Source organism: Halomonas sp. DP4Y7-1 (genome assembly GCF_019800705.1).
Classification (GTDB): Bacteria; Pseudomonadota; Gammaproteobacteria; order Pseudomonadales; family Halomonadaceae; genus Halomonas; species Halomonas litopenaei_A.
This window is the reverse complement of record NZ_JAHVKS010000010.1, coordinates 1-186,445: the sequence shown is the minus strand read 5'-3', so window position 1 is coordinate 186,445 and position 186,445 is coordinate 1. Positions and strand designations below refer to the sequence as shown.

Genomic DNA, 186,445 nt, shown 5'->3' with positions numbered 1-186,445 from the left:
CGCCATGATCCGGCCCTGCCCGAGCGTCAGCCGCTGCCCCGGGTCGACCTGCGTCAACGCCAGATCCCGCTGGGGCCGGTGGCGGTATTCGGCGCCTCCAACTTCCCGCTGGCCTTCTCGGTAGCCGGTGGTGATACCGCCTCGGCCCTGGCCGCTGGCTGCCCGGTCATCGTCAAGGCCCACTCGGCCCACCCCGGCACCTCCGAGCTGGTCGGTCGCGCGGTGCAAAAGGCGGTGGCCCGCTGCGAGCTGCCCGAAGGCGTGTTCTCGCTGCTCTATGGCTCCGGTCGTGAAGTGGGTCAGGGCCTGGTCAGCGATCCGCGGATCAAGGCCGTGGGCTTCACCGGTTCCCGCAGTGGCGGTACCGCGCTGATGCAGACCGCCCAGGCACGCCCCGAGCCGATTCCCGTCTACGCCGAGATGAGCTCGATCAATCCGGTGTTCCTGCTGCCCGAGGCCCTCAAGGCCCGTGGCCGGGAGCTGGGTGAGGCCTTTATCGGTTCACTGACCATGGGCGCCGGCCAGTTCTGCACCAATCCGGGCCTGGTCATTGCGGTCAAGGGTGAGGCGCTGGACGGCTTCGTCGAGGCCGCCGCCGAGACGATCCGGTCGGCCTCCGCCCAGACCATGCTGACCCCCGGCATTCATGATGCCTACACCCAGGGCGTGAAGACCTTGGCGGATAGCCAGAGTGCCCGGGAAGTGGCGCGCGGCCCAGCAGGCGACGGTCCCAACCAGTGCCAGGCAGGGCTGTTCGTGGCCGACGCCCAGGACTTCCTCAAGGATGACGCCCTGCAGGCGGAAGTGTTTGGCTCCACCTCCCTGGTGGTGCAGTGTGCCGACCTCGATGAGGTCAAGGCCCTGGCCGAGGGTCTGGAAGGCCAGCTGACCGCCACCCTGCAGATGGACGATGGCGACGTCGACGCCGCCCGTGGTCTGCTGCCGATCCTCGAGCGCCGTGCCGGCCGAGTGATGGCCAACGGCTGGCCGACCGGTGTCGAGGTATGTCACGCCATGGTTCACGGTGGCCCCTACCCGGCGACCTCGGACTCGCGTACCACCTCTGTAGGCAGCGCGGCCATTCACCGCTTCCTGCGTCCGGTGTGCTACCAGAACTTGCCCGACAGCCTGCTGCCTGACGCGCTGAAAGACGGCAATCCGCTCAAGCTCAGTCGTCTGGTGGATGGCAAGCGCGAGGCGTGAGACTTGCCGCCAGTCATCTAGCAGGAAGGTAGATGATTCGGCAATACGTCGTACTGCAAGGACCGGCATATTACGCCGGTCCTTGTTTCTCCCTTAATACCAGGTTGTGCTTTCCCTTTACCGGGCTCGCCGGTCCCTGTTCGTGAACGCTATCGTCTGAATGACGAACATCAGGCGGCGACATCCGCTATCGATCAAGCTGAAGCTTCCCCCTTACATCCGCCATGTCAGCGGTGCCTTTTCCTGCCCTTTATACCGAATTTCCGCAAAGTATTGACGTTGGAATGATGCGCTCAGGTCATCCTGTCAGCCTTGGTGTCTCTTTGCCTATTGTGCTGAAATTGCGCACTGACATCGTCCGATGCCCCGGTTCCCAAGCCTTGGCCAAGCAGGCGGCTGTCTTGCGTCTGCGTCCGGTCTATCCGGTCAGCTCTTGCACCAGCTCCTTCAACGCTTGTGGCCAAGGCTCATTCTTGCGCGTGAGGATGCCGTAGTAGCCAAGCGGCTCACCGATGGTCAGCGGCAGTACCGCAAAGCGACCCTGAGAAAAGGCGGTCTTGACCACCGAACTCGGCAACACCGACAGGGTGTCCGATGACGCCACCAGCTGCAGCGACGCCTGGGTTGAGGTGGTTTCGATGACGTTGCGCGGTGACGCGACACCCGCCTCGGCCAGTGCCGCTTCAAACAGGCCGCGCATGGGACTGGCCATGGGATGCAATACCCAGGGCCAACGCACCAGCTCGGCAAGCTCTGGCACCCCTTGGCACAGCGGATGCTCCGGACGCGCCACCACCGATACCGGTTCTTCCTTCAGCGGCAGAAAATCGAACAGGTGGCGCTGGGAGGGGTCGGTATATCGGCCAATGACCGCATCCAGCAACTTGTACTCCAGGTCCACCAACAGCCTGTCGCTTGAGTTTTCCATCAACGAGATCGCCAGACGCGGTCGCTGGCGCTTCAAGGCGGCCATGGCGTGGGGCAGCATCACCGGTGCTGCTCCGGGTACTGAGCCCAGCGCCAACCGCCCATGCCCGCCCTCGCGCAAGGAAGACAGCTCTTCTACCAGCCGATCGGTATCGTTCAATAGCCTTCTGGCATAGCGCAGCACTGTCTCACCGGCGGCAGTCGGCTCCATCCGCCCTGGTTCACGCTCGAACAGCGGCAGACCGAGAAAGCCCTCGATGTCCTTGAGCATCTTGCTGGCGGCCGGCTGACTGATATTTAGCTGTCTGGCAGCGGCATGCATGTTACGACTTTCGTCCAAAGCAACCAGCAACATCATATGTTTTACCCGCAGCCACGTCTTGACGTGAACGCCGCTATCATGGGCCATTGCGTGCCTCCGATGGGGTCGGTATTCACGCATGATAACCTGTGGTTATCGGCACGACAAAAACTTCCATTGGCCGGTCTTTTTTCTGTCTGATTAGACTCTCCCTACGCCACTACATATCACGACAGATTTTTCTGACAGGTCTCTCTCTTCATCGTTTTCACAGCGCTTAATGGATGCGATATCGAGCCCTGCCTTTCAACAACATCAATGACAAGGCCGCCAGCATGACCACCATCACCCGCGTGGACGCCCGCGACATTCGCTTCCCCACATCCCGCCAGCTCGATGGCTCCGATGCCATGAACGAGGCCCCGGACTACTCCGCCACCTATGTCATCCTGCACACCGACCAGGAGACCGAAGGCCATGGCCTGAGCTTTACCATCGGCCGCGGTAACGACCTCTGTGTCGCTGCGGTAAAGGCGCTGGCGCCGACCCTGGTCGGGCGTCGGCTGGAAGACATCACCGCGAACATGGGCACCTTCTGGCGAGAACTGACCAGCGGCGATAGCCAGCTGCGCTGGCTGGGTCCGGAAAAGGGGGTGATGCACCTGGCCAGCGCTGCCCTGGTCAATGCGCTGTGGGACCTGTGGGCCAAGCACGAAGGCAAGCCGATCTGGAAGCTGCTGGTCGACATGCAGCCGGAAGAGCTGGTGCGCTGCCTCGACTTCCGCTTTGTCACGGATGCCATCACCCCGGAAGAAGCGATTGCCCTGCTCCGCCGCAATGCCGCCACCAAGGCGGATCGCGAAGCCGAGATGCGCGCCGACGGTTATCCCGGCTACACCACATCCGCTGGCTGGCTGGGCTACTCAGAAGAAAAGATGCGCAGGCTCTGCCGCGAGGCCCTGGCCGAGGGCTGGGAGCACTTCAAGCAGAAGGTCGGCGGGGACATCGAGGAGGATCGTCGCCGGGCCGCCATTCTGCGCGAAGAGATTGGCGAAGAGCGCACGCTGATGATGGACGCCAATCAGATGTGGGATGTGGACGAAACCATCGTCAACATGCGCCGTCTGGCCGAATTCAATCCGCACTGGATCGAAGAGCCGACCAGTCCAGACGATATCCTCGGCCACGCCGAGATCCGTCGACGTCTCGGTGGCGGCGTGTTCGGTCCCTCCCAGGGCAAGCAGCCGGGCGCCATCGGCGTTGCCACCGGCGAACACTGCCACAACCGGGTGATGTTCAAGCAGCTGCTCCAGGCAGGTGCCATCGATTACTGCCAGCTGGACGCCGCACGTCTGGGCGGCCTCAACGAAGTGATCATCGTGGTGCTGCTGGCGGCCAAGTACGGCGTGCCGATCTGCCCCCACGGCGGCGGTGTCGGCCTGTGCGAATACACCCAGCATATTTCGCTGTTCGACTACATTGCGGTCTCTGGCTCCCTCGAAGGTCGCCTGCTCGAATACGTCGACCACCTGCACGAACACTTCATCGATCCGGTGCGCATTCGCCACGGCCGCTACCTGGTACCCGAGGCGCCCGGCTACAGCATCACCATGAAGGCGGAATCTCTCGACGCCCACCAATTCCCCGAAGGCGCGGCCTGGCAAGACGCCTGAATCGCGCCCACCCCGGCCCATCCGACCCTGTCGGATGGGCCAGCATGCCACTCACCACCGCCTCTGAAAGGAGAGCACCATGACAACAACCACAATGCCCCAAGGCCCCTTCGCTCTTAGCCGACTCAAGCTGGCGATCTCAACCCTGACCGTCGCGTCGCTGGCCGCGGGCTTCGCCGCCACCAGCCAGGCGGCGACGGAAATGCCGCCGATTCCCGAGGTCTCCGGCAGCACTGTCGAGGGCGACGGCGACGACTACACCCTCAAGTTCAGCATCGGCACCACCCAGTCCGGTGCGCAGTATCGCGGACTCGAGTACTTCGAAGACATCGTCGAGGCCCGCAGTGACGGCCACATCCAGGTCGAGCTGTTCCACAGCGCCCAGCTGGGTGACGACCTGCAGGCTGTCAGCGCCCTGCAGTCAGGCACGCTGGAAATGACCGCCCCGTCGACCTCTCCCCTGGTCAACATGTTCCCGCAGTTCGCGGTGTTCGACCTGCCGTTCCTGTTCCCGACCCCGGAAGTGGCGGATGAGGTGCTCGACGGCGAGATCGGCGACAGCATGCTCGAGGTGGCCAGCACCAACGGACTGAAGGCCATCGGCTGGGCCGAGAACGGCTATCGCCAGCTGACCAACAGCCAGACGGCGGTAGACTCGCCTGACGATCTGGATGGCCTCAAGGTCCGCACCATGCAGAATCCGATCCACCTGGATATCTGGAAGACTCTGGGCGCGAACCCCACACCGATGTCCTTCGCCGAGCTGTTTACTGCACTGGAGCAGGGCGTGGTCGACGGCCAGGAGAACCCCTGGATCACGATCCAGTCGTCCAAGTTCAACGAAGTGCAGGGCTACGCGACCGAGTCCAACCACGTCTATACGCCGTTCATCACGCTGGTGTCGGAGCGCTTCTGGAACAAGCTTCCAGAGAGCTACCAGCAGCTGCTGGTCGAAGCCGCTGGCGAGATGGGTGACTACCAGCGCCATGTCAGCCGCACCCTGAACGGGCAGATCAAGCAGGAATTGATCGATGAGGGCATGACCATCACCGAGTTGACGCCGGAACAGGTGGCCACCTTCCAGGACACCCTGGCCCCGGTCTATGACGACTGGCGCGACAAGATTGGCGGCGAGCTGATCGACGATATCCGCGCCGTGTCCCAGTAAGTCGGCACGACACTGGATGCGGACCCACGAACGTCCATGACAGGGCTTGGCGCCACAGCACCGTGCTGTGGCGCCAAGCCCTGCCGCCGCCCGCGGCGGCGGTGCTGTTGTCACCACGGAGGTGACCCATGACCACCCTATCTTCCACGACCACTCCGGGCATTCTGGGATGGCTCATCACGACGCTGCGTGTGGCCGTTGGCCTGCTGGTCCTCGGCGTCGTGTTCTGTGTGACCGCCAACGTGTTCGGTCGCTTCGTGCTCAACACCTCCTACGCCTGGGCGGAGGAGATGTCGCGCGTCATGTTCATCTGGCTGGTGCTGCTCGGTGCCGGTCTCGGCAGCCTCGAGAAAGAGCACGTGGCCGTCACCTACTTCAAGGACCTCGCCCCGGCGGGACTGCGTCGCCTGCTTGGATTTGCCGCAGTCGCGGTGATCTACCTGGTCTGTGCCTGCATCCTGATTGGCTTCAAGGAGCTGATTTCGGGCTACACCAGTTCGACCCCGATGCTCGGCATTCCCAAGACCTGGCTGTACAGCGCCATGCCGGTCATGGCTGGCCTGACCCTGATCGCCAATACCCTCGCCCTGGTGGCCCTGTGCAGGAGATCTGAACCATGATCCTCTGGAGCATCCTGATCGGTCTCGCGATCTGCATCGTCATCGGCATGCCGATTTCGTTTGGTCTTGGGGCCATCAGCCTGTTTATCTTCTTCTATTCGGACTACTCGCTGTCCCCCATCGTCGACCAGGCGGTCAATGGTCTCGACTCGTTCCCGCTGCTCGCCATTCCGCTGTTCATCCTGGTGGGCGAAGTCATGAGTGAAGGCGGCATTGCCACGCGCCTGGTACGTCTGGCCAGCGCCCTGGTGGGCTTCGTGGCAGGCGGGCTTGGACAGGTCGCGGTCATGACCTCGATGTTCTTCGGCGGCATCAGTGGTTCTGCCGTGGCGGATGCCTCGGCCGTAGGCAGCATGATGATCGAGCCGATGAAGCAACACCGCTACACCGCTTCCATGGCGACCGCCATCGTGGTGGCGGCGTCGGTGGTCGGTATCATCATTCCTCCGTCGATTCCGATGATCCTGTTCGGGGTCGTGACCAATACCTCGATCTCGCAGCTGTTCCTGGCAGGTATCGTGCCAGGCATCTTGATCACCCTGGCACTGGCAGGAACCACCTACGTGCAGTCGCGCAAGAACGGCAAAGGACAGGCGTTTTCCTTTCCGGAGCTTGCCAGCGCGCTCAAGGACGCGATGTTGGCACTGCTGCTGCCGGTCATCATCGTCGGCGGGATTCTGACCGGCGTCTTCACACCGACCGAGAGCGCGGCTATTGCGCTGGTCTACGCCTTCGCGGTGTCGTTCTTTGTCTATCGCAGCCTGACCCTCAAGCGCTTCTTCGAGCTGTGCATTGCCACCGGCCGCCTCACCGGCGTGGTCATGCTGCTGCTGGCCTTTGCCAGCGTGCTGGCGTGGCTGCTGACCGCCAACATGATCCCGCAGCAACTGGTGGTCAGCCTGTCCGCGATCACCGAGAACAAGCTGCTGCTGCTGTTGATCCTGTCCGGTTTCCTGCTGATCGTCGGCTTCTTCATGGACCTGACTCCCGCCATGGTGATCCTGGCCCCCTTGATGACCCCCGTGGTCGTGAAGCTGGGTATCGATCCGGTGTACTTCGGCGTGCTGATGTCCTTCATCCTGGGCATCGGGTTGATCACGCCTCCGGTGGGAACCGTGCTCTACGTCGGCTGTGGCGTTGGCAAGGTGGGCATGGAAAGCCTGGTCAAGAGCCTGCTGCCCTTCTACTTCACCCTGGTGGCGCTGCTGGTGCTCTTCCTGCTCTTCCCTGGACTGGTGCTGTGGTTCAAGTGAGCCAGCGTGAACAACCCAGGGCGCCCGGAAAACCGGCGCCCTGGCCCCCTTTAGCGATGCGACCGAGCGCCTGTCTCGTCAAGACACTGGAGGGCGACGATCCATCGCCCACTAAGCGGAGTTGGCCCATATGAGCCCCCACGATCCTCTTTTGCAATTCCTCGTACAGACCCTCGGCAACAAGGGGGTACTGACCGAGACGAGCGACATGGAGCGCTACCTGGTCGACTGGGCCGGAGCACGCGGTGGCCTGCCATTGGCCGTCGCCCGGCCCGACACACCCCAGCAGGTGGCGGACGTGCTTGGCTACTGCCATCGTCACGATATTCCGGTGGTGCCTCAGGGCGGTGGCAGCGGCCTGGTGGAAGGTGCGCTGCCGGACAGCCATGTGCCTGAGCTGGTGATCAGCCTCGAGCGCCTCAATCGCGTGCGCTCGATCGACCCCCTCAACTTCAGTATGAGCGTCGATGCAGGCTGCATTCTGCAGACCGTAAAGGAAGCCGCTGAAGCACAGGATCTGACCTTCCCGCTGTCACTGGGCGCCCAGGGCAGCTGCCAGATCGGTGGCAATATCGCGACCAACGCCGGCGGTCTCAACGTATTGCGCTATGGCATGATGCGCCAGCTGGTGCTCGGCATCGAGGTGGCACTGCCCGACGGTCGCCTGCTCACCGACATGAAGGCCTTGCACAAGAACAACACCGGCTACGACCTGAAGCAGCTGTTCATCGGCGCCGAAGGGACCCTTGGCATTGTCACCGGAGCGGTGCTCAAGCTCTATCCTCGTCCCCAGGTCACCCGCACGGCCCTGATCGGCTGTCCCAGCGTCGAAGCCGTGCTCGGGCTCTACGCCCAGGCACGCCGCCACTGCTGCGATCTATTGACGGCGTTCGAACTGATTCCCCGCGCCTGCCTGGAGCTGGCCTTCGAAGCCGATGCAACGTTACCCGACCCGTTGGACGGTGCCCATCCGGTATATGTGCTGATGGAGGTGGCCGCCAGTGGGTCAACAGATCTGGATGCGATGATCGAAGCGCTGTTCGAACGTGGTATGGAAGACGGCCTGCTCGACGATGGCGTGCTGGCCTCCAGCGAGACCCAGGCCGCCCAGCTGTGGCAGCTGCGCGAGGCCATGCTCGAGGGCCAGCAGCGCCGCGGTGAACACCTGCGCACGGATGTTTCCCTGCCCATTTCCCAGCTACCAGCGTTTCATGCTCAGGCGGAGGCAGCGGTGCTCGAGTCGTCACCGGAGTCCCAGGTCATTGCCTATGGCCACGTCGGCGACGGCAACCTGCACTTCAACATCCTGCCTCCCGGCCACCTGGACGATGACGCCAAGCGCAGCCTGCTGCACGAGCTGGAGGAACAGATCTTCTCCATTGTCGGCGAGTACAACGGCAGCATCAGCGCCGAGCATGGGATCGGCCGCGTCAAGCAGCCTCCCTTCCTCGAGAGCCTGTCCGCCCCGGAACACGACATCATGCGCGGCCTCAAGCGACTTCTCGATCCACGTGGCCTGATGTGCCCTGGACGCATCCTGCCGCGTACCCAGGGTTGAGCCAGGGCTAAGCGATAGGTAAGCGATAGGTGAGAAATAGTTCAGACATAGTTAAGAGCTAGTTAAGAGCTAGTTAAGCCAAAAGTGGTCAGGGCCGAGACACGCCCTGCCCCATGTGACACTCGAGCGGCTGACGCGACATATAGCAACGCGAACTGACAAACGAACCAAAGGATGCCCCTATGAATAGCCTGCCTTCTGCCCACGACGTGCTGCCGCAAGACGCCGAGCGCGCCCTGCTGGTCGGCCGAGTCTGGCGTGATGATCAGCGCGGCCCTGTCGTCGTGGCGGTGCGCAATGGTGAGGTGATCGACCTGTCCGCCACTGTCAACGTGATGGCTGACCTGCTGGAGCGAGATGACGCTGCACATATCGTAGCCAACGCCGAGGGCGAGTCCCTGGGGGCTCTGGACCGCCTACTCGACAACGCTGGCTCCTCCAGCGCTCCTTACCTGCTCGCCCCCTGCGACGTCCAGGCTATCAAGGCCTGCGGCGTGACCTTCGCGGTCAGCCTGCTTGAGCGAGTGATCGAAGAGCAGGCCGGCGGCGACGCCGCCCGTGCCGGTGAGCTTCGAGAAGAACTCAAGCGCGTCATCGGCGGCGACCTGTCAAAGATCCGTCCTGGCTCGGACGAGGCCATGGCGCTCAAGGCAGAGCTGCAGTCCCGAGGCGCCTGGTCGCAATACATGGAGGTCGGCATCGGCCCCGATGCCGAGGTCTTTACCAAGGCTCAACCGCTGTCCGCCGTTGGCCACGGTGCTGCCGTCGGCCTGCACCCGTCGTCACACTGGAACAACCCGGAACCGGAAATCGTGCTGGCAGTCGACGCCCGCGGCAACGCCCGCGGCGCTACGCTGGGCAACGACGTCAATCTGCGCGACATCGAGGGACGCAGCGCGCTGTTGCTGGGCAAGGCCAAGGACAACAACGCGTCTTGCGCCATCGGCCCCTTCATCCGCCTGTTTGACGAACACTTTTCCATGGATGACGTGCGCTCGGCGATGGTCAGTCTGCGTATCGAGGGGGACGATGATTTCCTGCTGGAAGACGCCAGCGACATGCGCGAGATCAGTCGCGACCCGCTGGATCTGGTACGTCAGACCATTGGCGACCACCACCAGTACCCGGATGGCTTCATGCTATTCCTTGGCACCATGTTTTCGCCCATCCAGGATCGCGATGGTCCCGGCCAGGGCTTTACCCATCATCTGGGTGATCGTGTCACCATCTCGACGCCACGCCTCGGCGCCCTGACCAACGAGGTCCAACGCTCCGATCAGTTGCCCCCCTGGACCTATGGCATCCGCGCCTGGCTGAAGCATCAGCGCCGCGGCTAGCCCTTGATATGGCGCTTCGGTTGGCTCTTCGGGTCCACAGACAGCGCCGCGGCTAGCCCTTGATATGGCGCTTCGGTTGGCTCTTCGGGTCCACAGACAGCGCCTCCCACTCCCTTTTGCCTCGTCTCGCGACGGGGCTTTTTTCGTTATAGCGGTGCCTACACCGCGTCTCCCCATCGGCTGCTAACTCTGAGCTGAACCGCGCGGATACTACAGAAATCTCGCATGCAGTATGCGAGTTCCAGCACCACCCGTAGCTGCCCTTTCGAGCTTGACGTATACCTTCCACGACACCGGGCGCCCGCGGCCGCCATCACTGCACCCCTTGGCGACATACACCAAGCAACATAACCAAACAACATAGCCGAGCGACATAGCCAAGCAGCGTAAGCCGCCCGCGCTCCTAAAAGAGCGACCGGAAACGTCTGATCAGAAACGCCTGTCCCGAAACGACTAACCGGAAACGCCTAACCGAAAGTCACTGGCTGGCCATCACTGGCCGGCAATTACTGACAAAGGAACCGGACTGAATCCAAAAGGCCAGCCAAGAGCCTTATGACCGACCGACTACCGTGCACAGCCCACAAGCGAGGCGACATCAGGCCTACAAGGCCGTCCCCTGCGCAAGGGCGATCAAGGAGGAACTACCATGCTCAACCTGCTGCGCTACTCAGCCGCCATAGCTGCAGGCCTGATGGCTACCAGCGCACTGGCCGACACCTACTTCGAGATCAAGGACGGGGAGTTGACCCGGCCTACCGGCTTCCGCGAGTGGGTGTTCGTGGGGACCCCGCTGACCCCCAATGACATGAACAATGGCAAGGCCCCTTTCCCGGAATTCCATGCTGTCTACCTTGACCCGGAAAGCTGGGAGCATTGGAAGGAGACTGGCGAGTTTCGCGATGGCGCGATCATGGTCAAGGAGCTGATCAGCGTCGGCAGCAAGCAGGCTGCCAGTGGCAACGGCTACTTCATGGGTGAGTACATCGGCCTCGAGGCCACCATCAAGAGCAGCGAGCACTTCCCGGACGAGCCAGGCAACTGGGCCTACTACAGTTTCTCGACGCCGGATCACTCAAGCCTCAAGGAGACTGCGGCCCCCTTTCCCACCGCCGCCTGTAACGCCTGCCATGCGGCAGCGGCGGCAGACGACTTCGTCTTCACCCAGTACTACCCCGTGCTGACAGCGGGCAAGGGTGCTGGTGTAGACGCAGGCGGCGGCACGCAGTCCCAACTGGGCACCACCCCATAGCCTGACTGACAAATTCCACCTTAGCGCCTGACGCTTACCGGTTCCCTGCCCTTCTGGCGGCCACCTACGGCCGCCTCTTTTTTACATCAAAGACCCTTCTTTACTGAGGCCTGCTGCTTGTTTCTGACGGCGCCGGTCACCGCGCTTTGCTGCGACCATGGCCACGGCGCCAGAGCGATACTTATTCACCCGCCCTCTCACCCCAGTTCTTTGCCCAGCCCTTTCAAGCTCAGCTCTTTCAAACCCAGCCCTTTCAAACCCAGCCCTTTCACCCTCGACTCAGTCCGCCCCAGCCCCTTGAAGCGAAGCCTCGCATGGGTGGTTGCCGCCGTATCGCGATGATCAGGCTCGACCAAAGTCGACCCGTTCAAGCAATTGCAATCTCTCGTCGCTGCGCCATACTGCATCTACCATCATGCTAGCATCCTGTCATACCACCAAGACTAACGTCGAACAAAAGGGCTCGCCCTGGCGAATCCCAGCGTCGCGGCCACCATAAGCAAGTTGCGATGCCCTGTTAGGTGCTGCATGACGACACCGCCGAGCCATAGCTGAGGCATACCTGAGGCATACCTGAGGCACAGCCGAGCCGTGACTGAGGAATGGCCGAGCAATGACCGAGCTGCGAGACAGCAGAACAGCACAGGCACGGGCCGGCGGGAGAAGTGAAGAAAAGGACTGAGGTTGCCTCTGAACTCTCGCCGCGGGCGCGGCAGATCAGCAGGTCCGGCGACCAGACTAAGCCAGCCGACACGCTGGGTAAGCAGGTCGCTGTCGCCGAGCAACGAGGTCCACAACGGTCCACAACGATTCACAACAACGATGACCCGGATTACAGGAGTTGCCATGCGCCTGTCAGGAAAGACCGCCTTAATCACCGCCGCAGGTCAGGGCATTGGACGCGCCACCGTCGAACGTTTCTTGGCCGAGGGCGCCGAGGTCCACGCCACCGATATCGACGTGAGCAAGCTGGAGGATCTCGCCGGCACGCCCCGTCTTCACTGCCATCACCTGGACGTGACCCAGCCAAGTGCCATAGACGACCTCAAGCACTCACTGCCAGGCCTGGATATTCTGTTCAACTGCGCGGGCTACGTGCACAGCGGTAGTCTGCTCGAATGCTCGGAAGACGCCTTCGAGCGCTCCATGGCGATCAACGTTACTGCCATGTACCACACCCTTCGCGCCTTTCTTCCCGGTATGCTGGACGCGGGCGGCGGCAGCATCATCAACATGGCGTCGGTTGCCAGCAGCCTCAAGGGGGTGCCGGGACGCTTCGCCTATGGCACCAGCAAGGCTGCCGTGATCGGCCTGACACGCTCGGTGGCGGCGGACTACGTCACCCATGGTATTCGCTGCAACGCCATTTGCCCGGGGACCGTCGAATCACCTTCCCTGAGCGAACGTATTCGCGCTCAAGCCGACGCGCTGGGCCAGGACGAAGCTCAGGTACGCCAAGCCTTTCTCGATCGTCAGCCCATGGGCAGACTGGGCAAGACGGACGAAATCGCGGCACTGGCCGTCTACCTGGGCTCAGACGAATCGGCCTATACCACCGGCACCTGTCAGATCATCGACGGAGGCTGGCTAGCCTGACGCCAGTCGACCATGAGGTCTCGGCGCCTCACTTCGCCGCCCTAACATCGACGCCCTGTCATTGACCCCACAACGCACAAGGACAACCCATGAAACTGTTGAGATTCGGCAACCCAGGACAAGAAGCGCCAGGCATCCTTGATCAAGCCGGCCGCATTCGCGATCTGTCAGGCGTGCTCGACGATCTTTCCGGCGCAGCACTGGGTCGTGAAAGCCTGGAGAAAATCGCCCGCCTGGATCTTGAGCAACTTCCCCTGGTGCCTGCCGATACTCGCATCGGCCCCTGCGTCGGCAACGTCGGCAAGTTTATCTGTATCGGCCTGAATTACGCCGATCACGCCGCAGAGAGCGGCGCTGAGGTACCGCCGGAACCGGTCATCTTCAACAAGTGGACCAGCGCTATTTGCGGCCCCGATGACGATGTCATGATTCCCCGCGACTCCAGCAAGACGGACTGGGAAGTTGAGCTCGGTGTCGTCATCGGCAAGGCCGGTCGCTATATCGACGAAACGGAGGCACTTGAGCATGTTGCCGGCTACTGCGTCGTCAATGACGTGTCGGAGCGGGAGTTTCAGCTCGAGCGCAGCGGCACCTGGGACAAGGGCAAGGGCTGCGACACCTTCGGCCCTCTGGGCCCCTGGCTGGTCACCAAGGATGAAGTCGCTGACCCCCAGGATCTCAACCTCTGGCTTGAGGTCGACGGCAAGCGCTATCAGGACGGCAGCACCAAGACCATGGTGTATCAGGTCGCCTTCCTGGTCAGTTATCTAAGCCGTTTCATGAGCCTGCAGCCGGGCGATGTCATCTCCACCGGCACTCCCCCAGGCGTTGGCCTTGGCCAGAACCCGCCGGTCTTCCTGCGCCCGGGCCAGACAATGCGCCTGGGTATCGAAGGGCTGGGCGAGCAGACCCAGAAGGTCATCGCGGACCCGCTGGCATGACCACCCCCGCTGCCCAGATGGATGTCGCCGTCTGTGTCGAGCCCGGTCACCTGCGACTGGAACAGCGCCCCCTTCCCCGGCCGAACGCCGGGGAAGCGCTGGTGCGCATTCAGCGTATCGGCGTCTGCGGGACCGATATCCATGCCTTCTCCGGTCGTCAGCCCTATTTCTCTTACCCTAGGGTTCTGGGACATGAGCTCGCTGGCACCGTTGAAGCCCTGGCCGATGACGTGCCGGGGGCCTTGCGCGCGCAGCTGCTGGGGCAGCAGGTCTACGTGATTCCCTATCTTCACTGTGGCCAGTGCCGCGCATGCCAGCGCGGCACCACCAACTGCTGCCAGCAGATGCAGGTCGTCGGGGTCCATCAGGACGGTGGTATGGCCGAGTGGCTCACGGTCCCCGTCGGCCATCTTGTTGCTTGCCAGGCGCTGACGCTGGATGAGCTGGCGCTGGTGGAATGCCAGGCCATCGGCGCCCACGCGGTGCGTCGCGCCGCCGTCACCGAGCGCGACCTGGTGGCCGTTGTCGGCACCGGTCCCATCGGTATCGGCGTGGCCCAGGTCGCTCGTGCCCAGGGCGCGCGGGTGGTGGTACTGGATAGCAATGCCGAGCGACTGGCGTTCTGCCGCGAGGCGCTTGGCTTCCATGACACCCTGCTGGTGGGACAGGACGACCCGGCGCAGCAGCTTGTACAGCTTAACCAAGGTGCCCTGGCCGACGTCGTGTTCGATGCCACCGGCAATCCCGCTGCCATGGAGGCGGGGTTCGAGCTGGTGGGCCACGGCGGACGCTACGTACTGGTCAGTCTGGTGAAGGCCGACATCCGTTTTCACGACCCCGACTTCCACGCCAAGGAAGTGACCCTGCTGGCCAGCCGCAATGCCACCGGTGAAGACTTCGCCAAGGTGATTGACCTGCTGGCCACTGGCCAGCTCAAGGTCTCCCCGATGATTACCCACCGCGCCGAGCTATGCGACCTGCCGGCCACCATGGCGCAGTGGTGCGACAGCAGCAATGGGGTGATCAAGGCGATGATCAGCGTGCCCGACAGGACAGCGGATCAGTCCTAGGACGCGACAGGCCAGGACACCTATGAGCCAGCTAAAGGCAGACGCGCTATCGCTGCTCTTTCTGGTGCCTGGCCATACCCAGCTTCTCAACACATAACGACAGTATTGACCGTGACGATGAGGACATCCCTATCATGACCACGCAAGCCAGCCACCGCGCCTCGACCGCGACCATCGCCACCGACCTGCCGCAGGAAAGCCTGCGCGTGCACCCCGACGACAACGTCCGCGTGGCCTTGCGTGATCTTGTTGTGGGGCAGCAAATCGAAGATGAAGCGGGTTCGCTGACCCTGGTCGAGGCGATCCGCCGCAAGCACAAGTTTGCCCTGGTGGACCTCGCCGAGGGCGACATCGTCACCATGTACGGTGTGACCGTGGGAAAAGCCACCCGAGCCATCGCCAAGGGTAGTGCGATTCGTACCGACAACCTTGAACACTTTACCCATTCGGACACGCCCGTCAGCCGTCGTCAGAGCTGGCAGGGACCGGATGTCTCGCGTTTCGACGGCACCACCTTCGATGGCTACCATCGCCCGGATGGCAACGTCGGCACGGCCAACCTGTGGCTCGTCGTGCCTCTGGTATTCTGCGAAAACCGCAACATTGAGGTGCTGCGCCAATGCGTTGCCGACGCCCTTGGTGACGATCCTTTCCGTGACTACAAACAGCTGGCGCGCACCATGCTGCACGGCGACACGTCCGCCAGCCTCTCGGCTCCGCTGACGTCTCCCTTCCCCAACGTCGACGGGGTGCGCTTCTTCACCCATACCTTGGGCTGTGGCGGCACTGACGACGACGCCCAGGCATTGTGCAATCTGCTCGCCGGGTACATCACCCATCCCAATGTGGCAGGCGCTACCGTGTTGAGCCTGGGCTGCCAGAAGGCTCAGATCGCCATGCTCAAGCAGGCGGTCGCCACCAAGGATCCCGACGGCCTGCGGCCGGTGCACTATCTCGAGCAGCAGGCCAGTGACAGCGAAGATGCGCTGATCGAGCGCGCGCTGGGCACTATCTTTGACGGCCTCAAAGAGGCCAACCAGGTGACCCGTCAGCCGGCTCCCCTTTCCAAGCTGCGCATTGGCGTCGAATGCGGCGGGTCCGATGGTTTCTCCGGCCTGTCTGCCAACCCGGTGGTCGGGGGCACCATCGATCGCCTGGTCACCCTCGGGGGTAGCGGGATTCTCAGCGAATTTCCCGAACTGTGTGGCGTGGAGCATGAGCTGCTGGCCCGCTGTGTCGATGATGCCACCGCCGAACGTTTCTCGAGCCTGATGCAGGCCTATCAGCGACACGCCGAAGCCGTCGGCGCGAGCTTTTCCATGAACCCCTCACCGGGAAATATTCGCGATGGCTTGATCACCGATGCGATGAAGTCTGCAGGGGCCGCCAAGAAGGGCGGGGACAGCCCGGTGGTGGAAGTGCTCGACTACACCGAGACCGCCACTCGGGCGGGGCTTGCCCTGCTCTGCTCCCCTGGCAATGATGTCGAGTCCACCACCGCCCTGGCGGGCTCCCACGCCAACCTGATCATCTTTACCACCGGGCTGGGCACGCCGACCGGCAACCCGGTCGCCCCTACCTTGAAGGTCGCCAGCAACTCGGAGCTGGCACAGCGCATGTCCGATATCATCGATTTCGACACTGGCGCTGTCATCCGCGGGGAGGCGTCCATCGACGAGCTGGCCGATGCGCTGCTGGAACTGTGCATCGAGACCGCCTCCGGGCGCTACACCACCCGTGCGGTAGGCCTCGCCCAACATGACTTCATCCCCTGGAAGCGGGGTGTCTCACTGTGACGCTAGTGCCGACAGAGACATCTGCGGCATTGCCTCCGGCGACGCTGATGCAGTTCGGCGTGGGACGTTTCCTGCTCGCCCATGTCGATCTGTTCGCCAGTCAGGCCCGCTCAGCCGGCGGTGACGTCGAGATCATCGCCGTACAGACCTCCGATCGCCCTACCGGTCGCGGCAAGGCCCGCGCCCTCGCCCAGGCAGCAAGCTATCCGGTTCAGCTGCGCGGACGACGCCACGGCGAGCTGATCGACACACGGCTCGCTGTCGACAGCATCACCCGCTCGCTGGTGGCCGCGGAGGACTGGGCGGAAGTACACCGGTCCTTCTGCAACGACGTCACCCATGTGGTGTCCAACACCAGCGAATCGGGTTATCTCGTCGCCACCGGAGACAGCCCGCTGGCGCCATGCCCGGTCAGCTTTCCTGCCAAGCTGACCCAGTTGCTCAAGGCACGCTTCGACGCTGATCGCCACGGGGTCACGCTGCTCCCCTGTGAACTGCTGACCGACAATGCCGGTGTGCTCAGAGACGTGGTGCTGGGCCTGGCCCGGGACAGCTATCAGGATGCCGCCTTCGAGCAATGGCTCACCGCTGAGTGCATCTGGGTGCCTACCTTGGTGGATCGTATCGTGTCCGCCGAGCTTGAGCCGGTGGGCGCCGTGGCTGAGCCCTATGGCCTGTGGGCGATTCAGCAGGTGGACGGGCTGACACTTCCCTTTCGGCATGACGATGTGCTGCTGGTGGAGGACCTGGGCCCCTATGAACGTCGCAAGCTTCATCTGCTGAACCTGGCCCACACCTGGCTGGTGGCGCGAGCGCGGCAGCTGGGTGTGATGGAGCAGCTGCCGCTGGTGCGCCAGGCCATGGAGGATCCGCGACTCGGCGGTGAACTCATTGCGCTGCTGAGAGAGGAAGTCGTGCCGGTGCTCGATCATGAGTACCCGGGGATGGCACTCGACGAGTACGTCGACAGCATCATCGAGCGCTTCTGCAACCCCTGGCTGGACCACCAGCTGGTCGATATTGCCCAGAATCATGAACAGAAGCTGGAGCGTAGACTGGCGCCTGTGCTTGCCATGGCAAGACGCCAAGGCAGAGCGCTGCCTCGCCTCGCTGCAGCCCTTGCGCCACACAAGAGAGACACGAGAGCGACCCCGCCATCAGCGCAATAGGCTGACAGCAGATACGACGCAGGCCCAGAGGCTTATGCCCCTGGGCCTGCACGTCTGGCGACCAGCGCCCACCATACCGACCACCAATGCGAGTCAGTCTGCGTCCTGTCGAGAACCCAGCCGTTGCTTCATCTGCATGTAGGTTCCGTAATGGCGGTCCAGATGACGTCGCATCGCTGACTCGGCAGCCTCGGGGTCACGGGCAGCAATCGCCTCCACAATCTCGGTATGCGCCTCCAGTGCCGCCAGATCTTCTCCGGGTTGTTGCAGCGCCTGGGCCCGACGATCGTCCAGCCATTCAGACAGGGCCTGATGGATGGCATCGTAGATGGGGTTGTGACCGATGCGCGCCAGCACCCCATGAAAGTCGTTGTCGGCGCGTTTGACCGCGGCCTCGTCACCGATGACGGAGCGCTGCGTCTCCAGCGCATCCCTCAGGGCCTGAACCTCTTCATCGGTGGCATGCTGCGCCGCCTGGCGAGCCAGCGCCACTTCGAACAAGGCCCGCGCCTCCTGGAAGTACTGCTGCCCCTCGGGCTTGGCCAACAGCTGTCGAGTGACCCCCGACAGGCGCGCCATCACCGCCTCGGCGGTAGGTCGAATCACCCTGGCTCTGGTGCCACTATTAATGGCGATCAGCCCAAGCTGCTGCAGGTAGAACAAGGCCTCCCTCACCGCAGGGCGGCCAACACCGAACTGCTCCATCAACTCACGCTCTGAGGGCAGCTGATCATTCTCCCCCAACCTGCCTTCCAGAATCTCGGCCTCAAGTTGTTCGGCCACCTGCTCGGACAGCGTCTTGCGCTCCACCCGAAATCTGCTCATCGACGCGTCTCTCCCTCAATCACGCCCCCGAGACATGCGGGGCATGGCGCACATGGTACTGCAACAGGGTGGCCCTGTGGGACTTCCCGCGTCAGCCAGGGCCGCGATGCCCTTGTGCTTCGCTGCTTGTCTGCGGCCCATTGACATCGTTGGCGCGACGAGTGACTTGCTCTTTAGCCCTCGGTGAGGGGCTCAACGCGGTATTGCTCGGCGATGCGGCGATAGGCATCCCGCTGAGCATGATCCAATGGAATCCCCTCGGCACGCCGCTCGCGACGGGTCTGCCACTCTCGGTCTCCTGGCGCCAATACCTTCGCTTCTGCGCTTGACGCCATACCGCGTAAATCCCTGAGGTAGTCACCCATGCGCTGCGCAAACTCCCCTTGCCCTGCAAAGGCGTCTGGATGCATCACCAGAAAGAAGTGGCCGACACCTCTCGGTGTGTGCATGTCGGGACCGCCCATGGGCAATAGATGGAAGCCGTGGACCATATTGGACAGCGTCGAGCTAAGCACCTCGACCATGCCCGCCAGCCCCGCCCCCTTGAAGCCGAAGCTGCCCCCACCTAATGGCAGCAGCGCTTCCACCCGCTTGGCATCGGTGGTAGTGGTGCCGTTGCCATCCGCGGCAATGTCGGGCGGCAGCGGCCGATCGATGGCGGCATACTGCTGCACCCTGTTCCAGGGCACCGCGCTGGTGGCCATGTCCAGCAGATAGGGGTCGTCGTTCTCCACCGGTGCGGCAAAGGCGATGGGGTTGGTGCCGTGGAAAGGGGCCTGACTACCATGCAGCAGAACAAACGGATCGGAATTGCAGAACGCCATGCCGATCAGCCCCTGTTCCGCCGCAGCAAGGGCATAGCATCCCGCCGCACCGAAGTGAGAAGAATGACCGACCGCTACCGCACCCATTCCGGCCTGCCTTGCCATGGCGGCAGCGTGCTCCATCGCCCGGTAACCGGCCAGGTGGCCCAGGCCATTGTCTGCGTCCAGCACTCCTGTGGCGGCGAGGCGCTGTTCAAAGCGCATCTCCGGACTGCCATTGATGCGCCCTCCCTGCAACGCCTGCAGGTAGTGTGGCAACAGCCGCAGACCGTGACTGTCGGTGCCCATCAGTGACGCCGTGACGAGGGCTCGGCTCACCGCCTGCTGCGACGCGGTATCGGCCCCCGCCGCCGCCAGCGCCTGCTGGATAAAGCGACTCAGGTCGTCGTGGCCCACCCTGCAGGCCAAGTATTGGCTGTGACTCATGTCGAGATCCTTGCGTGTCCTTGCGTGTGGTGAAATCCGTCCGGCATGGCGGGGAGCCCTTCACTCACCCGCCACGCCCCGACGCGATGGGGTAACTCAGCGATAGACCAGCGTCGGCAACCATAGGGAGATCGCCGGAATGAAGGTAACCAGCAGCAGAGCCACGACCAGCGGCACCAGAAACGGCAGGGTCCCCCGCATGCATTTCTCGAAGGAGATATTCGATACCCGGGACAGCACGTACAGCACCATCCCCACCGGCGGCGTCAGCAGCCCGATCATCAGGTTAAGCACCATGATGACGCCGAAGTGCACCGGATCGACGCCCGAGGCCACCGCCACCGGCAGCAGTACCGGCACCAGGATGGTGATGGCGGCGATAGTTTCCATGAAGCATCCCACCACGATCAGCACCAGGTTGATGATCAGCAAGACCGCGATCGGATTGTCCTGGAACGGGCCAAGCAGCCCCATCACGTGCTGGGTGACCTGGTTGCTGGTCAGTATCCAGGCAAAGATCGAGGCGCCGGCGACGATGAACAGGATCACCGCCGTGGTCTCGATGGTCTCGAAGCTGACCTTCAGCAGCCGTCGCCAGGTCAAGGTCCGGTAGACCAGCCCGCCAAGAATCAAGGCATACACCACCGCGGCGATGGCCGCCTCCGTGGGCGTGAACGCCCCGGTCACAATGCCGCCCACGATGATGACCGGGGTCAGCAGCGACAGCAGCGCCCTGGAAAAGGTCTGGCCCAGCACCGACACCGAAAAGCGCGCGTCACGCTGATAGCCACGACGACGGGACAACCAGGTAATCATCAGCATCAAGGTGAGCCCCATCAGCAGGCCCGGCACCAACCCTGCCGCGAACAGCTGGCCCACGGATACCGACGCCATCACACCATAGATGACCATCGGCAGGCTGGGCGGAATAATCGGGCCGATGGTGGATGACGCAGCGGTGATACCGACCGCGAACTCCTGGTCGTATCCCGCGTCACGCATGGCCTTGATCTCGATGGTACCCAGCCCCCCGGCATCTGCCACGGCGGCGCCGGACATGCCAGAGAACACGATGCTTGCGCCCACGTTGACGTGCCCCAGGCCACCGCGCATCCAGCCCATCAAGGCCTTGGCGAAGTCGAAGATGCGTGTGGTGATGCCGCCGTTGTTCATCAGGTTGCCGGCCAGGATAAAGAAGGGAATCGCCAGCAACGGAAAGCTGTCGATACCGTTGATCATCCGGTGCACCACGACCACATCGGGCACCCGCCCGGTGAGCAGGACGTACATGAGGCACGAGCCAGCCAGACTGATCGCGATAGGCACGCCACAGACCAGCAAGGTGAACAGCGACGCAAACAAGAACGACAGATGGTAGTCAAACAGCGCCAGCCCAACGCACCCAACAACCGCCATCGCCGCCACGATGGGCGGGATGACGGAGCCGCGTCGAGCGCTGATCATAGCTTCAGTCATGTTGTTATTCCTTGTCAGTCGTCTTCACGGCACATCAGTTCGCTCTCGCCCGTCTTCCAGTGGCGAATCGCCAGCTGAATGGAGCGCACCAGCATCAGCACCACGCCGACGAAGACCACGTAGTAAAGCAGGCTCTTGGGCAGGTCTATCGACACCATCATCGAATTGGTGCGTCCCGCCAGCTGCCAGGTAATCCAGGCCAGCATGCCGAGAAAGGCAATCCGCACCAGGTCGACCAGGGTCCACATGGTGCGGGCGACCGGCTCCGACAGATAGCGATAGAAGAACTCCACAGCGATATGCGAGCCCTTGCGCGCCGCCATGGCGCTGCCAAGAAACCCGACGGCGACCAGCAGGTAGCGAGCGATCTCTTCCGTCCAGGCCAGCGAGTTGCCGAGGACATAGCGGCTAAAGAACTGCACAAAGACATCCAGCGCCAGTAACCAGAACACCACCAGGGTCAGGTAATCCTCGAGGCCAACGTCACCCTTGCGAATGGCGTCGTCGTCCTCGGGAACGTCAAATGCGACGGTTGTTTGCTGGCTCGGGCCTTGCCCCGAAGATGGGCCGGCATCGGGTGACGGGCGCGCCGCCCCATCAGGTGCATGATGGATGTCAGCACCTTCATCAGAATGTGTCATCGATAGTCTCCTTCGGGGAGGGCGACCAGCGCCCTCCCCGGCCGTCAATTACTGGCCGATGGCCTGGAGACGGTCGTAGGTTTCCTGATCCCAGGTCGCCACGTCACCGTTATGGGCAGGCAATACCGCCTCACGGAAAGGTTCGGTATCGACCTCGTTGACCGTGACGCCCTGCTCTTCGAACCAGGCAATCAAGTCCTGCTCCTGTTGCAGGATATCCGCGGTGATCTTCTCGCCGGCTTGCTGGTAGACATCGCGGAAGATCGCCCGATCCTCCTCGGACAGCCGATTCCACAGCGGGCCGCCAGCGATAGTGATCAGCGAGTCGGTAATGTGGCCGGTCAGGTTGATGTAGTCCTGCACTTCATAGAATGCCTTGGCCTTGATCGTGGGCAGCGGGTTTTCCTGCGCATCCACCACGCCCTGCTGCAGGGCCAGATAGACTTCGGCGAAGGCAATCGGGGTCGGGTTGGCACCGACCGCCTCGGGGAACATCATGTACATCGGTGCATTGGGCACCCGAATCTTGAGATCCTCCATGTCCGCCGGAGTATCGATGGCCACATTAGAGGTAGTGTGGCGCTTGCCATAGTAGTTCATGGCCAGCGGGACGTTGCCCGTGGCCTCTTCATAGCCCTGGGCGATCTCGGCGAAGAGGTCACTGTCCACATAGGCCTGCCAGTGGTCGACGTCGCGGAACATGTAGGGAGCCCCGGCAATGCCAATCGGACCGTAGGAACGGCCAGCGAATTGATTGCCGGTAAAGATCAGATCGACGGTACCAAGACTTAGCCCCTCATTGATGTCCGCTTCCTTACCCAGAGAAGATGCTGGGTGCACTTCAACGGAATAGCGACCATCGGTTCGCTTCTCGATTTCTTCTCCTGCCCACACCGCCCACTCGTGATAGGGCTCGGACGTTTCGTAGACGTGGGCAAAGGTCAGGGTCTCTGCCTGAGCCGCAGCGGACATACTCAGGCCGACGGCGACCGCCAGGAGGGATCGACGTGCGAGACGGTGTGACGACTGGCGTTGGTTGGAGCGCATCTTGTTATTCTCCCGTGCTCTTGGACGGATGGATGAGGGACCGGTAAACCGCTAGTCAATCTGCCGCCCTGATAGGACGACTGTATACGTGTCATACCAGTCAGGCTGAATCTAGATGTGCATCACATCCTGTGCAAGCGTGTCAGGGACCAACTTTGGTCGACCAGGTACCGCTAGAGTGCTATCGCTACCATGCTACCGATGCCGTCCAGGCGCTGCGTGGCGGGCGTCCCATACGCTTCACCCCGATGACTCGCACGACAACCTCACCCACGATTGATCTCGGTCAACCATCTGAGTCCATTCGGAGAATAGTACGTCGCCGAAGATACCCCTCAATCACCAATAAAGTGTGCACTCTCACCTTTAACGGGGCATCGAGCATGCCTATTTTCACCCTTATCGTCATCACGGCTGATACACTACAGCGGCAAAGTTGATAGAGGTAAGCCAGTTCGACCAATATGTTGCGAGCTCTGTATCACTCGTCATCAAGCGCCTGCATGTAAGTAAAACGCAAAGCATTAACCGCTTAACAAAGAACGGGCACACTATCAATATTGCTATGCCGGAAACGTCGCCCCCCCCTGGCGACCCAATTCCCCTTAGGAACAAATTGTGACAATCTACCGCGAAGCATCATGAGAAGGACTCTGACGGAGCACTGGCTCCACTCGGTCAACCCCATGGTCCCAGACATCACCTTCTCCAGGAGTATCGGCATTGATCAGAGTTCTCGTCGCTGACGATCATCACCTGGTTCGCACCAGTATCGTTCATCTGCTGAACGCAGAAAAAGACATCAATGTGGTGGGCGAGGCTGCTGATGGTGAAGAAGCCATTGCGCAGACCCGACGCCTCAACCCGGATGTGGTGGTCATGGACATACGCATGCCAGGCATCGGGGGCTTGGAGGCGACGCGAAAGATCCGGCGCCTGACCTCGGATATCCGCATTCTGGTGCTGACCGCCTTTATCGAAGAGGCCTTTGCCCAGCGTCTGCTGGAAGCCGGTGCCCATGGGTTTATCAGCAAGGGCTCCCAGCATGACGAAATGGTGAAGGCTATCCGCGCGGTATTTGCCGGCCAGCGCTTTGTCAGCCCGGAGATCGCCCAGCGGCTGGTGCTGTCACGCATCGATCACGAAGAAAACCCCTTTGATCAGCTGTCCCAGCGCGAGCTACAAGTGGCCATGATGATTGTCAACGCCCAGCGTGTTGCCGACATTGCGGATCGCATGTTCTTAAGCCCCAAAACGGTCAACACCTACCGCTATCGCATTTTCGAAAAGCTCGGGGTCAACTCCGATGTGGCGTTGACTCACCTGGGCCTGCGACACGGGCTGGTCGAGGGCTTCAAGGAAGACTGACGACATGGCGGCGCGCCGAACCCGCTCATCTGCCATCAGATGTCGGCGCGCGTACCCTGTGACGGCCTGTCGAACATCCCTTCTCTTTTTCTTTTCTGTTTCAGCCTCAGCCCCAACCAATGCAGCATGTCGTCCCCACGTTCCCTAGGCCGTCCTTCTTGCGGATAGCGCCCTCCGCTTCCTCAAGACGTTTGCCTGGATTCTTGCCCTTCTGCACCGACAACCTGGTGCGCAGCAATTGACGCAGCGTGTTCATTGCTCTGGTAGCATGGCTCGACGATGCTACGCCAACGGAACACGCCACGCTCGCCTATGACCTTCGACGCTCGACGCTTTCTTGAGACGGTCAGTGAATCGCCCGGTATCTACCGGATGTACGATGACCAGTCCAACACCCTGTACATTGGCAAGGCTCGTCGTCTCAAGCCTCGTCTCGCCAGCTATTTCCGCGGCGCCTTGAATGCCAAGACACAGGCGCTGGTGAGCCGCATCCACGATATACAGGTCACGGTCACCAACAGCGAGACGGAAGCTCTGCTGCTCGAGCAGACCCTGATCAAGCAGCTGCGCCCGCCGTACAACATCCTGCTGCGTGACGACAAGTCGTATCCTTTTGTGTTTGTCAGCGATCGACACCCCTATCCCGCACTGGAATACAAGCGCGCCCGCACGCGCCACGAGGACGGGCGGTATTTCGGCCCCTATCCGAGCAGCAATGCGGTACGCGATACCTTGTCCTTGATGCAGAAGGTCTTTCGCATCCGCAATTGCGAGGACAGTGTCTTCGCCCACCGCACTCGTCCCTGTCTGCAGTACCAGATCCAGCGCTGCAGTGCTCCCTGTGTCGACTACATCAGCGAAGAGGACTATCGCCGCGATATCGAGCATGCCATTCAGTGCCTGGAGGGACGCAGCGATGCGGTCAGCAAGGAGCTGACCGAGGAAATGGAAGCCGCCAGTGAGGCACTGAATTTCGAGGAGGCCGCGCGCCTGAGAGACCAGCTTCAGGACCTTCGCCGCCTGCAGCAGCGCCAGGTCGTGGATACTGGCAGCGGCGACGCTGATGCCTTTGCGCTGGCATCACAGCCCGGCGCGCTGTGCATCTCGGTGCTGTCTATTCGACAGGGACGCCTGCTGGGCGCGCGCCACTACAGTCCCACCAACAACCTGGACCTGGGGGAAGCGCAGCTGCTGGGCGACTTCGTCAGCCAGTACTATCTCGGACAGGCCAGGGAAATCCCTTCTGACGTGCTGACCAGTCACCCGGTACCAGATGCGGAGCTGATCGCCAGCGCGCTCAGCGAAAATGCTGGGCGACGCATTCGCCTGACTGACAAGGTACGTGGTCATCGCGCCCAGTGGCGGGAGCTGGCCAGGACCAACGCCGAGCAGCAGCTGGCGGGACAGCTGGCGAATCAGACCCAGCTGGCCAAGCGCTTTGAAGACTTGCGCCAGGCACTCGACCTTGAACACACCCCCCAGCGGCTTGAGTGCTTTGACATCAGCCACAGCCACGGCGAAGCGACGGTGGCCTCCTGCGTTGTCTTTGACCAGGACGGACCGCGCAAGAGCGACTATCGCCGATTCAACATCAAGAACATCGCGCCAGGGGATGACTATGCGGCGATGCAGCAGGCGTTGACCCGGCGCTTCAAGCGCCTGGCGGAAGGCGAAGGGGTGCTCCCCGATATTCTGGTAGTGGACGGCGGCAAGGGTCAGCTCAACATGGCACGGGACGTGCTCGCTGAACTCGGCGTTACCCAGGTCCAGCTACTCGGCGTCGCCAAGGGCACCACCCGCAAGGCCGGGCTTGAAACGCTGTACGTCGATACTGTCGATCGCAGCCTGGCGCTGCCCCCCACCTCGCCCGGTCTTCATCTGATCCAGCATATCCGCGATGAATCTCATCGCTTCGCCATCGCCGGTCACCGGGCAAAACGCGACAAGGCCAGGCGCACCTCAACCCTGCAGGATATCCCGGGCGTCGGGCCCAAACGCCGCCGCGAGCTCCTGCGCTTCTTCGGTGGACTGCAAGGCATCAAGCAGGCCACCAAGGATGAGCTGGCTCGCGTCCCTGGCATCAGCGCGACCATGGCCGACACAATTCACCGCGCTCTGCATGGATGAGTTGAGGTATCGCGGATAGAATGGACCACCCTGACGGGGCACCGCGCATCCCCGACCCCTATTACAGCACCCTCCAGCAAGGACAGCGGTATCCATGAACATTCCCAACATTCTGACCCTGGCACGCATCGTCTTCATTCCTCTGCTGGTGGTACTTTTCTACCTCCCCTTCGAATCCAGCATGCTGGTCGCTGCGGCGCTCTTCGGACTGGCCTCGGTGACCGACTGGCTGGACGGTTATCTGGCACGCAAGTGGGATCAATCCACGCCCTTCGGCGCCTTCCTCGACCCCGTGGCCGACAAGCTGATGGTGGCGGTGGCGCTGGCCCTGCTGATCGAGCGCTATGACGCAGCCTGGCTGACACTTCCCGCCCTGGTGATCATCGGGCGAGAGATCGTCATCTCGGCCCTGCGTGAATGGATGGCGGAGATGGGCAAGCGAGGCTCAGTTGCCGTTTCATGGATCGGCAAGGTCAAGACCACGCTGCAGATGGTGGCGCTGCTGTTGCTGCTGGCCTTCCCGCCTGGACACCTGATCGCAGAGGCGGGCGTCGCAACCCTCTACGCTGCCGCCATTCTGACCCTGTGGTCGATGATCCAGTACCTGCGGGCCGCTTGGCCCCATCTGGCTCGCTCGCTCTGATAAAAACATCGACTCGAGGAAAAGCGTTTGACAGTCACCGACTTATCCGTATAATACGTCCTCGAGTCAGGCGGGAATAGCTCAGTGGTAGAGCACAACCTTGCCAAGGTTGGGGTCGCGAGTTCGAATCTCGTTTCCCGCTCCATCAACAAACGATGGTTGACTCTTGAGGCTGGATGGCAGAGTGGTTATGCAGCGGACTGCAACTCCGTGTACGCCGGTTCGATTCCGACTCCAGCCTCCATCTTTTCTTTTCAGACCCCCATACTCTGGAAAGTCTGATGGTTGACCTGCCGCACCAGGTACAACGGCATCCCTCCTCTATTGCCACATGGCTGGCGATCTTGTTGCCCGGATGGCGAAATTGGTAGACGCAAGGGACTTAAAATCCCTCGGTGGCAACACCGTGCCGGTTCGAGCCCGGCTCCGGGCACCAATAGTTTCAATGCCTTACGCTACCTCCTGACGCTACTCAGCTCTCGACGCCCTCCTCTCTGGTCGCAATTTAGTCGCGCGAATCCGGCTAATGCCCCGCCCGCAGCATGTGTTAAGCGTCAGAATGAAACGCTACATCACGCTTTATGCGACCTTGCTTAATAAGTGGCCTAGACTACACTTCAGAAGTGCAGGTAGCAGTCGTCCGAGAAGTACGCAGCGCCTCATACCATGAGGCAGCCAAGCAGTGACTTTTATTGGAGAGGCCGTATGAAGCTGAAGCTACTGAGCGCCATGGCGCTAACATCTCTCATGATGGCGGGTGCCGCATTCGCCATGGACTCCGAGATGCTCAACGAAAAGATGGCTGAGATCGAGGAGCGTACCGCGCAAGCAAGTGAGGAGGATCGTGTCGCAGCCCTTGAGCAGCAAGTGGAGGACCTCAAGGAACTTATCCATATGATGGCCGAGGAAGACCATAGCTCTTAAGAGTAGCTCTTGAGAACAGCTCTTGAGGACTGCACGGACATCCATCACGCTACTTAGTTAAAGATCAGGGCCACTACGGGGTAGTGGCCCTAGCCTTATCCGCGCCACTTGTATCCGCCCGATCTGTATCCGCCCGATCTGTATCCGCCACATGTCATCAACCCTCGTCTTACTCACCACGCTCACATCTCAGGACGCGAGCTGGCTGCACCCAGCGCCTCACCTTCAGCGTGAGCCCTTCACCTGGCCCCTGCCCCTTGAGCCAGGCCTCGACATACACCTGGGTCCAGTACTGAATAGCCCCTGAGGCCAGGACGACGTCGCCGTGACGTGTTAGCATCTGCGCCTCTTTACGCCACTTCATGACGGCCGCCGAACCTTGAGCAACCGCTTGCTTCCGCCCGCCCTCCGCCAGACACCAATGACGCTTCCAGCCGTGACCGCACCCCACTGCGCGGAACCCGCCTTGCGCACATTGCCGCTTGCACCCACGCTGGCCAGGAGCTGATCCATGTTACTCGGACGCCTGCGCGACCCCTTTATCAACCACCGACATCGGCGCCTGTTCCATGTGCTGCGCGTCACGCTGGCCCTGATGGTGACCTTCACCATTGTCGAGCTGTTGCCGCTGCAACATAGTGGCTGGGCCCTGGTCAGCACCGTTATGGTCATGGGCAATCTGCCCCATGTTGGCGGCGTCATCGACAAGGGCCGTCAGCGCCTGGCAGGTACGCTGATTGGTGCGGCCCTGGGCCTGTTGCTGATCAGCCTGCCCATCCCACCCTGGGCGGTGCAGCTGGGCTCTCTGGCCGGCATCGCTGTCGCCACCTGGTGGGTATTCGGTGCCCGCCAGGCCTACGGCGGCCTGATGTTTGCCATCAGCCTGCTGCTCGTTATCGGCGATGGTACCCAGCAGCTGGATGTCGCCCTGTGGCGAGGCCTCGACGTGCTGGTCGGCACCCTGGTGGGCATCGCCGCCACGCTGGTCTTTCTGCCCCACAAGGCCACGGACCTGCAGCGTTTTCTGCTGGCCGACTGCCTTGATCAGATGGCCCGGCTGTATCACGCCCACACGTCATCCACCGCGGCACCAGGAATCGACACCCGAGAACTGTTCAAGGCTGCCAGTCAGCTACTGATCAAGCAGCGCGGACTGACGGACGCGGTGCACCGTGAGGGCAGGCTGTCTCGCACCGACGTCGACGGTCTTATTTCCTACCAACGACGCATGCTGTCGACGCTGGAGCTGCTGCTGGAGACTCACTGGAGCACCCGCCAGGGACACGAGCAGATCGATACCATGGACGGGCTGCGGGCCCAACAGCATGTGCTCGCCAGGGATATCGGCACCCTGGCGTTCGAGATACGCACGGGTCGGCCCATCAAGGCCAACATCACGCCTTTTTCGCTGGAAGCCTTTGCCGCAAAGGCCTCCACCGCGCGCAGTGATGATGGCAGAATGCTGTTTGGTCCCAGCGGCTACCTGTGGCTGAACCGCGAGCTGGCCCGCCTCTCCGGGTCTATCGCTGAGCAGCTTGGCAAACTCGAACGCCTCCCCAGCAAGCGACTGCGACGACGAGCCCCGCGTCACGGCCTGCACCAGGCACCCTCTCTCGACAGCAAGGAAGGAAGATCCCATGACCCACGCCAGTCATGACGTCCTGATCATCGGTGGCGGCGTCGCCGGTCTTGCCATGGCCCTGGAGCTGGCCGATCACCGCAGGGTGACGCTGCTGCGGCCCGGCAACGACGATAGAGGGGCCAGCCGCTGGGCGCAGGGCGGGATCGCGGCGGTATTATCCCCCCAGGATAATGTCGAGGCTCACGTACAGGACACTCTGGTCGCCGGTGACGGACTGTGCGACGAGCAAGCCGTGCGCTTCACCGTGGAACAAGGTCCTGACGCCATCGACTGGCTGCTTCAACTCGGGGTGCCCTTCACCCCCGAACCAGATCCTAGCCTGGGGTATCCCTATCACCTCACTCGGGAAGGCGGGCACAACGCCAGACGGATCATCCACGCTGAAGATGCCACCGGTCGCGCGGTCATTGATACCCTGAGGGAGCGCGCCCTCCAGCATCCGTCCATTACCTTGCGTGACGACCTGGTCGCCTACGAGCTGATCAGTAACGATCAAGGCCAGTGCTGCGGAGCCCGCTGCCTCGATTCCCGGCATCAGGTCCGGGAACTCATTGCCCAGGACACGGTACTGGCGACCGGAGGCGCCAGCGGACTCTACCTGCACACCACCAGCCCCTCTCCCGCCAGCGGCGAGGGCATGGCCATGGCCTACGATGCCGGTGCGCAGCTGAGCAACCTGGAATTCCAGCAGTTCCATCCCACCTGCCTGTATGACCCGGAGGGTCCTCCTTTCCTGATCAGCGAGGCGGTACGCGGAGAAGGTGGCCTACTGCTGAATGCGGATGGCAAACGCTTCATGCCAGACATCGACCCACGGGCCGAGCTGGCCCCACGCGATGTGGTGGCAAGGGCCATTGACGCCGAAATGCAACGCACCGACAGCCCCTGTGTGATGCTGGATATTCGCCATCTGGGGGCGGCGACCATTCGGCACCACTTCCCGACGATCCATGCCCACTGCCTGGGGCGTGGCCTGGATATCACCCAGCAGCCGATCCCCGTCGTCCCTGCCGCCCACTATAGCTGTGGCGGGATCAGCGTTGATCAACACGGCGCGACCAGCGTGACAGGGCTGTATGCGATTGGAGAGGTGACCTGCACCGGTTTGCATGGTGCCAATCGCATGGCCAGCAATTCGCTACTGGAGTGCCTCGTGTACGCCCGCTCGGCGGCTCGTCATCTGGCCACGCTGAGGGAGCCACCACGTCAGCATCCGGCGACGTCGATCATCGCTGGCACCCGCCAGACCAAGGCGTCCGACATCGTTGAAATACACCAGGAACTGCGCCGAGTGATGAGCGCCAGGGTGGCCATCGTGCGCTTCGACGAGGGACTCAAGGAGGCGGCCGCCCGTATCGAGACCCTGGCCTCCCGCTATGCGGAGCTGGCCGACGACGCCTGCCCGACACCCGCCCTGCTGGCCCTCCGTCACGCCCTGACACTGGCGCGATTGACCGTCGCCAGCGCCCTGGCACGCCGCGAATCAAGAGGCCTGCACTACAATCCCCAATGCCCGCGCCACGCAGACCCCGCGCCCCAGCCGTCGCGCTACGCTAGACACTGACACGGAACGCCAACCGCCGCTGACCGTTGCCGCCGCTGACCGTTGCCGCCGATAGGCGCCCGCATTGACGGTTGACCCAGCCGCCAGCACAGCAAGCCAAAGCCCCTCGACATTCGGGGGGGCTCACTTCCGGTCATCATCGAGATAGCGTCGATCGTTGAACGTCGCGACCCAGTGCGGGTGATAGAACATCAGAATGCTGAGCAGCATGCCGCTGATAAAGGCTTCCGAAGGCATCAGCAGCGGCAGAAAGCGTAGGTATTCACGGACCTGAAACAGCACCTCGGCATTCACTGCGGCAAACCACGCAACGCCCATGACCGCGAGTCCCGAGGCCAGCGAAGAGAGCGCGGCACAACCAAAACCGCCGACAAACAGAAACACCATGGGGTGGGCGGGGAGGCGCCTGTCGACCAAACGCCATATGGCGATGGTCACCAGCATGGGCACCACCCCTGTCACGACAAGATTGAGGCCGATAAGCGGCCAGGCCACCCTGCCGGTCACGCACAGCGACAGGTTGACCAGCAGACAGCTCAACAGCGCCAGCGGTGCCCGAAAAACCAGCGTCAGCAGGGTGGTGAAGAGCAGATGCAAGCTCAGCCAGTCCACCGTCTGGGCACGCAACTGCCACAGCAAGGCCATCATCACGGTGGCGGCCAGCCATCGGTGCTGCAGCCCGGCACTGGCCACCAGCGCCTGCCAGGGCCGCTGGCGCACTACCAGCAGCAAACACCCTGCTGACAGCGCCCCACCCAGCCACAGCATCCAGCCCGCCACCACTACCTCGGCGAACGACATGACCGCCCCCTCCTCTCGGCGAGCTCGACACGTCGCTGCAGGGGCTCCGGCCTGACGTAGCGCTCAGGCGAAGACGACGGTCTTGTTATCGTGGATCAGTACCCGATCTTCCAGATGCCAGCGCAGCCCCCTCGCCAGCACCGTCTTTTCCACATCTCGGCCGAAGCGAACCAGGTCGGTAGGCGTGTGGCAATGACTGACACGGTGGATGTCCTGCTCGATGATCGGCCCGGCATCCAGCTCCTCTGTCACATAGTGGCAGGTCGCACCAATCAGCTTCACCCCTCGCTGATAGGCCTGATGGTACGGCTTGGCGCCGGCAAACGATGGCAGGAAGCTATGGTGGATATTGATCACGCGACCGCTGTAGCGCTGGCACAGATCCGGCGGAAGAATCTGCATGTAGCGCGCCAGCACGATGCTGTCCGCAGCCGACGCCTCTACCAGACGCTCCACCTCAGCGAATGCCGCCTGCTTGTCACCAGCGACGACCGGCACATGGTGGTAGGGAATGCCATGCCACTCCACCATGCTGCGCATATCGTCGTGATTGCTGATCACCGCCGCAATGTCGCAATCCAGCTCCCCCGCCGTCCAGCGATACAGCAGATCGACCAGGCAGTGGGATTCCTTGGACACCATCAGCACCACTCGGCGCTTCTGACGAGTGTCACGCAGCGCCCAATCCATTTCAAACTCCCTGGCTACCGGGGCAAAGGCGTCACACAGCGCCTCCCGAGACATGCCAATCGAATCCGCCAGAATCTCGTAGCGCATGAAGAAGCGTCCCGACGCCAGGTCGGAATGCTGATTGGCCTCGGTAATGGAACCACCATGCCCAGCAATAAAGTTGGAGACACGGGCGACGATCCCCAGTCGATCAGGACAGGACACCACCAGACGATAGAAATGCGACATAACACTTGTCTCTTGAAGCCAACCCTTGGCGTGCCCTTGGCACCACCTCTCGACGCGCTCGATAGCGCGCCACGAAAACCGGCCATTGTAGCGAAAAGTGAGGTAGCGAACGACTCCTGCTGCGCTGCCAGGGGCGTCCTGCGTTGAGTGAGCCGACCTCCATCCCTTATAGTGGCGTTACCTGTCTTCACTATGCCGAGCCCGATGTCGATCCCTCGAATTCAGATTCGTCCACGCCGCCGCTCCCCCCTGCATTTCCTGCCCCTGGGCGGTTGCGGCGAAATCGGGATGAACCTGAGCCTCTATGGCCACGAGGGACGCTGGGTGGCGGTCGATTGCGGCATGATGATTCGCCAGGACCTGCCGGGCGATCCCATTCAGGTCCCGGACACCACCGTCCTGGAGACCCTCGGCATTCAGCCCAGCGCGCTGCTCATCACCCATGGCCACGAGGACCATATCGGTGCCGTTGCCTGGCTGTGGCCGCGCTGGGGCTGCCCGATCATTGCCACGCCCCTGGCGGCGGCCATGCTGAGGATCAAGTTCGCCGAACGCGGCCTGTCCAGCGATGCCATCGAGGTCATCACCCCGGGAGAGGCCAGGGACATCGCCGGTTTTTCCTGTCGCTTCCTCGCCCTGACACACTCGATTCCAGAAAGCTGCGCGGTGTTCATTCAAGCCGGCAATACGCGCCTGCTGCACACCGGTGACTGGAAGCTCGACCCGCAGCCGGTACTCGGCGAACCTGTCGATGAAGACGCTTTCCGCGCCCTGGCTCCCCTCGACCTGGTCGTCGCCGACTCCACCAACGCGAACGTGCCGGGGCATTCACGCAGCGAGGGAGACGTCGCCAAGGCCATGGCGGACACCATTGCCGGCTGCAGTGGGCGGGTCGTTGTCTCCTGCTTCGCCAGCAACCTCGCTCGTGTGCTCGCAATAGGCCGCGCAGCACGTCGCTGCGGCAGGCGCGTCAGCCTGCTGGGACGCTCGATGGAGAGGATGGTCGGGCATGCGCGCCAGCTCGGGTATTTTGACGATTTCCCGACGCTGGTCCCGGTCAGCGACCTCGGGTATCTGCCCCCTGAAGAGGTTCTGGTGATCGCTACAGGAAGCCAGGGAGAACCCCGCGCCGCCTTGTCGCGACTGGCCCAGGGACGACATCCGCATTTCGAGCTGACAGCGGGTGACAGCGTGATATTTTCGGCCAAGGCCATCCCTGGCAACGAGCACCTGATCGAACGCCTGAAACGAGGCCTTGCCCGCTTCGATGTTCATCTCCTCGACGACGCCAGCCACCCACAGCTACATGCCTCTGGTCATCCCGCCCAGGAAGAACTTGAGCGCCTCTATCAGTGGATACAGCCGGCCAGACTGCTACCGGTGCACGGCGAGGCTCCCCATCAGGCCGCCCACCAGGCACTGGCGGAACGGCTCGGCATTGATGCCCCGCTGGCACCCCAAAATGGTGACCTGATCCGTCTCGATCAGGACGGTTTGACGGTAGAGCAGCGCTTTGCGGTATCCCAATGCATCATCGAGCGAGGCGGCATCGATCGGCGCACCTCGCGCTCTTCCGCGCGTCAGCGCCAGGAAGAGCTGTATCTGGCCATCAGCCTGGTGGCAACCGAACGAGGCTGGGCAAGAATTGGGCGCCTGATGCTGGACACCAACCATTCACTGGGCGTCGACGAAGATAGCTTCAGCGACTGGCTTGACGATCAACTCGATGAGCTGACAGCCGACACCCTATCCGCCCTGCGCCATGGCCTTTATCCGCGCATTCTCGCGTGGCTTCATGACCATCTCCAGCGTCGACCGAAGCTGGAATTACAGCTGATGGCCACCGATATGGAAGGCATAGCAGGGGATCTCTAGACCCTGCGTGCCCCCATCAGCCCTGCATACCTGCGGACCGACTTTCGCAACAGACTTTCGCAACGTAGCGTTCGCATACGCCCTTCTGGTGGCACGCTCCTAGATACGCCTACATCGTATGAATGGGCACCAGCGTGGCCCAGGCCCCAAACGAATGCGGCCCCGGAGGTATCCGGGGCCGCTTGCACGGAGGGGCATCATCGCTAACACGACACCCTCGTTGCCACACCTCAAGGCAGGGCCAGCAACGCTAGCGGTGAAATACCTGCCTTGGGTGGTGTAGCTTACTTGGCATTCTTGGGCGGACGGCCACGCTTGCGCTTGGGCTGCTCGGACACCAGGTCGTCCAGCGACAATCCCGCCTCAGTGATCTGCTCGCGGATTTCCGCCAGCTTCTGTGCTTTCTGCATCTCTTCTTGCTGGCGCTGGCGCTCTTCATCACGCTTTTGATCGATCACTTCCTCGACCACTTCCGCCAGCTTTTGCAGTTGCTCCATGCTGAGCTGTCGGGCCGCTGCGCGTGCCACATTCTTGTTTCGTGCAATGCGTTCCAATGTTTCGCTGGACATAGCTCACTCCATAGCCTTGGCATAAAACGGCGCGCGCCGTGATTCACTTGAAGAAAAGTATATGCAACCTCTGGCTCTTGGCAAGAAATGCAGCAAATATTTCCTGGTCAATTATCAAAAACCGGCGTGCCAATACCCATCATACATCGCCTTCCATTCCCCAGCATACCTGGCCATTCCCATACATGGTGGAGGCTTCAACAGCGGGTTACCGTGAGTGAAGAAGCAGCACAACGCAACGCGGGCGCCCATGGCGCCCGCGAAAACTTATTCGGCAAATGGCAGATAAAGCCCCAAGCCATTAGCCACCTGTCATGTTCATGAAGCGCACGACCTGGACATCCCCGTCAGTCGTGAAATGATGCCTTTCAGGCTTCATGGGCATGGCCTCGACGATAGCTCGCTTGAGTCGCTCGATGTCGCCGGGATAACGTCTCAACACCGCCCTCAGGTCAACCGAGTGCTCGTTGCCTAGACACAGCAACAGGCGTCCCTCGACAGTGACGCGAACCCGATTGCAACTTGCGCAGAAGTTGTGGCTATGGGGAGAAATAAAGCCAATGCGAGTATCACTGTCCTCCATCCTGAAATAGCGTGAAGGGCCCGCCGTGGCTTCCGCCGTGGACAACAGCGGATGACGCTGCTCAATCAGCGCCCTGACCTCATCGCTGGAACAGTATGTCTCTGCGCGTGAGTGATCCGAGACGTCGCCGAGGGGCATTTCCTCGATGAAGCTGATATCGAGCTGCTGGTTCCTGGCAAAGGTCACCAGATCCAGCACCTCATCCTCATTGCGCCCCTTCAGCACGACCGCATTGAGCTTGATCCGCTCGAACCCCGCCTCTCGCGCAGCCTCGATACCATCGAGTACTCGACTCAGGTCACCGGTACGGGTTAGGCGGCGGAAGCGCTGAGGATCCAGCGAATCCAGGCTGACATTCAGGCGTTTCAGACCCGCCTGACGAAGCTCGACAGCATGACGCCGAAGTCCGGCGCCATTGGTGGTCATTGCGAAATCCCTGAGCCCTGACAAGGCACCGATACGCGCTACCAGTTCACCGATATTACGCCGCACCAGGGGTTCTCCACCGGTCAGACGTATCTTTTCGACGCCAAGCTCGGTGAAGGCTCGCGCCACCTGGGCGATTTCTTCCAGCGTCAGCACCTGTGCCCGAGGGAGGAACGTCATTTCCTCGCTCATGCAGTAAACACAGCGGAAGTCACAGCGGTCCGTCACCGATAGCCTGACGTAATTCACGCGCCGGCCGAAGCTGTCGACCAAGCCGTCGCTCATGCTGTCCGTCATTGCACATCACCTTCCCATCGACGAGCGTCCGCATGGTCCTGACAGCGCTCGGATACCCAATAATCGCCGCTGGCCGTGTGCTCCTTCTTCCAGAAGGGTGCCCGCGTCTTCAACTGGTCCATCAGGAATTCGCAGGCCTCGTAGGCGGCGCGGCGATGAGCACTGGCTACCACCACCAGAACGATGGGATCACCTGGCGCAAGCCGCCCTACCCGATGGATGATAGACACGTCCTCGAGCGTCCAGCGCCGGCGCGCCTCATCCTCGATCTCGGCCAGCGAGGCCTCGGTCATGCCGGGATAATGCTCCAACGTCAACGCTGTGACGTCGGGGCGTTCATTGAAATCTCTGACCAACCCGGTGAAGCTGACGACAGCCCCCACATCGGAGCGACCTTGCAGCATCGCCTGCTGAACGTCACCTGCGTCAAAGCGCTCTTGCTGCACCCGAATCATCATCAACCTCCAGTGACCGGCGGGAAAAAGGCCACCTCGTCATCGCACGTCAGGCGTGTGCTGTCGCTGGCCATCACCTGATTCACCGCACACAGCACCCGACCTTCTTCCAAACCGGAAAAACGCTGGTCCAGCGTCTTCAAGGCCTTCTTGAGGCCTGCCACATCGGCACTGGGTAAACGATCCAAGGGGACCGAGGTTTCCCCGATACCCAGCCGTTCTCGCAGCTCGGCCAGGCATTTCACCCTGACGCTTTGCTGCTCTGCAGAGGCAAGCCCCAAGGTCAATGCAGGACTGTTCTCCGGACTCGTCACGATGGGAGCGACGGTTTCCTGCGCTATCTCTCGGCGACGATAATCTCCGGATTTGCCACCCTGCTTGGCATCCACATGGATCTGGCCAATCTCCATCTCCTTATCGACCGCCTTGCACATGTCATACAGCGTCAGACAGGCTACGGACACCGCCGTGAGCGCTTCCATCTCGACGCCTGTCTTGCCACTCAGCCGACACGTCGCGGACACCCTGACCATGCTCGCCTCGCGATCGATATCGAAGTCGATACTGACCTTGGACAGGGCCAGTTGATGACACAGCGGAATCAACTCGTGGGTGCGCTTGGCCGCCTGGATACCGGCAATTCTGGCGGTGGCCAGCACATCTCCCTTGGGCAGCTGCCCATCGCTGAGCAAGGCCAAGGTCTCAGGCGCCATACTGATAGCCCCTGTAGCCGTTGCTTCACGTCGGGTAGATGCCTTGTCACCGACGTCCACCATATTGGCTTCGCCGCGGGCATTGAGATGGGAAAGCGTCATGTTCAAGCCTCAGGGGAAACGAAAGAGAGGGAATACGGTCACCATATCATTGATGGCAACCGCTGCCTTGTCGGCAGGAATTTCCACCAGACACTCGGCAGCCACCATGGAGGACAGGATACCGGAACCCTGGCTACCTGTATTGACCACCCGCAAGGTCCCGTCATCACTCCGTTTGAGCACGCCACGACTGTAATCGGTGCGACCTTCACGACTGCGGAAGTCGCTGTCGGCCACCGCCTGCCACGCAGGCGAGCGCAGCTCACGCCCCTGCAGCTTGCGTACAAGGGGAATAACGAAGACCAGACAGGTCACCATGCAGGCCACCGGATTGCCGGGCAGGCCCAGAAATGGCGTCGCACTGTCCCCCATCACGCCGCATGCCATCGGCCTGCCAGGACGCATGGCGATTCGCCACAGGGTCAGTCGCCCCAGCCGCTCCAGGGCAGCTCGAGTATGGTCGGCCTGCCCCACCGACACTCCCCCACTGGACACCACAAGATCAGCCAGCTGCGCCGCTTGTGCCAGGGCATCCTCCAGCGCCTGCGGGTCATCAGGTACGATGCCCAGATCCAGCACCTCTGCGCCATGCTCCTGCAACATGCCCATCAAGGTGAAGCGGTTGGCATCATAAATCGCGGCATCAGCGCGAGGCTGTCCAGGGGCGGTCACCTCGTCCCCGGTGGAAAACACCGCCACACGGGGCTGGCGGCGCACCTCAACGGACGCGCAGCCCAACGACGCCAGCAACCCCAACGCCGCTGCCTCCAGCCGCCTGCCGGATTCCAGCGCCACCTCACCCCGACGTAGATCCTCGCCCGCCTGGCGGACGTTCTGCCCTCGCTTGACTCGATCAGCCTGGAGGATGTCGACCACATCACCGTGCTGCTGAAGTTGCTCGACCATGATCACCGTGTCGGTGCCAGGCGGCAGCGGCGCTCCGGTGGTGATACTGACGCACTCGCCACTGCCCACCCGCCCGGCAAAAGGCCGGCCGGCCAGGGCGGAACCGACGCGCCGCAGGGAGCCTGCGACGCCTTCCTCGGGCCAGCTCAGAGCGATGCCATCCATCGCCGAATTGGTGTGGCCTGGAACATTGAAGGGCGCCGTCACCGGCTTGGCCAGCACGCGTCCATGAGCCTGGGCCAGCGCCACGGACTCCGTCGCCAGCTGGCCATCCACCAGGGTAAGCAGCGCCTGACGTGCCTCGTCGACGCTCAGCATGTGCTCGCCCAGGTCAAAGCAAGACAATGAGGACATCATCAACGTCCCTCCTGCGTCGCCAGCCAGCCGCTCCAGTCAGCAGCCCACCGCAACATCCACTCGACCAGCTGGTCGTGGGCATTCAGATCCAGCGTCTCGACCGCGGTGCTCAGGGGAGTATCACAGGCCACCGCCTGGACCCAGGGATCCTCGGTCGCCAGCAGCGGCTTGCCTAACGCGGCACGGTGCAGTTCCAGCTTGGGCATTGGCCAGTCCTTGAACCCCTCCACCAGCGTCAGGTCCGCCTTCAGTGGCGCCACCATGGCCAGCAGCGTCTGCAGGTCCGCTTCCTCAGCTTCGGGGGTCTCCAGCATCATCGCCACCCTTGCCCGGGAGGCGATCAGCACCGGCTCCGCCCCCGCCATTCGCAAGCGGTGACTGTCCTTGCCAGGCTGATCGACATCGAAACGGTGATGCGCGTGCTTGATGACCGATACCCGCAGCCCTTTCGCCTTCAGCATCGGTACGATGCGCTCCAGCAAGGTGGTCTTGCCGGTCCCGCTCCAGGCGGCGATGCCCAATACCGGCTGTTGCACTTGCCATTGCAGCCGGGACCTCATGAGCCCTCCCCTGGACGAGTGGGCTCAAGACGCTGGCGCTCTTCTTCAGTATTGAGGTTGGCAAAAGCGTCCGCACAGTCGCTCAGATCGACCGTGGCCCAGGCATGTCGCGCGTACCAGCGATCGATCTTGCGCTCTCCCTGCGCCAACGCATGTGCCAGATCTTCGCGCAGATGACCTGCCAGCAGCGCTACCACCGGGTGCAGGCGCTCTCCGTCATGGGCCACCAGGATGTCCATCCCCTCACGCCAGCCCGCCAACATGCGTGGGACCAGGTCATGGGGCAGTAGCGGACTGTCGCAGGGCACGACCATGACCCAGGGGCTGTCCGCAGCCTCAAGCGCACTGTAGATGCCCATCAGCGGCCCCTGAAAGCCCTCGGCAGCGTCCTTGAAGACACCATCGGCAAGCGCCGCATAGTCCTCATGATGACGATTGGCGTTGATCAGTACAGAACCCACGTGGGGTCGCAGACAGGCGACCGCATGGGCGGCCAGGGGCTGACCCGCAAAGGACACCAGGCCCTTGTCGATGCCTCCCATGCGACGTCCCTGACCACCCGCCAGGACAACACCACATACCTCGCTTGCCTGAGGTTTCACCACAAGAAGCTCCTATTGCTATGTTCGTCATGCATCACTACATGATGCCTCAGGCCGTAGGTAGTCGCCATGCACGCATAGAGGTAGTCCGAGAGCGCGAGGGTGACCCACCCAGGCCATAGCAGGTATCATGTGTCCATCATTTTGCACGACAGCGACTCACGAATGGCGGACACCAGGATGGACGACGGTTTCGATGTCGGCGCTAGGTTGCGCCAACTACGTCAGGAAAAACAGTTATCTCAGCGCGAACTAGCGAAAAGAGCGGGCGTCACCAACAGTACTATCTCGCTTATCGAGCTGAATAATGTCAGCCCTTCGGTCAGCTCCCTTAAGAAGATACTTGACGCCTTACCGGTCTCCATCAGCGCCTTCTTCGCCGCCGACGAGCCCAATCATCCGAGCCCCTTCTATCGCGCTGCGGAGTTGACCGAGATCGGTGATCGCCACCTTTCATGGCGACTTGTCGCCGCCAGACGCCCCGACCGGCGCATGTCGGTACTGCACGAGCGCTATCCACCGGGTGCCGATACCGGCGAGGAAATGCTGGAGCATGATGGCGAAGAAGGCGGTGTCGTCATCGCCGGGGAGATCGAGATTACCGTCAACGGAGAGACGGGGCTGCTTGGCCCAGGAGATGCCTACTACTTTGACTCCCGCCTGCCCCACCGGTTTCGCAATCTGGGGCAGGAAGAATGCGTGATCGTCAGCGCCAATACCCCGCCCACCTTTTCAGATGGTGGCGAACAGATCCATCACTGAGGGGCTTGGCTGTTCAGCCCTTGTCCGATCAGGACCGCAGGGACAATCTCACCGCTCACCGAGTGAGCGTCAAAGCAGTGGACGACGCCGCCAGGCTGCGGCGTCGCCCCGGCACTTCGGCTAGGCTTTGTCCGAAAAGTCGACGAGCGAAGGTTAGACAAGGCAAAAATCGGTGAGAAAGCGCAGTTTACGAGGTGTAAATGAGCATTTTGACCCGATTTTTAACGCCGTATCACCAAGCGCAGGCACTTTTCGTACAAGCCCTAGTCCTCTTCCCGAGCGCGCGGCAGTATCAAATTCAGCGCGATGCCCACCAGGGCGGCAAGGCTGACGCCCTGCAGGGCAAACTGGCCTCCACCAAACTGCATGCCACCGATACCGAAGACCAGAATCAACGACACGACCACCAGGTTACGCGGCGCCGTCAGCGGCTTGCCCGCGCGCACCAGGGTATTCATCCCGACTACCGCAATGGAACCGAACAGCAGCGTCATGATGCCCCCCATGACCGGCGCAGGTATGGTCTGGAGCACGGCTCCCAGCTTGGCCACGAAGGCCAGCAGGATGGCCACCAACGCCGCCGACACCATGAACATCGGATTGAACGCCCGGGTCAGGGTGACCGCCCCGGTTACCTCGGAGTAGGTGGTATTGGGCGGCCCACCAAACATGGCCGCAGAGATGGTGGCGAGGCCATCGCCCAGCAAGGTGCGATGAAGACCGGGCTTTTCCAGGTAGTTGCGGCGCGTGACCGAACCGATGGCAATCATGTCACCAATGTGCTCGACCGCAGGCGCAATGGCCACAGGGATCATGAACGCGATGGCCAACCAGTTGAAGCTAGGAGCGGTAAAGGATGGCAGCGCCAGCCAAGAGGCTTCGCGCACCGGAGTAAAGTCAACGACTCCCATCAACAGGGCCAGCAGGTAGCCCGTCACGATGCCACCCATGATCGGCACCAGGCGCAGCAGACCACGTCCGAACACTGCCAGAATCAAGGTAACCAGCAAGCTCGACATGGACAGAACCATGGCCTGAGCGTAACCGATCCCTTCGCTGTTCTCACCGGTCGCCATATTGACCGCTACGGGCGCCAGAGCAAGGCCGATCACCATGATGACGGGCCCTACCACCACCGGCGGCAGCAACCGATGAAGCCAGCCGGTCCCCTTCAGGCGCACCGCCTGCGAGATCACCACGTACACCAGGCCCGCCGCGATCAACCCACCCAGGGTGGCGGACACCCCAAAGTGCGCAATGGAGCCCTGAATTGGCGCGATGAAGGCAAAGGAGGATGCCAGGAACACCGGCACCGTCATCCGCGTGGTGAAGTGAAACACCAGCGTACCGATACCGGCGGTGAACATAGCGACATTGGGATCAAGCCCGGTCAGCAGAGGCACCAGCACCAGGGCACCGAAGGCCACGAACAGCATCTGCGCGCCGACCAACGCGAGTCTGGGCAATGAATCCGGCGCCGTCGCTGAAGGTTCGGGTGGCTGAGTTGACGAAGAATGGGGGTCAGACATGAGGGGGCTCCGTGGTGAACAGGAAGTCTGCTGTGGGGCGAGAAGAGGCTCATCGCGCCGACAGCCGATTCCAAACGCGGGCCATGTTACCAATCCCGGCGCCCCTTCAGGGCACAATTTTGCGCCAACCCCAGGTCGCCAACGTAGCAATCACGCAACCCTCCCCCTTTCTGCCAAGCGCTAGTCCCCCCTTTGGCTCCCCCTGATGGCTCACTCAGTGCTGCTGAAACTGCTCTGCAAGACAAAGCCCCCCATCCTGAGGATTGGGGGCCGGCACACACCGCTATACCGGGATTACTCTCGGGTACCCGCGGACATCCAGTCTTCCATCATCTGGTCATAGGGCACCGTGGTGCCCTGGGGCATTTCATCGTCCAGCTTGGCCTTGGGCGAGCCAGGCTGGCTCAGCCACTGCTCGGGATCCTTGGGCTCATTGAGAATCGGCTCGTAGGTGGCAAACACCTTGGCCCGAGCCAGTCGCGCCATGATGTTATCCAGATCTGCCGCCAGATTATCGAGCGCCTCCTGGGCGGAAATATCGCCATTCACCGCCGGTGCCAAGTTCTGCCACCACAATGGCGCCATGCGCGGATAGTCCGGCACATTGGTTCCCGTTGGCGTCCACTTGGCTTCGTTGGGGCTGCGGTAGAACTCCACCAGCCCACCCAGCTTGGGCGCCATCTCGGTCATCTGCTCGGAAAAGATGTCCGACCGCCGAATCGGCGTCAGCCCCGCCATCAGCTTTTCCAGAGACACCGTCTTTGACACGCTGAATTGAGCGAACAACCAGGCAGCACTGCGACGGTCTTCAGGCGTCGAGTCGAAGAAGGTCCAGGCGCCAACATCCTGATAGCCCACCTTCATTCCTTCTTCCCAGTACGGACCCGTCGGTGATGGGGCCATCCGCCATTTGGGATTTCCCTGGTCATCGGTCACCGCCACGTCCGGGCTGACCATGTCGGCGGTAAAGGCGGTGTACCAGAACATCTGCTGCGCCACATTACCCTGGGCCGGCACGGGACCCGCCTCACCAAAGGTCATGCCCTGTGCCTCGGGAGGAGCAAAGTCTCTGAGCCACTCGACCATCTTGGTGACGGCAAACACCGAAGCCGGGGAATTGGTGGCCCCGCCTCGGCTGACGCTGGCTCCCACCGGATGACTGTCCTCGTCTACGCGAATACCCCAGTCATCCACCGGGTTGCCGAACGGCACCCCAGGGCTGCCCATTCCGGCCATTGATAGCCAGGAGTCATGGAAACGCCAACCCAGCGAGGGATCTCGACGTCCATAATCCATATGGCCATAGACCTTTTGCCCGTCGATCTCGCCGATGTGCTCGCTGAAGAACTCAGCGATATCCTGGTACGCCGTCCAGTTGGTCGGCACGCCTAGCTCATAGCCGTAGAGATCACGGAACTGCTGTTGAAAGTCCTCTCTCTGGAACCAGTCGTAGCGGAACCAGTAAAGGTTCGCGAACTGCTGGTCCGGTAGCTGGTAAAGGCTGCCATCTGGCCCCGTGGTGTACTGAATCCCGATAAAGTCCTCCAGATCCAGGCTTGGCAGCGTCAGCTCCTTCCACTCGTTGGCCATGGCATCACTGAGATTGATGGTCGATCCGTAGCGAATGTGGGTGCCAATGGAATCGGAGTCATTGATATAGGCGTCGTAGATATTGCGACCCGACTGCATCTGGGTCTGCATGTTCTGAACCACATCCCCCTCGCCGATGATGTTGTGGGTCACCTCTATCCCGGTCAGCTCGAGAAAGGCCGGCGTCAGCACGTCCCGCTCCCAGGTATGGGTGGTCAACCCTTCCGCCACCGTGTTGATTGCCATGCCACGAAAGGGCTCCGCGGCCTCGGCAAACCACTCCAGTTCGGCGATCCGCTGCTCCCGCGTCAAGGTGGAGTTTGCGAACACTTCATCGGCCAGCCGCTCGATCACTGCGGCACGATCTTCCTGGGCAATGGCGTCGCCTGCCAATAGCAGCAATCCGGCTACACCTACCCTGCTGAGCTTGCGTCTCACGTTCATGGTCACCTCATTGTTATCATTGATGAAGGCCAGCCTCGCTATCGTCGCCAGCCAATGGGTGCAGGCATCCTGTCGGTTACCCCCAGCGCAACAGCAGCACCATCCACACCACCGATAACGCCAATGCCAGCCACAGACCAAGGCTGGTAAAGCCGATAACGGCGAGGTGGATATACGCCGCCGACAGCATGCCGATAAAGAACCGGTCTCCCCGCGTTGTGCTGATCGGAAGAAAACCGCGGCGCTCGCGGCTGGGCGAGATCAGCTCCCAGGTGGTCATCAGCACCAGCAGCAGTGCGATGACGGAGAAGAACATCGCCGTAGGTAGGGTCCACACCATCCAGTCCATGTCGCGGCTCCTTAGGTGCGCCCCAGAGCAAAGCCCTTGGCGATATGATGACGGACGAAAAACACCACCACGATGCCCGGCACGATGGTCAGCACTCCCGCTGCCGCCAGGGTTCCCCAATCGATACCAGAGGCGGTGGAGGTTCTCGTCATGACAGACACGATGGGCTGGGCCTCCGTGGAGGTGAGGGTACGGGCCAGCAGCAGCTCGACCCAGGAAAACATGAACAGAAAGAACAGGGTCACGCCGATGCCTGAGCGAATCATCGGAATGAAGACCTGGACAAAGAACCGCGGAAAGCTGTAGCCATCGATAAAGGCGGTCTCGTCAATTTCCTTGGGCACGCTGGACATGAAGCCCTCGAGAATCCAGACCGCCAACGGTATGTTGAACAGGCAATGGGCCAAGGCCACGGCGATGTGCGTATCGAACAGGCCGACCGTGTAGTAGAGCTGAAAGTAAGGCAGCAGGAAGACGGCAGGCGGCGCCATCATGTTGGTCAAAAGCCAGAAGAACAGGTGCTTGTCACCGATGAACCGATAGCGACTGAAGGCATAGGCGGCGGGCAAGGCCACCACCATGCTGATGACCATGTTCATCACCACATAGGTCATGGAGTTGACGTAGCCCATGTACCAGCTGGGGTCGGTGAAGATCCGGGTGTAGTTGTCGAAGGTCAGCGCCTGAGGCCACAGGGTCAGCTCTCCCAGGATCTCGTTGTTGGTCTGCAGTGACATGTTGACCAACCAGTAGATGGGTAGCAGTACGAACACCAGATAGGCCAGCATCAACCCACCGCGGCGTACCCTGCGTCCGGCCGAGCGCTGGCGACGCCGACGCCTGGCCGCCTGCCGTGCGGCGTGCTCGTTCACCTGGTCAGGGCTGGATGGCAATGGCCTAGTCATGGCGCGACCCTCCTTGGCGATCCTTCTGCAGATTCATGATGGCGGTATAGAACACCCAGCACACCAGCAGAATGATCAGGAAGTAGATCAACGAGAACGCCGCCGACGGCCCCACATCGAACTGGGCGGTGGCCATGATGGCGAGGGACTGACTGAGAAAGGTGGTGGCACTGCCCGGCCCACCGCCGGTCAGCACGAAGGGTTCCGCATAGATCATGAAGGAGTGCATGAACCGGAGCAGCACGCCAATCACCAGCACATTGGTCAACTTGGGCAATTGGATGTAGCGGAACACCGCCCAGCGTGACGCCCGGTCAATCCTGGCAGCCTGGTAGTAGGCCTCGGGAATCGCCTGCAGACCGCTGTAACAGAGCAAGGCGATCAGCGATGTCCAATGCCACACATCCATCAGCACGATGGTGACCCAGGCATCCATCGGATTCGAGGTGATGTTGTAGGGATACCCCAGCTGGCGCAGGCTGAAACCCATCAGACCGATATCCCCGCGGGTGAATATCTGCCAGATGCTGCCGACCACATTCCAGGGAATCAGCAGTGGCAATGTCACCAGCACCAGCACCAGCGAGGCCCGCCAGCCCCGCTTGGGCATCAGCAACGCGATACCGACCCCCAGGGGCACTTGAATCACCAGAATGGTCAGCGAGAAGGCAAACTGCCGACCCAGAGCCGCCTGCAAGGCGGGGTCATTGAGCATTTGCACGAACCATTCGGTTCCGGTGAAAAACCGCGTATTGGCGTCGAACACATCCTGTACGGAGTAATTGACCACGGTCATCAACGGCACAATGGCGGAGAATGCCACCAGCAACAGCATGGGCAGCACCAGCCACCAGGCCCGGTTGTTCGGCACCTTGTTCATGACGCCACCTCCACCCGCCGTTCATCCACGTAGAGCCCCAACCAACGCTCGGGAAAGTGCAGGTGAATGCACGACGTCGCTGGGTCGAGGGCATCGTCGACCCGTACCTTGCAGGTCAAACTGCCCAGCGAGGCAGTGACAATGCGGTAGGTACCAAGATCCTGAAGGTGGGAGACCGTGGCTGGCATGCCGCCGTCGTCCGCGGACACCACCTCGATGAACTCAGGCCGAATGCCGAGGGTGACGTTGTCGCTGCGGGACATGGCATCGCGCAGGGCGTTCATAAAGCCGGGCGACAGCGGCAGCGGCTGCCCACCCACGAGTGCCCCATCGGCGTCGAGCTGTGGCGTGAAGAAGTTCATGCCGGGACTACCGATGAAGTAGCCGACAAAGGTATGTGCGGGGGCTTCGAAGAGTTCCCGCGGCGTCCCGAATTGCACGATGCTGCCTTGGTACATCACCGCGATCTTGTCGGCAAAGGTGGAGGCCTCCAGCTGATCATGGGTCACGTAGATCATCGTGACCGCAAAGCGCTGATGAATCTCCTTGAGCTTGCGACGCAGCTTCCATTTCAGCTGGGGATCGATCACCGTCAATGGCTCATCAAACAGAATCGCCGCAACATCGTCGCGCACCAGGCCCCGCCCCATCGACACTTTCTGCTTTTCATCGGCCGTCAGATTGCGCGCCTTGCGCGGCAGTTGCGCGGTCAGGTCGAGAATGTCCGCCACCTCCTCGACCCGCTCTCTGACGCGCTCCTCGGAAGTGCCGACGTTACGCAGAGGAAAGGCCAGGTTGTCGAACACGGTCATGGTGTCGTAGACCACCGGAAACTGGAACACCTGGGCAATGTTGCGCTCTTCCGGCGGCAGTTCATTGACCTGAACACCATCGAACAGCACCTCGCCCTGGGACGGCACCAGTAGCCCGGAGATAATATTCAGCAGCGTCGACTTGCCGCAGCCAGACGGCCCAAGCAGCGCGTAGGCGCCTCCCTGTTCCCAGGTATGCGTCATGCGCTCGATCGCAAAGTCAGCCGGACCGGACGGCTGCTGCAGATAGCTGTGCGCCAGTTGCTCAAGACGTATCTCTGCCATCTAGCGCTCCTCCCGATGGATCGCACTCGCGGGGGCGTGCTCGGCTCTGCGTGACATACTGGCCCCCACCTCAGCAGGCACGGCCACCGTCCTGCCCTCCATGTCGAACACGTACAGTCGATGCACCGGCACGTATAGCCGCAGCGGAGCGTCTACCTGAAAGCCGTGCACACCCTCCAGATGGGCCACCAGCGACATGCGAGCGTTGCCCACATGGAGAAACGTCTCGGAGCCGCTGATCTCGGCCAGCTCGACGCAGACATCCAAGGCCAGATCATCGTCGGATTGCGGCGCAATCGCCAGGTGGGCAGGACGTACCCCAAAGTGGTAGCGCCCCTCTTCGAGCCGCGACATGCCGGCGTCAACGGCGAAAGCGGGCTCGCCATCAAAACTGACGTGGCCGTCCCGGATCTCGCCTTCGAGCACATTCATGGGGGGTTCGGAGAACATGTCCGCAGCGGTCAGCGACACCGGCTCACGGTACACCGTCGCGGCAGGCCCATGCTGGACCAGGCGACCTTCATGCAGAATGGCGGTGTCGCCACCCAGCGCGAGTGCCTCTGCGGGCTCCGTGGTGGCATAGACAGCGATGCAGTCCCGTCGGGCGAACAGCTCACGCAGCTCTTCCCGAAACTCCTCCCGCAGCTTGTAGTCCAGATTGACCAGAGGCTCATCGAACAACACCAGCTCAGCGTCCTTGACCAGCGCCCGTGCCATCGCGGTGCGCTGCTGCTGCCCGCCAGACAGCTCCAGCGGCTGACGATCCAGCAGTCCCTCGATATGCAGCAGCTCAGCCACCTCCTGCACCCGGCGCCGAAGTTCTGCCTTGGGAACCCGTGCCAGCTTGAGCGGAGATGCAATGTTGTCGAAGACACTCTGGTGGGGGTAGTTGATGAACTGCTGATAGACCATGGCCACATTGCGTTGGCGCACGCCCTTGCCTGTCACGTCTTCACCGTTGATCAGGATACGTCCTCGGCTGGGTTGATCCAGCCCAGCCATCAAGCGCATCAGGCTCGTCTTTCCCGCCAGGGTTCGCCCCAGCAGAACATTGAACGAGCCTGGCGCCAGCGTCAGACTAACGTCGTCAATGTGGGTCTCGTTTGCCACCCTGCGGGTGACACCGTCGAGGATCAGGGTCATGGGCCGTCTCATTCCACCGAACATCGCCCTCCTTCGAAGGCGTCATCTGTACGGTAGTAGAGATTGTCGAAGGCACCCCGGTGTTTTTAAACGAAACCCCTCAATCACCCCGACACATCACCAACAATCCATTACAACACATTGAAATAAAAAGCTTTTCACCAATTCATCAACTTTTGTCTAATGCAGAACACTTCTGCGCAGCATCCTCTCGTGCGCAGGCAATGTTGTTTAAGTGAAAAAAAATGCGCCCAATGTTCGTAAAAGAACATTGGGCGCATGTCTCGACAGCCAGTCTGATCAACTGGCCGGGGCGCCGGCCGTGACCGACCGCATCATGACCCCGCAGGCGTGGCTGGTCTCAACGAGTACCAAAGATCTTGTCGCCGGCATCGCCGAGACCGGGAACGATATAGCCGTTCTCGTCCAGGCGCTCATCCACGGATGCGGTATAAATCTCGATATCCGGATACGCCTCCTGCACGCGGCGAATGCCCTCCGGCGCCGCGACCAGCACGATCACACGCATCAGCTGACAGCCGCGTTCACGCAGCATGTCGAGCGTGGCGACCATGGAGCCACCGGTAGCCAGCATCGGGTCGATGACTACCGCCATGCGCTCATCGAGGTCGTTGGTAAACTTCGAGAAATAGGGAACAGGCTCCAGCGTTTCCTCATCACGGTACAGGCCAACGACGCTGACCCGCGCACTGGGAATCAGGTCGGTCACGCCCTCCAGCATGCCCAGACCGGCACGCAGGATCGGGACGATCGTTACCTTCTTGCCCTTGAGCTGCTTGACGGTAATGGTGTTGCCACTCCAGCCGTCAATGGCGTGATCTTCCAGCTCCAGATCCTGAGTCGCCTCGTAGGTGAGCAGTTTGGCCACCTCGCCAGCCAGCTCACGGAAGCTCTTGGTGCTGATACCGGCTTCACGCATCAAACCGAGTTTGTGCTGGACCAGGGGGTGATCGATGGCATGGACGCTCATGACGAGTCCTCTTAGATGACGGAGAGGGTGGGACTAGGACGACCTTCGTCGCATGGACGCGGGCGACAAATTGCGCGCCATTCTACCCGTATCCTGCTCTCAGGTTAACCCGCTGCGAACAATCGCCGCTGAGCCTTGCCACCGACGCCTGCACGACCCGGTGGCGAGGCAGCCCGCTAGGGGCTAGACGGCAGCTGCCAGTCGATCGGCCCACGCCCCTGCTCTTGGAGAAACGCATTCGCCCGCGAGAAGTGGTGGTTACCGAAGAAGCCTCGATGGGCGGACAGCGGCGAGGGGTGCGGCGACTCCAGCACCAGGTGACGCTGGCGATCCACCAGCACTTTCTTCTGGCGCGCGTGGGAGCCCCACAGCAGGAACACGCAGGGCCCTGCTTCGGCGCTCACGGTCTGGATGGCACGATCGGTAAACGTCTCCCAGCCCTTGCCGCGGTGGGAGCCGGCATTGCCCTCTTCCACCGTCAAGGAGGTGTTCAACAGCAGTACGCCCTGCCTCGCCCAGGCCTCGAGATGCCCGTGGGGCACAGGCTCCACACCCAGGTCCTGGGCCAGTTCCTTGTAGACATTGACCAGGGAAGGCGGCGGCTTGATGCCGGCACGTACCGAAAAGCACAGGCCGTGGGCCTGACCAGGACCGTGGTAGGGGTCCTGGCCGAGAATGACGACCCTGACGTCTTCGAGCGGGGTCAGTTCAAAGGCGCGAAACCAGTCTGACGAATGCGGGTAGATCACCTTGCGCGCAGCCTTCTCGTCAGCCAGGAAGGCCTTCAACTGCTGCATGTAAGGCGCGTCGAACTCTGCTCCCAGATGACGCTGCCACGCTCCCGACAACACCTGCCCCATGGCCATCACCGACGCTGGTCGGCCAGGGGTTCCACATAGGCCACACCCATGTCCCAGGGGAACTGGATCCAGCAGTCCTGAGCCACCTCCGTCAGGTACTGGTCTACCAGGGGGCGCCCTTCAGGCTTGGCATAGATCGTCACGAAATGCGCCTTGGGCAGCATCTCGCGGACGGCCTTGGCGGTCTTGCCGGTATCGACCAGGTCGTCGACAAGCAGCCAACCTTCGCCGTCGTGATCGACGCCCTTGAGCACCTCGAGGCCCTCTTGCTCCATGTGGTCGTAGCTCTTGATACAGACCGTATCGATCAAGCGCACATTGAGTTCACGGGCGATCAAGGCGGCCGGAATCAGTCCGCCCCGAGTAATCGCGATGATGCCCTTGGTGTCCCGCTCGATCAGCCGATGACACAGCTCGCGCACATCGCGATGCAGCTGGTCCCAGGAGACGACAAAATGACGGTGATAACGATGGCTACTCATGGATCATTCGTCCTCAGTGAACGAGCAAACGGCGAATACGCTGTGACCTGCATCACGAATCTTCTGCGAACCGCCCAGGTCGGGCAGGTCCACGATGGCAGAGGTCTCCACCACCTGGCCGCCACTGCGACTGATCAATTCAGCTGCCGCCAGCATGGTGCCTCCGGTAGCGATCAGATCATCGACGACCAGGATACGATCACCATTGCGGAAGGCATCGGAGTGCAGCTCAACCTCAGCCGTGCCGTACTCGAGCGTATAGGTCTGGCTGATGGTGCGAAACGGCAGTTTGCCCTTCTTGCGCACCGGCACAAAGCTGCAGCCCAGCTCGTAAGCGACGGGCGCGCCGACGATAAAACCGCGAGCGTCGATCGCCGCAATCGCGTCCAGATCCATCTCCTGATAGCGGTGCACAAAGCTATCGATGAGCTTGCGGAAGGCGGCACTGTTCTGCAAAAGCGGGGTGATGTCACGAAAATTGACGCCCGGCTGTGGCCAGTCGGGAACGGTGCGAATGACAGACTTGATGTAGTCGCCGTAAATGCTCATGGCGGTTCTCGCTAGAAATCGGGTACGAAGGAAATGACAACATCGGGTAGCCCCGCTGACAAGCTACCCGTCAGATTGACCGTTGCACGGTCCGTCACGCCACCCGCCGCCATTTGCGTCAAACCCGGCGGCGGAGAGAGGCGGAGGAGCGCCGGTCAATCGAGGAAAATCATCTTGATGGCAAACAGTACGCCCAGGATGACCACGGCAACGTTCAGGTCCTTGAAGCGACCTGACAGGGCCTTGATGGCGACATAGCTGACAAAGCCAAAGGCAATACCCTCGGCAATCGAGAAGGTCAACGGCATGGCCAGAGCGGCGATCAGTACCGGGGCCGCCTCGGTGGCATCATCCCAGTCGGCGTGAGCCAGACTGCCCGCCATCAGGGAGGCCACGTACAGCAGCGCCCCCGCCGTGGCGTAGGCAGGTATGGAGCCCGCCAGCGGCGCAAAGAACAGGCTGAGCAGGAACAGTACGGCCACTACCACGGCCGTCAGGCCAGTCCGCCCGCCGGCAGCGATACCTGCCGTGCTTTCGACGTAGCTGGTAGTGGTCGAGGTGCCCAGCGCCGCACCTGCCATGGAGGCAGTAGAGTCGGCCATCAGCGCGCGCCCCAGACGAGGCAGCTTGCCATCCTTGTCCAGCAGTCCACCGCGATGAGCCACGCCGACCAGCGTGCCGGAGGTATCGAACAAGTCAACAAACAGGAAGGCAAAGACCACGCTGATCATCGCCACGTTGAACGCGCCAGCGAGGTCCATCGACATCAAGGTCGGTGCAATGGAAGGCGGCATCGACACCACACCGCTGAATTCATTGTGTCCAAGCAGCATGGCAACCAGCGTCACGCCGAGAATGCCGATCATCACCGCCCCGGTGACCCGCAGGTGAGCAAGCGCGGTGATAACGAAGAAACCGGCAAGGGCGTAAAGCGGCGCAGGTTCGGAAAGGTCACCGACTGACACCAGAGTGGCCGGGTTATCCACGATGATGCCAGCATTTTTCATGGCCACCATGGCAAGAAACAGGCCGATGCCGGCAGCAATCCCGAGCCTCAATGTGATCGGAATGGAATTGATGATCCATTCGCGAATGCGAAAGATACTGAGCAGAAAGAAGGTAACGCCCGACAGGAACACCGCACCCAGTGCCGCCTCCCAAGTATAGCCCATCCCGAGCACGACGCCGTAGGTGAAGAAGGCATTGAGGCCCATACCCGGCGCCAGGGCGATGGGGTAATTGGCCCACAGACCCATGATCAGACAGCCCACCGCCGCGGCCACACAGGTAGCCACGAAGACCGCCCCGTAGTCCATGCCCGCTTCGGACAGGATGCTTGGGTTAACGAAGATGATGTACGCCATGGTCAGGAAGGTCGTGATCCCGGCGATGACCTCTGTCTTCACGGTAGTACGGTGTTCGCTGAGCTTGAAGAAGCGATCGAGGGGACTCTTGCCCTGGTTCGATTCAGGCTGGGGATTGGACATGCGCTAGGTCCTGCACGTGGAGTCAATGAGGGGGTGTCCAGGACGAGAGTCACCGACCGTGCCCCGCCACCCGGTGGCTAGAGACACCATATAGCAGGCCGCCGGGGGACGCACGACGATACTGCACAATGAAGCCAACGCTTGACCGCGTCTGCCACCGAACAGATCGGTGCCAAAACGCACATCGGGCGCGATGCAACAGCACCTGCGCCCGACGGTGGCGACTCTCGAAAGCGCGCTACTCTACCAGAATCGGGTAGGCTTCGGTATAGATCCAGTCCTTGTCCTTTGCCGGGACATGGCAGCCCAGGCAGTCGGTCTGGTAGTCCGCCGACACATTGGTCGCCGGGTCGTCAGTCTTGAACAAGGCCCAGCCCCAGCCGTCCCCCCAACTGCCATTGCTGTCGGCAAAGCGGTTGGTCGCGTCCTTGACCATCACAAACCACTGTTTGATGGTGTCGTTCTCGTAGCTCACACCGGCGCCAGTGGTGTAGTCACCGGTGCTATGGGCGCGCAGCTCCTTGACCAGCACAGCACCGTCGGGGAACACGCCGTTTTCCCGATAGGCAGCAATGCTTTCGGGCACGGTATAGACGTTGTGGAAGCCGCTCGCATCTCCCCCTGGCACAAACCAGGAGCCCAGGTGGGCCATCTCGGTGCGGAAATCATCGGGCAGATGAATGGTGCCGTCGTCGTCTACCCAGGGTGATAGATCACTTTCGGCGGTCGCCATCGTGGCAAACCCGCACGTTAGGATGCACGCCCCTGCCGCCAATGCCTTGGCTGTCATTTTCATGGTCGTCCTCACTGATCACGGTCGGTGCAAAATCGGAATGTGGCATCCGATTAAGTTAGCACCGCCTCAAGCGAGGAAGGCCCTCGTCTCCTCTGCTACGGGCGCTACGGCACAGCGAGCAAGACGATCTCCGACGTCCACAGCGAACAAGGCCACCACCCGTGATTCAGGCGCCGCCTTTCGCCGCCAGCACTCGCTCAACGGTCTCGACAATCGCCTGGGTCTGGGGGTCCACCTCGATATTGACCCTGTCTCCGGGTCGACGATCCGCCAGCGTCGTGCGGGCCAGCGTTTCCGGAATCAGGTCGACGCAGAATGCACCGCCACGGGTTTCCTGACGCAGTGCACCGATGGTCAGACTGATGCCATCGACGCCGATATAGCCCTTGGTGAAGACGAACCTGTCCAGCCCCTCCGGCAACAGAAACCAAAGGCGCCGATTATTGGGCGCCTCGTCCAGCTCCACCAGCTCCGCCTGCGCCATGACATGCCCTGACATGGCGTGCCCGCCGATCTCATCGCCAAAACGCGCCGCACGCTCGATGTTGACGCGGTCGCCAATGGATACCGCGCCTAGATTGGTCACCCTGAGGGTCTCGCGCATCAGGTCGAAACTGACCCGATCGCCGTCCACCGCAGTCACCGTCAGACACACCCCGTTGTGGGCCACGGACGCGCCCAGTGCCAGACCTTCCAGCAAGTGCTCCGGCAGGCGCACGACATGGGTGCGAAACGCCTCAGCTTCGATCATGTCGACCACTTCAGCGGTGCCTTGCACAATCCCGGTAAACATCCTCATCTCCTCGCCAGCGAAAAGGCCTCAGCCTTCGATCGGGCCAGTCTATGGATCTCCGCCCTAAAGTTCCATGCAAGCGACGGCCCCGCCCCACGAAAGGCGATGATCAAGCGCCACCCTTGTGGCCTTCCTGGGTCTTCTGCCGGTATTCCCCGTGGGTGGATAAGTGGGCGGGTGACTCGGCGGTAGACGAACCTCCATCTTGACGCCCCCATCCACGTCGACAAGTGATTGACAGGACTCAGCAAGCCCCCTATTCTTGCCGGCTACATTTTTAGGCGCCGATTTGTACCCGGATTGCGGGCGCCCGTGCCATGACACTCACAAGGTGTCAGCGCATGAAGTGCAGCTAAAAGGGTGTGTCCAGCGTTGATGGCCACCCGCCAGGGTGGCCTTTTTTTTGGACACCCCTCGCTCTTGCCTGCCCTCTGCCTGACCTGCCCATGGTCCTGCCCGCCCCCGGTCACTCGGTGCCCACCCGGTGGCTGACATGATACGACTGACCAACCTCTCAAAGACCTTCGGCACCGGACCACGCGCGGTCCAGGCGCTGAAAAACGTCAACCTGCATGTGCCTCGCGGACAGATTCACGGCGTCATCGGCCTGTCGGGCGCTGGCAAGTCCACCCTGATTCGTTGCGTCAACCTGCTGGAGCGCCCTACCACGGGCACCGTAGAAGTCGACGGCCAGGAGCTGACCGGGCTCGCAGGGCCGGCCCTCAACCAGGCCCGCCATCGCATCGGCATGATCTTCCAGCATTTCAACCTGCTGACGTCGCGCACCGTGTTCGACAACGTGGCGCTGCCGCTTGAGCTGATGGGCGTCAAGGGAGCGGAGATCAAGGAACGTGTCACGCCTCTGCTCGAGCTGGTTGGCCTGGCGGACAAGGCCAAGCAATATCCCGCCCAGCTGTCCGGCGGCCAGAAGCAGCGCGTCGCGATTGCCCGGGCCCTGGCCAGCCGGCCACAAGTGCTGCTGTGCGATGAAGCCACCTCAGCGCTGGATCCGCAGACCACCGCCTCCATTCTGGAACTGCTTCAGGACATCAACCAGAAGCTCGGACTGACCATCCTGCTGATTACCCATGAGATGGAGGTGGTCAAGACCATCTGCCACCGAGTCGGCCTGATTTCCGGCGGCGAGCTGGTCGAGGAGGCCGATGTGGGTGACTTCTTCACCTCGCCACGCACGGCCCTTGGCCGCCACTTCCTCAATGACTTTCTCGAGCTGGAGCCGCCACGGGAGCTGATCGACCGACTCGAACCCCAGGCGGGCGAGCACACTCACCCGGTGGTACGCCTGGCCTTCTCCGGCGATGCAGTATCAACGCCATTGATCTCGCGCCTGGCCCGGGAGTGCGGAGTAGACGTCAGCATTCTGCAGGCCAAGGTCGAGTCCATACAGGAGCGCACCCTCGGCCTGATGATCGCCGAACTGATGGGAGGTGCCGACGACACTCGCCGCGCCCTCGACTATCTGCAAGCCCATGACCTGACAGTGGAGGTGCTCGGCCATGTCCAGCGCGATGTTTAATCTGATTCTCGAAGCCACTCTGGACACGCTGTACATGGTGGCGGTCTCGGGCATTCTCTCCGCCCTGGTCGGCATCCCGCTGGGCGTCCTGCTGTACGTGACTCGGCCTGGCCAGATCCTGGCACAGCCGGTCCTTCAGTCGGTGCTCGGCATCGTGACCAATATCGGGCGCTCGATCCCCTTTATCATCCTGATGGTGGCCATCATTCCGTTCACTCGCATGCTGGTCGGCTCCTCCATTGGCACCAATGCCGCGGCCGTCCCCCTGACCATCGCGGCCATTCCCTTTATTGCACGTCTGGTGGAGGGAGCACTGAACGAAATCTCTCCCGGCCTGGTGGAAGCCGCGCAGTCCATGGGCGCCACGCCCTGGCAGATCATTTCAAAAGTGCTTCTGCCAGAAGCACGTGGCGGCATCTTTACCGCATTGACGGTCACCGCCGTCACCCTGGTCAGTTACTCCGCCATGGCCGGAGCCGTTGGCGGCGGCGGATTAGGCGACCTGGGCATCCGCTATGGCTACAATCGCTTCAATCCAACGATCATGCTGATCACCGTCGCTATTCTGGTCGTCATGGTGCAAGTCTTTCAAAGCCTGGGCGACTATCTGGTGCGCAAGAGCAACCATAAATGACCCTCAGCAACATATAGCGAAAACGAATTAGCAAAACCCTTGTTATTCCATTATCATCGCGGCACACGTCATCACCGCCTATGGGAGACACCGATCATGCGCAAGACATTGCTGGGCGCCCTTGCCCTTTCTACCCTGTCACTGGCCATCAGCCAGGCCAACGCTGACGAGCACAGCATCAAGGTAGGCACCGTAGCGGGCCCGGAGACCGACGTCATGCAGGTCGCCGCCGAGCTGGCAGAAGAGCGTTATGGCCTGGACGTGGAGATCATTGAGTTCACCGACTACGTGACACCCAATGCCGCACTCGCCGACGGCAGCCTGGACGCGAACGCCTACCAGCATGAGCCGTACATGAACGCCATGGTCAATGATCGGGGCTATGACTTCGCCATTGCCGGACGCACCTTCGTGTACCCCATCGGCGCCTATTCCGAGAAGTACACCAGCATCGACGAACTGCCGGAGGGCGCCACCATCGCCCTGCCCAACGACCCGTCGAACGAAGGCCGCTCGCTGATCCTGCTGCACAACGAGGGCCTGATCACCCTCGATGATCCGGAGAACCTCGAGGCCACACCGCTGAACATCGTGGAAAATCCCCACGACTTCGACTTCCGCGAAATCGAAGCGGCCCAGCTCCCCCGCGTACTGCCGGATGTGGACATGGCCTTCATCAATAACACCTTCGCTCAGCCCGCCGGCCTGACCCTGGAGGACGCGCTGGTCAAGGAAGGTCCCGAGTCACCCTACGTCAACATCATTGCCGTGCGTAGCGGCGACGAAGACAGCGAAGCCATTCAGCAGCTGGTCGACGCCTACCAGAGCGACGAAGTCGCTGCCAAGGCCGAGGAACTGTTCAAGGGCTCCGCGGTGCCTGGCTGGAAGTAACCCATACTGGCTCTTCGAGGCCGGCCAATGCTGATCAGCATGGTCGGCCTTTTTCACTTCTGCAGGACGGAATCAAGACCCTCATGTCATCCTATGACCTTCTGGTGCGTCAGCTCAGCGCCCTTCTCGACAGCGATGATTGGCTGACCAACGCCGCTCAGACCAGCGCCTTTATCATGCAGGAAGTCGAAGCGCTGAACTGGGCAGGCTTCTATCTTCACAAGACGCCACAGGTGCTGTCGCTTGGCCCTTTCCAGGGCAAGCCAGCCTGCCACCCCATTCCGTTCAACAAGGGGGTATGCGGTGCGGCGGCCCGAAGCCTTGAGACCCAGCGCGTCGACGACGTGCATGCGGTGGCGGACCACATTGCCTGCGACAGCGCATCCCGCTCCGAGCTGGTCGTCCCGATTCTCGATGCCGCAGGCCAGCTGTGGGGAGTCCTCGACCTGGACAGCCCACAGCAAGGGCGCTTCAGCGCCGACGACCAGGCAGGCATCGAGCGCCTGGTAGAGGTCTTTCGGCAGGCCAGCGGGCTGAGTTCTGAGCTCTGAGTTCTAAGTTCTGAGGCCTAAGTCTCACCACATCGCGGCCACCTCAAGGGCAGTGACGCCTCCAGGGCGTACTGCCCTACTCTGCCCGCCGCTACCCCTTCCGCCTGCTCTCTCGTCACCACGCCTCTCGTCAGCGAGGGCATCCTGGGGCTTTACGAGGGACCACTGACAGGAAGCGGCGCGCTGAAGACACAATGATCCACCAACGAAAAAGGCCCCGAGCAAATAGTGCTCGGGGCCTTTTTCTGGAATCTGGTAGGACCAGGCGGATTTGAACCGCCGACCTCCACGATGTCAACGTGGCGCTCTAACCAACTGAGCTATGGTCCTGCTGTATAACGCTAACTGCGGCTACTGACTGGTAGGACCAGGCGGATTTGAACCGCCGACCTCCACGATGTCAACGTGGCGCTCTAACCAACTGAGCTATGGTCCTGCAAAGATCAGCCTTGCTATTACTGCATGTGCCACTACTACCTGTACCACTACAACAGGCACCGGCACGAAATGTGGCAGAAATGCAAAATGGTAGGACCAGGCGGATTTGAACCGCCGACCTCCACGATGTCAACGTGGCGCTCTAACCAACTGAGCTATGGTCCTACACTGTCCATCCAGAGGAACGAATTACCCTTGAGCAACCTTCCTTTACTGGACCTGTCCGGGCGACGCCTTGAAGGGCCTCATCCCTGACAACGGATGCGAATTCTACGGGATCGTCAGAATAATGCAAGCCCTTGAGTTCACCGAATGATTTTTTCTGATGGAGCCTGCTCGGCCATGCGCTTTGCCCTCCCCCAACATGAACCACGAGCACCGGGTGAAGACCATCGCCAACCACTGCCGAGTTCGTTTACGATCACCAGATATCGCTTAGGGAACGCCTGAGATGAATCAGCAACAGCGTCAGGATGCCATCATCGACCTGGTCAGCCGCCAGGGGTACGCCAGCATCGAGCAGTTGACCGACCACTTTGGCGTGACACCGCAGACGATCCGGCGCGATCTCAATGCACTGGCCGAAACGGGACGCATCAGGCGTGTTCATGGTGGCGCCGGCCTGGAATCCAGCACCGTCAACACCGCCTACGCCACCCGCAAGACGCTTAACCTGGATGCCAAGCGACGGATCGCCGCCAGCGTCGCCCGCCAGGTACCTCATCACGCCTCGCTGTTCATCAACATCGGAACCAGCAACGAACTGATCGCTGAAGCGCTGCTGGAGCATCAGGGACTGGAAGTCATCACCAACAACCTGAACGTGGCGTCCATCCTCCACCCCAAGGAAGATTTCAAGGTGATCGTGGCTGGCGGCCAGGTTCGCCCGCGGGATGGTGGAATCATCGGCGAAGCCACCATCGACTTCATCCATCAGTTCAAGGTCGACATCGGCCTCATCGGTATCAGCGGGATAGACGAGGATGGCTCACTGCTGGAGTTCGACTATCAGGAAGTGCGCGTCGCCCAGGCCATCATCCAGAATTCACGACAGGTATTTCTTGCCGCTGACCACTCGAAATTCCGCCGCAACCCCGTGGTGCGGCAAGGCAACGTCGCACAACTCGATGCGTTGTTCACCGACCGTCAGCCACCAGAGCCCATTGCCCGCCTTCTCAGGACACATGACGTGGCCCTGCACATCGCGTGACTCGCCTGTCTCCGCGGCCTGAGGCGAGCCTCCATGGTCGTTTTTCGCGCATGCATTTGTTCGTTAGCCAACATCTGTCTATGCTTATTTTCGAATCCGAAACCCTCTGAACCGTTACCGCCTCTGGCCAAGCGTACGTTCATCCACCACGCTGAAGTCGTCATTCGCGTTTCAGGAAACCTTGCCCATGCAACGCCCCTACATTCTTGCCTTCGACCAAGGGACCACCAGCTGTCGCGCGATCCTGTTCGACCAGGCGACCCGTATCGTTGGCATCGCCCAGAAAGAGTTCACCCAACACTACCCACAGGCGGGCCGTGTTGAGCACGACGCGATGGAAATCTGGGGCTGCCAGATGGGGGTGGCCCGGGAGGTGCTGGAAACCCAAGGGGTCAAACCCAGTCAGGTCGCGGCTATCGGCATCACCAACCAGCGTGAGACTACCCTGGTCTGGGACCGACACACCGGCAAGCCGATCCATAACGCCATTGTGTGGCAGGACCGGCGCACCGCTCCCTTGTGCGATGCGCTCAAGGACAAGGGGCTTGAACAACATATTCGTGACACCACCGGGCTGGTGGTGGACGCCTACTTCTCCGGCACCAAGATCCGCTGGATACTCGATCAGGTCGACGGTGCCCAGCAGCGAGCAGAAGCCGGCGACCTCCTGTTCGGTACCATGGACAGCTGGCTTTTGTGGAATCTCACCCGTGGCGAACAGCATGTCACCGATGTCTCCAACGCATCACGCACCATGCTGTTCAATATTCACTCCCTGGAATGGGATGCTCGCCTGCTGGAGGCTCTCGATATTCCGCTGGCCATGCTGCCGCAGGTCAGGTCATCCAGCGAGGTCTATGGCACCACCGCCAAGGAAATGTTCGGCGGGGCGCAGATCCCCATCGCCGGTATTGCCGGGGATCAGCAAGCGGCGCTGTTCGGCCAGGCCTGCTTCGAAAAAGGCATGGTCAAGAATACCTACGGCACCGGCTGCTTTTTGCTGATGAATACCGGCGATACCCCCGTACCGTCGCCGTCAGGCCTGCTGACCACTGTGGCCTGGAGCCTGGACGGCAAGGTCACCTATGCCCTGGAGGGCTCGATTTTCATCGCCGGCGCCGCCATTCAGTGGCTGCGGGATGAACTCAAGATGATCGACGCGGCCGAAGACTCCGAATACTACGCCAGCAAGGTCGAGGATGCCGACGGCGTCTATGTGGTACCGGCCTTCGCGGGTCTCGGCGCCCCCTACTGGGACATGTACGCCCGAGGCGCCATCTTCGGCCTGACCAGAGGCTCGAGCAAGGAACATATCACTCGCGCCACCCTCGATGCGCTGGCCTACCAGACCCGCGACATCATCGATGCCATGCAGGCCGACTCGGGCATCACCCTGAAGGCACTCAGGGTCGACGGAGGCGCGGTGGCCAATAACGTCATGATGCAGTTCCAGGCGGACATGCTCGCCGTCAACGTGGAGCGTCCCCAGGTCATCGAGAGCACGGCGCTCGGCGCCGCTTATCTGGCCGGCATTGCGGTCGGGCACTGGAGCCTGGAGCAGCTTGCCCACAGTGGCGATATCGAACGCACCTTCTGCCCGGCGATGGCCGAAGAGGAACGCGAGCGGCGCTACAAGGGTTGGAAGAAGGCCGTGCGGCGGACGATGAACTGGGAGCGCGACGACACCTGACACCTCCAGGGAGGCGGACTCATGCAGCTGCGTGATACCCATGTGCAACGGCTCAAGACCGAGCACTTCGATGTAATGATCGTCGGGGGCGGCATCAATGGTGCCGCCAGCGCGGCCGCCCTGGCGGGCAAGGGCGTCAAGGTCGCCCTGATCGACCGGGGCGACTTCTCCGGCGAAACCAGCCAGCATTCCTCCAATCTGGTCTGGGGCGGCATCAAGTACATGGAAAGCTATGACTTTGCCCTGGTCAGAAAACTCTGCAAGAGCCGCAACCATCTGATTCGCAGCTTTCCCTCGACAGTGCAGGAGATTCGCTTTCTGACCACCGTCGACAAGGGCTTCCGGCATCACCCACGCACACTATGGCTCGGCACCTGGCTGTACTGGCTGATGGGCAATGCCTTCACCCGGCTTCCGCGCTATCTCAACCCCAAAGGCATCAAGGCCAGGGAGCCGATCGTCGATACCGGCAATGCCGTGGGTGGATTCGAGTACTCTGACGCCTATCTACACGACAATGACGCCCGCTTTGTCTTCAACTTCGTGCGCACCGCCCTGGACTATGGTGCTGCCGCTGCCAATTATGTCGAGTCCAGGGGTGCCAGCCGCCAGGGCGGGCACTGGGTGGTCGATGGCTGGGACCATCAGGCGCAGACCTCACTGCGCATCAATGCCAGCGTGTTGATCAACGCCTCGGGCCCCTGGGTGGATGACCACAACCAACGCAGTGGCCAGGTCACCGAGCACCACCACGCCTACTCAAAGGGCATCCACCTGATCGTGCCGCGGCTGACCGATCACCATCGAGTGCTGGCCTTCTTCGCCGACGATGGCCGGCTGTTCTTCGCTATTCCCATGGGCCCCCGTACCTGCATTGGTACCACCGATACTCGAGAGCAACGCCCGGAAGTCGCCGTCACCGACCAGGACGTCAGCTTCGTTCTCGACAACATCAACAAGCGTCTGACGCTGGAGCGTCCACTGACGCGCAGCGACGTCATTGCCAGCCGTTGTGGCGTGCGTCCGCTGGCGGTCAAGGCCAGTGCCGACGGCCAACGGGATTTTCTGCAAATGTCACGCAAGCACGCCATCGACACCTCAGGCGAGGATCGTCATATCAGTATCTTTGGCGGAAAACTCACCGACTGTGTGAACGTCGGCGAAGAAATCGTCGCGGAAGTCGCCGCCCTGGGCGTCAGCATCCCTGACCCGGATGCACGCTGGTATGGAGAACCCCACGCGGATGATCGACGGGAGTTCATGCACCAGGCACGCCTGCTCGAACTGGACACGATGACGCCGGCCTCATCCAGCGAGGCACTGAGCACGCGACTGTGGCGCCGCTACGGCCTGAGCGCCTTTGGCATGCTTGATCAGATCCGCAGAGATCGCCGACAAGGGGAACTGCTGATAGCGGGCACCGAGTACCTTCGCTGCGAGCTGGAACATGCCGCCAGCAAGGAGATGATCACCCGGATGGACGATTTCCTGCGCCGTCGCTCGAAGATTGCGCTAGTGGTGGACCACGAAAGCCTGCGCGACGCCCCCGGCCTTGAAGAGGCCGCGCGCATTCTTTTCGGCGACGACGCCCATGAACGCCTCGAGGAATACTTCTCGAGTGCCACATCGACATCGCGCGAACGGGCCTGAGCGCTTCAAAGGCGCTCCTTGACCCTATCGTTAAAGGTCGAAGGCCGTTAGGCTCGTCATCATCACTGTTGCGCCGAGCCAGGGAAGTGCTGAGTAAATGTAGCGAGCGATGTCAGGTCGGCGACTGCCGGGACGGAAAGACCGGAGTTTACATGCGGTTAAATGAGGATCTTGAGTACCGCCAGCCGCCGAGATGTCGAGCGCAGTAATTTACGCAGTTTTTCCCCAGTGCGCCGGACCGAAAAGGACCCCTGCATGCTCTCCCTTGTCATCGATGCCCTTCTGATCGCGGTGGTGACCATCGTCGCCGGCGCCACCCTGATCGCCAGGATTCCATCCCACTGGTGGTGGCTCAGGGCCTGTGAGTTTCCCCGTGTCCAGATCGGACTCATCGGGCTGTTCTGTGCTTTGGCGAGCCCGCTGGCGAGCGACTCCCTGACCCTCTGGATTGCCACAGCCGGTCTGGTCGTCTTTGCGATCCAGGCTTTCTATGTACTGCCCTGGACACCGCTGTGGCCGGTGCAGGTCATGGCCGCCAAGGGCGACGCCCCAGAGCGTTGCCTGACGCTGTTGATCGCCAATGTACTGACGCCGAACCGGCGCAGTGACGACCTGCTCAAGATCATTGCCGAGCGTGCCCCGGACATGGTGCTGACCCTGGAATCCGACCAATGGTGGGGCGACAAGCTCGATACCGGCCTGGCAGACGGCTACCCCCATGTCGTGCGGGTCCCGCTGGACAACCTCTACGGCATGCACCTGTATTCTCGCCGCCCGCTGATCGACCCCCAGGTCAAGTGGCTGATCCAGGATGACATCCCCTCGATCCACTGTGAGGTGGAACTCGAAAGCGGAGATCGCATCCGCTTCCGCGCCCTTCACCCCAGGCCACCGGCACCGAGCGAAAGCGAGGAATCGCTGTGGCGCGACGCGGAGCTGTCGCTGGTCGCCGAAGAGATCCACCAGAACCCGGTGCCGACGCTGGTGGCGGGCGACCTCAACGACGTTGCCTGGTCACGCAGCACGCGCCTGTTCTGCCGCGTCAGCGGCATGCTGGACCTGCGGCGCGGGCGCGGCATGTTCTCGACCTTCCATGCAGGCTACCCGTTCCTGCGCTGGCCGCTGGACCATGTCTTCGTCAGCGAGCACTTCACCCTTGCCAAGATGGAGCGGCTGCGGGCCTTTGGCTCCGACCACTTCCCGATCCTTGCCACCGTCTGCTACCGCCCTTCCAGAGCCGACGAGCACGACACCCCGGACGCCGACAGCGAAGAGCATCACGACGCCCGTGAAACCGTCGAGGAGGCCAGGGAGCGCGATCAGTCGAGTTGAGCTCCCGCCGTCCAGGCGATATCCCTGTCGCGGTAACAAGAGTGGCGGTAAAACGTGTGGCGAAAAAGCCCGGGGCGATAGACCGGTAGCGATAGCCCGATAGCGATAGAAAAAACAGAAAAGATAGAAAAGGTAGAAAGAGAAGCGCCTTGCCGTCGTGGCAAGGCGCTTCTTCAAGGGCGACATGTCCACCGCGCCTTCGTGCCCCCTATTCGGGAATGCCCCCTTGGGTAAGGGCGACCGGATCAAGCAGGCGCTGCAGCTCCTCACGTCCCAGCTCGGTTTCTTCCTCGGCCACGTCAATGATCGGGCGCCCTGCCTGGTACGCCTTCTTGGCAATCGCCGCCGCGGCGTTATAGCCGATCACCGAATTCAATGCCGTCACCAGGATGGGATTGCGCGCCAGCGGCTCTCTCAGGTTGTCCTCGCGCACCTTGAAGCTGGCAATCGCCTTGTCCGCCAGCAGTACCGAGGTTTGGGTCATCAGGGTAATGGCCGTCAGCAGGTTGTTGGCGACCAGCGGCAGCATCACATTCAACTGGAAATTGCCGCTCTGACCGGCCACGGTCACCGCAGCATCAAGCCCAATCACCTGGGCTGCCGCCTGGGCCGCCGACTCGGGAATCACTGGATTGACCTTGCCTGGCATGATCGAACTGCCCGGCTGCAGGGCCTCAAGCTCGATCTCGCCAAGCCCAGCAAGCGGTCCAGAATTCATCCAACGCAGATCATTGGCGATCTTCATGACCACGCAGGCCAACCCCTTGAGCTGTCCCGACAGCTCGACGGCCGCATCCTGTGACCCCAGACTGGCAAAGAAGCTGTCGTTGGGACTCAGCGTCAGTCCGGTCAGGCGTGACAGCTCTTCCGCCATGCGCTGCGCAAATTCGGGATGGGCGTTGATGCCCGTGCCCACGGCGGTCCCCCCCTGGGCAAGGCGACAAAGCCGAATCAAGGCACTGTCGAGGCGTTCGATGGCCTGGCCTACCTGACTGGACCAGCCCCCCAGCTCCTGACTCAGTCGCAGCGGCATGGCGTCCATCAAGTGGGTGCGCCCGGTCTTGACCACACCGTCGAGCTCGTTGGCACGCCGATCAATCGTGTTACGCAGGTGCACCAGTGCCGGGCGCAAGCGGCCCGTGACCTCAAGGGCAGCCGATAGATGCAGCGCCGTCGGGATGACATCGTTGCTCGACTGGCCCATGTTGACGTGATCGTTGGGCCCCACTTGAAGGTCATCGCGACTGGCCAGGTGGGCGATGACCTCATTGACGTTCATGTTGCTGGAGGTGCCAGAACCGGTCTGAAACACATCGATTGGGAATTGGTCGTCGTGGCGTCCCTCGATGATCTCATCGGCCGCCTCGATAATGGCCTGCCCTCGCGCATCATCCAGCAGGCCGAGGGCCACATTGACCACGGCGGCGGATCGCTTGATCCGCGCAATGGCATGAATGAAGGCGACGGGCATGGCCTGCCCGGATACGGGAAAGTTATTGACCGCACGCTGGGTCTGGGCGCCGTAGAGAGCACCGGCGGGAACCTCCAGTTCCCCCATGCTGTCGCGTTCGATACGTGTCTGCGTCATGGATCACTCCTGATCGATAGTGGCAAGGGTCACGGTCTTCTCCCCCATCCTTCACCATGGTGGCGCCAAGGCCTGCTTGCAAGCGTCATCTCGCTGTCACTGTGCCCTGTCATCGTTGTGCCCATGCGCTAGCGGTGAAATGCCCGGTCCGATCGGCTTAAAACGCATGCACTGTGCCACTTCACGTTTTCCCGCACCTATCGCCAGACTCAGCCCACACACATGTTGCGATGCACAAAACGCTCTGCTATTGTGCACTGCAACAGAAGACACCCAGGCAGCGACCTACAGGGCAACTCCCACGGTCCGGCCTAGCGTGAGTTCGATAACCCAGGAGGTTCTGATGATGCGCACTTTTGACGCCAAAGCACTGTTCAACAACGAGCAAGTCGAGACTCTGTTCTTCGGTCCGGCTCGCGCCTACGCCAACCTGACTGTCGACTTCGCCGAGAAGCTCGCCAGCGCTCAGCTGGACGCTGCCAAGGCTTACGCCGAGACCGGTCTGGCCCAGGCACGCGCCTTCACTTCCGTCAAGGATGCAGAAGGCCTGCGTTCCTACATGGAAGGCCAGCAGAAGGTCGCCAAGGACCTGACCGAGCGCATGAAAGGCGACGCCGAGAAGGTCGTGGCCCTGCAGCAGGACTTCGTCTCCAAGAGCCAGAAGCTGGCCGAAGACAACGTCAAGGCAGCCACTGACACTGCTACCAAGGCGACCGCCAACGCCAAGTAATTCGGCAACGGCACTCGCCTGAACGACGCCAGTCGTTCATCAGCGGCCCCCGATCTCCATCGGGGGCCGCTTTGCGTTAAGCTGATGGGGCACAGGGCCTAATGACATGAAAAGGAGACCTCGCCATGAAGGCATTCCCCCTGCTGTCACGCGCAACCCCACTATGGGCCGTCATGCTGCTGGCCGCCCTGCTGACCGGCTGCCAGGGCATCAGTACGACGGGCACGACTCGCGCCCCAGACGTGATCGATATCGGCGAGCCGGATGTGACAGTGGAGCAGCCAGGCCCGAGGGATGACCAGCCCACCGCCGACCAGGCCCGGGTCCCGCGTGAGATTCCTTTCCCTGAGGACGTCTACGCCAAGCTTCCCAAGAGCGGCAGTGCGGTGCTGTCGGGTCGCCTCACGCTCAACACCGACGCCGGGCCGGTGATCGGTGCCAACGAGACCGTCTCACTCGCCCCCATCACCAAGTATTCCGCCGAAGCGGCGGCCCAGGCGCTGGCAGGCCGTGCGGTGGAACGCGCAGATCCGCGGGCGCGGGAGTACACCCACACCACGCGAACGGACGGCAATGGCTACTTTCAGCTGCGAGACCTTCCCCCTGGCGACTTCTACGCCTCCGGGACGGTGGTGGACCCCGCCACCGGCATGCGCCAGATCGTGATCAAGGAAGTCTCGCTAAGCAACGGCGGGCACAGTGAACTGCAGTTGAGTCGGTAAGTCGACGGCGGCAACCCGATTGCCGCCTCTACCAATCCAGAGCGCGCTTGACGAAAGGGATCGTCAGCTTGCGTTGCGCCGACAAAGAGGCGCTATCCAGTACGTCAAGACAGCGAAACAACTCGCCAAGCTCGCGGGGACCACGGTGCAGGATATAGCGCGCGACTTCGCCGGGCATTTCCATGCCCCTCACCCGGGCTCGCAATGTCAGCGCGCTCATGCGGTCCTCGTCGGACAAGGGTCGCAGGTGAAAGGTCATGCCCCAGGTTAGCCGTGACGCAAGATCCGGCAGCTGGACATCAAGCTGCCGGGGGGGCCTGTCCGCCGCAATCACCAGCCGCTTGCCGCTGTCACGCAGGCGATTGAAGGCATGAAATAACGCCTCTTCCCAGCGCTTGCGCCCGACCACTCTGTCCAGATCGTCGATGGCCAGCAGATCGAGCCGCTCGATATCCTCCAGCATCAATGGAGGAAAGTGCCCGAGTTCTTCCAGGGGCAGATACAGCGTCCTGAAATCCCGGCCCGAAGCCTCATGGCACGCCGCCTGGAGCAAGTGGCTGCGCCCGCCCCCCTCGCCGCCCCACAGATACAGAAACGACTCCCCATCGTCCTCGAACTGCTGACGCAGGCATTCGACCACGGGGCTGTTACCCCCCGCGTGATAGTTCTCGAAGGTGGCATCATCACGCAGCCCAAGCCCCAGGGGCAGCTGTGCAGGAGACCGGCTCATCGCACGTCCTCGTCGGCATTGGCTGCGGGCTGGCGAGCGCCGTCACGTCCCTGCTGATGGGCATCGTACAACGACGAGTTCTTGTAGGTTTCATGCAGGTAGCGCAGCACGACCATCACCATGGCGGCCACCGGCAAGGCCAGCAGCACCCCGGTGAAGCCAAACAGCTGGCCACCGGCAAGCACCGCGAAGATGACCGCCACAGGATGTAGACCGATCTTGTCGCCCAACAGTTTTGGCTGCAGCAGCGTACTCTCTACCAGCTGCCCGAAACCGAACACCAGCGCCACCCCCAACAGAATCAACCAGTCGCCGAACTGGAAAAATGCCACCACGCCAGCCACCGTGATGCCGACGATGACGCCCAGGTACGGAACGATACTGGCCAGCCCCGACAGCAGGCCGATCAACAGGCCAAAACGCACACCCAGAAGGGTCAGGCCTACCGCGTAGATCACCCCCAGGCACAGCATGACGATCAACTGCCCGCGCAGGAACGCCGCCAGCACCTCGTCACACTCCTTGGCCAAGCGCACGGCGGTGGGCTCCCACTGTCGCGGAAGCAGGCGCCGCACCTTGCCTACCAGCACGTCCCAGTCCAACAGCAGGTAGAAGGTCACCACCGGTATCAAGGCCAGGTTGGCCAGCCACCCGGCCAACACCAAGCCGGAGCGAGACACCTGTGCCAGCACACTGGCGGCCAGTGTGCCGGTTTCTTTCCAATTGGCCAGCAGCGCCTGGCGCAGCTGATCGAAGTCGGTGCTCAGGTCGAGACCGGTCCAGGATTGGAGCTGAGGCAGTACCGTGCTCTGAACCCAGTTCAGGATCGCCGGCAGAGCCTCGGCCAACTGACCAATCTGCCGCCCGAGCAGCGGCACTACCAGCAGCAGGGTCAATCCCACCAGCAGGGTCAGCAGCACAAACACGACCGCCACCGACCACTGCCGCGACAACCCGCGATCTTCAAGGCGATCGGCAATCGGGTCCCCCAGATAGGCCAGCACCATGCTGACAAAGAACGGCGCCAGCACCGGTTCGATACTCACAAAAAACCACAGTACGGCAGCTGCGACGGCGACGACGATCCACCACTGCTTGTTCATTCGCTGTTCCCCAAGAGACCACGTTTCCATGTGATGACGGGCCGGCCATGCATCATGGCTGCGACGGACGGTGCACAGTGCTACAATCCTCGCCCCCAACGTGCCCATTGTCTCACGTTCGCCCGGTGGTGCGCACCACGCCCGCGGGTCGACCGACTCCACAGGATCTGTCATGACCGACTCCTCCTCTTCCAAGAAAGCCTCGCTCAGCTACAAGGATGCCGGCGTAGATATCGACGCTGGCAACGCTCTGGTTGACCGCATCAAGGGTGTGGCCAAACGCACCACTCGCCCCGAGGTGATGGGCGGTCTCGGTGGCTTCGGCGCGCTGTGCCAGCTGCCCACCGGCTACCGCGAGCCTGTTCTTGTGTCCGGCACCGACGGCGTCGGCACCAAGCTGAGACTGGCCATGGACCTCGGTCGCCACGACACCATCGGCATTGACCTGGTCGCCATGTGTGTCAACGACCTGGTGGTGGCGGGAGCAGAACCCCTGCTGTTTCTCGACTATTACGCCACCGGCAAGCTTGACGTCGACATTGCTGCCGACGTGGTGACGGGCATCGGCGCCGGCTGCGAGCAGGCGGGCTGTGCCCTGGTGGGTGGTGAAACCGCCGAGATGCCTGGCATGTATGAAGGCAGCGACTACGACCTGGCCGGCTTCTGCGTGGGCGTCGTGGAAAAGGACGAGATCATTGACGGCTCCAAGGTCGGCGCGGGTGATGTCCTGCTTGGCTTGACCTCCTCTGGCCCGCATTCCAACGGTTACTCACTGATCCGCAAGATTCTGGAAGTGTCTGGAGCCAAGCTCGACACCGACATCGACGGTCAGCCGCTGGGTGATGCCCTGATGGCCCCCACCCGGATCTACGTCAAGCCGCTGCTGGAGCTGCTGCGTCATGACGACTATCAGGTCCATGCCCTGTCGCATATTACCGGCGGCGGCCTGCTCGAGAACTTGCCCCGCGTGCTGCCGGAGCACCTGACGGCCCATGTCGACACCAGCCGCTGGCAGCGCCCCGCCGTGTTCGACTGGCTGCAGCAGCAGGGCAACGTCGACGAACATGAAATGCACCGCGTGTTGAACTGCGGCATTGGCATGGTTCTGGTGGTGCCTGAGGCACAGGCCGACCAGATCAGAGCCCATCTGCAGGCCCAGGGTGAAGGCGTGCACCGTATCGGTGTCATCGCCGAGCGCCAGGGTGATGAGGAGCAGGTACAGCTGGAGCAGTCCGGGTCATGAGTGACGGCGTCAACGATGGAGAGCTGAACGGTTTCACTCCCGAGCAGGCCTCCCTGCCCAGAGTCGTCGTGCTGATTTCCGGCGGCGGCAGCAATCTTCAGGCACTGATCGATGCGCAGACCCACGATGAGCTGGGCGGCGAGATCGTCGCAGTCGTCTCCAATGTTGCCGATGCCCATGGTCTCAAGCGGGCTCGGGACGCAGGCATCGACGCCGTCGCGCTGCCCCATCGCGAGTACGAAAGCCGCGATGCCTTTGATGGTGCGCTGATCAAGGTGATCGAGCGGCATGAGCCTGACCTGGTGGTACTGGCAGGCTTCATGCGGATCCTGACGCCGCGCTTTGTGCAGCGCTTCCTGGGCCGGATGCTCAATATCCATCCCTCCCTGCTGCCTGCCTATCAGGGACTGCACACCCATGCCCGCGCGCTGGCCGACGGCGTTGCCGAGCACGGCTGCAGCGTGCACTTCGTGACCGAAGAGCTGGACGGTGGACCGGTGGCTATCCAGGCGGCGGTCAAGGTGCAGGCCGATGATGATGAAGCCAGGCTGAAAGAGCGTGTGCTCAGCCGTGAACACCTGATCTTCCCAATCGCGGTACGCTGGTTCCTGGAGGGACGGCTACGCCTCGAGGGCGACATTGCCACCATCGACGGCCAGCCTCTGCCGCCAGGGGGCATGCGCCTGTCTCATGAGGATGCCGCCGAAGAGCTGGACGAGGATGAGTAACAGCGCCACGCCATAAGCTTGCCGGACGCCAACTCCGTCAGCGCCCACGCTGTCTGGCGCCACGAGCTGCAGTCGAAAAAGCCCGCTGACATGGTCAGCGGGCTTTTTTCGCTACCCAGCGCTGATACGGGCCAGCGCTCTTCAGCCATCAGGTACGCGGCAGGGTGACGCCGCGCTGTCCCATGTACTTGCCGCCACGATCCGCGTAGGAGGTGGCACACACCTCGTCGGACTCGAGGAACAGCATCTGCGCCACGCCTTCGTTGGCGTAGATCTTGGCCGGCAGGTTGGTGGTGTTGGAAAATTCCAGGGTCACGTGGCCTTCCCACTCGGGCTCCAGCGGGGTCACGTTGACGATAATGCCACAGCGGGCGTAGGTCGACTTGCCCAGGCAGATGGTCAACACGCTGCGCGGGATGCGGAAGTACTCAACGGTGCGCGCCAGCGCGAAGGAGTTCGGCGGAATCACGCAGACGTCACCCTTGACGTCGACAAAGCTCTTTTCGTCAAAGGCCTTGGGATCGACCACCGCCGAGTGAATATTGGTAAACACCTTGAATTCATCGGCGCAGCGAACGTCATAGCCGTAGCTCGAGGTCCCATAGGAGATGACCCGCCGTTCGTTGACGTAGCGAACTTGGTCGGCCTCGAAGGGCTCGATCATGCCCTCGTTTTCGGCCATGCGGCGGATCCATTTGTCGGACTTGATGCTCATGGGACTTCCTGCTGGGTGCTCAAAGAGTGGACGCGTTCGGTGGGGCCACATGATAGCGGCCCCCCGATGCCACGTCACGATGCAATAGTAACGCCTGCCCTGTGGGTGCTTGACCCGGGTCAGCGCCACCAGGCTACGTTCGTGTCGCTGGGACTGATGCTCTAGTCGCTGAAGCTGATGCTCGGGCCATCATCACCGCCCTGGGCGCCAACCTGCTCTGCCACCTGGCGAGCCATCTCACGGAAGGACGTCGCGACCTCGCCTTCAGGCTCTGCCACCACGCTCGGCCGCCCACTGTCCACCTGCTCGCGAATCGTCAGGGAAAGTGGCAGCCGGCCCAACACTCGGGTGTCGTACTCTGCGGCGATCCGTTCGCCACCGCCTTCACCAAAGACCGGCTCGCTATGGCCACACTGGCTGCAGGTATGCAGGCTCATGTTCTCGACAACGCCTAGCACCGGCACCTTGACCTTGCGGAACATCTCGATGCCCTTACGCGCGTCGAGCAGGGCAATGTCCTGGGGCGTGGTAACGATCACGGCGCCATCGACGGGCACTTTCTGAGCCAATGTCAGCTGGATGTCGCCGGTGCCCGGGGGCATGTCGATGAACAGGTAATCCAGTTCGTTCCAGCGGGTCTGGTTGAGCATCTGCTGAAAGGCGCCAGCCACCATGGGTCCGCGCCAGACCATCGGCTCGCGCACATCCACCATAAAGGCCATGGACATCGCCTGGAGCCCGTGAGCTTCGAGGGGCAGGAACTGGTTTTCCCCACTCGCCTGTGGCCGCACACCCTCACCGACACCCAGCATCTGGGCCTGGCTCGGTCCATAGATGTCGGCATCGAGAACGCCGACACGATAGCCCTCGGCGGCCATGGCCAGCGCCAGATTGACGGTCACTGTCGACTTGCCGACGCCACCCTTGCCGGATGCCACGGCGACGATATGCTTGACCCCTTCGATCACGTCTCGCTCCTGTTACCAGATGGGTGCGGATAGCCCGCCGGGCCAGTATAGAGGCAGCGACGGGCGAGGTTAAGCCGGATCACGCATGAATGGCGTCCACTACGCAACGAGCGAGCCCGTGGGCTCGCTCGTTGCGGGTACTGCATTCCATCGTTGTTACTGTCGGCTATCCTCGGCGGCGTCATCTCCTGTTACCGCGGAAGCGGCGTCACGCACCTTCTCGGCGGCCTGGCGGGCGACATCCTTTACAGTTTCCACTGCACCGGCGGCGCCTGCCGCGACTTCATCCGTCCACCCGTTGGTGGGCGCTTCATCCGTTTCGGAGGTCTGCTCGCTCGCGGCGGTGCTGTCTTCTGCACCCGATGCCGTGCTCTCCTCAGCACCCGAGGCCGTGCCTTCTTCACCAGCACCGGCACCAGCGCTCTGCTGCGAGGACTGCTCCTCGTCGCTGGAGGGCTTGCCCGTGGCTTCAGCCGACGCCACATCCTCGTCGTCCGCCGCGCTTTCATTAGAGCCTTGCTCGCTGGCGGCTGCCGCGCTCTCACCGGACGGCCCGGTGTCGCTCTGGCTGGCCGGATCGGCAGACGAGCCGGTGGATGAGGCGCTGTCGTCGCCATTGACCGAGGCACCGTCAGCGACGGAAGTCGGGCGCTGGCCATCCCCCTGGCCGCTGCGGATGACCTCGACCGACCCAGTGCTGCCTCCGTTCTGCGCGGAGGAGCTGGAGTGACCGGCCGCCTCAGCGGTAGCACGATCCAGGTTTTCCAGCTCGATGCGCCAGGTATCCAGCTGTCCATTGAGGCGCGCCAAGCGCTGGCGGCGCTCTTCGGCTCGCGCTTCGAGCTCCTTGACCTTGGCAAACAGTTCGTCGCGACGGGCCACCGCCTCTTCGGCGCGGGCCTCGGCCTGACGTACGCGGGCCTCGGACTGCTCGCGCGCTTCGGCGTTCTCGGCAAGAATCTGTTCGAGGCGGGAATGAGCCTGCTCGGCTTGCTGCTGAGCCTCCTGCTGCTCGGTCTCCAGCCGTGCCACCTGCTGCTCGAGATCGCCTACAGACGTCTGTTTTTCCTCGATGCTGCTGCTCAGGTCGGCAAGCCGTTTTTCGGCGTCATCGATATCACTGGTCAGCGACTCTGACTCGGCCCTGAGGGTATCTCGCTGTTCGATCAGTGACTGCTGCTCGCTCTGGGCTTCTTCCAGCCGGTTGCGAGCGGCCACCAGGTCAGATTCCAATGCGGCTTGGGTGGCTTCCAATTCCTTGAGGTCCGCTTCCACCTGGGCGGCCTGTTCCTCGGCGCTGGCGCGAGCAGAGCGAGCGGCCTGCTCCTCTTCCTTCAGCGTCGCCAGCTGTCCGCGCAACTCCTCAAGCGAGGTCTCCGCTTCCTGCCACTGCGCCACCTGGCTTTCCAGCTCGTCACGCTGAGCGGACAGGGTCTCTTGGCTCTCTTCCAAGCCTGCTACCTGCTCGCGCAGGGTCTGAACGCGAGACTCGCTCGCTTCTAGCTCCTTGGAGAGCGCGGTGCGAGCCTCATTATTGGAGCTGGCACTCAACTGGGCACCGATGGCCCAGATCAAGCTCACACCCGCTACCGCTGCAATGCCCTTCACCCGATGATCCGAGAACAAGCCAGAGCCACCTGAAGAGGCGGGTGCAGGCTGAGTCTCGCTACCACGGCCATGTTGCTCGGTATTATTGTCCTTGTCGGGGTTGATCTCTTCCATTCGGGGTCTCCCTGGGGGTGCAATGATTCGCGTCCGTTATCTCTTATCGCGCCACGCCACACGCCTGCGCCGTGGCAGCGATCCATTCTTGTGCCGTTACTCTTGCGTCGCGCTGTCCTTCGCAATGCCCTTCGCCATATTCTTCAACAGGCCCTTCGCCATGTTCTTCACCGGGCCCTTCGCGATGCCCGCCGGGACGCTGGTCCAGCTAGTCACAGCATACTGCCAGTGGGCCACAACGTCAGGGGCAGCCATTGGCGAAAGTAGGCCTTAGCAAGCATTATCAAACACTACTCCTGGGCCTGACTCCTGCGGGCTCTAACCGCCACCGCCTGCCTCGGCTTTGACTGCTGGCCGGCCCAGCGGTTCCCCCTGTTGCGTCCTCTAGCGATGGCTCGCTCAAGCATGGTGACTAGCTATCCGGTCTGGCACGCAGGGCCTTGACCTTGCCGCGTTGCTTCTTGCCCTCGAGCCGACGTCGTTTGGCCGCCTTGCTCGGCTTGGTCGGCCGCCTAGCCTTGGGCACTACCAGACCTTGCTGCAACAGCGACTGCAGGCGTGCCAGTGCCGCCGCTCGATTGGCTTCCTGGGTGCGTTCGGACTGCGCCTTGATGATGACCACACCGTCCTGGGTGATGCGGTGGTCGTTAAGCGCCAGCAGTCGCTCCTTGACGTCGTCAGGTAGCGTCGAACTGGCGATGTCGAATCTCAGATGGATCGCTGACGCTACCTTGTTGACGTTCTGACCACCGGCGCCCTGGGCACGTATCGCGGTCATCACGATATCGCTGTAGGGGATCGACAGGCGTCGACTCAATTGCATGCTCTGCACCTCCTTCGTCCATACCGGTGCCGCCGTGGCGGTGGATTCACCGCGCGTTTGACGCTAATGGTGCGTCCGAGCGTATCATGCCTTATCCCTCAAGGACGATTTGGGCCCATGACCGCACCACGCTGGTATCAACACGCCATGTTCACCCTGCTGCCCCGACTGGCTTTGTTCATGTGGCGGGTCTTGAGCCAATTCCTGCATAACCGGGGGATGCTGCTGGCCGGCGGTGTTGGCTTCAATATCTTGCTGTCGACCATTCCACTGTTCGCCCTGATGGTGGTCGCCATGGCCCAGGTGGTGGACGAAGATCAGCTGATCAATGTCATCACCCTGCAGGCGCGCCACATTGCCCCGACCCACGCCGAGGTCATGCTGGAGTCCGTGCGTGCGCTGCTCGACTCGCGGGATGCGATCGGGATCTACGGTATCCCGGTGCTGCTGCTGTTCAGTTCCTTTGCCTTTCGCATGCTGGAAGACGCGTTGGCACTGATCTTCCGCAAACCCGACGTCAAGGACAGCCGCAGCCTGTGGGTCTCCTTTCTGCTGCCCTATGCGTTCATGCTGGTACTCAGCGCTGCGCTGCTGGCGTTGGCCATGGCAGTCAGCCTGGCCAACACCTTGAACGGTCTCTGGATGGCGATCAATGGCAAGGAACTGCCGCTGGCATCTCTGTCGGACACCGCCCTCAACCTGACCAGCTTTCTCGGGGTTTTCCTGCTGTTCAGCGCCATCTACAAGGTTCTGCCGGTGGTGCGAATATCGCTCAGGCGGGCGCTGGCGGGCGGGTTTGCCGCCGCCTTGATGTGGGAAGGCGTCAGAATCGCGCTGGTCTACTATTTCGCTAACCTGTCGCTGGTCAGTGCCGTTTATGGCCCGCTGGCCACGCTGATCGTGGTCCTCTTGAGCCTGGAGATAGGCGCCGTCATTCTCCTTTTAGGCGCCCAGGTCATCGCCGAACTCGAACACAACTGCCGGCTCGGACTGGCATGGCACCAGGATCCACGCCGGCGTCTGGCCACCGCGTCAGCGGTCAATGCCGATGGGTCTCCTTGCCCTTCAGGCGACGAATCAGCCCCATCAGACCCCGGCCGCTGACCATGCCCAGCAGATAGATCACCACGACCAGCAAGGCCATCGGCATCGCGATCGTCCAGCCAAGCAGATTCACCTGCACCATGTCGATGTTCTGCACCACCACAATGGCCACCAGCGCCAGAATCACCACCTTCACCACCAGCCAAACCTTGTCCATTGCTTGAGCACTCCTTGTGCCAATTTTCACTCAATGACATCGTCGCCACACCCGCCGGACGTGGCAGACAGCCTCCAGGGGGAACGCGGCCCAAGGCACAGGCGACATACCGGGCCAACCGTGCAAAACATGGGCACGCTGGTCAAAACTGTCAAGTTGCGGCGCCAACGCGTCTCACCCCGCCCACGCTAGCCCGCCAAGCTCCCGGCTCCGCGTCGCTCAGAAGGTCGACAGGCCGGTGGCTTCCATCACACGATAGCGCCACGCTGCCAGCCGGCCACTGGCGTCCCGCTCGCTCCAGGCGCGGCTGGCGCGGTGATGGGGAGGCGACTCCCAGCGCAGGTCGAACCATTGCCCCAGGGCATCGATCACCGGCAGCTCCCGACCTGTTACCTCGACACTGCTTTCGAGATTAAGGTCATCCAGGTTGCGCCGGGTCAGATTGGCGGAGCCAAGGATGACCGCATCGCGTGCAGACGGATCAGCCGTCGCCTCCTTGCGTAGCAGCACAACCTTGCTGTGACATTGTTCTCCCGACGTCAGACACCAACGCACCTGAACCCCCGAGGCCAGCAGTTCCTCGGCAACGGGCTGGTTGGGCAACCCACCCTTGCTGAAACCGAATGCCTCGCGGTTGGGGTCCAGCAGCACCCTCACCGTGGCGCCGCGTGACGCGGCGCGTTTCAGTCCCGCGATCACCTCACGATGGGCCAGGTAGAAGGCGGCAAGATCGAGCCTGTCGCCTGGGGAAGCCTCTTCGATACGCGCCAGCACGGCGTCACGGATGGCTCCCTCAGTCAGCAGTCTTGCCTCGGCGCCTGACGACTGGCGACGGTCAGCGTTGCCTGGTCCTGTCTCTCGACTATCGGGCAAGGCCACCTCAACGCCGGACCATGACGCCACCTCAGCCTCCGAGGCGATCACATCCCCGGCCAATGCACCATCGATACGTAGCGCTACATTGGAATGCAGGCTACTGGCGTCATGGGGATTTGCCGTGGAAATCAGCGTCGACCAGCCTTGGGGCGTATCGACCGTCAGTGTCTTGCGATGGTTGGCTCGGAAGTTGAGCAGCGCCAGATAGCTTCGTAGCGTCACCGGCTCGCCGCCAAACGCATTGGGCAACCAGCCTCCTTCACTATCGTTGCCGAGACGATGCAGGCCGAGATGCCAGAGTCCGGACCACAGCGGGTTGGAGGCGCGCAGTCTATCGAGCCGAGTCATGACCAGCTCTACCCCGGCGTCTTCCAGGCGCTGGTAGAGCGCCACCTGCTGCCCTCCGTAAAGGGTATTGAGAGGATCGGTGATCACCACGATACGCGGCGCGGGATCACGCTGTCGTGCCGCTATCAACGCGTCCGTCAGACGTTCGGCGATAGGCCTGAACCGGGCGCTTCTCGCCCCCGTCTGGCCCTCCAGGCGATTGAACAGGAACATGTCCATCACGATCAGGCGGCGGGCCTCGCCGATCATCGACACCGCCTCGTCGAAGATCTGCTGATCCAGCTGCTGTTGTCCCCGCCGGTCGTACCAGGTGCGATCGGTAAGCAACGACACCCGCTCGACCGAGCGCATCGGCCACGCCTTGCCCACGTCGCTGGGCAGCGGCTTGACGCTTTGCCAGATGGCCATGCCTGGCCACGCCAGCAACACCACCAGCAGGCTTCCTTTCAGTGCTTTACCCAGCCATCCCATGGCGCTTCCTTTTCGTTGGTCGAGTGGCGCCGATGATAGCGTAAAACTCCGGCCGACAACGGAAGCGCCCGGCACGAAGCCGGGCGCGGTCCCTGAGTCACACCAGCGGGCGTACCCCGCGGCGGCCTCAACTCATGGCCAGGATCCCACCGCACAGGGCAATGACGGCACCCAGCGCGCGCAGCAGGCGCTGTTCGCGCGCGGCCAGCCAGCCACCCAGCGAGCGTGCCAGCAAGGTAATCGCCAACGTCGAGATCGAGAACCCGATGACATAGCCCACCACAGACGCGGCGGCCGGCATCTCGGCGCCGTGGGCGATGCCGTGCAGCGCCATCACCGCCACCACCAGCACGCCGCCTAACGCTGTCGGTAAACGCAGCAGCGCCGCTGTCATCACACCGGCCACCAGCACCGACATAGCGATGCCGCTCTCGACTCCCGGAAGCAGCGACGGAGAGACCCAGCCCGCCAGGGCGATACCAGCCCCCACCAGCATACCCACCAGCGCCAGCAGCGGCGTCAGTCGACGCATGCTGGCGCCCTGCCCAAGACTCCACAGGCCGATGGCTGCCATGGCCAGCAAGTGGTCAAGCCCAAGCCAGGGATGCATCAAACCGCTGGCAAGACCACCGTGCTCTACCCCATGACCGGGATGTGCAAACACCACCGGCGCGGCCAGGCTCAAACCCAGGGCGGCCACCGCCGGAACAACATGAGACGCAGTGATGCGCTGTGTCATGACAAACTCCTTGCAGACAAAAGACGCCACGCCAGGCGCGGCCTTATTCCCTTACGGAACGCTCAGGCTTGGACCGCCTCGGTACGACGATCGGGCAGCATGCCCCGCTCGAGTATAAAACTGATAATGGTCTCTAGACCGACCCCGTCGTACAGGTTGGCAAAGACAAATGGTCGATCTCCTCGCATCTTGCGCGAGTCACGCTCCATCACGTCCAGAGAAGCATGCACCTGCTCAGCGATGTCGATCTTGTTGATGATCAAGAGATCGGACTTGGTAATCCCGGGACCACCCTTGCGCGGAATCTTGTCCCCCGCCGACACATCGATGACGTACAGCGTGAGGTCAGACAGCTCCGGGCTGAAGGTCGCCGACAGGTTATCGCCTCCGGACTCCACCAGTACCAGCTCGAGCCCCGGATGACGCTGATGGAGATCATCGATGGCCGCCAGATTCATCGAGGCATCCTCACGTATCGCGGTATGCGGACAGCCACCGGTCTCGACCCCGAGAATGCGATCGGGCGACAGCGCCTCATTGCGGGTCAGGAAGTCCGCATCTTCCTTGGTGTAGATATCATTGGTCACCACGGCGATATCGTAATGATCTCGTAGCGCTCGACAGAGCTGCCTGAGCAATGCGGTCTTGCCGGACCCCACTGGACCGCCGACACCGACGCGTAGACATTGGGAGGGAGTCGTAGTGCTGATCATGGCCTTCTCCTGGCGGTCGTGTCTGGCCCACGCTCGGGGCCAGGATGATGGTAAGGGCGACGTTCGGTCATGACGTCGATACCTTGTCTTTCATGTCGTCAAGCCATAGCGCTGGTCAAGGGCTTGCTTAGCTGCGAAACAGGCGCGAGTACTGGGTCTCGTGCAGGCTGCTGGCAAGCGCGACGCCGGGCAATGCCGGACCGAGCTCGTCATCTCGCAGCGCCTCGGCGCGCTCTACCGCGTGGACCAGAGCTGGACGCAGCCGTTCTACTATTCGCTGTGCCGCGGTATGCCCCAGGGGCAGTGCCTTGCAGGCCGCTGCCAGCTGGTTCTCAAGCCAGGCCCAGGCAAACCCCAGCATGGCGCTGTGCGGCAGCACCTGGCGCTGCACCGACAGCGCCGCAAAGGCGGTCACATAGCCTGGCGCAGCAGGCAACGCTGTCTCGGGCAGCAGGCCAAGATTGCCCATCAGGCGTGTCAAGGAAGCCCCCAGCTGGCGATCTTCCTCCAACAGCTCACGGGTCTCGCGGACTGCGGCGAGCCAGCGGTCCCACTCTGCAACGAGGGACGCGTCGCCTGCCTGCCAGGCCGTCATCTGGCGCATCAGCACCGGCAGTTCACACATCGCCAGGCCATCCTCCAGCACCCCCTCCAACCAGTCACCCAGGCTGGACTCGTCGGTGACCCAACCCAGTTCAAACGCGCTTTCCAGCCCCTGGGACCAGGCGAAGGCCCCAATCGGCAAGGCTGGGCTGACGAGCTGCAACAGGCCCAGCAGCGCCAAGTCGCCTAGCGCAAGGTCCGATGAGGAAGCCGTCTCCATCTCGGACATCAGACCGGCTCCCTGGACGGATCCTGAGACTGGCCGGAAGGCTCCTGCGAGTGATGGTGCGAGTGCCCGTGGGAGTGATGGTGCGAGTGCCCGTGGGAGTGATCGTGCGAGTGCTGGTGCGAGTGATCGTGCGAGTGCCCGTGCGAGTGCCCATGGGAATGTCCGCCCATGGTGTAGGCGCCCGGCTCCGGATCGAAGGGCGCCTGGTGTCGCTCGAGGATGGCGCCCAGCCGCTCGGCGAGTTCTTCCAGCACATGATCGGGGGCAATCCGCACGTAGCGGCGCTCCTGCCCCTGGAAAACGCCGCACCCGATGCCCAGCGTCACATGCCGGTTTCCCAGGTGATAGCACAGTCGCGCCAGGGCCAGGTCCGACTGCGGTCCAGGCAGAATCCAGGCACTCACTACCGGTTCTGGGGCCGCCACTACCCTCACGCACACGCCATCGTCGCTGGCCAGTCCGTCACCATGGCGCAGCACCGGTCCGCGCTCCAGGAACAGTCCCGCTCCGCGCCCGCTATCCAAGGTGACCCTCAGGCGGCCCTTGATACGATCGTCATAGGCCAGGGTCAGCGTGTCTTCGGCTTGGTCCTCCGCCAGCGGGCCAAGACGCTGTGTCAATGACAACAACGTGCTCATCGATATCTCCTAAAATGTAGTGCGGCCGCGACTTGCGGTTCTCCCTATTTCCACCACCTCACCCCACGGGCAGCCCTAGGGTTTGTACGAAAAGTCGACGAGCGCAGGCACTTTTCTAACACGCCCTAGAACAGGTGGTAGCGCTGTGCAAGGGGCAGTACGTCCAGCGGCTCGCAGGTCAAAAGCTCGCCATCACAGGTCACCTCATAGGTCTGGGCGTCAACCTTGAGGTCGGGGCAGCGATCATTCAGTTTCATATCGCGCTTGCGGATGCCGCGCACGTTGCGACATGCCACCAGCCGGCTGGCCAAACCCAGTGACTCCTTGAGTCCTGAGTCCAGCGCTGCCTGGGAGACAAAGCTCACCCGCGTCGCCGCAGCCGCTTGCCCCAGCGCACCGAACATCGGCCGATAGTGCACAGGCTGTGGCGTCGGAATCGAAGCGTTGGGGTCCCCCATGGGCGCCATGGCGATCATTCCGCCCTTGAGAACCAGAGCGGGCTTGACCCCGAAGAACGCCGGATCCCAGAGCACCAGATCCGCCAGCTTGCCCACCTCGACCGACCCAATTTCTTCGGCCATACCATGGGTGATTGCCGGATTGATGGTGTATTTGGCGATGTAGCGCCGAGCGCGAAGATTGTCTGCACCGCACGCCTCATCCTCGGGCAGCAACCCGCGCTGGACCTTCATCTTGTGGGCCGTCTGCCAGGTACGGCATACCACCTCGCCCACACGCCCCATGGCCTGGGAGTCAGAGGCGATCATCGAGATCACCCCCATGTCCTGCAGGATGTCTTCGGCTGCGATGGTCTCCCGACGAATACGCGAATCAGCAAAGGCCACGTCTTCGGGAATATTCGGGTCCAGGTGGTGGCACACCATCAACATGTCCAGGTGCTCATCGACGGTATTCACCGTGTAAGGCCTGGTGGGATTGGTCGAGGATGGCAGCACGTACTCTTTCGAGCAGGCGGTGATGATATCCGGCGCGTGCCCGCCACCCGCTCCCTCGGTGTGATAGGTGTGGATGCCCCGTTCCTTGAAGGCGGCCAGCGTATCCTCGACAAAACCCGACTCGTTGAGGGTGTCGGTGTGGATCGCGATCTGCACGTCATAGCGCTCGGCAACGCTTAGACAGGTGTCGATGGACGCAGGCGTGGTCCCCCAGTCTTCGTGCAGCTTGAGCCCCATGGCGCCTGCCTCGATCTGGGCTTCAAGCGCCTCGGGCAGGCTGGCGTTGCCCTTGCCCAGCAGGCCGATGTTCATCGGCAGGCTGTCGCAGGCCTTGAGCATGTGATGAATGTGCCAGGCGCCAGGCGTGCAGGTGGTGGCGTTGGAGCCGGTCGCAGGCCCGGTGCCACCTCCCAGCATGGTGGTGATGCCGCTGGCCAGGGCCTCATCCACCAATTGAGGACAAATGAAATGCACGTGGGCATCGATGGCACCCGCCGTAAGGATCTTGCCTTCCCCTGCGATGACCTCTGTCCCCGGCCCGATGACGATGGTGACATCCGGTTGGGTATCCGGATTACCGGCCTTGCCGATGGCAGCGATTCTGCCCGCCTGCAGCCCGACGTCGGCCTTGACGATGCCCCACCAGTCGAGAATCAGCGCGTTGGTGATCACCGTATCCATCACCGCCTCATCGACACGCTGGCTTTGCCCCATGCCATCACGGATCACCTTGCCACCGCCGAACTTGACCTCATCACCGTAGTGGGTCGCATCCTGCTCGACCTCGATCCACAGCTCGGTATCCCCCAGGCGCACCCGGTCGCCCACGGTGGGTCCGTAGATGTCGGCGTAGGCTTGACGACTGATCTTCATGACGGGTCTCCCTGAACATCCGATGCAGTATCCAAAGGCCCCATGACCTCGCCACGAAAGCCATAGATGTCACGAGTGCCGGCAAAGCTGACCAGGGTGACCTCACGGGTCTGGCCGGGCTCGAAACGCACGGCGCTGCCGGCAGCAACATCCAGCCTGAAGCCTCGAGCCTTGACGCGGTCAAACAAGAGCGCGGGATTGGTCTCGGCGAAATGGTAGTGCGAGCCGACCTGGATCGGCCGGTCGCCACGGTTGGCCACCTCGATGGTCACCCGCTCGCGCCCTTCACACAGTGCGATCTCGCCGTCCTTGAGTTGGTATTCTCCGGGTATCATGCCTCGCCCTCTGATGGTCCGTTGGCAACGACCTACTCCCATGTCGCTGCTGCAAGCCGCTGCGGCAGACGACACTGAGCAGGCATCCGTTCAGGTAATCGGATGATGGACGGTCACCAGCTTCGTGCCGTCAGGAAAGGTGGCTTCGACCTGAACTTCGTCGACCATGTCGGCAACGCCCTCCATGACATCGTCACGGCCCAGGATCTGTTTGCCGTAGCTCATCATCTCGGCGACGCTGCGCCCCTCACGGGCCCCCTCCATGATCTCGCAGCTGATCAACGCGACCGCCTCGGGATAGTTGAGCTTCAGGCCCTTGGCCCTTCGCCGTTCTGCTACCAACCCTGCGGTAAACAGCAGCAGCTTGTCCTTGTCTCTCGGTGTCAGCTCCATCGTTACTTCCTCAAGGTCAGACGACACGACGCTCGCTAGACGACGGTCGGCGTGGAGTCAGGTGAACCAGATGCGCGGCGGACAGGCCGTGCGCTCCAGCAACATCGGTCTTAGCAGTTTCCAGGCAGCCTCACACAGCGTCCAAGCTTCATGCCGCGAGTGCCCGAGATAGCGCAGCAGCAATACGCCGTCACGCAGAGTGACCGCCCATGGCTGTTGCATCATCGAGGGTGAAGACAGATCGACGACATCGTCGGTGCGTCCCTGTCGGCCCGCCAGCTGTTCACGCAGCACCTCTACCGCTGCCGCGCCATCGTCCAAGCCTACGGCCCAAAGGGTGGCCTGAACGCTGCAGCCACGCTGGCCCCAGGCGCCACTGAAGCGGCGGTGAAGCGGATCAAGTGGCTGACGCTCGATCCACAGCGGCTGGCCATCTCGGGCTAACCTGAAGCTCTGTTCCAGGTAGCCGCTGGCAAACGGCAGGTCACTGGCAGGCCGGCCCAGGGCGAGTACCTCCCAACCCAGGCAGCGCGCGTCCCCGTGCAACTCGATCTCGGTGGATTGGCGTCCACGAGAGCCATCGAAGGCAATGGTTTCCTGAGGCAGCCACTCGAGGCTGGCGCCGGGCTCGACCACCAGCCGGGTGCGCTGGGACCAGCTCACCTCGTTGCTGTCCGCCCGATACAGCTTGTTAGCGGCAGGGGTCGTGAGTAGTGCGCTGGCACCCCTTGCCACCCGTGCTTGAATGTCCAGCGCATCACCGCTGACCAGCCCGCCCGGTGGATGCAACAGGTAGACGTGGCAGGTGCCGTCGTGTCCTTCGGGGTAAAAGGGCCGCTGCACCCTCAAGGGGCCACGGTGATCCACTCGGTGTAATCGAGTCGCCGCACCATCATGGCGAAAGCCCAGTGACAGGCTCGCCTCCCAGCGCCGTCCCGCGTCGAAGCGATGGCCGTGCCGATCGGTCACATCCTGTAGTGTCTGCGCGCTCATGGTTCTCCCGGGCGATGGTTCGTGGTGACGCCGTCTGGCCACGCCACACAATACTGCCCGATGACGGTGCAATGGTCGTACCACCTCACCTATAAACCCTATCTTTTACTTTATTATCAATGACATATAATGCACCGAAAGTGCACCAAGAAGCCCTCTTAGCTATCTAAGGCACCAACTCGGTGCACCGCTAAGCGCATCCAGCATCATTTTGGTGCGCATGTCGCTATTGCTGTGGACCTCGTCGCCAGGACTGTGCAGCGTGGTCAGTTGTCTGCCCGAGACCTCACCCGCCCTTCCTGCCGCCCTTCTTCTACCTTCCCTTCACCGTCCTTCGATCGTCTTCCTGTCACGCCGCTTGCTACTGCCGTTAACCCTGCCTTAACCCCCCGCTTGGCTATGCTGCGCGCCTTCGAGAACCCAGGAGATCCATTATCATGGTTCGGGCCCCTTTCCCTGCCTTGCTGGCGGGCGTCCTGCTGTTGACGCTGGCTGGCTGCTCCATGATCGACGAGCCAACCTCCTACCCTGACAGGACCGACGCCTTGATCGCCCAGGTGCCGGACTGGTCGGCAGCTGTCGGCGGTAGCGACGTCGGCTCACTCAACGAGCTGATCGCGTCCGGTGCGCTCGATCAGCTCGTTGAAAAGGCGCTGCAGGCCAACCCCGGCCTGCAACAGACCCTGTTGACGCTGCGTATCCGCCAGACACAGCTGCGCCAGACCGGTGCTGACCGCCTGCCCGAGGTCGAAGCCGGCTTCAGCGCCAGTGACAGCGAAGACAGTGCCAGCACCTACAGCGGCTCAGTCACGGTCAGTTGGGAAGCCGATCTGTGGCAGAAGATTGCCGATCGCACCGCCGCCGCCGATCAGGACGTCGCACAACAGGCGGCCCTGTATCAGGCCGCCCGGGACACCTTGGCGGCCGACGTGATGACCAGCTGGCTTGCGCTGATCGCTCAGCGTCATGCCATCACCATCCAGCAGCAGCGCCTGTCCACCCTTGAAAGCAACGAGTCCCTGATCCTTGAGCGCTATCGCAGCGGGCTCGGCAGCCTCGAGGACCTGGACAGCGCGCGAAGCTCCACGGCCAGTGCCCGTGCCAGCCTGGTGGAGTATCAAGAGAGCCTGGCGCAGCAGCAGCGTGCACTGCAGACCCTGCTGGGCGAGATTCCCGATAGCGGCGAGGCGGTGGCCGACGACTATCCCGCGGTACTGACACCGCTGGCAGAGCTGCCAAGTCAGTCGCTGCGTCGCCGACCGGACCTGATCGCGGCCTACCACGCCATTCAGGCAGCCGACTATCGCACACACGCCGCCTACAAGGACCTGCTGCCAAGCATCAGCCTGCAGGCCGCCATCGAGGACGTGGCCGACTCGCCATCCCAGGCGCTGCTGGCCGATCCGGTGTGGTCGCTGCTGGGTCAACTGACGGCTCCGCTGTTCCAGGGAGGCGAGCTTCGCGCAGCCGCCGACGAAGCCGAACTGGAGACCGCGCAGGCCTACCAGGCGTACCGCGAGACCCTGCTCGAGGCGGTTGGCGAGGTGGAAGATGCCCTCGGGCTCGAGCGCTCGCTCGCCCTGCAACAGCAGCACATCGCCAATGCCCTGGACCGCCAGCAATCTACCCTGGCCCAGTACCAGTCGAGCTACCGCTCGGGGCTGGTCGACATCCTCGATCTGCTGTCGGTGCAACAGCAGACCTACGACCTCGAGGCGCAACTCGATGACCTCAACTATCAGCGCCTGGCCAATCGCATCGATCTCGGCCTGGCACTCGGACTGGGAGTGACCCCATGACACGTCGCTGGAGCAAAGCGCTGCCCCTGAGCCTGGCCCTCGCGGTACTGGCGGCGGTGGTGATTCATGTCGTCACGCCAGGTCAGGCACGAGGCCAGCACTCGCCACCCAGGCCTGGTGGCCAGCCGCAGGCCGATTCAGGCCAGGTGCAGGCAGGTCAGCAAGACCACCAGCAGACCCCCCAGCGCACCGAGGTGACGGTGGTCACTGCAGAGACCGCGGCCCACGCTGCCCGCATCAACGCCTACGGAGAAGCCAGTGCGCATTTCGAGCTGACCCTGAGCGCCGAGGTGTCCGGGCGCGTCGACGGCCTTGCCGACAACTTCGAGGGAGGTCTTCGTATCGGTAAGGGCGAACTGCTGGCCACCCTGGAGAACAGTGGTTACCAGGAGGCCCTGGCCGTCGCCCAATCGACGCTGGCCACTGCCGAGGTGAGCCTGCTGGAGGAACAACGCCAGGGAGAACAGTCCAGAATCGAGTGGCGCTCGTCGGGGCTCTCGGGCGAGCCTGACTCGCCGCTGGTACTTCGCGCCCCCCAGCTCGCCGCCGCGCAGGCGGCGGTCGATGAGGCCAAGGCGTCGCTGGCCGCCGCCCGCCAGGACCTCGACCAGACCCGCATCACCGCCCCCTTCGATGCCCTGATCACCGATCGCCACATCGCCCCGGGCAGTTTCGTGCAGTCTGGCACCGAGATCGCCACCCTGGTCAGCACCGACCGCATCGAGATCACCGTGAGTCTGTCCGCCGCGGAATGGGCGCAACTGCCGGACTCGGCCACGCTTGCCGGGGGTGACTGGCCCGTCACGCTGACCGATATCGAGAGCAGAGAGCAATGGACCGGCCAGGTCATCCGGGCGCATCAGCACCTGGACGCCACCAGCCGCCAGCGCTCGCTGGTGATCGCGGTTCAGGCCCCGTTCGACCAGACCCCCGCCCTGCTGCCCGGCACTTTCCTCGAGGCGAGCCTCAGCGGACGTACGCTCGATGGGTTGTGGCAGCTCCCCGCCACCGCCCTCGGCCAGTCCGGACAGCTCTGGTACGTCACCGACGATGACGCTCTGGCCAGCGTCTCGACCGCGGCCGTCTTCAGCGACGGTGCCACGATATACGTAAGACCGCCCGAGGCGATCGCTGATCAGCCGACCCGGGTGGTCGTGCAACCCCTGAGCAGCTACGTCCAGGGCATGCTGGTGACCACCGTGGAGGCCCGCCAGGATGTCTGACACGAGCCATCGCCAAGGCGTGATCGCCTGGTTTGCCCGCAACCCGGTCGCTGCCAATCTCTTGATGTTGCTGGTGATCGCGCTGGGCGTCAGCGCCCTTGGCACCCTCCAGAAAGAGGCCTTCCCGAGCACCGAACCCGACAGCCTGAGCATCTCGGTCAGCTACGACAGTGGCTCGGCAAGGCAGTCAGAAGAAGGACTCGCGATCAAGATCGAGGATGCGCTGGAAGGGGTCATCGGTATCGATTCGATCGTCAGCACCTCCACCACCAGTGGCACCACCGTGACCGTGGAGAAGACCTCCAACTACGACCTGGATACCCTGCTTAGAGACGTCAAGACCCAGGTGGACGCTATCTCCAACTTTCCGGCCGACGCCGACAATCCGGTCATCAGCAAGGCTGAGCGCGAGGAGCACTCGCTGTGGATTCAGCTCTATGGCGACGCTGACCGCGCCACCCTGCAACAGTTGGCCGACGACCTCAAGGCAGACCTGCTGGCCCATCAGGACGTCAGTCGTGTCTCGATCAGTGGCTGGCTCGATCCAATGATGGCCATCGAGATCGACGAGGGTCGCCTGGAAGCCTACGGCCTTTCGCTCACCGACGTGGAGGAAGCGGTCAATGCGAGCTCGACCAGCACTTCCAGCGCCGTATTGCGCAACGCCGATCTCTACCTGCAGCTCAAGGCGTCGCGCCAGGCCTACCTCAAGGATGAGTTCGCCGCCATTCCACTGATCACCACCGCCCAGGGCGATCAGATCCGCCTCGGTGATGTGGCCAGGATCCGCGACACCTTCGACGATACCACCTCCAGCCTGTCGCGCTTTGATGGCGAGGACAGCATCGCGTTACAGATCGTCACCACCGGCACCGATGACATTTCAGACTCGGTCATTGGCGCCCGCGACGTGATTCAGCAGTGGCGTGACGATGGGCTTCTGCCCCAGAACGTGCAGCTGGCCACCTGGTACGATCGCAGCACCTCGATCAACGAACGCCTGGCGCTGCTGATCGACAATGCGCTGTACGGAATTCTGCTGGTGTTTACCCTGCTGGCGCTGTTTCTCAACCTGAGGGTCGCGCTGTGGGTGGCCATGGGCCTCCCCTTTGTGTTCTGCGGTACGCTCTACTTCATGGGCGAGCCCCTGCTTGGGCTTACCCTCAATGAATTCACCACCTTTGGCTTCATCATGGCGCTGGGCATCGTGGTCGACGATGCCGTGGTCGTGGGCGAAAGCGTCTACGCCGAGCGCCGCGCCCATGGTGACACCCTGGACAACACCATTCGTGGCACCCTGCGCGTCGCGGTGCCCACCCTGTTTGGCGTGTTTACCACGGTGGTGGCCTTCTTTGCGCTCTCGCAGATAGAGGGCAGACTGGGCAAGCTCTACGCCCAATTCGCCGCCGTGGTCGGCCTGTGTCTGGTGCTGTCGATCATCGAGTCGAAGCTGATTCTGCCGGCCCACCTGGCGCACCTGAATACCCGCTCCTCGACTTCCCGTCATCGTCTTGGCCGGCTGTGGGGGCGGCTACAGGACGCCGCCTCTGGCGCGATGGAACGCTTCACCCAGGCCGTCTATCGTCCGCTGGTCAAGCTCGCTCTGGTGCATCGAACCAGCGTCACAGTGCTGTTCACGGCGCTGTTGATCCTGGTCCTGGCCATGCCGTTCAACGGCAGCATTCGCATGAGTTTCTTCCCCGATATTGCAGGCGATACGGCGCGCGCCAACATCACGCTGGAAAACGATGCGAGTTACGGCTTGACCCACCGGGCGCTGGACCGCCTGCAGGACAGTGCCATCGAGGCCGATACCACGCTGCGCCAGGGCAAAGGCGTCAGCGCCATCGAGCACCTGCAGATCACCTCGAGTGATGACCAGTCAGGGACTGTCACGGTCAAGCTTGCCGATGATTCGCCCTACGACCTTGACCAGTTCGCACACCAGTGGACGGCCCTTGCCGGGCTCCCGGAAGGCACCCGCACGCTGAGTGTTCAGAGCCGGCGCAGTGACTTCTCTGCGCTTCGCGTCGAGCTTCGCGCCAGCGACGATACCCTGCTGAGCGCGGCCGGCGACGAGTTCCGCGCGCGTCTTGAAGCCATCGATGCCGTCAGCGGCCTGGAAGACAACCTCCGCCCGGGCCAACCTCAGCTTCAGCTCGACCTCACCGCCCAGGGGCGCGCGCTTGGCATGACCACCGACGAGCTGGCCGAACAGGTCATGCAGGGCTTCAATGGTCAGGTGGTGCAGCGCTATCAGCGCGGCAACGACGAGATAGAGGTGAAGGTGCGCTTTCCCGAGAGCGAGCGCCAGTCGCTGGTCGACGTGCTGTCGTCGCGGGTACGTGCACCGGATGGTACCGTGCTGCCGCTGTCCAGCGTCGCTACAGCGAGTCTCGGCTACACCCGCGACACCATCACCCGGATCGATAACCAGCGGGCCATCTATATTTCCGGCGACGTGGACAAGGAGCTGATCTCGGCCAGCGAACTGGTGACCCTGCTCGAACAGGAGGTCGTCCCGGATATCCGCAGCGCCTACCCCGGCGTCGACATCCACTTCGCTGGCGAGGCCGAGCAGCAGCAGGAAACCCAGTCCTCGATGGTCACGGTCTTTGCCTTCGCCATACTGCTGATCTACATGCTGCTGGCGGTCCCCCTGAAGTCCTACGTTCAGCCTCTGCTGATCATGACCGCGATCCCCTTCGGCGTGGTCGGGGCGCTGCTCGGTCACTGGCTCAATGACCTGTCCCTCGGGATCCTGTCCCTCAATGGCATCATTGCCCTGTCCGGCGTGGTGGTAAACGACAGCCTTTTGCTGGTGTCCCGTTTCAACGAGCTGCGAGACGAAGGCCTGGCCATCCCGGACGCCATCGTCGCCTCCGCCACCAGTCGCATGCGTGCAGTCGTGCTGACCTCGGCCACCACCTTTGCCGGGCTCTATCCCCTCCTGGGAGAAACGTCCCATCAGGCCCAGTTTCTGATTCCGGCCGCAGTGTCGCTGGCATACGGTATCCTGTTCGCCACCCTGATCACGCTAATCCTGATACCGGTGCTGCTGAGCCTGCAGACCAGCCTCGAGCAATGGCTCGCACGCTGGAGGCGACGCACGCCCGGTGAAGACGAGGCCGAAACCCCATGCTGAACGTGCTGCTGGTGGAAGATGACCTGGATCTGGCCATGACCATCGTGCAATACCTGGAGATCCAGCAGATCCGGTGCGATCACGCCAGCAATGGCCAGCGCGGGCTCACGCTCATCCGCGACAATCGCTATGACGTCATCCTGCTGGATCTCAATCTGCCGCGACTGGATGGCCTGAGCGTCTGCCGCGAGGTTCGCCACGCGGGCGATGACACCAGCATCCTGATGTTGACCGCCCGCGACCGCCTCGACGACAAGGTCGATGGCTTCGAGGCGGGCGCCGATGACTACCTGGTCAAGCCGTTCGAACTGAAGGAGTTGGCGCTGCGCATTCGCGCCCTGGGCCAGCGACGCAGCGGGCAGATCAAGCGGCTGCACTACGCTGGCCTGGTGATGGATCTGGTCTCACTGACGGTGCTTAGAGACGGTCAGCCGCTGCACCTGTCACCTACCGGCTGGCGACTGCTGGAACCCCTGCTGCGCGCATCACCCGGGGTCGTCAGCCGCCGCGCTCTGGAGGAGGCGGTGTGGGGCGAGGAACCTCCCGACAGCAATAGCCTCAAGGTACATATGCACCATCTGCGCAAGGCCGTGGATCGAGACTTCGATCCGCCGCTGATACACACGATCCCCGGACGCGGGTTCGCCTTGAGGGAGGCACGGGATGATCCGTCAGATACGCCTTAAGCGACAGCTCGCGGCGATCCTGCTCACCTTGGGTGCGCTGCTGGTGGGAGGCTACTCGCTGCTGGCGGCCCACTACTTCAAGCTGGGGATGGACAGCACCATGGTGGGGGCCATGGAACAGGCGGTGCATCAGCACATTCGCCAGCGGGCCAAAGGCACGGCAGAACCCGACCTGGACGCCTTCACCGTCACCTCGACCTGGCAGCAACAGCCCAGGCAGATCCGCAGCTTGTTGCCACAGCCGCCGCAGCAGGAGACGCGTCTGGTCACGTCGCGTGAGACGAAGCCGAATGGTCGCCGCGGCAGGCTGGTCTTCGCCATGCGCTTTCCCACCGCCGAGGGGACGCTGTTTGTCAGCCACACTCTGACACGCCAGCAGATGTCGAGCCTGGTACACCGCACCATTCGTGACAACCTCACAAGCCTTCTGCTTATCAGCCTCAGTACCGCCGTCGCCCTGGCACTGGCGATCTGGCTACTGCTGCGTCAGCTAAGCAAGCCGGTGGCGCGCCTGGGCCGGTGGGCGCGTGATCTGGAAAGCGCCAACCTGCAGGACCCTCTGCCGGACTTCCGCTACCCCGAGCTGAACGAACTGGCCTCGCTGGTACGCGACAGCCTGTCCTCCCAGAAAGACAGTCTCGAACGGGAACATCGCTTCCTGCGCCACTCAAGCCATGAATTGCGCACGCCGATCAGTGTGATGCGAAGCGGCATCGAACTGATCCGCTCGCTACCGCCGGAGCAGGCGCCTGCGGCCCGATCCGTGCTGGCGTCGATCATCGATCGCCTGGATCGCGCCAGCCTGAACATGAAGCATCTGACGGAAACCCTCCTGTGGCTAAGCCGCGACGAGCCCATCGATCTGCCCACCCGTCCCATCGCACTGGACCGGCTGGTACAGGACATCGTCGAAGAACACCGCTACCTGCTACGCGACAAGGACGTCGCCCTCAGCGTGACCACAAGCCCGGCCACCCTGGAACAGTCCGAGGTGGCACTACGCATGGTACTTGGCAACCTCATCCGCAACGCCTTCCAGCACACCTGGGCGGGTGACGTCACCCTGCGTCAGCAGGGCAAGACGGTCTTTATCGACAACCTGCAGCGCGCCGACGGGCAGGAAGACGGAAGCGGTGACAGCCAAGATGCCGACAACGATGCCCCCGCAGGCTACCCAGATACTGTCGACGACCTGGGCTTCGGCCTTGGCCTAGAGCTGACAGCTCAGCTCACCGAGCGGCTCGGCTGGCACTATCACAACCAGCCGGTGCCAGGGGGACACTACGTCCAGCTCACCCTGGTCGATGCCGCCGAGCCACACGGCTAAAGGCTCCCGTTTCACTCGAGCCCGAGCAAGGCTGGTGCTGCGAGCTGTCGACCGCCACTTTCGCCCTAGACGGTCAGGTAGCGCTTCACCACGTCATCACTCAATGCTGCTATGTCGCCCTCCGCTACGCGCCGGCCACGATCAAGGATGGCAAAACGATCTGCAAAACGGCGAGCAAAGGGGAGCTTCTGCTCCACCAGCAGTACGGTCAGCCCATCATCGGCGATCAGACGGCGAATGACCTCGCCAATCTGGGCGACGATGTTCGGCTGGATGCCCTCCCCCGGCTCATCGAGGATCAGTAGCTTGGGCTCGAGAACCAACGCACGCCCGATGGCCAGCTGCTGCTGCTGGCCGCCCGAAAGATCCCCGCCACGACGCTGGCGCATTTCCTTGAGCACGGGAAACAGCTCGTAGATACGCTCGGGTACCTGGCGCAGGCCGTCCCCGCGCGCTGCGAGACCGGTACGCAGGTTCTCTTCCACCGTCAGCAGTGGAAAAATCTGCCGTCCCTGAGGCACGTAACCGATGCCAAGGCGCGAGCGATCTTCCAGCCGACGGCGCTCCAGAGCCACGCCATCCGCGTATTCCAGCGCTCCACCACGGATCGGCACTTCGCCCATGATGGCTTTCATCAACGTCGTCTTGCCGACACCATTGCGCCCCAGCACGTAGGTGCAGGCCGCTTTGGGCACCTGCAGATCCAGGTCCCACAGCGTATGGCTTTCGCCATAGAACTGGTTGAGCCCACGAATGTTCAGCATTGGCGGGCCCTCCGGTGTGCCAGCGCAGCGAGCCAGCGCGGATATCGCCGTCTTTTCATGCGGGGTCCCGTAACGTGATCCCATGCGACGACATAGGCACTTCTTACACCGGGATCCAGTGGAAAGCGTTCCAGTCCCATCATGCAGCCTCCTCATCGCCACCCAGATAGACCTCGACCACCCTGGGGTCGCTGGCCACCTTGTCCATGCTGCCTTCCGCCAGCACGGAGCCTTGATGCAGCACCGTGACGGTGCGCGCGATGGACCTGACGAAGCCCATATCGTGCTCAACCACCACCACGGAATGCTTGCCGGCAAGTCCCTTCAAGAGCTCGGCCGTGCGCTCCATTTCCTGTTCGGTCATACCGGCAACGGGTTCGTCCACCAGCAGCAACCGCGGGCGCTGCATCAGCAGCATGCCAATCTCGAGCCACTGCTTCTGACCGTGGGACAGGATGCCTGCCTGGCGACGGCTCAAGGCTGACAGGCCGACGGTTTCCATGACCTCTTCGATACGATTGCGCAGGTCGGCATTCAATCGAGCGACCAGGGTGGGCCACAGACTCTTGTCGGTGGCCATGGCAAGCTCCAGGTTCTCGAACACGCTGAGCGCCTCGAACACCGTGGGTTTCTGGAATTTCCTTCCAATACCCAGGCGTGCGATCTCCGGCTCGTTCTTGGTCAGCAAGTTATGACGGCTGCCGAACCAGACGCTGCCCGTATCAGGGCGGGTCTTGCCGGTGATGATGTCCATCATGGTGGTCTTGCCGGCACCGTTGGGCCCGATGATGCAGCGCAGCTCACCATCATCGATCGTCAGGTTGAGCCCATTGATGGCCTTGAACCCATCAAAACTGACGGAGACATCCTCCAGATAGAGGATGGGGCCATGGCGGACATCGACCGGGGACGCCTGCGGCACCAGAAAGTCGAAGACACGATCGCGATCGGCCAGACCATGCAGAAAACTCATGGGGTCGCCTCCTGTTTTACCGTCATGTTGTTAGGTGCATCATCGTGCTGACGGCGACGAGACAATAGCCCGGCGATACCCTGAGGCAGCAGCACGGTGACCAGCACGAACAGCGCCCCCAGGGCAAACAGCCAGGCCTCGGGCATGATCCCGGTGAACACGCTCTTGGCATAGTTCACCGCCAGCGCGCCTATGACCGCGCCATACAGGGTCGCCCGCCCCCCTAGGGCCACCCACACCACGATCTCGATGGAAAACAGCGGGGAGAATTCGCTGGGATTGATGATCCCTACCTGGGGCACATACAGGGCGCCAGCGACCCCGGCCAGCATCGCCGAGACGACGAACACGAACAGCTGGTAGCGCTCTACCCGGTAGCCGAGAAAGCGAGTGCGCGACTCAGCGTCACGTACTGCCACGCAGACGCGGCCAAGCTTGCTCACGACAATGGCTCGGCACAGCAGAAACCCTATTGCCAGGGCGACGCCTGAGGCGATGAACAAGCCCAGGCGCGTGCTGTCGGCGGACAAGTCGAAGCCCAGCAGCTCCTTGAAGTCGGTCAGGCCATTGTTGCCGCCAAAGCCCATCTCGTTGCGGAAGAACGCCAGCATCAGCGCGAAGGTCAGGGCCTGGGTGATGATCGACAGGTAAACCCCGGTGACCCGTGAACGGAACGCCAGAAAGCCGAACACCAGCGCCAGCAGGCCCGGCGCCAACAGCACCATCGCAAAGGCCACGCCCGGCATGTCGAATCCCAGCCAGTACCAGGGAAGGCTATCCCAGTCGAGGAAGACCATGAAATCGGGTAGCAACGGGTCGCCATAGACGCCGCGGTCGCCGATCTGGCGCATCAGGTACATGCCCATGGCGTAGCCGCCAAGCGCGAAGAAAGCACCGTGGCCAAGGCTGAGAATGCCTAGATACCCCCAGACCAGGTCCACAGCGACTGCCAGCAAGGCATAACACAGATACTTGCCGAGCAAGGTAACGGTATAAGTAGAGACGTGAAGCGGGTGATCGGCGGGCAACAGGTTGGCCAGCACCACCAGAGCCATGGCGCCACACAGCACCGCCAGGAAGGTCAGCGTTGAGCGCTCGCCAAAGGGGCGAGCAAGCCAGTGTCGGGATGTCATCATGCTCAGCCCTCCGCCGCGCGGCCTTTCTGCGGGAACAGTCCCCGCGGCCGCTTTTGAATGAACAGAATGATGAACACCAGCACCAGAATCTTGGCCAGCACTGCCCCGGCCCAGGGCTCAAGTACCTGATTGATCACGCCAAGCGAGAGCCCGGCGACCAGGGTGCCCCACAGGTTACCGACGCCACCGAACACCACCACCATGAAGGAATCGATGATGTAGTTCTGACCCAGGTTGGGACCCACGTTGGTCAGCTGGGACAGCGCCACGCCAGCAAGGCCTGCCACGCCGGAGCCCAACGCAAACGTCAAGATATCGACACGGGTCGCCCGAATCCCCATGGAGCGGGCCATGGCACGATTCTGGGTGACAGCTCTCACCTCCAGGCCCAATCGCGTCCTGCGCATGACCAGCATCAGCGCGGCAAAGACCAGCACCGCAAACCCGAGCACGTACAGCCGGTTGAGGGTCAGCGACAGCGCATCGTTGATGAACAGCGAGCCGCTCATCCACTCCGGCGTCACCACGGTACGATTCAGGGGAGAAATCAGCGTACGTACCAGCTGCTGCAAGATCAGGCTGACACCAAAGGTGGCCAGCAGGGTTTCCAGCGGACGCCCCTTCAGAAACTGGATGACGCCCCGCTCGATCGCGACACCCACCAGTGCCGCCACCAGAAAGCCTGCCGGTATCGCCAGCAGCAGCGCCAGCCCCGGCTGCCCCGGCAACAGCTGCTGCATCGCCCAGGTGGTGTAGGCTCCCAGCATGATCAGTTCGCCGTGAGCCATGTTGATCACACCCATCACGCCGAAGGTGATCGCCAGACCAATAGCGGCCAGGACCAGGACAGAGCCCAGCGAAAGGCCAAAGTACAGCGTCTCTGCGGCGCGATTGAGCTTCAGCGACTGCTCAATGTCAGCCAGCGCTGCGGACGCCGCGTCGGCCACCATGGCGTCTTCGCTGCGGCTGGCCTGCATCAATGCCGCCCTGACCTGTCCATTCAGACTGCCGGCGAGGTCCGCGACAGCGGTGCTGTCGCCCTGCTCCAGTCGGTGGATGGCAATCGCCTGGGTCAGGGCCGCCGCCACCTCCGGGTCACTCTCGTTCTGGGCAAGTTCCGACAGGGACTCCACCACCTCGGTATCGACGTCCCCCAGCAGCGCTTTCGCTGCAATCAGCCGCTGCGCGGGATCATCGACGCGCAGATCCAGCAGGGCCAGGGTGCTGTCCAGGTGGCCACGCAGACGATTGTTGATGGCGACCCGGTCAAGCTCGCGCCGCGACACCTCCCCTGCCTCTTCCATGGTGAGCGCGTCTGCCACCGGCCATTGCCGGCCTCGGTTGGCCAGAATCACGACAATGTCGCCGCTGTCCTTGACCTGGGCCAGCTTGCCCTCGGCGAAACTCTCGAGCCATCCGCGTGCGCGCGTGTCACCACTCGCGGCGATGGCATCGATAGCCGCTTCTTTTTCGCGAAAGTTGGCCTCAGCGAGTGCCTGCAGCAGCTCGCGACCAGCGTCTTCCTCTGGAGTTGCACTGGTGTCCTGCGCTGCGGCATTGTCCTGTCCAAGAGCACATGGCCCAAGAGCGACCAGGCTGACCAGCAGCAGCGCCTTCAACCAGTATCGCCATGCTGTTGTGTTCATAGCGGAATTCCGTGAGCGCCCTTGTCAGATCGTCAAGGGCATCATGATGGGCGTGGTCCTGGCCGGGACGTCATGGCGCCCCGGCCGTGTTTTTGGTAGCGAATGTCACTCCGTGGCAGCAACGTCAGCGCCGCCGCCGCAGCTACCCTGCACCACGTTGTAGTTGCCGCACTCGAGCGGTGCACGCCAGTCGCTGATCAGATCGCGGGAGCCTTCCAGGTAGTCTGACCAGGCATCCCCAGCGACGGTGGAGGGCGTTTCCCACACCACCGAGAATTGGCCGTTGTCCTGGATTTCACCGATCAGCACGGGCTTGGTGATGTGGTGGTTGGGCATCATGGTGGCGTAACCACCGGTGAGGTTGGGCACCGACACCCCAATAATGGCTTCCTTGACGGCGTCCACCTCGGTGGTACCGGCCTTGCGCACCGCTTCTGTCCACATGTTGAAGCCAATGTAGTGAGCTTCCATGGGGTCGTTGGTCACGGCGTTGTCGTCGCCGGTATAGTCGTACCAGGCGTCGATAAAGTCGTAGTTGGCGTCTTCGTCGACGCTCATGAAGTAGTTCCAGGCTGCCAGATGGCCTACCAAGGGAGCCGTATCCAGGCCGGACAGCTCCTGCTCACCTACGGAGAAGGCAACGACGGGAATATCGGCGGCATCAACGCCCTGATTGGCCAGCTCACGATAGAAGGGAACATTGGCGTCGCCGTTGATCGTGGAGACCACGGCGGTTTTCTTGCCCACTCCGCCAAACTGCTTGATCTCGGAGACGATGTTCTGCCAATCCGAGTGACCGAAAGGGGTGTAGTTGACCATGATGTCCTCGTCGGCCACCCCCTGGGACTTCAGGTAGGCCTCAAGGATCTTGTTGGTGGTGCGCGGATAGACGTAGTCGGTACCCGCCAGCACCCAGCGCTCCACGCCGACATCGTTCATCAGGTAGTCGACGGCCGGAATGGCCTGCTGATTCGGTGCAGCGCCGGTGTAGAAGACGTTCTCGGAGGACTCCTCCCCCTCATACTGAACCGGGTAGAACAGCAGTCCATTAAGCTCTTCCACCACCGGCAGCACGGACTTGCGAGAGACCGAGGTCCAGTTGCCGAAGATCACGTCGACCTCATCCTGGGCCAACAGCTCACGCGCTTTCTCGGCAAACAGCGGCCAGTTGGATGCCGGGTCAACCACCACCGGCTCCAGCTCGCGACCCAGCAATCCCCCCGCTTCATTCTGCTGCTCGATCAGCATCAGCATGGTGTCCTTGAGCGTCGACTCGCTGATCGCCATGGTGCCGGACAGAGAATGCAGGATGCCGACCTTGATCGGGTCCTCGTCGGCAACGGCGGGAGCCGCCATCGCCACAGACAGTGCTGACAGCGCAAAGGCAGAAAGCGCCAAGGAACGGCGGGCAGGATTAAGCACAGCAGAGGCCGAAGCTAAGGACATGGGAAATTCTCCAGGGTGACGTTGTCGTTATCGGAGTCGTGGCGACAGGTCGCGGTGCGCGATCGTCGCCTCACTCTGACAAAGCAAGTTCCATGCCACTTATGTTTTCACGGGCCCCGGTGTTATCTCCCGGTTCTCTTCGGACTGGCAAAGGCACCCTCATGGTGCAGCCACCCTTGCCGACTTGCACCAAAAGCAGACGTTGACGTCCGCCATCCCACAGCCTGCGCAACGTTCTTCAAGACGTTCCGCGCCATTCTGTTAAGCGCCGCCTTACGACTCACCGCTGAGCACGCATAGGGTGACCACCTTGCCCGCCTCAATATGGAAGGCCACAGGCCACTCGATATGCTCGTGCCAAGGCGCCCTCCCGTGGGGTGGTCCAGCAGATTGCCATGCGCACGACGGACGAAAGACAAGAAGGCCAGGCAGCGCACGATGCAGACAGACCTCCGCGAAGTCCACGTAGCGCTTTAGGTCAGGAAAGATGGCCTTGTAGATCGCCTCCTTTGCACTGAAAAGAAGCGTCACCGCCATAGGCCTCGATAGCCACCCAGGAAGGTGCAGGAGTTCAGCACCACTCGCGACCACCTCTGCCACGCTATCGGCCTCATCAGCGTCCAGACACTGCTCTACGTCAATGCCCACCCCTGCATATAAATCAGAGGATGCCACGGCGGATAACGCCAGGTCGCTGCAGTGAGAGATGCTGCCAAGCACGCCAGGGGGCCACCGCGGAAGACGGTCAGCCCCCCTGCCCGGCACCCCGCTGTCGATGCCCAACAGACCAAGCGCATAGACCGCGCAGAGGCGCCCGGCCCGGTACTCATCGCGCCGTTTCGCCACAGCGCCCTCCAATTCAGCCGGCAACGGCACCCTGGCCAGCGCTTGTCGCACAGGCTCCTTGCTGCCCGCCCACGACGTTTGACCCGCCCCACTGCTAGCGAGCCAGAAGCCAGCGATAGCGAGCCCAGGCCGGTGCAGTGCCCTCAGCTGGAAGGGCTGGCCGTAGGCCTGTCGGTCGCCCGTGAGCGGAGTGCCAGCCCCGCCGATCGAGATGAAGCTCATTCCCCTTCTCGACCGACGGGGGCTAAACGGCTCAGGCAGTCACATTTCACATACTGCATCACCGGGGCCGATACGCTTACGTCTTCAAGGGGTCGGTCAGGTCTTTGACCAGCACCTCGGCGATCCAGTCAACGGCATCCAGCATCCCCATATGGGTCACTCCCGGGCATGGAATGAGGGCGGGTACCGTACGTGAGAACTCGGCAACGTTGTTGTCAAAGACCGAGCTCAGCACCAGGTCATCGGGGACACCACCAGGTCTGCCCTCGACGGGCGCCACCTCTTCCAGCGCCTTGAACAGCACGACCTGAGTGCTCGTCAGCGGTCGTTCATGGGCGGAGCGCAGCATGTCACGGTTGACCTCGTACAGCTCCTCCCAGCGGTTCAACAGAAATTCATCCGGCGGAATACCCTTGTTGACCAACTCCTTCTCGAAGTCATCGCGCACGTCCTTGGCATTGCCGAGAAAGTCCGCATCCCCCATGTTGAAGTAGGTGTCCAGCAGGTACAGACGAACCTTGGTGAAGCCTCGCTGCTCCAGCTGCCAGGCCATCTCGGTGGCGATATTGCCGCCCAGTGACCAACCCAGCAGGCGCACCTCCTCATCCACCGCCAGATGCTCCTCCATGACCTTGAGGTAGAGCGCCGCAATATTGATCAAAGAGGCTTCCGGTTGGACCACGGTGTGGTTGTAGTTATCGATGCCGTAACAGGCGTAGTGTTCACCCATGGCGTCGACCAACGTCCTGTAGACATCACTGTTGCCGTAGCCTGCATGAACCATGAACAGCTTACTGCCGCTCTCCCTGCCGCCGCCGAGGAAGCGCATCAGCATGCTGAGCTCCTCGCCTTCCCCGCAGGCGATGAACTCGGCCAGCTGGGACACCGTGGTGTAGCGATAGAACGCCGATACGGACACCGTGTGCCCTGCCTGGGCCCGCATCAGGGAGGTCAACTTGATCAGCTTGATCGAGTCTCCTCCCAGCAGGAAGAAGTCATCCTCGACGCCGACCCGCTCATGGCCCAGCACCTCTTGCCACTGCTGGCACAGCTGAGCCTCGAGTGACGTCCTGGGCGCCACGTAGGCTTGGGCGGAGCCCTCCAGGGTCGGTGCAGGAAGCGCCTTGCGGTTGAGCTTGCCGTTGATGGTCAACGGAATCGCGTCAATGAACTGGCAGCTGGCTGGCACCATATAGGACGGCAGCCGCTCCGATAGACGCTGTTTCAAGGTGGCGACCTCGATCTGCTGTTCCTCCGCAGACACCACATAGGCGGCAAGACTTTGCTGACCGGCGTCGCCATAAGCCACCACTACCGCCTGGCGTACCTCCGGCTGAGCCGTCAATGCCGCTTCGATCTCACCCAGTTCAATACGATTGCCCCTGATTTTCACCTGAGCATCATTACGCCCCAGGTAGAGCAGGCCGCCATCCGGTAGCCAGCGGACCAGGTCACCCGTGCGGTAGAGACGATGGCTACCGCGACAACGTGCATCCGGCTCCGGCGCCAGCGGGTTGTCGAGGAAGCGCTCCTGGGTCAGGCTGTCACGGTTCAGATAGCCCCGTCCTACACCGGCTCCGCCAATGTAGAGTTCTCCTGTGGCGCCCACCGGGACAGGCCGCATGCCTTGATCAAGAACATATACCTGGGTATTCAACAGCGGCGTACCGATCTGCTGGGCGGCGTCTCCTGGGTGATAGCGATGGGCCGTCGCGCAGACCGCGGCTTCGGTGGGACCATAGGCATTGTAGAGACGCAGATCGTCCCGATAGAAGCGGTCAAGCAGCTCGGTGACAGGCGCCTCACCACCCACCACCAGCGTCTTGAGCGAGCGCCAGTGGCTCGGGTCAAGCTGCCCGAGCATGACCGGGGGCAGGATGGCCAGTTCGATTTGCTGCTCTCTAGCCACTCGGTCAAGCTCAAGCACATCTCGCCTGACCTCGTGAGAACACACGACACAGCGAAGGCCACAGGCAAGGCTGACAAACAGCTCAAACACGCTGGCGTCAAAGATGACGTCGGCGAACAGCAGGCTGGTGGCACACTCGTCCATCCCAAACCGCTGCCGCTGGGCCGCCACCAGATTGACCGCATGACGGTGCTCGATCATCGCCCCTTTCGGCACCCCCGTGGTGCCTGAGGTGTAGATGACATACGCCAGACTGTCCGGCGTTGCGACCGCTGTCGCGTCGGCTTCCGAGCCCAGCCAAGCGGCGTCATCGGTCAGCGTCACCAGCCCGGGCATCTGCGCCATGTCGGACCACCATTCATGCAGCCTTGAACGGTAGTGCTCATGACACAGCACCAAGCCGAGGCCAGCATCCTCCACGATAAAACGGGAACGCTCGTTCGGATGCTCCGGCGACATCGGTACGTAGGCGGCCCCCGCCTTGAGAATCCCGAGGATGGCCACGATCAGGTCGACATCGCGATCCAGGTAGAGGCCAATCAACGTATCCGCGGTGATCGGCCGCTGGAACAGCTCGACGTGCTGCTTACGCAGACCATGCGCAACGCGATTGGCTCTGCGGTTCAGCTGTGCATAGCTTAGCTGGACCGCGTCATCGACAAGGGCAATGGCGTCTGGGGTCCTTGCCACCTGGTCCTCAAACAGGCCATGCAGGGTCATGGCGGAGGTCAGCGGCTGATGAGTGCTGTTCCACTGGTCCAGCAGTTGCGCTTTCTCCTCTTTAAGCAACAGCTCGATCTCGGAGTGACGACCGCCCGTCGCCGCGATATGCACCATCTGCCCCACCACATAGGCCAGACGCTCGAGCAAACGCTGAGCGTTGTCTTCACTCAACCAGCTGGCGTCAGACTCCAGCTTGAACGACAGCCGACCCTGGTCCATGAAGACGATCAGCGACAGCGGGTAGTTGACCTTTTCCTGGGCCCCGCGCACATGACGCTTGGTGTCTCCGCTTTCACCGTCGGCCTTGGCCACCGGGTAATTCTCGAACACCACCAGGCTGTGAAACAGCCGCTGCGCCCCAGGCTGCAGCTCGGCCAAGGGAATTCCACAGTGGGTGTTCATCTCCAGGGTGGTGGCCTGAACAGTGGCGAGCACATCACGTACCCTGCCATCGGAGGGCCAGTCGATGACCAGCGGCAGCGTATTGATGAACAGACCCGCGCTCTGCTCGATCCCCTGCACCGCGATATCGCGCCCGGAAAGCGTCATGCCGGTGATGGTCTGGGAGGCTCCGCTGTAGACCTGCAAGAGCTTGTGCCAAGCCGTCTGCACGATGGTGTTCAGGGTGACACCCAGCTCGTGACACAGAGACTGCATGCCGTCCTGCACCCGCTCCTCCAGCACCAGACCTGCCGATATCGGGTTCCGTATGACCCGAGCATCACGCCACTCGCGACCCTCGAGCAGCCCCTCCAGACTGGTCTCACCTTCCCAGGTCACCTTCTTGGCGGCCCAATAGGAGCGGGTAGCATCTGCCTGTCGCAGCTGATAGCGCTGAGCCTCGGCGTAGGCATCATCGCGCCCCGGACGAGGATGCTCCCCCCGCTCGATGGCGTCGAAGTAGCCATGCAGGCTTTGCCACAACAGGGCGGTCGACCATCCGTCGGTCACCGCATGATGGGTATTGACCAGCACGGTCACTCCGTGAGTGCCGCGCTGAATCAGCGTGACGCGGAACAGTCCCGGGCGCGACAGGTCGAAACTCTCCAAACGATCCTGCGCCTGAATCTCCTCAATGGTTCGATCATGCTCCTCGAGCGGTACGTCGCTGATGTCCCGAAGACGGAAGCAGTGTTCATCCAGCGTCAGTGATCTCGCCACCACCTGCAGGATATCGCCCTCCTCCCAGTCAAAGCCGATACGCAGGCTCGGATAGTGCTCCACCAACAGCTCCCAAGCGCGGCGATAGTGGTCGATGCGCAAGCCCTCTGAATAGTCGACCAGCAGCTGCACGCGGTAGGCATCGTCCTCGGGATGATTCAAGGCATGGAAGATCATCCCCACCTGCAGACTGTTGGCGGCATACAGCGCCTCGACATCGTAGCGCTGCTCCAGAGAACTCAGACGAGACAGGGTCAACCCTGTGACATCGAAGTCCGAAGGTGTGCGCACGCCACCAGTGCGCGCCGCACCCATGGCCGTGGCGGCCACCTCTTGAAGTCGCTCCTGCAGACGGTCTCTTACCTCGATGGAAACGCTTTCTCCCAGCTGGGTGGTGACGTCGAAGAACAGCTGATCGTCGAGCACGGCGCCGTTGATGTTGATGACAAAACGATCGCGATTGTCCGGCGACATGGCCCGCCCGCAGGGCTCAACTACCAGTCCATAGGTCGCCTGCTGCGGCGCGGAGAACTGGCCAAGATAGTTGAAGCTGATCCGCGGCATCGAGGCTTCCGGCAACCAGCCGGCCTGCTTCAGCGCACCGAAGCCAAGACCGCCGTCGGGAATGCCACGAAGCCCTTCCTTGGTCCTGATGATCACCTCTTCAGTGTCACCCTCGGTATTGACCCGCACCGGGTACTGGACCGTGAACCAGCCCAGGGTAGATGACAGGTCGATTCGATCTTCCAGGGGCTGACGACCATGGCCTTCCAGCAGCAGGGTCACGTCTGACTGCTTCAGCACATCTGCCAGCGCCAGCGACACGGCACTCACCAGCAGATCATTGATCTGGGTGTGATAGCCGGCAGGGGCCTGATGCAGCAGTGCATCGGTGTCCTCTCGAGAAAATTCCAGCGTCGCCGAGGCAGGTGCTTGTAATGCCTGCTGCAGGCACCTTTCCTCGAGCCACTGCTCCCCGCCATCCGCAGCCACGACATGCCGCCAGTAACTGGCCTGCTCGGTGTGCTCCTGGGCGTAGCGATGGACCGCCGCCACCCACTGACGATAGCTGGTGGTCTTGGACGGCAGGCTGCCGCCTTCCAGCAACTGCACCAGATCCCGTGCCAGAATCCGCCAGGACACTGCGTCCACTACCAGATGATGCAGGGCAAAACAGAGGCGCGAGCGGCCATCGTCATAGCCGCTGAGGTGGATCACCTGCCACAGCGGACCACGCTCGATATCAAACTGGCTCTGATGCCGCGTCAGTTCCTGCTGGAGCCACTCATCGTCACCCTCCGTCACCGACAGGGTGATCACCGGGGCGGGCATCATGTCCGGTGCATAGCACTGCCGATACCCCGTTTTCTCGCGCACGAACCGGCAGCAGAGCATGTCGTGCTGGTGGCTCAGTGCCACCAGGGCCTCTTGCAGCTCGGGCACGGTCACGCGCTCGGGTATGGCCACCATGAAGGCCTGATTCCAATGCCCCGGCTGGGCAAATTCCTGCTCGAAAAACCACGATTGAATCGGCAACAGCGAGAACGTGCCGGCAAGCCGGCCCTGCTCGGCATCGATGTCGGCCCCATCCTGACGCTGGGCCAGGCGGGCCGCCAGCGACGAGATGCGAGGCGCGTCAAAGATGTCCCGACCCTGCAAGGCAATCCCCGCCTGCCTCAGTCTGGCGACCAGTTGAATGCTGATGATGGAGTCGCCACCAATCTGGAAGAAGTCGTCCTCGATGCCGACCCTTTCACGTCCCAGCACCCGCGCCCAATGCTCGCAGAGTGTTGCTTCCAAGGTGGTGCGAGGCGCCACATAGGACTGCTGGCGATCCTCTTCCTCGGGTTCGGGAAGCGCCTGACGATCCAGCTTGCCATTGATCGTCAGGGGTATCGCGTCGATGCAGGTGCAGCTTGCCGGCATCATGTAGGACGGCAGCCGCTCCGCCAGCCGATGGCGCAGCTCCGGCATGCTGATGGTTCGCTCTGGCGCCAGGATCACATAGGCCGCCAGACTCTGCTGCCCTGGCTGACCGTGGGCCACGACCACCGCCTGGCTGATCTCCGGCTGCGACGTCAATGCGGTCTCGACCTCACCCAGCTCGATGCGGTACCCGCGTATCTTCACCTGGTCATCGTTACGTCCCAGATAGATCAGGCTGCCGTCCTGCAGCCACCTCACCATATCGCCCGTGCGATACAGACGTGCCCCTTGCTCACCGTGAGTGCTTGTCCCCGCGAAGGGGTCCGCCACGAAGCGCTCCCGGGTCAACCCATCGCGATGCAGATATCCCCGACCCACCCCAGCGCCGCCGATATACAGCTCTCCAACGGCACCGACGGGCACCGGCGCCATCTGCTCATCAAGCACATGCACCTGCACGTTGGTCAGTGGCTTGCCGATCTTGGCGGAGGGATCCCCAGGCTGATAGCGGTGAGCCGTGGCACAGACGGTGCCCTCGGTAGGTCCGTAGGCGTTAAAAAGCCTCAGGTCCTCGCGATGGAAGCGGTCGAGAAAGTCCCTGACCGGCGCCTCTCCTCCCACCACCAGCGTCTTCAACGAACGCCAACAGGCCGGATCCAGCTGCCCGAGCATGACCGGCGGCAGAATGGTCAGCTCGATCTGGTAGCTCTGGGCCAGGTCATTCAGCAAGGCCACATCCCGTCTGGCTTCCTGCGAACACAGCACGCAGCGAAGTCCCGACGCCAGGCTGACGAACAGCTCGAACACGCTGGCATCGAAGATAATGTCCGCATAGAGCAGGCTGGTAGTGCAATCCAGCACGCCAAAGCGCTCTTGCTGGGCCTCGACCAGGTGGACGGCATGGCGGTGCTCGATCATCACGCCCTTGGGGGTCCCCGTCGTGCCCGAGGTGTAGATCACATACGCCAGGTGATCTTCCTGGGCCATCGGTGCCACGGGCTCAGACGCCCCCAGCCAGGTGGCATCGGCCGCCATCGTCAGCAATACAGGCTTCGATGCGACTTCCTCCATGCCTTCGCTCCAGCGGGCCTGATACTCCTGCTGGCAAAGCAGCACTCCCAGCTTGGCGTCGTCGGCCATGAACACGGACCGGTCCCGCGGATGCTCGGGCGACAGGGGGACGTAGGCGCCTCCTGCCTTGAGAATGCCAAGGATCGCCACGATCATGTCGACACGACGGTCCAGGTACAGGCCTACTCGAGTATCGGGTGCCATCGGCTGCCCGGCATGGGCGCTGGCGTACTCGTGGCGCAGCCCATGAGCGACCTGATTGGCCCGTGCGTCCAGCTCTCGATAGGTCAGCGAGGTGTGCTCATCCACCAGCGCCGTGGCCTCCGGGGTGCGCGCCACCTGGGCCTCGAACAGTCCATGCAGGGTGGCACCGGAACGGCGGGGAGCGCTGGTTGCATTCCAGTGCTGGATCAACTCCCGCTCGCCCTTCAGCAGTAGCGACAGATCTACATGGCGCGCATCGGGAGCATCTACCACTTGCCCAATGACCCTCACCAGCCGCTGCAGCAACGCCATCGCATCAGCATCGCTCAACCAGCGGCTGTCCGAGTCCAGGCGGAAGATCAGTTTCCCCCCCATCTCTCTAGCAACAAGGGCAAGTGGATAGTCCAGTTTTTCCTGGATCGCCCGCACCGAGCGCGTCTGCTCCAAGGCGCCGCCCTCTGCCGGGGCTGGATAGTTCTCGAATACCACCAGGCTATGGAACAGCCGCTGGCCTCCCTCCTGCAGCTCTGCCAGAGACACTTCGGTATAGGTGTTCATATCCACGGTCGTACGCTGCACCGCGTTGAGCACATCGCGCACCGTCGCCTTGGCATCCCAGTCGATGACGAGGGGCAAGGTATTGATGTAGAGACCGATGCTGTGCTCGATCCCTTCTACGGGTAGATCGCGGCCCGACAACGTCATCCCGGTAATGGTCTGGATGGCACCACTGAACCCTTGCAGCAGCTTGTGCCAGGACATCTGAACCAGCGTATTGAAGGTAAGACCGGAGGCGTGACACAGGGCCTGCATGCGGCGATAAAGGTCCTCATCCACGGTCAAGGCTGACGACAGCGGCTGCTGCACCACCCGCGCCTCCCGCCATCCGCGGCCGGCGAGCAAGCCGTCGAGCGTTGTGGGGCCCTGCCAGGCACTCCGCTTTTGTTGCCACCAGGCCGCGGAACGTCTGCGATGATTGAGATAATGACGCTGAGCCGCACCATAGGCACGGTCGCGACACACCGTGGGGCACCGTCCCTGAGTCAGCGCATCGTAGAAGCCATGCAGGCCCTGCCACAGTAGCGAGGTCGACCAACCATCGCTGATCGCATGGTGAACGGTAATCAGCACCGTGGCGTTGCTGTCTACTCGGCTGAACACGGTAACCCGGAAGAGTCCAGGCAACGACAGGTCAAAACCTTCGTCGCGATCAGCCTGGCGCGCTTCCTCGATAATATGCTCCTGATCTTCCGGGCGAACGGACGAGAGGTCTCGAACCCTGAAATGGCGATCCGACAAGGCAATCTGGCGTTCTGCCAACTGCAGAATCTCGTCGCCGTCCCAATCGAAGCCAATCCTGAGACTCTCGTACTGAGCCACCACCAGCTCCCAGGCTCGCCGATACTGATCCAGGTTGACACCCGCCGTGTAATCCACCAGCACCTGAACACGATACGCATCATCTTCGGGATAGTTCAGCGCATGGGAAATCATGCCCTTCTGCAAGCTCGTCGCAACGTAGACCGCCTCCACATCGCGGCGATCTGTCAGGCGCAGCCACCTCTCCATCGAGATGCCTTGAATAGCAAAGTCAGAAGGCGTGTGCCTGCCGTTACCGCGGGAGGCTTCCAGCGCCAATTGCACGACTTCGGTCAGTCTCGTCAGAAAGGACTCGGCCAGCGTGCAGGCGGTCTCAGCCCCCAGGCAGGTCACCAGATCCACCTGTAGCTCACCCCCGGCCACCCGACTGACGACCTGCACTTGCAGCATCGCCATCGACTCGCCAGCAGGACCTGGATCCACCATGCCGCTCAACTCGACGTCGAGCAGGTGCTGAGTGTCCTCCGCCACGTCACCCAGGAAGCAAAAGCTGGCCAGGGGCTGTGCCCCGCCCTGTGATGCAGAGAGTGACGACGTGTCTAGCACAGGGGATGGCGAAGGTCGCGACAAGGGGTCTGACGCGCCGCCCTGTCCCATCGGGGCGAGTGCTCCGTCCAGGTGTGCTCGCACCGCCTCCTTGACCCCCATGACCAAGGTATCCAGCTCCCCCGTCGCCGACACGGAAAGCATGTAGGGGAAGGTAAATTGCCCGACCGTAGCGTCAAGGTCGAGCGAAGCGTTGCCGCCATGTCGCCCGCCATGACGCCCAGCATGGCGATAGTCTCCCTCCAGCAGCAGCATGACCTCCGGCTGCTCAAGGGTGTCAGCGAGGGCCTGGCTCAGTGCACTGATCAACAGCTCGTCCACGCGGCTATGAAAGCCGGCAGGCGCTTCCTTCAGCAGCACAAGGGTGTCTTGCGCCGACAGTGACCGAGTGACACGCTGCCACTCCTGACTTTCCCCCACGGTGAGAGCGTCTGCCTCAACAGCAGGCCTTTGACCGTCCAATGCAGCAGGTAACGTCTGGTGATCAAGCGTAGAGGCGCTTCCTGACACCTCCACCCACTGACGAAAACTGCTGGTCTTGGCGGGCAGCGGCTCGCCCGCCAGCAGCCTTTGCAGATCCCGCCGCAGAATCTGCAGGGATGTACGATCTGCCAGCAAGGGGTGAACGAACAGTATCAGCGCGTCAGGCTTACCCTCTCTTACCATCAGCGCGGACTGCCACAAGGGGTCAACCGTCGCGTCACAGGCCATCCATTGGCGGGCCAAGGCCAGCGCCTGGGTCGCCACGTCATGGTCACACCCCTCGAGGGTCGCTAGCGCAGGCAAAGGGGCGTCGGCGATATAGTGCTGTTGCCATTCACCCTCAACCAGCAAGGGGCGACTACGCAGCATGTCGTGCTGATCTGCAAGCCGCCCCAGGGCGACCTTGATCTCCTGTTCACCGACGCCCTCTGGCGTCTCTACCAGCACGAGTTGCCCCGAGTCACGTGCCAGCCTGAAAGCATCCGTCAGCACACTGGCGGCAGCGCCAGCCTGGTAGACGCCCGTAGACGCCTCCGCCACCGCCGCTGTGTCATGGTCCTGTGGCAACACGGTTAGCTGCTGCGCGTCCGGCTCTACCCGTGCTGCACGGCCTCCCCGGCACTTGGCGGAACCGCTCGAAAGCCAGTGACGTTGGGTCGACGCCAAGGCGAAGGCTCCGGACAGCGTTCCCTGTTCCGCTTCATCGACGCTGATGCGTTGCTGCAGCAGTGCTGCGAGTGACGAGATGCGAGAGGCTTCGAAGAGATCGCGACCCTGCAGGCGAATCCCCGCCTGACGCAGACGCCCCACCAGCTGAATGGCAATGATGGAGTCACCGCCAATCTGGAAAAAGTCATCCTCGATACCCACCCGCTCCAGGCCAAGTGCACTGGCCCAGTGCTCGCACAGCGATTGCTCCAACTCGGTGCGAGGAGCCACGTACTGATCCCGGCCTACCGCCGTCTGGCTAGGGGCCGGCAACGCTCGCTTGTCCACCTTGCCGTTGATGGTCAGCGGAATCGCGTCGATTCCCTGAATGCTTGTCGGCAGCATGTAGGGAGGAAGTCGCTCGGCCAGCCGCTGCCTCAGGCTCGCCAGCTCGAGGCTCTGACCATCTAGCATCACTACATAAGCCGCCAACGCGTAATGCGGTGACTCCCCCCAGGCAATAACCGTCGCCTGGTGAACGTCGGGCTGGGCCACCAACGCAGCTTCGATCTCGCCGAGCTCGATGCGATAGCCCCGCACCTTGACCTGGGTATCATTACGTCCGAGGTAGAGTAGATGACCACTGGGCAGCCAGCGCACCAGGTCTCCAGTGCGGTAAAGTCGCGTCTGCCCCAGGGCACGCTGTTCATCCGTGGCAAAAGGATTATCGATGAAGCGCTCCCGGGTCAGCTCAACACGGCCAAGATACCCCCGGGCAACACCGGCCCCACCTATGTAGAGTTCACCAATGGCACCTACCGGCACCTCAGCCATATGCTTGTCCAGTACATGCGCCTGAACATTGACCAGTGGCTTGCCAATCAGTGCCGCCGGATCACCGGGATGGTACAGGTGCTCGGTGGCACACACGGTGCCTTCGGTGGGTCCGTACCCATTGAACAGGCGTCGCCCCTGTTTGAAGAAACGATCCATCAGCTTGGCGGTCGGCGCCTCCCCCGCGACCACCAATGCCTTCAACGACGACCAACGCTGTGGATCGAGCTGGCCTAGCAATACCGGCGGCAAGGTGGCCAGTTCTATCGCCTGCTGCTCGGCCAATTGATCCAGCAATGCGGGGTCGTGTCGTGCGGCCTGGGAGCAGATCACACTCTTCGCCCCCATCAGCATGCCGACGAACAACTCGGACACGCTGGCATCAAAAATGGTATCGGCATATAGCAGACTGGAAGCGCAGGAAAGGCCATTGAGAGGTGCCTGCTGCGCAAGTACAAGATGCACTGCATGGCGGTGCTCCACCATCACACCCTTGGGCTGCCCGGTGGTGCCTGAGGTGTAGATGACATAGGCGAGATGGTGATCGCTGGCCACCTTAGGAGGGCGAGTCTCTTCACCTAACCAGGCGGCGTCCGACGTTATCGTCAATACGACGGGACCATCAGACACAGCGGTCAGACCGTCCAGCAGCCGCTCCTGATATTGCGCGTGACACAAGACGAAAGCAGGCGCGGCATCCGCCGCGATAAAACCCAGGCGCTCGCCAGGGTGCTCCGGTGACAGTGGGAGATAACCGGCGCCTGCCTTCAGCACACCGAGTATCGCGACCACGAGATCCACGGTGCGATCCAGATAGAGTCCTACCAAGGAATCTGGCGCCAGCGCGCTTCCGCGCTGCTGCTCACTCTGGAGCCGAAGTCCATGCGCCACACGGTTGGAGAGCACATCGAGTTCGGCAAAGCTCAGGGTCACCTGGCCGTCGGTCAACGCTGGCGCCTGTGGCGTCTGACGTACCTGGGCCTCGAACATATCGGTCAGGGTCGTGCCCACGGGCAAGGGAGCCGTAGCCGAGTTCCACTGACGCATTGCGGCGAGATCATCTGCACTGGGAAGACACAGGCTGGCGACCGTACGGTCCGCTGCCCGCACGCCTCGCGCCATAAGATCGATCATGGCACTCATCATCTGCTCGGCATCCGACTCACTGAAGTAGTGATCGGAATAGATCAAACGAATCTGCAGGCTCCTGCCACTACCGTAGTCCAGCAGCTTGATCTGCAGTGGAAGGATCACATCCGTGGGGTTGAGCTCTTCTGTATAGGACGCCACCTGATCGTCAAAGTTGTTGTACATCATGACGATATCGCAGTGATCCTGAGTGCTGTCCTGCTGCATTCGCCGCACTTCGGCGGCCGGATAGCAGCCGTGCCTGAACGCCTTGAGGGTATTTCGCCCCGCTCGCGCCACCAGGTCCGAGAACGACGCCTCTCGCATCTCCGTGACTGGACAGTGCACCAAGGCCGCATTCGCCTGCATCCCGATGGTCTGCTCTGCACTCTTGCCGCGACGCCCATGGAGAGCCAGACCAAAGACCAGGCTATCTCCCGCCGTCTGTGTCGCAAAATGACAGCCACAGGCAGCTATCAAGACGCTCAGGGGGCTGGCACCCGTGCTTTCACAGTACTCTTTGATCGAGCGGTTCACTGCTTCAGGTAGGTCTCGGTTCAGCCACTTTCCTTGCTGCTTAGTAGAGCTTCGGTACCAGGCACTCAGACGCGTCACCTCATGCGATGACAGAAAGTCACGCCAATACGCCTCGTCCTTGCGATACCTTGAAGACATCAAATAATCGCGAGCCGAATAGACTTGCGGCAGGTAGGCGGGAGACGCCTTCAACCACTCGACACTCGCGTCATCGAGAAGACATTGATACGCCTTTCTCAATGACTCACGCAGCACCGCCAGGCCAACGCCATCGACAAAAATGTGGTGAGTCATCAAGCACAGGAAGTAGGAATCCTCACCCACTCTTATCAAGCTTAAAGACACAGGACCTATGGATCTATCGGTAAAGACTGGCGCCACATCGATCTGTTCTTTCATCCACTCTCTGGCGGCTGAGCGGGGATCTTCTTCCCGGGAAAAATCCAAACATTCAAGTGATGCCCTCAGCTCACCAAACGGCAGCACCTTCTGGCCTACGTCGCCGTCAGGGGTGATCTCCAGCACCAGCCTCAGGCAATCGTGCTGCTCGATCAACAGTGTCCAGGCATCCGCCAGGCGATCCACTTCTCGCTGAGAACCCAAGCGAACTTCATCGTACCATCCCAGCCGAAACTTCGAGCTCTTTGGTTCGATCATCTGGGAGACATAGACGCCTTCCTGGACAGGATGTAGAGGATGGATATCGGATTCTTTTGATGCATCTGAGAGCAATGAAGCAGGCATGATCTTGGGCACTCAATCAACGGACTTATTCCGCCATAGATAACCCAACACTACCCACAAAAACACCCTGAACGACATCCAGAGCCAATCACTGACAAAAAAAGGTACGACGAAGCACAGACGTGACTAAAAGAGCACAAACCCAATATCAACAAGACAATCAATAAACACCAAAACCCGACAACAACAACCCCATCCTTTATGGCAGAAACCTTGAAAAAAGCGACATAAAAAACAATTATGTATGAAATCTCTCGCCACAGCAGTGGCTTTACTCACACCAAGTATGAGCATAACCAACCCTCGGCTAAAAGCCCTTCATTGAGAGTCATTTTTAGTAGACATCACTAACTAAAAACACCTGCAGGACTAACGCCGTTAAAATGAAGGGATCAAACCATGAGCGTCCCAGCAGAACTTAGATGAAAAGGGGGACTCACTCCCCTCAATTGACGAAGCCAGAGTGATAAGGCCGCTATTACCTGGAGAGTGACGGAGGTTACTGACACAAAAACCGCCAGACCATTGGTCTGGCGGTTCCGGGCATTCCCTGCTTGACTCAAGCCTAGCGCGATACCGAGCCCCTGTATCAAGCCCTATGTGTGCCCCAACTGATCCAGCACCGCTTCGGTGAAGTCTCGACATCCCGCCTGTCCGCCAAACTCGCGGGGGCGGTGCAGGCCAGCTTCCAGCACCTCATCAATCGCCAGGCGCAAACGCTCCGCCGCCAGCGACAGCCGCTCATCATGGTGGCCCGTGGCCAACCATTCGAGCATCATGGCCCCGGACAGCAGAGTCGCGATCGGGTTGGCGGCATCCTGCCCGGCAATATCCGGTGCGCTACCGTGGGCTCCTTGAAACAGGCCATAGCGGTCACCAAGCTCCGCCGATGGCGATACGCCCATACCTCCCACAGTGGCAGCGCCAAGATCGGAAATGATATCGCCAAACAGGTTCTCTGCGACGATGACATCATAGAAGTCGGGACGTTTGACCAGGTGAACCGTCATGGCGTCCACGTAGGCGTAGTCCCGCTCAATGTCATCGAATTCGGCGCTGACCTGGTCACAGACCCGTCGAAAGAAGGCGTAGCTTCTCAAGATATTGGCCTTGTCACAGACGGTCACGCGGTGCTTGCCATCGCGAGGGGCACCTTGACGTTGGCGCGACAACTCGCAGGCGAAGCGCGCTACGCGTTCGGTCCCCTTGCGAGTGATCACCAGACTATCGCTGGCCATCTCGTCTCTGAGTATTACCCCCGCTCCGCGGCTGGCATACAGCCCTTCGGTGTTCTCACGCACGATCACGTAGTCGATGGTGCCGGGCTGGTGATGCCTCAACGGCGACTCCACCCCAGGCAGCAGACGAATGGGCCGCACGTTGGCATACAGGTCAAGGCCAAAGCGCAGCTTCAAGTGAAGGTCGTTACCCACTTCGGTGCCATCGTCATAGGTCACCCCGGGAAGCCCCGCAGCCCCGTGCAGAATGGCATGGCTGTCTCGGCATGCCGCCAGCGTCTCTGCAGGCAACACCTCTCCGGTCTTTTGATAGTGACCTGCACCACCATCCAACCACTCAAACGTCAGTACATCCGGCCCCAGCAGGGCGTCCAGCACCCTTACCGTCGCCTCAGTGACCTCTGGGCCAATGCCATCACCGGCAATGGTTGCGATGCGATAGCTCACGTGGCGTCCTCTTATGGTTATAGTGTTCAAGAGAACGATCATAACGCATGATTCGGGCATGCTCGGAGAGCATCTTTCCAACGACGGGGGAGGACACCGGTTCCCACCGACATCGTGTTTGCTTGCCGATCGCTAGGACAATCCACTCAGCAGCGCGGCCGTGCCCCCACTTCGGCCTTGTGCCTCAAGCCCCGCGCGAATCCCCGCCCGCTCCTCGTCGCTCTTGTTCTGGCTCGCCTTGTGCTTGCCGCTCAATGACTCCACCACCAACTCTACCCCTACGATGCCTCGCTGCATTTTTTGCAGGTAGTCATGCGGCGCATCATCGATGCTCCACGGGTCGTCCCTGGGCTGTTCAAAACGATCCACCAGGTCACGCAGGTGTGCCGCAAACCAATCACCATCTTCGGGAAAGCTCAGCTGGCCTTGCGCGTGCACCACCTGATAGTTCCAGGTAGGCACCACACGACCATGAACCTGCTTATCGGGATACCAACTCGGAGAGATATAGGCATCCGGGCCCTGAAACACCGCTACCGCGTGCGCCAACCGGCGCTGCCACAGACGATTGCCACGTGCGATGTGCCCTCGCAGAACAGCGCCTCCAGACGTCTCCGTGTACAGCAGCGGCAGGTGGTTGATATGCATGCCATCGTCGCCACAGGTCACCAGTGTCGCGAAGGGATGGCGCTGCATCACTGCCACCATGGCAGCATGTTCCGTCATGGCGAAATGCTTGGGTTGGTACATAGTGCGTGTTTCCTTGGTAGGGGTATAGAGGCGTCAGGTGTGGAGTGAATGGTGGCGCGTCAGATCTACGCACCACGCTCGACAATCGCCTTCGTCATGGCGGACAGTGACCGCTTCTGCCGCCCGTGCTGATCAAAGTTGTCAGCCGCCAGCCACTCACGATAGAGCGGCTCCAGCAGGCTCCATTCGTGATCCAGCAGGGAAAACCAGGCGGTGTCGCGATTGCGGCCTGCCACTATCCGGTGCTGGCGAAAGATGCCTTCAAAGGTGAAGCCAAGCCGCTCGGCGGCACGCCGCGAGGGCGCGTTCAACGCATCGCACTTCCATTCAAGGCGGCGATACCCCAGCGCAAAGGCATGAGCGGCCATCAGTATCAGGGCTTCACTGGCCATGCGCGTGCGCGACAGAGCTCGCGAGAAGCTGATGTGTCCCAGCTCGATGGTGCCATGCTCAGGTTCCAGATTGAGCCAGGACGCGGTACCCAGCGCCCGGCCTGTGTAACGGTCGACGATGGCCACAAACACGGGGTCCGACTGTTTGGCCCGTTCCTCTGCCCAGCGGTAGCAGCCATCTGCGTCATGGAAGGGACGCCCGCCCAGGTAGGTCCAGCGCCCGATCCCATCACCTGGGTCGTTCGGATCGTCTCCCTTCCAGGCCTCCCACAGTGAGCGCGGGTGACGCTGGCCATCGAGTCGCTCGACCCGGCATTGCTGACCTTGCAAGGCCTCGCCAGAGGGGATTGGACAAGGCCCATTCCAGCCCTTCACCTCGGCACCCACTGGTTGACCGAACGCACTTTTACCTTCCCAGCTACCGTCCATCGGCATAGTTCACTCCTTTCTCTCTTTGCTACCCGAGGGTCGCTGCCTGAGGGGCGCTATCTATGCCATCAAGCGCCGGACGAGGGGGCCAAGGTCAGGGTGTAGCCAAAGAAGGCATCGTTGCGTTGCCAGCCGAGCGCTTCATAAAGCCGCTGGGCAGTGTGGTTGTGGGTCTGCGTCAGCAGGGTCAATTGGCCAACACCGTGTTCCTCGGCCAATCTGACGGCTGCCTTCATCAACGACCTTCCCACCCCTTTGCCACGTCCTTGCGGGGCCACGAAGAGATCGGCAAGCGTCCAGCGTGGACCTAACCGAACCGATGACAGGGTGGGATACAGCTGGACAAATCCAGTGAGCCCCCCGTCGGCCTCGCACACCAGAATGCGCGAGTCCGCCAAGGCCAGCCGCGTGGACAGGAAGTCACGAGCGGCAGCGGGATCACTTGGCTGGTCGTAGAACACGCGATAGCTGTCGAACAACTCAGACAAGCGATCAAGATCCGCCGTTGTGGCGGGACGAATCATCGACATGTGACTTCCTCCAGAGGTGACAGACCCTGAGTGTGAGAGCATAGTGGTTCTACTTAAAGCACCAGTTACCAATAAATTGAGGGAACCAGTGAACCACTCATCGTCCCATGCCTCGTGGGTTATCGAGGCCCTGGCACTGACGTTTGCCACAGATGCGGAGGGTACGCTTTCTCATCGGCTGTATATGGCACTGCGCAACTGGATCGTCCAGGGAGACCTCCCCCAGGGCTGCGCCTTGCCATCGTCGCGCCGACTGGCCTCCACTCTGGGAGTGGGACGCAACACCGTTCTGGCCGCGGTGGAGCGGCTCAGCGCCGAGGGTTTTGTGGTGTCTCGACCGGGAGCGGGCCTTTACGTGGCGCGTCTCGACCTGCACGACGCCTGGCCACGAGACGTCGATGTTGCCGCCTCCATCCCCTCCTCAGAACCGACAGCCATCCCCTACTCCAACCGCGGTCAACAGCTGCTGGCCAGCTGCGGTGCCATGGACGGACAGCGCCGGGCCTTTACCCCCGGGATGCCGGCCATCGACCAGTTTCCTCGAGAGCTGTGGCAACGCTTGCTCAAGCGACACCAGCACCGTGCCGATGACGATGTCTTTGGCTACGCCACAGGAGGTGGCCACGGGCCGCTGCGGGAGGCATTGTGCGACTACTTGCGGCTGTCACGCTCGGTACGCTGTCACCCACATCAGATCCTGATCACCCAGGGCGCTCAGCAAGCGTTCGAGCTGGTGACACGACTACTGGCAGACCCAGGCGACCGGGCCTGGGTCGAAGACCCCGGCTACGCGGGGGCAAAGGCGTGCTTCGCCTCATCGGGACTCGAGCTGACGCCCGTCCCGGTGGACGATGAGGGCCTAAAGACTGACGCGGCGGACAGCGCCAAGCCCCCTCGCCTGATCTATGCAACACCGTCCCATCAGTACCCCAGCGGTGCGACCATGAGCATGGCCCGGCGACTGGCGCTGCTCGAGTGCGCCCGGCGCCATGGCGCCTACATCATCGAAGATGACTATGACAGCGAGTTTCGCTACACCACTCCTCCGCTGGCATCACTCCAGGGGCTCGCCGGAGGAGACCCGGTCATCTATGTAGGAACCTTCAGCAAGGTGCTCTACCCAGGTCTGCGGCTTGGCTATCTGGTCCTGCCGGAGCCGCTGTTCGATGACTTTCGACGGGCCAACGCGAGACTGCACCGAGAAGGACAATATGTGGCCCAGGCGGCGCTGGCCGACTTTATCAAGGAGGGGCACTTCTCTCGCCATGTTGCCCGCATGCGGCGCTGCTACCGTGAACGCCAGGCCTGCCTGCGACAGGCCTTGGCCCCCGCCGTGGCGGCAGGCCTGTCACTGTCATCGGGGCAATCGGGCATGCACCTGGTGGCCCATCTCGATTCGGTGGCTCAGGAGCAACAGCTGATACACCGTGCACATCAGGCAGGCATTACGTTATCCGCACTGTCCGATCACTATCTCTGTGCATCACCCAAGGCGGGTCTGGTACTTGGCTACGCTGGGTCTACACCGGTACAGCTAGAGCAGGCCGGGAGCTGGCTGGCAACAGCCTGGCTAGCGCAGCGCGGGGGGTAAGCCAGCAACCACCGGCTCCGCCGTTCCCTCGCCAACAACGAAAAAGGGCACCCCTAAGGGGTGCCCAACAACGTCAATCGACCAATACGCACTACCGGGATGTCTTCTGCCCTTCAATCGCCCGGCGTGGTATGGGCCGTCTTGACCGCCATCCGCTTTCTGAGGATGGGACCCACGATATACGGCAGGATCAGGCCAATACCGGCGAACAGCCACAGACCGATGGCCAGACCGCTGTCCCACAGGATCGTCCAGTCACCGTCGGAGATATCCATGGCATGACGCAGGTTCTTCTCCATTTCCGGACCCAGCAGCAAGCCCAGGATAACCGGTACCAAAGGTATCTCGAGCTTGCGCAGGACATAGCCACCGACGCCAAAGGCCACCATGAAGTACAGATCGAAGGTGGTGTTGGAAATCGAGTAGATCCCCACGAAGGCCACCATGGTCACGATCGGCAGCAGGTACATCGGCGGCACCGACAGCAGCTTCACGAAGATGCCCACCAGCGGGATGTTCAGCACCAGCAGCAGGAAGTTACCGATCAGCAGCGCGGCGATGACGCCCCAGACGATATCGGCGTTCTGGGTGAACATCAGCGGACCAGGGGTGATGTTCAGGGAAATCAGCAGCGCCAGCAGTACCGCAGTGGTGCCGCTTCCCGGCACACCGAGGGTCAACATCGGCACCAGGGCGCCGCTGGAAGCCCCATTGTTACCGGCTTCAGGGCCTGCCACACCGCGCGGGTCGCCCTCACCGAAGTAGCCCTTCTTGCCCACCACCTTCTTCTCGAGGGTGTAGCCGATAAAGCTGCCCAACGAGGCACCGGCACCTGGCAGCACGCCAGCGATAAAGCCCAGAATGCCACCGCGAATGCTCGAGGGCATGATGCCCTTGATGTCTGCCCAACTCAGCTTGAGCTTATTGACCTTGATAAGCTTCTGACCTTTACCGACACGGTCCTCGATAAAGAACAGCAGTTCCGAGATGGCAAACAGGCCAACGATGGCGATGATGAAGTCGACGCCCTCGAACAGCTCCAGGGTCCCGAAGGTGTAGCGCTGAACACCGGTGTTATCGATACCGATCGTCGCAATCATCAGGCCGATACAGGCCGCCACGACGGTCTTCATCGGGTTCTTGCCAGTGATGCCGCCCAGGGTCGCAAAGGCCAGCAGGAACAGGGCGAAGTACTCCGCAGGTCCGAAGGTCAGAGCGAAGTCGGCCAGCACCGGCGCCAGCAGGATCAGTCCCACGGTGGCGATCAGGCTGCCCATGAAGGACGCCACCGCAGAAATGGCCAGAGCCTCGGCCGCCTTGCCCTTCTGCGCCATGGGATAGCCATCGAGGCAGGTCATCATGGCCGGTTCGTCACCGGGAATATTCAACAGGATCGATGAAATACGCCCGCCATACATGGCCCCGGCGTATACCGCGGTCAGCATGATCAGGGCCGTTTCCGGCTTCAAGCCAAGGGTGAACGCCAGCGGAATCAGGATCGCCACGCCATTGGCCGGACCAAGTCCAGGCAGGGCCCCGATCAGGGTACCGAGAAAGGCACCCAGCAGAGCAAACATCAGGTTATGAGGCGCGAGAGCGACCCCAAAACCATCGATCAGGTAGCCAAGGGTCTCCATCAGCCCACCTCCAGGAAGGACAGCACGCCCAGAGGCAGGGGCAGGTCCAGCGCAAAATTAAAGATCAGATACACCGCGACACCGGAGATGCCACCCACCAGGTATGCCTTGCCGGGACGCGCGCCCATGCGCCAGCACAAGGTACCGACCGCCAGTAACGTCGACAGGATAAAGCCCAACGGCTGCAGCATGCCGGCGTAAAGTACCAGCACAACAAGTGCAATGATCAGCTCGACACCCGTACGACTCCAAGGCCAGGCATTGTCCGGGTCAGGGCGTACCACCATATAAAGGCTGGAAAGACCCAGCACTACCGCCAGCAGGTAGGGAAAGGTCTCGGGGCCGACCGCTTCGGCCCCACCAAACGGCTCGGGAAACTGGGAAGCGCCCCAGCCGTACGCGACGGCCAGGACGATCATCAAGACCCCGAAGATGCGGTCGTTGAACATGCTCATTGCTGAATCAGTCCGATGTCTTTGGAGAGCTGGTTGATGTCGGCGATCTGCTCCTTGACGAAGGTTTCAAATTCCGCCGCGCTCATGTGGAAAGGCATCAGGCCGTTGCTTTCCATCACGTCCTTCCACTCCTGGCTCTGGTAAATGGTGTCCATGGCATCGACCCAATACTGCTTGGCGTCGTCGGAGATATCAGCCGGCATGTAGAAGCCACGCCAGTTGGGGCCCACCGCGTCGATGCCCTGCTCCTTGGCGGTCGGGATATCGCTGAACTCCCCCGGCAGCCGCTCATCGGACAGCACCGCCACGACGCGCAGGTCACCGGACTCCATAAAGCCCTGGGCTTCGGTAATGTCACCGGTGAAGGCGTCGACGTGGCCACCGACGACCTGAGTCATGGCTTCGCCACCGTTGTTATACGACAGGTACGGAATGCGCGGCAGGCTCTCGACGCCAGCCGCCTGGGCCGCGATCAACACCTTGAGGTGATCCCAGCCACCCTTGGCGCTACCGCCTGCAAACTTGACCGAGCGGGGATCTTCCTTCAGCGCCTCCATGATGGCGTTGAGGTCCTGGTACTCGCTATCGGCACTCACCGCGATGACACCGTAGTCTGCACCCAGCGCACCGACCCAGTTGACCATGTCAGCGGTCATGCCCGGGAACTGGCCCTGGGCCAGACGCGTCGTCGTCGCGGTCGATGCCGCCACCAGCAGCTGCTCATCCCCTGCGCGCTTGCTCACGGTGTGGGCGTAAGCCACGCCGCCGCCAGCGCCCGCCATGTTGACGGTCTGGACGCCACGGGGCACCAGATCCAGCTCCTCCAGCACCGTACCGACGCTGCGGCAGGTGAAGTCCCAGCCACCACCCGGATCCGCCGGCGCCAGACACTCCACCTTGCCCTCTGGCTCAAAGGCGGCAGCAGAACCGGCGGCGCCGGTGATGGCAGCAATGGCAATCCATTTGACTGGCGTGTTCATGGACATGAGATAGCCCTCTGTTGTTGTCGGGTGAGCGATGTCACCGCTGATGACATCTGGTCACGGTTGACGCCGGGATGACGTCTGAAAAAGATCCTTGTTGGGAGCTGACGCCTAGCTTACAATTCTGTAAGGCAGAATGCCGTTCCCTTGGGTGGAAAGCTAAGCCCGTGCCGTTCCGCGGTCAACGCGCAAAAGCACAATTCCGACCAAAGTTGAATGCAAGACGCATCGCGTTATTGCCACAAAAGGAATGTCCCAGCCATGGCACAGGATCGCGTTGAAGCCGTCGAAAGGGCCCTATCGGTGCTGAACGTCTTCGATACACCCCAGGAGAGTTTCAGCCTGGCAGAGCTCGCCGAGGCGACGGGCTATTACAAGAGCACTCTGCTGCGACTGCTGGCATCTCTTGAGCGTTTCGACTACACACAACGTGGCAGCGATGGTCGTTGGCGGATCGGCAGTGCGCCGGTGCGACTAGCCCGCAGACATGCCCCCAGCCGTGAGCTCGCTGCTCAGGTACAACCTTGGCTTGACGAGCTATCCCTCGAGCTGGGCGAAACCGCCAGCTTGCTCGAGATGATCGATGGCATCGTCCAATGTCGATTGGCGGCGCGGCCCGACCACAGCCTGCGTCACGATCTATTGCCAGGCCATCAATGGCCTGCGCCATCCCCCGGCGACCCGTGCGCGGAGATGCCAGGGGGAATCATGGTCTGCCGTCCTCTCGAGCTGGCGGACCAGCCGGCCATGTGGCTGGCGGTATCCGGCCCCAACGGGCGTGTGAATGAAGATCAGGCCACACTCAGGCTGGATCAGGCGGTCAAGGCACTGACCGCGGGACATGATCATGACGGGAGACACTGATGACGCTGCTGCTGGTGGAAGACGACAGATTGCTGGCTGAGACATTGGTCGATGCACTGGGCATCGGCGGCCAAGACGTCCACCACCTGGACAACGGTGATACGGCCTACACCCTGCTGAAACGACAGCACGACTACGAATTGATCCTGCTTGACCTCAACCTGCCCGGGCGCGGGGGACTCGACGTACTCGAAGCCCTGAGGGCACATGATACCGTCACGCCTGTGCTGATACTCACGGCTCGCGGGGCCGTCGAAGACCGAGTTCGCGGGTTGGATCTTGGCGCGGACGACTACCTTGCCAAGCCTTTCTCGCTGGAAGAGCTGGAGGCCAGAGTGCGCGCGCTGCTGCGACGCAGAGCGCCATCTGGGCTGATGACCGTGGGAGAACTCGGTTTTGACAGCCTGGCGCAGCGTTTCACCCTGGGCGACGAGGCGCTCGCCCTGCCCCCGCGCGAGCAGCGACTGCTGGGCTGTCTGATGCGCCATGCAGGCCAGCCGGTGGACAAGGCGACCCTGGTCCATGAAGCCTTTGGCGATGAGGAGCTGGGCGACAACGCCGTCGAGGTGTACGTGCATCGGCTACGCAAGCGACTTCACGGCCACCAGGTGACGCTGCGTACCGTGCGAGGACTGGGCTATCTGCTGGAAGCCTCATGAGAGGCGATTCCCTGCACAGCCGACTGCTGACCTGGCTGCTGTTGCCCATGTTGCTGGTGGGTACCGTGGTGCTCTGGCGCGCCTGGCTCGATGCGCGCCAGACGGCAGACCGTGCCTTCGACAGACTGCTGGATGCCGCGACCCTCGCCATCGCCGAGCAAGCCCAGTGGCAGGAAGACCGACTGTGGCTTGACCTACCACCAGCGGCTCTCGAGATGCTGGCCACCCAACATGACGAGCGGGTGTTCTACCGTCTGGTGGACGCCCGCGGCGATCACGTCACCGGCAACGCTGACCTACCCGGCATCGATCTCAGCGGTCGTCGTGCCAGCGACATGGGCTACGCCAACATCAGCTGGAATGGTATGCCAATGCGTCTGGGCGTGCGGCGCTCGCGCCTGGAGGATTGGCGCCTGAGAGAACCCTATGAAATCCGGGTCGCCCACACCCTGGAGGGTCGTGACGCACTCAGCCAGGAGCTCTTCCGTCAAAGTCTGGCCTACCTGTTGGCGGTGGCGGTGCTGTCCGTCGCCGCCCTGATCGTTGCCATACGCCTTGCGCTGGAACCGCTGACCAAGCTTCGACGCCAGATCAGAAGCCGAGACCCGCGCACGCTGGCTCCCCTGGAGCTTGCGTTGCCACGGGAGCTGGCCGAGTTGAGGGACACGGTCAACGAACTGCTGGCTCGCATGCGCCGCGTCAAGGCCAATCAGGAGCGGTTCATCGGCGATGCCTCCCATCAACTGCGCACCCCTCTTGCAGGCCTTTCCGCCCGCGCCGAGCTGGCCTTGCGTCAGACTGATCCGCAGGCCTGGCGGACTGCCTTGAGCGCCATGCATGCCACCAGCCAAGGCGCATCGCGACTCGCCATGCAGCTGCTGTCGCTGACCCGCCTGGACAACCCTGAGTACCAGCCCCAACTGACGCCCACAGGACTGGTGCAGGTAGCCCGCGAGGCCGTGATGACCCACTGGCAACGCTGCCAGCGCAGTGGCGTGGACCTGGGCCTTGACGCCCCTGAAGGGGAAATCACGGTGCTCGCCCTGGACTGGCAGCTAGGCGAGGCGCTGGCCAACCTTATGGACAACGCCTGCCGCTACGGCGCTCGCCACGTCACGATCGTCGTTACCCATGAACCTCCCACCCTGGCGGTAGTGGACGACGGCCCCGGCATCCCCAGCGAACGGCGGCTACTGGCGCTGCGCCCTTTCCATCGCGGCCAGCAATCCGGCGAAGGCTCAGGCCTTGGCCTGGCGATTGTGGACGGTATTGCCAGGACCCATGGTGCCAGGCTGACCCTCGCCGATGGCGGCACTGCACCTTCTCCCGGCCTTAGCGTGAGCATGGAATTCCAGGCCACGGTAACGCCGGACGACCTACCGCTGACGACAAGGCATTCGCTATCATGACGCTGTCCCGCTACGCCTCATCCTCCTGGCGCTGGCGCCGTCTGGGCGCCGTGCTGCTGCTCGGCCTTGCGGGGGTCGTCAGTTCGGCGATGGCGCAACAGGACGAGACTCCCCAGCAGCCCCTGCCCCCTCATGAGCAGGCGCATTTTGCAGCAAAGACGGATGAAGGCGTGCCCCTGATCATTCACGCGGCACTCGACATTCCGTACGCCATGCCGCTGCTCGAGGACTTCCACCAGCGTCACCCGCAATACGACATTACCTACCGCAACTTCTCCACCCTGGACGTGCATCAGCGCTTTCTCGATGCGCCCGCAGAGGCCGACGTGGTGATTTCGTCCGCGATGCCCTGGCAATACCTGCTGGTCAACGCGGGTCACGCGCAAAGCATCGAAACCCCCACGACGCGACGCTGGCCCAGCGACGCCAAATGGCGCCACGAACTCTTCGCCTTCACGTTCGAGCCCATCGTCATGGTTGTCAGTCGGGCCCTTGAAGAGCGCGTTGGCCCAATCAACAGCCATGCTGACCTACTCAGCCTGCTGGTGGAACAGTCCGACGCCCTGCAAGGGCGAGTCGTCACCTACAGCCCCGTCAGCGCGGGTGCCGGCTATACCTACGCCATTGAGGAGTCACGCCTATCACCCCGCTATTGGGATCTGGTCGCGGCACTTGGGCGTGCCGACACCCAGCTGGTGGACACCACCAGCAGCATGCTGGATGGCCTGGCCGACGGGCGCTTTGACATCGGCTACAACGTGCTCGGCAGCTACGCCAGAGAAAGCGTCACCGCTAGCCCGTCGCTGCGCATGGTGATCCCCGACGATTACGCGTTGGTGATCCGGCGACTGGCCTTTGTCCCCCGCCAGGCCCCCCACCCCTCAGCGGCACGGCGCTTCATCGATTACCTGTTGGGCAGCCACGGACAACGCGTGATCGCCGAGGCCAACGAGCTGGGGGCGCTGCACCCGGAGCTCGATGGCCCAGGCACCGCCAATGCATTGCGCCGCGCACAGCCGGAAGGCCTGCGTCCTACGCCGCTCAGCCCTGGCCTGCTGGCCACGCTGGATGACCTCAAGCGTCGCGCCTTGCTAAGCCGCTGGCAGCGAGAATTCCACGACCAGATCGCCGGCAAGCCAGTCAACGGTCGCTAGACTGGCGTCACCCGCACAAACGCAAGAAGGCCCGCCCGTTGAACACATATCCAACAGGCGGGCCTTCTCATTTGACGACTTAGCGACTTCAACGACGTGCCGGCGCTTGTGACCCCTGGGAGATGCTGTGGCGTTGCTGGCCAAAGCGCCCTGTTACCACTCAGGGAAGGTAGGTCAAAAGGACCGGCGCGGTACCGCGTTTCAACATGCCAAGCTGACGTGCTGCCTGCTTGGAGAGATCTATCACACGTCCCTTGACGAAGGGGCCGCGATCATTGATCTCCACTTCCACACTCTGTCCCGTGTCCCGTCGAGTCACCAATACCTTGGTTCCAAAAGGCAGGCTTCGATGGGCGGCGGTAAGAGCTTGCTGATCGAAGGTGTCGCCACTGGCCGTGCGACGTCCCTGGAACCGATCACTGTAGAACGACGCTTGGCCACGCTGGGAGGCGACATCGCCATCATCTCTGGCCATCGCCGGGTCACTGGTCAGTGACGTTATCGACAGCAGGATAGCGGCCGCCCAGGCGGCCTGGGTCGATCGCGCAAAGCGTCGACGTTTACGCAAATGGGAGAACATCATCTTGACCTCAGCTAGCCCGCGCTGCGCGGGGTTCGTTGCCTGGTGCGACATCTCCAGCAAAGGCGCGCGCTCAATCCGAGCGTTCCCGGGGCGACGGATGCTTGCCATGCATCCACCCACTGCTCCCCGCTTGCGCATTATCGAACCAGGCTAATTGTTTGTGCAGCGACACAACGCTACCAACAATAATCAAGGTGGGCGGACGAATAATATCCCGATCGTTCAATGTCGGCAAATCACCCAGACAGGTCAGATGGACGCGCTGACGTTGGGTAGTGCCCTGCTCTACCAGCGCTACTGGCGTGTCAGACGCCAGTCCTGCTGCCCCAAGCCCATGGCTGATATGCTCAAGACTGCCCAGTCCCATGTAGAACACCAGCGTCTGCCCGGGGCTGGCGAGGGCCCGCCAATCCAGCTCGCAGCCGCCCTCCTTGAGATGCCCAGTGATGAACCGCACCGACTGAGCATGGTCACGATGGGTCAGCGGGATGCCTGCGTAGGCGCTGCATCCGGAGGCCGCCGTGATGCCGGGCACCACTTCCACCGTCACCCCAGCCTCCACCAGCGTTTCAAGCTCCTCACCGCCTCGCCCGAAGATAAAGGGATCGCCCCCCTTCAGCCTGACCACGCGCTTGCCCTCGCGGGCCCACTTGACCAGCGCCAGATTGATATCTTCCTGGGGCAGACTGTGATCCGAGCGCGCTTTGCCGACGTAGTAGCGCTCAGCCGTCTCCGGCACCAGCTCGAGGATCTCCGGACTCACCAGACGATCATGCAAGACGACCTCGGCCTCGCCGATCCGCCGCCACGCTCGCAGCGTCAACAATTCAGGATCGCCGGGCCCAGCCCCTACCAGACTGACGCTGCCTGCCGGGAACGGGCTTCGATTCGGCAAGGGATTGTGACTCATGGGATGCGACTCCAACGTCAGGACATACGGACGGCGACAAGGCGCCATTATGCCATAATGGAATCAATCATCCAGTTCTTATTCCCATACTTCCATCAAAACGAAAGACGCCGCGACGACTGACACGTCACGGCGTCTTGTGCTCATGCCGCAAATGGCTGCGACGTGTGAGCGTTGCCCTAGTCGCTGGCCTGCATGCTGCGACGCAGTCGCGGGCTTACCAGTTCACCGGCCAGGGTCAGGACCAGCAGAATCAGTACCAGCCACAGCCAGTGGGCGCCGAAGTCCACGGCCACCAGACCCAGCGCATCCACAAAGATCACCAGGATGGCCAGCGGGCTCACATAACGCACCATGAACAGCCACAGCGCGTAGATGCCGGTCGGCAGATTCAACTCGTCCTTCACCGCCTGACTCTTGAGTACGAAGCCAGCCAGCAGCGCCATGCCAAGACCACCCAGCGGCATCATCAGTCGCGATGTCAGGTAGTCAAGCCAGTCAAAGAAGTGCTTGCCTGCCAGCGTCCAGTCGGCGCCAACGTTGAAAGAGAGCATCGCCAGGGTACTGATCACCCATAGCACAATGCCGGTCCCCCAGGCGGCAGCCTTACGGCTGACCCCCTTGTTATCGGCAAGCCATGACACGGTTGCCTCGACCATGGAGATGGACGATGTCAGGGCGGCCATGGACAGCATGATGAAGAACAGGATGCCGAAGAGCGTGCCGAGTGGCATCGCCTGAAAGGCCAATGGGAGGCTCATGAAGATCAGCCCCGGCCCGCTGTTGGGCTCCATGCCATTGGCGAAGATGACGGGAAAGATCGCCAGGCCAGCCATCAACGCCACCAGCGTGTCGGCAATCGCCACCGTCAGGGTGGTGCGGCCGATGGAGGCGCGACGCGGCAGGTAGCTGCCATAGGTCAGAATGGCACCGGAGGCCAGGGACAGGGTGAAAAAGGCATGGCCCATGGCCGCCAGCATGCCCTCGCTGGACAGACTGGAGGCATTGAAGGCAAACAGGAAATTGACGGCCTGACCGAAACCTCCGGAAAACATGCCGTAAATGATCATGACCAGCAGCATGATCACCATCCCCGGCATCATCCAACCCACGCTCCTTTCGATACCTTGCTGCACGCCCTTGCCCACAATCACCATCGTGGCGACCGTCACCAACGTACTCCAGGCGCCAAGAGTGAAAGGGTTGGCGTTATTGGCACCGAAAATCGCCGCCATATCGTCGACGCTGGACCCGGCCAGGCCACCGGAGACCATCTTCCACAAATAGGCAAAGGACCAGCCCGCGACGACCACATAAAACGACAGGATCATGAAGCCACAGAGCATCGCCATCCAACCCAGCAACGACCAGCCAGAGCTGCGGCCCGACTCGGTGACAACGCGCCGAATGGCATCGATGGGACTACCTCGACCACGACGACCGAGCGCAATCTCGGTCATCATGATGGGCACGCCGACGCACAAGATGCAGGCCAGGTAGACCAGTACAAAGGCCCCTCCGCCATACTCTCCGGTCATGTAGGGGAACTTCCAGATATTGCCCAGACCGACGGCAGAGCCGGTAGCGGCCAGAACGAAGCCCCAGCGGCCAAGCCACTGAGTACGAGAGGGTTCGTTGGTTGTCATGAATCACCAGAGATCGCTTGCGCACTATTGTTTGCCCACCATGGCGGTGGCGTCCTCCACGTCAGCCTGTGGCCGAATCAGGGTGGAGGCCAGCGCGCCATTGTGACGGATTTTGTCGCGCTTGGGCAGGCCCGTGCTCAATCGGCGTCGAGCACACCTCGGCGGATCTGGTCTTCCTCGATGGATTCAAACAGCGCCTTGAAGTTGCCCTCACCGAAGCCGTCGTTGCCCTTGCGCTGAATGATCTCGAAGAAAATCGGGCCAATCACTGTCTCGGTGAATATCTGCAACAGCACGCCCTGATCAGGCCCGCCATCGATCAACAGGCTCAGTTCGCGCAGGTCCTCTACCTGCTCTTCGTGATTGGGCACGCGCACATCGACCTTTTCGTAGTAGGTATCCGGTGTGGACAGGAAGCGAATGCCGTTGGCCCTGAGGGCTCGCACCGTGGCGTAGATATCGTCTGTCGCCATCGCCAGGTGTTGAATGCCCTCCCCCTTGTACTCGCGAATGAACTCGGCGATCTGGGAGTTATCGTCGGCTGATTCATTGATCGGAATGTGCATCTTGCCGCAGGGCGCTGTCATGGCCCGGGAATGCAATCCGGTCTTCTTGCCCTCGATATCGAAGTAGCGATTCTCACGAAAGTTGGCGATCCGGGTATAGAAATCTGCCCACGGATCCATCTGCCCCCGCTCCACATTGTGAGTCAGATGGTCGAGGTAGCGCAGACCGACGCTATTGTCGTTGGCTGAGCGCCCCTCGATGGCTTCGAAGTCAATGTCGTAGATGGTTCTGTTGTGCTCATCGGTTCGCTCGTCGACAAAGTAGAGCAGCGAACCTCCGATTCCCTCCACGGCAGGAATACCCACTTCCCCAGGCCCCACCGGGACATCAACGGGACGCGCCCCTCGTTCCACCGCGTAATCCAGCGCCTGTCGGGCATCAGCGACCTTCCATGCCATGGCGCAGGCACCGGGCCCATGCTGCTGGGCGAAGCGCGCCGCATGGCTGTCAGGTTCCGCGTTCAGTACAAAATTGACGCCCTCTTGCTGGAACAGACTGACGCCTTTGCTGCGGTGGCGCCGGGTCTCCGTGAACCCCATCGCCACGAACAGCTCACGCAAGGCCGCTATTCCTTCCGCGTCGGGAGCACTGTACTCAACGAATTCGAAACCATGGGTGCCGATAGGGTTATGTATGTCAATGGGAGCTACTGCGGTCATGTGTGCCTCCGATAGTGTCATGGTGGTGTTCGTAAGAGCCGAACCCATGCATCTATCCTAGGCGCCCCCTCCTCTGAGCCACATGCCTCCGAGCGGCGGGCTGCCAGCTGTCTGGCGGCCCAGGCTCCCCTGAAGAGCCGCCGGGTGTAGCGCTGGCCTGACAGCCCTCAGTCTTGCGCAGGCCCTGCGTAACGCTAGCGTGACAGGCCGTCATGGAACGCTGACAGTTGACGACCTGGCACTAGGCGGGATCCAAGATGAGGATCTGCCACGCCACCAACAGCATCACCGCCGCGATAGCGCCATCGACCCACTGCCAGGCGCGTGGACTGGTCAACCGAGGCGCCAGCGCGCGGGCCAGTGCTACCAATCCGAAAAACCAGGTGAACGATGCCAGGGTCGCCCCCATGTAGAAGCCCAACGGGCTGTCCTGCAGTGAGCCGATGGCTCCCAGCATCACCAGGGTGTCGAGATACACCTGGGGATTCAGCAGCGTCACTGCCAAGGTGGCCACAATCACGCTGCCTAACGTGGTGCTGGCGTCCCTGCTGGCTTTCAGCCCTCGCGGATGCATGACGCGCTTGAAGGCCAGCCACGCCTGCCAGACCAGGAACCCTGCACCTCCGATACGCGCCAGCCACATCGCTCCCTCGCTCTGGGCAATCAGTGCGCCGAGCCCGAGAACCCCCAGACCGATCAATAGCGCATCGCACAGGGCGCAGATGCCGGCAACCCACCAGATGTGCTGGCGCCGAAGCCCCTTGGCCAGGACAAAGGCGTTCTGCGCGCCAATCGCGATGATCAAGCCTGCGCCAGTTACCACGCCTTGCAACACTGACAACCACATGCCGAAAACTCCTTATCAAGGGCAACACCGCTGATCGCATCCATCGCCAAGTCAAGCAAGGCGGGGCGCGACAAGGCCGGCATGCCGCGCAACGAAAGCCATATAGATCCGGGTGCAAGCCACCCAGGTAGACAAGGGTAAGGAGCGCGCTAGAATTAGAGAAACAACTTATCCGACTACCTCATTAGAAATTCTAATGTCGCAGCGACGCTTCCAGGGAGACCCATGCTCGATTACAAGTTATTGAATGCCCTCGCCGCGGTACTCGAGCATCAGGGTTTTGAACGCGCCGCCCGAGCGCTGGGACTGACACAGTCCGCCGTGTCACAGCGCGTCAAGCTATTGGAAGCACGCCTGGGACAGCCCGTACTGATCCGCGGCACGCCCCCTACCCCCACCGGGCTGGGCCGGCGCCTGCTCAACCACGTCCAGCAGGTTCGCCTGCTTGAGGCGGAGCTTGTCGAGGAGGCGCCCTCGCTGACCGTCGGCTATCGACAGCTGCGCATCGCGATCAACGCTGATAGCCTGGCGACCTGGTGGCCCCAGGCGGTGGGCGACTATCTCAAGCATCAGGCCATCACCCTCGATTTGGTCATTGAAGACCAGGACGTGGGGCTTGAGCGCATGCGCAAGGGGGAAGTCGCCGCCTGCCTGTGTGCCAGCGACACCCCTGTACAGGGAGCACGCGTCATTTCACTCGGTGCCATGCGCTACCGAGCGCTGGCGAGCCCCGACTTTCTTGCACGCCATTGTCCTCGAGGCGCTACCGCAGAGGCACTGCAGCACTGCCCGGCCATCATCTTTGGCCCCAACGACCAGCTTCAGCACCGTTTTCTGGATGCCCAGGGCGTCACCGGGCCCTTCCCTCACCATCGCTGTGCCAGCGTCGAGGGATTCTTAGGACTGGCCAAGGCGGGTCTGGGCTTTGGTCTGGTGCCGGACATTCAAGCCCGGCGAGAGCTGGCTGAGGGAACGCTGGTCGACGTGGTCGACGGCTGGCATCTCGATGTGCCGCTGTTCTGGCATTTCTGGCGCCACGGTGGCGATCCACTGGAACGCCTGGGACATCAATTGGCACAGGCTGCAGACCATCACCTCATTCCTCTTACCTAAGCCTTAGGAAGGACGGAGCACGAGAACGTGCCTAGTGACTACTGCAACAGCACAGCCGAATTGGCGCTGACGAGCCTCGTAGCGCGCCTGGGATCGTCGCCAGAAACTCATGTAAAACATTGTATTACATACACATTTGTCACTGTCGACCGTAGCACCAAGATACCGTGCAACTGTAAGTGCAGAAAAACGTCGTCTTTTCTTAGCCCTTAAGGCTGATATACCCCTTTCGGCTAGTCCTTAAGATGGTGAGTTAAGCCCGATACCTCGGGTTGATCACTCTTCCTGCGGCCAAGGACTGCCTGACCATGGATGACTGCGCTAACACTTCCGCGACCAAGACGCATGCCGATGCGCAGCGTCTTGCTTGCCTACAGCGCGTACCCGGCGTGCTCTTCACTCTTCAACGTGACGCCAGGGGTCGTCTGCAGCTTCCGGCCTTGACTGGCGACGACCCGATGACCCGACGGCTCGCTCCCCTGACCACTGTCAATGACGTGCGCCAGCGCCTCGGCGATCTGCTGGGGGAAGCCTACGGAGAATTCATCCGCGCCATCGAACATTCCGCCCATTGGCTGTCTCCCGTGTCCACTCGTCTGCGCCTGCCCGTGGGCGAACTCAACCCCCACTGGTACTCCCTGGAGGCCCTGCCGGAGCGCCGTGACGACAGCATTCTGTGGCATGGGCTGCTCATCGACATCGAAGATCAGGTCGCGGAAGAGCAGCGCCTGCGCTACCTCTCTGGCACCGATGAGCTGACAGGACTGGCCAATCGACGCTCGCTGGTCAGCCAACTGGACAAGGCAGCGTCCATGTCCAACCGCCACGGCGTGCCGCTATCCCTGCTGTTCGTCGACCTGGACCATTTCGCCCTGATCAACGACACCTGGGGGCGAGGGCTTGGCGATCGCGTGCTCTGCCAGATCGCCGCGCTGGCCTCCAGCCAGCTACGTCAGGAGGACTATCTGGCGCGCATGGGCAGCGATGAATTCGCCCTGCTGCTGCCCATGACCCCCGCCGGCCGGGGGCGCGAGCTGGCGGAGCGCCTGCGCGAGAACATCTCACGCCATGACTTCGGTATCGGCCGGCACAAGGTGACGGTCAGCGTGGGGGTCAGCGACTATCAGAGAGGAGTCACCGGCGCCCAACTGATGCAGCAGGTGCACGCCAACCTGGTGGAGGCGAAACAGCAGGGGCGAAACCGGGTCATCCAGCGCTGGAGCCCACAGCGTAGCGATTAACCCTCGGCCCTTTCTGTACGCTAGCGAGTGTTGCCCAGCGTGTTCCCACGGTGTCACTGCTGCGGGCCGACTGCCAACCTGTACTTCATCCACGGCCCACAACACGGTAGCCTGTCACCCTGCGAATACCGCCGCGTCACCCCTCCCTGTCCGCTGGGTGACAAGGCCACATATTAGAGACTACCCATATTGCCTTCTGCCTCTCCCCGCATCGATGACACCTTGGCATCGGTCTTTGGATATCGTGAGTTTCGTCCCGGCCAGCGCGAGACGATCAACGCCCTTGTCGCGGGTCGCAGCGCTGCCGCCATTTTCCCTACCGGCTCCGGCAAGTCACTGTGCTATCAGTTGCCCGCCCTGCACCTTCCTCATCTGACGCTGGTCGTGTCGCCGCTACTGGCGCTGATGCAAGACCAGCTCGCGTCCTTGCAACAGCGCGGTATCGCTGCTGCCAGCATCGACTCCAGTCAATCGCCAGAGCAAACGCAGCAGGTCATGTCGGCGGCTCGATCAGGCCACCTGCGTGTGCTGATGGTATCGGTCGAGCGTTTGAAGAATGAGCGCTTTCGCCATTTCTTGCAGGACGTACGGGTATCGTTACTGGTCATTGATGAAGCGCACTGCCTGTCGGAATGGGGACACAACTTCAGACCCGACTACCAGAAGCTGCCGCACTACCGTCATGAATTCGGCATCCCTCAGGTGCTGCTGCTGACCGCTACCGCCACGCCCAAGGTGATTGACGACATGCGGGCCGCGTTTTCCATTGCCCGTGAAGACGTGATCACCACAGGCTTTTATCGCGCGAACCTCGACCTCACCATCGCTCCCGTGCCCGCCGATGAACGGCCCCTATATCTTGCCCGCTGGCTGATCGCCCAGCGCGACCAGGCCCATGGGGAACATGGCAGCACCGTCATCTATGTCACGCTACAGCAAAGTGCACAGCGGCTCGCCGCCTATCTCAAGACCGCCGGCCTGGAAGCGGCTGCCTACCACGCGGGCCTCGACGCAGACACCCGCGCCCAGCTTCAAGCGGCGTTCATGTCGGGCCAGTTACCGATCATCGTTGCCACGATTGCCTTCGGTATGGGCATCGACAAGTCAGACATTCGCTGCGTCGTGCACTTCGACCTGCCCAAATCCATTGAAAACTACAGTCAGGAAATTGGTCGAGCAGGCCGCGACGGTGCCCGCGCCGAGTGCCTGATGCTCGCCGGTCGAGAGAGCCTCCCTGTGCTCGAGAACTTCGTCCATGGCGATGTACCACCCCGGGCAGGCATCCAGGCGGTACTGGATGATCTGGCGGCGGCGCCGGGTACCTGGGAGCTATCGCTCAATGCATTATCGCGGCAAACGGATATTCGCGAACTGCCGCTGAAGACGCTATTGGTCAAGCTAGAGCTGATGGGCATCATCCGCGCCAGCCACAGCTATTTTGCCGAGTACCGTTTTCGCCTCGAGATTGAGCAGGAAGCGCTTCTCGCTCGCTTCCCTGGAGAAAGAGGGGCTTTCCTGTCGGCCATCATCGAGGCGTCCGACAAGGGGCGCAGCTGGTATCGCCTGGACTTTGAACGCCTGTACCAGCTTGGCCAGGCGCGAGGCCTGGATACCTCCCGGGCAAGAGTGCTGAAGGCACTGGACTATCTCGACCAGCAACAGTGGATTCGTCTCGAGAGCAAGCAGATCACTGAGGTGTATAGCGTCCTGTCCGACGTGGACTCTCAGCATCTGGCCAGCGAACTCCATCAGCAGTTCGTGACCCGTGCCGACATGGAGCTTCAGCGCCTGGAGGCCATGCTGGCCCTATTCGAATCCAGCACCTGCATCAGCGCTGGTCTTGCGGACTGGTTTGGAGATAGCAACGCGCCAAGAACGTGCGGACATTGCTCGGCCTGCCGCGGGGAGCGGGCGAGCCTGAGCGCCGCCTCGCCGACGAAGCCGGCCGATGAACAAACCCTGCGTACCTGGTTGACGGAATTAGGGGACGCGCTGAGCGCAACGAAACCGCCCAGAAAGCTGGACGCTGAACTGGCCACACGTTTTCTGTGTGGCATCGTCAGTCCTGCGCTAAGTCAGGCAAAGGCGCGTAAACTCGCCGGCTTTGCAAGTCACGAACAGGTTCACTATCCCCAGGTGCGTGCCGCCGTGATCCAGGTCATCGGATCCTGACACGCTCTGCTCAGGTGCCCCCCAGCCCGTAACGCTTCAGCTTGTTGGCAATGGTGGTGTGGGAGACGCCAAGCCGCCGTGCTAACTGCCGGCTGGAGGGATGCAGCGGATACAGCGCGGCCAGCACCCGACGCTCCACGTCGGCCAGAATATCGTCGAGGGTGCCATCCAGCTCGATGCCGTCCAGATCGCCAGAGGCCGGCCCCTCAGGCAAGCGCAGGTGCTCCGGCTCGATGCGACCGCTTTCACACAGCGATACCGCCTGGAACAGCACGTTTTCCAACTGTCGCACATTGCCAGGCCAGTCGTAGCCGGCCATTCGCGCGACAGCGGCGCCGGAAAGCTCGGGCAGCGGGCAGCCAATCTGACGGGCAGCGCGGTCGACGAAATGCTCTGCCAACGCCTGAATCCCGTCCAGGCAGTCTCGCAATGGCGGTACGTTCAAGGACAGCACGTTCAGGCGATGGTAGAGATCCTGGCGAAACAGCCCCTGATCGCATAGCGACAGCAGGTCCTGCTGAGTGGCGCACACCACCCGCACATCAAGGTAGGTCTCTTCGTCAGCGCCGACTCGACGGAAGCCGCCGTCCTGCAAGAACCGCAGCAGCTTGGCCTGAAGGCGCGGACTCATCTCTCCCACTTCATCGAGGAAGATGGTACCGCCCGAGGTCAACTCCAGCAGGCCCAGCTTGCCCTCTGGCCTGGCGCCATCGAAGGCCCCCGGTGCGTAGCCAAACAGCTCCGTCTCGGCCATGGACTCCGGCAGGCCAGCGCAGTTCAAGGCCATAAAGGGTGCCTGCCCACGTGGGCTGGCCAGATGACACGCCCGCGCCAGTAACTCCTTGCCGGTGCCTGTTTCACCGAAGATCAGCAGCGGGGCATCCAGCGGCGCCATTCGACGAGCTTCATGAATCAGCGATGCAAGCCGGGGGCTTGCGGTGAACATCGCCTCGAAACCGCGCATTTCCTGGCGCTGTATCTGGTAGATCCGCTCGCCAATGCGATCAGCGCTATGCAGTGTCACCACCGCCCCCGCCAATGACTCGACATCGTCATGATGCTCACGGTGCAGCGGAGCGATATCGGCTAGAAAGGTGGCGTTCTTCAGGCGGACTCTGAGTCCGTTGACCCTGGCATTGTTGCGCCGAATCACATCGGGCAAGTCACAGTCCGGCAGATATCGATCCAGGGACAAGCCGGGCACTTCATCTACCCGCACCCCCAGCAGCTGACTCGCCGCGCGGTTGGCCGCGACCAGATGCCCCTCCATGTCGATGGACATGACCGGGTCTGTCAGCGATGAAAGCAGCGCCTCGAGCTCAAGCTGGTGACGCTCACTCGGCATCAGGCTGACCTTGCGCACGCCAAAGACGCCAGACACGTCTTCCAGGCGAGGCTTCAACGTCACCCATTGCGCGTTAAGCAGCAATGGCACGTGGAGATAGATGGCATTGCCACGCTCGCCACCCACTTCGCCACGCGCCACGTTGGCGCCGTAGTCGGCAAGAAGGGACACGATGTCACGCAGGATACCGACGCGGTTCTGGCAATGTACTCTCAGGCGCATGCTGGCTTAGCGCTCCTTATCGATAGGCAGAAGACCCACGGGCAGAAGTTTGCTGTCACGGCGTCCGACCTCCATTGTCACGTTTTCCTTACAGCTTATCGAAGTCATTGCCCACGGGACCTGCCTCTTTGGTCGAGCTGTGGCCATCGTCTAGCGCCATTGCGGCCCTGCTGTCACGTTTTTCTTACACTCGCCTCCCCTTCGTCACCAGATCGACCCGGTTTCTCTACCACACCCACCTCGCACATGGCCTGCACTCGACCGACACTCTGTTGCAGGACAACACTCGCCTTTTCCGCTCACCATTATCTGGAGGCGCCATGAGCGCACCGTCTACGCACTCGCCTCTCGTTGGCTCACTTCACTCTCCTTCGAACCACTCCGCGGATGCGTCCGTCTCTGGCAAAGCGACGGCCTACGAGGCCCACACTCCTGACCATGATGGCAAGATCCACTGGAGCGAGACGGAGCACCGCACCTGGCAGACCTTGATGGAGCGTCAACTGGCGCTGATCGAAGGGCGTGTTTGCCGCCAGTACCTGGAGGGGCTGGAGCGCCTTGCCCTGCCCACCGATCATATCCCGCAGCTCGATGCGATAGATCGGGTGCTGGACGACGCCACGGGGTGGCGGACCGCCGCAGTTCCGGCGCTGATCCCCTTCGATACCTTCTTTGAGCTGTTGGCCAACCGGCGCTTCCCCGTCGCGACCTTCATCCGCACCCCGGAAGAGCTGGACTACCTCAAGGAGCCGGATATCTTTCACGAGATCTTTGGCCACTGCCCCATGCTGACCAATCCGGCCTTCGCTGAGTTCACCGCCACCTACGGGCGGTTGGGCCTGGCAGCCGAGCCCAAGGATCGGGTGTATCTGGCCAGGCTCTACTGGATGACGGTTGAATTCGGCCTGGTGGACACGCCAGAGGGCCGACGCATCTATGGGGGAGGCATCATTTCATCGCCACGGGAGACGCTCCACGCGCTTTCCGACGCACCGGTCACGCATCGTTTCGATGCCCTCGAGGCACTGCGTACACCCTACCGCATCGACATCCTGCAACCGCTTTACTATGTTCTCGACAGTCTTGACGACCTCCAGACACTGGCCCAGCAGGACCTGATGGCGCTGGTGGAACAGGCCAAGGCGCTAGGACTCTTTGCCCCACTGTTCACGCCCAAGGCGCGGACACCCCGCGCCTGACGACCGGCAATTTCTGCCCTACCACTAGCATTTGGAGCTATCCCATGAGCGAACACCCATCGTCCCTGTCACAACAATCCTGCGAAGCCTGCCGCTGGGACGCCCCTCATGCCAGCGAGAGCGAGATCGCCAGCTGGCAAAAACAGCTGCCCGAGTGGCAGATCGTCGAGCGCGATGGCATCATGCAACTGGAGCGGAGCTATCGCTTCCGCAACTTCAAGCAGGCCCTGGCGTTCACCAACAGCGTCGGCGAGATCGCTGAAGAGGCTGGTCACCATCCGGCGCTGTTGACCGAGTGGGGCAAGGTCACCGTGACCTGGTGGTCCCACGAAATGAAGGGCCTGCACAAGAACGATTTCATCCTAGCGGCTAGAACCGACGAGGTAGCAAGTTAAATGTTCGAGAAGATTGAGCGGGTTCCCGGGGATGCCATCCTCGGGCTCATCGAGGCCTTCAAGAAGGACACCAATCCCCAGAAGGTCGATCTTGGCGTCGGCGTCTACCGCGATGCAAAGGGCAACACTCCGGTGATGCGTGCGGTCAAGGAGGCCGAGGCCCTGCTGCTCAACAACGAGACCACCAAGACCTACATCGGCTCACACGGTGCTCCCGAGTACGGTGCCGTGGTCTTGCCCATGGTGCTGGGCCAGGACTCACCGGTGCTGGAAGCTGGGCGTGCCAGTGCCACCCAGTCTCCCGGTGGCACCGGCGCTCTGCGTCTGGCGGCCGACTTCGTTGCCAGCCAGCTGCCTGGCAAGGGCATCTGGGTCAGCGACCCCACCTGGCCAAACCACCACGGCATCTTTACCGCCGCCGGTATCGCACTGCACAAGTACCCCTACGTGGATGCCGACAACCGTCTCGACTTCGACGGCATGCTGGCGGCCCTGAAGCAGATTCCTCAGGGCGACGTGGTGGTCCTGCACGCTTGCTGCCACAACCCGACCGGCTTTGACCTGAACCACGAGCAGTGGCAACAGGTGCTGGAGGTGCTGCAGGAACGTGACCTGCTGCCGCTGGTGGACTTCGCCTATCAAGGTTTCGCTGAAGGCCTGGATGAAGACGCCTACGCCGTGCGCCTGTTGGCCGAGAACCTCGACAATGTGCTGATCACCAGCTCCTGCTCGAAGAATTTCGGCATCTACAACGAGCGTACCGGTGCGCTGATCGTGGTCGCGAAGAACAACGAAGAGATGGAAAACGTTCGTTCGCAAATCGCCATTGTCGCCCGCGAGAACTATTCCAACCCGCCCGCCCACGGCGGAGCTATCGTCGCCGAAATTCTGCACTCGGCCGAGCTCGCTGGCGTCTGGCGTGAGGAACTCACGGAAATGCGTGACCGCATCAACACCCTGCGTCGCGACTTCGTCGAAGCACTGAAGCCTTACGGGCTGAGCGAGAAATACGCGCACATTGCCGAGCAGCGTGGCATGTTCTCCTACACCGGTCTGTCACCGGAACAGGTGGATCGCCTGCGCGATGAGTTTGGCATTTATATGGTGCGCTCCGGCCGTGCCAACGTGGCGGGCTTCTCTCAGGAAAACCTGCCCTACCTAGCCAAGGCGGTTGCCGCGGTCAATAGCTGACACACCACTGACGCCTAGCCACTACCGCTAAGCGGTAAGGCGTCATTGGAGAAAGCGATAACGCCCGGGTCCAGCCCGGGCGTTGTCGTATGCAGTTCGGCGCAGCAATGCCAGTAGCGCCTGTCAGCCCAGGCCATGCTTGGTCGCCCACACCGCCGCTTCCACTCGGGAGCGCAGGTCCAGCTTCTTGAACAGGTGCTTGACGTGCACCTTGACGGTGCCCTCGGCGATGTCGAGTTCACGGGCGATCATCTTGTTGGACAGCCCCCGGGCCAGGGTGCGCAGGATATCTCGCTCTCGCGCGGTGAGGCAGGACATGCCATCGTCGCCCCCCGCCGGCAGCTCGCCCTTGACCACGCTGGCCAGCAAGGACGCCATTTGCGGCCCCAGCACCACCTGCCCCTGCGCAGCCTCGCGAATCAAGCGCAGCACCTCTTCCGGGTCCATGTCCTTGAGCAAGTAGCCGTCGGCACCTTCCTTGAGCGCCCGCACCACATCATCGTCGGCATCGGATACGGTCAGAATCACGATACGACTCTTGACCCGAGCGTCACGCATCCGCCTCAGCACCTCAATCCCGTCGATCGGATGCATGTTGAGGTCCAGCAGGATCAGATTGGGCTGAAGGTCAATCGCCTTGCGCACCGCTTCCGCACCGTCGGAGGCCTCGCCCACCACCACCAGGCTCGGGTCCATGTCCACCAGCTGGCGAACGCCACGCCGAAAGAGAGGGTGATCGTCCACGATCATCAATCGAAGCATGCTCATTGCCAAATCTCCTGAGTGAGTGCATCCGACCTATGCCGGACGACACGTTCAGCTGACCGCGACAGGTAGCTGTACCAGCAGGCGCGGCAGAAAGCGGACGGTCACCACGGTGCCACATGGCTTGATGCCATTGACCGAGAGCTTTCCACTCAGGCTCCTCGCCCGCTCTTCCATGATGGCCATCCCATGGGAAATGGATGGATCTGATTGGGGACCGATACCGACCCCATCGTCCTTGATCGACAGCTGATAATGCCCCGTCTCTTCTGCGGCAAGACTGACCGTACAGTGGCGGGCCCTGGCGTGGCGCGCCACGTTGGACAACGCCTCGCGCACGATCTGCAGTACATGAATTTCTTCGTTGGGCGTCAGCGCAAGCCCGCTCCATTGCCCTTTCAAGGTCAGCTCGAAGTCGCCCCGCTTGGAATACTCCTGCACCGTCTCATCCAGCGCCGCCTCCAGGCCCGCCTCGTGGATGCGCAGACGGAAGGTATTCAGTAGTTCTCGCAGCTGACGATAGGAGGAGTTCAGCCCATGCCTCAGCTCGGCCACCACTTGCGCGACCTGTTCGTGGCGCTGCTGGTCCAGCTGCATCTGCAATCGCGTCACCTGAATCTTCAGGTAGGACAATGATTGCGCCAGGGAATCGTGTAGCTCTCTGGCAATGACGGCGCGCTCATCCATCAGCGCCAGCCTGCGCTGCTCATCGGACTTTTCCGACAATGACAGGGCCGCTGCGATCAGCCCTGCCACGGTCTCGACCAGCTCGATCTTCCACTGTGCCAACATGTGCCCAGGGGGCTGCTGGACCCGCAGTTCGCCGAAGTCGCGCCCTGCCTCGCGCACGCGCACCGCATACTCATTGCCGCTGCCTGGCGATGGAGAAGATGTCATGCGACTGCACGACTCCGATCGCGCTGTCGCAGTCTCGGCTTGATGATGGGCCGCGGGCCGAGGCACAAGGCGAATCATTTCCTTGCCGGCCCCACCGGTAGTGAGCCTCAGCTCGAACGGTCCCTCGTCGGTGACCGCCTCCAATTGACGCAGGACGTCTTCAAGTTCCTCACGGGTCAATGGCGTCACGCCATTCAAACGTCGCGCCGTCAGGTAAAGCATCCGCAGCGCATCATTACTGCGCTTCAACTCATGCGTCTTGGCCGCCACTCGCTTTTCGAGCTGCCCATACATTTCCGAAAGACTGGCATTCATCTTGTTGATCGTACGCGACAAGAGGCCAAGCTCGTCATTCCCACGGTAGGTCGTTCTACCGGAGAAGTCACCCACCATTACACCATTTACCACACGAATAAGATCTCTAAAAGGCGGCATGACGCCACACACAATTCTGTACACCACCATCACCATAAAAACAACAAGAATGGTCAGCGACACACCCTGAAAAACTTCCAGAAAGACCACCTTAGACTCCGCATATTTTTGCAGACTCCCAACTAGAATATCCACTTTATCGACGAACTCTGCCACCTGGTCATCGAGGCGAAAGGCATTGCCGCCGTCAAAGGCATGGATATTGGGTCGCAGGTTTTCGTGCCAGCATTCGACCACTCTGTCATAGGCATCTCTCAGGGGGTCATCCACATCGCCAGGAATCAGACTGACAATGGCTGGGCTGGCAAGAGTGGCTTCCATCTGTTCCTGCTGCCAACGGCGCCGGGGATGGTCGGCAGGCAGCAATTCACTGGTCGACAGCAATCGGTAGGCCTGCATCCTCAGCGACCCAGCCTGATTGATGGCATCAGCGTAGCCACCCGCGCTCTGGGCGATAACGATCGAGCCCAGCAGACTGACCAGCGCCAGACAGGCAATCGCGGCCATCGCGACCAGCATGCGCAGCATTAGAGAGCGGCGCAGGTAAAAGGCGCCGTTCATGGCTGCCCCTCGTGTCTTGTCTTCCACCACCCACTTCTATTGACCCAGATCAAGAGAGTTATCACCTAACCAATATCAGAATGTCTCATTTATGTTTCGAGGCAGATGATACGTGACGAATCTCTTAAAAACACCCGCATACCCCCATGGAGGTAAGAGATCAACGACGCTGGATATACCCTCCCATTCTGTTGATCACAATCAAGTGCCTTGCAGATACATTGTAGCAATGTTTAAGGGGACAAACCGGCACCCCTTCTGAGGAAAGCATATGCTTCAACATGACTCCGTACCGCGGCGTCAGCAGAATCAAGCGCTAGGTCTGGCCACCCTGGCCTTCACTCTCTGCTTCGCCGTCTGGACTCTCTTCTCGATTCTCGGCATTCAGATCAAGGAAGACTTTGGTCTTTCTGACACTCAACTCGGCCTGTTGATGGCCACACCGGTGCTGACCGGCTCCATTAGCCGTCTATTCCTCGGCGTACTGACTGACCGTTTCGGTGGCCGTTGGGTGTTCGGCCTGCTGATGCTGATCACGGCCACCTGCGTCTATCTGCTGACCTTTGCCAACAGTTATTCGATGCTATTGGTCGGCGCACTGGGTATCGGCCTTGCGGGTGGTTCGTTCATCGTCGGCGTCGCCTACACCTCCGCCTGGTTCGAGAAGGAACGCCAGGGTACCGCTCTGGGCATCTTTGGCGCCGGTAACGTGGGCGCTGCCGTGACCAATTTTGGCGCCCCTTTCCTGCTCCTGGCACTGGGCTGGAAGAGCACCGCGCTGGTCTATGCCACCGTCATGGCCATCATGGGCGTCGCCTTCATTGTGCTGGCCAAGGAAGATCCCGGCAGTCGCTCCCGCAACGCCGTGCGCCAGCCGCTGTCCGAGCAATTTGCGCCGCTGGCCGATCTGCGCGTGTGGCGCTTCTCGCTGTATTACTTCTTCGTCTTCGGCGGCTTTGTGGCCCTCGCCCTGTGGCTGCCCCACTACCTGATCGAGGTCTACGGCCTCAGCCTGGGCGCGGCGGGCATCGTCGCGGCGCTGTACACGATCCCAGCCTCGCTGTTCCGCATCCTCGGCGGCTGGATGTCGGACCGCTACGGCGCTCGTCGGGTGATGTACTGGACCTTCCTGGCCTCGGTTATCTGCACCTTCCTGCTGAGCTATCCGCCCACCCAATACACCATCGACGGAGTGCGTGGCCCGGTCGAATTCACCTTCGCCATGCCCCTGGTCGGCTTTATCCTGCTGACCATGGTGCTGGGCTTCTTCATGTCCCTGGGCAAGGCCGCCGTGTACAAGCACATCCCGGTCTACTATCCCAAGAGCGTGGGTCTGGTGGGCGGCGCGGTAGGCATGGTAGGCGGACTCGGCGGCTTCTTCCTGCCACTGACCTTCGGCATGCTCAACGATGTCATCGGCATCTGGCAGAGCTGCTTCATGCTGATGTTCGTCGTGGTCGCCGCAGCGCTGCTGTGGATGCATCACGCGATCCGTAAAGCCGAACGCATCGAGGCTCGCGACCGCTGCGAATCCACCGATCTGCCGGAGCTTTCTACCCCCAGCAAATTCGTGCTGCAGGACTGGCGCCCGGAAGACGAGTCGTTCTGGCAGACCACCGGCCGCAAGATTGCCAGTCGCAACCTATGGATCTCGATCCCCTGTCTGCTGCTGGCCTTCAGCATCTGGATGGTGTGGTCCATGGTGGTAGCCAAACTGCCCCAGGTGGGCTTTGACTACAGCCCGAACCAGCTGTTCTGGCTGGCCGCCCTGCCTGGACTGTCCGGCGCTACGCTGCGCATCTTCTACAGCTTTACCGTGCCGATCTTCGGCGGGCGTCGCTTCACCGCTTTCTCCACGGCCTCACTGATTCTGCCGGCACTGTGGATCGGGTTTGCGGTACAGAACCCTGACACCCCCTACCTGGTGATGGCGATCATTGCCCTGCTGTGTGGCTTCGGTGGCGGCAACTTTGCCTCCAGCATGGCCAACATCGCGTTCTTCTATCCCAAGCGCGAGAAAGGCAAGGCACTGGCCATGAATGCCGGTCTTGGCAACCTTGGCGTATCGGTGATGCAGTTCCTGGTCCCCGTGGTGATTTCTACCGGCAGCTTCGTGATGTTTACCGGAGACGGCCAACCGCTGTCCGACAGCGGCATGCTGTGGCTGCAGAATGCCGGCTTCGTGTGGGTGCCGTTCATCGCTATCGCCACCGTTGCCGCCTGGTTCGGCATGAACGACATCGCCAGCGCCAAGTCCTCGTTCAAGGAACAGTCGGTCATCTTCCAGCGCAAGCACAACTGGCTGATGTGCATCCTCTATACCGGCACCTTCGGTAGCTTCATTGGTTTCTCTGCCGGCTTCCCGCTGCTGACGAAGACCCAGTTCCCGGCCATCGACGCCTTGCAGTATGCCTTCCTCGGCCCGTTTGTCGGCGCCCTCAGCCGTGCCTGGACCGGCGGTCTTGCCGATCGCTTCGGCGGCGCCCGGGTCACCTTCTGGACCTTCCTGACCATGATCGCCGGGGTCATCGGCGTGCTGTTCTTCCTGATGAACAAGACCATGCCGATGGCGTTCTACGGTTTCTTCGCCTCGTTCATGCTGCTGTTCTTCGCCACTGGCGTCGGCAACGCCAGCACCTTCCAGATGATTCCGTCGATCTTCCGCAAGGAAGTGCCGCGTCTGATGCCCAACCTGACCAGCGCTGAACAGCTGGTCCATGCAGAGCGCGAATCGGCCGCCACCATTGGCTTCACGTCGGCGATCGCCGCCTACGGCGCCTTCCTGATCCCGAAGTCCTTCGGCACCTCGATTTCGCTGACAGGCGGACCGGAAGCCGCCCTGCTTGGCTTCATCGTCTTCTACCTGCTGTGTACCGCCCTGACCTGGTTCTACTACAGCCGCAAGGGCGCGGAAATCGAACTCAATCTGGACGCCGGGCCTGCCTGCAAGGGCCGCAGCAAGGACCATTCCAAAGAGGGTTCGGACGCATAGCACTGATATTCAAGGCTGACGTTCAGTGCTGACGTTGAGAGCTAGCTCTGAGCTTCAAGACTCCACCAGACCGTGACATTCGAGTCCATAAGGACCGCCTAGCATGGCCCCCGCAAGGGGGCCTTTGAGGAGACCCCCCATGAGTCACTTTCTCGATCGGCTGAGATACCTGACCAAGCGTCCTCCCCAGTTCGCCAATGGACATGGCGAAACGAGGGAAGAGACCCGCGACTGGGAAGATGGCTATCGCGCTCGCTGGCAGCACGACAAGATCGTGCGCTCCACCCACGGGGTGAATTGCACCGGCTCATGCAGCTGGAAGATCTACGTCAAGAATGGCCTGGTGACCTGGGAAACCCAGCAGACCGACTACCCCCGCACCCGCGCCGACCTGCCCAATCACGAGCCACGTGGCTGCCCGCGTGGCGCCAGCTACTCCTGGTACCTGTACAGTGCCAACCGCCTCAAGTACCCGCTGATCCGTCAGGAGCTGGTCAGCCTGTGGCGACGGGCGCTGGACAAGCACGAAGACCCGGTGGAGGCCTGGGCCTCCATCGTCGAAGATCCGGTCCTGGCCAACCAGTACAAGCGTGCCCGTGGCATGGGCGGCTTCGTTCGCGCCGACTGGGACGAGGCCCAGACCCTGATCGCTGCGGCCAACGTCTACACCGCCAAGACCTACGGTCCCGACCGCATCATCGGTTTTTCACCGATTCCCGCCATGTCGATGGTCTCCTACGCCGCCGGGGCCCGCTATCTGTCGCTGATCGGCGGAGCCTGCCTGTCCTTCTATGACTGGTACTGCGACCTGCCGCCGGCCTCCCCCCAGACCTGGGGCGAGCAGACCGACGTGCCGGAGTCCGCTGACTGGTACAACTCTGGCTACATCATTGCCTGGGGCTCCAACGTGCCCCAGACCCGCACGCCGGACGCTCACTTCTTTACCGAGGTGCGCTACAAGGGCACCAAGACTGTGTCCATCACCCCGGACTACGCCGAGGTGTCGAAGCTCACCGACGAGTGGCTGTCCGCCAAGCAGGGCACCGACGCGGCTCTGGCCATGGCCATGGGCCACGTCATCCTCAAGGAGTTCCACCTCGACTCCCCCAGCGCTTACTTCACCGACTACGTCAAGCGCTACACCGACATGCCCTTCCTGGTGGCGCTGGAGCCCCGGGAAGACGGCAGCTACGCGCCCGGCAAGCAGCTACGGGCGGCTGACTTCGATGCTTCGCTTGGCCAGGACAACAATCCCGAGTGGAAGACCGTCGCCTGGGACGAGAAGCGCGATCAGCTGGTCGTGCCCCGTGGCTCCATCGGCTTCCGCTGGGGGGAAAATGGCGGCGAGGAAAAAGGCAAGTGGAGCCTTGAGTCACTCGACGCCGACGGCCAGAAGGTCGACCTGCGCCTGTCCCTGGCCGATGCCCATGACAGCGTCGCCAAGGTGGCCTTCCCCTACTTCGGCGGTATCGCCCACGAGCACTTCGACCATGTCGAAGGCAACGAGGTGCTGCACCACTGCCTGCCGGCCAAGAAGCTGGCCCTGGCAGACGGCAAGGAAGTGCTGGCCGTCACCGTGTTCGACCTGATGTGCGCCAACTACGGTATCGACCGTGGCCTTGGTGCTGACGGCGAGGACGACGGCGCCACCTCGCTGGACCAGCTGCGTCCATATACCCCCGCGTGGCAGCAAAAGATCACCGGCGTGCCGGCCAGCCAGTGCATTCGCATCGCCCGCGAGTTCGCCAGCAATGCCGACAAGACCCAAGGTCGCTCCATGATCATCGTCGGTGCCGGGATGAACCACTGGTACCACATGGACATGAACTACCGTGGTCTGATCAACATGCTGGTGCTGTGTGGCTGCATCGGTCAGTCCGGCGGTGGCTGGTCCCACTACGTGGGGCAGGAAAAGCTGCGGCCCCAGACCGGCTGGCTGCCGCTGGCCTTTGGTCTGGACTGGCAGCGTCCGCCGCGCCAGATGAACGGCACCTCGTTCTTCTACAACCACTCGAGCCAGTGGCGCTACGAGAAGCTCGAGGTCAAGGAGCTGCTGTCACCGCTGGCCGACCCCAGCAAGTACGACGGCAGCCTGATCGACTTCAACGTGCGCGCCGAGCGCATGGGCTGGCTGCCCTCCGCTCCTCAGCTCGGGATCAACCCGCTGCGACTGGCGGGCCCCGCGCTTGAGGCCGGCATGTCCACCGCCGCCTACACGGTCAACGAGCTGAAGGCAGGACGACTTACCTTTGCCGCCGAAGACCCGGACAACCCCCAGAACTTCCCGCGTAACATGTTCGTGTGGCGCTCCAACCTGCTGGGCAGCTCCGGCAAGGGCCACGAGTACATGCTCAAGTACCTGCTGGGCACCCGTCACGGCTTGCAGGGCAAGGACCTGGGCGAGTCCGGTGGAGCCATGCCCAAGGAAGTCACGTGGCACAAGGAAGCCCCGGAAGGCAAGGTGGACCTGTTCACCACCCTCGACTTCCGTATGTCCACCACCTGCCTGTACTCCGACGTGGTGCTGCCCACCGCGACCTGGTACGAGAAGGACGACCTCAACACCTCGGACATGCATCCCTTCATCCACCCGCTGACCGCCGCTACCGATCCGGCCTGGGAAGCGCGTAGCGACTGGGATATCTACAAGGGCATCGCCAAGAAGTTCTCCGAGGTCTGCCCCGGCCACCTGGGCGAGGAAACCGACCTGGTCACCCTGCCGCTGCAGCACGACAGCCCAGGCGAGCTGGCCCAGCCCGAGGTGCTCGACTGGAAGCGCGGCGAGTGCGAGCCGGTGCCCGGCAAGACCATGCCGAGCCTGGTCGAAGTCAAGCGCAACTACCCTGAGACCTATGAGCGCTTCACCTCGGTAGGACCACTGCTCGAAAGCATCGGTAACGGTGGCAAGGGCATCAGCTGGAATACCGAGAAGGAGGTCGAACTGCTGCGCGGCCTCAATCACGTCAAGCTGGACGGCCCGGCCAAGGGGCAGCCGCGCATCGAGACCGCCATCGACGCCGCCGAGGTGATCCTGTCACTGGCACCGGAGACCAACGGCCAGGTCGCGGTCAAGGCCTGGGAGGCGCTGTCGAAGATTACCGGACGGGACCATACCCATCTGGCGATTCCCAAGGAAGAAGAGAAAATCCGCTTCCGCGACGTGGTGGCACAGCCGCGCAAGATCATCTCCAGCCCGACCTGGTCAGGCCTGGAAGACGAGCATGTCTCCTATAACGCGGGCTACACCAACGTTCACGAGTTGATCCCCTGGCGTACCGTGAGCGGCCGCCAGCAGTTCTACCAGGATCACGCCTGGATGCGTGACTTCGGCGAAAGTCTCTTGGTCTACCGTCCGCCCATCGACACCAAGGCCACCAAGGCCATGGCGATGCCGCGTCCCAACGGCAACCCGGAAATCGCGTTGAACTGGATCACCCCGCACCAGAAGTGGGGCATCCATTCCACCTATTCCGACAACCTGTTGATGCTGACCCTGTCCCGGGGCGGCCCCATCGTCTGGCTGTCAGAGGATGACGCCCGCGCCATCGGCGTCGAGGACAACGACTGGATCGAGCTGTACAACGCCAACGGCGCCATTGCCGCCCGCGCCGTCGTCAGCCAGAGGGTCAAGAACGGCATGGCGATGATGTACCACGCCCAGGAGCGCATCGTGAACGTGCCCGGCTCCGAAGTGACCGGCACCCGCGGCGGCATCCACAACTCGGTCACCCGCGTCTGCCCCAAGCCGACCCACATGATCGGCGGATACGCCCAGCTGGCCTACGGCTTCAACTACTACGGCACCGTCGGCTCCAACCGCGATGAGTTCGTCATGGTGCGCAAGATGAAGCACGTCAACTGGTTGGACGGGGAAGGACAGGACAGCGTTCAGGAGGCAGTGAAATGAAGATCCGTTCACAAGTGGGCATGGTGCTCAACCTCGACAAGTGCATCGGCTGTCACACCTGCTCGGTGACCTGCAAGAACGTGTGGACCAGCCGTGAAGGCGTGGAGTACGCCTGGTTCAACAATGTCGAGACCAAGCCGGGCATCGGCTACCCCAAGGAATGGGAAAACCAGGCCCGCTGGAAAGGCGGTTGGCTACGCCGCGAGGACGGCACCATCGAGCCGCGTATCGGCGGCAAATGGCGGGTGCTGGCGAACATCTTTGCCAACCCAGACCTGCCGGAGATCGACGACTACTACGAGCCGTTCACCTTCGACTACCAGCACCTGCACCAGGCCAAGCGGGGGCGCCACCAGCCGGTGGCCCGTCCGCGCTCGCTGGTCTCCGGCCAGCGCATGGAAAAGATCGAGTGGGGCCCGAACTGGGAAGAGATTCTTGGCACTGAGTTCGCCAAGCGGCGCAAGGACGTCAACTTCGATCAGATCCAGGCGGACATCTACGGTCAGTTCGAAAACACCTTCATGATGTACCTGCCGCGCCTGTGCGAGCACTGCCTGAACCCTGCCTGTGTGGCCAGCTGCCCCAGCGGTGCCATCTACAAGCGCGAGGAGGATGGCATCGTCCTGATCGACCAGGACAAGTGCCGCGGCTGGCGGATGTGCGTGTCCGGCTGTCCGTACAAGAAGATCTACTACAACTGGAAGACCGGCAAGTCCGAGAAGTGCATCTTCTGCTACCCGCGTATCGAGTCCGGCCAGCCGACGGTGTGCTCCGAGACCTGTGTCGGCCGCATTCGCTACCTCGGCGTGCTGCTGTACGACGCCGATCGTATCGAAGACGTCGCCGCCTCCAAGGACGACCGCGACCTCTACCAGCGCCAGTGCGAGATCTTCCTCGATCCCCACGATCCTGAGGTCATCGCCCAGGCCAAGCGTGACGGCATCGACGACAACGTGATCAAGGCCGCCCAGGAGTCCCCAGTCTACAAGCTGGCCATGGACTGGCAGCTGGCGCTGCCGCTGCACCCGGAATACCGCACCCTGCCGATGGTCTGGTATGTGCCGCCGCTCTCTCCCATCCAGTCGGCGGTGGATGCCGGTCACGTGGAGAGCGATGGCGTGCTGCCCAAGGTCGAGTCCCTGCGCATCCCGGTGAAATACCTGGCCAACATGCTGACCGCCGGTGACGAAGCCCCTGTGCTGCGAGCGCTCAAGCGGATGATGGCGATGCGCGAATACATGCGTGGCAAGCACGTGGATGGCGAGGCTCGCCTCGACGTACTGGACGAAGTCGAGCTGAGCGTGGCCCAGGTCGAGGAGATGTATCGCTACCTGGCCATCGCCAACTACGAGGACCGCTTTGTCATCCCGACCAGCCATCGCGAACTGGCCCGCGAGGCCTTCCCGGAGCGTGGCGGCTGCGGCTTCACCTTCGGCAATGGCTGCCAGGGCGGAAGCGACGATGTCAGTCTGTTCGGCGGACGCAAGCAGACCACCACCCTGGTCGACGTTGAGCAGTACGATCCCGCTCATCCGGAGGTCGAGCATGACTGATGCCGCCACTCAAGGGCCACTCGCCCAGGGCCTGCGTGCCCTGGCCCGGCTGCTCGACTATCCCGACCGAGAGCTGATCGCGGCTATCGATGAAGTCAAGGCCGCCATTGCCGCCATGCCACTGCCGGGGGGAGCCCCCCGGCAGGCCTTGCTTGACTGGTGCGATCGCCTGCGTGATGCCCGCCTGCTGGACGTTCAAGCAGCCTATGTCGCCCAGTTCGACCGCGGCCGCGCTACCTCGCTGTTGCTGTTCGAACATGTCCATGGCGAGTCCCGAGACCGCGGCCAGGCCATGGTCGACCTGCTCAGCGAGTACGAGGCGGCTGGCTTTGCCCTGGACAGCCGCGAGCTACCCGACCACCTGCCACTGCTACTGGAATTCCTGTCTACCCGCAGTGCCGACGACATCGCCAGCTGGATCGGCGATGTCAGCCATATCCTGGCCCTGCTGACCGCCCGCCTGGAGAGCAAGCAGTGCGATCAGGCGCTCATCACGGGCACGCTGCTGGCGATGATCGGCGCCGAGGATCAGGTGGATGCCCATCGCGAGGCGGTCGAACAGGAGTCACCCGACAACACCCCTGCTGCCCTGGACGCCGTGTGGGAAGAAGAAGCCGTGCGCTTCTCGGCCGAATCGGATCAGGACTGTGCACTGACCTCGGCGGAAGGCAGGCGTCTTGCCGAACGTCGTGGCAGCGTCCAGCCCGACACCATTCGTCTTCCCGATGCCATGCCCTCTCGACCCACTGGAGGTCTGTCATGAACTACCTGCATACCCTGCTGTTCGGCCTCTACCCTTACCTGGCGGGCAGCGTCTTTCTCATCGGCAGCCTGCTGCGCTTCGACCACGGTCAGTACACCTGGAAGACCGGTTCCAGCCAGATGCTGTCGTCCAAGCGCATGCGCCTGGCCAGCCCGCTGTTCCACGTTGGCATCCTGGTGATCTTCTTCGGCCACGTGGTCGGCCTGCTGACACCACACTGGGTCTACGCGCCCTTCATCAGCGCTGGCACCAAGCAGGTGTTTGCCATCCTGGTGGGGGGCCTTGCCGGTATCGCCTGCCTGATCGGTGGCGCCATGCTGCTTCACCGCCGCTTCACCGATCCCCGGGTCAAGGCGTCCTCCAGCGTCATGGACAACCTGATCATCGTGCTGCTGGTGGTCCAGGTCACCCTGGGCCTGTTGACCATCCCTGCCGCCACGCACCACCTGGACGGTGGCGTGATGATCAAGCTGGCTGAGTGGGCCCAGGCCATCGTGTTCTTCCAGGGGGGTGCCGCCTCCCATCTCGAAGGCATTGGCTTCATCTACCACCTGCACATCCTGGTGGGACTGACCATCGTGCTGATCTTCCCGTTCACCCGTCTGGTGCACGCCTGGAGCGCCCCGCTTGGCTATCTGGGCCGCCGCTATCAAATCGTGCGGCGACGCGCCTGAGGACCCTGATGATGAAGACCATTCCCTTGGAAACCTTGCCGGCCACACCTCGCCTGAGCATCCGCGTTGGCGGCGCCGTCATCGATGAGGCAGATATTGCCGGGGAAATGCAGTTTCATCCGTCATCGGATCGCGAGGCCGCCGCCAAGGCGGCGGCCCGCGCCCTGGTCATCCAGGCCCTGCTGCGACAGCGCGCCGAGATTCTGGGGATCGAGACGGGCACCCTGCATGAACCCGACGAGCGCGCCATTGCCGTCATGCTGGAGCAGGAATTGCAGGTTCCCGCACCAGATGACGACGCCTGCCTGCGCTATCACGCCGCTCACCCTGAGCGTTTCTGCGAGCCCGCTCGCTACAAGGTCAGACACATCCTGCTGGCGGCCGCCCCGGATGATGTAGCGGCCAGAGACGCCCAGCTGGCCCAGGCGGAAACCCTGATCAAGACCCTTCGCCAGCGCCCCGAGCGCTTCACCGAACTGGCCCAGCGGCATTCTCAATGCCCATCCAAGGATCAAGGCGGCAGCCTCGGCTGGGTGGCGCGGGGTCAAACCGTCAGCGAGTTGGATCGCGCACTGGAGACCTTGCCGGAGGGACTGCATGACCGCGCGCTGCCCTCACGCTATGGCTGGCATGTGGTGTGGGTCGATGCCCGCCTCGATCGTCAGCCACTGCCCTACGCCGAGGTGAAGGAAAGCGTTCAGCATGAACTGACCGAGCAGGCCACTCGAGTGGCCCTGCGCCACTACCTGCTGGCCCTGGAAAGCGAGATTGGCGTGGAAGGCTTCACCCTCGCCGACGAGGACGCCGACGGACCGCTGATGCGCTGAATTCGAAGCGTCTAATTCGCAGCGCTGAACTCGAAGCGCCGAGCTCGAAGCGCTGAACTCGAAGCACCGTGCTCCCGGACGGTTGCTCACCCGTACCCTTTGTCTGCTTCACGGAGGCCTTGCATGTCACATACGTCAACGAGCGCCGTCTTCATTCCTCTGGATATTGCCCTGCTGACCGTGTCGGATAGTCGGGGCCTGGCGGAGGACGGCAGCGGCGACTTGCTGGCTGAACGTCTTGCCCACCACGGCCATCGCCTCACCGAACGGGCGCTGGTCCCGGACGACATCTACCGCATCCGCGCCCAGGTCAGCGCCTGGGTCCTGCGCGAAGATATCCAGGTGGTGCTGGTCAACGGCGGCACCGGCTTTACCGCACGGGACAACACCCCAGAGGCACTGACGGTGCTGTTCGATAAGGTCGTCGAAGGCTACGGCGAGCTGTTCCGCCAGCGCTCGTTCGAGAGTATTGGTACCTCGACGATACAGTCCCGTGCCATCGCCGGCATCATCGACCGTACCCTGGTCTTCGCCATGCCCGGTTCCCCCAAGGCCTGCGCCATGGCCTGGGATGAGATACTGGCGGCCCAGCTCGATGCGCGCACGCGTCCCTGCAACTTTGTGGCCATGGTCGTCAACGACCCCCAGCGCTGCGCCAGCCGCCAGTCCTCGCAGGCGATGGACCACCGTCTGGAGGAGGTCTGATATGAGCGACACCTGCAGCTGCGACACTCCCAGGGAATCGCGCCCACTCATCGACCTGTGGCAGGCCCGGGATCAGGTCATTGCGCTGGCCACCCCGGTGACGGGAACAGAATGCGTGCGCAGCCATCACGCGCGAGGCCGTGTGCTGGCGACGTCCCTGCATGCCCGCATGGACGTACCCAACGTCGATAACAGCGCCATGGACGGTTACGCGCTGCGCCTGGCCGACCTCAAGGACCATGTGGGGCTACCGGTACTGCTGCGAGTGCCCGCTGGAAGCATGCCTGAACCATTGCCCTTCGGCGGCTGCGCTCGGATTTTCACCGGGGCTCCGATTCCCCATGGCGCCGACGTGGTGGTTCCCCAGGAACACGTGCGACTGGACGACAAGGGGCAGATCTACTTTCCCAAGGACCTGCGCCAAGGCCAGCATATTCGCCGTCGCGGCGAAGAGCTACGCGAGGGCGCACCACTGCTGGACGCCGGTGAACGTCTGGACGCCATTCGCCTGGCCTTGCTGGCAGCGCAGGGCTTGACCGATGTGCCCTGCCGTCCGCGCCTGCGTGTGGCGATCATCAGCACCGGTACCGAGCTGGTCAACCCGGGGCAGGCGCTGTCGCCCGGGCAGATCTATAACTCCAATGCCGAGATGCTGCATGCCCTCGCGCAGGACCAGCATGTCGAGCTGGTGGATCTGGGTAACATCGAAGACACCCGTCAGGACCTCGAGAACGCCCTGCGCTATGCCTCCCGCCAGGCAGACCTGATCGTCTGCTCCGGTGGCGTATCCGTGGGTGAGGAAGACCATGTCAGGCCCTGCCTGAAGCAACTTGGCGGCATCAGCCTCAGTGGCGTGGCGATGAAGCCGGGCAAGCCCTTTACCCTGGGCTACATCGGCGAATCCCAGGCTAGCGGCACCCCATTGCTGGGACTGCCCGGCAACCCCACCGCAGCGCTGGTCTCATGGCACCTGCTCGGGCTGCCGCTATTGCAGCGGCTGCAAGGGCGCAACCTAGCGCCCCTCGCCCGCTTTCCCGTCCATGCAGGGTTTACCTTCCGCGCCAATCCAGCACGCCACCAATTGCTGAGGGTATATCTCGACCACAGCGATGTGGCCCCGGTGGCACGCATCGCCGGCGCCCAAGGCTCCAATATGCTGAAATGTGCCGCCCACGCCGACGGCTATCTGGTGGTACCACCGGGCCTTCAGGTGGTGCCCGGTCAACGCCTGGACTACCTGCCGCTGAGTCAGTTCGCCCGTTGATGCTGACACCGCGGCGACACCGCCAATAGAGGGGCCGAGTATGGACCGTGGCCTCTCTCTGTCAGCGCCCGACAACGTGATAGCGCCTGCGTCGGCGCCTGCACCTAGCGGTGTCACAAACCATATTCCCGCTCTACCCGGGAGACTCGGACCCTGTAGCTGGCATACCAGCGCTCGCGCCCCATTACCTGGGCCTGACGATGATCGAGCTGGGCCTTCCAGGTGCGGATGGACGCCAGGTCGGCCCAGTAGGATACGGTGATGCCGAGGCCATTTTCGCCGTCCTCACGGGCCGATTCGATGCCAAGAAAACCCGGCTGCTGCGCGGCCAGTTCGACCATCTTGTCCGCCATGTGGGCATAGCCGTGATCGCCGGCAGTACGTAGGGACGTGAAGATAACCGCATAGTAGGGTGGCGTGGGGGTAGCGGCAATAGGGCTCACCGGGGAAGGTCTCCTTGGGCTGTCTGATCGGTTACTCTGGCCATGAAGTAGGCGCTGACGTAGGTCCCGTTTCTGAAGGCAAAATGTCGCGACTCGCCCTCGATGTCAAAGCCGAATCCTTGGTACAGGGCAACCGCTCGCGGATTGTCGACGTAGACCGTGAGCTCGATGCGTGTCACTGCCAGCCAGTTGTCACATAGATCCAGCATGCTGGCCATCAGCGCTCGGCCCACCCCCTGTCCCTGGACATCGTCTCTCACCCCCATGCCGAAGGTCGCCACATGACGTCTTCGCGGAGAGCGACACTGCTCGAGCCCCAGGCTACCGACAAGCTCATCGTTGAGCGTCGCCACAAGGAAGTGGAAGTGCTCATCGAACGACGCCAGGCGTTCCTTCCACAGACGGGTGCTGGGAAATGGCAGTTGCAAGGTATCGGCAAAGACAGGGGCTCGTTCATAGAGGCTCCTGAGGCCTTCAGCATCTTCGGGCTCTGCCCGTCTTATTCGGATGTTCATACCATCGTATTCCTTGGCAAGGAGTGAGCTACCCCGCGACCGACAGATGGGTTATGCCGGTATCTCGATATACCATTTCGGCTTGATGCGCCCGAAGTCGGTTCGTACGTGGTGGACCAGCGACTTCTTCGAGTCCAGCACGACAGCACTCCCGTCCCGCCGGTAAAACACCACCCAATGCCAAAATGGCGTGCCTCTCTCCAGGCGCCACTTGATTGCCAGCAGGGCCCTGTCGGGAAGCTGGTCCCAACCGCTGAACGGCGCTTCACCGGCTGCCGCTTCAACACCCAATGCCTTAAGCAGGCGCCGAACATGATCCGTGCCGGACCACAGCGTGGGATCCTCGGCGAAGATCCCCAGCGCGTTCGCCTCAACCTTCGCCTGGGCGTAGTCGATACCGGCAAGGGTGGCGCAAGCGGCGATGCCACAACCGGAGATTTCTTCCTGCACCACAGGCGTCATTTCCCTGAATCTCCGTCATCCGTGCCCATCAAGACCTCCACTGTGCTCAGAGGAACCCATCCCACCTGCCCCAATGCATTCTCGACACGGCCCCATCCCATCAGCTGATCCAGCACGTGCAGGCGCTCACCCACCTGAGTATTCAATTCCGTGGCGTCATAGTCCCTTGTGGCGATCCCCCTTTGCGGGTCGTCTGTCGCCTCGAGATAGGCAAGAGGCGCCCAACCGACCTTGCCATCCTGGGTGGTGGTTCTCACCCAGCCCGGATACTCCGTATCCTCGTCACCCAGCAGCACCTCATCGCCGCTCTTGAAGGCAATGGGATCCGGGTATTCAGAGATGTGGGCCCGGCTCGCGACCACCTTCATCGTCATCTTCCCTCCTCTTCTTCTCTCTTCTCTCAACCTCAGCTCCTTTCCACCTTTCCTGCTCAACGCCTCAGCTCCTCTGCCGCGGCTGTCCCGAGACGCATGACTGGCAATGGTTGGCAGGCGATGATCGCCAAGGGGCCAACGCAGTCAGCTTACCTGCGCTCAGCAGTAAACGCCCCACCGTGCCAGTGCCGAAAACGGCAGCATCGTCACCGTGCTAAAGCAAACACCAGCGCCGAGGACCATCACCCCACCGGTTGCCTCAAAATAACTTTCTACCAAGTTCTTCTTGCTGTTATCGCCGGATTGACCACCCGCCCAAAGGCCCCTACCACCCTAAGTAAACTTTACCTTTTCAGCATAGACCTACATCTTCGATCTGACGACAACGGGTAACAATCCTTGGTTTTCTCACCCCATAAACGACGACACCCCAACGGGGGCCGTCGGGGTATCCATGTGATCGCTCATCTGATGAAAGCCAGTGGCAGCCATCAGTCTCCGATGTCGACACGCATGATGCGATTGGTGGCGCTCTGATGAATCAGCAGGTCACCGTCCAGGGTCGGGCGCATATGCCGCACGATACCGGCGTAGACACCGCCGGACGGGATCGGCCAGCTCTGGAAGGCCTCGGTGGCAGGATCGAAGCGCACCAGGGCATCGGGACGCATGCCCGATTCGTTGTACCAGACCACACCGTCTACCACCGCGATCGCGTAGGGATGAGAGCGCTCACCGCTTGGCGACGGCCACTCTCGTACCTCGCCACTGCGGGGGTTGTAGCGCCCCAGTCGCCCCCTCCCCGAATTCACGTACCAGATCATGCCGTCCTCGGCGATATCCAGCCGGCGTACCGTAGTGCCCTGGTGAGGAAGCTCAACTTCATCAAGCGCCATGGTCTTGGGATCGACCTGCACCAGACAGTTGCTGCCATTGCAGGACACCCAGGGGTTACCCTCGGCGTCGATCTTGATGCCGTAGGGCCGGGCCCCCGGGGTAGGCAGAGTCACGAGCGTTACCTCACCGCTGACAGGATCCAGGCGCCCAATGCGATTGGCCTGCTGCGCGGTAAACCAGAGAATACCGTCATCGTCGAAAACCGCGGTATGGGGATCACGCACCGAGGGGTCCGGCATGTCGTACACGTCGATATGACCACTTTGCGGATCAAGCCGGCCGATGGTCCCATTCTGGTTTCCCGTGTACCAGACACCACCATCACTGCCCAAGGTAACGGAGTGCGGCATACTGCCAGGCGGAAGCGGATATTCGCGCATCTCCCCCGTGGCCGGATCGATGCGTCCCACCAGATTGCCCCACTGCCCTGCCCACCAGATCCCGCCATCCGGCGCCTCGGCCGGATCCCGCGAGCGCTGGCCTAGCGTCGGCACCACCCACTCGATAAACGTGATCTCGGTGTCACCTTCCACCAGGGTCGGTGCACGCCGCTCATTGGGAGGAAAGTACTCCGCCAGATAGCTGGCGATAGCGTCTCGGCGGGCGGGATCACCCGAGAGATCCACCATGGTCCCCATCAACGCGAGCCAACCCTCTCGGTGGTAGCCCAGACTCTGGCTGATGCGACTGACCGGATGGCACACCGAACACTGCGATTCAACAGCCTCCTTGCCCTCCTCCGCTGGCAGGCTGGCGCCCAGGGCCACCGACGAAACAGCGAGCAACCAAAGCGAGAAACAGAATCCCAGAATCCTAGAGTGCCTGACCATGTTCCACCTCCCGGAGCCTGAGTGCACCGAGTGCACACTTGGCTGTACCGCACAAACTGATCGCCGGCCTAGTGTGGAACTAAGAACCACCCGTCCTTAGCCACATGATGATTGCACACGGTGATGCCTATTCAGCTTAGAAAAATTAGCGCCGAGCTGCAGGAATGCGCCTGAAGAATACACGGCGCGGCAGCTGGTGGAGTGCCCTGAGGAACAACGATCTATCACTCCAATCCCTGAGGTGCTTTCTCGACGATGACCCACTTCTTTCCAGGCCTTTCCTAGACTCGGCCATCATCCTCGCGGCCCTCTTCAGTTCCAGACTCTTCCGTGCGTCTGCTGGAGTTACTGGACCGCCGATTGGACATCGCCAGAGCGATGGCGATCCCAAGGGCAATGCCGGGTCCAATCCCCAAGAGCAGGTTGCCCAGGGCGATGCCAAACCCTGCGCCCACGGAGATACCCAGCGCAATACCGATTGACAGGTAACTGGTTTTCTTATCGCTGTCGTTATGTGCCATAAGCCTGTCCCTCACGCACTCCATGGTCAGGTGTGGGCAAGCAGCCCCCTTTGCATCACAGGGTTTGATGCCAGTCATCCCTGATGAGTGGGCAATACCATCGGCACCCGCCATCCTTTAAACATGACCTGATGTCCACAAATGAGTGTAGAAAATATTCTGACGCACACTCACTCCATAGCTTGATCACTATCTACACAAAACCGCGTCATCTAAAACTCATCCATGTAAAAACAACCCAGAAGAAAAAAACTTTTTAATTACTTGAGCTAAATACTGTTTTATACGAACTAAGGTATTCCCCCACCTACCTATCATAGGCACCAACGGGAAAAAGTATTTTCCAAAAAGATTACATTAAAGGTATGAACAACGCGACAGCCAAGAAGACATGTATTCACTCAACAACAAAAACCGACAAATCGCCAAAGTGACACACGCTGCGACCTGATCTCAACTAGTTGTTACATTGACTGACCAATCTTTCCTATTTGTTATTTCCAAACTTCTTACCAAAAGCATGATGGAAATCATGTGAAATCGAGTCCTCAATGAGTTGTAGGACTTCAATTGAAACCTCATATTCAAGAATACAAATTTCATAATGACCGTTGAACCACTCATACATGTGTAAAGAGTATGTCTTGTCAGGACAATAAACCAGGTGCTGCCTTAGCCTTTTTCGTAAGCCGGTAGCTGAGGAGCCAACATATAGAACATCTGAAGGGCTATTGACTTTGCTACATGCCTTAAGCCTCTTTTTCTTAAATTCTACGAATGCTTGAAACGTTCTATCTGCACACCCACCAACTTCTTTGATAATATAGACCCCTTTCTCTATGTCAGGCACCTCATCAAAGCTAGTAACGCTAAATTCAGATTTGGGCTCGGCTGCGATGGCAGTTTCACACAACGTAATTAATCTATTCAAGTATTCCATTTATGCAACTTTATCCCTTTTTTGAGAATACCGAGCTAAACCGTCCGAAACGAGCGTGTATCACTGCACATAGGATGGCGGACGCAGGCTCTGAGAGCAACACGATCAATGGATTGATGGAGGGGCCTCAAGGTACTTCACCAATAGCTCACTCATCATTTAAATGCAGGGCTTTGAGTCGACACGCTTTGGTGGACGCCTATTCAGCTCCAGCGCGCTGTCAGCCAGGTCCTGCTGGCTGTAAAACGATAGGTCGGACCCCTGGGCAAGCCCTGTCGAATGAAGCCACAGATCTTTTCGCTGCCGCCACTTTAGCACGGACTATGTGATTCACAGAAATAGAAGGCGACGCCAGTATACTGAGTGATCTGGCGTAACGTGTCATCTCGCGCCCCTAGTCATGCGTCATGCATTTCCGGACACATACCCGAAGATGAACCCTAAATATTCTCTTAATCACTATATATATTAAAACTTCGACTCAATTTTTCTGACGAACGACTCGACACGAGAAAATGATGTATCTTCACTTCGATAAAGTGAGAGCATTCTAAAACTACAACGGTGTGCACATGCTCCCAACAATCCAACTTTCAACACTCGCTTTACCGGCTGTCGCAGTACCACTTTATCCACCCACCAAGCCGATCCCAGCGTCGTCACTACCCTGACCTCCTTTAAATTTGTTAGACAAGGCGTAATAGCACCTAGATTAGGTGCATGATTATAAGCATGACCAGGGGCCCAAACACGATCAAACCACCCTTTTAGAATTGCAGGAAATTCAAACCACCAAGTAGGAAAGACCAATACCAGCGCTTCCGCCGCCTTCAGCTGTGCTATTTCTTGATACAGTAAAGACTCATCAAATCTTGATGTGTAATAACTACTTCTTTCTCTTTCTGTTAACTGTGGAGAAAATTTTGACTCATACAAATCAAGAAAAGTAATCTCATACCCCTTAGATTCTAAATGCCTCATCGTTTGTTTAGCCAAATAATGACAAAGGCTTTTCGTAACCGGATGAGCCACCACAACTAAACATTTCACTCAACATTCCTTATGGTCTAAATGGAGCATCATGGTGTGATCAACACTACTCTAGATGCTGATAAAACGAGAGCATCTGTAGTGCCCCCCTGTTTTCTGCACACCCTACGCCGCTAATGGCGGGTGTGCTAGGGGGGCCACATAACCTAGAGACTGATGTGGCCGCTATTCGTTGTAGTACCGAATCCAGCGGCTGATCACCGATCGGGCCTGGCCCAGCGACTCGAACCGGTGCTGCCAGATGCATTCTTACTTCAGGGACCGGAAGAAGCGCTCGACCAGGCCGTTTTGCTCCGGGGTTTAGGGCGTCGTGAATTCTTGTGTGAGCCTGTATGAAGTGCCCCCTCCCGAGCTGCATAGACCATAGTGCAGCCATCAGGAGGGGGCACTTCAACCGCGGCAGAAACACACAAAATGGTGATCTATACCTACGGTCGCTAGGTAAGATCATCAGGTAATGGTTTATACGTTACAACAAACTCGGGACCAAGTTCTGCTTTGAGTTTTTCCACCATCATATAAGCAGCTTTATCGAATGCCATAAACTCTTCTTCATTCCAAGGGCTGGGATCAGGAGGATATTCCCAATCTAAAGCTGTATCATGCCATCTAGATAGCTCATCTAGCTCCCGGAGAATTTCGTCTGCTAGTATCAATGTTTCTTCAAGCGGCCCCACATCGAATTTTTCTCGTGCTATATCATTACCACACCACAAACACCCACCGCCCCATTCAAACATAAGAAATAGTTCATAATACATTGTTTAACCACCTGACTACGGATGCCTAGGGTATGGTTAAGGGATAGCTTTAGCCGGTCGCAATGATCGAAGCGGACGGCTTGAATTATTTGCTATGAGCTCCAGTTTCACTAGCACTCGACTCCAATAATCCATTGAGTTTTGTCGCTGTTTGATGCATCCAGATCTGGACGTCGAGACAGCGGTTCAGTGCAGCCTCGTGGTTGAATGTACTCTGCCGCAATTTCAGATGCTTCGGCGAAGGTAATAGGTTTGTTATCGTTGCGCTCCACGGTAATATAATACGGTTGTTGAAACAATACTATGTAGCTATCCATAGTGTAGCCGATACCGGATCTAACTATTGTCGCATGATTTTCCTTTACAAGAACCAAATGACTAGTATCTAGATTGTTGCTGCTTGATGCACCGGCTAGAGTGCTACTAGCCAAGACGGTGAATAGTGAGATTGGCAAGTATTTCACTTGAGTTCCTTTGACTACGTTAAATTTTCCGGAGGTGACCAAGGCGTGGATATAAATAAGCATTTATGGGACGACTAAGTATCAAACCGCGAAGCGGCTCGGCCTGAATAAATTGTTAGCTCTTGGCCGAAAATGCATCATGGTAGGAAACTGTTCCTGCGGGCAGCGAACCGTTAAACGATATAGCTTGGAAGTACTCAGGTGGAACGCCCGGTAGCACCAATTCCGGCGCTGCGACGAAACCAAAGCGAGAATAGTAGCCAGGCTCTCCCAGCACCACACACCCAGAGGCATGTTGTGAGCGCAGCTCATCGAGCCCGGCTCGCACTAGATAAGCGCCGATGCCCCTTCCTTGCCGTTCTGGCACTACAGCGATTGGTCCAAGCCCATACCATCCGACAGCACCACTTGAGATGGTGACGGGAGACAGTGCGACGTGACCAATGACCGCGCCGCTGTCCTCCGCAACAAGGGACACGGACATTGCACCAGCTTTGCGCAGTACCCGAACAATCAATTGCTCCGTATGGTCAGTATGAGCCGCATTCTGGAATGCTGTGACAATGACTTCTTCAATGGCAGTAGCGTCTGAGGGCAGTTCGTTACGGATTTTCATTAAGCTTGATCCAAGGTCTATCGCCCGCGTAATGGGCTGGTTTGAAGCGCCAGCGGAAAACCAGCCACAATTGACGCGCTTGTTAACTTTTTACTGCACTGACACATAAGTATCGTTGTTTCGAGATATAGAAATGTAACCACTATCACCTTCACGTAGATAGGCATATTGAGGAGTAAGTAAAAGAAGTTTCCCTGCCTTTATTGTGTCACCGTTTTCCACCTTGTGAATTGAAGCCTGAACACTACCGCCAACCCTAAAATTTTCTAAACCTGTTTTCACTATGTCCGATGTTACATCAGTAAAGAAAACTGGTAATGTTGCGCTAGCAACAATTCCTAATAGTGGCGCAACCCAGTTTGAGACGACGTTTTTTAGTGGATTGGCCATATAGGACGAGATAGCCACAGAAAAAATAAAACCTAAAGCCGATAGCCATAAGATTCTATCGAGCTTTCCAGATGAAAGACCGCTTGAAAACATAACCAGATGAAACAAGAGGGAAACCAGAACAAATAAAGCACCTAAAAACCACATCCCTTTGGATTTTGAGATCACTGCTTTCCTAAATATGACAACAAACCCCCACATGTATAGTGCAGATATAGTAATAAGAATAAACACCAGAAACAAAAAGGACTTGATTTCGAATAAACCACCCACAAATACATCGTATGAGAAGAATTCTTCAACCTTCATATGGATTAATAATAGGTAAGCTGGATAGAAAGAAATCCAGGATGCTGTTATGAAATAAAGAATGCCTCTAAGAACAAGGGAATAGCCATCTGCCGAGACCCCTTCAGATAATTCGATTTTGTTACTCAAAAATCCATTTACACGAGATAGCACAGACGCTCCTTAAAAGTTAACATTTTTAATCGTATGCGTGCTGAAATTGTCGCTGCACGAATCGGCCTACACGCCTCATATCTTCTTCATATTTCTAAGAGTTTCACTCTATCCCCGCATTCCCTTGCGCGCCAATACGGGCATTCTCGAATTCCTGCGAAAGTATGCACGACATTCTATTAGTCTCATAACTGTTTGATCACCCGTATTTCTTGTTGAATCTTTGCGGACAAATCGTGCCTTCTTCTGTTGCTTTCCAAGCACGATGGCTGGACGCTTATCAGCATGCTGTATAAATATAGATCTACCGTTTTCGGGAGATTGCACATGAGCAAGAGCCCATTTCTGGAGGCCATCCGCCGAGATCTACGCTTGCGTGGCTACAGAATTCGAACAGAAAAAACCTATCTGTATTGGATCAAGCGGTTCATCTTGTATCACCAACGCCGACATCCTACTGAGATGGGAGCAACCGAGGTGCGCGCCTTCCTGACATCACTCGCCAATGATCACTGAGTCTCGGTCAACACGCAGAAGATTGCGTTGAATGCTCTCGCATTTTTGTACCACAAGTTTCTTGGTGTCGAATTGGGTCACCTCAATTTCAAGCATGCTCGCCAGCATCGCAGGCTTCCTACCGTGCTGACGCGTGCCGAGGTCGCGGCGATCCTGTCATGTTTGTCGGGACGAAACTGGCTGGTCTGCTCTTTGCTTTATGGCAGTGGGCTACGTATTGCGGAGTGTCTACGGCTTCGTGTCAAAGATGTCGATTTCAATACAGGGGCCTTGACCATCGTTAGCGGCAAGGGAGGCAAGGATCGCAGGACTTTGCTGAGCACGCCCCTGACGTCCGCACTAACTCAGCAGATACAGATGGCCTTGTCCCTGCAATGCGAAGATGTCGCGCGGGGAGTAGGCCCCTCGATGCCCTTTGCGCTGGGAAAGAAGTACCCAGGTGCCTACCGCCAACCGGCCTGGATGTTCGTGTTTCCTTCAACTAGCCTTTGCGCCCATCCCATTTCGGGTGTTCTGTGTCGGCATCATCTGCACGACTCAGTCCCTCTCAAGGCGCTGAAAGTGGCGGTGAAACAAGCAGGCATTGTGGACAAGCGGGTCGGTTGTCATACCTTCCGCCACTCCTTTGCCACCCACCTGCTTGAGCTCGGTCAGGATATTCGCACGGTACAGGAGTTGCTTGGTCACACTGATGTCCGAACCACACAGATCTACACCCATGTTATCGGCAAGCGTTTTGCTGGCACAGCCAGCCCACTGGATTTGATCTAGCGCCATCACGGGCCTGGAGTGGGCAACCCGGTCAACAATTACCGTACAGGCAGGCTACCGCAGGAGACTGTCACGCTGACACGCCCCTTCTCCGGCGACGGGGGCCACCTTCCCTCCCGACATCGGTATGACGTCGACTGACGCAAACGAGGTGTCCTGGAAAGTCTGCCGAAGGAGGCCTGCCGCTTAGGCTAAGTTTAATTGGTGTTTTTCAGCTTATACCGTCGGGATCGCGGATTCGAGCCCTGTCTTCACCTCTGTCGGCAGCGGTTGCCCTTTTCAAGCTAGGGGCACAAGACGCCATTGCACCGAATACGTCGTCTTCACAAACGACGACACCCCGGCGGGCGTTGCCCGTCGGGGTGTCGTGGCGTTGGCATTGTGTCTGGTAGCGTGTTACGCCACCAGCCTGCCCTGGCGATCTATCGGTAGGGTTTTCACCCTATCGCTTTGCCTTGGCTTTCCTCTGCGGGTTGTCGCTTCACGCCGCGTAGCGAGACACGGCCAGCCCGTTGGGGTCGATGGCGGGTGCACGACCGTCGATCAGGTCAGACAACAGCTGAGCGCTGCCGCAACTCATGGTCCAGCCCAGGGTGCCGTGGCCGGTATTGAGCCACAGGTTGTCGTACTTGGTGGCACCGATGATCGGTGTGGAGTCCGGGGTCATGGGACGCAGTCCCGTCCAGAATTCGGCCTTGGCCAGATCACCACCTTCCGGGAACACGTCGCGCACCACCATGGAGATCGTCGCACGACGCTTTTCTGCCAGGCTGAGGTCGTAGGAGGCAAGCTCCGCGGTGCCGCCAACGCGAATACGGTTGTCGAAGCGCGAAATTGCTACCTTGAAGGTCTCATCCATCACCGTGGACTGGGGCGCACCGCCATCATCGACCACTGGCAAGGTCAGGCTGTAGCCCTTGACCGGATAGATGGGCAAGCGGATGTCCAGGTCCCGCGCCAGGAATGGGGAGTAGCTACCCAACGCCATGACGTAGGCATCTGCGGTCAACTCTCCGGCACTGGTGTGCACTGCCTCAACCTTGCCAGACACGCGAGTCAGCCGCTCAATGGTGGTGTTGAACAGGAACTCGACGCCCAGCTTCTCGCGGCAGTAGTCCGCCAGACGATTGGTGAACAGGTGACAATCACCGGTCTGGTCATCGGGCAGGTGAAGACCACCCACGAACTTGCCGGGCACCCGCGCCAGCGCCGGCTCGACGTCAGCGATGCGACTGGCATCCAGCAACTCATGACGCACACCGCACTGCTCGAGTACCTTCATGTCCTTGCCGACGGCCTCGACCTGCTTTTCGCTGCGGAACAGCTGCAGCAGCCCCTTCTGGCGGTCTTCATAACGAAGGCCGGTCTCATCACGCAGAGCATTGATGCAGGCACGGCTGTGTTCGGCGACGCGAACCATGCGCTCCTTGTTGATGGCGTAGCGCTCGGGGTTGCAGTTGCTGAGCATCTGCATCATGAAGCGACCCATGGTCGGGTCCATCTTGGGCTGGATCTTGAGCGGAGCGTGCTCCTGAAACATCCACTTCACGGCCTTCTGTGGAATGCCCGGCGCAGCCCAGGGAGAAGAGAAGCCGAAGGATACCTGACCCGCATTGCCATAGCTGGTCTCCATGGCAACGGAAGGCTGGCGGTCCACGACCCGGACCTCATGACCCTGACGTGCCAGATAGTAGGCCGTTGTTACACCCACCACACCTGCGCCCAGAACCAATACCTTCATGTCGCCGCTCCTCTATTCTCATTGTTGGTGCCACGCCCGTCAGGGGCGCTGTCATGCCAGCCGTTGATGCAATGAGCCGCAGCTACGGGCTGCGGCTCGACATGACGCGAGTATAGAGGGGCCAAACCAGTGTTTTATTCTTTTTTCACCCTAATGCACGAGACAGGAGAACGTTTTTCACATACCCAGCAGAAACATCAATCGATTAACGACATAAAAAAAGCAATATCTACTACCCCTTCAAACCGCAGTGCCGCAGCGCTTGGGTCGCGACAGGGTGCGGCGCAACAGCAGGTAAGCGGCAAGGCCCGCCAGCAGGTTACCCAGCGCGGCTCCCATGCCGAGACCGCTGACCCCGCCTATCAGGATCACCCCGAGCCACAGACAGGGTAGATAGCACACAAACAGCCTGGCCGCGGACAGCAGCATCGCCCGCATCGGCCAGCCAAGCGCATTACCGGCGGACACTACCAGCATGCAGACTCCCAAGGCGGCGTAGCTGGGTGGCATGAAATGCATCAAGGTCGCCAGTGATTGGCTGACATCCTCCGTCCCGGCCAGCATGCCGGCCAACCATGGCGCGGCCAACGCCAGGACGATACCAAGGGCCAGTTGCCACCCCACGACTACCTTCAATGCCAGCCGCATCAGACGGTGAACTTGAGACCAGTCCCCCGCCCCATAACAGCGTCCGAGCCAAGGTGGCAGCGACATGGTCAGCGCCAGCACCACCATCAGCGACACGGTTTCCAGGCGGCTGGCCAAGCCCCAGGCCGCCACTGCCGCATCACCCAGCCCCGACACGGTCGAAATCGCGAGCATGGCCGCGAGCGGCGGCATTAGCTGGCTGATCATGGCGGGACAGGCAACACTGGCAAAGGCCTTGCCAGAGCTTCGCCACTCCTCGCCGAGGCCTTTTAACGCGAGCCACTCGCGCCCCTTCAGCTGCCAGGCCAAGACGCCAAGGCCGCTGCCGAAGGCCAGTACCGTTGCCCAGGCAGCGCCGGGCAGCCCCAGCCCCTGCCAGTCACCGATACCAAAGATCAGCACAGGGTCGAGGGCGAGGTTCACCAGGCTGGTCAGGACCATCATGCTGCCAGGCAGGCTGGTATTGCCGTGGGCACGAAACAGGCTATAGCCAAAGTACACCAGGGCGCCTAGCCAGGCCGCGATCAGCTGTGGCGCCCAGTAGGCACGAATCAGCGCTCGCGCATCGCTGTCAGCCCCCAGGGCACTGAAGATCGGGGTCTGCAGGACCCACAGCAGCAGCGCCAACGCCCCGATGGCGAGCGTACCCATCATCAGCGACAGGCTTCCCAGGCGCTGTGCTCTCACCGCCTCGCCCGCCCCCAGCGCGCGCGATATCAGGGCGGCAATGGCGATCCCCATGCCAACCTGGACACCAATCACCAGAAACGACAGGGGAAAGGTATAGGACTGCGCCGCCAGGGGAGCTGTCCCCAGGCGCGCCACAAATGCAGAGTCGACGAGTTGAAAGCCGAGCAGCGATAGCACCCCGATCGCCATCGGCCAGGTCTTGCGCCACAGGGTTGGCCCTAAGGCGCTGGAGTCGGAACTTAGGTGCACGGTATCTCCGATTGGTAGGTCTGGCCGCGTATGGTATAGCAACGCCGCAGCGCGCTCACCCTATCCCGCAACCACAGACCCCGGGCCTGGGCCCGGGGTCGTCGTACAGCCTGCGTGACGCCGCGTGTTACTGGCGAATGCCTTCGAACGTCACGTAAAGCTCAAGGCTGCGCATCGCTTCGGGGAACTTGCTCATATCGATGTCGTAGTCGCCCAGCGCGAGCTCGGTCGAGCCCTCGAAACCTGCGCGGTAGCCACCCCAGGGATCTTCGCCCTCGCCCAGCAAGGTCACCGGCATTTCGATGGTATTGGTCACGCCATGCAGGGTCAGGTCGCCGGTCAACACGCCTTCTCCATCGCCGGTGGACTCAAACCCGGTTGAGGTGAAGGTGGCCGTCGGATACTCGTCGGCGTTAAGGAAGTCGCCGCTCAGGATATGCTTGTCGCGTTCAGCGTGATTGGTCGTCAGGCTGGTCACGTCGACCTCGAGCTGCGCCGAGGCGCTGGCAGTGTCTTCACCATCGTAGCTGAAGGTGCCGTCAAACGACTCGAAGCTGCCGAGAATGTAGGAGTAGCCGAGGTGGCTGATCTTGAACTGGATAAAGGCGTGCTGCCCCTCCGAATCAATGGCGTAATCAGCGGCCTGAGCTTGCGCCAGGGGCAATAGAGAGCCAGCGGCCAGGGCGGCAATAGCGGTCTTCTTGAGCATGTCTTTCTCCTTGTGATGACGTCAGTCGTGCGTGAGTGACGTAACGCGTTCAACGACCTTTCGATTCGGCCGCATGTCGTCCTTGCTGTGACAGCCGAGGATCGAGCATACGCCGCAATGTGTCCTGACGGTCGACATAGTGGTGCTTGAAGGCGGCCAGTGCATGTCCCGCCGACAGAATGATCAGCGCCACAGCGCTGTACCAGTGCACCACCCCTGCCCGTGACGCCTGCTCAGGCAGGTCACTGATCACCGCGGGAAGCGTGAACATGCCGAGCACCTCGATGCCCTTGCCATCCGCGGTAGAGATCAAGTACCCGCTGATCAGCACCGCCAACATCAGTACATAAAGCGCCAGATGCCCCCAGGAGGCCGCCCGACGTTCCAGCCGCGACCCGTGGGCGGCAGGCGTCGGCTGTGCCAGGCGCCAGGCTATCCTGCCCAGAATCATCAGCATGACCAGAACGCCGATGCCGCGGTGCCACCAAGGTGCCAGGTGATACCACTCACTGTAGTAGTCGAGCCCCGTCATCCACCAGCCCAGGGCGAACAGCCCGACGATGGCCACTGCACTGCTCCAGTGCAACACAATGGCGAGAAGCCCCCAGCCCCTTGGTGAATTGCGCCACATGACGGCGTCCTCTGATTCATCGATGAAATCGAGCTTAACTCATGTTGAGGCGCCAATCCGTGGAAAAATTCCGAATGATTGGTTCAATAAAACTGAGTCTGTCGTGGGGCTGAGCCCTCACGCTGCGTCGGCGTTATCGCTTGCGCAAAGATCGGACAGCTACACAGAAACGCTGCGAGCACCATCGGCTCTCCCGATGGCTGTCAGACCAGGCCCCAGCTCCGACGTTGGAGCCAGAGATGGTAAGGACGGAGTGCCAGACGGCGATATTAGGTTCGTCTGGATAGAACGACGCTAGATAGAGTACGGCTGGACAAGGACGGCAGAGCAGTGAATACCGCTCAACGAATAGCATTGGAAAGATACGGACGGTGACGCAGACAGGAAGGAAGCATCAGCGGTCCATGAGACGGAAGTGGATCTGCTCTTGCAGGGGCCAGGCGACCCCCGCAAGAGCGAAAACGATCAGCGCAGCGCGTCCAGGCCGCGAGCCAGATCAGCCTTGATATCGTCAAGATGTTCGAGCCCGACCGCAATGCGAATCAGATTCTCGGAAATCCCTGCGATGGCTTTCTGCTCATCGGACAGCCGCCCATGCGTGGTGGTGGCGGGGTGAGTGATGGTGGTCTTGGCATCGCCAAGGTTGCCGGTGATCGATAGCATGCGGGTCGCATCGATCACTGACCAGGCCTGCTCACGGCCCCCTTTCACCTCAACCCCAAGCACCGCGCCAAAGCCCTGCTGCTGCTCACGCGCGACCTCATGCTGGGGATGGCTTTCCAATCCACTGTAGTGCACGCGCTCCACTGCCGGGTGGGCTTCGAGCCACTGTGCCAGTGCCAGCGCAGAAGCGGCGTGGGCGTGCATTCGAAGACTCAAGGTCTCAAGGCCCTTGGTAAAGATCCAGGCATTGAAGGGGCTAAGGCACGGCCCACAGGTCCTGACCACGCCAAAGACTTCCTCGAGCTCCTTGTCACGGCCCACCACAGCCCCACCAATCGCTCGCCCCTGACCGTCCAGGTACTTGGTAGCAGAATGCACCACCAAGTCCGCACCTAGTGCGAGTGGACGCTGCAGCGCAGGGGTAAGGAAGCAGTTATCGATGGCCAGCAATGCATCGTGACGATGGGCCAGGTCTGCCAGTGCACGAATGTCCGCCACCTCGGAGAGAGGGTTCGACGGAGTCTCGGCAAACAGCAGGCGAGTCTCCGGCGTAATGGCCGCTTCCCAGGCTGCCAGATCCGACAGCTCGACGTAGCGGGTCTTGATGCCGAACTTGCCCAGATACTTGTCGAACAGACTGACCGTCGACCCGAACAAGGAGCGTGAGGCCACGATCTCATCGCCAGAGGACAGCAATGCCAGCGCCGTGGACAGAATGGCTGCCATGCCAGAACTGGTCGCGACACAGCGTTCGCCGCCTTCCATCGCGGCCAGGCGGCGCTCGAAGGTGCGCACCGTGGGGTTGGTGAAGCGCGAGTAGATATTCCCCGGCTCCTCACCACCAAACTTGCGCGCCGCTTCGGCTGCACTGCCGTAGACAAAGCTCGAGGTGGTGAAAATCGGCTCACCGTGCTCCTGCTCGTGGGTGCGATCGTGCCCTGAGCGAATCGCCAGGGTGTCGATGTTCCACGTATCCTGCGTCGAATCCTGCATCTTGCTCTCCCTGACTGATTGCCGACGACCCTGACACCGGGCCTGGTCAGGAATCGACCCGGCCCGCTGCGCTGGCTATCAGTCTATATCGTCCTGATTGTGCATGCCGACCAGTGCGTGATCTCCGGCACTTTGTTCCTGCTTGGCACCGTCATTACGCGACGCTTCCAACTCGGCCAGGTACGCCTCGTCGATGTCTCCGGTAATGTACTTGCCGTCAAACACCGAGCAGTCGAACTCGTCCAGAGCAGGATTGACTTCACGGCAGGCTGCCTTCAGGTCCTCGAGATCCTGGTAGACGATGCGATCGGCACCGATCAGCTCGCCCACTTCGGCCTCGCTGCGCCCGTGGGCAATCAGTTCGTTGGCCGCCGGCATATCAATGCCGTACACGTTGGGATAACGCACGGGCGGTGCGGCAGAGGCAAAGTAGACCTTGTTGGCCCCGGCGTCGCGGGCCATCTGAATGATCTGCTTGCAGGTGGTCCCGCGCACGATGGAGTCATCGACCAGCAGTACGTTCTTGCCCTTGAACTCGACATCGATGGCATTGAGCTTCTGACGCACGGACTTCTTGCGCTGGGTCTGCCCCGGCATGATGAAGGTACGACCGATATAGCGGTTCTTCATGAACCCTTCACGGTAGGTCACGCCCAGGTGCTGTGCCATCTCCAGCGCCGAGGTGCGGGAGGTGTCGGGAATCGGAATGACCACGTCGATATCGTGCTCTGGCCATTCGCTCTTGATGCGATCGGCCAGCTTACGGCCCATCTGCAGGCGCGTGCCATAGACGTAGGCACCGTCCAGCAGAGAGTCGGGGCGAGCCAGATACACATGCTCGAAGATACAAGGCGCCAGCACCGGACGGTCCGCACACAGCTGGGTGTGATAGTTGCCGTCCATGTCCACGAAGATGGCCTCGCCCGGCGCCAGGTCACGCTCAAGCTCAAAGCCACCCACGTCCAACGCAACAGACTCGGACGCAATCATGACTTCCTGGCCGTCACCCTGGTCACGGGTACCGAATACGACGGGGCGAATACCTTGAGGATCACGGAAGGCTACCAGGCCAACGCCGTTGATGACCGCCACCGCGGCATAACCACCGCGGCAACGCCGATGCACGCGACGCACCGCGTCAAAGATATCGCCAGGTTCCAGGTGCGGCCCCTGCTTGCCCAGCTCATGGGCGAACACGTTGAGCAGAACCTCGGAATCGGAGCTGGTGTTGATATGGCGCAGGTCCGACGAGAACAGCTCTTTCTTGAGCTGCTCGGAGTTGGTCAGATTACCGTTGTGAGCGAGCGCCAGCCCGTAAGGAGAGTTGACGTAGAACGGCTGGGACTCGGCCTCGCTGGAAGAACCGGCGGTAGGGTAACGGACATGGCCAATACCCAGATTGCCCTTGAGCCGCGCCATGTGGCGAGTGTGAAACACATCACGAACCAGACCATTGCTCTTGCGCAGCAGGAAACGGCCTTCGTTCCAGGTCATCATGCCCGCCGCGTCCTGACCGCGATGCTGTAGCACCGTCAGAGCGTCGTAGATTGCCTGGTTAACCGCCTGCTTGGCCATCAGGCCGACGATACCGCACATTCAACTTACCTCATTTGCCGTGAAACGCCGGCCGCAAGGCCAGCGCAAGAGTCGTCTGTCACTGCCGAAGTCAGAGCGCCGTACCGTTTGCTCTGCTCGCATCGTCGCTGGCAGGTCCTTCTGCCTCACCGCCCGAAGACGGCGAAGATGGTACCGGGGACTGTCCTTGAGAGTGCCCTTCAAACTGTCCTTGAGACGGCGTCTGCATGTCTGGCTGCGGAAGCTCGCGCAGAGACTCGGGGAAGTCCGGCAAGCGCCCGTCAAAGTCACTCAGCTGCCCCAGCCCCCAGTCACGCAATTGCTCGAAATGGGGGCGCACGCTGGCATCTTGCCAGGCCTTCAATTGATCCAGCGGGGTAAATCCGATCAGCAGCGTCACCAGGGTCAGCACGGCTGTCGCCTTCACCCCGCCAAACACTGCGCCGGTGAGCCGGTTAAGAAACCCCGCCCCGACCCACTCCACCGCTGCCTGCACCATGCGGATCAGAATACCCCCGACCAGGATGGTAACGATGATGATCAACACGAAGGCGACGATCAGGCGGCCGTCCGGGCTCTCTATCCAATTGCCCAAGAGATCGGCAACGGGCTCGGAAAACATCCGCGCCGCCAACAGCGCCACGATCCAGCTCGCCAAGCCAAGCGCTTCCCTGACCAAGCCTCGCACGAAGCCCGCGCCCACTGCCAAGGCCAGTGCCGCCACAAATACCCAGTCCACCCAGGTCGCAAGCATCAGCTATCCACCTTGACCAGCAAGCCCTGAAGGTTCTCACGAGACTTGAGCTCGCCCATGACCCCCTCGGCATCTTCCGAGGCCGCAAAAGGCCCCACGTAGACGGTTGTCAGAGAGTTGCTGCGGGCACGCGAGTAGGCAGGATAACCTTGATCGCGCAGCTTGTTCATCAGTCGATCAGCATTGGCGGACTCACCGAAACTGCCCACCTGAACGGCCCATTCACCGCCCTGCACCGCGGACGTGGCGGCGCGACCCTCTCGCTGATCCGCCTGGCGCGCCAAGGCAGCGATGGGGTCTTCAGCAGGTTCCTGACGCGGCGAGTCGGTGGAGGAAGACGAGGTGGAAGCAGAGGACGAAGCGCCCTGGCCTGCCCCATTCTGGCGATCGGTGTCGGCGTTGGTGCCGGCAGTCACCTGCTCTGCGGGCCCCGGGTCAACCTGTGACTGGGTGGACGCATTGGCGCTGTTCTGCTGCTCACCCGATGAGGCTGACTCGTTGGCCCCCAGCGTGCTGGGCGGCGTGGGGTCCGCCACATCACGGCGCTCTACGTCCACTGGAGGGTCAATGGTCAGCACCGGCTCGGGCCGCTGCTGCTCTGACTCCGGCTCATCGAACAACAGGGGAATAAAGATGACACCCAAGGCCACCACGATGATGATTCCGCTAACGCGCTCGCGCATTCCGTATTTCATGTCGCTCCCTCGCAGGCATTGCCGGTTCCGGTCTGTCGGTCGCTATGACGCTCCCCCTGACATTCCCTCTGACGTTCCCACCTCGCCAGTATGGCAGCAACGGTGAAGAAGGAACCGGTGACCAGAACGTCATCCGCATCGCCGAAGCGCGATTCAAGCCAGTCCGCCCCTGCGTCAGGCGTGTCAGCCTGGTGCATCACGACGCCTCCCAGCTGTTCAATGCGCGCGGCCAGGTCCTGGCTGGGGCGACCTCGCGCCCCCTCGAGAGTCACCGGGACCCAACCGTCGACCACCGGCGCCAGCTCAGCCAGGACGCCATCGGCATCCTTGTCCTCCAGCATACCGATCAGGCACCACAGGCGCCCGCTTGGCTCGTCACCCCCTAAGGCGTGTCGACGGCTGTGGAGACGAGTGGCCAGGTAGGCGGCGGCATGAGGGTTGTGGCCGACATCCAGACACCAGCGACCCTGCCACTGCATGCGCCCCGGTAGCGATACCTGGGCAAACGCGGTGTGGCAGGCCGATGCCTCCAGACTTCCGCGGGCCAGCCACAGCGCCTGGAGCGCACTGGCGGCATTATCCCGCGGCAAGCCCGGGTCGGGCAGACCTCCCACGCGAACCGTCGCGCCGTCCAACGCAGTGCCCTGCCAGGACCAGCTGGCATCGCTGTCCTGCTGGGTGACTGAACCAGAGGGCGACTGGGGAGCCGACCGATACGAGGCGTGCTGGAACGCCTGGCCAAGGGCGAAGACTGTCGCACCAATGCGGGCAGCATGCCCCGCCACGCTGTCGGGTAGAGCGGTACTACCTAGCACGGCGGGCTTGCCGGAACGCATGATGCCGGCCTTCTCGCGGCCAATCACGGTGATATCGTTGCCGAGAAACGCGGCATGGTCCTGGGCCACGGTAGTGACCACGGCCACATCCGGGTCGACCACATTGACGGCATCCAGCCGCCCTCCCAGCCCCACCTCAAGAACGGCCAGCTGAGGCTTGGCTTGGGCGATGGTCCACAGCGCCGCCAGGGTTCCCACTTCAAAATAGGTGAGGCTGACCGGCGTTGGCGACAGACGGGCCTGCTCAACCCGAGCAAAACCCTCCATCAACACCGCATCGCTGGCCTCACGCCCGTCGAGGCGCAGGCGCTCGTTGTACCGCACCAGATGCGGCGAGGTGTACGCCGCCGTCGTCATCCCGTGGGCCCGCCCCAAGGCTTCCAGCATGGCCACGGTGGACCCCTTGCCGTTGGTGCCGGCCACGGTAATCACAGCCTCGGCGATGGGCTCAGCGGTCAGCCCAAGCCTGCCGGCGACCGCGGCAACGCGCTCGAGACCGAGGTCGATGCCCACGGGGTGGGCAGCTTCCAGCCGAGCCAGCCAAGCGTCCAGAGTGGTGGGAAGGGCGTGCTCGTCCATGAATCAGCGCGGAGCGTCCTGGGGACGGTCAGCGTGGCTGTCCTCCGACGCAGACCCGACATCCTCATCGTCCACTGCACGCAGAGCCTCTGGCTGTGGCGCGTCGGCCATGGCCAGGTTGCGCTCGGCTGCCTCGGCGGCATCCACCAGGTCGGGCGCATCCTCATCCGGCAAGCCTGCCGCCGGTTGATGGGTCAGCTTGCGTAGTACTCCACCGATACGGGCCCGCATGTCATGGCGATGGATAATCATGTCGACGGTGCCGTGCTCGAGCAGAAACTCGCTGCGCTGGAAGCCTTCAGGCAGCTTTTCGCGGACGGTCTGTTCGATGACGCGGGGCCCGGCAAAGCCGATCAGCGCGTTCGGCTCGGCCACGTTCAAGTCGCCCAGCATGGCCAGGGAGGCAGACACGCCACCGAAGACCGGATCGGTCAGCACCGAAATGTAAGGCACACCCGCCTGCTTCAGGCGCTCCAGAGCGGCAGAGGTCTTGGCCATCTGCATCAACGAGAACAGCGCTTCCTGCATGCGCGCACCGCCGGAGGCAGAAAAACATACCAGCGGCTGGCCCTGTTCCAGGGCAATGGTCGCGGCACGCACGAACTTTTCACCCACCACGGCGCCCATGGACCCGCCCATGAAGGTGAACTCGAAGGCCACCGCCACCACCGGGATGCCATCCAACGAACCGCGCATGGCGATCAGGGCGTCATTTTCGCCGGTATCCTTCTGGGCCGCCGCCAGGCGGTCCTTGTACTTCTTGGAGTCACGAAACTTGAGACGATCTACCGGCTCCAGGTCAGCGGCAATCTCTTCGCGACCTTCCTTGTCGAGGAACCAGTCCAGGCGCTTGCGTGCCGTCAGGCGCAGATGATGGTCACACTTCGGGCACACATTGTGATGCTTTTCGAGTTCGGGCAAGTACAGTACCGACTCGCACTTGGGGCACTTGCGCCACAAGCCATCCGGCACGCTCGCCCGACGATCCTTGCGCTGAATGCGGCCCACCGAGGGCACAATCTTGTCTAGCCAGCTCATGTCAGAAGTCTTCCGTTGCAACGGCCGCCGGCCATGGCCGACGACAGGGTCGAATCTCTACCCTGGATGCCTGTCAGGCGTCCAGGGCATGGCGTATCTCTGTCATCACCGCCTTGATCTCGGCGATGGCGTCATGAGGAGCGTCACAGTGTTCAGCAATGCGCGATACCAGGGCGCTGCCGACGATCACACCATCGGCGACCTTGGCCACCTCTGCTGCAGAGGCCCCATCCCGAATGCCGAAGCCGACGCACAGCGGCAGATCGGTCAGCTGCCGCAGGGGCGCCAGATGCGCCGCTACGTCGTCAGCATTGAGTCGCGCCGAACCAGTCACTCCCTTGAGCGACACATAGTAGAGATACCCATGCGCGTGGGCGCATATTGTAGCGGCACGCTCAGGTGAAGTGGTAGGGGCGACGAGAAAGATTGGCGACAAATCCGCAGCTTCCAGCAGCGGGCCAAGCTCGTCTGCCTCTTCCGGAGGCATGTCGACCACCAACACGCCATCGACACCGGCGGCACGTGCCTCCCGTGCGAAGCGCTCGATCCCGAGGCGCTCGATAGGATTGAGATACCCCATCAATACCACCGGCGTCTCCTGGTCACGCTGGCGGAAGGTAGCGACCATCTCCAGCAGGTCCACCAGGCGGGTACCATGCTTCAACGCCCGCTCACAGGCCTTCTGGATCACCGGACCATCGGCCATGGGGTCGCTGAACGGGACGCCGAGCTCAATGACATCGGCACCCGACTCCACCAGTGCGTGCATATAGTCCACGGTCACGCCAGGCACCGGGTCGCCCCCGGTAATATAGGGCACCAGCGCCTTGCGGCCCTGCTCGGCGAGAGAACAAAACCGCTGTTCGATTCGAGACATGGGATCCCCTTGTGCTTCCTTAAAGGTCGATACTGTCGATCTTGGCGACAGTGAGGATGTCCTTGTCACCGCGTCCGGACAGATTGACCACAATATTCTGGTCGGGTGACATGGTCGGCGCCAACACCTTGGCATGGGCCAGGGCGTGGGCCGATTCCAGCGCTGGCATGATGCCTTCCACATGGGTCAGTTCACGAAAGGCCTCGAGCACCGCGTCGTCATTGGCGGCTACATAGTTGACCCTGCCCACGTCCTTCCACAGCGCGTGCTCGGGACCGACACCGGGGTAATCCAGCCCGGCCGAAATCGAATGCGTGTCGCTGACCTGGCCTCCTTCATCGGACATCAGGTAGGTACGATTACCGTGGAGTACGCCGCGAGGGGCGCCGGATGCCAGGGGCGCCGCATGACGGCCGCTGTCCAGGCCATCGCCACCCGCCTCGACGCCGTACATCTGCACGCCATCATCCTCGACGAAGGGATAAAACAGGCCCATCGCATTGGAGCCACCGCCTACGCAGGCCACCAGGGCATCGGGCAGACGGCCAAATTCTTCCAGCGACTGCTGCCTGGCTTCCCGTCCGACCACGGCATTGAAGTCGCGCACCAGCTGCGGATACGGGTGAGGGCCTGCCACGGTGCCGATGATGTAGAAGGTATCGTCGACGTTGGTGACCCAGTCTCTCAACGCTTCGTTCATGGCGTCCTTGAGCGTCCGCGTGCCCGACGTCACCGGGATCACGTTGGCCCCCAGCAGACGCATGCGATAGACGTTGAGCTTTTGCCGCTCCGTATCAGCCTCACCCATATAGACATCACAGCGCAGCCCAAGCCGCGCCGCCACGGTAGCGGTCGCCACGCCATGCTGGCCTGCCCCGGTCTCCGCAATCACCCGTGGCTTGCCGCTCTTCTTGGCCAGCAGCGCCTGGCCGATGGTGTTGTTCACCTTATGGGCGCCGGTGTGGTTCAAGTCTTCACGCTTCAACCAGATCTGTGCGCCACCTAGTTGCTGCGACCAGCGCCGAGCGTGATACAGCGGCGACGGCCGGCCCACGTAATGGGCAAGGTCATGATCGAATTCGGCCTGAAAATCAGGGTCGTTCTTGAGGCTCTGATAGGTGCGGTCCAGCTCATCCAGGGCGAAGCTCAAGGTCTCGGATACGAAACGCCCGCCGTAGGCCCCGTAATGGCCCCTGGCATCTGGCCAGCGGGACAGCTCACTGAACTTGCTCATGTCGGACTCCTTCAGAGTTGTCTATTGGGCTCTGCGTCATTGGCATGTAGCAACACCCCCGCCCCTTCGGCGACGACTGTTGCCCCCAAGCAAGCGCCCGTCTTGAGCGCCCTTCCTAGACGCCTGTCTGGCTCGCGACCCTGTCGCCCAATGCCACCGCATTGACGAAGGCACGCATCCGCCCAGCATCCTTGATCGCGGCAGCACTTTCGATGCCCCCCGACACATCCACCGCATGGGGCCTCACCTGGCGGATCGCCTGGCTGACGTTGTCGTCGGACAAACCGCCCGCGAGGATAACAGCTTTACCCAGCCCTGGTGGAATTCGGCTCCAGTCGAAAGTATCACCGGTACCACCCGGCACACCTGGGCGGTAAGCATCGAGCAGCAGCCCCCGCGCGCTGTCGTAGCAGCGTGCGGCGGCGTGAACATCCAGCCCGTCACGCATTCTCAGGGCCTTGATATAGGCACGATCATAGCGCTCGCACTCGGCGGCGGACTCATCACCGTGAAATTGCAGCAGGTCCAGCCATGGCAGGGCCCGACTCACCTCTTCCGGGGCGGCATCGACAAACAGCCCCACCCGCGTGATGAACGCCGGTACCCGAGCCGACAAGCGCGCCAGCTGATCCACGTCGACGGCCCGTTTGCTGCCCGCCCACAGTACGAAACCGATGGCATCAGCACCCAACGCCACGGCGGCGTCGACGTCCTGTTCCCGGGTGAGGCCGCAGAACTTGACCCGAGTACGCTGCATTGGTGCTGTCATGACCTTTCCTCAGACGTCTTGGACGGTGCTCCATCCAGCTCCTCGGCGCGAACGGCTCGGCGTGTCTCAGCGATCGGGCGGCCACGTCGGAACTCGACCATCGGACAGTCCGGCAAGGGACGCTCACCGGTCCACTCGCCCAGAAAGGCCAGCAGGTTGGGCCCCAGAGGCTCCGCCGGTAACTGCCACTGCTCATCATACAGGGTGTCGACAAAGTGCAAGCCGCAGCCGGGGGCGGTGACGTCGCTCTTCTGGCGGTCGCGCAACGCCAACAGCCGCTGAATATAATCGGTGCCCTGCTCGCCACGCCCAACGGTGACCAGCGCGCCAACGATGTTACGGACCATGTGATGCAGGAACGCATTGGCCTGCAGGTCGACCACCACCAGCGGGCCATGCCGATGGACTTCTATGAAGTGCAAGTGCCGCCAGGGCGTCTTGGATTGGCAGCCTGCCGCGCGAAAGCTTGAGAAGTCATGCTCGCCCACCAGAGCCTGAGCGGCCACGTGCATGGCGTCCGCATCCAGAGGGTCGCGGCACCAGGTAGCATTGGCACGCTCCAGCACCGGCCGACTGGGCTGATTCAAGATCACGTACCGGTAGCGACGGGCCAGGGCCTTGAACCGGGAATGAAACTCATCCGGCACCTGACGAATCCAGCGGATGGCGATATCGCGAGGAAGGTTGGCGTTACCGCCAAACACCCAGGCCTTTTCCGAACGCTGCACAGGCGGATCGAAGTGGGCGATCTGCCGCGTGGCATGCACGCCAGAATCAGTGCGGCCGCTACAGTGCAAGGTGATCGGTGCGCCAGCCACCTTGGCCAGCGCCGCCTCCACTGCGCCCTGGACAGAGGGCGCGTGCTTGAGCCGCTGCCAGCCACAGTAATGGGTTCCATCGTACTCAACGCTGAGCGCGAGCCGACCCTCCATGGGAGTACGTTCGTCAAGGTGATGAAAGAAGGACATACGACCTGCAAGCCGAAGAAAGCGGTGGCCACGCAGGAATCTGCGCGAATGAGAGGTTCATTATCCCTTAACCGCTCGGTGACGACCAGCCTCGCAGTCAGCCTGTCACCGTGGCTCCTGCCAGCCGTGACCGTATAGGCGTCCCGCTATCCGCCTCCGCTGATAGGCTACCGTCCCCCCCTTCCCCAACATCGCCCTTACCTACGACCCTTGGCTGCGGCGCGCACCGAACAACAACGCCCGAGACACGACAGCAGCTGGGCCCTCCAGCCGCACTCTCTTGAATACTGTGCTGTCACACGCTCCATTTTCCCCGCCCACCCTCACTGCACAACGCAGCAATGCCTCCCGGGATTCGCGCATGACGCCGCTCCTTCGACGAATGCGGTCATCCTGGCACCAGGACAAGCACATGAAAGTTTCAGCACAAACTCACTTGAACACTCCCCGTCGCATGACATTTCCACCACCTAACGAGGGCATATAGCCCTCCTCTAAACCTTACCCATTGCTGTGCTTATTCGATCATTTTCGTAAGAAAAAGGCTCATATGGACCATAAGTACAATACTGGCATAACGCACCCTTAATTAGCGTTATACAACATTCAGAAACATGTTGGTAAAAGGCAAGGAAACTTCATGAATAGAAGCCATGAAAGCAGCCTCGCATCCACCTCAGTGGCAGACTTCGTTGCAACGGATGGTGCTCAGAACATCAGCGCCTTATCCCGTGTCGATGAAGAACTATTGATGAACGGACTTGCTGGAGAATTCGAAGATATCGCCCAACTCTCTTACACAGTAAACGGGAGTCTTGGCTACCACTTTGGCGCTGTTGGACGTGCAGATAGCACTAGCTTCCTCTGGCAGACCGACCACCTTCCCGCGCTGACAGCACAGGGCAAAACGCTAAGCTGGATCACCTCCGCTGACGGCAAACCGATAAAAGCGGTGACACACGACGATGACACCGTGCTCGAGCTCACTAACGCGGATGTCGTTCATGGCAGTTACGAACTCACCCTGTATCAGCCCCTCAAGCATCTTCTGGTCAATACCGAAGATAGCTTGGTCTTCGCTGTGGGCTTCACCATCACCGATGACGACGGGGATACCGCCAGCTCGCGAATCCTGATCAATATCAACGACGACTCTCCAATGGCCAGTATCGTCACACCAGATGGCGTGGATCAAGGGGGTAGCGTCCGCTCACACTGGCATTCGAACAGCGGAGCCGAGGGTGGCCCTGGCGATACGGCGGGTGTCGTCACAACCGTAACGGGTTCGCTGGGATACGACTTCGGCACTGATGGCGCCGGGACGGTGCAGGCATTCCGCTGGTCCATGGAGGGCCTACCTACGCTTAGCTCGGGGGGAGATCCTGTTACCTGGACTCTCGCCCCCAACGGACGGGCACTGATTGGCGTCAACGACGCAGGCGTGCGGATTATTGTGGTGCAGCTATCAGATATTGAAGGCGGCAACTATCGCGTCACATTGCTGAAGCCGTTACATCATACCGCCCCAGGTATTGAAGACAACCTGTCACTCAACATCAGCTACCGAATCACGGATAGTGATGGCGATACCGCTCAGGGCTCACTTCACGTCGATATCAACGACGACATCCCGCTTGCGCAGGATGACAGCACACACACGCTGCACCGTGAGCCAATCACGGTAAATGTCATTGGCAACGATAATCTTAGTGCAGATAGAAGCTCAATCGCCGCCGCTAGCGTAAATGGCGGGGCTGCAACCGGAACCGTCACTATCAACAAGGATGGTTCAATTACCTTTACACCAAACCAATACTTCTCTGGTGACGCCACTATCGAGTACCAACTTAGTGATAGTGATAGTGATGGCGACAGCTCTAGCGCCACGTTGACAGTGTCAGTTGCTTCCCCACCCAAAGAACTGATGGTGGATGACAACGGCAACAGCAAGTATCAATCAGGCTTGGGTAACGATGTCTTAATCGGCGACACGGGCGGAGTAGACGCCAAAATTGAAGCCGCAACAAACCATAACGCCATCCTGATGCTTGATGCGTCACAAAGCATGCGACAGATGACCAACAGTGGACTCAGTCGCCTTGACGTCATGCAACGTTCCATCAAAGCCCTTGCACGAGATCTTTCCGAGCACGATGGAATTGTCAACCTTCATGTCCTTACCTTCAATAGAGGCATTTCATCGATCAAGACATTCCGAGACTTCTCGACCATAGATCTCGACGAAGTGAAGCCCTTTATCGACGCGCTTGAAACAGCAAACAACACCAACTTCGATGCTGCATTCCGAGGTGCAGAAACCTATTTAGCGAACTTCAGCAAGCCGAATTTTGTAAACATTGCCTATCTCGTCACAGATGGCCGTCCCAACACTTATATCAAAGGGCATGGACAACCCACCACACCGGTAAATGGCCTGTCACTTACTGGCGACACCATGACCGCGACGCTGGAATCCTTCAATAGACTCGCCAAGTTGGCTGATGTTCATTCCATCGGGATCAGCGAGGACGTCAGGGAAGATCAGCTGAGATTCTTTGACAACACCTACAGCACAGATACCGGTGACCTTTCACTTAGTGATGGGACCGTCATCACCCCTCAAGTCGGAGAGCCAGATATTGCCACTACCGTAACTGATCTCAATACCGCCCTTCAGATCGGCAGTCATGGGGCAACTCTTAAGGCACTAGGGAACGACACGCTGGCAGGATCCTTCGGGGATGACATCCTGTTCGGTGACGCTATCAACAGTGATCAACTTGAGTGGACCAACGGCCACACCGGCGAGCGATTTCTTGCCGGCCAGCACAACGGTCTCGGTTACCAAGGGTTGGAAGATTTTATCAAGTGGAGCGTCAACAATGGCTCAAGTCCAAGCGAACAACAGCTAGCTGACTACATCGCCAAACACTATAGCGTATTGCGCGACATAGGGAGAATGGATGGTGGTGAAGATACTCTTCAAGGGTCATCTGGAAACGACACGCTAGTTGGTGGTGGTGGCGATGACCTACTTATAGGTGGGCCAGGTCACGACACATGGATAGGTGAGACCGTCGCTGATATCTACCAGTGTTTCTCTCATCATGCAGGAAATTGGATGCTCCCGACCAGGATAAAGTGCTTGGTTTCCGAGAGGGAAAGTTTGGCAGCGACACCCATGCAGACAAGCTCGACCTTAGCGAACTTCTGCAGGATGCAGACACTAGCAATATTTCGAGCTTTGTTCATGCATCGGGAGAAGACGGCAACGTCAAGCTGTCGATCAAGGCGATTGGTGTCATCAATGCCGACGGAAGCAATGCCGATTTGGTTATCACCTTAACGGGCCAGACCATCAACTTTGACGGAGTGAGTGAACATTACATTGATAAACTGATCCATAACGGACAACTCGATATATGAAGCAACATCTTTACACAAAAAGATAGCAGCGCGATCAACGAAGAGATGCGTTACAGGAACCAGAGTTTCTATAGCCACCGCTCACAATATAACTGATAGCGTCTAATCCTCTTGATGGATACGTACTTAATAGTGCCTCGACAGAGCATGGAGAATGACATGACTACTTCGAAAACAGATGGACCGATTTTTTCCTCAATTGGCGATTTCGTCTCTACCGATGGAGGAAGAAATATCAGCGCCTTAGCCAGGATCGACGAGGAAGGCCTACCCGGAGGTGTAGCAGGTGGATCCGGCGACGTCACGGGCGAGCTCGCTACGACTACCGGCTATCTCGGTTACCGATTCGGCGCAGATGGTGATGCACAGCGTGGTGCTTTCGCCTGGGATACGTCCCAGCTCCCGTCCCTAACCTCAGCTGGGAGGCCCCTTCTCTGGGAGAGATCGACCGATGGATTAACACTGACCGCCATCACATCGGAAGGTGACGCTGTGCTTCGGCTCACTAACACCAATATTGTGACAGGTGCATATGAACTAGCACTGATGGCTCCCCTGGATCACGCACTTTCGGGAGTCGAAGATGGCCTCATCTTTGCCATCGGCTTTTCGATTTCCGATGAAGACGGAGATACCGCCAATTCACGCATCCTTATTGACATCAATGACGACTCCCCTCTTGCAAGTATCGTTACGCCGGATAGCGTACGGCAGGGTGACAGCATTACCTCTCAATGGACATGGGATGGTGGAGCGGATGGCCACCAGCGTACGGTTATCAAGGTCGCTGGTGATGACACAGAATATTCACTGAATAGTGCCATCGACACAGGTCAGGGCACGCTCACCGTAAGCACCGATGGGTCATGGACATTTGTGGCCAACGGAGCTGCCTCCGGTGCTTTGGATTTTACCATTACCGTCATTGACAATGACGGCGATACAGCTGTCGCGCAGGCGGTCGTCGCTATTGAAAACTCGGCTCATCCCATCACACCCGACTCTGATGACGACCCGTCGACGACAGCCCCAACTGCCCTTCTCGATGAGGACGGACTGATCGGCGGCATCGAGGGAGGCACAGATGATGCACCGGGGCGCATCACCACCATCACTGGCTCACTTGGCTATGACTTTGGCGCCGACGGCGCGGCCGATCAGGACGCATTCCACTGGAATATCGACTCGTTGCCTAGCCTCACCGCCGGTGGCACTCCCCTCACCTTTAGCGTCAGTGCAGACGGCAGGACCTTGA

The 186,445-nt window shown here is 61.3% G+C and carries 155 protein-coding genes, 6 tRNA genes and 2 pseudogenes; 66 read left to right on the top strand and 97 right to left on the bottom strand.

Annotated features, from left to right (window positions below; genetic code table 11):
• The coding region (locus KUV72_RS17605; RefSeq protein ID WP_222239237.1) for an aldehyde dehydrogenase (NADP(+)) at positions 1–1,203 on the top strand (1,203 nt) is incomplete at its 5' end.
• A 418-nt stretch (positions 1,204–1,621) separates the two neighbouring features.
• On the opposite strand, the gene KUV72_RS17600 is transcribed toward KUV72_RS17605, so the two are convergent.
• A complete protein-coding gene (locus KUV72_RS17600; protein WP_222239236.1) occupies positions 1,622–2,539 on the bottom strand; it encodes a LysR family transcriptional regulator in 918 nt (305 codons plus the stop codon).
• 227 nt (positions 2,540–2,766) lie between these two features.
• On the opposite strand from KUV72_RS17600, the gene KUV72_RS17595 reads away from it, so the two are divergent.
• From KUV72_RS17595 to KUV72_RS17540, 12 genes are all read left to right on the top strand, one after another.
• Positions 2,767–4,104 (top strand): L-fuconate dehydratase, encoded by a 1,338-nt coding sequence (locus KUV72_RS17595; RefSeq protein ID WP_206944526.1) that lies wholly within the window; start codon positions 2,767–2,769, stop codon positions 4,102–4,104.
• Positions 4,105–4,183: 79 nt separating this feature from the next.
• Positions 4,184–5,272, top strand: a complete 1,089-nt coding sequence (locus KUV72_RS17590) for a TRAP transporter substrate-binding protein (RefSeq protein ID WP_224907602.1) — start codon at positions 4,184–4,186, stop codon at positions 5,270–5,272.
• A gap of 128 nt (positions 5,273–5,400) precedes the next feature.
• Positions 5,401–5,892, top strand: a complete 492-nt coding sequence (locus tag KUV72_RS17585) for a TRAP transporter small permease (protein WP_206944527.1) — start codon at positions 5,401–5,403, stop codon at positions 5,890–5,892.
• Positions 5,889–7,145, top strand: coding sequence for a TRAP transporter large permease (locus KUV72_RS17580; RefSeq protein WP_206944529.1), 1,257 nt, complete (start codon positions 5,889–5,891; stop codon positions 7,143–7,145). The genes KUV72_RS17585 and KUV72_RS17580 overlap by 4 nt, the downstream gene beginning before the upstream one ends.
• Before the next feature lie 130 nt (positions 7,146–7,275).
• Entirely contained in the window at positions 7,276–8,703 is a 1,428-nt protein-coding gene (locus tag KUV72_RS17575; RefSeq protein WP_222239235.1) for an FAD-binding oxidoreductase, read from the top strand.
• 182 nt (positions 8,704–8,885) lie between these two features.
• On the top strand, positions 8,886–10,040 hold the full coding sequence (locus tag KUV72_RS17570; protein ID WP_222239234.1) for a fumarylacetoacetate hydrolase family protein: 1,155 nt from the start codon (positions 8,886–8,888) through the stop codon (positions 10,038–10,040).
• Positions 10,041–10,689: 649 nt separating this feature from the next.
• Positions 10,690–11,292: a cytochrome P460 family protein gene (locus KUV72_RS17565; RefSeq protein WP_222239233.1), complete on the top strand. Its 603-nt coding sequence runs from the start codon at positions 10,690–10,692 to the stop codon at positions 11,290–11,292.
• Positions 11,293–12,138: 846 nt separating this feature from the next.
• Positions 12,139–12,888 (top strand): SDR family oxidoreductase, encoded by a 750-nt coding sequence (locus tag KUV72_RS17560; protein WP_222239232.1) that lies wholly within the window; start codon positions 12,139–12,141, stop codon positions 12,886–12,888.
• Between the two features lie 89 nt (positions 12,889–12,977).
• Positions 12,978–13,829 (top strand): fumarylacetoacetate hydrolase family protein, encoded by an 852-nt coding sequence (locus KUV72_RS17555; protein WP_222239231.1) that lies wholly within the window; start codon positions 12,978–12,980, stop codon positions 13,827–13,829.
• Positions 13,826–14,899 (top strand): zinc-binding alcohol dehydrogenase family protein, encoded by a 1,074-nt coding sequence (locus tag KUV72_RS17550; RefSeq protein ID WP_261317550.1) that lies wholly within the window; start codon positions 13,826–13,828, stop codon positions 14,897–14,899. The genes KUV72_RS17555 and KUV72_RS17550 overlap by 4 nt, the downstream gene beginning before the upstream one ends.
• A gap of 134 nt (positions 14,900–15,033) precedes the next feature.
• On the top strand, positions 15,034–16,695 hold the full coding sequence (locus KUV72_RS17545) for a UxaA family hydrolase (protein ID WP_222239230.1): 1,662 nt from the start codon (positions 15,034–15,036) through the stop codon (positions 16,693–16,695).
• Positions 16,692–17,864: a mannitol dehydrogenase gene (locus KUV72_RS17540; protein WP_315857931.1), complete on the top strand. Its 1,173-nt coding sequence runs from the start codon at positions 16,692–16,694 to the stop codon at positions 17,862–17,864. Before KUV72_RS17545 ends, KUV72_RS17540 begins: the two co-directional genes overlap by 4 nt.
• A gap of 93 nt (positions 17,865–17,957) precedes the next feature.
• Here the strand turns inward: KUV72_RS17540 and nanR are convergent, their stop codons facing one another.
• The 5 genes from nanR to KUV72_RS17515 all read right to left on the bottom strand — a co-directional run bounded on the left by nanR (position 17,958) and on the right by KUV72_RS17515 (position 23,103).
• The gene (gene nanR, locus KUV72_RS17535; protein WP_206944544.1) at positions 17,958–18,689 is read right to left on the bottom strand and encodes a transcriptional regulator NanR; all 732 of its coding nucleotides are present in this window, start codon (positions 18,687–18,689) and stop codon (positions 17,958–17,960) included.
• Positions 18,690–18,862: 173 nt separating this feature from the next.
• On the bottom strand, positions 18,863–19,939 hold the full coding sequence (locus KUV72_RS17530) for an Ldh family oxidoreductase (RefSeq protein WP_222239229.1): 1,077 nt from the start codon (positions 19,937–19,939) through the stop codon (positions 18,863–18,865).
• 96 nt (positions 19,940–20,035) lie between these two features.
• Positions 20,036–21,415 (bottom strand): TRAP transporter large permease, encoded by a 1,380-nt coding sequence (locus KUV72_RS17525; protein WP_261317549.1) that lies wholly within the window; start codon positions 21,413–21,415, stop codon positions 20,036–20,038.
• Between the two features lie 14 nt (positions 21,416–21,429).
• Positions 21,430–22,056: a TRAP transporter small permease gene (locus KUV72_RS17520; RefSeq protein ID WP_206944549.1), complete on the bottom strand. Its 627-nt coding sequence runs from the start codon at positions 22,054–22,056 to the stop codon at positions 21,430–21,432.
• 48 nt (positions 22,057–22,104) lie between these two features.
• Positions 22,105–23,103: a sialic acid TRAP transporter substrate-binding protein SiaP gene (locus KUV72_RS17515; protein WP_206944551.1), complete on the bottom strand. Its 999-nt coding sequence runs from the start codon at positions 23,101–23,103 to the stop codon at positions 22,105–22,107.
• A gap of 723 nt (positions 23,104–23,826) precedes the next feature.
• Here KUV72_RS17515 and KUV72_RS17510 point away from each other — a divergent pair.
• From KUV72_RS17510 to KUV72_RS17480, 7 genes are all read left to right on the top strand, one after another.
• Positions 23,827–24,471 (top strand): response regulator, encoded by a 645-nt coding sequence (locus tag KUV72_RS17510; protein ID WP_045994188.1) that lies wholly within the window; start codon positions 23,827–23,829, stop codon positions 24,469–24,471.
• 312 nt (positions 24,472–24,783) lie between these two features.
• Positions 24,784–26,598, top strand: coding sequence for an excinuclease ABC subunit UvrC (gene uvrC / locus KUV72_RS17505; RefSeq protein ID WP_222239228.1), 1,815 nt, complete (start codon positions 24,784–24,786; stop codon positions 26,596–26,598).
• 94 nt (positions 26,599–26,692) lie between these two features.
• Positions 26,693–27,241 (top strand): CDP-diacylglycerol--glycerol-3-phosphate 3-phosphatidyltransferase, encoded by a 549-nt coding sequence (gene pgsA, locus KUV72_RS17500; protein ID WP_206944553.1) that lies wholly within the window; start codon positions 26,693–26,695, stop codon positions 27,239–27,241.
• 70 nt (positions 27,242–27,311) lie between these two features.
• Positions 27,312–27,386: transfer RNA gene (locus tag KUV72_RS17495), tRNA-Gly, on the top strand.
• 25 nt (positions 27,387–27,411) lie between these two features.
• A tRNA-Cys gene (locus KUV72_RS17490) sits at positions 27,412–27,485 on the top strand.
• Between the two features lie 105 nt (positions 27,486–27,590).
• A tRNA-Leu gene (locus KUV72_RS17485) sits at positions 27,591–27,677 on the top strand.
• Positions 27,678–27,946: 269 nt separating this feature from the next.
• A complete protein-coding gene (locus KUV72_RS17480) occupies positions 27,947–28,165 on the top strand; it encodes a hypothetical protein (RefSeq protein ID WP_222239227.1) in 219 nt (72 codons plus the stop codon).
• A gap of 169 nt (positions 28,166–28,334) precedes the next feature.
• Here KUV72_RS17480 and KUV72_RS17475 read toward each other — a convergent pair whose 3' ends face one another.
• On the bottom strand, positions 28,335–28,505 hold the full coding sequence (locus KUV72_RS17475) for a hypothetical protein (protein WP_222239226.1): 171 nt from the start codon (positions 28,503–28,505) through the stop codon (positions 28,335–28,337).
• Positions 28,506–28,676: 171 nt separating this feature from the next.
• Here KUV72_RS17475 and KUV72_RS17470 point away from each other — a divergent pair, with 171 nt between their 5' ends.
• Positions 28,677–29,822 (top strand): FUSC family protein, encoded by a 1,146-nt coding sequence (locus KUV72_RS17470; RefSeq protein ID WP_222239225.1) that lies wholly within the window; start codon positions 28,677–28,679, stop codon positions 29,820–29,822.
• Positions 29,803–31,371, top strand: coding sequence for an L-aspartate oxidase (nadB, locus tag KUV72_RS17465; protein WP_222239224.1), 1,569 nt, complete (start codon positions 29,803–29,805; stop codon positions 31,369–31,371). Before KUV72_RS17470 ends, nadB begins: the two co-directional genes overlap by 20 nt.
• Before the next feature lie 123 nt (positions 31,372–31,494).
• Here the strand turns inward: nadB and KUV72_RS17460 are convergent, their stop codons facing one another.
• Positions 31,495–32,172 carry an energy-coupling factor ABC transporter permease gene (locus KUV72_RS17460; RefSeq protein ID WP_222239223.1) on the bottom strand — a complete coding sequence of 226 codons (678 nt, stop codon included), beginning with the start codon at positions 32,170–32,172 and terminating at the stop codon, positions 31,495–31,497.
• Between the two features lie 63 nt (positions 32,173–32,235).
• Positions 32,236–33,090, bottom strand: a complete 855-nt coding sequence (purU, locus tag KUV72_RS17455; protein WP_206944563.1) for a formyltetrahydrofolate deformylase — start codon at positions 33,088–33,090, stop codon at positions 32,236–32,238.
• A 288-nt stretch (positions 33,091–33,378) separates the two neighbouring features.
• On the opposite strand from purU, the gene KUV72_RS17450 reads away from it, so the two are divergent.
• A complete protein-coding gene (locus KUV72_RS17450; protein ID WP_222239246.1) occupies positions 33,379–34,965 on the top strand; it encodes a ribonuclease J in 1,587 nt (528 codons plus the stop codon).
• Positions 34,966–35,249: 284 nt separating this feature from the next.
• Here the strand turns inward: KUV72_RS17450 and KUV72_RS17445 are convergent, their stop codons facing one another.
• From KUV72_RS17445 to mobA, 7 genes are all read right to left on the bottom strand, one after another.
• Positions 35,250–35,534, bottom strand: a complete 285-nt coding sequence (locus KUV72_RS17445; protein WP_206944564.1) for a hypothetical protein — start codon at positions 35,532–35,534, stop codon at positions 35,250–35,252.
• A gap of 301 nt (positions 35,535–35,835) precedes the next feature.
• Positions 35,836–36,828 (bottom strand): GTP 3',8-cyclase MoaA, encoded by a 993-nt coding sequence (gene moaA, locus KUV72_RS17440; RefSeq protein WP_222239245.1) that lies wholly within the window; start codon positions 36,826–36,828, stop codon positions 35,836–35,838.
• Between the two features lie 8 nt (positions 36,829–36,836).
• Positions 36,837–37,295: a molybdopterin synthase catalytic subunit MoaE gene (moaE, locus tag KUV72_RS17435; protein ID WP_222239244.1), complete on the bottom strand. Its 459-nt coding sequence runs from the start codon at positions 37,293–37,295 to the stop codon at positions 36,837–36,839.
• Positions 37,296–37,297: 2 nt separating this feature from the next.
• On the bottom strand, positions 37,298–38,110 hold the full coding sequence (moaC, locus tag KUV72_RS17430) for a cyclic pyranopterin monophosphate synthase MoaC (protein ID WP_222163327.1): 813 nt from the start codon (positions 38,108–38,110) through the stop codon (positions 37,298–37,300).
• Positions 38,111–38,119: 9 nt separating this feature from the next.
• Positions 38,120–39,373, bottom strand: a complete 1,254-nt coding sequence (glp, locus tag KUV72_RS17425; protein WP_261317548.1) for a gephyrin-like molybdotransferase Glp — start codon at positions 39,371–39,373, stop codon at positions 38,120–38,122.
• Positions 39,373–39,933, bottom strand: a complete 561-nt coding sequence (mobB, locus tag KUV72_RS17420; protein ID WP_222239222.1) for a molybdopterin-guanine dinucleotide biosynthesis protein B — start codon at positions 39,931–39,933, stop codon at positions 39,373–39,375. The genes glp (KUV72_RS17425) and mobB overlap by 1 nt, the downstream gene beginning before the upstream one ends.
• Positions 39,930–40,538, bottom strand: a complete 609-nt coding sequence (mobA, locus tag KUV72_RS17415) for a molybdenum cofactor guanylyltransferase MobA (protein WP_222239221.1) — start codon at positions 40,536–40,538, stop codon at positions 39,930–39,932. Before mobA ends, mobB begins: the two co-directional genes overlap by 4 nt.
• 177 nt (positions 40,539–40,715) lie before the next feature.
• Between mobA and KUV72_RS17410 the strand changes: the two genes are divergently transcribed.
• Positions 40,716–41,297, top strand: coding sequence for a cupin domain-containing protein (locus KUV72_RS17410; RefSeq protein WP_206944764.1), 582 nt, complete (start codon positions 40,716–40,718; stop codon positions 41,295–41,297).
• Positions 41,298–41,560: 263 nt separating this feature from the next.
• Here the strand turns inward: KUV72_RS17410 and KUV72_RS17405 are convergent, their stop codons facing one another.
• The 14 genes from KUV72_RS17405 to KUV72_RS17340 form a co-directional block, all read right to left on the bottom strand.
• On the bottom strand, positions 41,561–42,826 hold the full coding sequence (locus tag KUV72_RS17405; protein WP_222239220.1) for a uracil-xanthine permease family protein: 1,266 nt from the start codon (positions 42,824–42,826) through the stop codon (positions 41,561–41,563).
• A 294-nt stretch (positions 42,827–43,120) separates the two neighbouring features.
• Positions 43,121–44,860, bottom strand: coding sequence for an ABC transporter substrate-binding protein (locus KUV72_RS17400; RefSeq protein ID WP_206944572.1), 1,740 nt, complete (start codon positions 44,858–44,860; stop codon positions 43,121–43,123).
• 76 nt (positions 44,861–44,936) lie between these two features.
• Entirely contained in the window at positions 44,937–45,209 is a 273-nt protein-coding gene (locus KUV72_RS17395) for a DUF2160 domain-containing protein (RefSeq protein ID WP_206944573.1), read from the bottom strand.
• Between the two features lie 11 nt (positions 45,210–45,220).
• Entirely contained in the window at positions 45,221–45,997 is a 777-nt protein-coding gene (locus tag KUV72_RS17390; protein WP_374107045.1) for a carbohydrate ABC transporter permease, read from the bottom strand.
• A 109-nt stretch (positions 45,998–46,106) separates the two neighbouring features.
• Positions 46,107–46,994 carry a carbohydrate ABC transporter permease gene (locus KUV72_RS17385; RefSeq protein WP_206944575.1) on the bottom strand — a complete coding sequence of 296 codons (888 nt, stop codon included), beginning with the start codon at positions 46,992–46,994 and terminating at the stop codon, positions 46,107–46,109.
• Entirely contained in the window at positions 46,991–48,091 is a 1,101-nt protein-coding gene (locus tag KUV72_RS17380) for an ABC transporter ATP-binding protein (RefSeq protein WP_222239218.1), read from the bottom strand. The genes KUV72_RS17385 and KUV72_RS17380 overlap by 4 nt, the downstream gene beginning before the upstream one ends.
• A complete protein-coding gene (locus tag KUV72_RS17375) occupies positions 48,092–49,234 on the bottom strand; it encodes an ABC transporter ATP-binding protein (RefSeq protein ID WP_222239217.1) in 1,143 nt (380 codons plus the stop codon).
• Positions 49,235–49,595: 361 nt separating this feature from the next.
• Positions 49,596–50,225 (bottom strand): uracil phosphoribosyltransferase, encoded by a 630-nt coding sequence (upp, locus tag KUV72_RS17370; RefSeq protein ID WP_206944580.1) that lies wholly within the window; start codon positions 50,223–50,225, stop codon positions 49,596–49,598.
• Between the two features lie 176 nt (positions 50,226–50,401).
• The gene (gene ung, locus KUV72_RS17365) at positions 50,402–51,085 is read right to left on the bottom strand and encodes a uracil-DNA glycosylase (RefSeq protein ID WP_222239216.1); all 684 of its coding nucleotides are present in this window, start codon (positions 51,083–51,085) and stop codon (positions 50,402–50,404) included.
• 5 nt (positions 51,086–51,090) lie between these two features.
• On the bottom strand, positions 51,091–51,567 hold the full coding sequence (gene gpt / locus KUV72_RS17360; protein ID WP_206944584.1) for a xanthine phosphoribosyltransferase: 477 nt from the start codon (positions 51,565–51,567) through the stop codon (positions 51,091–51,093).
• 3 nt (positions 51,568–51,570) lie between these two features.
• Positions 51,571–52,116: an adenine phosphoribosyltransferase gene (locus KUV72_RS17355; RefSeq protein ID WP_206944586.1), complete on the bottom strand. Its 546-nt coding sequence runs from the start codon at positions 52,114–52,116 to the stop codon at positions 51,571–51,573.
• 155 nt (positions 52,117–52,271) lie between these two features.
• Positions 52,272–53,603 (bottom strand): NCS2 family permease, encoded by a 1,332-nt coding sequence (locus KUV72_RS17350; protein WP_206944588.1) that lies wholly within the window; start codon positions 53,601–53,603, stop codon positions 52,272–52,274.
• A gap of 238 nt (positions 53,604–53,841) precedes the next feature.
• Positions 53,842–54,336: a cytochrome P460 family protein gene (locus tag KUV72_RS17345; protein ID WP_261317547.1), complete on the bottom strand. Its 495-nt coding sequence runs from the start codon at positions 54,334–54,336 to the stop codon at positions 53,842–53,844.
• A gap of 229 nt (positions 54,337–54,565) precedes the next feature.
• Positions 54,566–55,192, bottom strand: coding sequence for a riboflavin synthase subunit alpha (locus tag KUV72_RS17340; protein ID WP_222163335.1), 627 nt, complete (start codon positions 55,190–55,192; stop codon positions 54,566–54,568).
• A 493-nt stretch (positions 55,193–55,685) separates the two neighbouring features.
• Here KUV72_RS17340 and KUV72_RS17335 point away from each other — a divergent pair, with 493 nt between their 5' ends.
• From KUV72_RS17335 to KUV72_RS17320, 4 genes are all read left to right on the top strand, one after another.
• On the top strand, positions 55,686–56,729 hold the full coding sequence (locus tag KUV72_RS17335; protein WP_222163336.1) for a methionine ABC transporter ATP-binding protein: 1,044 nt from the start codon (positions 55,686–55,688) through the stop codon (positions 56,727–56,729).
• Positions 56,710–57,363 carry a methionine ABC transporter permease gene (locus KUV72_RS17330; protein ID WP_206944596.1) on the top strand — a complete coding sequence of 218 codons (654 nt, stop codon included), beginning with the start codon at positions 56,710–56,712 and terminating at the stop codon, positions 57,361–57,363. Before KUV72_RS17335 ends, KUV72_RS17330 begins: the two co-directional genes overlap by 20 nt.
• A gap of 96 nt (positions 57,364–57,459) precedes the next feature.
• Positions 57,460–58,254 (top strand): MetQ/NlpA family ABC transporter substrate-binding protein, encoded by a 795-nt coding sequence (locus KUV72_RS17325; protein WP_206944598.1) that lies wholly within the window; start codon positions 57,460–57,462, stop codon positions 58,252–58,254.
• A gap of 83 nt (positions 58,255–58,337) precedes the next feature.
• Positions 58,338–58,805: a GAF domain-containing protein gene (locus tag KUV72_RS17320; RefSeq protein WP_222163338.1), complete on the top strand. Its 468-nt coding sequence runs from the start codon at positions 58,338–58,340 to the stop codon at positions 58,803–58,805.
• Between the two features lie 253 nt (positions 58,806–59,058).
• Here the strand turns inward: KUV72_RS17320 and KUV72_RS17315 are convergent.
• From KUV72_RS17315 to KUV72_RS17305, 3 genes are all read right to left on the bottom strand, one after another.
• A tRNA-Val gene (locus KUV72_RS17315) sits at positions 59,059–59,135 on the bottom strand.
• Positions 59,136–59,164: 29 nt separating this feature from the next.
• A tRNA-Val gene (locus KUV72_RS17310) sits at positions 59,165–59,241 on the bottom strand.
• Positions 59,242–59,331: 90 nt separating this feature from the next.
• A tRNA-Val gene (locus KUV72_RS17305) sits at positions 59,332–59,408 on the bottom strand.
• Between the two features lie 286 nt (positions 59,409–59,694).
• Here KUV72_RS17305 and KUV72_RS17300 point away from each other — a divergent pair.
• From KUV72_RS17300 to KUV72_RS17285, 4 genes are all read left to right on the top strand, one after another.
• The gene (locus KUV72_RS17300; RefSeq protein WP_222163339.1) at positions 59,695–60,453 is read left to right on the top strand and encodes a DeoR/GlpR family transcriptional regulator; all 759 of its coding nucleotides are present in this window, start codon (positions 59,695–59,697) and stop codon (positions 60,451–60,453) included.
• Between the two features lie 187 nt (positions 60,454–60,640).
• On the top strand, positions 60,641–62,143 hold the full coding sequence (glpK, locus tag KUV72_RS17295; RefSeq protein ID WP_222163340.1) for a glycerol kinase GlpK: 1,503 nt from the start codon (positions 60,641–60,643) through the stop codon (positions 62,141–62,143).
• A gap of 21 nt (positions 62,144–62,164) precedes the next feature.
• Positions 62,165–63,793 (top strand): glycerol-3-phosphate dehydrogenase/oxidase, encoded by a 1,629-nt coding sequence (locus KUV72_RS17290; RefSeq protein WP_222239214.1) that lies wholly within the window; start codon positions 62,165–62,167, stop codon positions 63,791–63,793.
• Between the two features lie 255 nt (positions 63,794–64,048).
• Positions 64,049–65,125: an endonuclease/exonuclease/phosphatase family protein gene (locus tag KUV72_RS17285; RefSeq protein WP_222239213.1), complete on the top strand. Its 1,077-nt coding sequence runs from the start codon at positions 64,049–64,051 to the stop codon at positions 65,123–65,125.
• Positions 65,126–65,333: 208 nt separating this feature from the next.
• Here KUV72_RS17285 and KUV72_RS17280 read toward each other — a convergent pair whose 3' ends face one another.
• Complete coding sequence (locus KUV72_RS17280) at positions 65,334–66,713, bottom strand: class II fumarate hydratase (RefSeq protein WP_222239212.1); 1,380 nt, start codon at positions 66,711–66,713, stop codon at positions 65,334–65,336.
• Positions 66,714–67,059: 346 nt separating this feature from the next.
• On the opposite strand from KUV72_RS17280, the gene KUV72_RS17275 reads away from it, so the two are divergent.
• Both KUV72_RS17275 and KUV72_RS17270 read left to right on the top strand, forming a co-directional pair.
• A complete protein-coding gene (locus tag KUV72_RS17275; RefSeq protein WP_206944765.1) occupies positions 67,060–67,443 on the top strand; it encodes a phasin family protein in 384 nt (127 codons plus the stop codon).
• Between the two features lie 125 nt (positions 67,444–67,568).
• A complete protein-coding gene (locus KUV72_RS17270; RefSeq protein ID WP_224852073.1) occupies positions 67,569–68,165 on the top strand; it encodes a carboxypeptidase-like regulatory domain-containing protein in 597 nt (198 codons plus the stop codon).
• Between the two features lie 28 nt (positions 68,166–68,193).
• Here KUV72_RS17270 and hda read toward each other — a convergent pair whose 3' ends face one another.
• Both hda and KUV72_RS17260 read right to left on the bottom strand, forming a co-directional pair.
• Positions 68,194–68,895: a DnaA regulatory inactivator Hda gene (gene hda, locus KUV72_RS17265; RefSeq protein WP_222239211.1), complete on the bottom strand. Its 702-nt coding sequence runs from the start codon at positions 68,893–68,895 to the stop codon at positions 68,194–68,196.
• Entirely contained in the window at positions 68,892–69,998 is a 1,107-nt protein-coding gene (locus tag KUV72_RS17260) for an AI-2E family transporter (RefSeq protein ID WP_206944613.1), read from the bottom strand. Before KUV72_RS17260 ends, hda begins: the two co-directional genes overlap by 4 nt.
• Positions 69,999–70,170: 172 nt before the next feature.
• Here KUV72_RS17260 and purM point away from each other — a divergent pair, with 172 nt between their 5' ends.
• Both purM and purN read left to right on the top strand, forming a co-directional pair.
• Positions 70,171–71,241 carry a phosphoribosylformylglycinamidine cyclo-ligase gene (purM, locus tag KUV72_RS17255; RefSeq protein ID WP_222163344.1) on the top strand — a complete coding sequence of 357 codons (1,071 nt, stop codon included), beginning with the start codon at positions 70,171–70,173 and terminating at the stop codon, positions 71,239–71,241.
• A complete protein-coding gene (purN, locus tag KUV72_RS17250; protein WP_222239210.1) occupies positions 71,238–71,969 on the top strand; it encodes a phosphoribosylglycinamide formyltransferase in 732 nt (243 codons plus the stop codon). Before purM ends, purN begins: the two co-directional genes overlap by 4 nt.
• Before the next feature lie 148 nt (positions 71,970–72,117).
• On the opposite strand, the gene dcd is transcribed toward purN, so the two are convergent.
• The 4 genes from dcd to arfB all read right to left on the bottom strand — a co-directional run bounded on the left by dcd (position 72,118) and on the right by arfB (position 76,197).
• Positions 72,118–72,684 (bottom strand): dCTP deaminase, encoded by a 567-nt coding sequence (gene dcd / locus KUV72_RS17245; RefSeq protein WP_206944619.1) that lies wholly within the window; start codon positions 72,682–72,684, stop codon positions 72,118–72,120.
• 161 nt (positions 72,685–72,845) lie between these two features.
• Complete coding sequence (apbC, locus tag KUV72_RS17240; protein WP_206944767.1) at positions 72,846–73,649, bottom strand: iron-sulfur cluster carrier protein ApbC; 804 nt, start codon at positions 73,647–73,649, stop codon at positions 72,846–72,848.
• A 159-nt stretch (positions 73,650–73,808) separates the two neighbouring features.
• Positions 73,809–75,374, bottom strand: coding sequence for a hypothetical protein (locus KUV72_RS17235; RefSeq protein ID WP_222239209.1), 1,566 nt, complete (start codon positions 75,372–75,374; stop codon positions 73,809–73,811).
• A gap of 412 nt (positions 75,375–75,786) precedes the next feature.
• Positions 75,787–76,197 carry an alternative ribosome rescue aminoacyl-tRNA hydrolase ArfB gene (arfB, locus tag KUV72_RS17230; RefSeq protein WP_222163347.1) on the bottom strand — a complete coding sequence of 137 codons (411 nt, stop codon included), beginning with the start codon at positions 76,195–76,197 and terminating at the stop codon, positions 75,787–75,789.
• 117 nt (positions 76,198–76,314) lie between these two features.
• Here arfB and KUV72_RS17225 point away from each other — a divergent pair, with 117 nt between their 5' ends.
• Positions 76,315–77,301 carry a YihY/virulence factor BrkB family protein gene (locus KUV72_RS17225; protein ID WP_206944625.1) on the top strand — a complete coding sequence of 329 codons (987 nt, stop codon included), beginning with the start codon at positions 76,315–76,317 and terminating at the stop codon, positions 77,299–77,301.
• On the opposite strand, the gene KUV72_RS17220 is transcribed toward KUV72_RS17225, so the two are convergent.
• From KUV72_RS17220 to KUV72_RS17175, 10 genes are all read right to left on the bottom strand, one after another.
• On the bottom strand, positions 77,237–77,458 hold the full coding sequence (locus tag KUV72_RS17220) for a LapA family protein (protein ID WP_206944627.1): 222 nt from the start codon (positions 77,456–77,458) through the stop codon (positions 77,237–77,239). The genes KUV72_RS17225 and KUV72_RS17220 overlap by 65 nt on opposite strands.
• Before the next feature lie 219 nt (positions 77,459–77,677).
• The gene (locus KUV72_RS17215; RefSeq protein ID WP_222239208.1) at positions 77,678–79,153 is read right to left on the bottom strand and encodes a phospholipase D-like domain-containing protein; all 1,476 of its coding nucleotides are present in this window, start codon (positions 79,151–79,153) and stop codon (positions 77,678–77,680) included.
• Positions 79,154–79,280: 127 nt separating this feature from the next.
• Complete coding sequence (locus KUV72_RS17210; RefSeq protein WP_206944631.1) at positions 79,281–79,892, bottom strand: HupE/UreJ family protein; 612 nt, start codon at positions 79,890–79,892, stop codon at positions 79,281–79,283.
• A 62-nt stretch (positions 79,893–79,954) separates the two neighbouring features.
• Positions 79,955–80,605: an urease accessory protein UreG gene (ureG, locus tag KUV72_RS17205; protein WP_206944634.1), complete on the bottom strand. Its 651-nt coding sequence runs from the start codon at positions 80,603–80,605 to the stop codon at positions 79,955–79,957.
• 127 nt (positions 80,606–80,732) lie between these two features.
• Positions 80,733–81,428, bottom strand: coding sequence for an urease accessory protein UreF (locus KUV72_RS17200; RefSeq protein ID WP_222239242.1), 696 nt, complete (start codon positions 81,426–81,428; stop codon positions 80,733–80,735).
• Positions 81,429–81,436: 8 nt separating this feature from the next.
• Positions 81,437–82,075, bottom strand: coding sequence for an urease accessory protein UreE (gene ureE / locus KUV72_RS17195; RefSeq protein ID WP_315857927.1), 639 nt, complete (start codon positions 82,073–82,075; stop codon positions 81,437–81,439).
• A gap of 125 nt (positions 82,076–82,200) precedes the next feature.
• Positions 82,201–83,904 carry an urease subunit alpha gene (gene ureC / locus KUV72_RS17190; RefSeq protein WP_222163352.1) on the bottom strand — a complete coding sequence of 568 codons (1,704 nt, stop codon included), beginning with the start codon at positions 83,902–83,904 and terminating at the stop codon, positions 82,201–82,203.
• Positions 83,901–84,239 carry an urease subunit beta gene (locus tag KUV72_RS17185; protein ID WP_222239207.1) on the bottom strand — a complete coding sequence of 113 codons (339 nt, stop codon included), beginning with the start codon at positions 84,237–84,239 and terminating at the stop codon, positions 83,901–83,903. The genes ureC and KUV72_RS17185 overlap by 4 nt, the downstream gene beginning before the upstream one ends.
• Before the next feature lie 90 nt (positions 84,240–84,329).
• Positions 84,330–84,632 (bottom strand): urease subunit gamma, encoded by a 303-nt coding sequence (ureA, locus tag KUV72_RS17180; RefSeq protein WP_206944647.1) that lies wholly within the window; start codon positions 84,630–84,632, stop codon positions 84,330–84,332.
• A 57-nt stretch (positions 84,633–84,689) separates the two neighbouring features.
• Positions 84,690–85,625, bottom strand: coding sequence for an urease accessory protein UreD (locus KUV72_RS17175; RefSeq protein WP_222239206.1), 936 nt, complete (start codon positions 85,623–85,625; stop codon positions 84,690–84,692).
• Positions 85,626–86,062: 437 nt separating this feature from the next.
• Here KUV72_RS17175 and KUV72_RS17170 point away from each other — a divergent pair, with 437 nt between their 5' ends.
• From KUV72_RS17170 to KUV72_RS17150, 5 genes are read left to right on the top strand one after another with little or no spacing between them, the layout of a single operon-like run.
• Positions 86,063–87,424 carry a TolC family protein gene (locus KUV72_RS17170; RefSeq protein ID WP_222239205.1) on the top strand — a complete coding sequence of 454 codons (1,362 nt, stop codon included), beginning with the start codon at positions 86,063–86,065 and terminating at the stop codon, positions 87,422–87,424.
• A complete protein-coding gene (locus KUV72_RS17165) occupies positions 87,421–88,647 on the top strand; it encodes an efflux RND transporter periplasmic adaptor subunit (RefSeq protein ID WP_222239204.1) in 1,227 nt (408 codons plus the stop codon). Before KUV72_RS17170 ends, KUV72_RS17165 begins: the two co-directional genes overlap by 4 nt.
• The gene (locus KUV72_RS17160; protein WP_222239203.1) at positions 88,640–91,792 is read left to right on the top strand and encodes an efflux RND transporter permease subunit; all 3,153 of its coding nucleotides are present in this window, start codon (positions 88,640–88,642) and stop codon (positions 91,790–91,792) included. Before KUV72_RS17165 ends, KUV72_RS17160 begins: the two co-directional genes overlap by 8 nt.
• A complete protein-coding gene (locus tag KUV72_RS17155) occupies positions 91,786–92,478 on the top strand; it encodes a response regulator transcription factor (RefSeq protein WP_222163358.1) in 693 nt (230 codons plus the stop codon). Before KUV72_RS17160 ends, KUV72_RS17155 begins: the two co-directional genes overlap by 7 nt.
• Positions 92,456–93,805, top strand: a complete 1,350-nt coding sequence (locus KUV72_RS17150) for a sensor histidine kinase (protein WP_222239202.1) — start codon at positions 92,456–92,458, stop codon at positions 93,803–93,805. Before KUV72_RS17155 ends, KUV72_RS17150 begins: the two co-directional genes overlap by 23 nt.
• Before the next feature lie 65 nt (positions 93,806–93,870).
• On the opposite strand, the gene urtE is transcribed toward KUV72_RS17150, so the two are convergent.
• From urtE to KUV72_RS17095, 11 genes are all read right to left on the bottom strand, one after another.
• The gene (gene urtE, locus KUV72_RS17145) at positions 93,871–94,569 is read right to left on the bottom strand and encodes an urea ABC transporter ATP-binding subunit UrtE (RefSeq protein WP_222239201.1); all 699 of its coding nucleotides are present in this window, start codon (positions 94,567–94,569) and stop codon (positions 93,871–93,873) included.
• Positions 94,570–94,708: 139 nt separating this feature from the next.
• On the bottom strand, positions 94,709–95,542 hold the full coding sequence (gene urtD / locus KUV72_RS17140; RefSeq protein ID WP_222163360.1) for an urea ABC transporter ATP-binding protein UrtD: 834 nt from the start codon (positions 95,540–95,542) through the stop codon (positions 94,709–94,711).
• The gene (gene urtC, locus KUV72_RS17135; protein WP_222239200.1) at positions 95,539–96,678 is read right to left on the bottom strand and encodes an urea ABC transporter permease subunit UrtC; all 1,140 of its coding nucleotides are present in this window, start codon (positions 96,676–96,678) and stop codon (positions 95,539–95,541) included. The genes urtD and urtC overlap by 4 nt, the downstream gene beginning before the upstream one ends.
• Positions 96,679–96,680: 2 nt before the next feature.
• A complete protein-coding gene (urtB, locus tag KUV72_RS17130; RefSeq protein WP_222239199.1) occupies positions 96,681–98,324 on the bottom strand; it encodes an urea ABC transporter permease subunit UrtB in 1,644 nt (547 codons plus the stop codon).
• 105 nt (positions 98,325–98,429) lie between these two features.
• Entirely contained in the window at positions 98,430–99,680 is a 1,251-nt protein-coding gene (gene urtA, locus KUV72_RS17125) for an urea ABC transporter substrate-binding protein (RefSeq protein WP_261317552.1), read from the bottom strand.
• A gap of 363 nt (positions 99,681–100,043) precedes the next feature.
• Positions 100,044–100,838: a 4'-phosphopantetheinyl transferase gene (locus KUV72_RS17120; protein WP_222239197.1), complete on the bottom strand. Its 795-nt coding sequence runs from the start codon at positions 100,836–100,838 to the stop codon at positions 100,044–100,046.
• A gap of 76 nt (positions 100,839–100,914) precedes the next feature.
• Positions 100,915–114,132: a non-ribosomal peptide synthetase gene (locus KUV72_RS17115; protein ID WP_222239196.1), complete on the bottom strand. Its 13,218-nt coding sequence runs from the start codon at positions 114,130–114,132 to the stop codon at positions 100,915–100,917.
• 596 nt (positions 114,133–114,728) lie between these two features.
• Positions 114,729–115,817, bottom strand: coding sequence for an isocitrate/isopropylmalate dehydrogenase family protein (locus tag KUV72_RS17110; protein WP_222239195.1), 1,089 nt, complete (start codon positions 115,815–115,817; stop codon positions 114,729–114,731).
• Between the two features lie 132 nt (positions 115,818–115,949).
• Positions 115,950–116,567 carry an FMN-binding negative transcriptional regulator gene (locus KUV72_RS17105; RefSeq protein WP_222239194.1) on the bottom strand — a complete coding sequence of 206 codons (618 nt, stop codon included), beginning with the start codon at positions 116,565–116,567 and terminating at the stop codon, positions 115,950–115,952.
• A gap of 65 nt (positions 116,568–116,632) precedes the next feature.
• A complete protein-coding gene (locus KUV72_RS17100; RefSeq protein ID WP_261317545.1) occupies positions 116,633–117,394 on the bottom strand; it encodes a GNAT family N-acetyltransferase in 762 nt (253 codons plus the stop codon).
• A 62-nt stretch (positions 117,395–117,456) separates the two neighbouring features.
• Positions 117,457–117,918 carry a GNAT family N-acetyltransferase gene (locus KUV72_RS17095; RefSeq protein WP_222239193.1) on the bottom strand — a complete coding sequence of 154 codons (462 nt, stop codon included), beginning with the start codon at positions 117,916–117,918 and terminating at the stop codon, positions 117,457–117,459.
• A gap of 88 nt (positions 117,919–118,006) precedes the next feature.
• On the opposite strand from KUV72_RS17095, the gene KUV72_RS17090 reads away from it, so the two are divergent.
• The gene (locus tag KUV72_RS17090; protein WP_222239192.1) at positions 118,007–119,509 is read left to right on the top strand and encodes a PLP-dependent aminotransferase family protein; all 1,503 of its coding nucleotides are present in this window, start codon (positions 118,007–118,009) and stop codon (positions 119,507–119,509) included.
• 113 nt (positions 119,510–119,622) lie between these two features.
• On the opposite strand, the gene KUV72_RS17085 is transcribed toward KUV72_RS17090, so the two are convergent.
• The 3 genes from KUV72_RS17085 to KUV72_RS17075 are packed head-to-tail and all read right to left on the bottom strand — an operon-like array spanning position 119,623 to position 122,587.
• A complete protein-coding gene (locus KUV72_RS17085; RefSeq protein WP_206944684.1) occupies positions 119,623–121,146 on the bottom strand; it encodes a tripartite tricarboxylate transporter permease in 1,524 nt (507 codons plus the stop codon).
• On the bottom strand, positions 121,146–121,601 hold the full coding sequence (locus KUV72_RS17080) for a tripartite tricarboxylate transporter TctB family protein (RefSeq protein WP_222239191.1): 456 nt from the start codon (positions 121,599–121,601) through the stop codon (positions 121,146–121,148). Before KUV72_RS17080 ends, KUV72_RS17085 begins: the two co-directional genes overlap by 1 nt.
• The gene (locus KUV72_RS17075; RefSeq protein ID WP_222239190.1) at positions 121,598–122,587 is read right to left on the bottom strand and encodes a Bug family tripartite tricarboxylate transporter substrate binding protein; all 990 of its coding nucleotides are present in this window, start codon (positions 122,585–122,587) and stop codon (positions 121,598–121,600) included. Before KUV72_RS17075 ends, KUV72_RS17080 begins: the two co-directional genes overlap by 4 nt.
• Before the next feature lie 258 nt (positions 122,588–122,845).
• Here KUV72_RS17075 and KUV72_RS17070 point away from each other — a divergent pair, with 258 nt between their 5' ends.
• The 4 genes from KUV72_RS17070 to KUV72_RS17055 are packed head-to-tail and all read left to right on the top strand — an operon-like array spanning position 122,846 to position 126,670.
• Complete coding sequence (locus tag KUV72_RS17070; protein ID WP_222239189.1) at positions 122,846–123,448, top strand: helix-turn-helix domain-containing protein; 603 nt, start codon at positions 122,846–122,848, stop codon at positions 123,446–123,448.
• Complete coding sequence (locus KUV72_RS17065) at positions 123,448–124,107, top strand: response regulator transcription factor (protein ID WP_222239188.1); 660 nt, start codon at positions 123,448–123,450, stop codon at positions 124,105–124,107. Before KUV72_RS17070 ends, KUV72_RS17065 begins: the two co-directional genes overlap by 1 nt.
• The gene (locus KUV72_RS17060; RefSeq protein WP_222239187.1) at positions 124,104–125,516 is read left to right on the top strand and encodes a sensor histidine kinase; all 1,413 of its coding nucleotides are present in this window, start codon (positions 124,104–124,106) and stop codon (positions 125,514–125,516) included. Before KUV72_RS17065 ends, KUV72_RS17060 begins: the two co-directional genes overlap by 4 nt.
• A complete protein-coding gene (locus KUV72_RS17055; RefSeq protein ID WP_261317544.1) occupies positions 125,513–126,670 on the top strand; it encodes an ABC transporter substrate-binding protein in 1,158 nt (385 codons plus the stop codon). Before KUV72_RS17060 ends, KUV72_RS17055 begins: the two co-directional genes overlap by 4 nt.
• Positions 126,671–126,830: 160 nt before the next feature.
• Here KUV72_RS17055 and KUV72_RS17050 read toward each other — a convergent pair whose 3' ends face one another.
• The 5 genes from KUV72_RS17050 to KUV72_RS17030 all read right to left on the bottom strand — a co-directional run bounded on the left by KUV72_RS17050 (position 126,831) and on the right by KUV72_RS17030 (position 131,882).
• Entirely contained in the window at positions 126,831–127,145 is a 315-nt protein-coding gene (locus KUV72_RS17050) for a septal ring lytic transglycosylase RlpA family protein (RefSeq protein ID WP_224852091.1), read from the bottom strand.
• A gap of 178 nt (positions 127,146–127,323) precedes the next feature.
• Positions 127,324–128,163: a uroporphyrinogen-III C-methyltransferase gene (cobA, locus tag KUV72_RS17045; protein ID WP_206944694.1), complete on the bottom strand. Its 840-nt coding sequence runs from the start codon at positions 128,161–128,163 to the stop codon at positions 127,324–127,326.
• A gap of 179 nt (positions 128,164–128,342) precedes the next feature.
• Positions 128,343–129,809, bottom strand: coding sequence for a sodium-dependent transporter (locus KUV72_RS17040; protein ID WP_222239186.1), 1,467 nt, complete (start codon positions 129,807–129,809; stop codon positions 128,343–128,345).
• Positions 129,810–129,946: 137 nt separating this feature from the next.
• Complete coding sequence (gene hppD, locus KUV72_RS17035) at positions 129,947–131,035, bottom strand: 4-hydroxyphenylpyruvate dioxygenase (protein WP_222239185.1); 1,089 nt, start codon at positions 131,033–131,035, stop codon at positions 129,947–129,949.
• Positions 131,036–131,276: 241 nt separating this feature from the next.
• A complete protein-coding gene (locus tag KUV72_RS17030; RefSeq protein WP_222239184.1) occupies positions 131,277–131,882 on the bottom strand; it encodes a LysE/ArgO family amino acid transporter in 606 nt (201 codons plus the stop codon).
• A gap of 225 nt (positions 131,883–132,107) precedes the next feature.
• Between KUV72_RS17030 and KUV72_RS17025 the strand changes: the two genes are divergently transcribed.
• From KUV72_RS17025 to KUV72_RS17015, 3 genes are all read left to right on the top strand, one after another.
• The gene (locus KUV72_RS17025; protein ID WP_222239183.1) at positions 132,108–132,995 is read left to right on the top strand and encodes a LysR family transcriptional regulator ArgP; all 888 of its coding nucleotides are present in this window, start codon (positions 132,108–132,110) and stop codon (positions 132,993–132,995) included.
• Between the two features lie 308 nt (positions 132,996–133,303).
• Entirely contained in the window at positions 133,304–134,236 is a 933-nt protein-coding gene (locus tag KUV72_RS17020; protein ID WP_222239182.1) for a GGDEF domain-containing protein, read from the top strand.
• Between the two features lie 189 nt (positions 134,237–134,425).
• Positions 134,426–136,408 carry an ATP-dependent DNA helicase RecQ gene (locus tag KUV72_RS17015; protein WP_222239181.1) on the top strand — a complete coding sequence of 661 codons (1,983 nt, stop codon included), beginning with the start codon at positions 134,426–134,428 and terminating at the stop codon, positions 136,406–136,408.
• A 10-nt stretch (positions 136,409–136,418) separates the two neighbouring features.
• Here the strand turns inward: KUV72_RS17015 and KUV72_RS17010 are convergent, their stop codons facing one another.
• Positions 136,419–137,975, bottom strand: a complete 1,557-nt coding sequence (locus tag KUV72_RS17010) for a sigma-54-dependent transcriptional regulator (protein ID WP_222239180.1) — start codon at positions 137,973–137,975, stop codon at positions 136,419–136,421.
• Positions 137,976–138,295: 320 nt separating this feature from the next.
• Here KUV72_RS17010 and phhA point away from each other — a divergent pair, with 320 nt between their 5' ends.
• The 3 genes from phhA to KUV72_RS16995 are packed head-to-tail and all read left to right on the top strand — an operon-like array spanning position 138,296 to position 140,760.
• A complete protein-coding gene (phhA, locus tag KUV72_RS17005) occupies positions 138,296–139,174 on the top strand; it encodes a phenylalanine 4-monooxygenase (protein WP_222239179.1) in 879 nt (292 codons plus the stop codon).
• Positions 139,175–139,218: 44 nt separating this feature from the next.
• Complete coding sequence (locus tag KUV72_RS17000) at positions 139,219–139,569, top strand: 4a-hydroxytetrahydrobiopterin dehydratase (protein ID WP_222239178.1); 351 nt, start codon at positions 139,219–139,221, stop codon at positions 139,567–139,569.
• Positions 139,570–140,760 (top strand): aromatic amino acid transaminase, encoded by a 1,191-nt coding sequence (locus KUV72_RS16995; RefSeq protein ID WP_222163385.1) that lies wholly within the window; start codon positions 139,570–139,572, stop codon positions 140,758–140,760. It begins immediately after the preceding gene.
• A 123-nt stretch (positions 140,761–140,883) separates the two neighbouring features.
• Here the strand turns inward: KUV72_RS16995 and narL are convergent, their stop codons facing one another.
• The gene (gene narL, locus KUV72_RS16990) at positions 140,884–141,528 is read right to left on the bottom strand and encodes a two-component system response regulator NarL (RefSeq protein WP_206944726.1); all 645 of its coding nucleotides are present in this window, start codon (positions 141,526–141,528) and stop codon (positions 140,884–140,886) included.
• Between the two features lie 48 nt (positions 141,529–141,576).
• A complete protein-coding gene (locus tag KUV72_RS16985; protein ID WP_222239177.1) occupies positions 141,577–143,418 on the bottom strand; it encodes a histidine kinase in 1,842 nt (613 codons plus the stop codon).
• A 271-nt stretch (positions 143,419–143,689) separates the two neighbouring features.
• On the opposite strand from KUV72_RS16985, the gene KUV72_RS16980 reads away from it, so the two are divergent.
• The 8 genes from KUV72_RS16980 (at position 143,690) to glp (KUV72_RS16945) (ending at position 156,103) form a co-directional block, all read left to right on the top strand.
• On the top strand, positions 143,690–146,410 hold the full coding sequence (locus KUV72_RS16980; RefSeq protein ID WP_222239176.1) for a nitrate/nitrite transporter: 2,721 nt from the start codon (positions 143,690–143,692) through the stop codon (positions 146,408–146,410).
• Between the two features lie 139 nt (positions 146,411–146,549).
• Positions 146,550–150,317, top strand: a complete 3,768-nt coding sequence (locus KUV72_RS16975) for a nitrate reductase subunit alpha (RefSeq protein WP_222239175.1) — start codon at positions 146,550–146,552, stop codon at positions 150,315–150,317.
• On the top strand, positions 150,314–151,870 hold the full coding sequence (gene narH / locus KUV72_RS16970) for a nitrate reductase subunit beta (protein ID WP_206944733.1): 1,557 nt from the start codon (positions 150,314–150,316) through the stop codon (positions 151,868–151,870). Before KUV72_RS16975 ends, narH begins: the two co-directional genes overlap by 4 nt.
• Positions 151,863–152,633, top strand: coding sequence for a nitrate reductase molybdenum cofactor assembly chaperone (narJ, locus tag KUV72_RS16965; RefSeq protein ID WP_222239174.1), 771 nt, complete (start codon positions 151,863–151,865; stop codon positions 152,631–152,633). Before narH ends, narJ begins: the two co-directional genes overlap by 8 nt.
• Positions 152,630–153,307, top strand: coding sequence for a respiratory nitrate reductase subunit gamma (gene narI, locus KUV72_RS16960; RefSeq protein WP_222239173.1), 678 nt, complete (start codon positions 152,630–152,632; stop codon positions 153,305–153,307). The genes narJ and narI overlap by 4 nt, the downstream gene beginning before the upstream one ends.
• Before the next feature lie 8 nt (positions 153,308–153,315).
• Complete coding sequence (locus KUV72_RS16955; RefSeq protein WP_315857926.1) at positions 153,316–154,134, top strand: peptidylprolyl isomerase; 819 nt, start codon at positions 153,316–153,318, stop codon at positions 154,132–154,134.
• 123 nt (positions 154,135–154,257) lie between these two features.
• On the top strand, positions 154,258–154,839 hold the full coding sequence (moaB, locus tag KUV72_RS16950; protein ID WP_222239172.1) for a molybdenum cofactor biosynthesis protein B: 582 nt from the start codon (positions 154,258–154,260) through the stop codon (positions 154,837–154,839).
• Between the two features lies 1 nt (position 154,840).
• Positions 154,841–156,103: a gephyrin-like molybdotransferase Glp gene (glp, locus tag KUV72_RS16945; protein WP_222239171.1), complete on the top strand. Its 1,263-nt coding sequence runs from the start codon at positions 154,841–154,843 to the stop codon at positions 156,101–156,103.
• A 113-nt stretch (positions 156,104–156,216) separates the two neighbouring features.
• On the opposite strand, the gene KUV72_RS16940 is transcribed toward glp (KUV72_RS16945), so the two are convergent.
• The 11 genes from KUV72_RS16940 to KUV72_RS16890 all read right to left on the bottom strand — a co-directional run bounded on the left by KUV72_RS16940 (position 156,217) and on the right by KUV72_RS16890 (position 164,828).
• The gene (locus KUV72_RS16940; RefSeq protein WP_222239170.1) at positions 156,217–156,546 is read right to left on the bottom strand and encodes an antibiotic biosynthesis monooxygenase family protein; all 330 of its coding nucleotides are present in this window, start codon (positions 156,544–156,546) and stop codon (positions 156,217–156,219) included.
• A complete protein-coding gene (locus KUV72_RS16935) occupies positions 156,543–157,061 on the bottom strand; it encodes a GNAT family N-acetyltransferase (protein WP_222239169.1) in 519 nt (172 codons plus the stop codon). The genes KUV72_RS16940 and KUV72_RS16935 overlap by 4 nt, the downstream gene beginning before the upstream one ends.
• Positions 157,062–157,112: 51 nt before the next feature.
• Complete coding sequence (locus KUV72_RS16930; RefSeq protein ID WP_222239168.1) at positions 157,113–157,523, bottom strand: hypothetical protein; 411 nt, start codon at positions 157,521–157,523, stop codon at positions 157,113–157,115.
• Positions 157,520–157,897, bottom strand: coding sequence for an SH3 domain-containing protein (locus KUV72_RS16925; RefSeq protein ID WP_222239167.1), 378 nt, complete (start codon positions 157,895–157,897; stop codon positions 157,520–157,522). Before KUV72_RS16925 ends, KUV72_RS16930 begins: the two co-directional genes overlap by 4 nt.
• 491 nt (positions 157,898–158,388) lie before the next feature.
• On the bottom strand, positions 158,389–159,624 hold the full coding sequence (locus KUV72_RS16920) for a hypothetical protein (protein WP_222239166.1): 1,236 nt from the start codon (positions 159,622–159,624) through the stop codon (positions 158,389–158,391).
• Between the two features lie 281 nt (positions 159,625–159,905).
• Positions 159,906–160,145: a hypothetical protein gene (locus KUV72_RS16915; protein ID WP_222239165.1), complete on the bottom strand. Its 240-nt coding sequence runs from the start codon at positions 160,143–160,145 to the stop codon at positions 159,906–159,908.
• 487 nt (positions 160,146–160,632) lie between these two features.
• Positions 160,633–161,085, bottom strand: a complete 453-nt coding sequence (locus KUV72_RS16910) for a GIY-YIG nuclease family protein (RefSeq protein WP_222239164.1) — start codon at positions 161,083–161,085, stop codon at positions 160,633–160,635.
• Positions 161,086–161,553: 468 nt separating this feature from the next.
• Complete coding sequence (locus KUV72_RS16905; RefSeq protein WP_222239163.1) at positions 161,554–162,135, bottom strand: NAD(P)H-dependent oxidoreductase; 582 nt, start codon at positions 162,133–162,135, stop codon at positions 161,554–161,556.
• 437 nt (positions 162,136–162,572) lie between these two features.
• On the bottom strand, positions 162,573–162,896 hold the full coding sequence (locus KUV72_RS16900) for a hypothetical protein (RefSeq protein WP_222239162.1): 324 nt from the start codon (positions 162,894–162,896) through the stop codon (positions 162,573–162,575).
• 579 nt (positions 162,897–163,475) lie between these two features.
• Complete coding sequence (locus KUV72_RS16895) at positions 163,476–163,976, bottom strand: GNAT family N-acetyltransferase (RefSeq protein ID WP_222239161.1); 501 nt, start codon at positions 163,974–163,976, stop codon at positions 163,476–163,478.
• A 90-nt stretch (positions 163,977–164,066) separates the two neighbouring features.
• Positions 164,067–164,828: a hypothetical protein gene (locus KUV72_RS16890; RefSeq protein ID WP_222239160.1), complete on the bottom strand. Its 762-nt coding sequence runs from the start codon at positions 164,826–164,828 to the stop codon at positions 164,067–164,069.
• A 327-nt stretch (positions 164,829–165,155) separates the two neighbouring features.
• On the opposite strand from KUV72_RS16890, the gene KUV72_RS20015 reads away from it, so the two are divergent.
• Both KUV72_RS20015 and KUV72_RS16885 read left to right on the top strand, forming a co-directional pair.
• Entirely contained in the window at positions 165,156–165,344 is a 189-nt protein-coding gene (locus KUV72_RS20015) for a phage integrase N-terminal SAM-like domain-containing protein (protein ID WP_315857925.1), read from the top strand.
• Positions 165,345–165,356: 12 nt separating this feature from the next.
• A pseudogene (locus KUV72_RS16885) lies at positions 165,357–166,115 on the top strand (integron integrase); the annotation flags it as partial.
• Between the two features lie 481 nt (positions 166,116–166,596).
• Here the strand turns inward: KUV72_RS16885 and KUV72_RS16880 are convergent.
• The 14 genes from KUV72_RS16880 to truA all read right to left on the bottom strand — a co-directional run bounded on the left by KUV72_RS16880 (position 166,597) and on the right by truA (position 181,764).
• Complete coding sequence (locus KUV72_RS16880; RefSeq protein WP_206943204.1) at positions 166,597–167,856, bottom strand: D-amino acid dehydrogenase; 1,260 nt, start codon at positions 167,854–167,856, stop codon at positions 166,597–166,599.
• Positions 167,857–168,096: 240 nt separating this feature from the next.
• Positions 168,097–169,383, bottom strand: coding sequence for an MATE family efflux transporter (locus KUV72_RS16875; protein WP_222163696.1), 1,287 nt, complete (start codon positions 169,381–169,383; stop codon positions 168,097–168,099).
• A gap of 187 nt (positions 169,384–169,570) precedes the next feature.
• Positions 169,571–170,152 (bottom strand): YceI family protein, encoded by a 582-nt coding sequence (locus KUV72_RS16870; RefSeq protein ID WP_222239159.1) that lies wholly within the window; start codon positions 170,150–170,152, stop codon positions 169,571–169,573.
• A gap of 49 nt (positions 170,153–170,201) precedes the next feature.
• The gene (locus tag KUV72_RS16865) at positions 170,202–170,783 is read right to left on the bottom strand and encodes a cytochrome b (RefSeq protein ID WP_222239158.1); all 582 of its coding nucleotides are present in this window, start codon (positions 170,781–170,783) and stop codon (positions 170,202–170,204) included.
• A 465-nt stretch (positions 170,784–171,248) separates the two neighbouring features.
• Positions 171,249–172,439 carry an O-succinylhomoserine sulfhydrylase gene (locus KUV72_RS16860; RefSeq protein WP_222239157.1) on the bottom strand — a complete coding sequence of 397 codons (1,191 nt, stop codon included), beginning with the start codon at positions 172,437–172,439 and terminating at the stop codon, positions 171,249–171,251.
• Between the two features lie 78 nt (positions 172,440–172,517).
• Positions 172,518–174,035: an amidophosphoribosyltransferase gene (gene purF, locus KUV72_RS16855; RefSeq protein ID WP_206943213.1), complete on the bottom strand. Its 1,518-nt coding sequence runs from the start codon at positions 174,033–174,035 to the stop codon at positions 172,518–172,520.
• 70 nt (positions 174,036–174,105) lie between these two features.
• Complete coding sequence (locus KUV72_RS16850; RefSeq protein WP_222239156.1) at positions 174,106–174,768, bottom strand: CvpA family protein; 663 nt, start codon at positions 174,766–174,768, stop codon at positions 174,106–174,108.
• Entirely contained in the window at positions 174,768–175,463 is a 696-nt protein-coding gene (locus KUV72_RS16845) for an SPOR domain-containing protein (RefSeq protein WP_222239155.1), read from the bottom strand. The genes KUV72_RS16850 and KUV72_RS16845 overlap by 1 nt, the downstream gene beginning before the upstream one ends.
• A complete protein-coding gene (locus KUV72_RS16840) occupies positions 175,460–176,878 on the bottom strand; it encodes a bifunctional folylpolyglutamate synthase/dihydrofolate synthase (RefSeq protein ID WP_222239154.1) in 1,419 nt (472 codons plus the stop codon). Before KUV72_RS16840 ends, KUV72_RS16845 begins: the two co-directional genes overlap by 4 nt.
• Positions 176,879–176,881: 3 nt before the next feature.
• On the bottom strand, positions 176,882–177,916 hold the full coding sequence (gene accD, locus KUV72_RS16835; RefSeq protein ID WP_224852069.1) for an acetyl-CoA carboxylase, carboxyltransferase subunit beta: 1,035 nt from the start codon (positions 177,914–177,916) through the stop codon (positions 176,882–176,884).
• A 73-nt stretch (positions 177,917–177,989) separates the two neighbouring features.
• Entirely contained in the window at positions 177,990–178,793 is an 804-nt protein-coding gene (gene trpA, locus KUV72_RS16830) for a tryptophan synthase subunit alpha (protein ID WP_222239153.1), read from the bottom strand.
• Between the two features lie 19 nt (positions 178,794–178,812).
• A complete protein-coding gene (trpB, locus tag KUV72_RS16825; RefSeq protein ID WP_222239152.1) occupies positions 178,813–180,027 on the bottom strand; it encodes a tryptophan synthase subunit beta in 1,215 nt (404 codons plus the stop codon).
• 115 nt (positions 180,028–180,142) lie between these two features.
• Complete coding sequence (locus KUV72_RS16820; RefSeq protein WP_222239151.1) at positions 180,143–180,796, bottom strand: phosphoribosylanthranilate isomerase; 654 nt, start codon at positions 180,794–180,796, stop codon at positions 180,143–180,145.
• On the bottom strand, positions 180,793–181,764 hold the full coding sequence (truA, locus tag KUV72_RS16815) for a tRNA pseudouridine(38-40) synthase TruA (protein ID WP_222239150.1): 972 nt from the start codon (positions 181,762–181,764) through the stop codon (positions 180,793–180,795). Before truA ends, KUV72_RS16820 begins: the two co-directional genes overlap by 4 nt.
• 640 nt (positions 181,765–182,404) lie before the next feature.
• On the opposite strand from truA, the pseudogene KUV72_RS16810 reads away from it, so the two are divergent.
• From KUV72_RS16810 to KUV72_RS16805, 3 genes and pseudogenes are all read left to right on the top strand, one after another.
• A pseudogene (locus tag KUV72_RS16810) lies at positions 182,405–184,813 on the top strand (Ig-like domain-containing protein); the annotation flags it as partial.
• A gap of 44 nt (positions 184,814–184,857) precedes the next feature.
• Complete coding sequence (locus KUV72_RS20090) at positions 184,858–185,190, top strand: type I secretion C-terminal target domain-containing protein (RefSeq protein ID WP_409995898.1); 333 nt, start codon at positions 184,858–184,860, stop codon at positions 185,188–185,190.
• Between the two features lie 159 nt (positions 185,191–185,349).
• Positions 185,350–186,445, top strand: a 1,096-nt coding sequence (locus KUV72_RS16805; RefSeq protein ID WP_222239148.1) for an Ig-like domain-containing protein, incomplete at its 3' end; no start/stop codon positions are given.

Coding starts and splice junctions, on each gene's coding strand:
- KUV72_RS17085 (WP_206944684.1), bottom strand. CDS start 121,146: ATGGAGACCCTTGGCTACCTGATCGATGGTTTTGGGGTCGCTCTCGCG.
- KUV72_RS17515 (WP_206944551.1), bottom strand. CDS start 23,103: ATGCGCTCCAACCAACGCCAGTCGTCACACCGTCTCGCACGTCGATCC.
- phhA (WP_222239179.1), top strand. CDS start 138,296: ATGAGCGCACCGTCTACGCACTCGCCTCTCGTTGGCTCACTTCACTCT.
- narH (WP_206944733.1), top strand. CDS start 150,314: ATGAAGATCCGTTCACAAGTGGGCATGGTGCTCAACCTCGACAAGTGC.
- KUV72_RS17030 (WP_222239184.1), bottom strand. CDS start 131,882: ATGTGGTTGTCAGTGTTGCAAGGCGTGGTAACTGGCGCAGGCTTGATC.
- KUV72_RS17285 (WP_222239213.1), top strand. CDS start 64,049: ATGCTCTCCCTTGTCATCGATGCCCTTCTGATCGCGGTGGTGACCATC.
- KUV72_RS17170 (WP_222239205.1), top strand. CDS start 86,063: ATGGTTCGGGCCCCTTTCCCTGCCTTGCTGGCGGGCGTCCTGCTGTTG.
- KUV72_RS16910 (WP_222239164.1), bottom strand. CDS start 161,085: ATGGAATACTTGAATAGATTAATTACGTTGTGTGAAACTGCCATCGCA.
- pgsA (WP_206944553.1), top strand. CDS start 26,693: ATGAACATTCCCAACATTCTGACCCTGGCACGCATCGTCTTCATTCCT.
- KUV72_RS17050 (WP_224852091.1), bottom strand. CDS start 127,145: ATGGCCAGAGATGATGGCGATGTCGCCTCCCAGCGTGGCCAAGCGTCG.
- ureE (WP_315857927.1), bottom strand. CDS start 82,075: ATGAGCACGTTGTTGTCATTGACACAGCGTCTTGGCCCGCTGGCGGAG.
- KUV72_RS17530 (WP_222239229.1), bottom strand. CDS start 19,939: ATGAGTCACAGCCAATACTTGGCCTGCAGGGTGGGCCACGACGACCTG.
- KUV72_RS17345 (WP_261317547.1), bottom strand. CDS start 54,336: ATGGCGACCGCCGAAAGTGATCTATCACCCTGGGTAGACGACGACGGC.
- KUV72_RS17055 (WP_261317544.1), top strand. CDS start 125,513: ATGACGCTGTCCCGCTACGCCTCATCCTCCTGGCGCTGGCGCCGTCTG.
- KUV72_RS17060 (WP_222239187.1), top strand. CDS start 124,104: ATGAGAGGCGATTCCCTGCACAGCCGACTGCTGACCTGGCTGCTGTTG.
- KUV72_RS17330 (WP_206944596.1), top strand. CDS start 56,710: ATGTCCAGCGCGATGTTTAATCTGATTCTCGAAGCCACTCTGGACACG.
- upp (WP_206944580.1), bottom strand. CDS start 50,225: ATGAGCGTCCATGCCATCGATCACCCCCTGGTCCAGCACAAACTCGGT.
- KUV72_RS17290 (WP_222239214.1), top strand. CDS start 62,165: ATGCAGCTGCGTGATACCCATGTGCAACGGCTCAAGACCGAGCACTTC.
- KUV72_RS17070 (WP_222239189.1), top strand. CDS start 122,846: ATGGCACAGGATCGCGTTGAAGCCGTCGAAAGGGCCCTATCGGTGCTG.
- trpB (WP_222239152.1), bottom strand. CDS start 180,027: ATGAGCAAGTTCAGTGAGCTGTCCCGCTGGCCAGATGCCAGGGGCCAT.
- KUV72_RS17010 (WP_222239180.1), bottom strand. CDS start 137,975: ATGCGCCTGAGAGTACATTGCCAGAACCGCGTCGGTATCCTGCGTGAC.
- hppD (WP_222239185.1), bottom strand. CDS start 131,035: ATGACCGCAGTAGCTCCCATTGACATACATAACCCTATCGGCACCCAT.
- KUV72_RS17460 (WP_222239223.1), bottom strand. CDS start 32,172: ATGTCGTTCGCCGAGGTAGTGGTGGCGGGCTGGATGCTGTGGCTGGGT.
- KUV72_RS17585 (WP_206944527.1), top strand. CDS start 5,401: ATGACCACCCTATCTTCCACGACCACTCCGGGCATTCTGGGATGGCTC.
- KUV72_RS16915 (WP_222239165.1), bottom strand. CDS start 160,145: ATGGCACATAACGACAGCGATAAGAAAACCAGTTACCTGTCAATCGGT.
- KUV72_RS17275 (WP_206944765.1), top strand. CDS start 67,060: ATGCGCACTTTTGACGCCAAAGCACTGTTCAACAACGAGCAAGTCGAG.
- hda (WP_222239211.1), bottom strand. CDS start 68,895: ATGAGCCGGTCTCCTGCACAGCTGCCCCTGGGGCTTGGGCTGCGTGAT.
- KUV72_RS17570 (WP_222239234.1), top strand. CDS start 8,886: ATGAATAGCCTGCCTTCTGCCCACGACGTGCTGCCGCAAGACGCCGAG.
- KUV72_RS16870 (WP_222239159.1), bottom strand. CDS start 170,152: ATGCTCAAGAAGACCGCTATTGCCGCCCTGGCCGCTGGCTCTCTATTG.
- purM (WP_222163344.1), top strand. CDS start 70,171: ATGACCGACTCCTCCTCTTCCAAGAAAGCCTCGCTCAGCTACAAGGAT.
- KUV72_RS16920 (WP_222239166.1), bottom strand. CDS start 159,624: ATGGTCAGGCACTCTAGGATTCTGGGATTCTGTTTCTCGCTTTGGTTG.
- ureC (WP_222163352.1), bottom strand. CDS start 83,904: ATGAAGATCAGTCGTCAAGCCTACGCCGACATCTACGGACCCACCGTG.
- KUV72_RS16955 (WP_315857926.1), top strand. CDS start 153,316: ATGATGAAGACCATTCCCTTGGAAACCTTGCCGGCCACACCTCGCCTG.
- KUV72_RS17475 (WP_222239226.1), bottom strand. CDS start 28,505: ATGCTAACACGTCACGGCGACGTCGTCCTGGCCTCAGGGGCTATTCAG.
- KUV72_RS17150 (WP_222239202.1), top strand. CDS start 92,456: ATGATCCGTCAGATACGCCTTAAGCGACAGCTCGCGGCGATCCTGCTC.
- mobB (WP_222239222.1), bottom strand. CDS start 39,933: ATGAGGTCCCGGCTGCAATGGCAAGTGCAACAGCCGGTATTGGGCATC.
- gpt (WP_206944584.1), bottom strand. CDS start 51,567: ATGAGTAGCCATCGTTATCACCGTCATTTTGTCGTCTCCTGGGACCAG.
- KUV72_RS17160 (WP_222239203.1), top strand. CDS start 88,640: ATGTCTGACACGAGCCATCGCCAAGGCGTGATCGCCTGGTTTGCCCGC.
- KUV72_RS17445 (WP_206944564.1), bottom strand. CDS start 35,534: ATGTCCAGCGAAACATTGGAACGCATTGCACGAAACAAGAATGTGGCA.
- moaE (WP_222239244.1), bottom strand. CDS start 37,295: ATGATTCGGGTGCAGCAAGAGCGCTTTGACGCAGGTGACGTTCAGCAG.
- KUV72_RS17175 (WP_222239206.1), bottom strand. CDS start 85,625: ATGAGCGCGCAGACACTACAGGATGTGACCGATCGGCACGGCCATCGC.
- glp (WP_261317548.1), bottom strand. CDS start 39,373: ATGATGTCCTCATTGTCTTGCTTTGACCTGGGCGAGCACATGCTGAGC.
- KUV72_RS17075 (WP_222239190.1), bottom strand. CDS start 122,587: ATGTCCATGAACACGCCAGTCAAATGGATTGCCATTGCTGCCATCACC.
- KUV72_RS17545 (WP_222239230.1), top strand. CDS start 15,034: ATGACCACGCAAGCCAGCCACCGCGCCTCGACCGCGACCATCGCCACC.
- KUV72_RS17000 (WP_222239178.1), top strand. CDS start 139,219: ATGAGCGAACACCCATCGTCCCTGTCACAACAATCCTGCGAAGCCTGC.
- KUV72_RS17165 (WP_222239204.1), top strand. CDS start 87,421: ATGACACGTCGCTGGAGCAAAGCGCTGCCCCTGAGCCTGGCCCTCGCG.
- moaB (WP_222239172.1), top strand. CDS start 154,258: ATGTCACATACGTCAACGAGCGCCGTCTTCATTCCTCTGGATATTGCC.
- KUV72_RS17225 (WP_206944625.1), top strand. CDS start 76,315: ATGACCGCACCACGCTGGTATCAACACGCCATGTTCACCCTGCTGCCC.
- KUV72_RS16850 (WP_222239156.1), bottom strand. CDS start 174,768: ATGCTTGCGACCTGGGTGGACTGGGTATTTGTGGCGGCACTGGCCTTG.
- KUV72_RS17115 (WP_222239196.1), bottom strand. CDS start 114,132: ATGCCTGCTTCATTGCTCTCAGATGCATCAAAAGAATCCGATATCCAT.
- KUV72_RS16995 (WP_222163385.1), top strand. CDS start 139,570: ATGTTCGAGAAGATTGAGCGGGTTCCCGGGGATGCCATCCTCGGGCTC.
- KUV72_RS17565 (WP_222239233.1), top strand. CDS start 10,690: ATGCTCAACCTGCTGCGCTACTCAGCCGCCATAGCTGCAGGCCTGATG.
- KUV72_RS17025 (WP_222239183.1), top strand. CDS start 132,108: ATGCTCGATTACAAGTTATTGAATGCCCTCGCCGCGGTACTCGAGCAT.
- urtA (WP_261317552.1), bottom strand. CDS start 99,680: ATGGCGGCTCCCGCCGTTGCCGACGAGGACCCGATCAAGGTCGGCATC.
- KUV72_RS17040 (WP_222239186.1), bottom strand. CDS start 129,809: ATGACAACCAACGAACCCTCTCGTACTCAGTGGCTTGGCCGCTGGGGC.
- KUV72_RS17550 (WP_261317550.1), top strand. CDS start 13,826: ATGACCACCCCCGCTGCCCAGATGGATGTCGCCGTCTGTGTCGAGCCC.
- KUV72_RS17155 (WP_222163358.1), top strand. CDS start 91,786: ATGCTGAACGTGCTGCTGGTGGAAGATGACCTGGATCTGGCCATGACC.
- KUV72_RS16875 (WP_222163696.1), bottom strand. CDS start 169,383: ATGGCGATCGGGGTGCTATCGCTGCTCGGCTTTCAACTCGTCGACTCT.
- ureG (WP_206944634.1), bottom strand. CDS start 80,605: ATGATCAGCACTACGACTCCCTCCCAATGTCTACGCGTCGGTGTCGGC.
- KUV72_RS16865 (WP_222239158.1), bottom strand. CDS start 170,783: ATGTGGCGCAATTCACCAAGGGGCTGGGGGCTTCTCGCCATTGTGTTG.
- KUV72_RS16880 (WP_206943204.1), bottom strand. CDS start 167,856: ATGAAGGTATTGGTTCTGGGCGCAGGTGTGGTGGGTGTAACAACGGCC.
- KUV72_RS16895 (WP_222239161.1), bottom strand. CDS start 163,976: ATGAAAATCCGTAACGAACTGCCCTCAGACGCTACTGCCATTGAAGAA.
- KUV72_RS16845 (WP_222239155.1), bottom strand. CDS start 175,463: ATGAAATACGGAATGCGCGAGCGCGTTAGCGGAATCATCATCGTGGTG.
- moaC (WP_222163327.1), bottom strand. CDS start 38,110: ATGACGCTTTCCCATCTCAATGCCCGCGGCGAAGCCAATATGGTGGAC.
- KUV72_RS20015 (WP_315857925.1), top strand. CDS start 165,156: ATGAGCAAGAGCCCATTTCTGGAGGCCATCCGCCGAGATCTACGCTTG.
- KUV72_RS17095 (WP_222239193.1), bottom strand. CDS start 117,918: ATGTCGATGATTCGTCCCGCCACAACGGCGGATCTTGATCGCTTGTCT.
- KUV72_RS17480 (WP_222239227.1), top strand. CDS start 27,947: ATGAAGCTGAAGCTACTGAGCGCCATGGCGCTAACATCTCTCATGATG.
- arfB (WP_222163347.1), bottom strand. CDS start 76,197: ATGCAATTGAGTCGACGCCTGTCGATCCCCTACAGCGATATCGTGATG.
- narL (WP_206944726.1), bottom strand. CDS start 141,528: ATGAGCATGCTTCGATTGATGATCGTGGACGATCACCCTCTCTTTCGG.
- KUV72_RS17235 (WP_222239209.1), bottom strand. CDS start 75,374: ATGGAAGAGATCAACCCCGACAAGGACAATAATACCGAGCAACATGGC.
- truA (WP_222239150.1), bottom strand. CDS start 181,764: ATGTCCTTCTTTCATCACCTTGACGAACGTACTCCCATGGAGGGTCGG.
- ung (WP_222239216.1), bottom strand. CDS start 51,085: ATGGGGCAGGTGTTGTCGGGAGCGTGGCAGCGTCATCTGGGAGCAGAG.
- KUV72_RS17335 (WP_222163336.1), top strand. CDS start 55,686: ATGATACGACTGACCAACCTCTCAAAGACCTTCGGCACCGGACCACGC.
- KUV72_RS17520 (WP_206944549.1), bottom strand. CDS start 22,056: ATGACACATTCTGATGAAGGTGCTGACATCCATCATGCACCTGATGGG.
- KUV72_RS17185 (WP_222239207.1), bottom strand. CDS start 84,239: ATGATACCCGGAGAATACCAACTCAAGGACGGCGAGATCGCACTGTGT.
- KUV72_RS16820 (WP_222239151.1), bottom strand. CDS start 180,796: ATGACAGCACCAATGCAGCGTACTCGGGTCAAGTTCTGCGGCCTCACC.
- dcd (WP_206944619.1), bottom strand. CDS start 72,684: ATGAGCATCAAGTCCGACAAATGGATCCGCCGCATGGCCGAAAACGAG.
- KUV72_RS17450 (WP_222239246.1), top strand. CDS start 33,379: ATGAACCTGAGCCTCTATGGCCACGAGGGACGCTGGGTGGCGGTCGAT.
- KUV72_RS17105 (WP_222239194.1), bottom strand. CDS start 116,567: ATGTACCAACCCAAGCATTTCGCCATGACGGAACATGCTGCCATGGTG.
- urtE (WP_222239201.1), bottom strand. CDS start 94,569: ATGCTGAACATTCGTGGGCTCAACCAGTTCTATGGCGAAAGCCATACG.
- KUV72_RS17065 (WP_222239188.1), top strand. CDS start 123,448: ATGACGCTGCTGCTGGTGGAAGACGACAGATTGCTGGCTGAGACATTG.
- uvrC (WP_222239228.1), top strand. CDS start 24,784: ATGACCTTCGACGCTCGACGCTTTCTTGAGACGGTCAGTGAATCGCCC.
- trpA (WP_222239153.1), bottom strand. CDS start 178,793: ATGTCTCGAATCGAACAGCGGTTTTGTTCTCTCGCCGAGCAGGGCCGC.
- KUV72_RS16980 (WP_222239176.1), top strand. CDS start 143,690: ATGCTTCAACATGACTCCGTACCGCGGCGTCAGCAGAATCAAGCGCTA.
- KUV72_RS17600 (WP_222239236.1), bottom strand. CDS start 2,539: ATGGCCCATGATAGCGGCGTTCACGTCAAGACGTGGCTGCGGGTAAAA.
- KUV72_RS16930 (WP_222239168.1), bottom strand. CDS start 157,523: ATGACGCCTGTGGTGCAGGAAGAAATCTCCGGTTGTGGCATCGCCGCT.
- KUV72_RS17390 (WP_374107045.1), bottom strand. CDS start 45,997: ATGCTGGCCTATCTGGTGTTCGTACTGCTACCCATCTACTGGTTGGTC.
- KUV72_RS17100 (WP_261317545.1), bottom strand. CDS start 117,394: ATGCCGATGGACGGTAGCTGGGAAGGTAAAAGTGCGTTCGGTCAACCA.
- KUV72_RS16985 (WP_222239177.1), bottom strand. CDS start 143,418: ATGAACGGCGCCTTTTACCTGCGCCGCTCTCTAATGCTGCGCATGCTG.
- KUV72_RS17020 (WP_222239182.1), top strand. CDS start 133,304: ATGGATGACTGCGCTAACACTTCCGCGACCAAGACGCATGCCGATGCG.
- KUV72_RS17595 (WP_206944526.1), top strand. CDS start 2,767: ATGACCACCATCACCCGCGTGGACGCCCGCGACATTCGCTTCCCCACA.
- KUV72_RS16900 (WP_222239162.1), bottom strand. CDS start 162,896: ATGTATTATGAACTATTTCTTATGTTTGAATGGGGCGGTGGGTGTTTG.
- narJ (WP_222239174.1), top strand. CDS start 151,863: ATGACTGATGCCGCCACTCAAGGGCCACTCGCCCAGGGCCTGCGTGCC.
- KUV72_RS17215 (WP_222239208.1), bottom strand. CDS start 79,153: ATGGGATGGCTGGGTAAAGCACTGAAAGGAAGCCTGCTGGTGGTGTTG.
- KUV72_RS17400 (WP_206944572.1), bottom strand. CDS start 44,860: ATGAACGTGAGACGCAAGCTCAGCAGGGTAGGTGTAGCCGGATTGCTG.
- KUV72_RS16860 (WP_222239157.1), bottom strand. CDS start 172,439: ATGCAGGATTCGACGCAGGATACGTGGAACATCGACACCCTGGCGATT.
- KUV72_RS17575 (WP_222239235.1), top strand. CDS start 7,276: ATGAGCCCCCACGATCCTCTTTTGCAATTCCTCGTACAGACCCTCGGC.
- moaA (WP_222239245.1), bottom strand. CDS start 36,828: ATGAGCGACGGCTTGGTCGACAGCTTCGGCCGGCGCGTGAATTACGTC.
- KUV72_RS17590 (WP_224907602.1), top strand. CDS start 4,184: ATGACAACAACCACAATGCCCCAAGGCCCCTTCGCTCTTAGCCGACTC.
- KUV72_RS17200 (WP_222239242.1), bottom strand. CDS start 81,428: ATGGAGACGGCTTCCTCATCGGACCTTGCGCTAGGCGACTTGGCGCTG.
- KUV72_RS17470 (WP_222239225.1), top strand. CDS start 28,677: ATGTTACTCGGACGCCTGCGCGACCCCTTTATCAACCACCGACATCGG.
- purF (WP_206943213.1), bottom strand. CDS start 174,035: ATGTGCGGTATCGTCGGCCTGATGGCCAAGCAGGCGGTTAACCAGGCA.
- cobA (WP_206944694.1), bottom strand. CDS start 128,163: ATGAGTCACAATCCCTTGCCGAATCGAAGCCCGTTCCCGGCAGGCAGC.
- KUV72_RS17375 (WP_222239217.1), bottom strand. CDS start 49,234: ATGACCCTGATCCTCGACGGTGTCACCCGCAGGGTGGCAAACGAGACC.
- KUV72_RS17580 (WP_206944529.1), top strand. CDS start 5,889: ATGATCCTCTGGAGCATCCTGATCGGTCTCGCGATCTGCATCGTCATC.
- KUV72_RS16975 (WP_222239175.1), top strand. CDS start 146,550: ATGAGTCACTTTCTCGATCGGCTGAGATACCTGACCAAGCGTCCTCCC.
- purU (WP_206944563.1), bottom strand. CDS start 33,090: ATGTCGCATTTCTATCGTCTGGTGGTGTCCTGTCCTGATCGACTGGGG.
- KUV72_RS17210 (WP_206944631.1), bottom strand. CDS start 79,892: ATGACACAGCGCATCACTGCGTCTCATGTTGTTCCGGCGGTGGCCGCC.
- KUV72_RS17555 (WP_222239231.1), top strand. CDS start 12,978: ATGAAACTGTTGAGATTCGGCAACCCAGGACAAGAAGCGCCAGGCATC.
- KUV72_RS17280 (WP_222239212.1), bottom strand. CDS start 66,713: ATGACGCAGACACGTATCGAACGCGACAGCATGGGGGAACTGGAGGTT.
- KUV72_RS16840 (WP_222239154.1), bottom strand. CDS start 176,878: ATGGACGAGCACGCCCTTCCCACCACTCTGGACGCTTGGCTGGCTCGG.
- KUV72_RS17395 (WP_206944573.1), bottom strand. CDS start 45,209: ATGGACTGGATGGTGTGGACCCTACCTACGGCGATGTTCTTCTCCGTC.
- ureA (WP_206944647.1), bottom strand. CDS start 84,632: ATGGAGCTGACACCGAGAGACAAGGACAAGCTGCTGCTGTTTACCGCA.
- accD (WP_224852069.1), bottom strand. CDS start 177,916: ATGAGCTGGCTAGACAAGATTGTGCCCTCGGTGGGCCGCATTCAGCGC.
- glp (WP_222239171.1), top strand. CDS start 154,841: ATGAGCGACACCTGCAGCTGCGACACTCCCAGGGAATCGCGCCCACTC.
- KUV72_RS17080 (WP_222239191.1), bottom strand. CDS start 121,601: ATGAGCATGTTCAACGACCGCATCTTCGGGGTCTTGATGATCGTCCTG.
- urtD (WP_222163360.1), bottom strand. CDS start 95,542: ATGAGTTTTCTGCATGGTCTGGCCGATCGCGATCGTGTCTTCGACTTT.
- KUV72_RS17560 (WP_222239232.1), top strand. CDS start 12,139: ATGCGCCTGTCAGGAAAGACCGCCTTAATCACCGCCGCAGGTCAGGGC.
- KUV72_RS17355 (WP_206944586.1), bottom strand. CDS start 52,116: ATGAGCATTTACGGCGACTACATCAAGTCTGTCATTCGCACCGTTCCC.
- KUV72_RS17350 (WP_206944588.1), bottom strand. CDS start 53,603: ATGTCCAATCCCCAGCCTGAATCGAACCAGGGCAAGAGTCCCCTCGAT.
- narI (WP_222239173.1), top strand. CDS start 152,630: ATGAACTACCTGCATACCCTGCTGTTCGGCCTCTACCCTTACCTGGCG.
- glpK (WP_222163340.1), top strand. CDS start 60,641: ATGCAACGCCCCTACATTCTTGCCTTCGACCAAGGGACCACCAGCTGT.
- urtC (WP_222239200.1), bottom strand. CDS start 96,678: ATGATGACATCCCGACACTGGCTTGCTCGCCCCTTTGGCGAGCGCTCA.
- urtB (WP_222239199.1), bottom strand. CDS start 98,324: ATGAACACAACAGCATGGCGATACTGGTTGAAGGCGCTGCTGCTGGTC.
- KUV72_RS17260 (WP_206944613.1), bottom strand. CDS start 69,998: ATGAACAAGCAGTGGTGGATCGTCGTCGCCGTCGCAGCTGCCGTACTG.
- KUV72_RS17220 (WP_206944627.1), bottom strand. CDS start 77,458: ATGGACAAGGTTTGGCTGGTGGTGAAGGTGGTGATTCTGGCGCTGGTG.
- KUV72_RS17300 (WP_222163339.1), top strand. CDS start 59,695: ATGAATCAGCAACAGCGTCAGGATGCCATCATCGACCTGGTCAGCCGC.
- KUV72_RS17405 (WP_222239220.1), bottom strand. CDS start 42,826: ATGTCTGACCCCCATTCTTCGTCAACTCAGCCACCCGAACCTTCAGCG.
- KUV72_RS17320 (WP_222163338.1), top strand. CDS start 58,338: ATGTCATCCTATGACCTTCTGGTGCGTCAGCTCAGCGCCCTTCTCGAC.
- KUV72_RS17385 (WP_206944575.1), bottom strand. CDS start 46,994: ATGAACAAGGTGCCGAACAACCGGGCCTGGTGGCTGGTGCTGCCCATG.
- nadB (WP_222239224.1), top strand. CDS start 29,803: ATGACCCACGCCAGTCATGACGTCCTGATCATCGGTGGCGGCGTCGCC.
- KUV72_RS16925 (WP_222239167.1), bottom strand. CDS start 157,897: ATGACGATGAAGGTGGTCGCGAGCCGGGCCCACATCTCTGAATACCCG.
- KUV72_RS17340 (WP_222163335.1), bottom strand. CDS start 55,192: ATGTTTACCGGGATTGTGCAAGGCACCGCTGAAGTGGTCGACATGATC.
- KUV72_RS17380 (WP_222239218.1), bottom strand. CDS start 48,091: ATGGCAGAGATACGTCTTGAGCAACTGGCGCACAGCTATCTGCAGCAG.
- KUV72_RS17525 (WP_261317549.1), bottom strand. CDS start 21,415: ATGACTGAAGCTATGATCAGCGCTCGACGCGGCTCCGTCATCCCGCCC.
- purN (WP_222239210.1), top strand. CDS start 71,238: ATGAGTGACGGCGTCAACGATGGAGAGCTGAACGGTTTCACTCCCGAG.
- KUV72_RS17325 (WP_206944598.1), top strand. CDS start 57,460: ATGCGCAAGACATTGCTGGGCGCCCTTGCCCTTTCTACCCTGTCACTG.
- KUV72_RS16935 (WP_222239169.1), bottom strand. CDS start 157,061: ATGAACATCCGAATAAGACGGGCAGAGCCCGAAGATGCTGAAGGCCTC.
- nanR (WP_206944544.1), bottom strand. CDS start 18,689: ATGAGCAGATTTCGGGTGGAGCGCAAGACGCTGTCCGAGCAGGTGGCC.
- KUV72_RS17120 (WP_222239197.1), bottom strand. CDS start 100,838: ATGAGCTTCATCTCGATCGGCGGGGCTGGCACTCCGCTCACGGGCGAC.
- KUV72_RS17270 (WP_224852073.1), top strand. CDS start 67,569: ATGAAGGCATTCCCCCTGCTGTCACGCGCAACCCCACTATGGGCCGTC.
- KUV72_RS17410 (WP_206944764.1), top strand. CDS start 40,716: ATGGACGACGGTTTCGATGTCGGCGCTAGGTTGCGCCAACTACGTCAG.